180 protein-coding genes, 1 tRNA gene and 1 pseudogene (2 of these 182 only partly in view) are annotated in these 230,686 nt (G+C 62.5%); 90 read left to right on the top strand and 92 right to left on the bottom strand.

Annotation, left to right across the window (positions count from 1 at the left end; genetic code table 11):
- On the top strand, positions 1–785 hold the final stretch of the coding sequence (locus OPIT5_01905) for a hypothetical protein (GenBank protein ID AHF89194.1). The gene continues 3,274 nt to the left of window position 1, outside the view; only the last 785 of its 4,059 coding nucleotides appear in the window; the start codon falls outside the window, past its left edge; it ends in the stop codon at positions 783–785.
- A gap of 47 nt (positions 786–832) precedes the next feature.
- A complete protein-coding gene (locus OPIT5_01900; GenBank protein ID AHF89193.1) occupies positions 833–3,139 on the top strand; it encodes a hypothetical protein in 2,307 nt (768 codons plus the stop codon).
- 13 nt (positions 3,140–3,152) lie between these two features.
- Here OPIT5_01900 and OPIT5_01895 read toward each other — a convergent pair whose 3' ends face one another.
- The 5 genes from OPIT5_01895 to OPIT5_01875 form a co-directional block, all read right to left on the bottom strand.
- A complete protein-coding gene (locus OPIT5_01895; GenBank protein ID AHF89192.1) occupies positions 3,153–4,253 on the bottom strand; it encodes a molybdenum ABC transporter ATP-binding protein in 1,101 nt (366 codons plus the stop codon).
- 12 nt (positions 4,254–4,265) lie between these two features.
- Positions 4,266–4,418: a hypothetical protein gene (locus OPIT5_01890; protein AHF89191.1), complete on the bottom strand. Its 153-nt coding sequence runs from the start codon at positions 4,416–4,418 to the stop codon at positions 4,266–4,268.
- A 124-nt stretch (positions 4,419–4,542) separates the two neighbouring features.
- Positions 4,543–5,211, bottom strand: a complete 669-nt coding sequence (locus tag OPIT5_01885) for a molybdate ABC transporter permease (protein ID AHF89190.1) — start codon at positions 5,209–5,211, stop codon at positions 4,543–4,545.
- 115 nt (positions 5,212–5,326) lie between these two features.
- The gene (locus OPIT5_01880; protein ID AHF89189.1) at positions 5,327–6,103 is read right to left on the bottom strand and encodes a molybdate ABC transporter substrate-binding protein; all 777 of its coding nucleotides are present in this window, start codon (positions 6,101–6,103) and stop codon (positions 5,327–5,329) included.
- A gap of 67 nt (positions 6,104–6,170) precedes the next feature.
- Positions 6,171–7,670, bottom strand: coding sequence for a porin (locus OPIT5_01875; GenBank protein ID AHF89188.1), 1,500 nt, complete (start codon positions 7,668–7,670; stop codon positions 6,171–6,173).
- A 36-nt stretch (positions 7,671–7,706) separates the two neighbouring features.
- Between OPIT5_01875 and OPIT5_01870 the strand changes: the two genes are divergently transcribed.
- A complete protein-coding gene (locus OPIT5_01870) occupies positions 7,707–8,849 on the top strand; it encodes an XRE family transcriptional regulator (protein AHF89187.1) in 1,143 nt (380 codons plus the stop codon).
- A gap of 231 nt (positions 8,850–9,080) precedes the next feature.
- Positions 9,081–10,736, top strand: a complete 1,656-nt coding sequence (locus tag OPIT5_01865) for a Fis family transcriptional regulator (protein ID AHF89186.1) — start codon at positions 9,081–9,083, stop codon at positions 10,734–10,736.
- Between the two features lie 5 nt (positions 10,737–10,741).
- Here OPIT5_01865 and OPIT5_01860 read toward each other — a convergent pair whose 3' ends face one another.
- The 7 genes from OPIT5_01860 to nifH (OPIT5_01830) all read right to left on the bottom strand — a co-directional run bounded on the left by OPIT5_01860 (position 10,742) and on the right by nifH (OPIT5_01830) (position 17,262).
- Entirely contained in the window at positions 10,742–11,443 is a 702-nt protein-coding gene (locus tag OPIT5_01860; protein AHF89185.1) for a Fe-only nitrogenase accessory protein AnfO, read from the bottom strand.
- Positions 11,444–11,480: 37 nt separating this feature from the next.
- The gene (locus OPIT5_01855) at positions 11,481–11,975 is read right to left on the bottom strand and encodes a 5-nitroimidazole antibiotic resistance protein (protein ID AHF89184.1); all 495 of its coding nucleotides are present in this window, start codon (positions 11,973–11,975) and stop codon (positions 11,481–11,483) included.
- A 42-nt stretch (positions 11,976–12,017) separates the two neighbouring features.
- The gene (locus OPIT5_01850) at positions 12,018–12,644 is read right to left on the bottom strand and encodes a hypothetical protein (GenBank protein ID AHF89183.1); all 627 of its coding nucleotides are present in this window, start codon (positions 12,642–12,644) and stop codon (positions 12,018–12,020) included.
- Positions 12,645–12,815: 171 nt separating this feature from the next.
- Positions 12,816–14,201, bottom strand: coding sequence for a nitrogenase iron-iron protein beta chain (locus OPIT5_01845; GenBank protein AHF89182.1), 1,386 nt, complete (start codon positions 14,199–14,201; stop codon positions 12,816–12,818).
- Positions 14,202–14,217: 16 nt separating this feature from the next.
- Positions 14,218–14,568, bottom strand: a complete 351-nt coding sequence (locus OPIT5_01840) for a nitrogenase iron-iron protein delta chain (protein ID AHF89181.1) — start codon at positions 14,566–14,568, stop codon at positions 14,218–14,220.
- 14 nt (positions 14,569–14,582) lie between these two features.
- The gene (locus OPIT5_01835) at positions 14,583–16,163 is read right to left on the bottom strand and encodes a nitrogenase iron-iron protein alpha chain (protein AHF89180.1); all 1,581 of its coding nucleotides are present in this window, start codon (positions 16,161–16,163) and stop codon (positions 14,583–14,585) included.
- Positions 16,164–16,437: 274 nt separating this feature from the next.
- Positions 16,438–17,262 carry a nitrogenase reductase gene (gene nifH / locus OPIT5_01830; GenBank protein ID AHF89179.1) on the bottom strand — a complete coding sequence of 275 codons (825 nt, stop codon included), beginning with the start codon at positions 17,260–17,262 and terminating at the stop codon, positions 16,438–16,440.
- 464 nt (positions 17,263–17,726) lie between these two features.
- Here nifH (OPIT5_01830) and OPIT5_01825 point away from each other — a divergent pair, with 464 nt between their 5' ends.
- From OPIT5_01825 to OPIT5_01810, 4 genes are all read left to right on the top strand, one after another.
- Positions 17,727–18,536 (top strand): Dinitrogenase reductase ADP-ribosyltransferase (DRAT), encoded by an 810-nt coding sequence (locus tag OPIT5_01825; GenBank protein AHF89178.1) that lies wholly within the window; start codon positions 17,727–17,729, stop codon positions 18,534–18,536.
- Positions 18,537–18,908: 372 nt separating this feature from the next.
- Complete coding sequence (locus tag OPIT5_01820; GenBank protein ID AHF89177.1) at positions 18,909–20,240, top strand: nitrogenase cofactor biosynthesis protein NifB; 1,332 nt, start codon at positions 18,909–18,911, stop codon at positions 20,238–20,240.
- 147 nt (positions 20,241–20,387) lie between these two features.
- Positions 20,388–20,558: a 4Fe-4S ferredoxin gene (locus tag OPIT5_01815; protein AHF89176.1), complete on the top strand. Its 171-nt coding sequence runs from the start codon at positions 20,388–20,390 to the stop codon at positions 20,556–20,558.
- A 25-nt stretch (positions 20,559–20,583) separates the two neighbouring features.
- On the top strand, positions 20,584–21,717 hold the full coding sequence (locus OPIT5_01810) for a (R)-citramalate synthase (protein ID AHF89175.1): 1,134 nt from the start codon (positions 20,584–20,586) through the stop codon (positions 21,715–21,717).
- A gap of 121 nt (positions 21,718–21,838) precedes the next feature.
- Here OPIT5_01810 and OPIT5_01805 read toward each other — a convergent pair whose 3' ends face one another.
- From OPIT5_01805 to OPIT5_01765, 9 genes are all read right to left on the bottom strand, one after another.
- The gene (locus tag OPIT5_01805; GenBank protein ID AHF89174.1) at positions 21,839–22,048 is read right to left on the bottom strand and encodes a molybdenum-pterin-binding protein; all 210 of its coding nucleotides are present in this window, start codon (positions 22,046–22,048) and stop codon (positions 21,839–21,841) included.
- Positions 22,049–22,141: 93 nt separating this feature from the next.
- Positions 22,142–23,098 (bottom strand): pyrophosphorylase, encoded by a 957-nt coding sequence (locus OPIT5_01800; protein ID AHF89173.1) that lies wholly within the window; start codon positions 23,096–23,098, stop codon positions 22,142–22,144.
- An 11-nt stretch (positions 23,099–23,109) separates the two neighbouring features.
- Positions 23,110–23,940, bottom strand: a complete 831-nt coding sequence (locus OPIT5_01795) for an ABC transporter (GenBank protein ID AHF89172.1) — start codon at positions 23,938–23,940, stop codon at positions 23,110–23,112.
- Positions 23,937–24,659, bottom strand: a complete 723-nt coding sequence (locus OPIT5_01790; GenBank protein ID AHF89171.1) for a hypothetical protein — start codon at positions 24,657–24,659, stop codon at positions 23,937–23,939. The genes OPIT5_01795 and OPIT5_01790 overlap by 4 nt, the downstream gene beginning before the upstream one ends.
- Before the next feature lie 109 nt (positions 24,660–24,768).
- Positions 24,769–25,791, bottom strand: a complete 1,023-nt coding sequence (locus tag OPIT5_01785) for a hypothetical protein (protein ID AHF89170.1) — start codon at positions 25,789–25,791, stop codon at positions 24,769–24,771.
- Entirely contained in the window at positions 25,788–26,675 is an 888-nt protein-coding gene (locus OPIT5_01780; protein AHF89169.1) for an iron dicitrate transporter, read from the bottom strand. Before OPIT5_01780 ends, OPIT5_01785 begins: the two co-directional genes overlap by 4 nt.
- Entirely contained in the window at positions 26,666–27,832 is a 1,167-nt protein-coding gene (locus tag OPIT5_01775) for an ABC transporter permease (GenBank protein AHF89168.1), read from the bottom strand. The genes OPIT5_01780 and OPIT5_01775 overlap by 10 nt, the downstream gene beginning before the upstream one ends.
- A gap of 82 nt (positions 27,833–27,914) precedes the next feature.
- Entirely contained in the window at positions 27,915–28,955 is a 1,041-nt protein-coding gene (locus OPIT5_01770) for an ABC transporter substrate-binding protein (protein ID AHF89167.1), read from the bottom strand.
- Positions 28,956–29,252: 297 nt separating this feature from the next.
- Positions 29,253–30,053 carry a hypothetical protein gene (locus OPIT5_01765; GenBank protein AHF93979.1) on the bottom strand — a complete coding sequence of 267 codons (801 nt, stop codon included), beginning with the start codon at positions 30,051–30,053 and terminating at the stop codon, positions 29,253–29,255.
- A 169-nt stretch (positions 30,054–30,222) separates the two neighbouring features.
- Between OPIT5_01765 and OPIT5_01760 the strand changes: the two genes are divergently transcribed.
- The gene (locus OPIT5_01760; protein AHF93978.1) at positions 30,223–30,369 is read left to right on the top strand and encodes a hypothetical protein; all 147 of its coding nucleotides are present in this window, start codon (positions 30,223–30,225) and stop codon (positions 30,367–30,369) included.
- A 149-nt stretch (positions 30,370–30,518) separates the two neighbouring features.
- Here OPIT5_01760 and OPIT5_01755 read toward each other — a convergent pair whose 3' ends face one another.
- The 3 genes from OPIT5_01755 to OPIT5_01745 form a co-directional block, all read right to left on the bottom strand.
- Positions 30,519–34,436 (bottom strand): hypothetical protein, encoded by a 3,918-nt coding sequence (locus tag OPIT5_01755; GenBank protein ID AHF93977.1) that lies wholly within the window; start codon positions 34,434–34,436, stop codon positions 30,519–30,521.
- A gap of 59 nt (positions 34,437–34,495) precedes the next feature.
- Complete coding sequence (locus tag OPIT5_01750; GenBank protein AHF93976.1) at positions 34,496–37,165, bottom strand: hypothetical protein; 2,670 nt, start codon at positions 37,163–37,165, stop codon at positions 34,496–34,498.
- A 1,096-nt stretch (positions 37,166–38,261) separates the two neighbouring features.
- A complete protein-coding gene (locus OPIT5_01745) occupies positions 38,262–38,999 on the bottom strand; it encodes a hypothetical protein (GenBank protein ID AHF93975.1) in 738 nt (245 codons plus the stop codon).
- 285 nt (positions 39,000–39,284) lie between these two features.
- Here OPIT5_01745 and OPIT5_01740 point away from each other — a divergent pair, with 285 nt between their 5' ends.
- Positions 39,285–39,527, top strand: coding sequence for a hypothetical protein (locus OPIT5_01740; GenBank protein ID AHF93974.1), 243 nt, complete (start codon positions 39,285–39,287; stop codon positions 39,525–39,527).
- A 381-nt stretch (positions 39,528–39,908) separates the two neighbouring features.
- Positions 39,909–40,022, top strand: coding sequence for a hypothetical protein (locus OPIT5_01735; GenBank protein ID AHF93973.1), 114 nt, complete (start codon positions 39,909–39,911; stop codon positions 40,020–40,022).
- 305 nt (positions 40,023–40,327) lie between these two features.
- Here OPIT5_01735 and OPIT5_01730 read toward each other — a convergent pair whose 3' ends face one another.
- From OPIT5_01730 to OPIT5_01710, 5 genes are all read right to left on the bottom strand, one after another.
- Positions 40,328–41,392, bottom strand: a complete 1,065-nt coding sequence (locus OPIT5_01730) for a hypothetical protein (GenBank protein ID AHF89166.1) — start codon at positions 41,390–41,392, stop codon at positions 40,328–40,330.
- 478 nt (positions 41,393–41,870) lie between these two features.
- Positions 41,871–42,782 (bottom strand): hypothetical protein, encoded by a 912-nt coding sequence (locus OPIT5_01725; GenBank protein AHF89165.1) that lies wholly within the window; start codon positions 42,780–42,782, stop codon positions 41,871–41,873.
- Between the two features lie 13 nt (positions 42,783–42,795).
- On the bottom strand, positions 42,796–43,230 hold the full coding sequence (locus tag OPIT5_01720; protein ID AHF89164.1) for a preprotein translocase subunit SecG: 435 nt from the start codon (positions 43,228–43,230) through the stop codon (positions 42,796–42,798).
- 294 nt (positions 43,231–43,524) lie between these two features.
- On the bottom strand, positions 43,525–44,028 hold the full coding sequence (locus tag OPIT5_01715) for a protein tyrosine phosphatase (GenBank protein AHF89163.1): 504 nt from the start codon (positions 44,026–44,028) through the stop codon (positions 43,525–43,527).
- A gap of 14 nt (positions 44,029–44,042) precedes the next feature.
- Entirely contained in the window at positions 44,043–45,350 is a 1,308-nt protein-coding gene (locus OPIT5_01710; GenBank protein ID AHF89162.1) for a phosphoribosylamine--glycine ligase, read from the bottom strand.
- A gap of 310 nt (positions 45,351–45,660) precedes the next feature.
- Here OPIT5_01710 and OPIT5_01705 point away from each other — a divergent pair, with 310 nt between their 5' ends.
- The 7 genes from OPIT5_01705 to OPIT5_01675 all read left to right on the top strand — a co-directional run bounded on the left by OPIT5_01705 (position 45,661) and on the right by OPIT5_01675 (position 54,415).
- On the top strand, positions 45,661–46,272 hold the full coding sequence (locus OPIT5_01705; protein AHF89161.1) for a hypothetical protein: 612 nt from the start codon (positions 45,661–45,663) through the stop codon (positions 46,270–46,272).
- Between the two features lie 11 nt (positions 46,273–46,283).
- Positions 46,284–47,324 carry a NapD gene (locus tag OPIT5_01700; GenBank protein ID AHF89160.1) on the top strand — a complete coding sequence of 347 codons (1,041 nt, stop codon included), beginning with the start codon at positions 46,284–46,286 and terminating at the stop codon, positions 47,322–47,324.
- 81 nt (positions 47,325–47,405) lie between these two features.
- Positions 47,406–48,620, top strand: a complete 1,215-nt coding sequence (locus OPIT5_01695; protein ID AHF89159.1) for an acriflavin resistance protein — start codon at positions 47,406–47,408, stop codon at positions 48,618–48,620.
- A gap of 165 nt (positions 48,621–48,785) precedes the next feature.
- Positions 48,786–51,944: an acriflavin resistance protein gene (locus OPIT5_01690; GenBank protein ID AHF89158.1), complete on the top strand. Its 3,159-nt coding sequence runs from the start codon at positions 48,786–48,788 to the stop codon at positions 51,942–51,944.
- A 30-nt stretch (positions 51,945–51,974) separates the two neighbouring features.
- Positions 51,975–53,423, top strand: a complete 1,449-nt coding sequence (locus tag OPIT5_01685) for an RND transporter (protein AHF89157.1) — start codon at positions 51,975–51,977, stop codon at positions 53,421–53,423.
- Positions 53,424–53,452: 29 nt separating this feature from the next.
- Positions 53,453–53,689 (top strand): hypothetical protein, encoded by a 237-nt coding sequence (locus tag OPIT5_01680; GenBank protein AHF93972.1) that lies wholly within the window; start codon positions 53,453–53,455, stop codon positions 53,687–53,689.
- A gap of 81 nt (positions 53,690–53,770) precedes the next feature.
- Positions 53,771–54,415 carry a hypothetical protein gene (locus tag OPIT5_01675; GenBank protein AHF89156.1) on the top strand — a complete coding sequence of 215 codons (645 nt, stop codon included), beginning with the start codon at positions 53,771–53,773 and terminating at the stop codon, positions 54,413–54,415.
- 205 nt (positions 54,416–54,620) lie between these two features.
- On the opposite strand, the gene OPIT5_01670 is transcribed toward OPIT5_01675, so the two are convergent.
- Positions 54,621–54,836 (bottom strand): hypothetical protein, encoded by a 216-nt coding sequence (locus tag OPIT5_01670; protein AHF93971.1) that lies wholly within the window; start codon positions 54,834–54,836, stop codon positions 54,621–54,623.
- Positions 54,837–56,253: 1,417 nt separating this feature from the next.
- Between OPIT5_01670 and OPIT5_01665 the strand changes: the two genes are divergently transcribed.
- The 3 genes from OPIT5_01665 to OPIT5_01655 all read left to right on the top strand — a co-directional run bounded on the left by OPIT5_01665 (position 56,254) and on the right by OPIT5_01655 (position 70,219).
- Positions 56,254–57,744, top strand: a complete 1,491-nt coding sequence (locus OPIT5_01665; protein AHF89155.1) for a hemin-binding protein — start codon at positions 56,254–56,256, stop codon at positions 57,742–57,744.
- A gap of 39 nt (positions 57,745–57,783) precedes the next feature.
- Complete coding sequence (locus OPIT5_01660; protein ID AHF89154.1) at positions 57,784–68,319, top strand: hemagglutinin; 10,536 nt, start codon at positions 57,784–57,786, stop codon at positions 68,317–68,319.
- 142 nt (positions 68,320–68,461) lie between these two features.
- Positions 68,462–70,219 carry an arginyl-tRNA synthetase gene (locus OPIT5_01655; GenBank protein AHF89153.1) on the top strand — a complete coding sequence of 586 codons (1,758 nt, stop codon included), beginning with the start codon at positions 68,462–68,464 and terminating at the stop codon, positions 70,217–70,219.
- 204 nt (positions 70,220–70,423) lie between these two features.
- Here OPIT5_01655 and OPIT5_01650 read toward each other — a convergent pair whose 3' ends face one another.
- The 4 genes from OPIT5_01650 to OPIT5_01635 all read right to left on the bottom strand — a co-directional run bounded on the left by OPIT5_01650 (position 70,424) and on the right by OPIT5_01635 (position 75,087).
- Entirely contained in the window at positions 70,424–71,698 is a 1,275-nt protein-coding gene (locus tag OPIT5_01650; protein ID AHF89152.1) for a hypothetical protein, read from the bottom strand.
- 421 nt (positions 71,699–72,119) lie between these two features.
- Entirely contained in the window at positions 72,120–73,154 is a 1,035-nt protein-coding gene (locus tag OPIT5_01645) for a phosphotransacetylase (GenBank protein AHF89151.1), read from the bottom strand.
- A 1,172-nt stretch (positions 73,155–74,326) separates the two neighbouring features.
- Positions 74,327–74,626 carry a hypothetical protein gene (locus tag OPIT5_01640; GenBank protein ID AHF93970.1) on the bottom strand — a complete coding sequence of 100 codons (300 nt, stop codon included), beginning with the start codon at positions 74,624–74,626 and terminating at the stop codon, positions 74,327–74,329.
- A 260-nt stretch (positions 74,627–74,886) separates the two neighbouring features.
- Entirely contained in the window at positions 74,887–75,087 is a 201-nt protein-coding gene (locus tag OPIT5_01635) for a hypothetical protein (GenBank protein ID AHF93969.1), read from the bottom strand.
- 383 nt (positions 75,088–75,470) lie between these two features.
- Between OPIT5_01635 and OPIT5_01630 the strand changes: the two genes are divergently transcribed.
- Positions 75,471–76,595 carry a transposase IS116 gene (locus tag OPIT5_01630; protein AHF89150.1) on the top strand — a complete coding sequence of 375 codons (1,125 nt, stop codon included), beginning with the start codon at positions 75,471–75,473 and terminating at the stop codon, positions 76,593–76,595.
- Positions 76,596–77,570: 975 nt separating this feature from the next.
- On the opposite strand, the gene OPIT5_01625 is transcribed toward OPIT5_01630, so the two are convergent.
- The 3 genes from OPIT5_01625 to OPIT5_01615 all read right to left on the bottom strand — a co-directional run bounded on the left by OPIT5_01625 (position 77,571) and on the right by OPIT5_01615 (position 80,667).
- The gene (locus OPIT5_01625; GenBank protein ID AHF93968.1) at positions 77,571–77,831 is read right to left on the bottom strand and encodes a hypothetical protein; all 261 of its coding nucleotides are present in this window, start codon (positions 77,829–77,831) and stop codon (positions 77,571–77,573) included.
- A gap of 119 nt (positions 77,832–77,950) precedes the next feature.
- Positions 77,951–78,235, bottom strand: a complete 285-nt coding sequence (locus OPIT5_01620; GenBank protein AHF93967.1) for a hypothetical protein — start codon at positions 78,233–78,235, stop codon at positions 77,951–77,953.
- 1,082 nt (positions 78,236–79,317) lie between these two features.
- On the bottom strand, positions 79,318–80,667 hold the full coding sequence (locus OPIT5_01615; GenBank protein AHF89149.1) for a DNA recombination protein RmuC: 1,350 nt from the start codon (positions 80,665–80,667) through the stop codon (positions 79,318–79,320).
- A 400-nt stretch (positions 80,668–81,067) separates the two neighbouring features.
- Here OPIT5_01615 and OPIT5_01610 point away from each other — a divergent pair, with 400 nt between their 5' ends.
- The 7 genes from OPIT5_01610 to OPIT5_01580 all read left to right on the top strand — a co-directional run bounded on the left by OPIT5_01610 (position 81,068) and on the right by OPIT5_01580 (position 93,048).
- Positions 81,068–82,417 carry a hypothetical protein gene (locus OPIT5_01610; GenBank protein AHF89148.1) on the top strand — a complete coding sequence of 450 codons (1,350 nt, stop codon included), beginning with the start codon at positions 81,068–81,070 and terminating at the stop codon, positions 82,415–82,417.
- Positions 82,418–82,479: 62 nt separating this feature from the next.
- Positions 82,480–82,770, top strand: a complete 291-nt coding sequence (locus OPIT5_01605) for a hypothetical protein (GenBank protein ID AHF89147.1) — start codon at positions 82,480–82,482, stop codon at positions 82,768–82,770.
- Between the two features lie 2,098 nt (positions 82,771–84,868).
- Positions 84,869–91,057: a hypothetical protein gene (locus OPIT5_01600; protein ID AHF93966.1), complete on the top strand. Its 6,189-nt coding sequence runs from the start codon at positions 84,869–84,871 to the stop codon at positions 91,055–91,057.
- A complete protein-coding gene (locus OPIT5_01595; GenBank protein AHF89146.1) occupies positions 91,054–91,332 on the top strand; it encodes a hypothetical protein in 279 nt (92 codons plus the stop codon). Before OPIT5_01600 ends, OPIT5_01595 begins: the two co-directional genes overlap by 4 nt.
- Positions 91,333–91,337: 5 nt before the next feature.
- Positions 91,338–91,652, top strand: a complete 315-nt coding sequence (locus OPIT5_01590) for a hypothetical protein (protein AHF89145.1) — start codon at positions 91,338–91,340, stop codon at positions 91,650–91,652.
- 416 nt (positions 91,653–92,068) lie between these two features.
- The gene (locus OPIT5_01585; GenBank protein AHF93965.1) at positions 92,069–92,515 is read left to right on the top strand and encodes a hypothetical protein; all 447 of its coding nucleotides are present in this window, start codon (positions 92,069–92,071) and stop codon (positions 92,513–92,515) included.
- Complete coding sequence (locus OPIT5_01580) at positions 92,485–93,048, top strand: hypothetical protein (protein AHF93964.1); 564 nt, start codon at positions 92,485–92,487, stop codon at positions 93,046–93,048. The genes OPIT5_01585 and OPIT5_01580 overlap by 31 nt, the downstream gene beginning before the upstream one ends.
- Before the next feature lie 2,069 nt (positions 93,049–95,117).
- Here the strand turns inward: OPIT5_01580 and OPIT5_01575 are convergent.
- The 5 genes from OPIT5_01575 to OPIT5_01555 form a co-directional block, all read right to left on the bottom strand.
- Positions 95,118–96,233, bottom strand: coding sequence for a 12-oxophytodienoate reductase (locus OPIT5_01575; GenBank protein AHF89144.1), 1,116 nt, complete (start codon positions 96,231–96,233; stop codon positions 95,118–95,120).
- A gap of 123 nt (positions 96,234–96,356) precedes the next feature.
- Positions 96,357–97,478 (bottom strand): glucuronyl hydrolase, encoded by a 1,122-nt coding sequence (locus tag OPIT5_01570; GenBank protein ID AHF89143.1) that lies wholly within the window; start codon positions 97,476–97,478, stop codon positions 96,357–96,359.
- Entirely contained in the window at positions 97,475–99,118 is a 1,644-nt protein-coding gene (locus OPIT5_01565) for a peptidoglycan-binding protein (GenBank protein ID AHF89142.1), read from the bottom strand. Before OPIT5_01565 ends, OPIT5_01570 begins: the two co-directional genes overlap by 4 nt.
- Before the next feature lie 8 nt (positions 99,119–99,126).
- Positions 99,127–99,939, bottom strand: a complete 813-nt coding sequence (locus tag OPIT5_01560) for a hemolysin-type calcium-binding region (protein ID AHF89141.1) — start codon at positions 99,937–99,939, stop codon at positions 99,127–99,129.
- A gap of 59 nt (positions 99,940–99,998) precedes the next feature.
- Positions 99,999–100,778 (bottom strand): N-terminal cleavage protein, encoded by a 780-nt coding sequence (locus OPIT5_01555; protein ID AHF89140.1) that lies wholly within the window; start codon positions 100,776–100,778, stop codon positions 99,999–100,001.
- An 80-nt stretch (positions 100,779–100,858) separates the two neighbouring features.
- Here OPIT5_01555 and OPIT5_01550 point away from each other — a divergent pair, with 80 nt between their 5' ends.
- On the top strand, positions 100,859–102,730 hold the full coding sequence (locus tag OPIT5_01550; GenBank protein ID AHF89139.1) for an AraC family transcriptional regulator: 1,872 nt from the start codon (positions 100,859–100,861) through the stop codon (positions 102,728–102,730).
- A 26-nt stretch (positions 102,731–102,756) separates the two neighbouring features.
- Here OPIT5_01550 and OPIT5_01545 read toward each other — a convergent pair whose 3' ends face one another.
- From OPIT5_01545 to OPIT5_01530, 4 genes are read right to left on the bottom strand one after another with little or no spacing between them, the layout of a single operon-like run.
- Positions 102,757–104,148: a hypothetical protein gene (locus OPIT5_01545; GenBank protein AHF89138.1), complete on the bottom strand. Its 1,392-nt coding sequence runs from the start codon at positions 104,146–104,148 to the stop codon at positions 102,757–102,759.
- Positions 104,149–104,173: 25 nt separating this feature from the next.
- Positions 104,174–105,073, bottom strand: a complete 900-nt coding sequence (locus OPIT5_01540) for a hypothetical protein (GenBank protein ID AHF89137.1) — start codon at positions 105,071–105,073, stop codon at positions 104,174–104,176.
- 34 nt (positions 105,074–105,107) lie between these two features.
- Complete coding sequence (locus OPIT5_01535) at positions 105,108–108,155, bottom strand: glycoside hydrolase family 42 (protein ID AHF89136.1); 3,048 nt, start codon at positions 108,153–108,155, stop codon at positions 105,108–105,110.
- 30 nt (positions 108,156–108,185) lie between these two features.
- Positions 108,186–108,836, bottom strand: coding sequence for an N-terminal cleavage protein (locus OPIT5_01530; protein AHF89135.1), 651 nt, complete (start codon positions 108,834–108,836; stop codon positions 108,186–108,188).
- Between the two features lie 357 nt (positions 108,837–109,193).
- On the opposite strand from OPIT5_01530, the gene OPIT5_01525 reads away from it, so the two are divergent.
- Positions 109,194–110,048 carry a hypothetical protein gene (locus tag OPIT5_01525; protein AHF93963.1) on the top strand — a complete coding sequence of 285 codons (855 nt, stop codon included), beginning with the start codon at positions 109,194–109,196 and terminating at the stop codon, positions 110,046–110,048.
- A 96-nt stretch (positions 110,049–110,144) separates the two neighbouring features.
- Here OPIT5_01525 and OPIT5_01520 read toward each other — a convergent pair whose 3' ends face one another.
- The 4 genes from OPIT5_01520 to nifH (OPIT5_01505) form a co-directional block, all read right to left on the bottom strand.
- Positions 110,145–110,813, bottom strand: a complete 669-nt coding sequence (locus OPIT5_01520; protein ID AHF89134.1) for an N-acetyltransferase GCN5 — start codon at positions 110,811–110,813, stop codon at positions 110,145–110,147.
- Between the two features lie 98 nt (positions 110,814–110,911).
- Positions 110,912–112,288: a nitrogenase molybdenum-iron protein beta chain gene (locus OPIT5_01515; GenBank protein ID AHF89133.1), complete on the bottom strand. Its 1,377-nt coding sequence runs from the start codon at positions 112,286–112,288 to the stop codon at positions 110,912–110,914.
- Between the two features lie 212 nt (positions 112,289–112,500).
- A complete protein-coding gene (locus tag OPIT5_01510) occupies positions 112,501–114,279 on the bottom strand; it encodes a nitrogenase molybdenum-iron protein alpha chain (GenBank protein ID AHF89132.1) in 1,779 nt (592 codons plus the stop codon).
- 205 nt (positions 114,280–114,484) lie between these two features.
- A complete protein-coding gene (gene nifH / locus OPIT5_01505; GenBank protein ID AHF89131.1) occupies positions 114,485–115,309 on the bottom strand; it encodes a nitrogenase reductase in 825 nt (274 codons plus the stop codon).
- A gap of 304 nt (positions 115,310–115,613) precedes the next feature.
- Here nifH (OPIT5_01505) and OPIT5_01500 point away from each other — a divergent pair, with 304 nt between their 5' ends.
- The gene (locus OPIT5_01500) at positions 115,614–116,597 is read left to right on the top strand and encodes an ADP-ribosyl-(dinitrogen reductase) glycohydrolase (GenBank protein AHF89130.1); all 984 of its coding nucleotides are present in this window, start codon (positions 115,614–115,616) and stop codon (positions 116,595–116,597) included.
- A 66-nt stretch (positions 116,598–116,663) separates the two neighbouring features.
- Here OPIT5_01500 and OPIT5_01495 read toward each other — a convergent pair whose 3' ends face one another.
- The 4 genes and pseudogenes from OPIT5_01495 to OPIT5_01480 all read right to left on the bottom strand — a co-directional run bounded on the left by OPIT5_01495 (position 116,664) and on the right by OPIT5_01480 (position 120,696).
- Entirely contained in the window at positions 116,664–117,320 is a 657-nt protein-coding gene (locus OPIT5_01495) for a glycerol acyltransferase (GenBank protein ID AHF89129.1), read from the bottom strand.
- Between the two features lie 109 nt (positions 117,321–117,429).
- On the bottom strand, positions 117,430–118,149 hold the full coding sequence (locus OPIT5_01490; GenBank protein AHF89128.1) for a cytidylate kinase: 720 nt from the start codon (positions 118,147–118,149) through the stop codon (positions 117,430–117,432).
- 9 nt (positions 118,150–118,158) lie between these two features.
- Positions 118,159–119,557 (bottom strand): annotated as a pseudogene (locus OPIT5_01485) (3-phosphoshikimate 1-carboxyvinyltransferase).
- 134 nt (positions 119,558–119,691) lie between these two features.
- Entirely contained in the window at positions 119,692–120,696 is a 1,005-nt protein-coding gene (locus tag OPIT5_01480) for a transposase IS200 (protein ID AHF89127.1), read from the bottom strand.
- A 198-nt stretch (positions 120,697–120,894) separates the two neighbouring features.
- Here OPIT5_01480 and OPIT5_01475 point away from each other — a divergent pair, with 198 nt between their 5' ends.
- Complete coding sequence (locus OPIT5_01475; protein AHF89126.1) at positions 120,895–122,319, top strand: 2-alkenal reductase; 1,425 nt, start codon at positions 120,895–120,897, stop codon at positions 122,317–122,319.
- A 107-nt stretch (positions 122,320–122,426) separates the two neighbouring features.
- On the opposite strand, the gene OPIT5_01470 is transcribed toward OPIT5_01475, so the two are convergent.
- Positions 122,427–123,638 (bottom strand): UBA/THIF-type NAD/FAD binding protein, encoded by a 1,212-nt coding sequence (locus tag OPIT5_01470; GenBank protein ID AHF89125.1) that lies wholly within the window; start codon positions 123,636–123,638, stop codon positions 122,427–122,429.
- A 156-nt stretch (positions 123,639–123,794) separates the two neighbouring features.
- Between OPIT5_01470 and OPIT5_01465 the strand changes: the two genes are divergently transcribed.
- Positions 123,795–124,658 carry an FAD-binding protein gene (locus OPIT5_01465; protein AHF89124.1) on the top strand — a complete coding sequence of 288 codons (864 nt, stop codon included), beginning with the start codon at positions 123,795–123,797 and terminating at the stop codon, positions 124,656–124,658.
- Positions 124,659–124,703: 45 nt separating this feature from the next.
- Here the strand turns inward: OPIT5_01465 and OPIT5_01460 are convergent, their stop codons facing one another.
- A complete protein-coding gene (locus OPIT5_01460; protein AHF93962.1) occupies positions 124,704–126,098 on the bottom strand; it encodes a hypothetical protein in 1,395 nt (464 codons plus the stop codon).
- Between the two features lie 125 nt (positions 126,099–126,223).
- Positions 126,224–127,156: a hypothetical protein gene (locus OPIT5_01455; GenBank protein ID AHF93961.1), complete on the bottom strand. Its 933-nt coding sequence runs from the start codon at positions 127,154–127,156 to the stop codon at positions 126,224–126,226.
- Between OPIT5_01455 and OPIT5_01450 the strand changes: the two genes are divergently transcribed.
- Positions 127,155–127,325 (top strand): hypothetical protein, encoded by a 171-nt coding sequence (locus OPIT5_01450; GenBank protein ID AHF93960.1) that lies wholly within the window; start codon positions 127,155–127,157, stop codon positions 127,323–127,325. The two genes, OPIT5_01455 and OPIT5_01450, sit on opposite strands and share 2 nt — an antisense overlap.
- Here OPIT5_01450 and OPIT5_01445 read toward each other — a convergent pair.
- Together OPIT5_01445 and OPIT5_01440 are read right to left on the bottom strand one after the other, a co-directional pair.
- Positions 127,322–128,044, bottom strand: a complete 723-nt coding sequence (locus OPIT5_01445; protein AHF89123.1) for an N-terminal cleavage protein — start codon at positions 128,042–128,044, stop codon at positions 127,322–127,324. The two genes, OPIT5_01450 and OPIT5_01445, sit on opposite strands and share 4 nt — an antisense overlap.
- Before the next feature lie 260 nt (positions 128,045–128,304).
- Positions 128,305–131,691 carry a hypothetical protein gene (locus OPIT5_01440; protein ID AHF93959.1) on the bottom strand — a complete coding sequence of 1,129 codons (3,387 nt, stop codon included), beginning with the start codon at positions 131,689–131,691 and terminating at the stop codon, positions 128,305–128,307.
- A 228-nt stretch (positions 131,692–131,919) separates the two neighbouring features.
- Here OPIT5_01440 and OPIT5_01435 point away from each other — a divergent pair, with 228 nt between their 5' ends.
- From OPIT5_01435 to OPIT5_01400, 8 genes are all read left to right on the top strand, one after another.
- Entirely contained in the window at positions 131,920–133,053 is a 1,134-nt protein-coding gene (locus tag OPIT5_01435; protein AHF93958.1) for a hypothetical protein, read from the top strand.
- Positions 133,054–133,115: 62 nt separating this feature from the next.
- Positions 133,116–135,833, top strand: coding sequence for a heparinase (locus OPIT5_01430; protein AHF89122.1), 2,718 nt, complete (start codon positions 133,116–133,118; stop codon positions 135,831–135,833).
- A 320-nt stretch (positions 135,834–136,153) separates the two neighbouring features.
- A complete protein-coding gene (locus OPIT5_01425) occupies positions 136,154–137,254 on the top strand; it encodes an alanine racemase (protein ID AHF89121.1) in 1,101 nt (366 codons plus the stop codon).
- Between the two features lie 213 nt (positions 137,255–137,467).
- A complete protein-coding gene (locus tag OPIT5_01420; protein ID AHF89120.1) occupies positions 137,468–138,184 on the top strand; it encodes a hypothetical protein in 717 nt (238 codons plus the stop codon).
- A gap of 271 nt (positions 138,185–138,455) precedes the next feature.
- Entirely contained in the window at positions 138,456–139,004 is a 549-nt protein-coding gene (locus tag OPIT5_01415) for a hypothetical protein (GenBank protein ID AHF93957.1), read from the top strand.
- Positions 139,005–139,201: 197 nt separating this feature from the next.
- A complete protein-coding gene (locus OPIT5_01410) occupies positions 139,202–139,915 on the top strand; it encodes a hypothetical protein (GenBank protein AHF89119.1) in 714 nt (237 codons plus the stop codon).
- Positions 139,912–142,566 (top strand): glycoside hydrolase family 10, encoded by a 2,655-nt coding sequence (locus OPIT5_01405; protein AHF89118.1) that lies wholly within the window; start codon positions 139,912–139,914, stop codon positions 142,564–142,566. The genes OPIT5_01410 and OPIT5_01405 overlap by 4 nt, the downstream gene beginning before the upstream one ends.
- Before the next feature lie 159 nt (positions 142,567–142,725).
- Complete coding sequence (locus OPIT5_01400) at positions 142,726–142,989, top strand: hypothetical protein (protein AHF93956.1); 264 nt, start codon at positions 142,726–142,728, stop codon at positions 142,987–142,989.
- A gap of 56 nt (positions 142,990–143,045) precedes the next feature.
- Here the strand turns inward: OPIT5_01400 and thiH are convergent, their stop codons facing one another.
- The 9 genes from thiH to OPIT5_01355 form a co-directional block, all read right to left on the bottom strand.
- Positions 143,046–144,290, bottom strand: coding sequence for a thiamine biosynthesis protein ThiH (thiH, locus tag OPIT5_01395; GenBank protein AHF89117.1), 1,245 nt, complete (start codon positions 144,288–144,290; stop codon positions 143,046–143,048).
- A gap of 14 nt (positions 144,291–144,304) precedes the next feature.
- On the bottom strand, positions 144,305–145,090 hold the full coding sequence (locus OPIT5_01390) for a thiazole synthase (GenBank protein AHF89116.1): 786 nt from the start codon (positions 145,088–145,090) through the stop codon (positions 144,305–144,307).
- Positions 145,091–145,142: 52 nt separating this feature from the next.
- Complete coding sequence (locus OPIT5_01385) at positions 145,143–145,760, bottom strand: thiamine-phosphate pyrophosphorylase (GenBank protein AHF89115.1); 618 nt, start codon at positions 145,758–145,760, stop codon at positions 145,143–145,145.
- 951 nt (positions 145,761–146,711) lie between these two features.
- The gene (locus OPIT5_01380; GenBank protein ID AHF89114.1) at positions 146,712–146,915 is read right to left on the bottom strand and encodes a thiamine biosynthesis protein ThiS; all 204 of its coding nucleotides are present in this window, start codon (positions 146,913–146,915) and stop codon (positions 146,712–146,714) included.
- Between the two features lie 18 nt (positions 146,916–146,933).
- Complete coding sequence (locus tag OPIT5_01375) at positions 146,934–148,937, bottom strand: phosphomethylpyrimidine synthase ThiC (GenBank protein AHF89113.1); 2,004 nt, start codon at positions 148,935–148,937, stop codon at positions 146,934–146,936.
- A gap of 296 nt (positions 148,938–149,233) precedes the next feature.
- A complete protein-coding gene (locus OPIT5_01370; GenBank protein ID AHF89112.1) occupies positions 149,234–150,616 on the bottom strand; it encodes a magnesium transporter in 1,383 nt (460 codons plus the stop codon).
- 25 nt (positions 150,617–150,641) lie between these two features.
- Positions 150,642–150,740 carry a hypothetical protein gene (locus tag OPIT5_01365; GenBank protein ID AHF93955.1) on the bottom strand — a complete coding sequence of 33 codons (99 nt, stop codon included), beginning with the start codon at positions 150,738–150,740 and terminating at the stop codon, positions 150,642–150,644.
- On the bottom strand, positions 150,737–151,393 hold the full coding sequence (locus tag OPIT5_01360) for an endonuclease III (protein AHF89111.1): 657 nt from the start codon (positions 151,391–151,393) through the stop codon (positions 150,737–150,739). Before OPIT5_01360 ends, OPIT5_01365 begins: the two co-directional genes overlap by 4 nt.
- Positions 151,394–151,493: 100 nt before the next feature.
- Positions 151,494–151,568, bottom strand: a tRNA-Lys gene (locus OPIT5_01355).
- A gap of 224 nt (positions 151,569–151,792) precedes the next feature.
- Here OPIT5_01355 and OPIT5_01350 point away from each other — a divergent pair.
- Positions 151,793–152,833, top strand: coding sequence for an integrase (locus tag OPIT5_01350; GenBank protein AHF89110.1), 1,041 nt, complete (start codon positions 151,793–151,795; stop codon positions 152,831–152,833).
- 771 nt (positions 152,834–153,604) lie between these two features.
- Here the strand turns inward: OPIT5_01350 and OPIT5_01345 are convergent.
- Positions 153,605–153,694 carry a hypothetical protein gene (locus tag OPIT5_01345; protein ID AHF93954.1) on the bottom strand — a complete coding sequence of 30 codons (90 nt, stop codon included), beginning with the start codon at positions 153,692–153,694 and terminating at the stop codon, positions 153,605–153,607.
- 18 nt (positions 153,695–153,712) lie between these two features.
- Here OPIT5_01345 and OPIT5_01340 point away from each other — a divergent pair, with 18 nt between their 5' ends.
- From OPIT5_01340 to OPIT5_01270, 15 genes are all read left to right on the top strand, one after another.
- Positions 153,713–154,024 (top strand): hypothetical protein, encoded by a 312-nt coding sequence (locus OPIT5_01340; GenBank protein AHF93953.1) that lies wholly within the window; start codon positions 153,713–153,715, stop codon positions 154,022–154,024.
- A complete protein-coding gene (locus OPIT5_01335; GenBank protein AHF93952.1) occupies positions 154,021–155,637 on the top strand; it encodes a hypothetical protein in 1,617 nt (538 codons plus the stop codon). Before OPIT5_01340 ends, OPIT5_01335 begins: the two co-directional genes overlap by 4 nt.
- Positions 155,638–155,718: 81 nt before the next feature.
- A complete protein-coding gene (locus OPIT5_01330) occupies positions 155,719–156,189 on the top strand; it encodes a hypothetical protein (protein AHF93951.1) in 471 nt (156 codons plus the stop codon).
- A complete protein-coding gene (locus OPIT5_01325; protein ID AHF93950.1) occupies positions 156,182–156,541 on the top strand; it encodes a hypothetical protein in 360 nt (119 codons plus the stop codon). Before OPIT5_01330 ends, OPIT5_01325 begins: the two co-directional genes overlap by 8 nt.
- Complete coding sequence (locus OPIT5_01320; GenBank protein AHF93949.1) at positions 156,538–156,843, top strand: hypothetical protein; 306 nt, start codon at positions 156,538–156,540, stop codon at positions 156,841–156,843. Before OPIT5_01325 ends, OPIT5_01320 begins: the two co-directional genes overlap by 4 nt.
- Positions 156,827–157,243: a guanosine-3,5-bis(Diphosphate) 3-diphosphatase gene (locus tag OPIT5_01315; GenBank protein ID AHF89109.1), complete on the top strand. Its 417-nt coding sequence runs from the start codon at positions 156,827–156,829 to the stop codon at positions 157,241–157,243. Before OPIT5_01320 ends, OPIT5_01315 begins: the two co-directional genes overlap by 17 nt.
- The gene (locus OPIT5_01310; protein AHF93948.1) at positions 157,240–157,953 is read left to right on the top strand and encodes a hypothetical protein; all 714 of its coding nucleotides are present in this window, start codon (positions 157,240–157,242) and stop codon (positions 157,951–157,953) included. Before OPIT5_01315 ends, OPIT5_01310 begins: the two co-directional genes overlap by 4 nt.
- A 97-nt stretch (positions 157,954–158,050) precedes the next feature.
- Positions 158,051–158,644, top strand: coding sequence for a hypothetical protein (locus tag OPIT5_01305; protein AHF89108.1), 594 nt, complete (start codon positions 158,051–158,053; stop codon positions 158,642–158,644).
- Positions 158,641–159,531 carry a hypothetical protein gene (locus OPIT5_01300; protein AHF89107.1) on the top strand — a complete coding sequence of 297 codons (891 nt, stop codon included), beginning with the start codon at positions 158,641–158,643 and terminating at the stop codon, positions 159,529–159,531. Before OPIT5_01305 ends, OPIT5_01300 begins: the two co-directional genes overlap by 4 nt.
- On the top strand, positions 159,528–159,794 hold the full coding sequence (locus tag OPIT5_01295) for a hypothetical protein (GenBank protein ID AHF89106.1): 267 nt from the start codon (positions 159,528–159,530) through the stop codon (positions 159,792–159,794). Before OPIT5_01300 ends, OPIT5_01295 begins: the two co-directional genes overlap by 4 nt.
- Positions 159,795–159,796: 2 nt before the next feature.
- Positions 159,797–159,991, top strand: coding sequence for a hypothetical protein (locus tag OPIT5_01290; protein ID AHF89105.1), 195 nt, complete (start codon positions 159,797–159,799; stop codon positions 159,989–159,991).
- Positions 159,988–160,155 (top strand): hypothetical protein, encoded by a 168-nt coding sequence (locus OPIT5_01285; GenBank protein AHF89104.1) that lies wholly within the window; start codon positions 159,988–159,990, stop codon positions 160,153–160,155. The genes OPIT5_01290 and OPIT5_01285 overlap by 4 nt, the downstream gene beginning before the upstream one ends.
- Positions 160,156–160,352: 197 nt before the next feature.
- Entirely contained in the window at positions 160,353–161,930 is a 1,578-nt protein-coding gene (locus OPIT5_01280) for a DNA polymerase sliding clamp subunit (protein AHF89103.1), read from the top strand.
- A gap of 148 nt (positions 161,931–162,078) precedes the next feature.
- A complete protein-coding gene (locus tag OPIT5_01275; GenBank protein AHF89102.1) occupies positions 162,079–162,816 on the top strand; it encodes a hypothetical protein in 738 nt (245 codons plus the stop codon).
- Positions 162,817–163,487: 671 nt separating this feature from the next.
- Complete coding sequence (locus OPIT5_01270; protein AHF93947.1) at positions 163,488–164,270, top strand: hypothetical protein; 783 nt, start codon at positions 163,488–163,490, stop codon at positions 164,268–164,270.
- Positions 164,271–165,081: 811 nt separating this feature from the next.
- On the opposite strand, the gene OPIT5_01265 is transcribed toward OPIT5_01270, so the two are convergent.
- Complete coding sequence (locus OPIT5_01265; GenBank protein AHF89101.1) at positions 165,082–166,206, bottom strand: transposase; 1,125 nt, start codon at positions 166,204–166,206, stop codon at positions 165,082–165,084.
- Positions 166,207–166,354: 148 nt separating this feature from the next.
- Between OPIT5_01265 and OPIT5_01260 the strand changes: the two genes are divergently transcribed.
- Together OPIT5_01260 and OPIT5_01255 are read left to right on the top strand one after the other, a co-directional pair.
- Entirely contained in the window at positions 166,355–166,966 is a 612-nt protein-coding gene (locus OPIT5_01260; GenBank protein ID AHF93946.1) for a hypothetical protein, read from the top strand.
- A 692-nt stretch (positions 166,967–167,658) separates the two neighbouring features.
- Positions 167,659–168,096, top strand: a complete 438-nt coding sequence (locus tag OPIT5_01255; GenBank protein AHF89100.1) for a mucin — start codon at positions 167,659–167,661, stop codon at positions 168,094–168,096.
- A 210-nt stretch (positions 168,097–168,306) separates the two neighbouring features.
- Here the strand turns inward: OPIT5_01255 and OPIT5_01250 are convergent, their stop codons facing one another.
- From OPIT5_01250 to OPIT5_01225, 6 genes are all read right to left on the bottom strand, one after another.
- Positions 168,307–168,987 (bottom strand): hypothetical protein, encoded by a 681-nt coding sequence (locus tag OPIT5_01250; GenBank protein AHF89099.1) that lies wholly within the window; start codon positions 168,985–168,987, stop codon positions 168,307–168,309.
- 204 nt (positions 168,988–169,191) lie between these two features.
- Entirely contained in the window at positions 169,192–170,667 is a 1,476-nt protein-coding gene (locus tag OPIT5_01245) for a hypothetical protein (GenBank protein AHF93945.1), read from the bottom strand.
- Between the two features lie 198 nt (positions 170,668–170,865).
- Positions 170,866–171,288: a twitching motility protein PilT gene (locus OPIT5_01240; GenBank protein AHF89098.1), complete on the bottom strand. Its 423-nt coding sequence runs from the start codon at positions 171,286–171,288 to the stop codon at positions 170,866–170,868.
- Positions 171,285–171,515, bottom strand: a complete 231-nt coding sequence (locus tag OPIT5_01235; protein AHF89097.1) for a prevent-host-death protein — start codon at positions 171,513–171,515, stop codon at positions 171,285–171,287. The genes OPIT5_01240 and OPIT5_01235 overlap by 4 nt, the downstream gene beginning before the upstream one ends.
- A 608-nt stretch (positions 171,516–172,123) precedes the next feature.
- On the bottom strand, positions 172,124–172,903 hold the full coding sequence (locus tag OPIT5_01230; protein AHF93944.1) for a hypothetical protein: 780 nt from the start codon (positions 172,901–172,903) through the stop codon (positions 172,124–172,126).
- A 39-nt stretch (positions 172,904–172,942) separates the two neighbouring features.
- Positions 172,943–176,002 (bottom strand): hypothetical protein, encoded by a 3,060-nt coding sequence (locus OPIT5_01225; protein ID AHF93943.1) that lies wholly within the window; start codon positions 176,000–176,002, stop codon positions 172,943–172,945.
- 1,434 nt (positions 176,003–177,436) lie between these two features.
- Between OPIT5_01225 and OPIT5_01220 the strand changes: the two genes are divergently transcribed.
- From OPIT5_01220 to OPIT5_01210, 3 genes are all read left to right on the top strand, one after another.
- On the top strand, positions 177,437–177,685 hold the full coding sequence (locus OPIT5_01220) for a transcriptional regulator (GenBank protein AHF89096.1): 249 nt from the start codon (positions 177,437–177,439) through the stop codon (positions 177,683–177,685).
- A 267-nt stretch (positions 177,686–177,952) separates the two neighbouring features.
- The gene (locus OPIT5_01215) at positions 177,953–178,219 is read left to right on the top strand and encodes a DNA-binding protein (protein ID AHF89095.1); all 267 of its coding nucleotides are present in this window, start codon (positions 177,953–177,955) and stop codon (positions 178,217–178,219) included.
- A gap of 244 nt (positions 178,220–178,463) precedes the next feature.
- Entirely contained in the window at positions 178,464–178,823 is a 360-nt protein-coding gene (locus tag OPIT5_01210; protein ID AHF89094.1) for a transcriptional regulator, read from the top strand.
- Positions 178,824–179,091: 268 nt separating this feature from the next.
- Here OPIT5_01210 and OPIT5_01205 read toward each other — a convergent pair whose 3' ends face one another.
- On the bottom strand, positions 179,092–179,241 hold the full coding sequence (locus OPIT5_01205; protein ID AHF89093.1) for a hypothetical protein: 150 nt from the start codon (positions 179,239–179,241) through the stop codon (positions 179,092–179,094).
- Between the two features lie 259 nt (positions 179,242–179,500).
- Between OPIT5_01205 and OPIT5_01200 the strand changes: the two genes are divergently transcribed.
- The 6 genes from OPIT5_01200 (at position 179,501) to OPIT5_01175 (ending at position 185,361) form a co-directional block, all read left to right on the top strand.
- Positions 179,501–181,024 carry a serine/threonine protein kinase gene (locus OPIT5_01200; protein AHF89092.1) on the top strand — a complete coding sequence of 508 codons (1,524 nt, stop codon included), beginning with the start codon at positions 179,501–179,503 and terminating at the stop codon, positions 181,022–181,024.
- Positions 181,025–181,070: 46 nt separating this feature from the next.
- On the top strand, positions 181,071–181,733 hold the full coding sequence (locus OPIT5_01195) for an RNA polymerase sigma-70 factor (GenBank protein AHF89091.1): 663 nt from the start codon (positions 181,071–181,073) through the stop codon (positions 181,731–181,733).
- Positions 181,730–181,963 carry a hypothetical protein gene (locus OPIT5_01190; GenBank protein AHF89090.1) on the top strand — a complete coding sequence of 78 codons (234 nt, stop codon included), beginning with the start codon at positions 181,730–181,732 and terminating at the stop codon, positions 181,961–181,963. The genes OPIT5_01195 and OPIT5_01190 overlap by 4 nt, the downstream gene beginning before the upstream one ends.
- Positions 181,964–182,070: 107 nt before the next feature.
- A complete protein-coding gene (locus OPIT5_01185) occupies positions 182,071–182,343 on the top strand; it encodes a hypothetical protein (protein AHF89089.1) in 273 nt (90 codons plus the stop codon).
- A 501-nt stretch (positions 182,344–182,844) separates the two neighbouring features.
- A complete protein-coding gene (locus OPIT5_01180) occupies positions 182,845–183,066 on the top strand; it encodes a hypothetical protein (protein ID AHF89088.1) in 222 nt (73 codons plus the stop codon).
- Between the two features lie 1,383 nt (positions 183,067–184,449).
- Positions 184,450–185,361 carry a hypothetical protein gene (locus OPIT5_01175; GenBank protein ID AHF89087.1) on the top strand — a complete coding sequence of 304 codons (912 nt, stop codon included), beginning with the start codon at positions 184,450–184,452 and terminating at the stop codon, positions 185,359–185,361.
- A 194-nt stretch (positions 185,362–185,555) separates the two neighbouring features.
- Here OPIT5_01175 and OPIT5_01170 read toward each other — a convergent pair whose 3' ends face one another.
- The 4 genes from OPIT5_01170 to OPIT5_01155 form a co-directional block, all read right to left on the bottom strand.
- The gene (locus OPIT5_01170; protein AHF89086.1) at positions 185,556–187,598 is read right to left on the bottom strand and encodes a trypsin; all 2,043 of its coding nucleotides are present in this window, start codon (positions 187,596–187,598) and stop codon (positions 185,556–185,558) included.
- A gap of 156 nt (positions 187,599–187,754) precedes the next feature.
- Complete coding sequence (locus tag OPIT5_01165) at positions 187,755–188,621, bottom strand: transglutaminase (protein AHF89085.1); 867 nt, start codon at positions 188,619–188,621, stop codon at positions 187,755–187,757.
- Positions 188,622–188,711: 90 nt separating this feature from the next.
- Positions 188,712–189,764, bottom strand: coding sequence for a hypothetical protein (locus OPIT5_01160; GenBank protein AHF89084.1), 1,053 nt, complete (start codon positions 189,762–189,764; stop codon positions 188,712–188,714).
- Between the two features lie 159 nt (positions 189,765–189,923).
- Complete coding sequence (locus tag OPIT5_01155; protein AHF89083.1) at positions 189,924–191,435, bottom strand: hypothetical protein; 1,512 nt, start codon at positions 191,433–191,435, stop codon at positions 189,924–189,926.
- 232 nt (positions 191,436–191,667) lie between these two features.
- Here OPIT5_01155 and OPIT5_01150 point away from each other — a divergent pair, with 232 nt between their 5' ends.
- Positions 191,668–194,679 carry a preprotein translocase subunit SecA gene (locus tag OPIT5_01150; GenBank protein ID AHF89082.1) on the top strand — a complete coding sequence of 1,004 codons (3,012 nt, stop codon included), beginning with the start codon at positions 191,668–191,670 and terminating at the stop codon, positions 194,677–194,679.
- A 170-nt stretch (positions 194,680–194,849) separates the two neighbouring features.
- Here the strand turns inward: OPIT5_01150 and OPIT5_01145 are convergent, their stop codons facing one another.
- Positions 194,850–195,494, bottom strand: coding sequence for a GDSL family lipase (locus OPIT5_01145; protein AHF89081.1), 645 nt, complete (start codon positions 195,492–195,494; stop codon positions 194,850–194,852).
- A 129-nt stretch (positions 195,495–195,623) separates the two neighbouring features.
- Here OPIT5_01145 and OPIT5_01140 point away from each other — a divergent pair, with 129 nt between their 5' ends.
- The 5 genes from OPIT5_01140 (at position 195,624) to OPIT5_01120 (ending at position 202,039) form a co-directional block, all read left to right on the top strand.
- On the top strand, positions 195,624–196,679 hold the full coding sequence (locus tag OPIT5_01140) for a LacI family transcriptional regulator (protein ID AHF89080.1): 1,056 nt from the start codon (positions 195,624–195,626) through the stop codon (positions 196,677–196,679).
- 104 nt (positions 196,680–196,783) lie between these two features.
- Positions 196,784–197,563, top strand: coding sequence for a type II secretory pathway, pseudopilin PulG (locus tag OPIT5_01135; GenBank protein AHF89079.1), 780 nt, complete (start codon positions 196,784–196,786; stop codon positions 197,561–197,563).
- A 66-nt stretch (positions 197,564–197,629) separates the two neighbouring features.
- On the top strand, positions 197,630–198,532 hold the full coding sequence (locus tag OPIT5_01130; GenBank protein AHF89078.1) for an anchor protein: 903 nt from the start codon (positions 197,630–197,632) through the stop codon (positions 198,530–198,532).
- A 103-nt stretch (positions 198,533–198,635) separates the two neighbouring features.
- Positions 198,636–200,939, top strand: coding sequence for a heparinase (locus OPIT5_01125; GenBank protein ID AHF89077.1), 2,304 nt, complete (start codon positions 198,636–198,638; stop codon positions 200,937–200,939).
- Positions 200,936–202,039 carry a hydroxyacid dehydrogenase gene (locus tag OPIT5_01120; protein AHF89076.1) on the top strand — a complete coding sequence of 368 codons (1,104 nt, stop codon included), beginning with the start codon at positions 200,936–200,938 and terminating at the stop codon, positions 202,037–202,039. Before OPIT5_01125 ends, OPIT5_01120 begins: the two co-directional genes overlap by 4 nt.
- A 1,757-nt stretch (positions 202,040–203,796) precedes the next feature.
- Here the strand turns inward: OPIT5_01120 and OPIT5_01105 are convergent.
- Positions 203,797–205,140 (bottom strand): alpha,alpha-trehalase, encoded by a 1,344-nt coding sequence (locus tag OPIT5_01105; protein AHF89075.1) that lies wholly within the window; start codon positions 205,138–205,140, stop codon positions 203,797–203,799.
- A 366-nt stretch (positions 205,141–205,506) separates the two neighbouring features.
- On the opposite strand from OPIT5_01105, the gene OPIT5_01100 reads away from it, so the two are divergent.
- Together OPIT5_01100 and OPIT5_01095 are read left to right on the top strand one after the other, a co-directional pair.
- The gene (locus OPIT5_01100; GenBank protein ID AHF89074.1) at positions 205,507–205,770 is read left to right on the top strand and encodes a 30S ribosomal protein S15; all 264 of its coding nucleotides are present in this window, start codon (positions 205,507–205,509) and stop codon (positions 205,768–205,770) included.
- A gap of 439 nt (positions 205,771–206,209) precedes the next feature.
- Entirely contained in the window at positions 206,210–208,465 is a 2,256-nt protein-coding gene (locus OPIT5_01095) for a polynucleotide phosphorylase (GenBank protein AHF89073.1), read from the top strand.
- 441 nt (positions 208,466–208,906) lie between these two features.
- On the opposite strand, the gene OPIT5_01090 is transcribed toward OPIT5_01095, so the two are convergent.
- Positions 208,907–209,650 (bottom strand): N-terminal cleavage protein, encoded by a 744-nt coding sequence (locus tag OPIT5_01090; GenBank protein AHF89072.1) that lies wholly within the window; start codon positions 209,648–209,650, stop codon positions 208,907–208,909.
- A 135-nt stretch (positions 209,651–209,785) separates the two neighbouring features.
- On the opposite strand from OPIT5_01090, the gene OPIT5_01085 reads away from it, so the two are divergent.
- On the top strand, positions 209,786–210,067 hold the full coding sequence (locus tag OPIT5_01085) for a transcriptional regulator (protein AHF89071.1): 282 nt from the start codon (positions 209,786–209,788) through the stop codon (positions 210,065–210,067).
- A gap of 55 nt (positions 210,068–210,122) precedes the next feature.
- Here the strand turns inward: OPIT5_01085 and OPIT5_01080 are convergent, their stop codons facing one another.
- Positions 210,123–210,587: a membrane protein gene (locus tag OPIT5_01080; protein ID AHF89070.1), complete on the bottom strand. Its 465-nt coding sequence runs from the start codon at positions 210,585–210,587 to the stop codon at positions 210,123–210,125.
- A 143-nt stretch (positions 210,588–210,730) separates the two neighbouring features.
- Between OPIT5_01080 and OPIT5_01075 the strand changes: the two genes are divergently transcribed.
- Positions 210,731–211,495 carry a GntR family transcriptional regulator gene (locus tag OPIT5_01075; GenBank protein ID AHF89069.1) on the top strand — a complete coding sequence of 255 codons (765 nt, stop codon included), beginning with the start codon at positions 210,731–210,733 and terminating at the stop codon, positions 211,493–211,495.
- Positions 211,496–211,504: 9 nt separating this feature from the next.
- On the opposite strand, the gene OPIT5_01070 is transcribed toward OPIT5_01075, so the two are convergent.
- From OPIT5_01070 to OPIT5_01055, 4 genes are all read right to left on the bottom strand, one after another.
- Positions 211,505–212,485 carry a quinolinate synthetase gene (locus tag OPIT5_01070; protein ID AHF89068.1) on the bottom strand — a complete coding sequence of 327 codons (981 nt, stop codon included), beginning with the start codon at positions 212,483–212,485 and terminating at the stop codon, positions 211,505–211,507.
- A 128-nt stretch (positions 212,486–212,613) separates the two neighbouring features.
- Positions 212,614–212,988, bottom strand: a complete 375-nt coding sequence (locus OPIT5_01065; protein ID AHF89067.1) for a hypothetical protein — start codon at positions 212,986–212,988, stop codon at positions 212,614–212,616.
- Between the two features lie 127 nt (positions 212,989–213,115).
- Positions 213,116–213,589, bottom strand: a complete 474-nt coding sequence (locus tag OPIT5_01060) for a Fur family transcriptional regulator (GenBank protein AHF89066.1) — start codon at positions 213,587–213,589, stop codon at positions 213,116–213,118.
- Positions 213,590–213,689: 100 nt separating this feature from the next.
- Positions 213,690–214,244: a hypothetical protein gene (locus OPIT5_01055; protein AHF89065.1), complete on the bottom strand. Its 555-nt coding sequence runs from the start codon at positions 214,242–214,244 to the stop codon at positions 213,690–213,692.
- A 169-nt stretch (positions 214,245–214,413) separates the two neighbouring features.
- Between OPIT5_01055 and OPIT5_01050 the strand changes: the two genes are divergently transcribed.
- Positions 214,414–216,654 (top strand): primosomal protein N', encoded by a 2,241-nt coding sequence (locus OPIT5_01050; GenBank protein ID AHF89064.1) that lies wholly within the window; start codon positions 214,414–214,416, stop codon positions 216,652–216,654.
- A gap of 60 nt (positions 216,655–216,714) precedes the next feature.
- Positions 216,715–216,816, top strand: a complete 102-nt coding sequence (locus OPIT5_01045) for a hypothetical protein (protein ID AHF89063.1) — start codon at positions 216,715–216,717, stop codon at positions 216,814–216,816.
- A gap of 29 nt (positions 216,817–216,845) precedes the next feature.
- Here the strand turns inward: OPIT5_01045 and OPIT5_01040 are convergent, their stop codons facing one another.
- Positions 216,846–217,871, bottom strand: coding sequence for a LacI family transcriptional regulator (locus tag OPIT5_01040; GenBank protein AHF89062.1), 1,026 nt, complete (start codon positions 217,869–217,871; stop codon positions 216,846–216,848).
- Between the two features lie 88 nt (positions 217,872–217,959).
- Between OPIT5_01040 and OPIT5_01035 the strand changes: the two genes are divergently transcribed.
- The 4 genes from OPIT5_01035 to OPIT5_01020 all read left to right on the top strand — a co-directional run bounded on the left by OPIT5_01035 (position 217,960) and on the right by OPIT5_01020 (position 223,860).
- On the top strand, positions 217,960–218,724 hold the full coding sequence (locus OPIT5_01035; protein AHF89061.1) for a hypothetical protein: 765 nt from the start codon (positions 217,960–217,962) through the stop codon (positions 218,722–218,724).
- A gap of 137 nt (positions 218,725–218,861) precedes the next feature.
- Positions 218,862–219,584 (top strand): N-terminal cleavage protein, encoded by a 723-nt coding sequence (locus OPIT5_01030; protein ID AHF89060.1) that lies wholly within the window; start codon positions 218,862–218,864, stop codon positions 219,582–219,584.
- Positions 219,585–219,641: 57 nt separating this feature from the next.
- The gene (locus OPIT5_01025; protein ID AHF89059.1) at positions 219,642–222,473 is read left to right on the top strand and encodes a glycosyl hydrolase family 5; all 2,832 of its coding nucleotides are present in this window, start codon (positions 219,642–219,644) and stop codon (positions 222,471–222,473) included.
- Positions 222,474–222,522: 49 nt separating this feature from the next.
- Positions 222,523–223,860 carry a hypothetical protein gene (locus OPIT5_01020; protein AHF89058.1) on the top strand — a complete coding sequence of 446 codons (1,338 nt, stop codon included), beginning with the start codon at positions 222,523–222,525 and terminating at the stop codon, positions 223,858–223,860.
- A gap of 72 nt (positions 223,861–223,932) precedes the next feature.
- On the opposite strand, the gene OPIT5_01015 is transcribed toward OPIT5_01020, so the two are convergent.
- Positions 223,933–225,096 carry a rhomboid family protein gene (locus OPIT5_01015; GenBank protein ID AHF89057.1) on the bottom strand — a complete coding sequence of 388 codons (1,164 nt, stop codon included), beginning with the start codon at positions 225,094–225,096 and terminating at the stop codon, positions 223,933–223,935.
- Positions 225,097–225,137: 41 nt separating this feature from the next.
- Positions 225,138–226,169, bottom strand: coding sequence for a LacI family transcriptional regulator (locus OPIT5_01010; protein AHF89056.1), 1,032 nt, complete (start codon positions 226,167–226,169; stop codon positions 225,138–225,140).
- Positions 226,170–226,236: 67 nt separating this feature from the next.
- Here OPIT5_01010 and OPIT5_01005 point away from each other — a divergent pair, with 67 nt between their 5' ends.
- From OPIT5_01005 to OPIT5_00990, 4 genes are all read left to right on the top strand, one after another.
- The gene (locus OPIT5_01005) at positions 226,237–226,995 is read left to right on the top strand and encodes an N-terminal cleavage protein (GenBank protein AHF89055.1); all 759 of its coding nucleotides are present in this window, start codon (positions 226,237–226,239) and stop codon (positions 226,993–226,995) included.
- A 41-nt stretch (positions 226,996–227,036) separates the two neighbouring features.
- On the top strand, positions 227,037–229,199 hold the full coding sequence (locus OPIT5_01000; GenBank protein ID AHF89054.1) for a hypothetical protein: 2,163 nt from the start codon (positions 227,037–227,039) through the stop codon (positions 229,197–229,199).
- Between the two features lie 143 nt (positions 229,200–229,342).
- Positions 229,343–230,221, top strand: a complete 879-nt coding sequence (locus tag OPIT5_00995) for a hypothetical protein (protein AHF93942.1) — start codon at positions 229,343–229,345, stop codon at positions 230,219–230,221.
- 340 nt (positions 230,222–230,561) lie between these two features.
- Positions 230,562–230,686, top strand: partial view of a hypothetical protein gene (locus OPIT5_00990; protein ID AHF93941.1) — the start only. It continues 1,837 nt past the right edge of the window; 125 of the gene's 1,962 nt are visible here — the first part of the coding sequence; the start codon lies at positions 230,562–230,564; its stop codon lies off the right edge, out of view.

The raw sequence follows: 230,686 nt of genomic DNA, 5'->3' as shown, positions 1-230,686 counted from the left end.
GCGGGGCGTCGCGGCGTCCGCCGTATTTCTCCGTGGAGGAGCCGCCCTTTCGGGACTGGGAAATCGATGTGTCGCTGCGCGGCCAGCGTTTCCTGCGGGTGCGCACGCCGGTGTTTGCCGGGCTCGTCTCGGCGCGCTTCAACCTCGCCGGCACGCTCGGCAATCCGCGTGCCGTCGGCGAGGCGACGGTGGAGGACGGACGCGTGATTTTCCCGTTCACGACCTTTGTCGTGCAGGAAGGCGGCGGTATCCGTCTCACGGAGGCTTCACCTTACGAACCGCGCCTGCAACTCACGGGCACCGCGCAGCGCTACGACTACGATCTGCGGATGGAACTGGGTGGCACCGCGACCGATCCGACCGTGCAGTTCTTTTCCAGCCCGGCGCTGGACTCGGAGCAGGTGCTGATGCTCGTCATGGCGGGCATGGCGCCGACGGAGAGTTCGTTTTCCGCCAGTTCGTCGCGCCTGGCCCGCTTCGGCACCTACGTGGGCGCGGACGTGTTGCGGCAGCTTGGCGTGGACGACGGTACGAGCGAGCGGCTGACCATTCGCAGCGGGGAAAAGCTTTCGCGCCAGGGCAAGGAGACTTATGCCGTTGAATACGCGCTCGGCGGTCGCTGGGCGGTGGTCGGCGAATACGACGAATTCGACGGCTACAACGCGGGTGTGAAATGGCGTTTCACGCCGAAGCGGGCGGAGTTGCCCGAACCGCCGGCGAAGGCGGAGGCGGATAATGAAAAAACGGATACACCCGGGGGATCCGGGAAGGGAGGCGCGCCGTGAACGCCGGGCCGGTTCGCGTGGCACGGGCTTCCAGCCCGTGGGATTGCGTGGCATGGCCATCTTGGCCATGTGCTCCGGGAGCACGGGCGATTGGCGGAAAAAGCCCGTGCCACGCCGGACGGAGAGGCAACGTTCATGGGCTGGAAGCCCATGCCACGCAACGCCCGCGGGCTGGAAGCCCGTGCCACGGGGGCGCAACCGCGTTTGCCGGCGTCTTTCTGCTCTTTTTCCTCGCCGCGCTCCGGCTCCCTGCCGCCGACGCGCTCCCCGCCAGCGAAGCATCTCCGCCGCCGGCGACGACGCCGCATCACCGCGCCGAACTCACGGTGCGCGGCCTCGGCTGGTGGGACAACTACCAGGCGCGGCGCACGCTCGACCTCGTGCTCGGTGAGGGGCGCGGCGAAACCGTCGATGCCAACACCATCGAGGATGCCACGCTTATCCTGCTCTCCGGCATGATCGAACAGGGCTATCTCCAGGCCCGTATTGTCGCCTCCGGCGTCACCACCGACGGCGTCCCGTTTTCCCACGAACTCGACAGCGCGCTCACGACCACCCTGCCGCGTCCGCTGGCGACATACGCGGTCACGCTTCACGTGATCACGGGCCGGCGCTACACGTTGCGCGAGGTGACGTTCTCCGGACTGGAAAGCCTGGCCACCCGGCCTGACGGCGGCGCGGCGGTGATCACGGAAAAGGAGGCGAGGGAATTTTTCATGGCTAACCTGGGCCTGTTCACGCCGGCGGATGCCAAGGCGTTTTCTCCGGGGAAACTCGACCGCGGCCTCCTCTCCCTGCGCGAGACGCTCCGCGACCGCGGCTACATGGAGGCGCGCACCCGCGTGGCCGGCGAGCAGCGCGATCCGGAGACGGGCGATGTGCGCGTGCAGGTCGCGGTGGAGCCCGGTCCGCTCTGGCGGATCGGCGGGCTGCAACGCGAGGCCGAGGGAAAGGAGGAACCGTTGCAGAAGGTGGAGCTGCCCGGGACGGGCACGCCCTGGACGCGCCTGGTGGCGCAGGATATCGAGGTCGCGGTGCGCAATGCGTACTATGATGTCGGGTACGCCGATGCCCGCGTGACGGTCGGGGCGCAACCGGAGAAGGAGCTGGCGGAGGATGGCGCGCGGCGCGTGGCCGTCACAGTCCGGGCGATCTCCGGCGAGGAGGTGCATGTCGCGGGGGTGCGGTTTGAGGGAGCCGGACGGACGAATGAAAAACTGCTCCGGAGCAAGAGCCCGGTTCATCCCGGCGATCCGCTCGATCCACAGAAGGTGGAACGGGCGCGCCTGCGGCTGAGCCGCCTGGGCGTGTTCGATCTCGTGGATTCGAAGAACGAGCCGCCGACGGGGCCGGAGCGCGACGTGGTGTTTCTCCTGCGCGAGCAGCCACGATGGGATGCGTCACTACTTTTCGGATACGGAAGCTATGAGCAGCTTCGCGGAGGCATCGAGCTGCGGCAAAACAATCTCAGGGGGAAGGCGCACCGGTCGCGACTGGAGCTGGTGCAGTCGATGAAGAGTTCGCAGGGCGACTATACCTACTCGGTGCCCGAGCTGCTCGGCCCGAATATCGACGGCAGCGTCAAGGTGTTCGGCCTGCTGCGCGAGGAGGAGTCGTTCGACCGCGAGGAGTACGGCGGCAGCCTCCTCCTGCGGCGGGTGTTCCGCCGCTGGCGGGTGGAGGCGACGACGGGGTACACGTTCGAGTCGCTGGGCACGCGCGACAACACGCTCGGCACGAGCGCGACCGACCTCGACACCTCGCGGGTGGGCAGCCTCAACTTCACGCTTGTGCAGGACCGCCGCGACAATCCGCTGCTTCCGCGACGCGGGTGGCGCTGGTATGTGCAGGTGGAGGACGCCGCGAAATGGCTCGGGGGTGACGTGGATTACGAGCGGCTGGAGTTCGACGCGTCGTGGCATGTGCCGCTTGGCGGGGAGCGCTGGCTGCACCTCGGGCTGACGCACGGCGTGGTGTTCGGCAGCGACCGGATCCCGGTCAACAAGCTGTTTTTCCCCGGCGGCGAAAACTCGATCCGCGGTTATGCTTCGGGCAAGGCCGCGCCCCGCGACGCCAACGGCGACTACGTCGGCGCGCGCAGCGAGGTGGTCGTGAACATCGAGTTCGAGCAGCGCGTGACCGGCAACTGGTCGGCGGTGGTGTTCCTCGACGGGCTCGGCACAGCGGCGGACATCGGCGACTATCCGTTCGACGAGACGCTGTTTTCGGTTGGCGCGGGCGTGCGTTACCAGACGATCATCGGCCCGCTGCGCCTGGAGTACGGCTACAACCTCAACCGCCGCTCCGGCGATCCGGCCGGCACGGTGCTGTTTTCGCTCGGGTTTCCATTCTGAATGTGACCGGTGCTCACGCCAGCACGGCGACGGCCTTGATCTGGGCCCAGACTTGCTGACCGGGAGCGAGGCCGAGGCGGTCGCGGGAGTGGCGGGTGATGCGGGCCGAGAGGCGCGTGCCGTCGCCGAGATCGAGACCGAGGAGAACATGGCCCGGATCGGCGGCGGCGGCTTCGGTGAGGATCGTCGCCGGCAGGATGTTGGCGATGGTCGTGACGGCCGGCCGCTCGCGGGTGAGGCTCACATCGCCAGCCTTGATCCGGACACGGAGCCGGTGACCGGTGACTTCGGGAGCGGGACGCGTGATGTGGAGCTGCCCGCCGGGAAAGGCGAGCGTGGAAAGGTTGTAGGCGGCGTCGTGTGCGGTAACAACGCCTTCGATGACCACGCTGGCGTCGTCGAAGAATCCGGCGGGAAGATCGAGACGCGCCAGGGTGTCGGCGAGCGGACCGCTGGCGATGACGCGGCCGGCGGAGAGGAGGACGAGGTGGTCGGCGAGGCGCGTCACCTCGTCGGGCGAATGGCTCACATAGAGGACGGGGATGTCGAGCGCATCGCGCAGGCGTTCGAGCCAGGGAAGGATTTCGGCCTTGCGGGCGTGGTCGAGCGCGGCGAGAGGCTCGTCCATGAGGAGCAGGCGCGGCGAGGCGAGCAGGGCGCGGGCGATGGCGACGCGCTGGCGTTCGCCGCCGGAAAGGCTTTGCGGCCGGCGGTCGAGCAGATGACCGATGCCGAGGAGTTCGATCATGCCGCGAAAGTCGGGGGAGGGGAGGCCGGGAAGGGGGCGCCGGCGTTTGCGGCCGTAGCCGAGATTCTGCGACACGGTGAGATGGGGGAAGAGGCTGGCTTCCTGGAAAACGTAGCCGAGGGCGCGGCGATGCGTGGGGAGGAAGTGACGACGGTCGCTGTCCTGCCAGATTTCGCCATTGACGGAGAGGTATCCGGTGGCGGCGGGTTCGAGGCCGGCGAGGGCGCGCAGGCAGGTGGTCTTGCCGGAGCCGGAATGGCCGAAGAGCGCGGTGACACCGCGGCCGGGCAGGTCGAGATCGACGTCGAGCGTGAAGCCGGCGTAGGCAACCCGGAAACGGGCCTGGATGACGGGTGCGGAAGACATCGGGCGGAGTTTTCAGCCGGAGGGAATGGCCACAAAAAGGCACAAAAAATCCTTCTGCCCGTGGGGAGTCTCCCGTGCGCTTATAAGCGCGATGGAGGGTTCCATGCGCGGCGTGTTCTTTTGTGCCTTTTTGTGGCCATCCGGTTTGAAAAATGGGGTTTTCATAGCGGCGTCCCGAATGTTCTGGATATTACACAAAGATCGCCAAGGGCGCGAAGGAGGCCATCGGCAAGTCTTTGCGTTCTTTGCGCCCTTTGTGTAAAAATCCGGAACTCCTGGCGCGTTGATATCATGTGGCGATTGTCTTGCGGACGAGTTTTTCGCTGAGCCAGAGGGCGACGAAGGCGAGGGCGATGGAGATGACGAGCAGGACGGTGGCCTCGGCGTCGCGGCCGAGCTGCACGTGGTGGTAGATGCCGAGGGCGAGCGTGATGGTTTCGCCCGGGATCATGCCGGCGATCATGATGGTGGCGCCGAATTCCCCGAGCGCGCGGGCAAAGGCGAGCACGCTGCCGGCGAGCAGGCCGCGCGTGGCGAGCGGGAGCGTGACCGTAAAAAAGGCGTCCCACGGGCCGGCGCCGAGGGTGCGGGCCACCTGGTTGAAGCGCGGGTCGATCTCCTCGAAGGCGACGCGCGCGGTGCGCACGAAGAGGGGAAACGACATGACGGCGGTGGCAATGAGGACGGCTTTCCAGGTAAAGACGATTTCGAGGCCGAGCGTGTTTTCCAGAAAGCTGCCGAGCGGACTGCGGCGGCCGAAGAGTTTCAGGAGGATGAGTCCGGTGGCGACAGGCGGGATGACGAGGGGCAGGGCGACGAGGGTTTCCACGACGGCCTTGCCCGGCCAGGCGCGGCGGGAAAGGAGCCAGGCGAGCGCGACGCCGGGGGGCAGGATGAGCAGCGTGCTGGCGAGCGCGATGGCGAGGGTGAAGAGCGTGATGTGGAGGGTTTCGGACAAGGATTGAATGGGTTCCGACAGGAGCCAACAGAGGGAACGGAGACGGGGAAAGGCTTCCGGGCAGTATCTTTTTCTCCGTTCGCTCCGTTGTCTCCTGTTGAAACGTCGCGGTTGGTTATTGTGGCGGCAGGAAACCGTATTTGGCGAAGACGGCCTGGGCCTCGGGCGTGGAGAGCCAGGCGGCGAATTTCTTCGACGCTTCGGGCGATTTCGTGGCCTTGATGACGGCGGCCGGATAGGTGATCGACGGGCCTTCGGCGAGCGGCACCTCGACGGCGATTTTCACCTTTTTCGAAATCAGGGCGTCGGTCTTGTAAACGATGCCGGCGTCGGCATTGCCGGCCTCGACGGCGGCCAGCACGGCGCGGACGTTGTCCACGAAGACCGTTTTGGACTGAAGCCCGTCCCAGAGGCCGAGCTTGCCGAGGTATTCTTTCGAATACGTGCCGACCGGGACGGTCGCGGGATCGCCGAAAGCGACGCGACGGACTTCCGGTTTGGCGAGATCGGCCATCGTGGCGACCGGCGCGGGGCGGTCGGCGGCGACGACGAGGACGAGGGTATTGGCCAGAACAGTACGGCGGGTGCCGGCAAGGAGCAGGCCGCCGTTTTCGAGCTGGTCGACGCGGAGTTCGTCGGCCGAGATGATGACGTCGGCGGGAGCGCCTTCGCGAATCTGCCGGGTGAGGGCGCCGGACGAGGCGAGGTTGAAGCGGAGCTTGTCGCCGGTGGCCCGGGTGTAGCCGGGAGCAAGTTCCCGGAGCGCGTCGGAGAGGCTGGCGGCGGCGAAGACGGTGAGGTCGGCCGCGAGGGCGGTGACGCCGGCCGTGGCGGCGAGCGTCAGGGCGAGCGTGAGTGCGAGAGTGCGCGCGAGGGCGCGGATGTGTTTCATGGTTGAAGGAAGTCGTGTGTTGGCGAGGAAGGTGTGGAGGTGTGTAGCAGAAACGGGGCCGGGCGCGTCAGAACTGGAGCTGGAGGCGGGTGAAGAGGTAGAGTTCGTCGGCCTGCGCGCCCTTGAGCGTGCTGGCGGAACCGCCGCCGTCGTATTCGGTTTTCTCTACACTGAAGAGGAGACGGACGTTCTGGTTGAGATACCAGTTGAGGCCGGCTCCGTAGGCGAAGGCTCCGGTGACGTTGGTGGAGGAACTGAGGCTGCCGGCGCCGGTGAACAGGTCGTCGTCCATGTCGAAGCCGCTGACGCGAGCGACGACCTCGAACGCCCCCCAGGTGCCGTTTTCCCAATTGAAGGGTTTGGCGGGTGTGACGCCGGCCTTGGCGGCGGGTTCACCGGTGAGCACGTAGCCGGCGCTGACACGCCAGCCGGTATTGGTCACGGTTTTGGTGAACGTGCTGCCGTTGGTCAGATCCTGCCGCTCCCAGAGAAACTCGGCGACGAGGCTGAAGGGCGTGCCGGTATACCACTCCAGACCGGGACTGATGTGGGTGTGCTCGCCGTCGGCGAGGAGCGAACCCCAGTTGAGGATCGTCTGCTGGCCGTTGCTGACGATGGCGGTGAGGCCGTTGGCGGCGCTGGTGCCGCGCTTGTTGCCGAAATCGCCGCCGAGGCTGAGGGCGAGTTTCGAGAGCGGACCGTCACTTTTTTTGAAGGGCAGGACGGTGAGGCGGCCGGAGGTGGTGAAGTCGCCGTCGTCGAGCCCGGGAGAACCGCCGCCGAAGCTCTGGTTGTTGTTGGAGGCGCCGTTGAAGAGGCCAAGCCGGTAATCGACAAAACCCGAGGCCAGCGTACCGAAGGCCTCGATACCGATGTCGCGATTGGGCGCGAGGGTGTTGATGAAGGGCGCCTCGTTGAAGTGGCGGTTGCCTCCCGGTTCGAGGACCACGGGGAGCGTGAACTTGCCGGCTTTCAGGCCGAAGGCGGGCGTGAGGGTGGCGCTGAACCAGGCATCGACGAGGCTGGCGGAACTGCTGGTGTTGGAGCCGCCGGCGTACTCGGGCGTGATGTTGAAACTGAAAATTTTCGAGACGGTGCCGGTGAGCGGCGTGCGGATACGGCGCAGGAGGAAACCGTCGCGGTTGGAAGCGCCGTCGTCGAGGAAGACGCGGGCGTCGGTCTGGACGAGCGCGCCGAGCTTGAGCGAAAACGCCTTGTCGGGGGAGGCCACGACGATGCCGGCCGGGCCGGCGGTGACCTTGGGGGTGGTCCGCGCGGCGGCGGCTTCGTCGGCGTCGGTCATGGCCTGGCGTTTTTCGAGGGTGTCGATTTTTTTCGAGAGCAACTCGATCTGCTCGCGCAGGAGCCTGATCTCGTCGTCGGCGGAGCTGGCGGCCCGCGCGGGGGCGGGCGCGAGGACCATGCCGGCGGAAACGAGCAGGAGGGCGCATAACCCTCCCGCCGCGGATGTTCGCAGGGCGGGAAGAAAGGCGTATGGCTTCGCCGCACGCAATCCGGGACAGGCGAAAGCTTGCCGGTGAGGGATGACCGCTGAGTAATTTTTCATAGACACGGGGTAAGAAGCATGTGACATTCCCCGGTCATGAAAAATCCGGCGCAAGGCTTGGCTTTACCTGTGCATAAAATGGCCGAAAAACGGCGTGCGATCGGGATTTCCCAGGCGGAGCTGGCGCGCCGTTGCGGGGTGACCCGGCAGTTCATGAACCTGATGGAGAGCGGGCGCGTGCTGCCGAACGTGCAGGTGGCGCTGAAGCTGGCGGTGGAGCTGGGGTCGTCGGTGGAGGAGCTGTTCGGCGGCCGGGAGACGGAGGTGGTCGAGGAGGTGCCGGTGCGGTTGCCGGCGGAAAATATGCCGGCGGCGACGCGGATCAATCTGGCCTGGCTGGCGCGGCGCTGGGTGGGGCACCGGGCGGATACGGTGGCATCGCTGGGCGGCGGGTTTCACGAGGCGGATGCCCTGCTGGTGGAGACCGGCGCGGGATGGCGGGCGCGGGTGGGCCGGGGAAAGGCGCTGGCGGACATGGAGCACAACGTGGCTGTCGCCGGGTGCGATCCGGCGCTGGCATTGCTGGCGGCGGCGCGGATCGGCGCGGGATTGCCGGGACGGTGTTTCTGGGTCAACTGCGGGAGCGGGCGGGCGCTGGAGTTGCTGGCTGGCGGATGGGTGCATGTGGCGGGCTTGCATTCGGGTGATGGCCGCGAGGAGGAAAACCTGCGCGAGGTGGCCCGGCTCGATCCGGAGGGACGCTGGCAGGTAGTGAGGTTTACCCGCTGGGAACAGGGCTGGATGATGCGGCCCGGCGTGGGGAAAAATTTCGGCGGCGTGAGCCATCTCGGCTCGGGCAAGCTGCGGCTGGCAAACCGCGAACCGGGGTCGGGCAGCCGGAGCTGGATCGACGGACAACTGCGCGCGATGGGTCTGGCGGGGCCGGTGGTGCCGGGCTACGGACGGGAGTTCGAGAGCCACTGGGAATGCGCCCGCGCCCTGCTCCGCGGCGAGGCCGACGTGGCGACCGGGCCGCGTGCGGTGGCGGAGGTGGCGGGGCTGGAGTTTGTGCCGACGGGCGAAGTGGCGTTCGACCTCGTCGTGCCGCGGGCGCTGCTGGCTTTGCCCCGGGTGGCCGCGCTGCTCGACGGGATGCGCGCGCGGCGGCTGCGCGGCGAGATCGAAAGCCTGCCGGGGTACCGGGCGGGCCAGGCCGGATCGCTGGTGGACCGGGGGTAAGAGCAGGCCATATTATAAAGGCCATAAGTCCTGTTTTATCCGGCCTCCGCCGGGTGTTCCAAAAACATGCATTCCCGCTGTCTGGCATATTTGATGCTGGCTATCAAAATTGACAAAAGCGATTCACTGTCGCGTGACCGGCACAGGGGCGGACCGGAATCGTATTCCTTTTCCAAATGAAGTTTTGATTACCAAGGCCAATCCTTTCCGAAGATGCCGGCAATACCTGTCATGTGTGGCAACGAGCATGGGATCCCTGATGTGAACGAGTGCCATGAAGGCGTTTGCCGGCATAACGATCCCCGGGTGAAGGAGTGTCATGCCGGGGTTTGCCGGGGGAAGTTTGTGCCGTTGCTTTTCGAGATAGGGAGGGCCGTATCGAAGAAAAACGACCTCTCCCGGGCGCTCGACACGCTCCTCGATTACATGGGCAGGAACATGGGCATCAGGCGGGCCATGATCAATCTGCACCATCGGGAGAGCGGCCAGATTTTCATTCACAAGTCCATGGGGTTGACCGAGGCAGAGCAGGCCAGGGGCGTGTATTTCCCGGGCGAGGGCATCACCGGACAGGTTGTCGAGCTGGCCAAACCTCTCGTCGTGCCGCGCATCGGCTCCGAGCCGGCTTTCCTGAACCGGACCGGCATGTTGTCCGCGGAGGAAGAGCGTGACAGTGCCTTCATCTGCATACCGATCTTGCGGGGGAAAAAGGTGCTCGGGAGCATCAGCGCCATCCGGCGTTACGAGCACGAGGAATTGCTGCACAAGCATGTGGACGCCCTCGTGGTCGTTTCCGACATGCTGGCGCAGGCGGTCGAGCTTTATCTCATCGAAAATGTCGACAAGGTCCGCTGGGAACAGCGCCAGCGCGCACTCATCGGCGAGTTGAAGGAGCGTTACAAGCCGTCGAATATCATCGGCTCGTCGCGGGCCATGATGGAGGTGTTCGCCCTGTTGCACAAGGTGGCGCAGACCCGGACCACGGTGCTGCTGCTCGGGGAAAGCGGCGTGGGCAAGGAACTCATCGCAAATGCGATCCACTACGACGGCGCCAGTTCCGAAGGGCCGATGATCAGGTTCAACTGCGCCGCCCTCCCCGAGAGTATTCTCGAAAGCGAACTTTTCGGCCATGAGAAGGGGGCCTTCACCGGTGCGGAGCACACCCGCAAGGGACGTTTCGAGGAGGCGGACGGAGGGACGATTTTCCTCGACGAGGTCGGCGAATTGTCGCTCGCCGTCCAGGCGAAACTGTTGCGGGTATTGCAGGAAAGGTCCTTCGAGCGCGTGGGGGGCAACCGGACCGTGACGGTGAACATTCGCGTGGTGGCCGCCACCAACAAGGACCTGGCCGAGATGGTCGCGAGGGGAACTTTCCGGCAGGATCTTTATTTCCGGCTCAACGTATTCCCGTTGATGATACCGCCCCTGCGCGACCGCGGCAGCGACATCATCACCCTGGCGGAGCACTTCGTGGCACGGTTCGCCAGGGCGAACGGAAAAACAATCAACCGGATCACCACGCCGGTGATCAACATGCTCATGAATTATCACTGGCCGGGCAACGTCCGCGAACTGGAGAATGTCATCGAACGTGCGGTGATCCTGACCGAAGACGATGCCATCCACGGGTATCATCTGCCGCTCTCGTTGCAGGCGCCTGTCTTTTCCCGGGCTGATATTCCCAACGGCCTGGAGGCCAGGCTTGCGGCGATCGAATATGAAATGCTGACGGAGGCGCTGCGTCTGCATCACGGCAATACAAGCGAGGCGGCCCGGGAACTGGGCCTGACCCGCCGGACCATGGGCCTGCGCATGGCGAAATACAAACTCAGCTACCGGGCGTTTCGCCGGGGCGAAGCCGCGGCCCCGGCGCCGGTGGCGGGGTAGCCCGGTTACTCCATGCAGGAGCGTCTCCCGCCTCCGCAGCCGGAAAAACCGGAAGGCAACGCGTGGCGGTGCTCCGTGCTCCTCCCGGTCGCGGAGTCCGGATCCGGGGAAAGGGTGATTCTAACGCCGCTCGTCTCCCAATCCTCGCTGTCCGCCCGCAGGTGAAGACGTTCCAGTTCTTTCTCCATCCAGCGCGGGGTATGGTCGCACAAGACTTCCAGTTTCCGGAAGGCGCCCGCTTCCAGAAACGGGATCAGGACCTGCCGGGAGTTGAGGCTGGCATCGCTCCTCAGGACTTGCCTCAGGTTGAGGCGATAAAACCCGTCGCGGGGATCGCCCACCGGAACGGGCGCACGACTGGCACTCGTCGCGTTGTCTGCTTCCTCCTGCGTTTTCCCGGCGACCAGATCCAGTTGCTCCAGCACCGGCCCGGCGACCTGCCAGAGCCTGAAACCCATGCTGTCCAGAATGGCGCACGGCACGCCCCGGATTTCGTCCACGATGAAAATCCGGCAGTCCTCCAGTCGGGCGATCATGTGCGTGAACGCGGCCTGGAACTCCGCGAGGCCCGCGTCCCGACGTAGTTCGAGCGGGAATCCCGTCATGTTCACCCAGATCCCGGAGCGCCGCTTGTAAATACGGACCATGCCCCTGGCGTTGAAGCTGACCGCCTTTCCCTCCTCATCGACATACGCGGCGATTTTCATGGTGGACAATGATGCGGACGACGGGTGCCGGTCCCGGTCAAAAACCGTGCTTCTTGCCCTTGATGGACTCCAGATCGATGCGCACGACCGCGGTGAGGTCCAGGTTGGCCTTGGGGTACTCGAATTTCTTCGGCGAAAATTTGGCGACGATCATGTCGAGCGCCCTGATTTTTTCCGCTTCGTCGCTGACGAACGTCGCCTTCCCGAATCCGATCACGGTGCGATGGCGCGCTTCGAAGTCGCAGGCCATGTCGCTCGGTATGACGCCGTGGTCGATGGAGATTTCGATGCAGACGTTGTTGTTGCGCCTCAGAATCCCGACCTTCGTCCCTTTTTGTGACGAGTGAAAATAAAGCGAGGTGCCGTCATAGGCGAAAAACACCGGGACCAGAAACGGGATGTCGTTGTCGGAAAGGGCCAGATGCATCATCCTGGCCGAATTGATGATCTCGTCGATTTCGACGCGGTCGGTGATCTGGCGATCTTTCCGCCGCATGGCTCCATGGGGATGTCCTTCGGGCATGGTGTGCATAATTGTGTGTGTGTAAAAATGGATACAGAGGTTCGTTTGTTCTCAGGCCGCGGCCCCCGAAGCGCCGCCGCATTCGGCGCAGGATGTCACCGCATAAAAACTCCTGCCGGATTTTCCGCGCCGGGGGACGGGATACTCCGCCGGCTTCGACTCCGTTTGCCGCAGTTTTTCGATATACGAGGCGGGCAGTCCGTGTCCCACCGCTCCCTGAACGATAAAATCGAGGTATTCCCGGCTCGGTTTTTCCGGGGTTCCGAGGACGTCTTTCTTGTAAAGCAAAACCATGCGGGTCTCTCCGGCCGGATCCGTCACCTCGGCCGGATAATGGAAATAGGCGCCCGAGCCGTCCTGCCGTGCGTCCTGCCAGAGATCGAGCACCTCGCCATCCATGACCTCCAGTTTGTAGAGCACGCCCCAGGTGTCTTCCCCGGGCGCCGGAACGACGGTTTCCACGGCGCCGTCCCACACGCCCGAATACCCGTGAAACGCGACACGGTGGCCGGGCAGTCTCGCGATGGAAACCGCCACGGGTTTTATCCCTCGCAGGCGCAGTTGCTCTCCGTTCATGTTGGCGCCGTAGGCGAAATGGCAGAGATCGCCCAGTCTTCCGGAAAAGACGAAGCCGGTTGCGCCTCCGGGACGATCCGTCCGGACTGAAACTTCGATCATGTCATGCCTCCGTTCATTTCCAGAATCCTTGAGGAAGGTCTCCGGGGCTACGCACCCCGGAGACCGTACTTACCTTTTTACTACAGCAGGGACTCACTCCTTCTGTTCGCTGAAACGTCCCTGAAATCATGCCGGCGGCGGGGGGGGGGAGGGGGGGCCGCGCCGGAGTCGCTACCAGACGTTGAGGATCCACTCCTTGTTCTTCTTGTACTCCATGTCGGTGAACAGCGTGTTGGCCATGGCTTCGGCGAGCCATGTCGCCCCCGCGTAGCCGAAAACCGGATAGCGAAACAGGCCCGCACGATCGTAGGTGGGGAAGCCGACCCGCACCATCGGGATGTTGTATTCGATGGCGATAAACCGTCCCTTGGAGTGGCCGAGGATCAGGTCGAGCTCGAGGCCGTCCTTGATCCGGCTTTCCAGGTCCCACAAGTCGGCGTTCGTGATGATCTCCATCTCGTGATCGACATTGTCCCGGAGCGCCTGGAGCCGGGGATCGTCTCCGTAGAATGCGTTGTCGTCGCCGAGCAGCACCAGCACGGGCTTCATTTCCAGATCCAGGCAAAACTCGGTCAGGCCGATGACCAGGTCCGGATTCCCGTAGATGGCCACCCGTTTTTCGGCGAGGAACATGTGGGTGACGTCGGTCAGGGCGTCGATGGCGATGCCCCGTTCGCGGACGAGGGATTCGGGGATCGGCTTCCCGGTCATTTTCTTCAGGTTTTGCAGGAACGTATCCGTGTTGCGGATGCCGATCGGAGTCGGCCCGATGATCGCCGGGATCCCGAACTCGCTCTCCAGATAGCGGGCGGCTTTCCCGACCTCGTACCGGTTGAGCGCGATCGTGCCCGAGGCGTCGGCCAGGCTCCTCATGTCCTCGATCGTCGTGGTGCCGTGGGAAACATGGTTCCCGTCGGGCATCAGCGGAGAATCGAAGGTCTCGATCTCGAACAGCACGGTCGCGTCGATCTGCATCTCCGACAAGAGATGTTTGAGCGCGGTCACGTCGCCGGGATTCACCCAGCCGGTGAGCAGGTTGATCTTGCCGTTGGGCTGGTCTTTTTTGGCGAAGTAGGTGACGAAATCCCGCACCGCGACATCGTAGCCGCTCACCATGCTGCCGACAAAACTCGGCGTATGAATGGGGATGAGATGCACTTCGCGGCCAGCGTATTTTTCCTTCAGCAGCCCCCGGTTGAGCTTCGTGACGACACCGTCGATGTCATCGCCGATCACCTCCGTCGAACACGTCGAGATGATCGGGACGACCTTCACGTGCGGATACCGCATCAGGAGCACATCGACCGCCTCCTCCACGCGTTTGACGGCGCCGAAAACCGCGCCCTCCTCGTGGACCGAGGAAGACGCCAGTTCGAAGCTCTCCTTGAAATGCTGGGAGAACATGAGGCGGACAAACATCACGCATCCCTGCCCCCCGTGCACGATTCCGATGCAGTCTTTTATTCCGATGCTGGCATACTGCGCGCCGGCGGGCTGGCAGGTGAAGATCGGATTGATGACGCCGGCCCGTTCCTTCGGTTTTAATTCGCAAAGCATAAATGATGATGTCCTGTCAGTAGTGTTGGTCGGTGAGCTCCAGGTTGAGGGAGCCCGTGATGGTCAGGAAATCCAGGCGTTCGTGGACGGCCTTCATGAGGGTCCTGATCTCCTCCTTGCCCAGGGCGTTCATCCACGGATAGCGGCTCTTGTAAGCTTCCGCCAGGCAGACGGCGTCCACCCAGTAGCACCGGTCGGCCGGAGTATCGAGCGTGACGGGCTCCTCGCACAATAGCTGCGTGGTTTTGCTCAGGATGCCTTCGTTCTGGTCCTTCCGGTCCCAAGCCCGGGAATGGAACTGCCAGAGGCATTTTTTCATGATGTAGTCCACGAGCTGTTCGGTCCTGTCCTTGATAAGGTCGTCCATAAGGTGGTTTCCTTTCACGCGACGCCGGCGGCTTCCGGTTCGGGTTTCGCCTTGGGCAGGAACGCAGGGTAGGTTTTCCCCCGCAGCGGAGTGACGCAGTCGTATTTGCCCGTGTATTGCCGCAGGGTCGTCGAGGAACGGACCTCCTCGCTCAGGTTCGCGTCGGAGAGCATCCGCCGGGTGACGAAACCCTTGTCGGTCGGTATCTCGTCCTTGCTGATGTCGAGGAAGGCGAGTTTGTGAATCGGCGAATAGATGGCGTTGTAGATATCGCGGGCGAAGCGGACCCAGCCCTCGAAGCCTTTGTAGGGGCCGTTGTGATACGCGTGGGCGTTGAGGTACGGGACGCGGATTTTTTTGGCGACCTCGCCCGGGCGCTTGCCGGTAAAGATGACGTCGGGCTTCAGCATCTCCAGGGCCTCCTGGCCTTCGAGCTCGTTGGGATCGTCGATCGCGAGCGCGCCCTCCTCGCATCGGGCGATGCCTTTTTCCATATCCCCCTGATGGCCGAATTTCGTATAGACCGAGACGACCTCGACGCCCATCTCCTCGTGAATGACGTGCGCCCAGTGCCAGAGCTTGGAACCGCCCGGCCAGAGGCAGACCTTTTTCCCTTTCAGGCGCTCCCTGTACCAGTCGAGCTCGGGTTTCCACCGCGCGGTCTCCTCGTCGATGATGGCCTGCGCCCGCTCCTCGATGCCGAAGAACATGGCGACCTTCCGGAGCGAGGCGGAGAGCGGCTCGAAACCGAAACCGTCGATATCGAGGCGGGGGATGCCGTAGCGTTTGCGCAGCTCGTTGCAGATGTATTCGGCGGACCGCGCGCATTCCAGCACGTTCAGATGCGCACGGTGCATGGACCGGAGCTCATCATAGGAGCCGTTTCCGGTGAAGGTGGACAGGACCTGGATGCCCATCCGCTTGAAGTAATCGAGCATCACTTCCTGGTCGCCCTGGATATTGTATTCGCCCACGTAGTTGATGACATAGTCGCTGGTGATTTTCGGTTCGATGTTTCCAACCTTCTGGTTGATCCAGGCGATGTTGATCTTGTGGTGACCTCCCGACTGGCTCGGGCCGCCGAAGCCGGGGGAATTGCAGACAAAGATGTCCACGTCGGGCATTTCATCCATCACTTCCTGGGCGACTGCGGCCATGTCGTCGCCGATCAGGGCCGAGGCGCAGGTCTGGTAGAGAGTCATGCGCTTGACGTCCGGGAAGGCTTTGAACGCCTCGATGATGTTCTGCTTGAGCAGCTTCTCGGCGCCGAAGATGACGTGCTTCTCCTTCATGTCGGAGGCGAAGGTGTACTCGATCTGGAAGTTCTTGTTGTCGCTGATATAGCGTTTGGTTTGCCAGGTGTCGTAGGTGCATCCCACCGGTCCGTGACTGAGGTGGATGACGTCCTTCATGGGCGTGCCGATCACGTGCTTGGCGCCGCAGTAGGCGCAGCCGCGCTCCGAGATCGTGCCGGGGATCGTGCTCAGGTAGCCGAGCGGAAGCGCCATCGTCAGGTCCTCGCCCGGACCCTTGATGACGGCGTGCTTCTTGCGCTCGGGGATGCATTTGCTGCAATTGAATTCATGATATGGCATGGTTCTTTCTCCTTTTTTTGATTATATAAACGATGATCGCTGCGCCGGGCCTGCGCGGTTCGCATGCGCAGGGAGCCGCCGGCCGGGCGCACAGGCGGGTTATGTGGCTCCGGTCCGTCCGCCCTCTGCGGGTCTTTTGGGACGTTCTGACAATTCATTTTTTAACCACTAATTGACGCTAATTGACGCTAATCCGATCCGAAGTAATTCACTGTTTATCGGATTTATATATTTTCAATTAGTGGCCATTAGTGAGCATTAGTGGTTAACTTTCTCAGTCGCCGAGACCGTATTTGACCACCATTTTTTCGAGTTCGTCCATGGTGAGCGGCTTGGGGATAACAAAGTTCTTGTTTTCGATGATCTTGCGGGCCAGCTCGCTGTATTCGTTCGCCTGGTTGTCCGAGGGATCGTACTCGGTGACGGTCTTTTTGTTGAACTCGGCCCTTTGCACGACGTTGTCGCGAGGCACGAAGTGAATCATATGAGTGCCGATCGCGGCGGTGAACTCGTCGATGAATTCCCTTTCCCTGTCCACCTTGCGGCTGTTGCAGATGATGCCGCCCAGGCGCACGCCGCTCTGCTTCGCGAACTTGAGAAGTCCCTTGCAGATGTTGTTCGCGGCATAGACAGCCATCATCTCCCCGGATGCCACGATATAGACTTCCTGCGCCTTGCCGTCGCGGATGGGCATGGCGAAACCGCCGCATACGACGTCGCCGAGGACATCGTAGAAGACGAAGTCGAGGTCGGGAGTGTAGGCACCGTTGGTTTCCATCAGGTCGATCGCGGTAATGACTCCGCGTCCCGCGCACCCGACTCCCGGCTCGGGGCCGCCCGATTCCACGCAATGGATGTCCTTGAAACCGACCTTGATCACCTTCTCGTTGGTGACCTTTTCCGCCCCCTGCTCGCGCAACACATCCATGAGTGTCTCCTGGGGCTTGCCTCCGAGAATGAGACGGGTCGAATCCGCCTTGGGATCACACCCGTGAATAAAAATCTTCTTATTGTGGAAATGGGCCATGGCGGCCGCTGTATTCTGGGTGGTCGTCGATTTGCCGATACCGCCCTTTCCGTAGATTGCTATCTTTCGCATCGTGATAAGCCTGCTTTTGATTATTGGTCGTCGATTCCGTAATGAAATCGTCCTGTCGGGAATTTCATTTAGCAATGGGCGTGCCAACTGATAGTATAGCGGTCTTCATGCGGCGCCAGATTTTAATATTTCATCGCCGTCCGCCGTTTTTTACCTATTTGTACTTTCTGTTATATACAAATGCGTACACATCTTCCGAAATAGTTCCTTTTCGTATATTCCGCGTGCTGGCCCTGTCCGCGTCGCCCGGCGGCTTTGTTACGGAAACGCACATTTCCGCGCGCCGGTGTTCCGGATCGTATATTCTCCCGAACACCGGGGCGGGCCGGAGGAAAACAGGCCCCCGGTTTCCCTGAAGCAGCGGTCATGATTACGTCAAGGTACGTTTCTGTGTGAAAGGCCGGCATGTTTCGGCTTCAGTTCTGCCTTCGGCCGGGTTTGATCCGGGTATCCCTTTTTCCACCGTGCAGCCTGCCCCTCTTCCGACGCTTCCCTCTCTTTTCAATCACTGCAACTTCTCGCCGTGGGCGATTTCCTCGTGGGAGTTTCAAGACGATCCGCAGCCGCTCGAGCTCGGTCACCTGCGGCTTACCGACCGCCGTCTTTGGGAGCGGCTCGACGGCATCGACGATCCGGCCGAGCGCGGGCGTGTCTTTCACGATTACGTGTCGGTCAAGTTCCGGCTGCACGAGTGGCAGGAGTTCTCCGGCCCTGCGCAGCGTTGCCTCCGGTCCAGTTACCTCGCGTCGCTGCGCAACTGGGGCGTGGACAGCAACAGCCCGTCCGGCGCCGCGCTCAAGGCCTGGGTCGAAAGCCGCTTCGGCTTGCGCGCCACCTGGCACCACGGCCGTCTGGCGACAGATCCGGCGGCCCGCGAACGCTACGCGCTCGATCGCATGAAGGGAGCCGCGCAGACGCCCAGCCTTTTCATGCAACTCGACCTGCTCTACACGTTTTGCCAGGCCGAGCTCGCCCGCCGCCATCCCGGCGAGCGCTGGCTCACTCTCTACCGGGGCACCCACGATCCCGACGAATACACCATCAGCGCCGCGCCTCCCCGTGAAGGCCGCCTGCTCGTCGAGCTGAACAACCTCAGCTCCTTTTCCTCCGACCGCGAAGTCGCCTGGGAATTCGGCCACTTCGTATGGGAAACCGCGGTGCCCCTCTCCAAGATCGTTTTTTTCAGCGGCCTGCTCCCGCCCCCGATCCTGCAAGCCGAATCCGAATGCCTGGTCCTTGGCGGTGAATACCACGTGCGCCGCCTCCGCAGCTGATTCCGGCAATGGACAAAAAAGCGCATCCGCAGAGGCCCGCCTGGCTTTGCTGATCATTTTTGACCAGCGCGCCGAAAAAATCCATCCGCCGGGGCGACGGGAGGCTTCCGGTTCGCGATTTCGTATCCGGTTCCCGGTGACCGATCCAATATCGGCCCGCATTTGTCTTCCGCCGCATGATGGCACGGCGCCTGCTTGCCCTGCATCTGCCGGCCGCAAGCCGGCCACATGATCGCCTTGGCTGCAGGGGTATCTTCCGTGAAAGGAGGATGAGCGACCCTGTCCTGGTGAAAATCCGACGCACCGCCGGGGCGCCCGTCCGCCTCCGGGCCGGCGCATCCGCAGGCCGCAGCCATCTGTACTCTCAGGATCATGACAAACGAACCAGACATCACGCCCGCGGGCTCCCTCACCGGGCCCGCCGCGGTTGCCCTCGATTTCGGCAAACACCCCTGCTTCAACAAGTCCTCACACCACACTCACGGCCGCATCCATCTGCCCGTCGCCCCGCGCTGCAACCTCCAGTGCAACTTCTGCAACCGGAAGTTCGACTGCATGAACGAGAGCCGGCCCGGCGTCACCAGCGCCGTCCTCACCCCCGCGCAGGCCGCCGACTACCTCGACGCCACGCTCAGGCGCGTGCCCAACCTCGCCGTCACCGGCATCGCCGGCCCCGGCGACCCGTTCGCCAACGCCGTCGAGACCATGGCCACGCTCGCCGCCGTCCGCCGCCGCCATCCCGACATGATCCTCTGCCTGGCCACCAACGGCCTCGGCCTCGCCCCCCACATCGACAACCTCGCCGCCCTCCAGGTCAGCCACGTCACCCTCACCGTCAACGCCGTCGATCCCGCCATCGGCGCGAAAATCTACGCCTGGGTCAGGGGCAACCACCGCCCTCTGCGCGGAGTCGATGCCGCCCGGCTTCTCCTCGACTGCCAGCTCTCGGCCATCCAGCGGCTCAAGGAGGCCGGCATCGTCGTCAAGATCAACACCATCATCATCCCCGGCATCAACGACCGGCACATCGAGGAGGTCGCCCGCCAGATGGCCGCGCTGAAGGTGGACATCATGAACTGCATGGCCTTCCTTCCTGTCGGCGGCGCCGAGTTCGAGGCCATTCCGCCGCCGGATGCCGCCCTCGTCGCCGGCACCCGCCTGCGCGCCGGCCGCCACGTCCCGCAGATGACGCACTGCGCCCGCTGCCGCGCCGATGCCGTCGGCCGTATCGACGAGCCCATGACGCCCGAGGACCATGCCGTCCTTCTCGCATTTTCTCGCCCCGCCAGCGCCCGCGACCTCGCCCGTCGCCCCTGCGTCGCCGTGGCCTCGCAGGAAGGCATGCTCGTCAACCAGCACCTCGGCGAGGCCGCCCGCGTCCTCATCTTCCGGCAGGACGCCGGGACGCCCTCCGGCTTCAGATTTGTCGAAGTCCGCCGCACGCCTCCGCCCGGCGCCGGTCCCGCCCGGTGGGGCGACCTCGCCGCGCTCCTGCACGACTGCCGCGCCTTTCTCGTCTCCGCCGCCGGCCCGCAACCCAGGCGCGCCCTCGAGGGGCAGGGCATCCGCATCGTCGAGATGGAGGGCATGATCGAAGAGGGCCTCGCCTCCGTCTTCAACGACCAACCGCTCCCCGCCTCGCTCGCCCGCCGGTTCACCACCTGCGGCGCCGACTGCAAGGGCTCCGGCTCCGGTTGCGCCTGAGGGCCCGGCTGCGCCGGGAGTAGTTGGAATTTTGTAGTTGGAATTTAGTGATAATCCGACTCGCCCCTTCTTCCAGCCGCCGCCCGCCAGCCACCAACTTCAAACCACCAACTACAAACTACAAACTTCAAACTGCCAACATCCACCATGTCTTACGAAATCACGTCCGAAAAATGCGTCGCCTGCGGCGCCTGCAAGGGCGACTGCCCGGAGGGAGCCATCGTCTCCGGCGCGCCCTACCGCATCGATCCCGCCAAATGCATCGACTGCGGCGCCTGCGCCGATGCCTGTCCCGAAAACGCCGTGCATCCGGGCTGACCCGCCGGCCACGTCATCCGCTCACATGCACCTCATCGACACCACACTCCGCGACGGCGAACAGGCAGCCGGCGTCATTTTCAGCCGCGACGACAAGGTCGCGATTGCCCGCGCCCTCGTCGACGCGCGCCTGTCCGAACTCGAGGTGGGCATCCCTGCCGGCGGCTCCGGCGCGATCGACGACATCAATGCTGTCGCCGACGCCGTCGCCGGACGCGCCCGGGTCATCACCTGGTGCCGGGCCCTGCCCGCGGACATCGCGCTTGCCCGCGCCTGCCGCGTCTGCGGCGTGCATATCTCGTTTCCCGTATCCGAAATCCACATGCGCATCTGGGGAACGACTCCGGACGGGGTGCTTGCCACGCTCGGAGAGCTCGTCTCCGCCGCCCGCGAACAGTTTGACCAGGTAACAGTCGGTGCCCAGGACGCGTCCCGGGCCGATCCCGGTTTTCTGGCTGAATTTGCCGCCGCCGCGGCCCGGACCCCGGCCGTCCGCCTGCGTCTTGCCGATACCGTCGGTTTTCTCTCTCCCGTCCGCACGGCGGACCTTGTCTCGCATCTGCGCCGCGCCGCCCCTGCGCTGCCGCTGGAGATGCACGCGCACAACGACCTCGGCCTTGCCACTGCCAACACGCTGGCGGCCTTTGCCGCCGGCGCCTCCGCCGCCAGCCTCACGGTCAACGGTCTCGGCGAACGCGCCGGCAATGCCGCCCTCGAGGAAGTCGTCATGGCGCTCCTCGTCGCGGAAGGCATTGACTGCGGCATCGACACCGCCCGCTTCGCCGGGCTTTCCGCCCTTGTCGGCCGAGCCTCCGGTCGCCCCGTTCCCGCGCAGAAGCCGATCGTCGGCGACGCCGTTTTTCTCCACGAGTCCGGCATTCATTGCGCCGGCCTGCTGCGCGACCGGCGTAGCTACGAACCCTTTGATCCCGCCGCAGTGGGGCGGACGCCCTCCGGGTTTGTGCTGGGCGCGCACACCGGAGCAGCCGCCGTGGCCGCCGCTCTCGAAGCCTGCGGCGCCACGCTCACCCGGACGGAAGCCCGCGCTCTTGCCGGCCGGGTGCGGTCCCGCGCCCGCGACCGGGGGGCGCCGCTGACCTCCGGAGAGGTTCTCGCCCTCTTCGAAGCCACCGTAGCCGGTCCGCCCGCTGCCGCCTGAGTCTCCCGTTTCGCAGGAGGCGGAAGCGGTGGCGAGGGCGTTTGCCCGGCAGGGGAAATCGGGCGGCCTGAAGGTGTCGCTCCGTTATACGCCGGACACCATCCGGTTGCTCCCGCACGGATCAGTCCACGCCGAGAATGACGTTGGGGGCCTTGATGATGGCCCAGGCGGCGGAGCCTTTCTTGAGTTTCAGGTCGATGACGGCATCGGCGGTGACGGTGGAGGTGAGCCGGATGCCGGGGGCGATCTCGATGACGACGAGGCTGCTGATCGGCCCTTTTTTGATGGAGACGATCTTGCCGGGGATGACATTGCGGGCGCTGAGTTTCATGTGATGTGGTCTGGTGGTGGTTGATGTGCGACGGGCAACCGGCCCGTCGTTTCCGGAAACCGTCTCCGGAAAAGGTGAGGCCTGACCGGTGGCTCAAGCATGAGATGTGCCGGGCAAGGGCTGAATCGTGACGCGGATGTCGGCGGGCGGGGCGCTGAACATCGACGAGGTGACGAGGGCATCGACGCCGGTGGCGGCATGGGCGGCGGCGTTGGCGGCATTGATGCCGCCGGCGGCGAGGATGAGCAGGCCCGGATGCGCGGCGCGGAGGGCGGCCACGGCTTCGGCGAGCGCGGGAGGCGGGAGTTTGTCGAACTGCACGCCGTCGGCGCCGGCGTCGGCCCAGCGGCGGGCTTCTTCGGGAGTGTCGGCCTCGACGATGAACTTTTTCTCGCAGGCCCGCGCCTTCAGTTCGGGTATTTTCGAGGCGAATACGGTATCGGAGGGGAAAAAGGCGCGGTGCTGGGCAAAAACGAGCAGCGTTTCGGAGAGACCGAGACGGTGGGGCACGCCGCCGCCGGCGAGCACTGCCTTGATGGCGAGTTCACGCGTGCCGGGAAAACCCTTGCGGGTGGCGGCCACGCTGATGTGCCGGCCGGATGGAGCGGCAGCGCGGGCGGTTTCCACAAGCTGACGGGTGCGCGTGGCGATGCCGGAGGCGTGTTCGAGGATGTTGGCGCAGACTTTCCACGCGATGTGCAGCGCTCCGGCCGGGCCGGTAGCCGCGAGGAGCAGGTCGCCCGGCGCGGCGGCCGCGCCCGAGGGGAGAGCGAAATCCAGTTTGGCGTTCAGGGTTTGGAGTTCAGGGCTTGAGAGAGCAGCCTGGTACAACTCCAGACTCGAAACCCTGAACTCCAGACTACCGGCGCCGTCTGCGGCGGCGAGGATGCGCGCCGCTTCCTCGGTCCCGCAGACGACGACGGGCTGGCGGGTGTGGAAGGCGATGCGGGCGGCCTCCGGGCCGAGCCCGAGGGTGTGCGTGGTGAGGTCGAGATAAGGGGCGTCCTCGCGGAGCCAGCGGTCGAGGGTGTCGTCGGGAATGTGATACATGGCGGTTGTCTTCAGGATGTGGTGAAAAAAAGCGGGTCATCGATGCGCTGGCCGGTGCGGAGGCGTTCGCGGAGGGCGGCAAACTGGCGGTCGAGGGCGGTGAGGCGGCGGAGGTTTTCCTTTTCGGCGGGAGAGGATTCGATCACGTCGGCCACGGCGCCGTGGCGGATGACGAGGCGGCGCGCGCCGGAAAGCGCGAGCAGCGGGTCGTGGGTGGAGAGGAGCACGATCTTGCCCTGGTCGGCGAAGAGACCGAGGGCGCGGGTGCGGTCCACGCCGGCGTTTTCGATTTCGTCGATCAACACGACCGGCATGGGGCTGAGAAAGGCGGCGTCGGCGATCATGAGCGCGCGGGACTGGCCGCCGCTGAGCTGGGTGAGCGGGGTGTCGGGGCCGAAAGGTTCGCCGGCCATGCCGACGGCGGCAGCGAGCACACGGCGGACGGCGGCCTCGGTCGCGTCGGCGGGCAAGGCGCGGCTGCCGGCGTGCAGGCGCAGGAAGTCGGCGACGGCGAGGTCCATGACGAAATTCATGTTTTGCGTGATCTGCGCGACCATGCGGCCTTCGCCGGTAAAGCGGGATTCGGGGGCGGGCGCGGCGCCATCGATACGAACGACACGGCCGGTGGGCGTGTCGCCCTGGGCGAGGCATTCGATGTCGGCGAGGAGGCGGCTCTTGCCCGCCCCGGTGGGGCCGACGAGGCAGATGACGTCGCCGGGAACGAAACGGAGGTGAAAGCGCTCGGGCCTGCCGGACTTGTCGCGGCCGGGGAGGATTTCGAGGCAGCGCAGGGGAGCGGGCGGCGAGACGTCAGGGGCGGGACCGGCGGCGGTGTCGATCATCGGGAGGCAGGGGTGGCGGAGGCGGACTGGTCGTCGATCTCGATCTTGCGGACGATGCCATGCTGGAACTCCTCGCCGATGCGTGTCTCGCCGAGGCAGCACGAGCAGACGGCGGCGGGCACGGAAAAACGCAGGCGGCTGCCGGTGAGCGGGGCGTTGTCGGGCGCTTCGGTCTGCCAGAGGCGGCTCACCTCCCAGGCGCCCTGGCCGGTGATGCCGTTGACAAAAAGGAGGCGGGCGCGGGGCGCGGCCTGGCGTATCCGATATGAAAATACTTCGCGCTCGGCCTGGCTGACGATGTCGCCCTTGGTGACGAGGACGAGGTCGGCGGTGCGGAGCATGGGGCCGACCTTGCGCGGGGTGTCCACGCCGGCGAGGTTGTCGAGCACGCAGACGGCGTAGTGGCCGCGGATGTGGGGAGCGCAGCGGTTGCACAGGCCGGCGCTCTCGCTGACGAGAAGGTCGAGCGCCTGCCGGCGTCCCCAGGCGGCGCAGTCCTCGATGTTGGTCAGGAAAAAGTGGTCGGGGCAGAAGTTGGCGGAGAGGCCGGTGAGAACGGGGTAACCGGCGGAGCGGAAGAGGTCGCCGTCGTGGCCGGCGAGACAGTCGAACTTGACGACGCCGGGGTGAAGGCCGTCGTCGCGCAGCCAGCGCAGGGCCTTCAGGATGACGGAGGTTTTTCCCGAGGAGGGAGGGCCGGCGACAGTGATGAGGCGCATGGGAGATGGAAACCGGAAGTTTGAAGTTGGAATTTTGAAGTTGGAAGTTGGGGTTGGCGAGAGGAGGTCCGGTGACAAAATTCAAACTTCGAACTTCAAACTTCCGCCTTCATATCCTCCCTTTCATGAAGGCCTCATTGAGGGGCACGCGGAGGGTGGCGAGATCGTGATTGCGGACAAACTCCCAGCCGGGCCAGCGGAGTTTGCCGGGGAGGTCGGGCGCGCCGGGCGTGGCGGGGGGGAAGCCGACGCGGGCGAGGAGCGCGGGCCATTCGCCGCGCGTGAGGAAGTCGAGGACGTGCTGTGCGGGCGGGCGGCGGTCGGGCCGGGCGAAGAGGTAGAGGGGATTGGCGTACGCGCCCTCGACCGGCCAGACGAGTGCGGTGCGTTCACGGCGGGGGGCGCTTTTGGCGAAAAACCACGGGAGCACGTAGAGCGCCGCGCCGTCGGGATCGCCGGAGCCGGCGGCCTTGGCCATGCGCGAGGGATGGCAGAAATCGCGGACATTGGCGCCGAGGGCGGCGAGGCCGGCTTCGCCGTGGTCGCGGTAGAGGTTGAAGAGAAGGACTTCGTGAATGTCGCCGGCCTCGCCGTTGATGACGACGTCGCCACGGTAGCGGGGGTGGAGAAGATCGGCCCAGCCGGAGGGCAGGGGGCGGGAGCCGAGTTTTTCGAGATCGGCAAGGATGACGTAGGGGAAAACCGCATACACATGGTGAATGCCGGCGGGATCGGCAAAACCGGCGTCGCGAAACGCGTCGCGGACGGGCAGGGCGGGGGAGAGCGGGGTGTAGACGCCGGCGTCGAGGGCGCGGGAGACGAAGGCGGGCCGGAGCAGGTCTTCGAGACCGAGATCGGAGACGATGCCGGGAAACCGGGCCGGGTCGCCGTCCTGCCAGAGGTTGTCGTAGACGTTTTCCTCGTGGCAGCCGGAGGGGACGTACCAGACGGGGTCGAGGCCGGCGCGGCGGAAGGAGGCGTGGAGGCGCTTGCGCATTTCGGAGCGGACGGGGCAGGGGGCGTAGCCGAGGTAGTCGAGGGCGCGGCGAAGGCCGGTTTCCGTTTCGGGGAAAACGGGTTCGTCGTCGAGGAGGGCTCCGGCCTCGTCGGGGAGCGTGGCGGTGGCGTTCATTCGCGGTTGTTGTTTCGGTTGTTGGCTAACCGGGAATGAGCCTGATCCGGGCCAGGAACGGGGCCGGTTTTTGTGAAGTGTTGCGCATCTGTTGCTCCGGCGGGGCCGGGGGACATCCGGGAGTCGCGAAGGAAACCGGCGAGGCGGCCGGGCGGAATGTCATAGAGGGAGGCGAGCGCGGACGGGTTGAGGAGGTCGCGGGGCCGGCCTTGCGCGAGGATGCGGCCGTCGCGGAGCAGGATGACCTCGTCGGCGGAGGCGAGGGCGTGCTCGGGGGTGTGCGTGGTTTGCAGGATGGCCTTGCCGAATGTGCGGGCGAGGTCGGCGATGAGGTGGAGGAGGTGGATCTGGTTGCCGTAGTCGAGTCCGGTGACGGGTTCGTCCATGACGAGCACCGGCGATTCCTGGGCGAGGGCGCGGGCGATGAGCACGAGCTGGCGTTCGCCGCCGCTGAGCGTGGAAAACACGCGGTCGGCGAGGCCGGCGGCGCCGAGGCGGCAGAGGGCGGCGCGGGCGGCGTCATGGTCGGCGGCGGTGTTGCGCGCGAAGGGGTGGCGCTGGCGGAAAACGCGGGCCATGAGAACGACATCGAGCGCGGTCCAGGCGAAGCCGACCGAGGCGTGCTGGGGGACGGAGGCCACTTCTTCCGCAATGGCGGACCGGGTCATGCGGGCGGTGGACCGGCCGGAGAAAAAGACGTGCCCGCGGTGCGGACGATGCAGGCCGAGGAGAATGCGGAGAAGGGTGCTCTTGCCGCTGCCGTTGGGGCCGAGCAGCGCGACCACACGGCCGGGACGGAGGCGGAGCGAAACATCGTGGAGCACGGGGCGGCCGGGGTAGCCGAAATGGATGCCGGAGGCCTCGAGGAGCGGAGTCATGCCCAGCCTTTCCGCACGCGGCCGAGCACGAGCACGAAGGCGACGACGCCGAGGAGCGCGGTGACGATGCCCACCGGCACCTCGATGCGGAAGGCGGTGCGGGCAAACGTATCCACAATGATGAGAAAGGAGGCGCCGAGCAGCGCGCTGGCGGGGAGCAGCCGGCGGTTGTCGGGGCCGGCGAGAAGGCGGGCGACGTGCGGCACGATGAGGCCGATCCAGCCGATCTCGCCGCCGAGCACGACCGTCAGCGAACCGAGCAGGGTGGCGAGCAGGATGGCCAGCAGGCGCACGCGGCCGGCGTGGATGCCGAGGGCGCGGGCGGCGTCGTCGCCGAGGCTGAGGACGTTGAGGCGGCCGCCGAGCGAGAGCAGGAGGAGCATGGCGGCGAGCATCGGCCACGCCACGCGGCGGAGCGTGGTCCATTCGCTGGCGGCGAGCGACCCCATCAGCCAGTAGACGATGGAGGGGAGTTTGTCGTAGGGATCGGCCGTGTACTTGACGATGGCGAGCAGGGCGGAAAACAGGGCGGCGGCGACGATGCCGCCGAGGATGAGCAGCAGCATGGGATCGGAGGCGCGGCGGAAGGCGGTGGCGATGCCGAGCGCCACGCCGACGGCGGCGAAGCCGAAGACGAAGGTTGTCAGTTGCACGACGATCCAGCTCTCGCTGATGACCATGCCGAGGGCCGCGCCGAAGCAGGAACCGGCGAGCACGCCGCAAAGATTGGGCGAGGCGAGCGGATTGGCGAACATGGCCTGGTACGACGCGCCGGCCACGGCGAGCGAGGAACCCACGAGCGCGGCGGCGGCGATGCGCGGCAGGCGGAGTTGGAAAAAGATGTTGGCCCAGCGGTCGGCGTCGGCCGCCGGGGCGCGGCCGGCGAGCAGGGCGACGAGTTCGCCCCAGCCGATGCCGTAGCGCCCGGCGCCGAGCGCCAGAAACACAGTGCACACCAGCACCGGCACGAGGATCGCGAGCGGATGCCATGCGCGGGCCGGGGACTCCGGCCGAGGCGTCGCGCGCGCGGGCGTACCGGGAGGGACGGTTTCCCTGTTTTTGAACAGAAGATTACGAAGGGAACGAAGATGCTTCTGGCATGCTCCCCTCTTGCCTGTATCCGGACTTCTTCCGGTTCGGGAAACACTTCGTACGCGGGTCACCGGACGTCCTCCAGAGGTATCTGTATTTCCTTCATGATCTTCTGTTCAATCGTGTCTTCCGTCACGGAAAAATCGGGACACTTTATTGCGGGGCCAGCAGGTGGCGGGCCGTTTTTTCGTCGATGGTCTGGTGCAGGTAGTCGCGGTAGAAAGTGATCGTCTCCTGCACGATGTTGCCGGGATACGCCTCCGGGTAGAGGACGCTGGCGAGCCATTGCACGCCGAGGACGCGCATGAAACACGGCGGGCGGTCGAGCCAGTTGACGGGATCGCGCGGGATCACGAGGACGCGGTCGTCACGCACGGCGGCGATGCCGGACCAGCGGGAGTCGGTGCGCACGGCGCGGGCAAAGCGGGTGTCGGTGGCGACGATGACGGCGGGGTCGCTTTCGAGTATCTGCTCCAGGGATACACGCTCCATGCCCATCATGGTTTTTTGCTCGCCGGGAAAGAGCGACCGGCCGCCGGCGACGAGGAACGGATCGAAGTGGTACGAGCCGGAAAATTGCGTGAGCAGGCCGTCGGCGCCCTGCGCGTAGTAAATCGAAGGGCGTTTTTCGGGCGGGACGGCCCCGACGGTCTTGCGAACCTGCGCGAGCCGGGCCTCGGCGTCGCGGGCGAGTTTTTCTCCGGCCTCGGCGCGGCCGATGGCCTGGCCGACAAGACGGAGCGCGCCGGGGATGTCGGCGACGCGGTCCTGGTTGACGAATACGACGGGGATGTCGAATTTTTCAAAGGAGCGGAGCACGGGCTCCATGGCGAAGTCGTTGCGCCAGGCGACGACGACCTGCGGATCGAGGGCGAGGAGCGCCTCCATGTTGGCGCCGCGGGAGGAGCCGTGCCAGCCGCCGACCACGGGCAGGCGGGTGAACTCCGGCAGGAGCAGCCGGGTGCCGGGCGCGTAGAAGGAGGAGACGGCAGGGGTGTCGGAGGAGACGAGGAGATCGGGCGCGAGGGCGTAAACGAGAAGCGTGGGCGGCGGCGCGGTGCCGGCGACGCGCTGCACGCTGTCGGGCACGGTGACGCTGCGCCCGGCGGCATCGGTGAGAGATCGGGCTGAAAGCGGAAGACTGAAAACAAGCAGAAGCGAGACGAGTCGCGGGTAGTGGAGACGTGGATTCATGATGATCGGGAGGCGCGGGTGTTTACAGGAGGCAATCCTGATGTTTTTGATTTTATACCAGCGTCCCGAATGTTTTTGATTTTACACCAAGGCCGCAAAGGACGCGAAGAAGGTAACTGGCAATCCTTTGCGCTCTTTGTGGCCTTGGTGTAAAAATCCGGAGGCTTTGGGGCTTTGATATTACACAAAGATCTCAAAGAACGCGAAGCTTCGGAAGCCCGGTCCTTTGTAGGCCTTGCGATCTTTATGTGAAAATTCACGGGTTTTGACGCGTTGGTACAGTCCGGGGTCATGCCGTTACGGTTTCCGGGCCAGCAGGGGGCCTTGCGGCGGGGCGTATTCGTAATCGAGGTTGAGGACCGGCGGGGTACGTGGGTCGTCGGTCAATGGCCGGATGACGGCCAGCACCCGATAGCCGGGGCGGGCGGAGTGCACGGTGGTGAGCGCGAGTTTCCAGTCGCCGCCGGGAGAGCGCAGGCCGAGTTTCACCTGGATGGCGCCTTCCTCGCCGATAAAGGGGCCGATCCGCACGCCGCGGGCGGGGATTTCGAGGATGTTTTCGCCGAGCTTGAGCGCGACGTCTGACGGCGTGGCATTGAAAACGAGAACTGTGTCGGATTTATGAATACCTGGCGAGCCGTCGTAGACATGCGTATCCAGTTTGCCGCGGGGATCGTCGCCGGGGGCGGGAGTGAGAATAACGAGGGCGCGCTCGTATCCGGCGGGAATTCTGACCGTGGCGACAAAAACCTTGCGGGGCTTGCCGGCGGCGACGGCGACGCGGCAACAGGCAATGATGGCCTCCGGCGGCGTATCGGCCGGGGCCATTTCGTAGCGGTAGAGTTTCAGTTCGCCGCCGGGAGGAATGGGGCGGGCGCGCGGAAACTGACCGGCAGGGACGGGCACCGTGACGGGTTTCCCGGCATCGGAATCGAAGTAGAGCATGGCGCCCTGGCCCGTGCCGTCGGAGGTGAGGCTGGTGATCTTGCCGGCGAGGTTGAGCACGCGGAAGGTGCGGGGAGCGCCTTGGGAAAAAAGCTGAAGACTGAAAACTGAAATGCCGAAAAGGAGAAGGATGAGAAGCCGTAGTGATTTCATGGTGACGGATGAGTCGGAAACTCTGAAAAGCTGAAAGGCTGAAGGTCGCGGCGCGGTGTAGCTGCGAACGTAAGTTCGCAGGTCGGTGCAGGCCGGCGCAGGTTGCCGGAGTTCGCGGACAATCGGCTGGCTTCCGCTGCCTGCGAACTCACATTCGCAGAGCCACGCAATGTTTCATCCGCGTGAGGATCTTGCGCTCTTTTGCGGCAAAAAATCCGGTTCATTGGCGCTCGATTTCGGCCTTTTTCAAACCGGGATTGCCACAAAAAGCACAAAATTCCCTTCTGCCCGGCGGGAACCTCCCGCGCGCTTATAAGCGCGATGGAGGATTTCATCCGCGGTGTGTTTTTTCGTGTTTTTCGTGGCCATTCTTCTCCCTTCGGTTGCGGCTCAGCCGCCCTGGGCTCTTTTGCGGCTAAAAAAAATCCGGGGGAGGTGGGAGATTTCCTGCTCATGGATTCGTGCTCAAATGTCGGCGGGCGAGAGCCAGCGGAAGGAGACGACCTTGTAGCGGCGGCCGAACTTGCGGTTGATCTCCTGCGTGGCGTCCTTCGGGTGAACCTGGGGATCGTCGGTTGTATCCATATAGTCGGGCGTGCGCTGGACGACGGCCTCGCACCAGGCGCGGGCGCGGATGTCGGTCGGGTCGAGCGGATTGACGTCCTCGCCGTAGGCGCGGATGAGGAACGTGTCGGACCGGGCGGAGAGCGCGGGTCCGAGCACGGAGAGGAGATCGGCCTGGGTGAGGAATTTGGGGTTGTAAGCCGACCGGCTCATGAAGGCGCCGTCGGGCTCGCCGGCATCCTTGCCGAGGAAGTGGGCCTTGCTGTCGCCAGGGTTGGCGGGAAGGTAGTCGACCGGCAGGTCGCTGTATGACACCAGGATGTCTGGCGGCTTGTTGACGTAGTCCTTCCAGCTTTTCCAGCTGGGGAAGTCTTCGTTTTTCCCCATGGGGATGTCGTAGATGTTGTCGGAGACATTGATTTCGTAAGGGGCCTGCATGCGGTCGATGGCGCGCTGGAGAGCGCCCTTGACGCCGGTAGCCGGGGCGCTGCTGGTGGAGGAGACGATGCGGCGGTTGACGAAGTCGCCGAGCGAGAGAAAGGGACCGCGCAGACGCACTTCCTCGACGATGCGTTTGGCCAGCTCATCCACCACGCAGGGGAGGCGGTCGGCCGCTTCGGAGACGGTTTCGGAGCCTTCCCGCAGGGCGAGTTCCCGATTGCCGGAGTAGTCGGCTCGTTCGAGGCTGTCGGCCGTCCAGTTCATGGCTCCTGCGTTGCGGGCGAAGCGAGGCGTGACTGCGTTGAGCTTTCCGGAAGCGCTGCCGGAATACGCGGTGCCGTTGGGAAGCTGATTGGTCCCGGCCAGCAGGGCGCGCCAGGCCTGCTCCGAGGTGGAGTTGACGTTGAAGCCGCCCGCCACCAGCAGATGGGCGGCGGCGCGATCATAGGCTGCATTGGTTCCGGAACCGGAATAACGGAGTTCGTCGATAGCAGGTGCAGCCCCTTCGCGGCGGTAGACAGTCATGCGGGCATTGGGCAGCGGCTTCCCGGCGGCGACATCGGCCGCAGTCCACGAGGCCGGCACGGCGGAGACGAAATACCGGTCCCATATCGCGCGGTTGAGGTGCCAGGAGATATCGTAGTAGGGCTTGTTGAAGGTGCCCGAGCCGGAGCCGAGCGCGCCCGGAGGGCGGAGGACGCCTGTGGCGTAGTGGGCGTTGCGGGCAAGGCGCATGTCGGCCGCCGAGTTGCCGAAGGGGTAGGCGGGATAAAAGCCGAGCAGCGAGAGCGGGGCGTGCTGGAGCTGGCCCAGTGAGAGCAGCCCCCCGGCGGGCGGCAGGATGTCGAAGAGCGTGCTGTTGACGAGGACGTCCCTGGCGTCCTGCCCCGGCCCGGAGGAGGCCCGGGCATCGTTGCCCAGCGTCATGTAGAGGATGGCGTTGCGGGTGGCCTTGGTTTTGGAATACGAGGTGCGGAAGGTGGCGGCGTAGCCGGGACTGCCCGACCCCATGTAGTTCATGGTGCCGGCATCCAGCTTGGAGCGGGCGGCGACGGGGGCGCGGATATTGCTCTGCACCAGCCAGCGGGTGCGGCCCGTACCCATGCTGCCTTCCGTATAACCGCCGAGGGTGTTGCCGGCGGAGGCTTCCATCTGCGCCTGCACATTCAGGCCGAAGTAGGGCTCGGTTTCGGTGTTGGCGGAGGCTTCGAGCTCGCTGAGCAGAATGGCCGGGTCGGCCGGGCAGGGGGGGATGGGGGAGAGGATGATGACGTTGCTCACCTTGCAGCAGCTATCGAAACCCGCGCCGTAGGGCGCGCAGTCGAGAATGCCCTGATACCAGGCATCGGTGGGCGTCCCCGGCTGCACGCCCGACTGGGTGAGCCCGCCCGGCTCGGCCAGAACCACCTGCATGTGCGCGTCCTTGTAGCCGTCGGGCGAAGAAACGTCGAAATTCATGCCCCTTGATGTGGCGCAAAACGAGGCGTCGTTGGGCAGCGTCTCGTCGAGCGCGACCCGGAGAGTCACCCAACGGCTGAGCCCGCTGGTGCCGTGGGTCATGAGGTTGGCGGAGGTGTAGCTCTTCGCGCCCTCGGAACTGTCGAGCGTGAAGATGTGGCTTTCCCCCGGCGGGATGTCCCCGGTCTGGACCGTGAAGGAGATGAAGCCGGGGGCATCCTTGCCGTTGTCCACGTCGGGGCAGTCGTTGAGGGTGTAGGTGCCCCACGATTTGTAGTCACCCCAACTGCTGAATTCGTAAGTCTCGTCCTCTGGGTCGAAAACCCATGTGGTCGGCACGGGTTTCAGGTCGAAGGAGAAGCCGACTTTCCCGTTGCCGGGCCGGCGCAGGGCGAAGCCGATCTGATAGGTATGCGCCTTGATCGGCACCGTGTAGGGATTGTAGAGCACCAGGGTCGGGAACAGCCGCAGGTAAAACTTGCCGCCGCCGGTTTCGCTGTCGTGATCCCGGATTTCAAAGCCGAAGCCGAGCCCGGCCATGCTGATGACGGGGCCGATGCCGGCTTGGGTGGCGGTGGCGGGCTTGGGCTCGATGGCCTGCGGGTTTTCCAGGGCGGCGGTGGTCCGTGCCCAAGAGCGAAGCTGGCCCCAGGTGGGGATGCCGGGATCGGAGGCCGATTGGGGTTTGAAAAGGGTATCCGTATCCGCAGGACGATTGCCGGAGGCGGCGCTGGTGGTGTCGGCGATGTCGGCGGTGAGGTCTTTTTTGAGGCCACCGGCGAAGGTGTCGGCCTGCACGGAATAGCTGGCCGTCGTGAGATCATGGAAACGCTGGCGGGCGGCGGTGGCGAGGTTTTGCGTGGCGGTCGATGAGCCGCCGAGAAAGGGAAGCTGGTTGAGCGAGAGGATGTTTCTGAGCGAAGGAAGGGTGAAATCGTAATCGGCGCCGATGCGGTCTAAGGAGGTGTCGGAGGTGGAGAGGCCCATGGTGGAGGCCATGCCGGCGGGGGCACTTTTTTTCCAAGTCATCAGCTCCACGGCCGAGCGCTGGGCGGTGACGAAGCTGTAATACCGGTCGGCGGAGTCGGACGTTTGCAGATAACGGTCGCGCAGGTTGGCGCGGGCCTTCACGCCTTCGTCGCCCACCCACCAGGCATAGCGGCCGATGGTGGTTTGGGACGTCGGATCGCCGGAGGAAAGGCCGGGCACGCTGCCGGTAGGCACGGCGACGTCCACCAAGGGCGCGAGCACGTAGTTGGAGGCAGGCGTGATGTCGCCTGCCGTGGCGGGGCCGACGAGGAGCCGCGCGGGCTTGCCATCCAGTTTCAGGCTTTCGGTCAGCGCGGTGGCGTCGGCCAAGGCGGCGTTGTCGGCGGAGGTGACGGCAGCTTCGGGAGTGAAGGGCCATTCCGACGGATACGGCTTCTCGATCCGCCCGTGGGTGGTGGTGGTGCCGCTGTTGGCGGTAAAGCTCACACTCTCGTTGCCGCTGACCAGCCAGTTGAGCAATGCCGGAGTGAGTTGCTTGATGGCGGAGGGCGTGTCGGTATAGGAGGCGACGTTTGTGTTCCCGTAAACCCCCACCCAACGCGGGTTCGCGGCGGTGGGGAACTCAAGGCTGGCTTCGGCGGTCGTGCGCTGGTCGGGGCCGGTGAGTACCTGCACCTGGCCGAGGGCGATGTTGAGCGCCATCGTGGCGTTTTGCCGGGCGCGGGCCAGGTGCTGGCTGTTGGTCGAGACCTGCGTCTCCACCCGCGTGAAGGTGGCCAGCGCCATCACCACCAGAACGAGGAACGCTACAAGGATGATGGTGACGAGCAGGGCGAAACCGGATTGTTTTTTACAGGAGAAAACGGAGGCAACGGAGGCGGCCGGTTTTACTCGTCCTCCGTTCGCTCTGTTCACTCCTGTGATCTTCATCCTCATGCAAATCCCGCATCCAAACATCCACCTTTGGCTCCCCTTAAAAAAACAACCGCTCATTTCTGCCTCTTTGCGCCAAACCGCCGGTAGGCGGCAAAAGCGAGCAGGACCAAGCCGACGAGGGCGGCGCAGGTGGCGGGCTCGGGCACAGCAGAGGTCATGGCGAGGATCGTGTAGTTGAGCAGATTGACACCGCCGAGCGCATCGCCGAAGGCGGCGGTGACCGCCTCCTGGCTTTCGTAGTAAAGCACGCTGTAGGTGAAGGAGCTCCCGACTTCCGAATCGGCGGTGTAAAACGTGTTGGTCTCGCCACTGCAGCATCCAAACTTGATGCTGCCTGCCGCGATCATTGCGTTGAGCGCGGCGACGTTGTCACCCTCCCACGCAAAATAGCCGTAGGCCATCTGCAAGAAGTTGCCCGCCGTAATGCTGAAATCGCCTGTCACCGCCACCAGGCCGCCTTCACCGATGGTCAGCGTGTTGCCGGTGGCGTTGCCGAGGAAGACCTGCGCCACCATGTTGGTGTAAATCAGCCCGTTAACGTTGTAGGCGCTGGCGAAACTGCCGTTGTGGTCGAAGCCGATGGTCAGGTCGCCCGTGATCTCCCAGCGTGAGCCCGCGCCTGTCACCGTCACCGCGTTGTCGTCGGCTCCCGTCTGCTCGTAGGAGATCGTGGCGGAGTCAACGTTCCGCGCCTCCCACTTGATGTTGCCATACTGGCCGATGAGGCCGCTGCCGCTGGTCACCCGTCCGCCATCGGAAATGGTAAGGGTGTTGCGCTGTCCGCCCTGGCCCACGGTGAGCTTGCCATCCACCTCCCACGCGGAGGCGTTGCCCGCCGCATCCCGACCCGAGATGAGGACTGCATTATCGTCGGCCCCGTAGTTGGTGCCGTCCCTGATCGCAGAGGCCGGATTATACTCGGTGACGGTGGACATGACGCCGACCACGCTCGCGCCGCTGGTCACCCGTCCACCCGCCTCGACCGCGAGAGTGTTGTCGCTGCCGCCCCGGCCCACGGTGAGAGCGCCAGCCACCTCCCATGCGGAAGCGTTGCCCGCCGCATCCCGGCCCGAGATGCGGGCGGTGTTGCCGTCGGCCCCCCGGTAGATCGCGGGCGCCCCCATGACATCGCGTGCCTGCTCCGAGCCGATGACGCCGGTGCCGCTGGTGACCACGCCGCCATCCTCGATGTCGAGGCGGTTGTCCTGCCCTCCATAACCAACATTGAGTGCGCCCGTCATGTTCCACGCCGAGTCTTTGCCCGTGACGAGCGCCCGGTTGTCCGTGGACATGCCGGCCGCATAAGCTCCCCCACCATCCCAGTATTGCCAGTAGCCGATGGTGCCGCCTAGACTGTTCACCACGCCGCCATTCTTGATTTCCAAGAGATTGTCGTCGCCGTAAGCCCCGACCAGAAGGGTGGTGATCGCGTCGGTTCCAGTGCTCGCCATGGTGAGGGTCGAGCCGGGGCCGCTGACCAACACGCTGTTACCGCGGGATTCCGCCCCGGAGCCGATATGAATCGTCGCGTTGTTGGTGGTGACCCTCACCGCGCCACCGTCAAGGATTTCCAGCCGGTTGTCGGAGCCGCCGCCGGGAATCCTCAGACTGGGAGTCTCTCCGCCCCCGCCGATTTGGAGGTGGCTGGTTATCAACTCGGAGCCTTCGCCGGAGACCTTGATTGTGTTGTTTTCGGATCCTGCCCAGGCGCCAAGATAGAGGAAGGTAAAATTGTTGTTCACCATACCTCCGTTGGTGATTTCCAGGCTGTTGCCGGAGCCTTCGTAACCGACGGTCACATTGAGGGTATCCCACCGCGAGCCCTCCCCGTCGACGATGACCTTGTTGCCCGTGGCATCCTGCTCGAAGCCGATGATGTTGCGCTTGTCGGTGGTGTAGGTGCCGCCCCCGAGGCGGCTCTCCACCACGGCCCCATCGGAGATGGTGAGGATGTTGTCGGAGCCGCCGTAGCCGACATACAGGCCGCCCGGAGTGGAGCCGCTCGCAGTGGCGTTCCAGACGGTACCCGCGCCGGAGACGGTGACGGCGTTGCCGTCGGAGGCGTAGCCGATGTAGGTGGCGGTGTCGGCCGAGGTAACCTGGGCCGTGACGGTGGCTCCGTCCCTGATTTCGAGGGTGTTGCCACCACCGAAGTAGCCGACGGTGATCGCCCCCGCATACTCCCAGGAGGAGGCGGTCGTGCCGGCGGCATCCTTGCCGGAGATTTCGACCCGGTTGCCCTCCGACCATGCGCCGATGGTGATGTTGACGGCCGTGCCGGTGACGAGTTTGGCCCCGCCGGTGACGGAGAGGACGTTGCCGCCGCCGTAGTTGCCCACGATGAGCGCGGAGGTGTCGGAAGCCGTGACGGTCCAAGCGGCCAAACGGCCAAGGAAGACGCCGTTGGAGTCGGAGTTTTCACCGATCACGAGCCCGGCGGTGTTGATTCCGGTGGAGTCGCCGGTGACGGTGAGCAGGTTCCAGGGATTATAGTAACCGACATGGAGCGCGCTGGTCAGGGCCGATTCAAGGCTCCTGGTGAGGGCGTAGGTGGCGGGATCGTCCTCCGCCCCCTCGTCCAACCCATAGACGCCATAGTCGGCATCGAACGCGAAGAGCAAGGCGACGGTGGCGTCATGATCATGGTCGTTGTCCGCCGCTGCCGACAGAGCGGGCAACAGGAGACCGAGGGCAGCGGGCAGTAATCGAACCGGGAAACGCATGTCGGGAAGGAATATTTCTACAGGAGAGAACGGAGGAAACGGAGGGAAGGGCCGGAGCTATGAACTGAGAGAGATCAGCTATGATCTTTTTCTCCGTTCTCTCCGTTTCCTCCTGTAAAACGGTTTGTATGATTTCAGGGATGGCAGGCGGTTTCCCGGACGTGGCGATGGCGCAAGAGAGCGAAGGCCAGCAGCGCGCTGCCTGCGATGGCCGCATACGTCGCCGGCTCAGGCACGGGGGACGAAGAAGCGGTGATAAGGGTGTAGCCCGAGTAATCCCCAGTTCCCGAGGTGATGGTAAAATCCGCCAATGCTGTTGTGACGATTCCGCCGATACTTACTTGTCCCGAGCTAACCCAACTTGAGAACGCAGTGTAGGCAGCGCTGGATGTGGTTCCGGCCAAGGCGAAATAGCCGCCGTCAAAGTTTAGGATGGCATCTGAGTCGGCGTAAAACTCCCAATCCCAAGAAGTCGCTGTAAAAACAAGATAGCCACTATCTTCAAGTGAGGTGTAACCACCTGATATATAAAGAATATCTGTATTCACCACGGAGCCTGCTCCTGTGACCAGGTTTGTGCTGGCGTCACTGAGATTCAATTTGGCAGTCACTTGAGCGCCGTTGGAAACGGTGAAGCTGGAATTAGTAAAACCTGATACATTAATATAACCTGACGTGGTGAAGATGGCTCCGTCTGTTACCGTAAATGATGAATCAGATTGTATGCTTATTGCGGTGCCTGTGGCAGAACTATTAAAGGTTCCTTCTTGGAGGATGAGATGCCCGATCGGGTTGATGCCGCCGCCTACAGTGATCTGGGTAGATCCAAAATTTTCACTCGTCGATAGTATTACGGTGCCCTGAACGGGAGTTGTGATGGCTCCTAGTGAGGGAAATCCCCCCGCGAGACCGAGCAGGAGCGCACATGACGCTAATGTGTAATTTGTTTTCATAATATTAGTGTATTGTAATCGGCGGAACGAAAGACGGCGGGGGAATGAAAGGGGACAAAATATATGAGGGAGGAGTTGCGGACGAATGGCCCGCCAGGGAGATCTCCTGGCGGGCGAGGACCAAGAGTATAGTGGTTACGCGATCAATACTCGGTGTAGCTTACGGTGGCGATACCGGTGCCAGCATCGAAGGTGACGGAAACGCTGCCGACTGTCCCGGAAATGACCTGAGTTTCCGTCAACCAGCGGACGGAGGGCTCGTTCAGAAGGCCGGGAGGCCCATAAACTGTCTCTATGTAGTTATCCTTGAAGAGAATATAGCCGCGATCAACGAGACTCTGGAGAGCAGCCGCGCTAGTCTGCCCCGACCAGCTTAGCGAGGAGCCGCTGCCGATGCGGATGTTGTTTTCGCGTACGGTGCCGGTAATCGGGTCACTGCCGTGGGAGCTGATGTTGATCGGTCCGTTCACCGTGGCGGTGGCCCCATCGACAATGGTGAGGTTATTGCGGTAAACCGGGAGGTCGGTGATCGTGCCGACGGTTGGCCAAGCAATCAATAGACCGGCATTGCCGACTGTCAGCGTGGAGCCTGCCCCGGTGACGAGCACACGGTTGTCATCCGTGAGATCGGGACTGGTGGTTGCGCGGGCCTGCATGCCGCCGAGGTGAATCCTCGGTGTCACGAGGGTGGAGCCGCTGTGGACGATGACCTCGTTGCCGGAACCGGTGACGCCGCCCAGGCAGAGGTGCCCGCTGCCGGTGATTTCCAGAGAGGCGCTGTTGGCCAGCACCAGCGAGCAGAAGTCGGGAAACGGAGCCAAGGCTGCGGGAGTCGGAGGCGGCAACGCGCCGGCGAAGCTGCCGCGCCCGAGCCGGAACATGCCGCTGGCTTCAACATCAAGGCCCGAGACGAAGACGTGTGTCTTACCAACAGTATCGCCGATGGCAACATCAGTATACACGATAGGGCTCGATCCCGTGATAATATTAACGCAGCCATTGTTGAAGACGGTTTGTCCGAATCCTGCACTCGTGCCCGAGAGGACACAGAGGCTGAAGAGGATGGCTTTGAGGACGGAAGCAGGTTGGCGAACCTGCGGGCAAGCGCGCCCGGAGGCGTGTTGGATGAGAGATTTCATGATATTTTGAATCAATGAATTGAAGATTTGTTTATAGACAGAAACTGCGCCCGGCGGAGAAACCCGGACAGGCGGCAGAAAAACATCGGCCCGATGGGGTCGGTGGAGAGGCGGCTTCGGGGGCCGCCGCAGTGGCGTGCGGTGCGGGTTTACCGGTTATGCCCGGAAGGGCGCAGGGCCGGCGGCATCGCCACCACCGATGTTACAGGTGAAGTTTGGTTTAAGGGACTCGTGTCGGTTATGAAGGACAGGATTCAGGACGCGTGGTGATCACCATGAAGGCGCCGACAGTGAGCGTCCGGGGCCGCCGGGACGGAACGGAGTGCCTTGGGGAAAACTGAAACCTGAAAAGCTGAGATCAGGAAACCTTGGGCATTCCGTCGCGCCGGGAGAACCGGTCGCTGGCGGTCCGGCTGGCTGGATTGGCCGGATGCGGCGTATGGACGATTTTATTCGGTCCACCCAGACAGGGCCACTCTCCCGTCATCCGGGAGGTCCCTGCACCCAAGGTGTATGGTTTTGTCCGCTTCACCGGACGTCGTCCAGTGAAGCAGACGACATGCCAGGTTGTCGGGAAACATGGACGTGGTCAAAATTACCGGGCGGAATGTCCATTTTTGAGCAGCAGCGAGGTACGAAGAGCCCGGAGGTATGGCCGCGAAAGGGCGCAAAGGGGTCTTTTTTGCAGAGAAACTCTCCATGGCGCTTATAAGCGCCACGCAACGTTTCATCGGCGTGAGGATTTTTGCGCTCTTTTGCGGCTGAAAAAAATCCGGACAAAGAGAACGAAGCATAACCAGGTTCCGGGCTTCTGGCCAGCAACTGGAATCCCGGCTCAATTTATTAAAAACAAATGAATTACCCTCTCCCTTCGACCGGTTTCTTCCTGGCTCATATCTTCGTGTCCTTCGTTTTCTTCTGTTCAAAAAACTTTTTCCAGGATCACCGGGGAGACAACGGAGACAACGGAGGGAACAGAGGGAAAGCAGAGGGACTGAAATAATGGCCCTGTCAGTCTTCTCTCTGTTACCTTCTCCAAAATCCCGATCTTCGGGCCGCCGGTCGGCATATCATCTTTCCTTTCTCGACCGGCCGCGGCGGAAGGCGGCCTGGAGGGGGGCGCGCAGGGCTTCGAGATTGCGGGTGCGGACAAACTCCCAGCCGGGCCAGCGGAGCTTGCCAAGGAGCGGGGGCGCCGGATGCGCGGGTGCTACGGCGGGCGGGAAACCGGCGTGGGCGAGAAAATACGACCACTCGGGCGCGGCAAAAAAATCGAGGACATAGCGGACCGGCAACCGGCGGTCGCGCCGGGCAAAGAGGTACATGGGCATGCACCAGGCGCCTTCCGCCGGCCAGACGAGGACGGTGTTGTCGGGCCGGGCCCCGTCCCGGGCAAAGGCCAGAGGGAGCACGTAGAGGGCGGCGCCGGACGGATCGCCGGCACCCGCGGTGGCGACGATGCGGGCCGGGGACCAGAAATCGCGGACGTTGGCGGCGAGCGCGGCCAGGCCGGCCTCGCCGTGGTCGCGCCAGAGATTGAAGAGGACGATTTCGTGGACGGTGTCGTCGCTGCCGTGAAGAATGACGTCGCCCCGGTAACGCGGGTGAAGGAGATCGGCCCAGGTGGCGGGAAGCGGGCGGCCGCGCAGTTTTTCGGGATCGGCGAGAATCACGCAGGGGAAGGCGGCATACACCTGGAAAATGCCGCGGGGATCGACGAGACCGGCCTCGCGAAATTCGGGGCGGATAGTGGCGACATCCGCCTGCGCGCCGGCAGCAGACCTGGCAGGCGCTTCGTAAAAACCGGTGTCGAGCCAGCGGGAGGCGAAGGCGGGCCGGAGGAAATTGCCGAAGCCGACTTCCGTGATGAGGCCGGGCAACGTGTTGGCGTCGCCGTGGCGCCAGAGGTCGTCGTACGGGTCGGGGTCGCCGCTGCGGGGCGCGATATGCCACACGGGTTCCGGTGCGGCATAACGGAAGGCGCGGGCGAGGCGGCGGCGGAGCTCGGTGCGGATGGGGCAGGGGACGTAGCCGAGAAAATCGGGCGGACGGGTGGCGGGTTCGGGGGCGATGAAGGTCGAGGCGACGGGGTCGATCCCGGACAGGGCGGGACGGTTGGCAATGGCAGTGCTCATGGGCGGTGTGATGTGTGCGTGTGAATAGCCGCACCAAGACAGAGCCGCTCTCCCGTCATCCGGAAGGCCCCTGCACCCAAGGTGGATGATTTGCCAGCCGGGCTGGCGAAAGCGGAATCAAGCAGGAGGCGTGCCGGATTGACGGGGAAGTGCCCGGGGAAGGGGAGGGGGGATTCTCGATTTTTGCTTCCTGATTTTCGATCGGGCGCTGCCGCGCCGGAGAGGAGGAAGCGCAAGGGGGTTGTTTCTAACCCGGATAGTTCATCACAAGACGTGGTGATCTTTGTGTGTTTTGGGTGAGGGCAGAGAACGTTTAGAGCGGTTCAAATAAAGCTGTAACCAAAGCCCCAAAGCCTTCGGATTTTTACACCAAGGCCGCAAAGAGCGCAAAGGATTGCCAGTTACCTTCTTCGCGTCCTTTGCGGCCTTGGTGTAAAATCAAAAACATTCGGGACGCTGGTATTAATCGAAAATCCCCTTACGGCTCGATCCGCACGAGCTGGCCGGCGGGCGGCGGTTGCAGGGAGTCGCCGAGCGCACCGGGTTCGAACACCGGCGGCAGAAATTCCTGGGAGAGCGCCGCCGCGGTGACGAGGAAACGGGTTTTGTCGCGCGTGGCTTCGTCGCGCAGGTCGAAGGCCTTGGGGATGTACTGGTCGCCGATCTTTTTCAGTTCGACCAGCGACATGACTTTGGTGGTTTTGTTGTTTTCGCCGACGTGCTCGGCCTGGACGAGGGCGCCGAACTGGGTGTCGAGGTAAACGCGCACGCCTTTGAGCGCGGGCTGGCGGGCGGCGATTTCCGGCGGGGGCCGGAGGAGAAAAACGTGGGCGGGACGGCTTTTCAGGCGGGTGACGCCTTCGAAGGTAAAGTCGTTCCAGTAGAGAAACTGCATTTGCAGGTCGAACGCCGTCAGGTGCGTGCCGGCGACGGGTTCGAAGAGAGCGTCGGCGCCGACCGGCGTGCCGGCCGTTCCCTGGCCGGTGCGCCAGGTCCAGGCTTGCGGGAAGGGGCCGCCCTGGACGAGGAGGCGCTCTTCGGCGCCATCCGGGAGCGTCACACTGATGCGCGAGATCGGGCCGTGCGGGTTGCGGTCGCCGCGGAGGTGGCCGGAGAGGGTGCGCCCGGCGCCGCGGCGCGGCAGGACGCGGAGGACGAAATCAAAATAGTACGGCGAAGCGATGCTCTTGCCGCGAAACGCCTGGAGGATCTTGCGTCCCTCGGCCTGGTCAGGCGGGGTGATGCGGATGTACGGGGCTTCGGGGAGATTGTCACGCGGCTGCGCGCGGAGCGCGGAGCCCGGGAGGGCGGTCAGCAGGGCGGCGGCGCAAAACAAAAGGCAGGCAACGCGGGTTGCCTGCCTCGGGAGAGTGGGAGTACGGGATCGCACCGGGCGATGGACCTCAGGGAGCGGTCGCGGGTTCCGTGGCCGGAGCGGTGTTTCCGGTGACGGGAGCCGGGGCGGTGGCAGCTTCCGGGGCCGGAGTGGCGGCGGCAGGAGTCGCGGCAGGTTCGGCGGTGACGGAGGTCGCGGGGGCGGCCGGAGCTTCGGCGGGAATCTCGGCGGGCAGGATGCTGCGGGAGCTGCCGTGGCTGCGCTGCCAGATGTGGCCGAGGTAGAGGGCGAAACTGAGGACGAAAAAGACGATGGCAGAGTTGATCGTGGCCTTGGAGAGCACGTTGCCGGTATCCGCGCCAAAGGTGGCTTCGGTCATGCCGCCGCCGAGCGCCGCGCCCATACCGCCGTCGGATTTGGGTTTTTGGGCCAGCACCACGAGGACGAGAAACACGCAGACAAGGACGAGGACGAGAGTCAGGAGACTGATGACGATGGTCATGGAAAACGGCCAAAAGACCAGCCGGGCGAGGGGATGTCAACTCTGCGGAGAGGGAAGTCCGCCGGTGGAAATCCCGGAGAATACGGGTTTGCCCTCTGTGTCTTTGTGTCTCTGTGGTTAACCCGGATAGTTCATCGCAAGACCTGGTGATGCAGACGAGCTGTTCGGATGATGGCGGAGAACGTTTAACATTAAACACTTAACATTTAACATCAAACAGGATGCCGGCTGGCGGGGTTCCACGAACCGGACAGACTGTTTCCGGTACCTTCATTGAGTGTTAAATGTCAGACGTTAAATGTCAGGTGTTTGTCCGGTTTTCGGGATGGTTTTCTTTATATACTCCACCAGCGAGGGGATGGCCTCGACCATCTCGTCGCGGGCGAATTCGTAGAGCCGGAGCGGGCCGCCGAAGGGGTCGCCGATTTCCCGGTCCTGGTCGCCGGGGATGAACTCGCGGAACAGCCGGACGGCGGACGGCGGCGGGTTGAAGGCGTGGAGAATCATGGCCCGGTGGCTTTCCGTCATGCAGAGGATGAGCGCGGCTTTTTTCACCATCTCGCGGGTAAGCGGCTGTGCGGTGTGGTTGCCGATGTCGATGCCGACTTTTTTCAGGGCGACGCGCGAATTTTCCGAAACGGGTTCGCCTTTGACTGCGGCCACGCCGGCGGAGATCACCCGGAGGGATTTCCAGGGTTCGGGCTGCGCGGCGAGCGCGTGGCGGAGCAGGGCCTCGGCCATGGGGCTGCGGCAGATGTTGGCAGTGCAGACTGTGATGATGAGCGGCTGGTCGGACATGGCGGGGGGGGAGGCTAACGGCGGTTGAGCTGCTTCGCGCCGATGTCGCGGCGGTAATATTTGCTGGCGCAGCCGATCTGTTCGCAGGCGGCGTAGGCGCGGGCGGCGGCTTCGGGCAACGTGGCGGCCACGGCGGTGACGCCGAGCACGCGACCGCCGGCGGTGACAGTCCGGCCGACGGCGTCCTTTGCCGTGCCGGCATGGATGATGTGAACACCTGCCGGGAGCGCGGAGGCGGCGGGGATCGTGATGACGTCACCTTTCGGGTAGGCGTCGGGATAACCTTTCGCGGCGATGACGACGCAAAGGGCGTGGTCGGCTTTCACGCCGGTTTTCACGCTGCCGAGCGTGCCGCGGGCGGCGGCCCAGAGCAGCGCGAGGACGTCGCCCTCGACGCGCGGGAGCACGACCTGCGTCTCGGGGTCGCCGAAGCGGGTGTTGTACTCGAGCACCTGGGGGATGGCCGCGGCGGGGTCGGCAGGCGCGGCGGGATCGGGCGTGAGCATGATGCCGATGAAGAGCGTGCCGCGAAAATCGATGCCTTCGTCGGCGATGGCGTTGACCGAGGGTTTGACGATCTCGCGGTCGATGCGGTCGAGGAGGGCGGGGGTGACGACGTCGGCGGGCGAATACGTGCCCATGCCGCCGGTGTTGGGGCCGGTATCGCCTTCTCCGATACGCTTGTGATCCTGCGACGTGGGCAGCACGAAATAATCGCGGCCGGAAACGACGACGAGAATGGAGGTCTCTTCGCCGGTGAGGCAGTCCTCGACGAGGATCTGGCTGCCGGCGGCGCCGAACTTGCCGCCGGAGAGCATGTCGCGGGCGGCGGCTTCGGCTTCGGCGAGGGTCTGTGCGACGATCACGCCCTTGCCGGCGGCGAGGCCGTCGGCCTTGATCACGATGGGCGCGCCGCGGCGGCGGATGTAGTCGAGGGCGGCGTCGAGCTCGGCGCCATTGAAGATCCCGGCGGGCGCGGTCGGGATTTTGTATTTTTGCAGGATCTGCTTGGTGAAAATTTTCGAGGCTTCGAGGCGGGCGCCGTCGGCTTTGGGGCCGTAGGCGGGGATGCCGGCGGCGGCGAGCGCATCGACGAGGCCGAGCGAGAGCGGCACTTCGGGGCCGACGATGACGAACCCGGCCTGTTCGCGCTGCGCGAGGGCGACGAGGCCGGGGATGTCGTCGGCGGCGACGGGGAAGCAGGCGGCCTCGTCGGCGATGCCGGCGTTGCCCGGTGCGCAGAGGACGCGCGGGGCGGCAGGCGAAGCGAGGACGGCCTTGACGAGCGCGTGTTCGCGGCCGCCGGAGCCGACGATGAGCACGGTGCGAGGCAGCGGCGCGGTTGACGGGGAGGACGGAGAGGCGGGAGAGGAAGCCACGGTCGGGAAGCGGGTGGTTTGCGGTTGTCGGTGTTGTGTCGAGTTAACCGGCAAGGGAAGATCGTGCGGCGGGCATGGGAAGCCAAAAGCGCGCCGGACGGGGTACAAATGGCGGAAATACCGGAACCGGACGTGTCGCGGGAGCGGGCGGGCGACCAGGTTTTTGCACAAACCGGTGGACGCCGGCGAGGGAGCAGGCACACTGCAAGGCTTCTTTCCCATGAAAAAACCATCCCGCTTCCTGTCCCGCCCGCTGTTCGCCCTCGTGGCGGCGGCTGTTTCCGCGTCCGCGCTGCTGCTCTCCGGCTGTTCGTCGACCAAGGTCGAGAAGAGCTGGAAAGACCCCGAAGTGAGCCAGCTCCGGTTCAAAAAGATCCTCGTTGTCTGCACCATTGCCGATCCTTCCCGCCGCCGTCAGGCCGAGGATACCGTGCGCAACGCCGTCCGCAGCGTCGAGGTGGTGACGGGTTATTCCGTGCTGGCCGATGTCAACGACCTGAAAGACGTCGCCGATCTCGACGAGGTCGCACGCAAGGCCGGAGTGGACGGCATCGTCATCATGCGTCCGGTCGCCGACCGCACCGAACTCGGTTACACACCCGGCAGCGTCTATCCGGACGCCTACGCCTCGCTGCGCGATTACTGGGGGCCTGGCTATGCGCTCATGCCGCTCTATGCGGAGAACGGTCTCGAATACACCAACCGCACGATCATGATCGAGACCAACATCTACGCCGCCGCCACCGACAAGCTGCTCTGGTCCGGCACCACCGAGACGGTCAACCCGTCCAGCGTCAGCAATCTCGTCAAGGAGACGGTGGATGCGCTCGGCGCGGTGCTCCGCGAACAGAAGCTCATCCCGTGAAAACGCCGCGCATGAGCGGCCCGGCCGTTTTCGTGCCGGCGTCCCTGGCGTCCGTCATTGCCGCTGTGGCGATGATCGCCGCCGCGGTGACCACCGCCTGGGCCGACCCGTTGCCTTCGTGGCGCGAGACGCCGTCCAAGGCTGCGATCCTGGCGTTTGTCGCGGCGGTTTCGACCGCGGACTCGCCCTCGTTCGTGCCACCGGCGGACCGCATTGCGGTGTTCGATCACGACGGCACGCTGTTTCCCGAGCAGCCGGCGAGTGCGGAGCTGCTGTTCGTGACCTCGCTGCTCCGGGAGCGCGTCGCCGCCGAGCCGACGCTGGCCGAACAGCCCGTCGTGCGCGCACTCGCCACCAACGACACCGCATGGATGGCCGCCAACAGCACGACGGCCCTGCGGCAAATCGTCACGCTGGCGTACGGCAACCGCGACGAAGCCGAGGTCGCCGCGCATGCCGGTTCCTGGCTGGGGAGGTTTCAGTACCCCGACACCCGCCGCACCGCGGCGGGCATGGTCTATCAGCCGATGGTCGAGCTGATCGCGTTGCTGCAGGCTCGCGGATTCGCGGTCTGGCTCTGCTCGGGCAACACCGAGGTGTTTTTGCGGGTCATAGCGGAGCCGCTCTACGGCATCCCGCCCGGACGCGTCATCGGCAGCACATTCAGAAGCGAGCGCCGCCGCGTCGGGGACCGCGAAGTCGCCTGGCTGCTGCCCGGGATCGAAGCCTTCAACGAAGGCGAGACCCGCGTCGCCGCCATCCGCGAGCGCATTGGCCGCCCGCCGATTCTCGCCTGCGGCAACATCGGCACCGGCACCGATGTCGCCATGCTGCGCGCCTCGCAAAAAGATTCCGCGGCTGCCGGCCGCCCTTCGCTCCAGCTCCTCGTCAGCCACGACGACGGCTTCCGCGATCCCCGTTACGGGCAGGACGACACCGCTTCGCTCACAGCCGCTGCCGACAACAGATGGACGACCGTCAGCGTATCCGCCGACTGGGCTCGCATCTACCCCGACCTTTCTCCTTCCGGCGACCCGCCAGACCGGCATTGACCTCCGGGGTTTTTTCCGATTCGGCTTCGGGTGTCGGCTTTCGGGTTCTGCTTTTTCCGTAACGCACCTACCACTACTCCGATGAATATATCCTGCTTCATTCGTCCCGGGTCCGGCATTCCGTTTGCCTGTATCCTGGGGGCCGCGTTTTTCCCCGCCGCCTGCCGCAAGGCCGGGCCGCCTCCGCCGCCCCCGCCGGCCGAGGTGCAGGTCATCAAGGTGCAACCCGCCGACGTCCCCATCTACCGCGAATGGGTCGGCACGCTCGATGGCACCACCAACGCCGTCATCCGCCCCCAGGTGACCGGCTACCTGCAAAAAGTCGTCTACGACGAAGGCTCCTTCGTGAAAAAAGGCCAGCTCCTCTTCGAGATCGACGACCGTCCCTTCGTCGCCGCCGTGGACCAGGCCAAGGCCGCGCTGGTCGAAGCCGAGGCCCGCTTCAAGAAGACCGAAATCGACGTCAACCGCCTCCGTCCGCTTGCCGCCACGCAGGCCGTCAGCCAGCAGGAGCTCGACGATGCCATCCAGTCCAACGCCGCCGCCCGGGGCGGAGTCGACGGAGCCAAGGCAACCCTTGAAAAGGCCCGGCTCGATCTCGGCTTCACCCGGATCACCGCGCCCATCGATGGCATTGCCGGCATCGCCAAAGGCCAGATCGGCGACCTCGTCAGCCAGGCCAGCGGCGAACTCGCCACGCTCTCCGCCGTCGATCCCATCCGCGTGTATTTTTCCGCCAGCGAGCAGGAGTACCTCAACGCCATCGCCCTCGTCCAGACCCGTGCTTCCGCCGACGCCGCTGCCGGCTCCCTGTCCGGCGCCGATACCGACGACCTCGTCAGGAAACTCCACATCGAACTCGAACTCATCCTCGGCGACGGCGCCACCTATCCGCAGAAAGGCGTCTTCCGGTTTGCCGATCGCGAAGTCAGCGTCGGCACCGGCGCCATCCGCATCGCCGGCGAATTTCCGAACCCCGGCCACATCCTGCGCCCCGGCATGTTCTGCCGTGTTCGCGCCCGCACCCACGTGGAGAAGGGCGTTGTCGTCGTCCCGCAGCGCGCCATCCTCGAACTTCAGGGCAGCTACCAGGTGCTCGTCCTCGGGGACGACAACAAGGCGGTTGTCCGGCCGGTGAAGACCGGCGAACGCGTCGCCGGCGGATGGATCATCCGGGACGGCCTCAAGCCCGGCGAGACCGTCATCGTCGAAGGCGTCCAGCGAGCCCGCGCCGGCGGCCCGCTCCACGCCACGCCTTACGAGGAAAAGAAGGCCCCCGCCCCGCCCAAAGCCTGATCCGGTCCGCCCCGCCGCCCCGTCATGAACAGCCGAATACAGGAGCAAACGTCGCGGGAAAACGATCCTGCGGCCGGCGTTCTTCCCGAGCCTGCCGGGTCTCCCTGCAGCCGGTAAATCCTTCCGGAAAAAACATCCGTTCCACGCTTCCCACCTTTTCCAGTCATGGCCAGATTCTTCATCAACCGCCCCATCGTCGCGATGGTCATCGCCATCCTGATGGTCGTTATCGGAGCCGTTTCGATCACCTCGCTCCCCGTCGCGCAGTTCCCCGACATCGTTCCTCCCGAAATCCAGATCAAGGCCACCTATCCCGGCGCCGACGCCCTCACGCTCGAACAGGCCGTCGCCACCCCCATCGAGCAACAAATGTCCGGCGTCGACCACATGAACTACATGTACTCGGTGAACGCCAACAACGGGCAGATGACGCTCACCGTGAATTTCGCCCTCGGCACCGATCCCAACACCGATCAGGTGCTTGCCCAGATGCGCGCCAGCCAGGCCGATTCGCAGCTTCCCCAAAGCGTGCGCGACCAGGGAGTCACCGTCCAGAAATCCCTCGCCTCGCCCCTCCTCGTCTTTGCCCTCACCTCGCCCGGGGGCACCTATGACGGCACCTTCCTGGCCAACTACGCCTACATCAATCTCAACGACGCCCTGACCCGCGTCGGGGGCATCGCGAGCGTCACCGTTTTTGGCGCGGGCCAGTATGCCATACGCGTCTGGATACGCCCCGACCAGCTCGCCAAGCTCAATATCACCGTTCCCGAAATCGTCTCCGCCATCCAGTCACAAAACAACGTCAACCCCTCGGGCCAGATCGGCGGCGAGCCCGTGCCCCCGGGCCAGGAATTCACCTGGGCCGTCCGCGCGCAGGGCCGCCTCGAGACCGAAGACCAGTTCGCACAGATCGTCCTCCGCGCCGCCCCCGACGGCTCTTTTGTCCGCCTCGGCGATGTCGCCCGCATCGAACTCGGCTCCCAGACCTACGGCCTCAACGGCACCCTCGACGGCAAACCCTCCGCCATTCTCGCCCTTTACCAGCTCCCCGGCTCCAACGCCCTCGCCGCCGCCAACGGCGCCAAGGCTCTCATGGCGGAACTCTCCAAAAGCTTTCCCGAAGACATGACCTGTGTCCTCGCGATGGATACCACCCTCGCCGTCACCGAAGGCATGAAGGAGATCGTCCATACCCTCGTCGAAGCCCTCGTCCTCGTGATCATCGTTGTCTTCGTCTTCCTCCAGGGCTGGCGCGCCACCCTCATCCCCCTCCTCGCTGTTCCCGTCTCCCTCATTGGTACTTTCGCCCTTTTCCCCCTTCTCGGCTTTTCGCTCAATACCCTCTCGCTCTTCGGCCTCGTGCTCGCGATCGGTCTCGTCGTCGACGATGCCATCGTCGTGGTCGAAGCCGTCGAGCATCACATCGAAAAAGGCCTCAGCCCGAAGGACGCCACGCTCAAGGCCATGCAGGAGGTCTCCGGTCCCGTCATCGCCATCGCCATCATCCTGGCCGCCGTGTTCGTGCCCACGGCCTTCATCCCCGGCATCACCGGTCGCCTCTACCAGCAATTCGCCGTCACCATCGCGGTCTCCGTCCTCCTCTCGGCCTTCAACGCCCTGACCCTCTCGCCCGCGCTTTCGGCCCTGCTCCTCCGCCCGAAGAAAAAAGGCGGCCTCCTCCAGCCCTTCTACAACGGATTCAACCGCGTTTTCGGACGCGCCACCGACGGCTACGTCGGCATCTGCCGTTTCTTCATCCGGAAAAGCCTCGTCGCCATCATCCTGCTCGCCGGCGTCTGCGTTCTGACCGGTCTCCTCGGCAAACGCATCCCCTCCAGCTTCCTTCCGGAAGAAGACCAGGGATATTTCTTCGCCGGTATCCAGCTTCCGGATGCAGCCTCGCTCGGCCGCACCAACGAGCTCATGGCCAGGGCCACCGAAATCCTCCGGAAAACTCCCGGCGTCGCACACGTCACCGGCGTCAGCGGCTACAGCATGCTCAGCAGCGTGCAAAACACCTACAGCGGCTTCTTCTTCGTCTCTCTCAAAAAATGGGACGAGCGCAAAAGTCCCGAAGAGAAATACGAAGCCATCCTCCGGCGCGTGAACCGGGAGTTCTCCCGATTCTCCGAAGGCATCGGCTTCGCCTTTTCTCCCCCGGCCATTCCCGGCATCGGCAATGCCGGCGGCGTGACCTTCATCCTCCAGGACCGCTCCGGACGCGAACTCGAGTTTCTCGCCTCCAACGTCCAGACCTTCCTCGACGCGGTAAAGAAACGCCCCGAAATCGCCTCCGCCACCACGACCTTCCTGCCCACCGTCCCCCAGGTCTTCATCGACGTTGACCGCGACAAGGTCCTCAAACAGGGAGTCCAGATCGGCTCCGTTTACCAGACCCTCCAGGCCTTCATGGGCGGCGCCTTCGTCAACTACTTCAACCGCTTCGGCCGCCAGTGGCAGATCTACGTCCAGTCCGAAGGCGAGTACCGCACCGATACCACCCGCCTCGGCCAGTTCTACGTGCGCAACGCCGGTGGTGACATGGTGCCCCTCTCCACCCTCACGACCGTCAGGAATACCCAGGGTCCCGAATTCACCATGCGCTACAACCTCTTCCGCAGCGCCCAGTTCAACGTCTCCGCCGCCCCGGGTTACAGCAGCGCGCAGGCGATGAAAGCGCTCGAGGAAACGTTCGCCGCCACCATGCCCAGGGAAATGGGCTACGACTACCTCGGCATGAGCTTCCAGGAAAAACAGGCGCAGGAAGGCATCGGCGCCGCCGCCATCTTCGCGTTCTCGCTCTTCTGTGTGTTCCTCATCCTCGCCGCCCAGTACGAAAGCTGGACGCTGCCCTTCAGCGTTCTCCTCGGCACGCCCGTCGCCATCTTCGGCGCCTTCCTCGGCCTCATGGTCGGCCACTACGAAAACAACATCTACGCCCAGATCGGTCTCGTCATGCTGATCGGCCTGGCGGCGAAAAACGCCATTCTCATCGTCGAGTTCGCGAAGATGGGCGTCGAGCAGGGCAAGCCGCTCATCGAGGCCACGCTCGAAGGCGCGCGCCTGCGCCTGCGGCCCATCCTGATGACGAGCTTCGCCTTCATCCTCGGCTGCGTGCCTCTCGCCAAGGCCGCCGGCGCCGGCGCGCTCTCGCGCCAGGTGATGGGCTTTACCGTCATCGGCGGCATGCTCGCCGCCACCGTCATCGCGATCTTCCTGATCCCGGTCACCTTCTACCTGATGGAGCGCTTCACCGGCAAAAGGGAAACGCCTGTACCGGGCGCCGGCGACAGCCTGCCAGGCCCGAAGGCTGAAGGCTGAAGAAAAACAACAACCCGCTTACTGCACACCATGTCTGCGAAACCTTCAGCCTTCAGCCCTTCAGTCTTCGGCCTTTTGACGGTGGTTGCCGCCCTCCTTGCCGGTTGCGCCGTCGGTCCCGACTACAAACCCCGACCCGTCACCACCCCCTCCGGCTACCGCACCGGTGCGGTCGCCGATCCGGCCGGCTCACCCGCCGCCACCGCGGCCGACCTCCCCTGGTGGCAGATCTACACCGACCCCGCGCTCGCCGCCCTCCTCCGCGACGCCCTCGCCGCCAATTACGACATCGCCCTCGCCGCCACCCGCGTCGAGCAGGCCCGCCAGGCCGTCGCGCAGGCCCGCTCCGGCTATTACCCCACGCTCGATTACTCCGGAGCCGCCAGCCGCGGCCGCAATCAGTTCGCCGGCAACCCCAGCCCCTCCCCGCTGGGCGCCACGCGCGACGATGCCACCGCTGTCCTCGGCGCATCGTGGGAGCTCGACCTCTGGGGCCGCGTCCGCCGCCTCGACGAAGCCGCCCGCGCCCGCTACCTCGCCACGGAGGAAGCGCGTAATGCCGTCGTCACTACGCTGGTCGCCGACGTCGCCCAGGCCTGGTACGAGCTTCTCGAGCTCGACGCCGAGCTCGGCATCGCCCGAAAAACCCGCGAATCCTTCGAGCGCAGTTACAAGCTCTTCGACGAACGCCTCCGGGGCGGCGTCGCCTCCACCATCGAGACCGCCCGCGCCGCCGCCGCCGTCGCGCAAACCGCCGCCGCCATCCCCGTCCTCGAACGCGAAATCATCCTCAAGGAAAACCAGATCAATCTCCTCCTCGGCCGTCCTCCCGGCCCCGTCGAACGCCAGGCCAGGCTCGATGCCCTCGCCGCGCCGCCCGCTCTGCCTGCCGGCCTTCCCGCCGATCTCCTCGCGCGCCGCCCCGACCTGCGCGGCACCGAACAAAACCTTCGCGCCGCCAATGCCGACATCGGCGTGGCGATTGCCGAGTATTACCCCCGCCTCAACCTCACCGGCGCCCTCGGCCGCGTCAGCCCCGACCTCTCCGATTTTACCCACGGCAGCGGCAACCTCTGGTCGATCCTCGGCGGCCTCACCGGCCCCCTTTTCCAGGGCGGGCGGATCAAGGCCGGCGTCGCCGCCGCCCGCGCCCGCTGGGAAGAGGCCCGCCTCACGCACGAACAAGCCGTGCTCAACGCCCTCAACGAGGTCAGCGAGGCCCTCGTCTCGCGTGACAAGATCGCCCTCTCCCGCGCCGAGCAGGACCGCCGGGTAGCCGCTCTCGAAAAAGCCGTCGGCGTCGCCTTCGACCGCTACGATGCCGGCCGCGCCAGCTACTACGAAGTGCTCGAGGCGCAGCAGCAGTTGTATCCGGCCGAGAACGACGCCGTCCGCGCCCGCCGCGACCAGTACCTCGCCCTCGTCCGCCTCTATCGCTCTCTCGGCGGCGGCTGGCAACCCGAAGCCGCCGCGCCGTAACCCCTCCCCCTGGTCGCAGGCCGTCAACCATGCGCTGCACCGATTTCATCGGCTTTCCTGCCGGTCTCCTCGCGGTCACGCTTCCGGCGGCCAGTCCCGACCCCTCCGTCCTCTCGTCCGTCGCCTCCGGCCTCGCGCAAGGCTTCGCCCTTCGGCGGCGTCCGTTCCCGCCTTGCGAAGAAGAATCCTGTTCAACTTGCGAATCGACCGGGCTTATGGCAAGGATGGTCGTGCTTGTTATATCGCCGCAGGCGAAGCATTTTTAATTTTGCCTCCCGCTTTCCGGGAGGCAGAAGACTACACACAACCATACCAGACCAATGAAAACCACCCGTATCCTAGTCAGTATTACGACCCTCGCGGTCGGCGCCGCCGCGCTGACGTTCGCCGGTTGCTCCAGTTCGGGCTCCAGCACGTACAAAAAAAGTGAAAACGCCGCCGCCTCGCTCCAGTCCTCCGGCGACGCGCTCGTCAAGGCGCGCGCGCAGATCGACAGCACCCTCGCGTCGCTCAACAACCTCGTGAACACCCCCGCCGCCGACCTCACGAAGCAGTACCAGGCGTTCGTCAAACAGTTTTCCTCGATGGAGAGCGCGGCCAAGGCCGTGAACGACTCCGCCGCCAGCATGCGCGCCAAGGCCGACAACTACATCGCCACCTGGGGCACGCAGGTCGCCGCCATCCAGAATCCCGAACTCCGCGCCGCCAGCCTCGATCGCCGCGCCGAGGTGTCCGGGAAGCTGCAAAAACTCGTCGCCGAATACGCCGGCGTTTCCGAGACCTACAAGCCCTTCCAGCAGAGCCTGAGCGATATCAGGCAGGTGCTCGGCGCTGACCTCACCACCAAAGGGCTCGATACCGTCAAGCCTTACGTGAGCAAGGCGACTGCCGATTCCGTGCCGCTCAAGGCCTCGCTCGACAAGCTCGTGGCCGATTTCAAGACGCTCGGCAGTTCCCTGCTCCCGTCCGGCCCCGCCGCCGCCGCGCAGTAAGCCGTTGATGACCCCGGGTGGCCGGCGGATTGGCAGAAAAAGCCGCCGCCATGCCCCGGGGTTCTTTGCTGACTGACGTTACGCCAGACGCAGCAAAGTGGCACAGGCTTCCTCCCCGCCCCTGGGCGGTTGAAAACACCGCCATCCCGGCGATCATGGGCAGAATTGCCGATGAAGCCTCACGGGCTGGATCCGCTGGCCAGGTTCATATCGACCTGAACGAGGCGCGAACCGAGGAGGGCAACTCCATCTTTTCATCACAGTTGATCGCACCTCCAGGTTCGTCTTTGCCCGGCCCGTCAAGCGGACCAGCCGGGCCACCGCCGTCGATTTCCTGCGCGAACTGATCAAGATCCTTCCCTCCGGTATCCACGCAGTCTTTATCGGCAAGGGAACCCGCTCTGCCTTTCTCCGGGACCAAAACAGGTCACCCTTGGGGTACGAAAGCTCCGGGTCATTCTGCATTCGTCATTTTCCATTGGCCGGCAGGGCGCCCCCCCCCGGTGGCATGATGAATCCGGATTTTGCTACCCGAATGACCGATTCCTGCTTGTCATTGGGGAAATGTTGTAGCAAATCGCTTGCCATTGTTTCCCCTCCACATCTCGTCCGGAGGCCTGTTTTCAGGTCACCTGGATGGACTGCCAGGAGGGAAATCAACGTGTTCTTCTTCATACATTCCCTCTCCCTTGGACAGATAACTTCGCACCCTCGTGCGGTTCCCCCGGATTGAGATTCAGGGGGGACTACCATGAATCGCCGTTGGTGTGGTCGCAGTCGCCTGAGTTCCGTCTCCACCGAAGCTCTCAAGCTGCGCCATGCACCATGCAGGCAAATCAACCAGACGATTCACTCACAATTCCGGCACCTTTGGTCCCCGTCACACCCGGGCGCCAATGCCTCTGGCGTTCATATCGCCCTTGGCCTGCCGTGCCTGTGCCAGAACCTGCCGTTCCCTTTCCCTGCTTGCCTGACGCATCCCTCATCACGTTCGGGCTTCTGCCCCGCTGACCGCAATCGATGCGGACTCCGGAAATGCCGGTCCTTCACCTCCTCAACTCCAGTTCCTCTTCACAAGCAACATGACAAAAGAAAAGAATCCCTCCTCGCTCGGTCCCTCCCGCAGTGGTTCCGGTGGCCCCACCCATGTGTATGCGATCCGTTTCTCCTCCCTCCTGGCGGTGCTGGTGCTCGGCGGCTTGTTAATCACTCCATCGGCTCGCACGCAGGGAAAATCCACACAGTCGGATGACGGCAAGGTCTACTTCGCACCCTTCCCGCCTGTTTCCACCGGGGAAGCCAAACCTGTGATTGACGATACCCCTGCGTCTCCTCCTGCCGTTGCGGTTTCTGCAAGCTCCGGACCATCCACAACGAAGGCCCCGCAGAAAGAATCCGGTTCTGCCAGATCTGTCACGCCGACGTCCTCCGCCAAACCTGCCACCGCTCCAGCCAAGGCAGCCCCGGGCCAATCCGCCACCTCTGAAAAAGCCGCTCCTCGCGTCCGGTCCGCTTCCCGTACCCCTGTCGCTCCTCCCTCGCAATCCACCCGATTCGCTGTCCCGCCCTCCGCTACCACCGAAACGGCCACCTCCAACAAAACCGCTACTCCTGCCAAACCGGCAGGCCCGGCCGTTGAGGCCACAGCTTCTGCCGCCAGGCCCGCTTCCGCTGCCTCTGCAGCTGCCGTCTCCCCGGTCCCTGATTCCGTGCCTGCCGCTACCCCGGTCCAGATGTCCGGTGCCCGAGGCGCTTATTCGGAAGCTCTTGGTACTGCTCTTCCCCCCGTCCCCTCCAAGGATACCCCCCTGGTCACCACGCCGAAACCCGTGGCTCCCATGACCCCTGCCGACGCTGGCCCGCGCATTCACGTCAGCGAGATTCGTTTTGTCGGCAACACACTCTACGATCAGCAAACGCTTGCTGCTCTCGTTGCCTCCGACCTCAACCGCGAGCTCACTTTCCAGCAGCTTCTCGCCACCGCCACCCGTGTTGAAAATTATTACCATCAGAAAGGCTACCAGCTTGTACGCGTGGTCATCCCCAGGCAGGACGTCCGTGACGGCGGTCCCATCGAATTCCGTGTCCTTGAAGGCTGGCTCGGCCAGATCCATGTCACCGGCAACCGCCGTTACTCCACCCGACGCGTCCTCGATACCCTTGCCCACACCACCGCCATCGGCCAGCCCTTCACCATACCGGAGGTAGAGCGCCCCCTCGTTTTCCTCAACGAACGCTCCGGCCTCACGGCCAGCTCCACCCTCAAGCCTGGCGCAGAAACCGGCTCCACCGACATCGAAATCGAGATCAAGGAAGATCGCCGCATCTCCGGTTCCATCGAAGCCAACAACTTCGGCAGCGACGATTCCGGCGAATACCGCATCATCCCTGCCTTCTCTCTCCCCAACTTCACCGGCGCGGGCGATGTCTTCAGCGCCTTCGGTGTCTTCTCTCCCGACCAGACCGACGTCTGGTTCTATCAGGTCGATTACACCCGCCCCCTCGGCACCAACGGCACCTCCGGCCACCTTTACTTCGGCCAGGGCAACAACGAGGCCGGCAACGAATACGAAATCCTCGACATCAAAGGCGACAACATCTCCTGGGGCGCCGGTCTCTCCCATCACATCATCTGGTCCGCCCGCTCCTCTCTCAACCTCCAGGGCTGGTTTGAGTGGCAGGACATGGAGCAGCGCATGCTCGGCGGCATCACCAGCGACGACAGCATCCGCAAACTCCGCTTCGGCGCCGACTACGACCGCAAGGACAACTCCGGCCGCACCTTCCTCTCCCTTCACATCCATCAAGGCCTCGGCCACATCCTCGGCGGCATGAAAGACAACTATACCCTCTCCAGCCGCGCCTACGCCGGGGCCGACAACAGCTTCACCAAGTTTGTCCTCAGCCTCATGCGTGTCCAGAGCTTCCACCCCCGCCTTTACGCCCTCCTCAACTTCACCGGCCAGTACTCCCTCGACCCCCTCGTCTCCGGCGAACAGATCTACATCGGCGGCGCCAACACTGTCCGCGGCCAGCCCCAGTCGCACTACTCCGGTGACGACGGCTTTGTCATCAACGCTGAAGTCCGCTTCTCCATCCTCCCCGACAACGCCCGCTGGCAACTCGCCGGGTTCTTCGATCACGGCGAGACCCACCTCCAGCGGCCCATCATCGGCCAGCAAAAATGGCGCAGCCTCTCCGGTGCCGGCCTCGGCTTCCGCGCCGAGCTCTTCAAAAACCTCGACGCCCGTTTTGACGTCGGTTTCCCCGTCGGCGCCCAACGCGGTGACGACTGCTACTTCTACGGTCAGGTCCGATTCAGTTTCTGACCCCCCCGCCCCTCCACGGACACTGAACAGAACACTATCATGACAACGAAACGCACGACCATCAGCCTGTTTATGAAAACCGAAAAGCAGTCGTTCACACGCGGCCTTCTTGCCTCCGTCCTGAGCGGACTCATGGCCGTCCTGCCCTCCATGGCCTATGCCCGTCCCACCGGCGGCAAGGTTGTGGCCGGTGAAGCCAGCATCTCCAGCGGCGGCAACACCACGACCATCAACCAGCTCACCAACAAGGCCATCATCGACTGGCAACAATTCGGCATCAACGCCAACGAAGCCGTCCGTTTCCTCCAGCCCGGCGCAGCCTCTGTCATCCTCAACCGCGTCACCGGCGCCGACGCCTCGAAAATCCTTGGCGCCCTCAGTGCGAACGGCCGCGTCTTCCTCCTCAACCCCAATGGCATCCTCTTCGGCCCCGGCTCCCGGGTTGATGTCGCCGGCCTCATGGCCAGCACCCTCGGCATCCGCAACGAAGACTTCATGGCCGGCAACTACACCTTCACCCAGGACCCCGCCGCCCAGCTCGCTTATGTCGTCAACCACGGTCGCATCACCGTTGCCGACAACGGCTTTGCCTGGCTCGTCGCTCCCGGCGTCGAAAACGCCGGCATCATCGTCGCCAAGGGCGGCCACGTCGCCCTCGCCTCCGGCAAACAGGCTTATGTCGATTTCTCCGGCGATGGCCTCGTCAAGTTCCGGGTTTCGGGCAAGATCACCGAAAAAGTCATCGGCCCCGATGGCGAGCCCATGAGCAGCTCCGTCTCCAACACCGGCGCCCTCCAGGCGCACGGCGGCCAGGTTCTCCTCTCCGGCGACACCGCCCGCGACATCGTTTCCTCCGTCGTCAACAACACCGGCGTCATCGAGGCCAACTCCCTCGCCGACCTCACCGGCTCCGTCCAGCTCCTCGCACGCAACGAAGGCGACGTCCTCAACAGCGGCACGATCACCGTATCCTCTGCCGCCACCGGTTCCACTGCCGGCGCCATCACCCTCGCCGGTGAAAACGTCGGCCAGTTCGGCACCCTCGCCGCCGATGCCGCCGGCCAAGGCGATGCCGGCTCCATTGACCTCCGCGCCACCCATACCGTGGCCGTCGGTTCCGCCAGTACCACCACCGCCAACGCCGGCCAGCAAGGAGACGGCGGCACCATCCTCGTCGTCGGTGAACACTCCGCCCGCATCGGCACCGGAGCCGCCCTCCAGGCCCGCGGCGGTGCCCTGTTCGGCGATGGCGGTTTCATCGAGACCAGCGGTTACCGGAGCTTCGAAATCGGCGCCGCCCCCGACGTCTCCGCGCCCAACGGCCTCGCCGGCACCTGGCTCATCGACCCCGCCAATATCGAAATCGTGTCAGGCAACACGAATACAAACATCACCGGCACCGGCAACCCCTTCTCGTCCAGTGCCGATACGGCCGAGCTCGGGATCGATAACCTCCTCACCGCCCTCGGCACCGGCAATGTCACCATCACCACTGGCAATGTCGGCACCCAGGATGGCAGTATCACGCTCTCGACAGCCTTGGCCTACACCGGCACCAATGATCGCACCCTTACCCTTAATGCCCACAACAGCATCTTCATCAATCAGGCCATCTCTTCGGGCACCAACAAACTGAACCTCGCGCTCAACGCCGGCAGCAACGCCGGCGGTGGCACCGGTAATGCCAACGGCTCCGTCACCATCGCCGCCGATATCACTACCAACGGCGGCAGCCTGACCACCACCGGCAAGGATTTCACACAGAGCAGTGGTGTCCTCAGCACCGGTGCGGGAGCCATCACGTTCAACAACACGGGAGCCGTCGCCCTCAACGGCTCCCTTGCGACCACCGGTAACTTTACCGTCGCGAATGCAGGCGGCTTTAGCTTCGCAAACGCCATCGACACCGGCGCCGGTAACATCTCCATCACTACAGCCGGCGGCATCAACGTCGCACATGATCTCACCACCACCGGCACCGCCTCCCTGACTGCGACCACCGGCCACATCGCCGGCCCTGGTCTCCTCACCGCCGACACCCTCAATCTGGAGACCCGGGGAGCGCAAAACGCCTCGATCGGGAAAGTGACCTACGGCACGGATGGGGGCGGCAACGAGACCATCACCCTTGACCCCCTGAAAATCTCGGCCGGCACCCTGAATGCGTCCACAAAATCGGGAACCAACGGCGACACCACCTCGACCGGCAACATTATCATCACGAACACCGGGGCAGGTGATCTCACCCTCGGTGCGATCACGACAAACGGCGACAGAAGTGACACCGACATCGCCAGCGTCGTCATCACAACCCGAAACGGTGCACTGAAAGGCAGCGGAGGCGGTACTCATGTCGATGCCTGGTCCGCCACGCTTGACGCCAAAAACGATATCGGCTCTCTCAACACCCGCCTTACCTTCCTCACCGCATCCACGCAGACCAGCGGCAGCATCACCCTCAACAACACATCGGATACGCTTTACATCCGCGATGTCACTGTCCGCGAGTATGGCAATGCCGCCCTCCTGACCGAGGCGGGCGATATCAAGGCTTATGAGATCACGGGGGGAGGAAGTACTCCGGCCACGACCACCCACGATGGCACCAAAGACATCCGGATTACTTCATCGGGAAACATCGGGATCTATGGCAACATTTCTGCCACCCGGGAAGTCGATATCGAATCGACCGCTGGCTCTATTCTTAACGTGCCGACAGGCTCAGCCACCGGCATCACCTCAAACACGCTCAAGCTGAGCGCTGGTAAGGGCATCGGTCAGAACGGGAATGCCCTTACCACCATCACCGGCGGACGCATCAATGCCACGGCCTCGGATGGAGGGGTCTATCTGCAGGAAGCCAACCGTCTCACTATCGGCACCATCACCGCATCGGGCACAGATAACGACGTCGGTCTTGCCGCAATGGGCGGCAATGCCTGGTTCGGTTTCGACGACTCCGCGATCACCGCCGCCGGAGGCACTGTAACCATCGCCGTCGCCACCGGCAATATCTCCACCGTTGGCACCCATACCTCCAACGTCATCACCGCCGCCGAGGCCGTTCTCTCCGCAAAGCAGATCGGGACCGCCGGCAAGGCGCTCAAGACGGCGGTGGATTCCATCACAACGACCGTTGCCGAACAGAATGGAATCACCCACGTCGACAATTCCACTGCACTGACCTCCATTGCCGCCACCACTGCCGGCGGCCGGGTCACCATCAACTCCGCCACTGCCGACCTCGCCTTTGATTCAACAAACAAAAACCTCTCCGTAACCACCGGTACCGGCACTTCCCTTGCCTTTGCCAACACTGCGGGCGACCTTGTGCTCACCGGGATCAATCTTGGCTCCAATTCCCTGAATCTGAATGCCGCCGGTTCCATCACCCAGAGCGGTGGCCATCCCCTCGTCGCCGGCGATGCCACGCTCGTCGCCACCAAAAATATCGGGACAAGCACCACGGATCTTTCGACGCAGGTTTCCTCGCTTGATCTCAAAGCCGGCCAGGGCGGCATCTACATTTCCCAGCAAGGCGGCCTGACGCTGACCGCCGCCGCAAAAGGCGCAAATTCGGACGTCAGGATCACGCAAACCGGCGCCGGTGACCTCGACCTCAAGACGGTTTCCTCTGCGCAAGGCGGCGTTACCCTCCAGTCATCGGGCTCGATCCTCAACGCCGCTGGCCCCGGAGTCACCAACATCACCGGCAACTCCGCGACCCTCACGGCCGCCAGCAGCATCGGCTCGGATGCCGCCCCCCTCTCCACCAAAATCTCCGGAACCGGCGGCCAGTACGCTGATTTCACCGCCACGGCAAACGGTGCCATCGTCGTTGAAAACACGGGAGACATCAATCTTGCCGCCACCACCCACGATGCCGGCGACATCACCTTCACCAACTCCGGTGGCATCAAGCTCGGCGCCGTGACGGCCGGTGCCGGCCACGACATCAACCTGACTGCCACCGGGCAGATCACCGACGGCAACGGCGATGCTGCCAACCTTACGGCAAAAAATCTCGCCCTGAAAGCCGGCAGCGTCGGCACATCGTCGGATTCCCTCGAAATCGCTGTAGAAAAGCTGACCGTGGATACGACCAACGGCGGTCTCTACCTCAAGCAGATTGGCAGCAGCGACCTCTACCTCGCCTACGCCAGGTCCGCCAGTGACACCTCGATCGAGGCATCCCGGGATATCTACCTCGGTGTCGTCGAAGCCACCGGCAAAAATGTCATCATCAAGGCCGCCAACGGCGACATCATCGACGACCGCATGACCGGGGAAACACGGCCCAACGTCAGAGCCTACGCTCTCGATATCACGGCAAAACACCTCGGCACGCAGGCGGACCCTCTCGAGTTAGATATCAACGTCCTCAACGCCACCGCCACCGAAGGCGACACCTTTGTGGAAAACCTCGGATCGCTTCATGTCACCGCCGGTTCTCTCACCGGGAAGGGCGTAGGCCAGGCTGTTTCAATCAAGGCTTCCAGTATCACCGTCTTCGACAACAACGGTGGCACCACAACCCTCGACAATAATGGTTCGCTCGAACTCATCGCCAAAAACGGCAACATCGTCTTCCTCAACCCGACGGATACGGTCGCCGTTACAGGCACCGGCACCATTACCCTGGAGGCCCTCGGCACGGTGCTTCCCGGCGGGGAGACAGGACTCGTTGGCGTCATCATTGCCGGCAACCTGAAGACGGCCGGAGGTAATATCACCCTGAAAGCCTCCTCGCACATCAGCATCAACCTTCTCGATGCAGGGACCGGCAACGTCACCGTTCAGTCCGGCAACGGTCTCATCATCGACGGCAATGGCAGCGCCGTGAACATCATTGCCAGGAACGTCACCCTTAGCGGCAAATCGCTCTCCGACGCCCAGGCGTGGCAGGATTTGAGCAAGGCCATCGCCGATGCCGGAGACAAGAATCTCAACCTCAACTTGCAGACCCAGCAGAAAACCTACGAGGAGCAGCTTGTCGCCATGTATGCGTCTTTCGTTTCCCTTTACCAGACACTCTACAACAACTCCGTCAATGATGTGAGTGCCAAGGAATCTGCGGTTTCTTCTGCGCAGTCCTCATATGATGCTGCGTATTGGACGTTCTATGCCGCTGGTATCGCTTTTGATACGGCTAATCTTGTCGCATCCATCCTTGAGATACCCGCAGGGGCAGCCCAGGCGATTCCGCTTGTTGGCGATGGAGGCGCCGCACTTGCCCTGGGCATTGCAAAGGCCGTTTTGGCCGGTTTGCAGGTGGCGGCCGGTGCAGCCGAGCATGCGGTGGAAGCAATGGGAAACAACCTTTCCGATGCGGAACACGCGTTGATCACAGCGGAGGCTGCATTATTTTCAAACAAGCAACATCTGGATGACAATACAGGTCTGCTGAACACCCATACCTCGATCCTGAATGACCTGACCGACAAGCAGGCCAAGGCCGAATACGCCCTTGCTGCGAGCAAGCTGCTCAATCAACTCGCCCAAAAGGCCTATGACGACAACAACGTCATCGGCACTGCTACCCAGGCGCTCGGCATTCAGGCCGAGCGGGTCGATGCCACGGCTTTCGGCCAGAGCAACATCTACATCGAATCGCCGGGCAGCCTCGGCATCGGCAACCTCTCCGCTCAAGGGATCGATACCACCATCGAAACCACGGCCCAAGGCGACCTCAATATCCTCGGTCAATCCACCAGCACGAAGGATATCATCCTCTACTCCGAAAACGGAGCCATCAACGGCTCGACAAGTGGCAAGCTCGTCACCGGCGATCTTGTCGCCATCGCTGCCAACGGTGTTGGCAGGGGCACCCCGCTCAACACCCAGGTTGACCGAATTGCGGCCTCCGGAGGCACCGGAGGAGCCAGGTTTGTCAACGACAACGGCATCGAGCCCCTCACCATCGACGGAATCAGCGTCGCCACCAGCAATGTGACGCGGACCGTCACCGGTGTCAGCGGTGCTGACGACATCCTCATCGAGACCACCGGTGACCTCATTCTGAACAAGGAAGTCAAGGACACTTCCGGCACGCATACCGTCACGCTTGAGGCGACCGGTGGTTCGATCACGGGCGCGGACATTGTCCGTCACGTTACCGGAGGCACGCTCAATACGACGGCGGCGAGCGGCATCGGGACAGCCGGCACGCCGTTGCGCACGGACGTTGCCGAAATCATCGCCACCGTTACCGGTGACGGGCTGATCAACATCGACGAGAAAGATGCGATCAAGCTGACGAGCGTGACCACGGAGAACGGCCCGATCACGGTGAAAGCCGGAGGAGATATCGACGCGGTCAGCGTGGTATCGACGACTGACGCAGCGGGCAACACGATCGACCTCACCGCGACCAGCGGAGACATCACCGCTGGCACGATCACCGCCGGAGCCACTCACGGCGACATCACGCTGACAGCCACGGCCGGCCAGGTGAACAACGATCAGAATACCGGCACGAAGATCACCGGTCACGACCTCACGATCACGGCCGCGACCGGCATCGGCATGGCGGGAACCGATGCGAACCGCTCGCTGGACACCGACGTGGCCAGCCTGGTTGCCAACGTCACGGGCGCTGGAGATATCAACATTGCCGAGACGGATGATCTTGCTGTGAAGCAGGTCGCCACCCCCGACGGCGACATCACCATCGTCAGCGCCACCGGCAGCCTGGCCCTCACGCAAATCGCAGCGTCCGGCGCCGGCAACACGGTGACGCTGAAAGCCGCCGGTGCGATCACGGACGCGACGGATGCCGCCGACACGAGCAACAAGATAACGGCGACGAACCTTGCGGCGATTGCCGGGACCGGCATCGGAGCCGCGGACAACCACCTTGAAGTGCAGGTTGATAACCTTGAGGCCTACACCGCGACGGGAGGCATCTACATCAATGATCTCACGGGTGATCTGACGATCGGGGATGTAACACCCGGTCTGGGACTGCCTGCCCTTGAAGGAGTCAAGGCAGACGAAGGCGACGTGGTGCTGACGACGGCAGGCAATATGGTGATCAACGAGATCGTGGCCGCCCTCGACGGCGACGCGACGCTCGATGCGACCACCGGCTCCATTACAGGCGCGGACAGCCTCACGCGTCACGTCATTGCGGATACGCTGACGGCGACGGCGGCGACCGGGATCGGGGCAGCCGGCACGCCGCTGCGCACAGACGTTACCGAACTCATCGCAGAGGTGACTGGCGCCGGCCTCGTCAACATCGACGAGAAGGACGCGATCAAGCTGACGAGCGTGACCACGGAGAACGGCCCGATCACGATCAATGCCGGTGGTGACATCGATGCCGTCAAGGTCGTTTCCACCACCGACGCGGCAGGCAATGACATCGCGCTCACCGCCACCGCGGGCAACATTACCGCAGGAATCATCGGCGCCGGCCACACATACGGTGACATTGCCCTCACCGCTGTCGCCGGCCAGGTGAACAACGACCAGAACACTGGCACGAAAATCACCGGCCATGACCTCACGATCACCGCAGCCAATGGTATCGGCATGACTGGCGCCGATGCGAACCGCTCGCTGGACACCAACGTGGCCAGCCTGGTTGCCAACGTCACGGATGCGGGTGATATCAACATTGCCGAGGCCGACGATCTTGCCGTGAAGCAGGTCGCCACCCCCGACGGCGACATCACCATCGTCAGCGCCACCGGCAGCCTGGCCCTCACGCAAATCGCAGCGTCCGGCGCCGGCAACACGGTGACACTGAAAGCCGCGACGGCCATCACCGACGCCACCGCCGACACCAGCAGCAAAGTCAGTACGGACAATCTGGCGCTCATCGCCGGCACCGGCATCGGCACATCCGCCAACTCCCTCGAAGTCCGGATCAAAAACCTCGAGGCGGCCACCGGCGCCGGTGATATCCACATCACCAACCTCACCGGTGATCTCACCATCGGAGATGTCACGCCGGGCCTCGGCCTCGCCGCCCTCGACGGCGTCAGGGCCGACCAGGGCAACATTGTCCTCACCACCCCGGGCAGCATGATCATCAACGAGACCGTGGCCGCCCCCGATGGCGACGTCACGCTCGAGGCGACCGCCGGCTCCATTACGGGTACCGGTCCCATTCCTCCGCAGTACCACGTCGAGGCCAGAACCCTTGATGCGACCGCCGCCACCGGTATCGGTACCGCCGATACACCGTTGCGCACCAACATCGACAACCTCATCGCCGCCGTCACCGGCACCGGTCTCATCAACCTGGAGGAGAATGACGACATCAACCTTGAGCATGTCACCACCGCCGACGGTCCCGTTACCATCAAGGCCGGAGGCGACATCACGATCGATTTCGTGGACGCCAACGGCACCGTGACGCTCTCCTCCGACAATGGGTCCATCATCACCAATCCCGGAGGTGAACTCACCGGCGAGGGGCTTGTCATCGACTCGGGCTCCGGCATCGATGTGGATACCGACGTTGACTGGGTTGATTTCACCGTCACCGGCACGGGTGACATTATCATCCGCGAGCAAAGCGGCCTCGACCTCCGCAATGTCGTCACCGCAAACGGATACATTGACGTCAGGACCGGTCTCAATGGCCAGGGCGTCGGTGACATCACGGCGACCAATGTCATTTCCCAAACCGACATCGATCGCAACGACATCACCCTCCATGCCCTTGCCGGTGACATCACCATTCACAACGTCGTTGCCGGCCAGGGGCAGAACGCCGATGTTGTCCTCATCGCTGATACTGGCGCCGTGAGCACCGCCCGGCCCGGAGGCAATCCGGTCGTCGCCGACGAACTCGATGTCACCGCCGTTTCCGGTATCAATCTGGAAACTACGGTCAACGCCGCCCGCCTTGTCACTACGGGCGCCGGTTCCGTTGTTATCAACGAAACCGACGCCATCACCCTGGCCGACGTCACCGCCGCCAATGGTCCGATCGACATCACCGCCGGTGGCACCGTTACCGCGACCCACGTTGTTTCCGCCACCGATTCCGCTGCCAACCATGTCAACATTACCGCCACCTCGGGCGATATCATTGTCGATCTCGTTGCGGCCGGCACGGGCCAGGGCGGCGACGTTACGCTCCGGGCCGATGGCGTGATCCGCGAAAGCACACCCGAGGATGCCGAAGCCGACATCGTCGGCAACACCGTCAATCTCCATGCCGGAGGCGATATCGGTCTTGGCGATGCGGGGGCTCTCGAAATCAACAGCAACCGCCTGAACGCCTACTCGCGCGACGGCAACATCACCCTTGCCGATACCGGTGACGTCATCATCAACGAACTCCACGCCCTCAATGGTTTTGTCAAAATCACTGCCGGCGGTCACATCGCCGACGACAACGACGACACCACCTGGATCAAGGCGAAGGATCTTGTTCTCGAAGCTGGCACCGGTATCGGAGAGCAAGGCCCCGCCGCCACCCGCGCCCTCGACACCGAAGCCCGCACCCTCAGCGCCTCGGTCACGGGAACCGGAGGCATCAACATCGCCCAGTCGTCCGACGGGCTCCTGATCCACAATGCCTCCACGGCGGACGGTGACATCAACATCATTGCCACCAGAGGTGACATCGACGTGGACCTCGTCACGGCCGCCGGCCTTGGCAACACTGTCAATCTTCTGGCTCACGACGGTGCCATCCGTGACGTCCGCAACGACGATCTCGTCAACATTACCGCTGATAACCTCAGCCTCAACGGGTCGAACGGTGTTGGATCGAGGGACAATCTCCTTGATGTCGCCACCGCGCTTATCACGGCGCATGGCGGCACCGGTGGTGTTTATATCAATAACCTCCGCGAAGGTCTCGTTCTTGCGGGTCTGGATACCATCCTCGGTGATATCTTCCTCCGCACGCCCGGCCTCCTGGAAATCAACGATCCTCTCATCAATTCGGGCGGGGGAGACATCTCCCTCACCACCACAGACACCGGTGCAGATACCGACTACATCATCATCAACGCCCTCATCCAGGCGACCGGTGGCAACGGCAGCGTTTACCTCGATGCCGACGACACCCTGATCCAGAACGCCGCCATCCGCGTCGAGAACAAGGGGGCAGTCGAAGCCACCGCCGGGATCGACATCATCATGGGAGCCGGCACCACCACGACCGCCGACCTCGACCACATCACCTATACGGCGGGCAACCGGATCGAACTCGGCCGCCTGATCGCCTCGACGCAACCCGTCGGCGGCACCGTCACGGTGCAGGCCCCGGTGATCGTCAACAACAACCCTGCCGGCCTCGCCGCCATTGCCGGAGCCTTCCTCAAGGTCAACACCGCCCCTGGTGTTACCAAGGGCATGGTTGAGGATCTGATTGCCGGCCGCGATACTGCTTCCGCCATCTGGCTCAACCAGCGTCTGGTGGGCGGTCTTCTCAGCCGCGATCCCTCCGTCATCGGCCAGCCTCGTGTGGATTCCGTCACCTACGACATCGGATGGCGGCCCCTCTACGAGTCCGGTTATGAGAATCTGCCGGTTGATGAGAGTGCCTATGCGGGTGAAGGATTCGTTCGTCAGGGGAATTCCGACATCTGGAGCTTTATTCGTTGATCCGATGTTTTCCCCGGAGCGGCGATCCCCGGATCGCCGCTCCGTTATTCATGCTTTCTGGACCGATACTGTTGCGCAGGAGGATCCTCCTCGCCCAAATCCGCGCTTGCCCGCTGCGGCCTCCGGACGGTTGATTGACGGGATGTCCGTTCCATTCCACGTCGCCTCCGCCCTCGAAGTCGCCCTCACGTCCGCCGCCGCCCGCGCCGGGCTCGACGCGGCCAGCTTTGCGCCGGACGTACGCACCGCCGACCCCAAACACGGCGATTACCAGGCCAACGGCGTCCTCGGCTACGCCAAACGCGAAAAGCAGAACCCCCGCGCCCTCGCCGAAAAGCTCGTCGCCGCGCTCGACGAGGCCACCCGCGCCGGTTTCGAAATCACCATCGCCGGCCCGGGGTTCATCAATTTCACGCTCCGCCCCGCCGCCGCCCAGGCCTGGCTCGACGCCTGGACCACACCCGCCGGCCTCGCCGCCGGCGCCGCCGCCGACCGCGCCGGGCAGACGTGGGTTGTCGATTACAGTTCACCCAACACCGCCAAGCAGATGCACGTCGGCCACCTGCGCTCCGCCGTCATCGGCGAGGCCATCTGCCGCCTGCTCGCCTTCAGCGGCGCAAAGGTCATCCGCGACAACCACCTCGGCGACTGGGGCACCCAGTTCGGCAAACTCATCTACGGCTACAAACGCTGGGTGAACCCGGAAAAACTCGCCTCCGAACCGATCGAGGAACTCGAACGCCTCTACAAGCTCGGCAACAGCGCCACGCCCGACGGCTCGCCCGAACTCGAGGAGGCGCGCCAGGAACTCGTCAGGCTCCAGAACGGCGACCCCGGCAGCGTCGCCCTCTGGCAACAGTTCAGCGACATCAGCCTCGCCGCCTTCCAGCAGATCTACGACCGCCTCGGTATCCGTTTCGATCATACGCTCGGCGAGAGTTTTTACAACGACAAGGTCGGCCGTGTTTACGAGGAGCTGGCCGCCGCCGGCCTCTCGCAGGAAAGCGAGGGCGCGGTGGTCGTTTTCCATCCCGAACACCCGCGCTTCAAAACGCAGCCGTTCATCATCCGCAAGACCGACGGCGCCAGCAACTACGCGACCACCGACCTCGCCACCGCGCTCTATCGCGCCGAGCATTTCCACGCCGACGGCATCGCCATCGTCACCGATTTCCGGCAGAGCGACCACTTCGAGCAGCTTTTCCTCACCGTCAAAAAATGGTTCGAAAAAACCGGTCGCCGCGTGCCCCGGCTCGAGCACGTGAGCTTTGGCGCCGTGACCGGCGAGGACGGCAAGGCGCTCAAGACACGCGACGGCGAGACGATCAAGCTGAAGGCGCTGCTCGACGAGGCGGAAGAGCGCGCCTTCGCGCTCGTCACCGAAAAAAATCCCGAGCTTCCCGAGGCCGAGCGCCGCGAGATCGCGCGCGCCGTCGGCATCGGTTCCGTGCAATACGCGGACCTCTCGCAAAACCGCAGCAGCAACTACGTGTTTTCGTGGGACAAGATGCTCGCGCTCGACGGCAACACCGCGCCCTACCTGCTCTATGCGGTGGCGCGCATCCGTTCGATTTTCCGCAGGCTCGACCTCAAGCCCGGGGATGCCGCAACGGGGCAGGGCGCTTCGCCGCTCGAAACGCCGGCCGAGGTCGCGCTCGCCCGCAAGCTGGTGAAGCTGCCCGATGCGCTCGCGCTGGCGACGGGGCAGTTGCGGCCGCATTTCCTCTGCCTGTATCTTTACGAGCTGGCGGGCGAGTTCAGCGCGTTTTACGCCGCGGAGAAAGTGGCGGTGGAGGATGCGCCCGTCCGCGCCCGCCGCCTGCTGCTCTGTGCGCGCACGCTGCTCGTCCTGGAAACCGGATTACACCTCCTCGGCCTGCGCACGCTGGAGCGGATGTAGGCCGGCGTTCCTGCCGATTCCGGTTTTATTCCCGTATCCCGAATGTTTTTTGATTTTACACAAAGATCGCGAAGGCCGTGAAGTTCCTGGAAAGCGATTCTTTGCGCCCTTTGCGATCTTTGTGTAAAAGTTCGGAAAGCTCCGGGGTATCGGTACAGGCTGAAACAGCCTGCGCCATACCCTGTTCCTTTATGCGCTCCTTGCCTACACGCTCGCCAGGAGCCGTTGCAGATCCACGTGGTCGGTGATGAGGCTCTTGATGATCGGGATCTTGTCCGTGTCCTGCGGCTGCGTTTTCACGTGCATGTTGTTGATGCGCGCGGTCACGCGGTAGGCGTCGTCCTTGGCGGCAATGACCGGGATGTCGGTCTGCGCGAGAAGCTCGGCCATTTTGGGGTGAGGCTTGATGTCGTTGGTGACGACGAGGCCGGCGATCGTGCTGCCGCCGGCGAGGCTGGCGCAGGAAAGGGCGGCGAGGATGATGTCGTCACGGTCGCCGGGCGTGATGATGAGCGTGCCGGGTTGCAGGTGATCGACGATGCCCTTGGCCGCCATCGCGCCGATGACCACGCGCAGCACGCGCTGCCGCGCGCCGCCGCGCCGGCCGTTGAGCCAGCGTCCCTCGATCTCCTCGGAGATCTGCGAAAGATTGGGCGCGGAGAGCACCTTCTGGATCGGGATGATGCCGAGCAGCGGGATGCCGAGGCGTTCGAGGCCGCGGCCGGCATAGTCGCGGATGATGTCGATCTTGTCCGGCTCCACCTTGTTGATGATGGCGCCGACGACCTCGACACCGCTTTTGTCGAACAGCGCCTTGTTGAGCGCGGCTTCGTCCACCGGGCGGCCGATGCCGCCGGGGACGACCAGCACGACCTTGGCGCCGAGAAGCTGGGCCACGCGGGCGTTGGAAAGATCGAACACGCTGCCGACGCCGGCGTGGCCGGAGCCCTCGATGATCGTGAAATCCTTTTCCCAGGACACGCGGTCGAAGGCGCGGCAGATCTTGTCCTCGAGCGCGGGGAGCAGCGTTTCGGGCTCGGTGATGAAGCGGCGCGTGAAGGTGCCGTCGATGGCGACGGGACTCATGCTCTCGATGGGGACGTGGACCTGGTAAATGGTGTCGAGGAGCACGGAGTCCTCGTCGATTTTCTGGCCCTGCACGTCGACGAAGCGCTGACCGACCGGCTTGATGAAGCCGACCCGCGGGTAGATCGCCTGGAGCGCCGCGTAGAGGCCGAGGCAGACGGTGGTCTTGCCGTCGTTCATGCGGGTGGCCGCGATGAAGATGCGCTTGGTCGTGTCGTTGGTCGGTTTCGAGAGGAGCGGCAGCGCGGGCAGCTCGAAGGGGTTTTGCGTGATGCCGTTGGAAGGGAGCGAGGTGGGATCGGTGTCCGGCGCGGGAATGTCGTGAGCGTGGACGTCGGGCGAGATGGTCAGCGTGTCATCTGGGCTGGCGGGACTGGCGTCGGAGTCTGGCATGGGCGGTTGGCTGAGTGGCTGGAGAATGTGATGGTGAGCGGGCGAACATTAACACTCAACACCTGACACTGGACATTTAATAACGGCGGCCGGCTTCGGCGGCCTGTGAGGAAGGCGGACCGGCATCGGGTTCATGTGTTGAGGGTCAGGTGTTGAATGTTAAGGGAAGTTCTGAAAATTCATTTTTGAACAGAAGGAAACAATGGTAACGAAGGTAAAACAAAGAAGACTCTTAACAAGAACTCGTTGATTTTAATAAAATTAAAAAATAATGGGCGGTGAGCATCCTTGGTTGTTCTTCGTTCTCTTCGTTGCCTTCTGTTCAATTTTTAGATTCCCCCCCTTAAGTGCCGGTCCGGATCGATCCGGGCTGGCGGAGGGAGGACGCCGCAGTCGGCCAGCATTCACCGGCAGGCGGGGGTCACGCATTTCCTCCGTAGAGCAGCCGGCGGTCAATGGCCTGGCAGCCGACGATGGCGGCGGTGCCGAAGATATCGTGCGAGCTGGAACCGCGGCTGATCTCGGCGGCGGGTTTGGTGAGGCCGGTGAGGATCTGCCCGAAGGTGTTGGCGCCGGCAAGGAGCTGCACGAGCTTGAAGGCGATGTTGCCGGAGTTGAGGTCCGGGAACACGAGGACGTTGGCATGGCCGGCGACGGAGCTCTGGACGTTCTTGGCGGCGGCGACGGTGGCGTCGAGCGCGGCGTCGACCTGGAGTTCGCCGTCGATTTCGAGCGGCATCATGGAGTTGCGGGCCTTGAGGCGGGCGAGTTCCGTGGCCTGGCGCACCTTGATCAGCGAGGGTTGGCTGGAGCTGCTTTTCGAGGAGTAGCTGAGCATGGCCACGCGCGGGGTCTCGTTGGTGAGGTGGGCGGCGATGATGGCGGTGGAAACGGCGATGTCGGCAAGTTGCCCGGCGGTGGGATCGGGGATGACGCCGCAATCGGCGAGAAAGAGCGAACCGTCGCTGCCGACTTTTTTCTCGTCGAAGTCGAGCACCATGAGCGAGGAGGCGTGTTCGACATTGGGCAGGCGAGGGATGATCTGGAAGATGGGGCGCAGGGCGCTGGAGGCGGAGGCGGTGCCGCCGGAGACGAGGGCGTCTCCCTGGCCGGTGACGACCATCATGGTGCCGAAGTAACCGGTATTCTTGAGCGCCTGGCGGGCTTCGGTGAGTTTGACGCCCTTGATGCGGCGGAGTTGCTCGAGCTGGTTGGCAAATGTGTCAAAATCCTCGCTGCGCTCGGGTTCGATGATGCGCATGCCCTGGAGATTGATGTCGAGCTTGGCGGCGGCATCCTTGATGGCGGTGCGGTCGCCGAGGAGAATGGGCACGCCCATGCGGCGGGTGACCCACTGGCGCGCGGCCTGGAGGATGCGGGGATCGGCGCCTTCGGTAAAAACGATGCGTTTGGGGTGGCGCTGGAGCTTTTCGGTGAGTTTGGCGATGAGAGGCATTTGCGGAAGGAGGGGACGTGTGGCAGTAGGTATGAGCGACAATGGTGAACGGTTATGCCACCGCGGTGCAAGCCGGGGGTTGTCGAATCTTTCCAAGGCAAGCCGGGGGGGTCTCGCAGCGGGCACCGGATGCCGTTCCGGAGATCGTACGGCCTGGCTGCTGCCGGCCAGTTGGCCCGAACCATTTTGTCAGCCACGTTTCGTGGCCGGCAACGAATCCGGAGCTAGAGCATTTTTTTAAAAATTGTAAGCGTACAGGATCCTGAAAACAGAACCACGGATATCACGGATAAAAAATCGGATTACACAGATAATACATTGATATATGGCATCTTGATTATTTATTAATCATCCGTGAAATCCAAAATCATCCGTGAAATCCGTGGTTAAAAACGGCTACGGCTTTATTTGAACCGCTTTAATAGCTTCATCTCTGCCTGATGTCCAGGCTCACCCACGGGTAGCCGTGGGGTGCAGCGCCTTGTTCGGCTCTTTATGCTTTGTCTTTGATTCTTTTTTTCTCTTTCCTGAAACACTTCTTTCGCGGCAAATGTGGCATTCAGAGCTGCGGGAAAGCCTGCGTAAACCGCCATCTGAATAAAAATCTAAACCACTTCCTGGCGGGTGCATCCTGCATTAGCCGTTGCCTTCACTGCCTTGTTCGACCAATGGCCCCTCATTCTTGGCAATTTGATCTGCCGACACAAACCAGGGAGCATGCTCCGCCCAATAAATATTCGCCTGAGGCCTCATACCTGGATCCGAATCCAATAACCCGCTCGGCACAACCCAGAACTGCCGATTGCGGCTCAACTTAGGCAGAGGTGAACCGCAATTCCTGCAAAAGCAACGCGGGAATCCGGGGTTCTCTTTCGTATCCACAAAGAGTTCGATGAGGTCTTCGCCCTGTGTCCATCTGACAGAATCTCCGGGAAACGCCATGTTCGCGGCATGAACGGACCCACTCGATTTTTGACATGAACGGCAGTGGCAATAGAGAAACTTGAACGGAGTTCCGGTAACCTCGAAGGCTACCTTGCCGCATAAACAAGATCCCGTGATTGGCTTCATAGTATTTTGCCGAACGCCAAAGGTGAGCCGCGGCCGTAGCTGGCGCGCAGCCTGCGTAAGCAGGATGCGTGACAGATGCGGACGTTGTCTCCAGCGCCTTGTTAGGCCCGTTCTTCATTCTTGATTTCTATATCTAGCGAATACTTGCATGCCAGTTTCTTGATGGCTTGGACCACGTTTCCTTTGTCCTTCGGTGCTACGCCATGAATCGAAAACCGGTCTATCGACCTATCAATCTCCGCCAAATCCACTTCACATACACTTCGTATGGCACGGAAGAGGTCTTCTCCGAAGTTGTGGAATTCGTGAATCGATGAGATGGAGTGTGCAATAACGGTGATGCTTCGGGCCATAGGCTCTAGCGCTTTGTCAGGCTCATTTTGCCTCTTGAATATTTCCAAGTAACTTGATTCTCATCTTCTTCGTTCCGAGATTCTGGTTTTTCTCCAGGAAGTAAATGTCGCCAGTTTTCTGATCCAATATGTAAGCACCGGAATCAGTGCCTGATGTCGCAGATATCGTCCATCTCGAACTATCCGAATCTCCTGCATTGCTTGCACCAAGTGCAAACAAAATAGCTCCTGCACATATAGATGCAGCCAAGACCGCTTTGGTATTTATGGTTATGTTCATGATGTTATTTTTTGCCTGACGTCCAAGATCAGCCACCTACCGGAGTTGGCTGCATCGCCTTGTTAGGCTTCTTTTCTATGCTTTCGAGTAGTGCTTTGGGGATATCATTCCTTTCGGTCTTCAGGTCGAAGATTCGCTTGGATGTGATAAACTGACTTGGTTCAGGTGGGGCCGCTTCGATAGTGACGGCCAATACCGAATCCCCGCCGCGATATACCCACAGGGTCATTTCATTTTCGATAAGGAAGGCCCATGTGGAATGCTTGGCTAAATCCACTTCGAATGAGGTAGTTCTTCCATCTGCATGCTTGTAGGAAAACTCAGCCTTCGGTGATTGGCCGTCGGAAATGGAAAGTGAGGTTGTCTTACCCTCAGACATAAACAATCCGGGCAATCGTATAACGCCTTCACCGGCTAGCGCGCATGATGAAAGGACTAGTAGTGCGACGATGATTAGTGTTTTCATGATTTTTGCCTAGACATTATAGCTGAGGGCAAGAGCGATCTGTAAAAGGGAGCGCTTGTCCCCTAAGCGTGGGTTGCCCCGGGAAGCGGGGCCTATCCACAAGGCTGAGAGTATAACCCAAACAACCTGAAAACGAGGACAAGCGCATGAGAAAGACAGAGCACTATGTTGGACTGGATGTCCACAAAGATACAGTGATGGTGGCGGTGGCCGATGGCGGCCGCGAGGGCGAGGTTCGCCTTTACGGGCAGATCAGCAATGATTTGCACGCCATAGAGAAGGCGTTAAGGAAGATCGGATCGGACGGCGGGGCATTGCACGTGGCCTACGAGGCGGGGCCGACCGGCTACGTGATTTATCGCCGGTTGATGCAATTACAGATTGAGTGCGTGGTGGTGGCTGCATCGAAGACGCCGGTGGACAAGGCGGCACGGCGCAAGACGGACCGCCGGGATGCACAGATGCTGGCGCGGTTGCACCGGGCCGGGGAGTTGACCGCCGTGCACGTGCCGGACGCGGCGGACGAAGCCATGCGCGATTTGACCCGGGCCAGGGCGGACGCGGTGCACGACCTGACGCGGGCCCGGCAGCGCCTCAAGTCGTTTTTGTTGCGTCATGGTTATCGTTACTCGGGCAAGGCGAACTGGAGTGAGGCGCACCGTCGGTATCTGCGAGAGCTGGTGTTGCCGTTGCCGGGGCTCAAGGCGGTGCTCGAGGAATACCTTTTGGCCATCAGTCAGTGCGAGGACCGGGTGAACCGGCTGGAGCAATTGCTGGAATTGCAGGCGCCCTTGTGGCGCTTGTATCCGGCGGTCGAGGCTCTGATGACGCTGCGTGGCGTTCAATTGGTCGCCGCAGCCGTGCTGGTCGCAGAGTTGGGCGATATACGCAGGTTTACTCATCCGCGTGACCTGATGGCGTTTCTTGGGCTAGTGCCCAAGGAGGAAAGCTCGGGGCAAACCCGCAAACTCGGTTCGATCACCAAGGCCGGCAACGCCCATGCGCGCTGGATACTGGTCGAAATGGTCCAGCACGCCTGGTTACCGCCCAAGGTCTCCGCGCACTTGTCCAAACGGCAGGAAGGCCAGCCCGTGCACAGAAAAGAATTGGCTTGGAAGGTCCAGTTGCGGCTGCACAGCCGCGCATGGCACCTGAGCCGGCGCGGCGTGATGAAGCCCAAAATCACCGTGGCCCTCGCTCGCGAAATGGCCGGCTTTGTCTGGGCCATGCTCAAAACCGTCGACTGGGATCATATGACTCGCTGCGCATAAGCCAACCACGTCTGCGAAGAGGGGGAGGATGTTCTTTCAAAGGCCGAATGGCGGCACAAGTCAGGGACCGGGCGGCCGGCCCATGCATGTTGACGTTAGGGGCAGCGGTATCGGAGCCTATCCGTCCGCCACGCACGAGCCTAGGGCATGCGGGCAAGACGCACCAATGAACTGTCGGTAACCAACCCGCGTAGATCAGCACGATCACGGTTTACAGCCAGGATCACGCCAACCAACCCACGCACGCGTTTATCCTATAATCGACCGGTCCCTGTCCTGTGCCTCCATCGGCAAAATAGTTTATATAAACAGATACCTGATAAATCATTGGGCTGCCACTGCTTTTTCCCTCTTGCAGAATCGCAGCTAGATCAACGTTAGAGATGAGCCATGCGAGAGGGAGAGTAACAAAAATCAAAGATGTTTTACGACTACCTGCGTAGCAACAATCGCATTGGCTCCAGCGCTTGGTTAGGCTCTTTTTTCATTCTGATTCTCCATCTAGCTCACGAAGCCTTTTCCGCAATCGAGCTTTCTCCTCTTCAACTGACATTGGCGGCGATCCTTCAATTATACGATCATTAGTGAGATACACTCCACTAAACATCGAGGTTTTTACATGCGCACGATGCAAATTACCATGCTGATCTCTATAAATGATCGCATAAATACGTGAATCTTCTTCGCCAAACCAACCGGGACCAAATGGATCCCAACTTTTATCTACGAGTTCGCATCCCATCTCGCGGATATATTTTTCAACTCGATCTCCATCGAAGGAACCTGCGATTAAGCGCAGAATTATAACGATTACGATGACTACTAGGAGAACTGCGAGGGGTTCCATGATTTTTGCCTAACGCCCAAGATGAGCCATGCGAGATGGGACGTGACGAATACCAAAGATGCTTTTCGAATACTTGCGTAGCCCCAATCGCATTGGCTCTAGCGCCTTGTTAGGTCCTTTCTTCATTTCTATTCACGGTAGATATACATGCCGACTATGTTTAGTAATCCGACCGCTAGCATAATGAGTAGAAATATTTTCTCCCTCTTAAGGGACCTCGCTCTCGCTTCTTCACTTTCAGTGACTGCGAGATCGCAGAAGAAAGCTAGGCCGAGAATTGTGAATAAAGGTGTGATTCCACCGGCTACGGCCCAGTAAACGGCCTCGCGATGTTTTCTTTGGGCGAACCAATAGGTCAAAAGCGCGAATAGGATGTTTATGATGATCATGCTCTGTATTTTTGCCTAACGTCCAAGATCAGCCACGGAGGTAGATGGCGCGACTCGTGCGACAGCACGAGGCGTGACAGCTACCGGAGTTGGCTGCATCGCCTTGTTCGGCTCCTTCTTCATTTTTGATCCGAGTTGTGGCTATGATACCAGCTGTGTATCACGCAAGCGACACCAGAAATCAATAAGATCACCAAGACGGCTGTCGGCCAGCGAAACTCAAGCGTATGGGCTGATGCTGTAGTGATATGCACAACCGTATCATCATCATCTCGGACTTCGGTATGCGAGATGATCTGCGGGGGCTCTCTTTGGGCATAGAGTAGACCTTTCCTCTGTAGGATAGCGCCTAGAATGACGGTAAGGATGATGAGAGATATTCCTGTGGCTTTGATCATCGCCATGTCTTTTTTGCCGAACGTCGAAGATGAGCTATGCGAGATGGAGAGTAACAAACACCAAAGATACTTTGCGAATACTTGCGTAGCTCCAATCGCATTGGCTCTAGCGCCTTGTTAGGCGGTTTTCTTCTTTTTTTCTTATCGAGCGAATTAGTAAAATCGAAGCCGTGATTGACAGGATAATGAAATTTTCTGTCCAGAGCACGCCATGATTTATGCTGCATGTCTTCCAGCTTCGCGAACTTCTATCTGGGCTTACTTTTATATCATATCTGTCGAGATGGAAGAGAAGAAATCCTCGACCGCAATTGCTACCAGTTTCGAAGGCTATCCGTGGCGGGAAAAGAGAGTTTAGTGTAATAAGAATCAGTGCTACCAGAAGAGCCGGTTTAGTGTGTTTCATTTGTTTGATTTGCCTAACGTTGTTTAGCTGTAAAAAAGTTGGTTTTTGCGGGGCTTAGGCCGGCAAATCCGGAAAAAAGTGGATTTTTTGTTTTGATGGGTTTTGCTGAATTAATTATGAGATTTTTAGATTTTATTTCAAGGTACGAGGAGTCGGGGACGTGATTTCTGCTCGCGGTGAAGTGGGAGGCTTCCAACGTCGGAGTACTGAGGCCGGGTTTTTATAGGGAGAGCATTGCAGAATAGGTCCGACGGCATGTTCGGAGGGGAGCGGGTGGACCGGGGTTGTTGATGGTGAGCGACGGGAAGGGGTGAATGGATCACCGTGCGATGCTGCCGGTGTCGTTGCGAGAGTCGTTGATACGCACTTCGGAATGCAGTGGATGATCGGGCAGGCCACTCATCGCCGGAACGGGTGATGGCAGGAACGTGTGCGAGCTTCGCCCCGTCACGTCCCCGGAGCGGGGCGGTGGCGTCGGGAGGTAAATGGTGGTTGGAGGGGCAGGCTCACGGGGTCGAATCGGCATGATTGCCGGTGGCAGATTCCGGAGATGCGAGTGTGCGGCACACCTTGGCGGGAGAGAACCGGCGGGGCAAGCCTGTGTCGGGTGCCATGATGCAAAAAGGCCTGAGCGGGAGGGGATGCGGTCGGGGCATCATCTGTTGGCTGACGCGATGACGGATCATTCCTGTTTCCGGGCGATTTCGCGGGGGGCGGTGTCGACCGGGGCGAGTTCGCGCAACTCCTTCGCGCCCTTGGCGCCGAGTTCGGGGAAGCGACGGGCGCCGGGGAGGACGCTCGATTCCAGCGAGCCGACGGCGGAATTGTAGGCTTTGGTGGCGGATTCCAGACCCTTGCCGATCCGTTCGAGGTGGTCGGCGAAGGTGCAGAGCCGGTCGTGAAGCTGGCGGCCGAGGGCGCTGATCTCGTCGGCATTGCGCGACACGGCTTCCTGCCGCCAGCCGTAGGCCGCCGCCTTGAGCAGGGCGATGAGCGTGGCGGGGGTGGCGAGGAGGACTTTTTTGTTGATGGCCCGCTCGATGAGGCCGGGGTCGGCCTGGAGGGCGCCGGAGAGGAACTGGTCGCCGGGAAGGAAAAGCACGACAAATTCGGGCGAGGGCTGGAACTGTTCCCAGTAGGCCCTGGCCCCGAGCGCGTCGATGTGGCCGCGGACTCTGGCGGCGTGTTCGGCGAGTTTGGCAGCGCGGAGGGTCTCGTCGGTGGAAGAGGCGGCGTCGCGGTAAGCTTCGTTGGGGGCCTTGGCATCGACGACGATCTGCTGGCCGCCGGGAAGGCGCACCACCATGTCGGGACGCAGGCGCGCGGCGTCGCCGGTCGTAACGCTCTCCTGTGTAGTGAAATCGCAATACGAGGTCATGCCCGCGAGTTCGACGACGCGGCGCAGTTGCATCTCGCCCCAGGTGCCGGCGGCGGTGGTGGAGCGGAGCGCGGTGGAGAGGCGGGAGGTCTCGGACTGGAGTTGCTGCTGGGCAGTGCCGAGGGATTTCAGTTGTTCGGCGAGCGCGCCGTGGGAGGCGGCGCGGTTTTTTTCGATTTCGCCGATCTTGGCATCGACCTGCTTGAGCGATTCCTGGAGCGGCTTGACGAGGGCGTCGATGGCCTGCTGGCGTTTTTCGAGATCGCCGGAGGATTGCTGCTGGAGACGCCCGAAGGTCTCGCGGGCGAGTTCGAGGAAGGCGGTGTTGTTGCTTTTGAGGGCGTCGCCGGAGAGGGCCTTGAATTCGGCGGCGAGGCGCTCATGGGCCTCGGTGAGGCTTTTGAGACGCGCTTCGGAGGCGGCGCGCTCGCCGGCGAGATCGGAGGCGAGCGTGTGGCGTTCGGCGGCGATCTGGCGGAGTTCCTGGCTGCGGGTGTCGAGCTCGGCGGCGAGACGGGCGGCGTCGGCTTCGCGGGCGGCGAGACGCTCGTGAAGGGCGAGGTGGCGGCCGCGAAGAAACAGGTACATGGCGCCCGCGCCGGCGAAGGCTCCGAGCAGCAGGGTGATGATCGGCAGAAGAAAGGGAGGATTCATCGGGCGGAAGGCGAGGACGGGAGACGCATGCGGGCGGGTGGCAAAATGCGATGATTCCGGCCCCGGGGCCGGACGTTCAACCTTTAACGTTTCGATCTCCGGGTGATTTTGCCGGGTGAAATGCAGAAATGAAATGGCTGCGGCGGTCGGATGAATGGCCGCGAAAGAGCGCAAAAATCCTCACGCGCATGAAGTGTTGCGTGGCGCTTACAAGCGCCATGGAGGGTTCCATGGACAGAACGATTTTTGCGTTCTTTTGCGGCGACTTCTCCAGCCCTGATTCAGGGTTATATACGGATGTTACGTGGAGCGTCGTGGCGCGGGCGTCTCGCCCGCGCCCTCCCGAGGAGGGAGAAGAGGGAAGCGATCAGGTTGCCGGTTGACGCGGCAACCCGAATAAATGAGCAATCGCAAATCCGCCTTCACGGTCAAACCGTTCAGGAATCGTAATGGAGCCCTTTCATGGCGCGTCAGCGGCTGGCTGCACGGCTTGCGCATCCGCAAAAACTTCAGGGACAAGCAAGCTGCCTTCGTCGAGCGCGGCGCGCTCGACCTGAAACTGATGCAGACGCAGGCCAGCCTGCATCCGGTCATCACCGGCCTGACCGAGGAACAAGTCCGCCAAGCCGAAGTGCTCTTCCATCGTTTTGAGGACAAGCCCCACTCGCTGGCGTTTTATGCCGACTACGGGCTGACCCACTACAAGGAGCCTCGCGCACACATCCTGCTTTCCGATGCCGTCAAGATCTACCTTGAGGCCCGCCGCGCCGAGCAGAAAAAGAACCTCATCTGCCAGCGGCAACTCGACGCCATCGAAGGCGAAATGAAAACCCTGCTGGAACATTTCCCGGCAAAACAGCTTCAGGAACTGACCCGCCCGGAACTGGAAACCTACCTGAACCGTGGAAACGCGGCGCTCAAGACATTCAACAACCGCCGCGCCCTCGTGCATACCCTCTTCGAATACGCCTGCCACCGTGGGGAATGGATGAAAGCCGAAGACAACCCGATGGAAAAAATCCAGCCGCACCGCATCGAACATTGCCGTGGGTCAGCGCCAACGATCACCGCGCAGAAGGCGGCTGAACTGATGGCATATGTCGAGGGGATCGACGGCGGGGCGCTGGTGCCCTACTACGCGCTGTGCCTGTTCGCCGGCATCCGCCCGAGCGTGCCCGACGGCGAGATTGCCCGCCTGCCTGCTTCCGACGTGCGGCTTGATACCGGCACGATCATCATTGAACCCCACGTGTCCAAGGTGAACATGCGCCGCCCGGTCACCATCCAGCCCAATCTGGCCGCATGGCTGAAAGCCTACCCATTAGAAAAGTTTCCGGTCATCGCGGAGACCCTGAAAGGCCAGCGGGCGAAGATCGCGAAAAAATTCGGTATCGGGCACGACGTGATGAGGCACACGTTCATATCGATGCACGTCGGGAAATTCCGTTCGATAGGCGACGCGGCCCTGCAAGCGGGCAACTCGGAAAGGATCATCCGCCGCCATTATCTGGACGTGAAAAGCCCGCAGGAAGCCGAGGCGTTTTTCGGCATCCTGCCCAAACACTGCCCCGTCCCGCAGGAACAACCCGCGCAGGCCGACGCCGCCGGCAAAGGCAACGACAACCCCGCCACTCCTCCCGTCGTCACGCCTGCCTCTGTCGCCGCCATTGCCGCGCCCGCCCCGGCCAACATGAAGGCCATTCCACAGCCACCGCGACCCGATGACACCGCCTTGCCCGCCGCCGCCTGAACGGCGGACAGTCCGCCGCCGGGCAAGCGCGGCCAACAGGTTGACACGCGGAAGGTGATGACATGCCCATGAACACACCTCCCTGCATTACGGCGGCGGCACCTGCCGTTTCCTGCATCACGCAGCACCACGCCTCGACACCGGCGACGGCCAGCAGCGCCCTGACCGACATCCATGGGTTGCGCACCTGCGGCATCTTTCCCGCAGGGTGCGAGCCTTCCATCCGCACCTTGCGCGAATGGACAAAACTTCGCCGTATCCCTCATTACAAGGTCGGCCACTTCGTCTGGTTCGAGCCGCACGAAGTCATGACCCATATCCGCACCAGACTGAAGGTTCCCGCCCGCTCCTGAGACGCCACCCCGGCTCCCGTTTCCCTGTTTTTCACGCCGGGCGCACCTGCGTCTTCCCCACCGGCCATCCGGTTCACGCCACCCTCCGGCCACCGCGCCACCTGGCGATATTCGCCACACCGTGATGATATTGACGCGCCCGCCGAACCGGCCTGCCGGCAAATCAGCCGACCGCCGGACGTGCCGCCACCCGGCAAAGACGACACGTGGCGTGTCGTTTTTTATCACACCGTTCTTCAGTTTCTTTTTCACTACGGAAAAGGACAAACAACCGGAATGTGAATGCACCGGATGGAACCGGGATGAAAAACGGCCCTGTCCCGAAGATATCATTATGAGCTTGCCGCTCCGGATAGCGGTTCGCCGAAGCAATTTGCGACCCGTACTCCACCATAGCACGTGGCATCTGCCACAACAGCGCATTCCATGTAACACAGGAGAACCGGGATGAAATTTTATCGGGAAGCGGACTTCCGCCCAGGCTTTTCCTGCAAAATCCTTTGCGTATCCAGCGATGCACGATGAATGGACAGGAAACGGTTTCCAGCCAAGCGACGTCACCGTAGTCGCCATTTCGTGACAAGGCGCGCAGGCCAGCCAGCCAGTTGGACTGCGAAAGACCGCCTGCCAGGCCCATCTCAGTCACACTTCAACCAATTTTAACATAAACGTAACATAGTGGACTGGTAGATCAGGGCCACAAAATGGGTCTTATATTATAAGGACACAACTCATGCTCAATCCTTCCTCCCGGGTCACAGACACAGCAATCCCCTCAACGGGAACGTGGCATATACGCGTACCGCTTCCTGCCATTCAATGGAGATATCGTCTTCTTCTGGGTCTCGGTATAGCCGCTCTCGGGCTTGGCCCGGCCCGGGCGGCATCCGCCGGGAATGCGGACAGCTACGCGCTGAACGGATGGACCAATCTGAATGTAAGCTCGACTGACCCATATAGTGCCAGCCTGACCATCAATCCGGTGATCACTGCGGCACACCCTGCGGAGCAGACTGTCAACAAGGGTGGGTCAGCGACGTTTGGCGTTTCTGTCTCAGGCACGGAACCGCTTTTGTATCAATGGTTCTTGAATGATTCCGTTATCCCCGGAGCTGCCGGCGAAACACTGACACTGAATAATGTTACAGTCTCCCATGCGGGAATTTACAGGGTCGTGGTGACAGACGCCCTCGGCAACACAACGACGGAGAGCTTTATCCTTGCGGTCAACGCAGGCGTTCCTGCCCTGCCTCCGTGGGCTTTGGCCTTGGGCACTGTTTTGCTCTTCGGAACGTTGGCACTGGCGATTCGGAAACAGATTTTACGCGGTCAGGGCATCGGTGCCATTACCCATTCGGTCTTTGTCATCACTTCAATCATCGGAATCTCCAGCTTGGCAGCCCCCGAGGCTGGCGCCCAGCAGATGGACGACCCAGCTTATTACCGTTTATCTTTCAGGACATCGGGAGAAATCATTGGACTGCAAACGGGTTCCCTCATACCCCCTGCAACCCGGCCCTTCGGGTCAATTTCAGCCAGACTGGTCTCGCATTCCGGCTCGCAGGTCCCGGATGAAATGGGAGAGAATAAAAGTAGCAACGCCATGGGAAATTATGTGCAGGGCGGAGATAACAGACTCAATGGTGAATCGACCGATATTTATCTTTTGCCAAATAAAATCTACTATCTGCAATCAAGTGGCACAAACAATACTACTTATAAATTGGATTTCACCGGGATTCCCCCCGGGACTTCACTGTATGTTGATGGCAAGCCACAGGGTGGCGCGATAGTCGGCTATGCCAGAGTGGCCATATTATTAAAATCCGACACCAACAAGACATTGCGCGCTGGACAGGCATCTTCAATATCTATCGACAGGCCTATCTGGTCTATCGGCCTTGGAAATTTGAGAAACGGTCTTTCGGCAGGCGAAGTGGGATTTCGGGCCGCTGACTTCAGTCGTCCTGGATTTTTTTATGGAAAATCGCTGTACTATGATCCTGTAAATCCGCTAGAGATTTCGATTATAAAACGGCTTGAAAACGGTGTGTATGTGGATGCGAGTTCCCCGGAACCAGGCTTTCTGTATCAGGTTTTGTCCCCTGAAGTTCTGCTGGACATTAATAGTCTGTCTGCCACCCAGTACACGATTGATGTCTACCGGTCTGCGCAAGCCGGTCCCCGCGAGATCGTCGGATATGGGGGTATACCAAGACAGCCCCGTTACGGACGCTATACCGTCACCGGAAACTCCGTCGCCACCTACACGATTTCGCAGATCAATGACGGCAACGGCGTCAGCATTACCTGGCAACACGATGGCACCACTTGGGAAACGCGCCTTGTAAAAAACGGCAATGTATGGACCCATACCGACTGGCATGTTCAGGGTGCGACTCCCAACCGGTACACCACGACAACGTATAACGGAACAACCAGTGCAACGGTCGTGAAGACCGGACCGAATGCGATCGGAACCGGTCAGGAGTCGCCGCTTTCCTGGGCCAAAACGTTTGCAACCTTCCCCTGGGGCAACGAACTGGTCAGAAGACAGACAGGTTCCCTGTTCACGAGTTACGACTACTATACAGCAACCGACAGCAACGGCGGCTTTCAGGGGCAGCTCAAGTCACGAATCAACGAGGACGGTTCCTGGGCCTTGTACAAGTACAACGCCTCGGGTCTTGTCCAGACCGTGCTCAGGCCGTGGCTGGACGGCCCGGCCAACCCATCCGCCGCGACTGCTTCCAACAGTGTTTCCGAAAACTATACCTATAACGGGACCGACTCCACCTATCTGGAGTCCCACATCACCAGTGCGCCCGGCGGCGTTCAGCTGAGCAAGACCACATGGAGCTATAACTTTTCATCAGGCACCCTGACCGATTCGACCGGTACGGCACACACCCTGCTGACAACGACGCGCAAGGATTTTTACAGCGCCAGTTCGCTCACCACGGTCTCGAAATTCTTCAAAAAAGACGACCCCGATTCCTACCTGCGCAACCAGACTGTTTCGGTCGCCTACCCGAGTGGCCGCCAGGATTCGTTTGCCTATTATATCGGCATATGGAATCCGTCCAGCCGGACCTTTGCTGCATCGGCGGATCCGGCAACCGCCGGCGCTGACCGGCTGATCGTCACCTTTCACGGCCAGACCGCGGCCGGAAGCGGCAGCAGCACCGGCACCTCTGTTTCCTCATGGAGCTATGGCGGTGTCACCGCCAACATCATTTCCCTGTACCTGGTCCCCAACCTGTCGACCTTCACCGAAACGGTCGTCGACACCACCGGACGCGTCGTCTTTACCGCGGAAAATGTGTTTACCGCAGCCAATACCCTCAACCGGATCGCCGGTACCCTGAAACGGTTTGATGCCCTTGGCCGCGTCACCGAAGAGGTGGACATTGCCCGTACCAACGGAGCGAACGAATTCAGGACGAGCTACAGCTATCAGGCCGGGCTGCTTGCCACCGTGACCGGTCCGGAGGGTATCCCCGCGAGAATGACGTATGACCCGCTGCTGCGCCTGGTCTCGAAAACCGTCGGGGCAGACGGGGACAGTTCATACCCGGCCCGTGTTACGCAGTATCGCTATGATGGTGCAGACCGGCTGGCCAGAGAGGGGACAGGAACCTCGCCCGCAGCCTGGACGGTCCGGAGCTACGATTCATCCGGACGCATCAGCAGGATCGAGGAACCCGGTCCGGGAGTTACCCTTGTCACCAGCTACGCTTACCCCGATCTGCGGACGACCACGGTCACCCTGCCGGGCCTGGCTACGAGGACGACCGCCACCTACCTCGACGGCCGGCCGAAATCGGTTACCGGCACCGCGCAGGCACCGGTGTATTACGAATATGCGGCCAACGGAACCGGATTGCTGACACGTACCGGGCATCGTCCGCCGACCGGGAGCATTTCCGGCCAGACACTGGGATGGACCGAGGAGCAGAAAGACTATCTGGGGCGCACCGTTCTGCAAAGCAGGCCCGCATGGAACTGGACCGGCAGCAATGCAAACATTGTCGACGTCAGCTCCACCTACGACGCCGCGGGCAATCTGGCAAAAACACGCACAATCTACCGGGCCGACGGCACGCCATTGCTGCCCGACCACCTCTACACCCACGACGTCGCCGGACGCCTCGTCCAGGACGGCCTCGACGTGAACAACAGCGGAACCCTTGAGGCCGTTTCCACCGACCGTCTCAACGCCTACCGCCAGACGTTTGTCAAGGATGGCAGCGGATGGACTCGGGAAGAGGTCACCACCACGGCTCCCGAGGCCTCTGCCGGGCTGACCGTGACGGCTACAAAAACCGTCACCCGCCTGACCGGATTCACTTACAACGCCGGTGTGTGGGGAACCGCCGACGTCACCAGCTATGATGCCAGCGGACGCAGCACGCGCACACAGGAATCCGTGCAGCCGGCCGCCCGGACTCGCACTGGCACACTACAGACGGGCGGGGTCGCGACCGTGGGCCGGACGGTCTGGCTGAACGGACTTTTGTCCAGCACGGTTTCAAATTCCGGTGTGAGAGAGGAGTATCGTTACGATTCCCTGGGCCGCCTGAGCACCCACCGGTGGCGGTTCGACGGAACCGCCTACAGGGTCGGCAAGACCTTTGCGTATTTCGGCAGCACGCAGTATCAGCAGTCCGTCAACGATCAGGGAAGCACCACCACCTTCGCCTATGCCTGGGGAACCGATGGCAGTCGCACGATCACGACAACCGACGCACTTTCCCGCACCACCCGCTCCATGCTCAATGCCATGGGCCTGCCCTGGCGCACGTGGGGCAGCGCCACCTTCCCCTCCGAAATCACCTACGACGCCCTCGGCCGCCGCCAGTCCCTGACCACCTGGCGCGGCGGTGACTTCACCGGCTCCACCTGGTCGGCAGCACCCGGCTCCGGCGACACCACCACCTGGACGCTCGATCCGGCAACGGGCCTCGTCAATACGAAGACTTTCGCTAATGCGAACCGCGTTGATTTCACTTATGCTCCGCTTGGCCAGACTGCCACCCGCCAGGGGGCTCGTACCTTGCCAGGCAGCTCCACCCGCATCCAGACCACTTATTCCTATTATGACGGCTCGGCCGCCGCAGGCGGCCCCGGTTTCCGGACGCAGGAGTTGCGCCGGACCGACTACAACGACGGCACACCGGCGGTTGCCTATACCTACAAACGCTCCGGAGCACTCGCCAGCGTGCAGGATTTTACCGGAACCCGGACGTTCGGGTACCGCAGCGCTGACGCCAGACCCGACTACGAGCAACTCGACCCGTTTTACAACGCACGCAGGATCACCGCAGGATACGAAACCGGAGCGAGCGTCGGCCGGCCCAATCTGCTGCAGGTCGGCACCGCCGGCAGTCCGGCTGCCGATTACCGCACCGCGTTCGGTTATACGGATACACGGATTACCTCGATCAGCGGCACCTCCGCCGGCAATCCCGTCCGGAACTTTTCGATCGGCTATGTTCCCTACAGCGACCGCGTACAGCAGGTTTCGGAAAGCACCGCCGCCTACAGCTACCGGAGGACCTGGGAGCCGACGCGTGATCTGGTGCAGACAATCACCAGCCAGGCGGGCGGCCCGATACTGGCGCAGTTCGACTACCAGTACAACGCCGCGCTCCAGGCCACTTCGGTCGCGAATACCGGAACGATTTTCAGTCTGTATGGCAGCGGCACGGGTGTTGTCACCCGTTTCGGATACGACAGCCGGTCGCAGCTGACTTCGGAACAGAGCTACCTCGGCACCAACCCGGCCGATACCGGCAATCCCCTCGCGGGTCGTGCCCTGAACCCGGTCGCCTACGACAACCAGGGAAATCGCACGAGTCTTGCCCTGAACGGCCACACCGCCGGTTATATGCCGAACAACCTCAACCAGTATTCGGCCCGTACAAATCCCGGTGTCGTTACCGTCTCCGGTGCAGCCGATGCCGGAGACCCCGTCGAGGTCAACGGAGAGCCCGTCGAGGCTTCCGGCCGGCAGGGCGGATATTTCCGCAAGGATGTCATGATCGACAACAGTGCCGGTCCCAACCTGACTCCGGTCCGCGTTACATCCGGAGATAACCCCGACCAGGCGCGCGCGTCGCTCCGGCCCAATTACCTTTCTGCCGCCAACGAGTCCTTCGTGTACGATGCGGACGGCAACCTGGTCTCCGACGACCGCTGGAACTACAGCTACGATGCGGAAAACCGGCTCGCAGAAATGACCACGCGGCCGGCAGCCTTGGCCGCCGGAGCCAGAAACCAGAGACTGACGTTCCGCTACGACTACCTTGATCGCCGGGTAAAAAAGACGGTCGAACACAACGAGGCAAACGGCTTCCTCGGGCAGTATTTTGCCGGCCCCGGTTTCCGGTCCGTCCATCACCTCCGGACCGATCCGCAACTGTGGTTCACCGGGCCGGACGCCGGCTTTCCGGGGGCAGGCCAGGCTCCGGATGATTTTTCGGTCTGCTGGAGCGGATACATCGTGCCTCCGGCCACCGGCAACTACCAGTTTCGCTTCACAGTCAATGACCGCTTCCGGCTCTGGATCAATGGCCAGCTGGTGCAACAGTCATGGCATGACCAGGACACCGCCAGCTATGTGACCGTGCCGCTCCCCCTGACCGCAGGCGACCACGTCTTTGTGCAGGCCGAGTATTACCAGCACGACGGTGCCGCCGCGGCCGGTCTGGAATGGAATGTGCCCGGCCAGGGCTGGCAGGTCATCCCGCAGGCTCGGGTATTTTCGCCTCCCCTGGCCGCCTCCGGCGTCTGGCGAACGGTATCCGAAACGGCATTCCTCTACAGCGGGAACAATCTGGTCGCGGAAATTCAGGGAGGGACGGTCATCCGCAGCTACACTTGGGGGTTGGACCTGTCCGGCACGATGCAGGGAGCCGGCGGCACCGGCGGACTGCTCATGATCAGCGAGGGCGGGGAAAGTTATTTTCCGGTCTGTGACCGGATGGGGAACATCCATGGCCTGGCTCGCGGCAGCGACGGCAATCTGGCTGCCATCTACGAATACAATGCCTTCGGCGAAATCCTCCGGCAATACGGAGACTACGCCGCAGCCAATCCCCTGGGATGGAATACCAAATACACCGACCGGGAAACCGGCATGGTTTATTTCGGCCGGCGGTTTTACCGGCCCGATCTGGGCCGGTTCATCAACCGTGATCCGATCCAGGAAGCCGGCGGGCTGAACCTCCATGCGATGGCCGGCAACGATCCGGTCAACCGCTTCGATGTCCTCGGGCTGGATGCTCCGCCGATTGTCCTGCCGCCCATTAACATAACTGTTCCTCCGCTCCCTCCGATTCCTATCCCTGTCCTTCCTGTACCTCCTCCGCCACCCCCGCCCTATCAACCCTCGCTACCACCTCCACTGATACCGCAAGTCCCGCCGACTGGCCGCCCCCCCTCTTCCGGAGGAGGGACACAGTCACCGGGCGGAACCGGTTCCGGCACATCGGGAGGCTCGGGGTATTTCTGGGAAACCGTCATCCCCTCCGAAGGCGACTTTTACAGCGCCTGGGATCTCGAATTCAGGCTCGCCTTGGCCAACACCAGTCTTTCCGGCTCCATCTTGGCCGGGGAGATCATGGTCTACTCATACGACAACATGGACCCGGCAGGCTTCGGGAATGGGTCGGCTGTGCAGGCCTCATCGTCAGGTTGGGGGTCGGCGGTGTGGAATTATGTCAAACAGGATTTTCGCAACAGCATGCAATGGGCGACGCTGGCACTCGGAACATTCTTCGAGGGAATAAACCAGTGGCGTGACCTAACCGTAGAGGTTGCCCACACAACAGGGTTCATGGATCCGCAGATGGCCGGCGCCATGTTTGACGGCGGACTCCTGTTGGCCCCAAGCCTGCTGGCAACCAAACCAGCTTCTGTGGTTGCAGCCGCAGAGACGGCAGCGCCCAAGGCTTACTCGGTAGCATATCGAACTCGCCTCGCCCCCGAATCGTATCCTGGTGCGTCGCGTGCTGCACACTTCCAAGAGGCCAACGGCAATTTGCTAAGAGCGATGGAGGGAGACGCGAGCTTCGCGAAATCGATAAGGGATCTCGGGATTAATCTTGAGCGCACGCCGACCGGTCTGGTGCCGCGTCAATCTCCGGCAAACTGGACGTGGCACCATGCCGAAAGCTTGGGCGAGTTGCAGCTTGTCCCGCGTGTCCAGCATACTCCAGGAAGTGCGTTCTGGGACATCTTGCATCCAGGTGGTCAGGGCGGTTACTCGATTTGGGGAAAATGACGCTTTTCGAAATCATCAATAAGCTGGGCGAGTTTGACCGTGAACATACGATCTACGCGGTTGAGCCATGGTCGCCATCATCGGCGGCCGTGGTTGAACCCGAACCGCAAAGCGGTGGTGTGCCGGCGGACGCTGAGAAGCGCGGCATGTCCTACTTCTTGGAGGTTTTTATCGCGCAGGACTTCTTAGAGGACTGGCAGGGTAATTTGCCGAAGAAGCCTTCAGCAACTGAACGCTGCCAGCGCGTGATTGATTACGCGATCAACGACGCTTAACCGCCATGGTCACGAGCAACCGCTATGACGGAAAGCCGATGCTGCGTTTGCTCGAATGCTATGTGCTTTGGGCCATCGGTAAACTGGAGTCCAAGGAGGAATACACCTTGGCGCAAATGGAGCCGAAGCTTCGGCAGGTGCTGAATCAGGAAGGCGATTGGCGTGAGATCATCGCACGCGCGATGAGCTTGCCGTCCAACATGCCGGAGCTGATCCGGGCGAATTGGGCTGAGAATCTCGAAATCGCCAAGCAGCACTCGGCAACACTCACACCGCAGCAGTTTGCCGAGATGTTTGTTGATGATAATCTCGCGCGGTAAGTTGGCCTGAGGCCGATCCAGAGGAGGCCGATCCAGAGGGTCAGGCCGTTGTTTGTTGATTCTAGAGTAGTTTGATTTGTCAGGTGAAAATATCAATTATCTTATCATCAATCTATTACGTTTCCTGCGAGGATGTGACGAGGCGAAGTTCACGTGGCATTTCCGGACCGATTCTCCTTCTGAAAATCAACAAAACAACGGCCCGCCATTAACGTTTGTAACAACATCAAGGGCATCGAGATAACCGAAACCTCATGAATCATCGCCGGACCAAAGACCATCCGCGAGCTTCCGTCGCAGGGCCTTCCCCTGACCGATCCGGATCGGTCCACAAGGAAGTAACCGGCTTTGCTCTTCGTTTTCTGGTCCTGTCGGTTGTTTTTTACGGAATCGTCACCACTTCCCTCTTTCAGGGAATGCTCTCTTCCTACCTGGAGGCAAATGCCAAGTGGGCGGCTTCGGTCCTGCGAATCCTGGGGCAGGAAAGCGATGTCATCGACAACAGGGTCATCGCACCCGGTTTTACCCTGACCATCCTTGCCGAATGCACGGCGAGCGGGCTTTTCAGTTTTCTTGTCGCCGGGATACTCGCATTCCCCACCCCGGCGGTCCGTAAGATGGCGGGGATTGCCCTGTGCATGGTGACCATCGCCTTCCTCAACCTTGTACGCATCCTTACCCTGTTTTTGGCGGGTGTATGGCAGCCGCGTCTTTTCGACCTCCTGCACGAGGATATCTGGCCGGTTGTCTTCATCATCACGACATTCGCACTGGCACTGACATGGGTCCGGTGGATTTCTGCCGACCGGCTGCCCTCCAGCGAAAAAAGACCATGTGGAAAAACTTCCTCCGCTTTGTTCTGATTTTCGCGCTCCTCGCCTTGCCTTGGCCGGGGGTGAAGGCGTTTTCATCCGCGTACTTCTGCATCCTCGGACGCATCGTTTTCGGCCAAACCGGCGGACCACGAGAGGTCCAGTTCGCGGACCGGAACCCGGGAAACCCCGGAGAAGTCCGGGCAACCATCATCAACTGGCGTCTGATGGGAGCCGGCGGTTCCGGTCCGGTGCGCAATGTCGATCTGCCGCCGTTTGGCCTGCTCTGGAGGCCGATGGCCTTGCTGGCGGCCCTCGTGCTCGCCACACCGGCCACGTGGCGACGGCGGACCCTGGCGCTCCTGCTCGGGACCACGGTCATTCATGTCTGGTGCTTCCTGACGCTGGGTTTCATCCTGTGGAGCGAGTCCCGGCATGTCGCACTGGCAAGCCTGGACGCTTCGGGCGCGGAGATCGCCGATTGGGCTCAGCGCGTGATGGTATTCCAGCTCAGCCTCGCCGTTCCGGCTGTAGCATGGCTCATGATTTTTCGGCCATTCAAGGGCCAGCCCTCCGTAACCTGAAGCATTTCGAATCCGAAGGAAGCCGTCTTGAAAACCGGACTGGCGGCTTCCTGTGCTTCCTTCCTCCCACGAACGGCCAACTTGGCAGCGCTATTACTCTGTATCCCGTCTACGGATGCAACCGTCGTCCACCCCTGCGACCCAATCCACTGCCACCTGGCTACCCGAAACCCGCACCTGCCCACTATCCACACACACCAAGACACGCCCCCATGACTCATCATGCCGCCAGCACCCGCACCTGCGAACACTCACCTACCACAAAACCCTTCACCATTCCATGATTCACCTGTGACCTCACATCCCCAATATCACCCACCGACAGCGCAACCTTGCGCACCCAAAAACGGAACGTATCCACGTTCCATGAACAGCAGGACGCCCTTCCCCTTACGCCACGGCGTAATGATTTTCCCGGTCTTCCGGCCTCATCATCCCGGCATCTGCTGGACCGTAATGAGGGAAAAACTACACCAAGTTTGCCCTCATTGTTTCTGACCGTAAAATTTGAAAGCGCAGCCGCGCCAAAAAAATCCCGATACACGGAAAATAAGACACCGGTCACACCGGACCGCCCTCAATTCCGGCGCGTCCCGGGACCGTAATGGGGGAATCACGACACCCCGGATTGACCGGTTTTTCGACAGGCAAATCCCCCCCCCACACACCACCGCCAAACGCCTGACAAAACAGAGACGACAACAATCCGACACGCACGAAGACACGCCGCGCTTCGCTGCATTCGGCGTGCCATCGTGTTCGGGCGGATTTTTGAGAGACGCGAACACAGACCCGGCACGCTCCTCACTGCGCTCCGCCTCCGGCCTGCGCGAGCCTCCCTCCTTCGTCGGGCGACTCCACTCCGGCCTCCGTCTCCGCTCCGTTGCGGAGGATTCCGGGACTGTGTCCGGCCCTGCCCTCGACAAGCGCATCCGCCGGGTTTTTTGCGTCATCATAACGCCCAATCGGATTATTTCCGTAGTATTGTTTCGGCTACAATTACGTTCATCGAAAAAACGCCGCATTCATCGCCATGCGGCAGTGTCACACGCACTTTTGCGCTTGTGCATTTCCGGCCAAAAATTGGCCACCGGGGAGAAACAACTCCGTTCCCTTTCACGCAGCCGCTTTCACAAAGATTCCATGCCACGCGCCACCCGGACCAGCCGCACCGAACCGCCAAAAAACGAAGATGGCGGATTCCCTGTTCCCGGTTTCTTGAATCAGCGGCGGCCCCTGCGCTTCGCTGGGGGTAGGGGCCGCAACCTGAAAAAGATTTCGCGCCCTTGAGAGGGCACGACCAAGGGCGCTCATTTGCGCCCCTTGGAACCCCGCCTAGGGGTTCCTAATCCAAGAAAGCAAACACCCGGCATCGCCCCGCCGCCGGTCTCCCGCGCTTCTCCACCATCCGGCAGCCCGCTTGCCCCCGCGCCTTCTCTCCCCCGGCATCGTTACGGGTAAAGCACCCGCGCCAGCCCGCACCGCAGGCCCAAATCCGCCCCCCGCCGCCACCGGCAACCGCTCCCGGTCGCAGCCACGATCCCGCATCCCGCGAACGGCAACGCCTTGGCCCCCGCTCGCCCCGATGCACAACGACCCCGCCGCCGTTCGCCCCGATGACTTGCGAACTCCGCTGCCTGACATCGCATCCCGATGAATACTCTTGAAAACATCTCACCCATAAAAAACAGGGCTTGCCACACAGACCGATTTCCCCCAATTCAGGGAGATAATACCAAGTATTCAGTTGATGGATACAGAGAGAAGCGACTGGCAAACCTTGGTCCCCCTCAGCAAGGTTGCCGAAAAGTTGCCTCAAATGATGTTTTCAGCTTCACTTCCCGGCATTTTCCTGCTTCTCTCTGCATGTCTAACTTATTAACCATCAATCAAGTCCGCTAAAACCAACAACTTGATTGCTTACCCGACGCGGGCGTCTCGCCCGCATCTGCTGGAGGCGCCTCTCCGCCTTGTCTCGGGGCGGCGCTCCGCGCCGTCTGCGGGCGAGACGCCCGCGCCACTTTCCCTCCGTCGCGTAACATCAGTTATATATTTAGATCGTGACTACGTCAGCTCAGGGTGAGCAGGTCGTCCTTGCTGAAGGCGCGGAGTTCGGCGGTGCGGCCTTGGTGGATTTTGCGGACCCACTCGGGATCGGCGAGGAGCGGGCGGCCGACGGCCACGAGGTCGAAATCGCCGCGTTCGAAGCGCCGCAGGAGTTCGCCGAGCGAACCCGGGTTGGCGCTGGCGCCTTCTCCCTGCCGCAGCGAAGCAATGAACTCGCCGGAAAGTCCGACCGAGCCGACGGTGATGGTGGGCGCGCCGGTGAGCTTTTTGGCCCAGCCGGCGAAATTGAGATCGGAGCCGGAATCGGGGAATTCGGGTTCGTGGAAACGGCGTTGCGAACAGTGCAGGATATCCACGCCGGCGGCGACGAGCGGAGTGAGCCAGGTTTCCATCTCCTGCGGGGTGGCGGCGAGTTTTGCCGAATAGTCCTGCTGCTTCCATTGCGAAAGGCGCAGGATGATCGCGAAGTCGGGTCCGACCGCGGCGCGGATGGCGCGGACGATTTCGGTGGCGAACCGGCTGCGTTCGCGCAGGGTGGCGCCGCCGTAGCGGTCAGTGCGCCGGTTGGTGACGGACCAGAAAAACTGGTCGATGAGGTAGCCGTGCGCGCCGTGGATCTCGATGGCCTGGAAACCGAGGCGTTTCGCGTCGGCGGCGGCTTGCGCGAACGCCGCTACGGTGTCGGCGATGTCGGCCTCGCTCATGATGGCGCCGGCGCGGTGATCCGGCGGGACGAGGCCGGAGGGGCTTTCCTGGGGCGGGAGTGTTTTGCCGCCGGGCTCGGGAGCGCGAACGGCGCCCATGTGCCAGAGTTGCGGCGCCATGGTGCCGCCGGCGGCGTGGACGCTGTCGATGACGGTTTTCCAGGCGGCGAGGGCTTTCTCGCCGTGGAAATGGGGGACGTTGTCGCTGAGCGAGGCGGCGGTGCGGTTGACGACGGTGCCTTCCGAAAGGATCAGGCCGACATCGGCGGCGGCGCGGCGGGTGTAGTAGCCGGCGACCTCCGGCGAGAGCACGCCGCCGGGGGCGAACGAACGCGTCATGGGTGCCATGACGATGCGGTTCCTGAGCCGGAGGGATTTTGTGCGGAAGGGTTGAAAAAGCGGTTGGACGTTCATGGCCTGCGAAAGGCCGCAACGGTAGACGAAGGATGCGTGAACACAAACCGGAAGGGAGGGGGGGACCGGTTTTCGCCGGTATGTATCCGGGTCGCACCCGGAGGACCGGTTTCCGAACCGGCTTCAGGGCAGCTCTACCCCGAGCCGGGCGGCCTGGCCAAAGGCGAGGATGACGGGGCCGAAGGCGTGCCAGTCGTTGAGCTGGTGCCAGCGTTCCATGTAGGCCTGTTTCGAACCATCCCCAGCGCAGAGGCAGCCGCGGCAGGTGTTGTGCACCGAGCCGTCGAGGGCGATGTAAGCCAGGTATGCATGCAGTCCTTTTTCGAATACAGCGCGATGGAACGCGCCGAGCAGGCCGCGCTCCAGTCCCACGCCGATGGCAAAGAGGATGAGGCCGCTGCCGGATGTCTCCACATAGGAAGTCGTGTCGGTGAGATCCTGATGCCACATGCCGTCGCTGTCCTGCGCGCGGGCGCAGGCGTCGGCCAGCGCCACAAACATCGCTTCCGCATCGGGACGGGAGGCGTGGCCTTCGGGCAGATGTTCGACGAGTTCGGCCAGCGCCAGCAGACCCCAGCCGTTACCGCGGCTCCAGTGATCCTGCGTGCAGTGACCGGGACCGCGAAAGTTGATCGCCTGGTGGAGCAGGCCGTTGGCGGGGTTGCGCAGGCGTTCCACGTAGCCACGGGTCTGTCGCCACGCTTCGCGGATGAGGTCGTCGCGATCGAGGGCGCGTCCGCAGAAGAGGAGGAACGGGGTGATGGCAAAGGCGATGTCGATAAAAATGCGGCCCAGGTGCGGGTCGATGGGATGGCAGAGCAGGCCGTGCGGATCGCGCGGGGCCGTTTGCATGATTTGCTCCACGTGGGACTCGAAGAGGGAGGCCTCGGCCTGAGGCAGGCATCCCTGCCACCAGAGGAAGGCGGAGGCGTTGCCGCCGCAGAGGTAGTTGGGGAAATTGCAATCGAAGACATGGGCGCCTTCGAGGAACGGCGTCAGGTGCGTGGTGGCAAGAGCGAGCAGGCGGGCGCGTTCGGCGGGTTCCGATACGGCGAAGGCGAGCCGGGCCAGGCCGTGCAGGGAGAGGATGCCGGTGTAGTGGGCAAGTGAATGCAACTCGACGTGGCGGTGGAACGCCCGCTCCGCGATGTCGGCGGGGTCGAAAACAACCGCAGGTGTGTCAACGGAGGCATCAGCGACGGAGGCCGGGCGGCCAGATGAAGCGGTGAACATGGTCGTGGTCATGGTTGAGATGGTGGCTGCGTTTCCGTTTTCAGGCGTTGGGCGAGTTGGGCGCGATAGAGGGAGCGGGGGACGAGGCCGGGACGGCCGGTGCCTTCGATGTGGCCGGGCGGATGTTGGAAAAAAACTTTGCCCTGCATTTTGCCGGAGCAACCGATGGCGTAATTCTGGGCGGTGGGCGGCTTCTGGATGATGATGCGGGCGTCGGCGGTGTCGCAGCGCCAGGCGACGGAATGCGCGGCGGCCCAGCCATGGGCGTCGCCCCAGTCGCCGCGGCAATAGAGTCCGAGGATTCCGGTCTGGGCGGATTGGGGACGGGGGTTGGTAGTCGTGAGGTTGTCGAAGAGGAGGCCTTGCGACCAGCGGCGGTGGGCTTCGGAGGGGCCGTAGGAGCGGTCGTTGGTGCAATCGAGAACGACGATGCCGGAGTCGAGCGTGGAACCGTTGCTGATGAAGGCGTGCCGGGCGTCGGTGGCATGGCAGCGTTCGAAAAGGACGAGTTGCGCGCCTCGGTGGGTGGCGAAATTGTAGCGGCGTTTGCCTTTGATCAGGCCGTGCGGTTCGAGGGCGTTGCAATCGAGGGCGGTGCCGCGCACGAAGCCTTCGCCGAATTTAATGCCGGCGGCGACAAAGTGGAGCACGGTGACGTCGCGCACCCAGCAGTCGGCGGCCTGGCGAAAGACGATGCCGTCCCAGGCGTGTGTCTCGGCTTCGGGGCCTGCGGTCTGGATGTCGATACGGAGGCTGGAAACGCCGATGTCGGTGAGGAGCGGGGCGGGGTCGTAGCGATAGAGCGTGCATTGGGAGAGCGAGCGGTCGAGGTGGTTGAAGACGGGGGCGTCGATGGTGATGCGATTGTCGTCGATGCGCACGATCCGGCGCAGGTAGCGGATGGACATGCCGGCGGGGTTGTCTTTGTCGTCCACCCGCCAGGCGGGGTCGGAGGCGGTGCCGCCGCCATCGAGGGCCTGTATCCATTTTTCAGTTTCAGGGTGTTCGACGACAACGGTGTCGCCGGGGGAGAAGGGGGTGGCGTCGGCGACTTCGAAGGTGCGCGAGCCAACGGTGACGCGCGGCGTGGTGATGGCGGTGCGGGTGCCCGGAACAGCGGTGGCGAAACGGTCGTTGGGGCCGCGTCCTCCGGCCTGGATGACCGGCGTGGTGCGGGTGCCGGTGCGGGTGCCGGTGCGGCGGAGAATAGTATCGCGCGCCGGGTCGTCGCCCCGACCGGAGCCGAGAAGGGCAACGCCGCTGTGGCGGATAAAAAGGGTGTCGCTGATCTCGTAAATGCCGGGGGAGAGGTGGAGCGCGCCGCGCAACCGGGTACGGGGATCGAGAGGAAGCGCGCCGATGGCGTCGAGCGCGGCCTGAAGGCGTGCAGTGTTGTCACCTGAAACGGGTGCGAGGGTGCGGACGACGGGCACCTCGGGGAGGGGCACGCCGCCGCCGCGATAACCGGCATGGCTGAAATCGGGGATGCGGTTGCCCTCGGTGTCCGCCGGGTATGCGAGCGCGCCGTCAGGGGCGACACGGACGAGTTCGGACTGCCAGGGTTCGGCGCTGGCGAACAGGGCGGCAGGCGTGGCGGCAAGGGCGATGGCGAAAGGAATCGCGCATGAGCGGAGGGCGGGAGGAAGGCGCATGGAGCCGGTTATTTTTTGCGGCGGGAAACGATAACCGGAACCAGAGCGGTGGCTCCGAGTAAAAGTGCGACCAAACCCGGTTCCGGAATTTGCGTGGCCGTCAGCCTGACGTTGTCGAGGCCGAGTCCGGCGGCGTCGTTGACCTGGTTGCTGCCCCAGCGTAGCCAGAGGTATTCGCCGGCCTGCCAGTTGATGTTGGTGAGGGTGATGCTGACGGAGGTGTAGTTTCCGATGCCATTGCCACCGCCATTGGGGAGACCGCCACTGGAGGAGAAACCTTCGTCTCCAGAGACATGAAGTGACACCGCGTTGCCGCGTTCGTCGGCTGTGTAGCCGGAGGCGGTCAACTGGTCGCCGCTGCTGGATGCCACAAGCCAGGAAAAATCCCACGTGGTGGCATACGTGTGGTAGCGCCATTGTTCGACGTCGAAGGAGAGCGTCACGGAATTGATGGTGTCTCCGGTGTTATTGATGAGCTGGAGGCCGAGGTATGCGGTATGGCCGGAGGCATATCCGTTGCCGGCGAAGAGGCCGAGGGCGCGGTCGGCGCTGTTGTTGGCGCCGAAGCTGTAGAGTGTGCCGCCACTGCGTGAACCGGAACTGGCGCGGGCGCTGTCGGCGGCGCCTTCGGTGGAATACCAGCCGGGGAGGGTGCTGTTGTTGGCCAAGGTCCAGGTGAGGGTGCCGCTGGCCTGCGCGGGAAGGGTGTCGAAGTTTTGCTCGTAGAGCGTTCCCGTGAACGAGACCTGCGCGGCGAGCGGGACGGCGGAACCGAGAGCGAGCAGGGCGGTGGCGAGAAGGAGGCTGTTTTTGGTTTTCATGGTTGTTTTTGACTGGCAGCGGGAGTGGAGAACGAACCGGGGCGAGGAGGCGGAGCGCGTTATTGGTCGAACCGCCAGAAGGCGGTGAGGTCGTCGTTGTGGCTGGCCTGCATGTCGGCCTTGGTGATGCGCTGCACGTGGCCGTCGATGAAGACGACGTTGATGGAGTCCCGGTGGACATACTGGAGGGGAGGCGTTGCGCTGTCCGGAACCTGGCTGGCGTTGAGGTTGGTCAGGTAGGTGCCTCCGCCGGAGTCAACGGCTCCGTCGAGAAAAAAGACCATCCGGGAGGGATGCGGAATAGCGGAGAACCGGACCGCGTAGCCTTGGGCGGGATTGCGGATTTTGATGTCGGTCCCGTCCATGTTGGTGGCGGTGGCCCAGGCGTTGATGCCGTAGGTGCGGCCGAAATGAACGGAGGAGGAGGGCGGGTTTTTTACGTATCCTGTTTCACATTTCATCGGTGAAGGAGCGCTGGTCCAGTCGATATTTTTCTGCACCCTGAAATTGAGGTAAGGGCTGATCTGATACGGATACGCGGGGTCGGTGGAAACCTCGTTGCGGCACCATGCCTTGGCGTTGGGCATCTGGTCGCGGTTGTCGTTGATCCAGAGGAGGGCGGCGGCCTGCAACTGGCGGAGGTTGGAGGTGCATTGCGCGGAGCGCGCCGTCTCGCGCACGCGGCCGACGGTCGGGATGAGGATGCCGGCGAGGATGCCGATGATGGCGATCACGGTGAGAAGCTCGATCAGGGTGAAACCGCGCCTCACGGTGAGGCGGGAGCGGGAGTCAGCCGGGGGCGGGGGCTGTGGTGAAGAGGCCGGGGCGGATAACATCATGGGGCCAGAATAGCGCACCGGGGGCTTTGCGCCAATTTACGTTTGCGTGAAAAATTCGTATTTTGTGATATGCAAGACGCATGAACCCAAAGCGGAAAACATTGCGGAAAGGAGGCCGGAAACGTGTCGCATCGCGGACGGGGATTGATCCGGCCGCACTGGAATCGGCGGCGGGGCGCGTGCTGTTTTCGCTTGCCGGATGGCGTCGGCACGAGATTGCCGCGGGGGGGAAGGAGGGCGGGCGGCTGCAGTTGGGCGACGCGACGACCCGGCATGTAATCTGCCTGCGGGGCAACGCCGAGGTGGAGACGACGGCCGGAGTGATGCGGCTGGAAACCGGTACGGTGTGGGCTCCGGCGGGAGGGGGAACGGCGGACGGGATCGCTCCGGTGGTGCGCTGGAGGGCGGGGATGAAGGACGGAGGCGATTCGCCGGTGGTGCTGGAGTTCGCTTTCGCGCCGCCGCTGGCGGCGGAGTATGCCGGGTTCCTGGCGCGAAACTTCGGTCGGGTGGTGCGGCTGCCAACGGACGGAACGGCGCTGCGCGCTGCGCGGGCCTTGGAGCGGGCGTCGGAGGTCGGGGAAACGCGCGAGATGATGTCGAAGCAGGTGTTCGCATGGTTGACAGCGTTGCACGAGGCGCTGGAGGAGCGGCAGGTGCATCTGCGGGATTTGCTGCGCGGGCGGATCGACCATTTGTTGCCGGAATGCGCGGCGCATGGTTATTCGGTCAAGGCGCTGGCGACGCATCTGGGGTGTTCGCCCGCCTACTTGGCCGGGCGATTGCGGCATGCGTGGCGCCGGCCGGCCGGCGAGGTGTTGCACGAGCTGCGTTACAGGCACGCTTGGACGTTGCTGAACACGACTTCGTCGGCCGTGGCGGAGGCGGGCTGGCGGTGCGGATTCGGCTCGGCCTCGTCGTTTGTGACCGCGTTCAGGCGAGCGTGCGGGATCACGCCGGCGCAGGCGCGCGGAAAGCCGGTGCCGCGGTTTCTGGTGGCGTCAGGTTCGCCGATGGATTTGCCGGGGGGCGAGGCCGGGCGGGGGAAAAGGAACGCGGAACCGATTGCCACGTCCGGCGGCGGCGAGACGACGGTGGCGGCGGCGGTGTGGAGCGGACCGTATTTTCAGTTCGATGGCGGGGTGTCGGATGTCACCTACCCGCATCCCTACGATCTGGCGATCAACACGATTTCGAATGCGGTGCACTGGGTGCTGACGCTGGAGGGCGAGGCGGTGTTCGAGTGCGGCGGGCATTCGCTGACGTTGCATCCGGGGATCGTACTGGTGTATCCGCAACCGCTCAACGGGCGTCTGGTGACACGGGAGGGTGGCTCGTGGCGGCGCCTCTGGATCAAGGTGCGAGGGGAATGGGGCGTGGAGGCGTTGATGGCGCTCGGGGCGGCGCATGGCTGGGTGGCGAGGGTTCCGTTGTCGTCACGCGTGGTGCGTCTGGCCCGGGAGTGGGTGGATTATTGGAGTGCGCATCGCGGAGAGCCATCGGTGGAGGGATCGCGGGCGGCGTTCGAGTGGCTGGCGGAGTGGTGGCGCTTTTTGTGTATCCAAAAACCGGTTATAGATGGGAACGGAGGCGCGCGGATGGATGAAGGGGAAGGGGGGGCAGGTATTGCGGAGGCGTTGCCGGATTTGCGGAGGCTGCTGTCACGGTCGTTTTTCCGGCGCATCAAGACGATCAGCGGCTATGCGGCGCAGATCGGTTACTCGCGCGAGCATACGAGTCGGAAGTTACGAGGGCAGTGGAGCAATGGGACTCCGGCCCAGATCGTGCGGAGGAATCGGCTGGCGCAGGCCGCGCTTGATTTGCAGCATACGCGGATGTCGGTGGCGGAGGTCGCGCAACGCGCGCAGTTCGCCTCGGCGGGGACGTTCATCGTGGCCTTCAAAAAGAGATTCGGCCAGACTCCGCTGGCCTGGCGGCTGGGGAGGATGTAAGGGTTTTTTGAATATTGGCAGCCGGGTCAGGCGAGCGGTTGCAGGGGGATTTCGTTTTTCTCGGCGAGCGCGAGCGGGGTTTCCGCCCAGGGGAGAGTGAGCCAGGCGGTCTCGTCGCCGGTGGCGATGCCGGGCGGCGGTGCGAAAACGAGGCCGCTCATGAAGTCGATCAGCACGGGATCGTCCCAGGTTTGCGGGTCCATGCCGGTATGGCCGAGGTCGGGAGTGGTGAGGGAGGGCGGCTCGTCGGCGCGCCACCAGCAAATGAGGGAGCGGCGGGTGGCATCGCGGCGTCGCCAGGCGTAGGCGGAGGTGCGGCGGAGGAAGCGACCGGCGAGGGATTCGCAGCGCGCCAGCGGGAAGGTGTCGTCGAAAACGGTGAAGACGTGCTGGCCGGCGAAGTAAGATTGTTTGGGATACGCCACCGTCTTGTCGGGGAACAGGCAGAGGAGACCCTTGGGGTTGCGCCCGTGGAAGCGCGCGCCGTTGTCCTTGACGTAGTGCATGTCCGCCAGGTGGAAAAGATTCATGGGGATGCCGCGCGCGTGATGGGCGAGGAGGCGGCGGAGGTTCCAGGCGGCCTGCTTGCGTTCGGACCAGGCGTGTTCGCCGAGGGCGAGGAAGCGCGAGCACTCGGAGGGCGCGCCGGTCTCGCCCTGACGGAGCGTGACGTGCGGGGCATGGCGGGCGCAGAGGCGGGCGAGGTCGTCCACGCAGTCGAACTGTTCGTCGGGATTGTGCGGATAGAAATGATAGGTGAGCTCGTCGAGCAGGTGAGTCCGGTTTTCCTTTGCGAGGGCGGCGAGGAACTTTCCGGCGAAGTCGTATTCGTCGTGGTCGGCGAGGCCGGGACCGAGGATGCGGCTGGCTGGCCGGACTTTCCGAAGGAGGGTGGCGGTGCGGATGAAAAAACGGGTGTAGTCCTCCACGGATACGATGGGAAGCATGGGTTCGTTCCAGATTTCCCATGTATCCACTTTCCCATTGTAGCGCGCGGCCATGGCGCGCACCCAACGGTCCCAGGCCTCGAGGGCTTCGGGCGAGACGGGAAGGCCGTCGCCGAGTCCGACGCCACCGCCGCCGGGATATGCAAGGTTGCCGTAGGAGGTTTGGAGCCAGGGTTTGATGCCGTGGGCGAGGCAGCCTTCGACGATCTCGTCGAGCCAGTCCCACTGATATGCGCCGCCTTTGACCGGTTCGCAGCGCGCCCAGCCGGCCTGCACCCGAGCCTGGGTTGCGCCGAGCGCGGCAAGATGCGGCACGAGCGGGGCGAAGTCAACGTAGGCGCGGTCGATGGTTTCGAGGCCGATGCTCCAAGGGGAGGAGCCGATTTCGCGGGCCGTGCGGGGTCGCAGGCGCACGAACGGCTTCCAGCCGAGGTGGACGAGGGACGGGAGAAGGTCGGTGTTGGGACGCATTCGGAGGGATGGCGATGGCGCGCTGTCAGCGTTTGGCGTCGGAGCGAAGGCGGGTGATGGCAGTGGCGATGATGAACGCGCCAAGTCCGCCGAGAAAGGCGGCGGTTCGAGGCTCGGGGATCTGGGTCTGCGAGATCGTTATGCCGCTGAGGGAGTATTTCCAAAGGTCGCCAGTGGCGTCCTGCAGCGTGTTGAAATGGAGGGTGCGTCCGGCTGTGCCGAGGTCGGTAGCGCTTGCGCGGAAGCCGAGAGCCGAATCGGACGACCAAGTGGCACCGCTCGAACTGATGATGGATGCCGTCCACTCCCTGTTGGCGGGATTGAGGTTGATCGTGAAGGAGTAGGTTTTGCCGGTTTCGATGGTGATGCCGGAGGAGATATAGGTCGAGGAACCATTTTTGTTACCGTTGGCAAGTCTGATCTCCTTGTTGTCTCCCGTGATTTGTATGTTCCAGGACTCGTTGGCGTTGGCGACGGAGTTGGTGATCGTGACGGAACTGTCGAAGATGCCGATGTAGTCGGTGGCGGCAGTGAAGCCAGTGAGGTCGTCGAAACGGATGCTGAAGGAAATGGAATAGGCTTTGGTGGTATCGATGATGCCGGTGCTTCCGCTCTCATACTTTCGATAGAGGGAAGTGCGCCGGGTCGCGGCACCACCGGCAGTGGCGGTGATGTCCAGCCAGTCTCCGGCGCCGATGGCGGCGCCAACGGTGGTGCCGGTTCCAAAGATTGCAGTGCCCCATGCGCCGCTCCAGCCGTCACCGGCCTTGCCTGCGAATTGGTGCGAGGCGCTATCGGTGCCGGTGCCGCCCGTGAAATCGGCGACGACCGTCTGGGCAATGACAGGCGCGGTGACAGCGAGCAGGGCGGCGGCAGCGATGAGGCTGACCGCCGGACGATGTGAATGTATGTCGTGTGTTTTCATATGTTATCGGGTAATGTTAGTAGTCAAAAACTGGTTACATTGTTGATGCCTCTACCTGCAGAAGACGGACTTGTTCGACTTCGAGAGGAATGTTGTCCAACGAGAGGCGCTCGCCGGTCAGCAGGTCGATGGCGTGCGTCGCGTTGCGGCCCGGTGCGGCGGTGATGCGGACGGCGACGGAGAGGTCTTGGCGGGCGTAGTTGCAGAGATTGACCAGACGACTGCCGTTGTGGATCGCGGTGCGAAGATGGACGAGGCGGGTGGGCGTGGAAATCGGCCCGGTTTCCACGACTTGAACATCGGGCAGGAGGCCGGCGGCGGCGAGGGTCTGGCGGGTTTCGGCAAAGGGATCGGCGGCGAAGGCGGCGGCATCGAGCACGCGGTCGGGCTCGAGCAGGCTGGCGGCGGGCTGGGGGCGATCATAGGGGTCGCGGGTGAGGTTGTCCTTGCCGACGGTCCAGATCGGGATGCCGGAGGCGCGGGCGGCCTTGAGGGTCTCAAGGGCTTTGGCGTCGATGTGGGTGAAGTAGCCGACAAGGATGGCCTTGGTCTTGGCGGGGTCGGGCCGTTGCCCGGCGGCGAGGTCGCGCTCGAAGAGGTAGGCGGGGCGGTGGCCGTTGAGGGTGAGGCCTTCCCAGAGGGTTTGCCATTGGCGGTAGATCGGGAGCCGCCATTCTCCGTGGGTGTGGGCGAGCACGGGGGAGCGTCCCCAGAGGATGGCGATCGGGCGGGGGGTGGTGTGCAGGGCGTGGACTTCGGGAGCGAGGCGGTTGAGGTCCATAGCGGCGCGACTGGCGGCGTCGAGCGCGCCGGGACGCTCGGAGATGTTGTTGCGGGGCCAGTGGGTCCAGAGATTGGACATGGCCTGGCCGTGGACGGCCTGTTGCCAGATGCCGGCGTGGAAGTGGTTGGGCGGGATGGGGCGGTCCCAGTGGCCGGGCGCAGGGTCGGGGTTTTCGGCGGACATGCCGGTGAAGGAATCGTTGAAGAGGTGGAACTCGGCGTTGACGGCGGGGGCGTCGGGACGGGCGCTGCTGAGCACGTCGTAGAGCATGAGGCCGGGGGTCCAGTTGACGGAGTAGATGCTGGTCTTCTCGCTGTGGACGCCGGACATGAGGTCGGCGCTGCCGACGCGGTTCTGGTCGAGGCCGTTGAAGACCCACCACGAGTCGGTGCCGATGAGGTCGGTCATGCGGACGTTGGCGATGGTGTCGATGCCCATGCGGGGGTGCCCGGCGGTGCCGGCGGTCATCTTGGTGTAGGTGAAGGTGCGCGGGAGGGCGTTTTTCACGATCCGGTTGACGCGGGTGAACCAGTCCTGGACGCGCTCCATGTTGAAGAGGCTCCAGTCCGCGTATTGGCGGAGTTCGAGCCCGGAGGAGGAGGGGAGTTTTTGCGCCCAGGGCTGGACGTGCTTGCGGTTGACGAAGTCGGGCACGGGGATGGCGTCCCATGCGGCGTAGTTGGAATCCCATGCGCGGTTGAGTTCGGCGAGGGTGCCGTGGCGGCGGCGGAGCCAGGCGCGCCACCGGTCGGGAGAATCGACGGTGGCGCCGTTGAATGCGGGTTCGTTGGCGAGGTCGAAGCCGAAAAGGTTGGGAACGTCCTTCAGGTCGGCGAGGACACTTTCGAGGGTGTTTTTATGGATTTCCCAAGCTGGCTTGGCCATCATGTCGTGGCGCATGAAACCGAGGCCGACTTTGAGCTCGGGGTGTTGTTCGAGCACCCAGCCCGGAAAGATGTGTCCGGAGTAAAGGATGTCCCAGAACTGGCCGTATGAGGCGGCTTCCTCGGCGCGTTTGCGCTGGCCGAGGCCGGTGTGGCGCGCGGGTTTGTCAGCGGCGGGGAACTCCCAACTGGGGCCGACCGTGTGTCCGGTGAAGCTGAAGCCGAGGTCGCGGGTGAGTTCGTAGCGTGGCGTCTGCAAACCGACGAGATAGATGGGGCGGCCGTTTTGCCAGAATGCGCCATCGCGGACAGAAACGAGCGAGGTGTCGGGAATGATCCGGGGGACGGCGAGCGGAGCGGCCTGACCGGATTCCAGCCGGGCGACGCGGGCGTCCCATTCTCCGGCTGTATCCAGAATCCAGCGCGTCTCGCCGTGGACAAACGCATTGAGATCGACGCCTTGCGGGGCGGGATCGACCGTTTCCTGGAGCAGGCGGAGGAAGTAGAGGGGCGCGAGTTTGTTGAGAATGTTCAGGCGGGCCTGCTCGTAGGGGGCGGCCTGGCCGGGGAACCGGCGGAGGAGCGCAGCCAGCCGGGCTTCGCGGACGGGAGCGGAGCGGATGAAGTCGAGGAGCTCAAAGGCGAGGGGATGGAGGGCGGCTCCCCCCGGCTGGATATCGAGGACCGGCGGAGTGGCGGCGGCAGAGGAAACTTCGGTATCGTCGGCGTCAATACGGACATGACCGATGACCGACATGGAGGGGTTGAAGCGGAGCGTGAGCGGCCAGCTTACGGATTGTTTCCCTTCCTGATTGTGGGCGATGAGTTGTCCGTTGATCCAGAGGCGTTGCCCGGCTTGCCCGATGCCATAGGCGATGTGGGTCCAGCGGCCGGTGACGAGCTGGCCGCCATCGGAGCGCACACCGGAAAGCCATTGGTTTTTGTTGTGCCAGCTCAGGTGGTTGGCCTCGACTTGGCCGGAGGGGCTGGTGGAAATGCGCAGGCTGCGGGCGTTTTTCCTGAAGTCGCCCGCTTCGACGAGGTTTACGGTTTCGGGGAATTGCAGGCGGACGCCGGGGGCCTTGTTGCCCGCCCGCGCGCTGCGGGCAAGGGTGTGCTGCGGGACGGCGGTCACGGGGGTGCCAAGGGGAAGTATCCAGAACGATATGACAACCTCGGGGATGCTCCTGAGGCCGAGATCGACCGTGACGGCGCCCGAAGCGAACCATTGGCGGCCGGAGGCGAGCGTGATGACCCGGTCCGACAATTCCGGGGCCGGCGCGGTCATGTCCTGATGGAGCGGACGGGCGATCTCGATGGCGTCGAATGCCGGGGGCTGCCCAGCCATGCCTGATTGGGAAATGGCCAGGGGCAGGATGCCGAGGGAGAGAGTGAGGTGGTGGAGTGATCGCATGAGAGTGAGGGAGGGCGGGGGGGAGGGGTGTTATTTTTGGACGGCAAATTTGAAATCGGGGTCGGAGATGATGTCTTGTTTGCCGAGGAGTTTTACGTGGCCGTCGAGGAAGAGGACGTTGTCCTTGTTTTTGTGACGGAGGGTGCGTTGTTCCTCATCCCAGCGGGCGCCGGCTTGCAGGCCGGTGGTGCGGAAATGAAAATAGCCCCAGCCGGTGCCATCAAGGAGGAGGACGGTGCGGGAGGGCGGGGTCGGGATGGCGGAGCGTTTGACGGCCTCGCGTTCCTTGGAGCCGAAGTGTTGGAAGCGGTAGGAGGTGAGGGAGGTTTTGGCGGGGATGTCGAAGACGGTGTTGGCGGGGCAATGGAAGAGGCCGTCGTAGTTGCGACGGTAGTCGTTGTCGGTGCCGGTGGTGGAGACGATGCGGAGGTAGGGTTCGATTTGGTAGGCCCAGCGCCTGGGCCAGTCGTTCCAGTCGGGGAGCGTGTCGCCGTGTTCGCTCGCGAAGAGTTCGAAGGCGACGCCGATCTGGCGGAGGTTGCCGGCACAGGTCGTGGTCCGGGCGGATTGCCGGACGTTGCCGGCCACCGGAATGATGATCGCGGCAAGGATGCCAATGATGGCGATGACCGTGAGCAATTCGACCAGGGTGAAGGCGCGAGACGGGAGGGGGGCGGGCACCGTAACGATCCGTATGTCTGGTAAGCGTTTCATGGGGTATTGATGGTTGTGGTTTCGGCGTCGTTGTGAGGTGGATGGGAAACATTATCGGGGCAGGTGTGAGAGGTGCGGACTCCCTGCCTCGGATGATGGATACTTTGCTAAATTGTAGTCTCATGTTCGAGCCTGCATAAGAGCGAAGAAGTAAGAACCGTATGATTTGTAACGTGAGGTAAATGAATTGATGATAAGGGGAAAACGCGTGTTTGACGTTGCCTGCCGGGAGGAGGCGCGGCGTTTTGGTGGCATATGCCATTTGCCCAGCCACCTGCCCCGGGGCGTGTTTCCCGCAATTATTTTCTGGATATCCTGCATGAGATGCAGCGGAGGGAGTGGCCGACGCGCACCCTGCTGGCGGAGCGATTTCCGGGAGAGGCGCGCCCCGGCGACTCGCCGGCCCAGTTGCATCCCTGCAACCGGCTGATGGTGAACCTGGAGGGGCGGGTGGCTCGCGAAATCATGAGCGACGGACAGCGCAGGACGCTGGTGATGGAGCCGGGGGACTGCCTGTTTCTGCCGCGGATGGCGTGGAGTATTCCGCATTGGGATACGCCGCATCTGGCCATCGCGCTGGTGTTCCCGCACGGGTTTCTGCGTTTTGCGATGAGCAACTGCTCGTGGCAGGCGGGGCCGCGGTTGCTCGTCCAGCCGTCGCCGTGGGCCTGGAATACCACAATGGCGATGGGATCGCCGGGCGCGGACCTGCTCAAGGCGCTGGAAGCGGTGGCGCTGGCTCCGCCCGGGGAGGCGGTGCTGGTGCGTCACATCGTGCTGGCGTTGCTGGCCTGCTCGATCCGGCACCTGGAGGCGGATAGCGACGATCCGCGCGCGCAGCGGCCCGCGCAGGTATGGTGGGAAGCTGTCTCGTATTTACAAAATAATTACGGAGATCCGGCTCTGACACGCGAAAAGGTGGCGGCGGCGGTTGGCGTGCATCCGAATTATCTGTCGGCGCTGGCGGCGCGGGAGAGCGACGGATTTCACCGCACGCTGGAGGCCATCCGGATGGAGCGGGCCAGGCACCTGTTGAGCGAGGGAAAGTGGAGCATCAAGGAAATCGCCGCGCAGTGTGGCTACGCGAATGCGGTGCATTTCAGCCACGCCTTCCGCCGGGTGGCGGGGATTCCGCCGCGAAAGGCGCTGAAGCGGGAACGGGAGGGGTGGGGCGGGTAAGGAGAACTCCCGTCGGGGATTTTACTTACGAAAATTAGCAAAAGTGCCTGTTTTCAGGAACAGGATTTCAACCTGGGCGGCGGCGGATCGGGTCGGTCAGGCCAGTTCGCGGCGGAGAGTGGTCCATTCGGAGAGCGGGGTGGCGCCGATGGACTTGTAGAAGTCGAGTGCAGGGGTGTTCCACTTGAGGGCGCGCCATTCGAGGCGGGTGCAACCGTCCTCGGAGGCGGCGTTGGCGGCGGCGGTGAGAAGCGCGCGGCCGATGCCCTGCCGGCGCAGGGCGGGACGGACGTAGAGGTCTTCAAGAAAAGCGCCGGGACGGCCGGCGAAGGTCGAGTAGGTGGGATACCAGACGGCGAAACCGGCGGGGATGCCGTGAAAGTGGGCGAGGAGGGCGTTGGCTCGTCGCTGCACGCCGAAGAGGTGCTCGGCGAAGAGGGAGGGAGTGGACTCGACTTCGTGCGAGAGGCTTTCGTAGGAGGCCAGTTCGCTGACGAGCCGGTGCAGGAGCGCGACGTCGGCCGGGGCGGCGGGGCGGATTTGAAGCGGGGGGCGCGTGGGGTCGGAGTTGGCGGAGAGGCGGGCGGCGAGGGAGGCGGCAGAGCAATTGCAACCGCCGGCGGAGGAAAGCGAACAAGCGGTGGGGGCGCCGGGCGCCGGCGTGTGGCCGCAGGCGCAGGCGGGGGCTTCGGGAGAAGAGGCGGGAAGAGGGGATGGAGCGACGGTGGCGGCGGTAACGGCGTGGTTGGATGATTCGTTGTCCATCGGTTTTCTCGTTCGGTGCGGGTGCTGTTTTTTGCAGCGCAGGCGGTCGGCCTGCGCTGCCTGCGATCGCGGTGCGGGCGCGACGTCTGTCATTAATTTTACATGACAAGCTCGAACCACTCTTCCTCGCAGATGCGGTCCTTCTTGTCGAAGAGGGCGCTCGTGATCTGGTCGATGAGGCGGATGGCGCCGGCGTAGCCCATCGTCGTGAAGAAACGGTGACCGACGCGGTCGAGGATCGGGAAGCCGAAGCGGACGAGCGGGATGTCCTCCACCCGGGCGATGTACTTGCCGTAGGTGTTGGAGAGGATCAGGTCCACGGGGGCGTTCTTGATCCACTGGTGCAGCTCGAAGAAGTCGGCCTGCTGCTTGATCTTCGCGTCGGGCACGACCGGATCGAGAAGCTGGTGGAGGCGTTTTTCGAAGTGGTTGCCGATGCTGCCGGTGATCACGTAGACGGGGAGCATGCCGAGCTCGAGGGCGAACTTGGTCATGGCGATGACGTGGTCGGGGTCGCCGGCGATGGCCACGCGCTTCTGGTGAAAATACTGCTGCATGTCGCTCATCATGTCGATGAGGCGGCCGCGCTCGGTGGCGATGTCGTCGTGGACCGCGCCGTCGGGCGAGAAGGCGCGGAGGGCCTGGATGAAGGCATCCGTGCCGCCCACGCCGATCGGGAGTTCGAGCAGCTGGCTGGGGACGTTGTGCTTGTTTTCGAGCGTGATGGCGGCCGGGTTGCTCGTGAAGTGACCGAGGGCGAGGGTGGCGATGCTGTCGCCCATGCTGCGAATCTCGGGCAGGGTGGTGCCGCCCTTGGGGAACATCCGGTATTCGCCGTCGAGTCCGCCGTCGAGGACGCCGGAGGTGTCGGGGAGGATGACGGTGGGCACGCCCATGAGCGTGGTGAGGCGGCGGAACTCGCGCATGTCGGCGGGTTCGACAAAACCGGGGATGAGGTTGATCTGGTTTTTCGTCTCACCGGTGCGCTCGGCCAGGTATTTGATAATCGATGACACCATGTTGGCGAAGCCGGTGACATGGGAGCCGATGAAGCTGGGGGTGTTGGTGTGGATGACGATCTTGCCCTCGGGGACGGCGCCTTCCTCGCGGGCGCGTTTCACGATCGTGGGGATGTCGTCGCCGATGACCTCGGAGAGGCACGTGGTGTGGACGGCGACGATGTCGGGATTGTAGATCGTGAAGATGTTCTTGAGCGCCTGGGTGAGGTTGGCGAGCCCGCCGAAGACGGAGGCGCCTTCGGTGAAGGAACTGGTCGTGGCGACGACGGGTTCCTTGAAGTGGCGGGTGAGGTGCGAGCGGTGATAGGAGCAGCAGCCCTGCGAGCCGTGGCTGTGCGGCATGCAGCCGTGGATGCCGAGCGAGGCATACATGGCCCCGATGGGCTGGCAGGTCTTGGCGGCGTTGATGCGAAGGGCTTTGCGGTCGAGGATCTCGGTGGTGGTTCCGTTGAGCATGGCAGTGGTGAGTTTTCGATTTTGATTTTGGATTTTCGATTGGGAAGGAGGAGGGGCGGCGCTGACGTCGTCCGGCGGAGGCGTGCCGGCGGGGCGCGGAAAATTTCGAGCGGATAGCGATGAACCTGTGCGGCCCGAGGTTTGCGCGCCGGGCGCGGAAAACGCACACCGGACGACGTCAGCGCGGCCCCTCCCGTGAGGAGCTCTGGCGCTTAGCCTTCGTCCCCGGCACCGGCGGCGGCGGGGGCTTTCCATGTCTTGGGTTCGTCTTCGATGGCGGCGGATTTGTCTTTCGGTTTATACACGGGGCGCGCGGGGACGGCCGGGTTGGTCTTCCAGGGCGCGGTGACGAGCTTCCAGACCTTGGTGTTCACCATGCGGTCGATTTCCTTGTAGAAATTGGCCGCGCCGGTGAAGGCGGCATAGGGTCCTCCGTAATCGTAGCTGTGGAGCTGTTTGCAGGGGACGCCGAGTTTCTCGATGATGAACTTTTCCTTGATGCCCGAGCCGATGACGTCGGGTTTGTAGATTTCGATGAGTTTTTCGATTTCGTGGTGCGAGATGTCGTCGATGACCAGGGTGTGTTTGGACATCTCCTTCATCATGCCTTCGTAGTCGCGGTAGGTGAAGCCGCTTGCCTCGAGGGCGGCGGCTTGTTCCGGCGTCTTGCGCGGGCGGTAGCGTTTGGCGTCGGCCTCGACGCTGATCTCCTCGATGTTGCGGGAGTCGGCATCGATCTTGATCGTGGGGAGGACGGCGCGGCCTTCGTAGTCGTCGCGGTGGGCGAATTCGTAGCCGGCGGCGATGACCTTCATGCCCATGTCGCGGAAGAGATCCTGGTAGTGGTGGGCGCGGGAGCCGCCGACAAAGAGGGCGGCGGTCTTGCCCTGGCAGCGCGAGCGGACGTCGTCGCGGATCGGACGGAGGACGGCCATTTCCTGGGCGATGACTTCCTCGACGCGGTCGGTGAGCTTTTTCGAGTCGAAATACTTGGCGATCTTGCGCAGCGACTTGGCGGTGGATTCGGCGCCGATGAAGTTGACCTTGAACCAGGGGATGCCGAACTTGGTCTCCATCATCTCGGCCATGTAGTTGATGGAGCGGTGGCACTGGACGACGTTGAGATCGACGGTGTGGCAGCGGGTGACCTGCTCGTAGGAGATGTCGCCGGAGAGCGTAGCGGTGATGTGGATACCGCACTTGCGCAGGAGGGTGTCGATCTCCCAGGCGTCGCCGCCGATGTTGTATTCGCCGAGCATGTTGATGCGGAACTCGGCGTCGTCGGGCGTGTCGTCGAGTCCGACCATGTGCTTGAACACGCCGTTGTTGGCGATGTGGTGGCCGGCGGACTGGGAGACGCCCTTGTAGCCTTCGCAGGAGAAGCCGAAGATGTTGATGCCGAGTTCCTCCTTGGCGAGGCGGCAGACGGTGTGGATGTCGTCGCCGATGAGACCGACGGGGCAGGTGGCGTAGACGGCGATGGCCTTGGGCTTGAAGATGGCGTAGGCTTCGCGGATGGCGGCGGCGAGTTTCTTTTCCCCGCCGAAGATGATCTCGTCCTCCATCATGTCGGTGGTCATCGAATACTGGAGGTAGTTGATCTGGCCGGGGGTCGGGCGGGCGAGGTTGCGGCGGGTCTGCCACGAGTAGAAGCTGCAACCGATGGGACCGTGCGTGATGTGGAGGACGTCGTGCATCGGACCGATGACGACGCCGCGGCAGCCGGCGTAGGTGCAGCCGCGCTGGGTGATGATGCCGGGGATGGTGCGGGTGTTGGCCGCGATCTGCGGCGGGTTCTCCGGGTCGTTGAGGAGAAATTGTTTCGCGCGCTTCTTCTTGGTCTTGTCGGGGTAGATTTTCAGCATTTCGTCGCGGGCGACGACGGGATCGATGGTGTCGGCGAACGCGGCGGAGGAGCCGGGCGGGGAGGGGGGCTCGGGAGGGGAGGCGGAAGCGGCGCCGTCGGAGAGTGGATCGGAGATGGTGCTCATCGTTGGTGGTGGTGAGTGGTCAGACGTGAATGGTGGGATGGCGGGTGGTCGGTCGATGGTAGGTGTGCGGGAGCGGGCGGTCTGGAGGAGCGGCAGGGCGTCCTCGCCGCCGGCCGGGATGGGTGTCCCGCAACTATGCGCTGATGGCGTGCTGGCGCGCGTCCGGCGGCGGGGACGCCGCCGCTCCGTTGCGATGGGCGGCGGCTCAGTTCAGGAGGCCGTATTGCATGAGGAGGTCTTCGAGTTCCTGGATGCTCAGGGGATTGGGAACAACGAAGTTGGTGTTGTTCGCGATGGCGTTGGCCAGGGTGCGGTACTCGGTGGCCTGCTCGCAGTCCTTGTTCCACTCGATCACGGTCTTGCGGTTGATCTCGGCGCGCTGCACGTCGTTGTGGCGGGGGACGAAGTGGATCATCTTGGTGCCGAGTTTCTCGGCGAACTTCTCGATCATCTCGCGTTCGTTGTCGACCTTGCGGCTGTTGCAGATGAGGCCGCCGAGGCGGACGGTGCCGGTCTTGGCGAACTTGAGGATGCCCTTGGAGATGTTGTTGGCGGCGTACATGGCCATCATCTCGCCGGAGCACACGATGTAGATTTCCTCGGCCTTGCCTTCGCGGATCGGCATGGCGAATCCGCCGCAGACGACGTCACCGAGGACGTCGTAAAAAACGTAGTCGAGCTGCTCGCTCTCGTCGTAGGCGCCGAGTTGTTCGAGCATGTTGATCGAGGTGATGATGCCGCGGCCGGCGCAGCCGACTCCGGGCTCGGGTCCGCCGGACTCGACGCAGAGGCTGTTGCAGAAGCCGGGAGAGCGGATGTCGGAGAGTTCAACGTCCTCGCCTTCTTCGCGGAGGGTGTCGAGGACGGAGCGCTGGGCGAGGCCGCCGAGGAGGAGGCGGGTGGAATCGGCCTTGGGGTCGCAGCCGACGACCATGACCTTCTTGCCCATCTCGACGAGACCGGCGACGGTGTTCTGGGTGGTGGTGGACTTGCCGATGCCACCTTTGCCGTAAATGGCTACTTTTCTCATATGCGGAAGGAGTGAGTTGTTATGGTTGGTTATGTCGTATCAGGAACGGATGACGTATAGCGGGAGCGGTGCCACGGGGTTGCGGCGGGTGGTGCGCACGATCGTTAGTCGTTGGAGACTGCCGGGATAAAAATGTGGAATTTTTGCGGAGCCGGTTGGCACGGGAGGAGACAGGGGCGGGAAAGCTACCGACGGGTCGGGGCTGGCAGGGGGTTCCTACGGAAATGTAGGGCGGCGGGTTCGGCGGAGGGGCGGCCGGAACCGCCGCTCCGGTTGGCACGGAAAAAGCAGTGCGCGGGGCGGGATGAATGTGCTTTCGCTTTCTGCAACGACCTCGTCGGAACCTTCGCTGGAAGAGCGCGCGCTGGGTGCGTACCTGGGGTTTGCTGTCGGGGATGCGATGGGGGCGAGCGTCGAGTTCATGACGCCGCGCGAGATCCGGGTGGTGCATGGCGGCGTGCTCGATACGATCAAGGGAGGCGGCTGGCTGCGGCTGAAACCCGGGCAGGTGACCGACGACACGCAGATGTGCCTCGCGCTGGGCGGGGCGATGCTGGCGAGCGGAGGCTGGAATCTGCGGGCGGTGGCGGATGCATTCGTGGCGTGGTTGCAGAGTCGTCCGGTGGATGTGGGCAACACATGCCGGCGCGGCATCCGGCGGTATTTGCAAACGGGAACGCTGCGGGGCGTGCCGGCGGAGGAAGACGGGGGCAACGGCGCGCTGATGCGCAATCTGCCGGTGGCTCTGGGAACGCCGCCGCCGGCGCGGGCAGCGGGAGGCATGACGGCGGAGGAAAGGCGGGCGGCGCTGGTGGAGGGAGACGATGCGGTGTTCGTGCAAAGGAGCGTGGAACAGGCGCGGATTACACACGGGCATGTGCTTTCGGACGAGGCGACGGTGGCGCTGGGGCGGATGACGCGCGTGTTGCTGGCGGGCGGGACGCAAGCGGATTGCCGGCGCATGGCGGATACGCTGGTGGCGCGGAATCCGGTGTTTGCCTTCGAACCGTGGCCGGGAAGGACGAGCGGCTATGTGGCGGATACGGTGCAGACGGTGCTGGACGGTTTTTTGCGAGCGGGGAGTTTTGAGGAGTGTGTGGTGGATGTGGTCAACCGTGGCGGCGATGCGGATACGAACGGCGCGCTGGCGGGCCAGCTCGCGGGAGCATTGTGGGGCGTGCAGGCGATCCCGGCGCGCTGGCTGGCGAAGCTGGACGAGGGCGTGAAAAAGAAAATCGGCGAGCAGGTCGAGGGATTGCTCGGGCTGGGCGGATGGAAGAAAGAATGACGGAGGGCAGATGAAGCGAACCACATGCGCCCCTGCAACGCCGGGCGGACTCGTATCCGGAATGGGCTACACGATCACGGCCGGAGGCGGTTGCAGCGCGGCGATGGCGGCCATGATGCGCTCGCTGGCACGCTGGTAACGCTCCTTGCCGTCGGCGGGATGGTCATAGTCGGCGGGCAGGAGCGGACGGCCGTAGATGATGTCGACCGGCGTGCCGGGACGGAATTTGCCACTGCGCCCGAAGGCGATGTGCGAGTTGAAAATCCGCACCGGCAACACGGGGACGCGCGTCTTGCAGGCGATCATGCCGACGCCCGCCTTGGGCGGCCGGAGTTGCCCGTCGGCCGAGCGGGTGCCTTCGGGGAAAAGCGTGAGGGCCTTGCCGGACTGGATGACGCGGAGGACGTTCTTGATGGCGCTCACGTCCTGGCCGCCGTCGCGGTCCACGGGGATCGCGCCAACGCTGTCGAGCCACCACGAGGCGATGCCGCCTTTCCAGAGCGTGCGCCGGGCGAAAAACGCCATCTGGCGCGGGATGTGGCAGCCGATCATCGGTGGATCGAGATGGCTGGCGTGGTTGGCGGCGACGAGAAACGCCCCGTCTTTCGGCACATGGTGCAACCCGGCGAGTTCGCCCCGGAAACAGATGTCGTAGATGACCGCGAGCGCGTAGTGGCAAATGCCGTACAGCGGCTGCATTTCGATCTGGGAAAAGGCGGGCATGGGAGGGAGAGACGGAAAAACTGAAAAACTGAAAAGCTGAAAGGCGGATTCGGGTGGTATGACAGGTCGGGCTTGCGGCTGGTTGCGTGTGCGCGCGGGCGGTTTTGTATCAGTTTTTCAGTGTTTCGGCTTTTTTGGTGATCGCATCAGCGATCATGTCCACGACCTGCTCCAGGGTGAGGTGGGTGGAGTCGATGTCGGCGGCGCCGGCGGGGCAGGCGAGGGGTGCGGTCTTGCGCGTGGTGTCGAGGCGGTCGCGTTCGGCGACGGCGTCCTGCACGCCTTCGCGGGCCCGGCGGCGGGCGCGTTCCTCGGGATCGGCGTGGAGGAAAAACCGGAGGTCGGCATCGGGAAAAATCACCGATCCGATGTCGCGGCCCTCCATGACAAGTCCGTTGAAGCCGCGGGCGCGGGCGACGTCGGCCTGGCCGCGCTGGTAGGCGAGGAGGGCGGAGCGGAGTTCGGGAATGGCGGCGAAATGGGAGACGGCGACGTTGACGGCGGGGCCGCGGATTTCGCCCTCGGGGAGGACTTCGCCGGCGATTTCGATGCGGGCGGAGCGTCCGTCGATGCGCGTGCCGAAGGTGAGCGAGGACAGGGCGTCGCGCACGGCGGCGGGATCGTCGGGCTTCACGCCTTGCCGGAGGAGGGCGGCGGAGACGGCGCGGTAGAACGAGCCGGTGTCGACGTGCATGAAATGGAAACGTTCGGCGAGCGCGCGCGAGGTGGAGGATTTGCCGGAGGCGGCGCCGCCGTCGATGGCGACAATGAGGAAGCGGTTGCGGGTGCTGGAGGCGGCGGTTGCGCTCGTGGTGTCGGGAATGGCCATCGGATTCGGTTAGAGTTGGGTGAAGGTTTTTTGACGCAGCGTCTCCAGCAATTCAAAAAAGTGCGGGAACGTTTTGGCGCAGCAGGCGGGGTTTTTGATCGAGAGCCAGGGGCGTCCGTCGCCGTGCAGATCGTGACAGCCAAGAATGCCGAAGCTCATGGCGAAACGATGGTCGCCGTAAGTTTCGATTTCGATGCCGGAACCGGAGGCGGTGAGCTGGCGAAGGCGGGCAAGGTCGGGACGGATTTCGAGGGCATCTTCCGTTTCGGTGACATGCTGGCCGAGCCGGGCGAGTTCGCGGGCCATGCCGGCGACGCGGTCGGTTTCCTGCTTGCGCGTGTGGGCGATGCCGCTGATGCGCGTGGGGCTGTCGAGGAGCGGGGCGATGGCGGCGAGCGTGAGAAAGGTGTCGGAGAACTCGCGGAAGTTTTCGGTGATGCCGCGGCGTTGCGCCGAGCCGGGGGGGGGGGAGGGGGGAAAAACTCGCGTCGAGTCCGCGCGGGGTTTCCGCGATGCGGAGGCCGCAGCGTGCCATGATTTCGGCAAACCGGGTGTCGCCTTGCAGGCCGCCGCCGGGGCCGCGCAGGGCGTTGAGCGTGAGCGCACCGCCGACGACGAGCGGGAGCGCCATGAAGTAGCTGGCGGCGGTGGCGTCGGGTTCGATGGCCCAGGTGGAACCGGAGGCGGGATCGAGCCGGTAACGGTGACCACTGGCGGGCGTGAGGCGGTTTTCGGTTGCTCCGGAGCGTTGCAGGGAGGGTTGCCCGAAGTGCTCCATGAGGCGGGCGGTCATTTGCACGAAGGGCCAGCGGACTCCGCCGGCCAGGGTGATCTCGACCGGCGCGGCGGCGAGCGGCGCGACCATGAGGAGGGCGGAGAGCATCTGGCTGCTTTCGGAGGCGTCGATCGTGACGGCGCCGCCTCCCAGGCCGCGGGCGCGGATTTCCAGCGGGAAAAACCCTTCTTCTCCGGTGCAGCGGATGTCGGCGCCGAGGGCGCGGAGGGCGTCGACGAGGCCGCGCATCGGGCGCTTGCGCATCTGCGGGATGCCGTCGATCCGGTAAATGCCGCGCGGCGCGGCGGCGCACAGGGCGGTGAGGAAGCGGGCGGCGGTGCCGGCGAGGCCGACATGGAGGTCGATCGGCGCGGCGGCGCGGAAGGCGTTGGCTTGCCCGCTGATCCGGGCAGTGCCGGCCGCCTCGTCGGTGGCGACGGTGAAGCCGAGGCGGCGCAGGGCTTCGGTCATGAGTTGCGTGTCCTCGCTGAAGAGCGCGCCGGTGAGCGTGACGGGCTCGTCGCAAAGCGCGGCGAGGAGGAGGGCGCGGTTGGTGAGGCTTTTGGAGCCGGGCAGCGTGACCTCGCCCCGCGCGGGGCGGGTGAACGGCGTGACGGGAAGGATGTCGGGCAGCACCATGAAAAAGAACGGAGAACTTCCGCCAATCCGGAGCGCGGGGCGAGCGGAAAGGTGTGGGTAGAAACGGGAGTGGAGAGGGGAGAGGGTATCGTGCCGGAAAATCGGGTCGGCCGCCGTAGCGGCGCGGATCAGCCGAAGGCATTGCGGCGGAGGGAATGCAGCGAGGAGAGGTCGGTGTGCCAGTCGGTGACGGGTGGCAGGGTATGCGGGGATTTGCGGCGAGGGAGTCCGGCGCGGCGCTTGTGCGCGGCGATGTAGCCGGCGACGAAGATGCGCGAGCCGAGGACGGCACCGTCGGTGAAATAGCGGATGCGGTGACGGAGGAGGGAAGGGAGGGGGAGCTGCCCCTTTTCGTGCATGACGCGCCGGAAGTCTGCATCGGGGATTTCGCCCTGTCCTTCCCGGGGGGTGGCGCCTTTGCCGAAGAGCATTTGCCGGTAGCCGGCCTGGGTGTCTTTCCAGTCACGGCCTTCGATGACGGAGCGGAGGCCGGCGCGGGCGAGCGGGTTGCCGGCGACGGCTTCCGCGTATCCGCAAAAACGATACTCGGCGGGATCGGTCGCGAGGCCGGCCCGGACGGGGTTGAGGTCGATGTAGGCGGCCATGATTTCGGCGACGCGACCACCGGAGTCGACGAGGACGCTTTTGAAACGGTCGGACCAGAGATGGCCGAAGCGGTTGCGGGTTTTGTTGAACCAGATGGTGAAGCGTTGCTTGAGGAGCTTCATGAACGGGGAAACGTCGCCCATGAGGGCGAGTTGCCGGACGCGCCATGCATTGGCTTCCCTGATGATTGCGGGATCGGAGGTGTTGGCGAGGTGGCTGGCGATGACCTCGATGAAGGCGGCCTTGTAGCGGGTGGGTTTGGGGTAGAGAACCTTGTATCGGCGGAGGAGTTCGGCGTCGGTGACGGGTTGTTTTTGGGGAATGCGGATGAGAATATGGAAGTGGTTGGAGAGGATGGCGTAGGTGATGATTTCCACACCGCAGTAATCGGCGATTTGCCACATCTGTTTGCGGAAAACTTCCTTGGCAGCGGCGTCGAGCAGGTGCTCGCCGTTGATGGTGCGGCTGATGCAGTGATAGATGGCGGTGTGGGAGTCAGAGGCGAGTTTGATCCGGCGCATTCGCATGATCCGCAGATGAAACAGGTCCTGTCCTCTTTCTGCAAGGTCATTTTTAACCCGTCCCTAAAATTCCTATGGCCGATTCGGAGCGGGGATTGGTAATTGACTGGAAAAAGGCGTTGCCGGGCGGAGGGGCGGGCGGCTTCACTGGTGGTTCCCTTTGCGGCTTTACCGACACACCATCATCACAACCACCGACAGGACATGGCTAAACATCCCGTTATCGAGGCTTTCGAACGTACAGGTCAGGGTCACGTTTTTGCGTTCTACGACCGTCTTTCCCCGGACGAACAAAAGCGGCTGATCGCCGACGCGGAGGAGGTCGACCTCGCCGAAATCGACCGCCTTAACCGCACGCTCGTCGCGGCCGGCGCGGGCGCGGCGGGCGTCAATCTCGACGGTATCGCACCGGCTCCCTACGAGCCGTTGCCCGAAAACGGCGGTGACGCCGCCGCCTGGGCGAAGGCCAAAACCGTCGGCGAGGAGGCCCTGCGTGCGGGCCGGGTAGCCGCCTTCACCGTGGCGGGCGGCCAAGGCACGCGGCTCGGCTACGACGGGCCGAAGGGCACGTACCCGGTGACGCCGGTCCGCAAGAAATCCCTCTTCCAGGTGTTTGCCGAAAAACTCCGCGCGGCGGGCAACCGCTACGGGTGTCCGCTGCACTGGTTCATCATGACGAGCCACAGCAACCACGCGGCCACGGAGGGGTTTTTCCGGGAAAACCGTTTCTTCGGGCTCGACGAATCCCGCGTGCATTTTTTCCGCCAGGGCCGGATGCCGGCGGTGGATTTTGACGGAAAAATCCTGCTCGAAACCACCAGCACCATTGCCATGTCGCCGGACGGCCATGGCGGTTCCCTGCGTGCGCTGGAGCGCAGCGGTGCGGTCGATCTCATGGAACGCGAGGGGATCGATGCCCTCAGTTATTTCCAGGTGGACAACCCGCTGGTGCGTTTCATCGATCCGGCCTTCATCGGCTGGCACCTGCTGCGCGGCTCGGAGATGAGCAGCAAGATGATCCCGAAAGCCTACGCGGGCGAAAAGGTCGGCCACTTCTGCACGCAGGGCGGCAAGCTCGTGGTCATCGAATACTCCGATTTGCCGAAGGCTTATCAGGAGGAAACGGATCCGGCGACCGGCCAGCTTCGCTACATCGCAGGCAGCATCGCCATCCACGTGATCGACCGCGGCTTCATCCGCCGGATGGCGCGCGGAGACGACGCGCTGCCCTTCCACCGGGCCGACAAAAAAATCCCGACGGTCGATGCCGCCGGCGCCCCTGTGAAACCGGAGAAAGCCAACGGTGTGAAGTTCGAGATGTTTGTCTTCGACGCGCTGCCGTTCGCGAAAAACCCGGTGGTGATCGAGGCACGCCGGGCGGACGACTTTTCGCCGGTGAAAAATGCCGAAGGACTCGATTCGCCAAAAACGTGCGCCGAGGATCAGCGCCGCCAGTTTGTCCGCTGGCTCAAGGCCAACGGCGCGGCGGTCGAGGCCGATGCGACGGGGCTGCCGCCGTTCGACATCGAGGTGTCGCCGCTCTTCGGATACGACGAGGATTCGTTCGCCGATTCGTGGAAAAAGCTTTCCGCGAAGCCGGCGGTGACGGCAGGACTTTATCTGGAATAGATTTCCGGGAGGGATGGCCACGAAAGGACACGAAAATCAGAATCCTGACTTTTCTGTTTTTTTTCGTGTCCTTTCGTGTGTTTCGTGGGCGACTTCTGTTTTGAAGGTTAGCCGTGGCCCCACACCTTGATGCCGCCGCGCAGGCTCCGGATGTCGGTGAAGCCGTGGTGGCCGCGGAGAACCGGCAAGGCCTTCAGGCTGCGGACGCCGCCGGCACAATAGACCACCGTCGGTTGTTCGGGATCGAGCGCGGCCAGCGCGGCGTCAGCCTCGGGCGTGCCGAGCCGGCCGAGCGGGATGTGCACGGAGGTCTCCGGTTCGATGGCCGCGAGCGCGCGTTCCCAGTCTTCGCGTACGTCGATGAGCTGGACGTCGGCAACGGCCGGGCGAAGGGCGTCGACGGTGATTTCGTCGGGATCGTCGTTGAGAGCGGTAGAGTCGGGCATGACGGCGCACGTTTGTCCGAAATCTTCCGGCGGCAACTCGCGGATCAACTGATTTTGCGGATTGCCGGTGAGGGTGAGCGTTTGGGTGGTCATCGTGAGCGCATCGATGAGGAGCAGGCGGCCGGCGAGCGGCCGGCCGATGCCGGTGATGAGTTTTATGGCTTCGGTGGCCTGGAGCGTGCCGACGAGGCCGGGCAGGACGCCGAGCACGCCGGCTTCAGCGCAGGACGGCGCTTCGCCAGGTGCGGGTGGTTCGGGAAAGAGGCAGCGGTAGGTGACGGGGGAAGCCTCGCTTTCTTGTGACCTGAAATTGAATACGCTGACCTGACCGGAAAATCCCTGAATCGCGCCATAGACGAAGGGTTTTTGCGCGATGACACAGGCGTCGTTGACGAGATAGCGGGTGGCGAAGTTGTCGGAGCCATCGATGACGAGGTCGTGGGCGGCAACGAGGGCGAGGGCGTTGTCGCGCGTGAGGCGTTCAGGGCGCGGGTCGATGGAGACGAGCGGATTGAGCGCGCGGAGCCGACGGGCGGCGACGGTCGCTTTCGACTGACCGGTATCTTCCGTGGTGAAGAGCACCTGGCGCTGGAGGTTGGAGGTATCGACGCGGTCGGGATCGAGAAGCGTGATATGGCCGACGCCGGCGGCGGCGAGGTAGAGCAGGGAGGGGCAGCCGAGCCCGCCCGCGCCGATGACGAGGACACGGGCGCGCTTGAGTGCGGCCTGGGCATCGGGTCCGAATCCGGCGAGCGAAAGCTGGCGGGCGTAACGGGCGAGTTCGCCGCGAGTGAGCACGGGAGCGATGGTGTGGACAGGCGCGTGGGCAGGCGAGGCGGCGGGAGCGGAGGAGGCGGCGGAGACAGTCGGCATGGCGAAATTCTTACGCAATCATCCGGCAACGGAGCGGCGGGCGCAACGATGTCGTGACTTTTCGGCGGGTAGAGGTGGCTTGCGTATGGTTTTTCCCCGAAGGGCGCGCGGCGGGCGTTGCACTGCGGGGAAAATATGTCTGGCGTTGTCTCTCCCATGAATTCCGACGAATCGATTGTCCGGCTGGTGAGGCATCCTCTGAAAATCCGGCGCCTTGGGGTGAAGCGCGTGGCGGCGCCGACACCGCGGGTGCGACGGATCACGCTGGCGGGGCCGGAGCTCGAGGGTCTGGTGACGCTGGCTCCGGAAGACCATGTGAAGGTATTTTTTCCGGCTCCGGGAGCGCGCTTGCCGGTGTTGCCGGTGGTGACGCCGGAGGGCCGGATCGCCCCGCCGGCGGAAGGAGGCCGGCCGGTGGCGCGTGATTACACGCTGCGGCGTCACGATGCAGCGGCGGGCGAGCTGGACATCGATTTTTTTCTGCACGGCGGCGCCGGTGATGCGGGCGGCGGGGAAAGTGGCATCGCGGCCGCATGGGCGGCGCGGGCCCAACCGGGCGATGTGGTCGGAATCGGGGGACCGCGCGGCTCGCACGTGATGGCGGAGGTGTTCGACTGGTATCTGCTTGTCGGCGACGAGACGGCCTTGCCCGCCATCGCTCGACGGCTGGAGGAATTTGCGCCGCCAACGCGCGCCCTTGCGGTAGTCGTGGTGGCGGACGAGGCCGAGCGGCAGGCGTTGCGCGCACCGGCGGCAAGCGGAGTGACGTGGGTCGTTTGCCCGCCGGATGCAGCCGGCACGGCGGGCCGGGCGGCGGCGCTGACGGAGGCGGTACGGGGATTGCCGTTTCCGGATGGGCGCGGTTTCGCGTGGGTGGCCGGCGAGGTGACGGAGGCGCGTGCGGTCGCACGGCATCTGCTCGGGGAACGGGGTTTCGAGCGGTCGCGGATGGAGGTTTCCGGTCACTGGAAACGCGGCGTGAGTAACCACGATCACCACACGCCCGTCGGGGAGGTGTGAGCGGAGCGAACGGGAAGCGAGCCACCGGAGAGGGGAGGAAGGCGGCTATTTGCCGTCGACTTTTTCCAGCCGGAGAAAGGCGACGGAGTAGTTGGACAGTTGCAGATTCACGCGGACCGGTGTGGCCGGGGTGAGCGTGAGAACGCGGTCCTCCACCGGTTGGCGTTCCCCGTAGGTATCCGCGGTGGCGGCGTCTTCCAGGTGCAGGGTGAGGCGGTAGCGTCCGGTGAGGCCGTGGCCGGGGATGGCGAGGGTGTTGTCCACGACCACGTTTCCCCGATCCGGATCGAAGCGGGCGAGCAGGATGGCGATCCGGTCGTTGCCGGAGCGGGCAGCCAGTCCGGTGACGCCGGGTGCGACGGTGACAAGGTTGATCCGTTCTTCGGGCAATCCGGAAAACATTCTGAAGATGCGTCCGACCATGCCCGTTTCGCCTTTGGCGTTGTAGAGCGAGCCGAGTGTGTCGCGGTAGGGTTGCACGCGGAAGAGGAAGGCAGCGTCGATCGGCGACTCCTGCATCCAGTAAAAGGCGGCACCCACGTAGGCACCGACCTTCACACGGGGTTCGGCGGGGCGTTCGCCAACGCAGTTCCATTCGGTGAGAAAGAGCGGCACATCGCGACCGAGCCGGTGGCGGGAAAGTTCCTTCAGGGAGCGGGCGAACCGGAAATACAGGTCCGGCGAGGTGTCGCCTTTGCGCGCCCAACTCGCGTACCAGTGAAAGCTGACAAAATCGACCGGCGTGCCGGAGCGTTTGGCGGCGTTGAAAAAATCGCCGTAAAGCTCCGGGTAATTCGGGTTGTCGGCAATGCCGCCAACCAGCGCGGCGGGGTCGGCCCGCTTCACCGCCCGGGCCGACGATTCGTAATATTTCCAGAAATCGCGCATCGGGGCGCGGAAGAAGTGCGCGCCGGAAGCCTCGTTGCCGATCTCCCAGTACCGGATGCCATACTTTTTTTCGATGTTCACGTGGCGGACAATGGCTTCCACCCAGGTCTCCCAGGCGGCGTAATCTTTCGGGTAAGAATAGAAATACCGGTCGTCGTCGTGAAACGCGAGGAAGCGGGGCGTGTAAAAGATGTTGGCCACGATGTCGGCGCCGCCGGCCCGGATGGCTTCGATCTCGGCATCCAGTTGAGACCAGTTCCAGGTGCGCGTGGCCGGATCGTAGAGTTTCCGGTGATCGGCGGTGACGGTTTCGAGGCGGACGTAACGGACGCCCGCTTCGGCGAGCGGGCGAGTGTAGACGGGATTGAGGTAAGTGGTCGCTCCGCCTCCGAGCGAGACGCCGGCGAGGTTGTGATTGATGCGGCCGATCGTCTGGTTGGCGTGGGCGGAGATGAGTGTCTTGTCGACAGGCTGGTCCGGTGTGCCGGCCGCGAACGCGGAGGTGGCGAACAGCAGGCAGGCTGTAATTAAAAAATGAATACTACTGGGCATGGCAGGCGCGGGCGGGATCGGTAGCGAGGGAGGGTGACAAACATCCGCCCTCCTGCAAGGCATCCTCACAAGGAGGGCGGACGAGGGGAAACCGGACAGAGCCCGGGAGGTGTGTGCGAATCAGGTCAGGCGCGGTTTTTCCGACGGCGGATGCGCAGCAGCATCGCACCGGGCAGGGCCAGCAGGCCGATGATCAGGGCAACTGTGCCCGGTTCGGGGACGGCTGTGACGCCATGCTCGACGGTGAGAGTGTTGACGGTGGGGACGACTCCTCCAGAGGTGCTGCCCTGAATATAGAGACCGGCACCATTCATGATGAGCATGGTAGCGGGATCTCCATTCGCGTTCTTGGTATAGAGTCCGTAGCTAGCCATGATACTCTGGCCGTTGAAATAAACGTCCACAGCGTATGTTTCGAGATTGTAGGAGACTGCGATCTCCACAGGGGTTTGGGTTGTAAAGCCGGAGTCGACAATGTCACTGACTTTGACAGAGGGCAATGGGTCGCCTGCCTGGCGGCCCTCCCAGGATAGCCAGGTGCCATCGACGGTCAGCCAACCGTCGGCATCGATGCGAATCCAGAGAGGATTGGAGTTGTTGGAAAAACCCGGATCACTTGGGAACCACGCGGCATCAGGATTACCCCGGAAGGAAATACCGATCCAGCCTTGGCTGGCCAAGTCCCCGATTGTCACTGATGCGGTGAGTTTGAGTTGACCCGTGGTGAATTGTCCAAAATGAGGACCGACACCGGGAGATGTCGGATAACCGATAGACAGGTGGGGAGCACCTGCACCGTAATTGGCACCGTCATAACCGACAATGCCGCCGTTAGGGCCAAATGCTGTGGAACCGTTACGGCGCCAAAAAACCATGCCAGCACCTTCTTCGACAGCGAGTCCTTGCGGGTCTCCTCCGGCGACGCGGGTCGTGCCGTTGAGGCTGAAACTGTCGTGGAGCACCGTAGTCCAGGTGGTGGTTTGGGCTGTGAGACCGAGGGTGAACGCGAGCATGCCGCTCGCGGCGAGTATGATGGGTACGTTTGGTCGGGATTTCATGATGTTAGTGCGGATGGTGTCAGGTGCTTGGGGAAAGAAGGGGCGTGGATCGCGAGACGATTCTCTGTCAGCGGGAACTCCGTATGCGGAGCTCCTGCGAATGCCGTTTGTGCGTCGTTTCGCTGGCGCAGGCCCGGAGAAGATCAGGGTCTTGTTTGAAGCGCTCTAGTTTCCGTAGATGGACCAGAAGATATTAGTCGGAGAGGTGGGGATGTCCTCGTATTTGATTTTGCCGACGTGGGCGTCAACGTAGGCGAGGTTGAGCTGACTGCCGTGGCGTGGAGTTACGGCCGGCTCTTCTCCGTTGCCACTACCGGGAACCTTGACGTTCAGCTTGTTGGCTTCGATGACCAGCATGGCTTGGGACGGGGTTGAGATTTTGGCCCGGGATGCATAGTTGCTGCTGCCGATTTTTTTGCCGGGAGTCTGCTCCGTGAGGAGTTCATTCAGTCCATAGCTGTAGGGTACCGGATCACGTGATTCGAAGGCAGGGCAACAAAGAGGTGTCCCTTTGAAGCGCACACTTGCCGTCCAATAGTAGTTCCAGAACTGGGTAGAGGTGGTTCCGGGTCTCAGGTAATCGAAAATTCCGGGTGGATTGGCGACCGATGAAGGTTTGACCCAGTCGGAGTTTCCAGTGGTGGGGAACAGATCCTTGTTATCATCCGCATACAGATTCAATGCCATGGCGATCTGCCGGATATTGCTCAGGCACTGCGCGGCCCGCGCGGTTTCCCTGACCTTGCCGACGGTCGGGATGATGATCGCGGCGAGGATACCGATGATCGCGATGACCGTCAGCAACTCGATCAGCGTGAAAGCTCGACCGGCGTGACCGGTTTTGGCGGGCCGGGGGCTCGGATAACAGGATGAAGGGAGGTAGTTCATGGGTTATGCGGGATTGAGATTGGCTGCCGTCTCCCTGGCAGAGGAGGGGGATGGCAGAATGGGGAATGGCTCAGGCGAATCAGGGGATGTTGAATAAAGGTAATTTGATTTACCAAAATTTCTATAAATCAAAGTTTCTGGATAAAAATCGATTCGTCAAGGGCACTTTTGCTAAAAATCTAAATATTTTTTATATTTTGGTAAACCAAAATTGGGATTTTGGCTTTTCGATCGGAGGTTTTGACCGGGGGCGTCTGAAATCATTCCAGCTTCAGCGAGATGATCTCGAACGGGCGGTAGGGAAAGGAGACGCCGGCGGCATGCGGATCGGCGCCGTCCGGCGAGGCGAACGGGGGTTCGGTTTCGTCTTCGAGCAGGTTGACCCGCGTGCAGCGCGAAAAGGGAAGGGAACTCGCCAGTGTGGTCTCTCCGGCGGTGCCGTGCGCTTCGTAAAGCCGCACGATGAGGGCCTCGCTGTCCTCGGCTTTCTTGATCGTGTCGATGACGAGATGGGGCGAATCCACCGCGAACCAGGCGGCGGCGGCAGGTGCAGGGCCGGCGAGAGTTTCGTCGAAATTGCCGGCGGCGGGAGCAGCGGAAAGGACGGTGGGCGGGCAGTTGAACTCCCAGGCGCGCCGGACGACCTCGCCGGCCACGAGGTCACCGGTATGCGGATACAGCGCGAAGGCGAACCGGTGTTCGCCCTGGTCGGCTTCCGGGTCGGGATAGGTGGGGGCGCGCAGGAGGGAGAGGCGCAGGGTCGAGCCGTGGACGGCGCAGCCATATTTGGACTCGCTCAGGACGGCGACGCCGTAATCGGGCTGGCTGAGATCGAACCACTTGTGGGCGCAACTCTCGAAGCGGGCGATGTCGTGCAACGTATTGAAGTGGGTGGGCCGCTTCACATGGCCGAACTGGATTTCGAAGGCCGCTTCGGGCGCCCGCACACGGACGGGGAACTCGACCTTGAGAAAACGGTGACGCTCGCGCCAGTCGACGACACAATCGCAGCGGAGGAGACGGTCGTGGGCCTGGAGCGTGACGCGTTCGCGCAGGGTCGATTTTCCGAACTCGAAGACAAATTCGATGCCGGCGCGCAGGCCGCTTTCGTCGGCGAACGGCGTCGCGCGGATTGCATCGGGGAGAGGCTCGCGGGTTTCGAGATGCGAGGCGTCCACTTCCCACGCGTCGTAGTCGTGCGGATGGTCTTCGTAGATGACGAAGCGGTTGGCCGGGGAGTCGGGAGTGATGACCTGGCGATCGCGATTGACCTTGTCGCGGAGGCTGACGAGTTGGCCGCCGCGCGTGAAACCGGCGCGAAGCTGGCCGTTTTCGAGGATGAAGTCGGCGCGATCCTCACTGTCGCCGGCATCCGGCGCGGCGCTGATGGTGACCGGCACGCCTTCCCACCGTTGCGGTTTGCAGGGGAAAATACCTAGCCCCGGCAGGCGGACGAGGGCGGGGGAGCGAAGCGAAGGGTGATCGACAAGCGCGGTGCGTTCCCAGGCGCAGGGGTTGAAGAGGCGGAGTGGCGCGGGCGTCCCGCCCGCTTCGTTCAGGGGGGGAGATGATTCCTCTTTGCGATCACGGGCAAGAATGCCCGCATCATCAAATTCACGGGCTGGAAGCTCGTGCCATGCGGCGGGAGGAGGCAGGACGTCCGCGGAACACGGGGTGGAAGCTCGTGCCACTTCATGGTCATGATGCCCGTGCAAAACGGAAGCGGGCGAGACGCCCGCGCCACTTGTGTCCGCGCTACTTGCGATCCGGGAGAGCGCTTCCGTTTTCAGGCGTTCTGCCATAGCGAAGAATTCCGCGAACTGCTCCGCTGCTTCCTCGTAAACCTCGTGGATGGACGAGCCGGGAATGATGTCGTGAAACTGGTTCAGCAGAAGCACGCGCCAGAGGCGGTCGAGCTCCGTTTGCGGATACCGCCAGGCCGGAGCCGCATCCGCCGCACGGTCGGCATTCACTGCAGGCACCGCGTCCGCTGCGCTTGCCGTGCGGTGTGCGACGGCGGCGAGCATCTCGATCTCGCGCAGCAGGAACTCCGCCTTGCGGTTGTTGCACTTCATCGCCGCCTGCGTCGTGTAGGTGCCGCGGTGATACTCGAAATACAGTTCGCCGGTGACCGAGGGCGCGTCACGCAGGTCTTTTTCCAGCCTCCGGAAAAAGGTTTCCGGTGTCCGTTGCTCCACGCGCGGCACGCCCTGGAGATCGCGCACGCGCCGGAGCACTTCCAGCATCTCGCGGGTCGGGCCGCCGCCGCCGTCGCCGTAGCCGTAAACCAGCAGGCTCTCGCGGGTGCGGTCGTGGTCCTTGAAGTTGTCCGCGCTGTGCAGCACGTCGAGCAGGGGAAAGCCCTTGCCGTTCCACATGGCGTTGTAGCTGTCGCCTGGCGGGAAGTGCGTGAGCACGCGGCTGCCGTCGATGCCCTCCCAGTAAAAATTGTGGTGGAGCGGCTTGTTGAACTGGTTCCACGACAATTTCTGCGTGAGGAAATAGTCGATGCCCGCCCCGCGCATGATCTGCGGCAGCGCTCCGCTGTAGCCGAACACGTCCGGATTCCAGAATACCCGGCACCGCTGCCCGAACTCTTTCTGGAAAAATCGTTGTCCGTGCAAAAACTGCCGCACCAGCGATTCGCCCGACGGCAGGTTGCAGTCCGGCTCCACCCAGGTGCCGCCGGTCACCACCCAGGTGCCCGCGCGCGCCGCGGCCCTGATCCGCTCGTATACACCGGGATGCTGCTCCTTCATCCAGGCGTAATGCTGCGCCTGCGAGCAGACGAACCGGTATTCCGGATAATCCTCGGCGTAGGCCAGCGCGCTGGTGAAGGTGCGCACGCACTTGCGCCGCGCCTCGGCCAGCGTCCACAACCACGCGGTGTCGATATGCCCGTGCCCGACCGCCGAGATCTCGTGCTGGAAGGTGCCGTTGCGATGCGCGAGCAGCGCCTTGAGTCGCGCGCGCGGACCGGACCACGTCGTGCGATCATCGATACGCAGCTCGTTGACCACCGCGTTGAGTTCCGCGAGCAGATAGCCGCCCCAGGCGGTCGCCGCCTTCGGGTCGATGCGTTTTACGAGATCGGCAAGGACGAGGTAGTCGAAGTAAAACTCCCACGCCTCCGCATCGAAAACGGCCAGCTCGGCCTGCTCGACGACGAAGGGGGAGCGGTCCTTGTAGCCGGGAGTCTGCCGCCAGTTGTAGCCGTTGAGCTGGTTGCAGGCGACCTCGACCTCGAGCGTGAGGGGAGCGCCGGCCGGCGCATGATCCCAGAGCTTCGCATCCGGGCGCAGGCAGGTGGTGCTCACCGGTTCGAAATTCAGGCCCTGCACCGGGCGGCCGTCCCGCCAGAGGGTGGCTTCCGAATGGCTCGCCCAAAGCAGGTCCACCCGCCGCCCCTCCCAGCGGGCGGGGACGTCGCCGGCGAGGCGAAACCAGAAAGTGCTTCCGTAAGGCTCCAGCACCATGCCGATCCGGGCTGGCCGGTAAACCAGCCCGGCGGCTTCTTCGCGGGTGATCCGCCCGACCGGTCCGGCGACCTCCAGACGGAGAGGCACCCGCTCAGGATAAACGAGCGCCTTCAGGCGGGGCGCCAGTTGCCCGATACGGGTCAGGGTGAGTGCGGTGTGGCGAAGCATGTGAGGGCGGGGATTCGGTTATTTGACTTACCAAAATTAAATAAATCGTGGTATTTTCGGCTTTTTCAAACGAAAATGCCTCAAAATTGAAAAATCCGGCTGTCCAATATGAAGCTATTCTTCTTGAGAAAAAGCACCGCAACCCCTTCCGTTCCTTGACGTGGGCAGAATGGTTTGCCCAATTGGCTTACCGGAAATGCCTCTTCTCCCTCGATCTTTCCCCCTCTCATGACCGATCTCGCTCCTTTCAAATACCAGCAGGTGACCAGCAAGGCGCTGGCCTATATCGAATCGCATGGGCTCCGGCCCGGTGACCGTCTCCCCTCGGAGCGCGATTTCGCCGAGGCGATCGGCGTCAGTCGCCCTACCGTCAACAAGGCCCTCGCCTGCCTGATCGCCGAAGGCCGGCTGCGTCGCGAGGGTTACAAGCTCTATGTGGCCATCCCGGTGCCGGACGAGACGGCGTCGCTTTCCATCGCGGTGCTCTGCCCCCACCCGCTGCGCCAGAAAAAGGTCGTCTCGCACAACCTCATCGAGGCCGCGCACGACACCTGCGAACCGGCGAAGGCGGGGTTCATCCCCTTCCTTTCCACCGACGGTACCCAGCAACGCGAACAGCTTCTGGAGCTGCTGAGGAGCGAGGGGCGTCACCAGGGCATTGTCATCTGGCCCCATGCCGACAGCCACTGTGCCGACATCCTCGGGCAATTCGTGACGCGGGGCGTGCCGGTGGTGGTCAACGATCTCGATCTCGGCCCGTTCGATTTCGTGGGCATCGACAACCAGCAGGGCATGGGGCTGCTCGTGCAGCATCTCTTCGACCTTGGCCACCGGGACATCGCTTATTTCACCCGTCATCTTGCACACGACAGCCTCGTGCAGCGGCGCGAGGGTTTCGACTACGCGGCCTTTCGTCTGTTCGGCCAGAAGTCACGGCACCACGTTTACGAATTGCCGGCCGGTGACAGCGATGAGGCGCTCGCCGCGCTGTTCGCGCGGTTTCGGGAGGAGTCGCCCCGTGCGACGGCAATCTGTTGCAGTCACGATTTTGTCGCCCTCGAACTGCTCCGGCTCTGTCAGGCACAAGGCATCTCCGTGCCCGGTGAACTTTCGATTGCCGGATTCGACGGTATCGATGCCAGCGCTACGAGCGCGCCGCCGCTGACCACGGCGGCGCAGGATTTTTACCAGATGGGTGTGCTCGCCGTGGAGCAGGCCATCCGCCGCATCCGGATGCCGCAGGTGGAGCATGCACGCGCCGAGCAAAAAATCCGCGTCAGCCCCCGGCTGCTCGTCCGCGGCTCCACCGCCGTTCCGGGCAAGTCCGCTCCGCGCCGCCGGCGCAAGTCCCCGGCGACCTGACGCCAGGCCCCGCTCGTTTCCTTCGCCTTTCCTCTTCGTGTTGTCCTCGTGTTTATCGAAAAATGAAATCTCCCCTGCCTCCCGTCCGCGCCTTCCGGTTTTTGCTCACACTCCTCATCCTGTCTCTCTGTCCGGTTACCGTTCTTCTTGCGCAGCCCGTCGGGACCGCCGCGTCCCCGTTGCTGGCCAATCCGGGTTTCGAGGACGGGCTGACGGGCTGGCAGGCGAACGCTTCGGACAAGGGCAGAAGCCAGGCATCGCCGGCCGCCGCCCGCACCGGTCGGTTCGGCCTGCTCGTGGAAGATCGCTCGACGACGGATGGCAGCGACCTGTTTTCGGAAAAAATCCCGGCGCGGCCGGGCGCCGGTTACGAATTGAGTTTTTGGGGCAACACCCGGGAAGGCGAGGGACTTGGAGTGTATCTGGTTTTTTATGACGACGGCGGGAAACGCCTGTTGCCGCCGGAGCGATTTTACCGGCTGATCCCGGCGCAGGGCGAAGGCTGGGCGCGGCGCGTCCTGCCGGCCATCGCTCCGGAAAAAACAGCATCGATGGCGATCCGCATCCACTCATTCAACCAGGCGCAAATCGTCGCCTGGCTCGACGATTTCGATCTGCGGGAGGTGTCCGCCGCCGACATCGCGCCGGCGGTGAACCGGGCGAGGCCGACCTGGCTGGCCAATGCCGAAGATCTGCCGGCCTTTCCGAAGCCGTCGCCCGAAAAGGCGTTTGCCGGATTCAAGCTATTGCAGCCCGACGGCTCGCCCTATCGCGTGCCACGCGAGGACTGGGAGGGAGCCCGACGCCGTGTGACCGAAGACGCGGCCTGGCGGACGTGGCTGGCGGACGAAAAGGCGAAAGCCGATGCGTGGATCGCGCGCCATCGCGACCGCGCGGAGTGGCGCGCCGGCTGGTGGCACGCGTTTGTCGATCCGGAAGACGGTTCGTTCCTCGAGTGGACCGACGCGATTCCCGGAGAGCAGACGCCGACGATCAAAAGCCGCACCGGCCACGACGTGAGCGTGACGCCCGGCATCATGGGTGGCTGGGTTTACGGCTTTCGCGGCCGTCATATCGGCATGGCCAACACCGCGGCCCGGCTCTGGCGGCTCACCGGCGAGGAGCGTTATGCGGACTGGGCGGCGGCGCAGCTCGATTTCTACGCGGCCAACTATCTCGGCTGGTCGCTGAAAAACGGCGCCCGCATGGGTGGGCAGAGCCTGGAAGAAGCGATCTGGCTGATTCGCCTCGTGGACACCGCGCGCCTGCTTGCCGGACGGATCGACGAGGCGCGCCGGCAATCCTGGCTGGACAACCTCTTCCGCCCGCAGGTCGAGTTGCTCGACGGGTCGTTTCAGGTGATTCACAACATCGCCACCTGGCACCGCTCGGCGGCGGCGCATGTGGCGTTGCTCTTCAGCGACGAGGAAATGTGGCGCCGCGAGATCGACGGCGAGTTCGGCCTGCGTGCGCAGTTGCAGCGCGGCGTCACCAGCGACTGGTTCTGGTACGAGCAGTCGATGGGTTACAACGACTACATCGTGCATGCCGTGCATCCGCTGCTCGTCTTTGCCGGCCTGCTCGGCCACCGCGACGCGTTGCGCGACGAGGCGGCGATCGTGCAAAACCTGTTGCTCGCTCCGCTCGCGATCCGTTTTTCCGACAATACGCTGCCCAATCCGGCCGACTCCACCGGACGACCCCGCGTACCTTCGATCTGGATACGCGACGGTTACCGGGTGCTGCCGACCGCGGCCGGGCTGGCGCAGGCATCGGATGTACGCTCATGGGATACACTGGTCGATCCGCCGGCGGCGGTTGCCAGTGTGGCGCGGGCGTCCCGCCCGCTTTCCGAGGATCGGGCGGAGAGTTCTGCCGATGGCAGGGCAGAGGCGGGCGTCTGGCAGAAAAAGCCCGCGCCACGCGGAGACGGAGAGGCAGCGCTCACGGGCAAGGATGCCCGTGCCACGTCGGAAGCGGGCGAGACGCCTGCGCCACAACCGCAGGATGATTTTCCTCCGGTCGTCTCGCAGCGCATGGACGGCTCCCGTTTCGCTCTCCTGAAAAAGGGTCCATGGCAGGTGTTTTTCCACTATGGGCAACTGGCGCGTTCGCATGCGCAGGCGGAGGCGCTGAACTGGTCGGCGTCGTTCGACGGTGTGGATGTCACTCACGATCCGGGCACGGTGGGTTATGCGTCTCCGCTGCACCGCGAGTATTTCACCAAGGGGCTCAACCACAACGTGCCTCTCATCAACGGAAACGGCCAGGAGCCGTGGAGACCGGGCGAACTGACAGTGTTCGATGTCGATCGCGGCATAATGACAGCGGAGCAGCCCGATTACCGTTCCGACGCGCGCGCCCGCCGCACCTTGCGGATTGAGGGAGAGCGACTGATCGACGAGGTCACGGTCGCGTTGAAAGACACGGATGCGAACGGCGCTGCGCTGGGACTTGTGCTGCATCTGCAGGGCAAGGTGCTGCTGCCGGAAAGCTTTGCGCCGGTCTCGTCTGCTGCGTTTGCGAAAGAGCGCCCGGCGGCATTTGCCCACTGGAGCAACGTCCGCGCGGCCCGTTTTGACGGGAGCGCCGAGTTTGTCATGGAATTTGCGGACGGCCTGCGAATGCAGGTGCGGTTCGCGACAGCCGGCCGGTTCACCGTTTACCAGAGCGATTCGCCGGACACGCCGCGTCCTGCCAGCCGCGCAGGTTTCTACATTGAAAAGGAAGAGCGAGTCCGCGAAGCGACGTTCACGACCAGCCTGTCACCGGTGCGCTGAAGGAAACCGGAGGCAGGCCAGGTTCGCGTTATGTTTTGGCATGGAATCGGTGATACGCGTGCTTGTTTACGCTTCGGTAGTTTCCCGCAGCGGTTCCGATTCTGAGGGGTAACCATGTTGCGCCATGGCGGGAAATCCGCCGATCCGGATTCGAATAGCGATTGGCTAAACAGGCCATCGGGAGGAGGGGATCGTGGCGATGCTCCCTGCCATCATCAGAGGCCCTGCGGCATCCGAAGGCCACATTGTGGACAAATTTGCTCAAACGGGGGTTGACAAACCGTCCGTTGAACGATTTTGAAATATTCAATAAAAATTCAATGAGTCGTTCAACAGCCACAGCCACTGTCACAGATATCGCCCGTCACGCCGGAGTCTCCGTCGGCACGGTGAGCCGCGTGTTGAACGGCGCGACCAACATCAGCCCCGACAACCTGGACTCGGTGCAGCGCGCGATCTCGAAGCTCGGTTACAAAAAACACCTCCCCGCCCCCAAGCCCCTCATGGCGCGCAAGCTCGGCGCCGGGGACCGCACGGGCAACATCGGCATGGTATTCGCAGGAGCAGGGCAGGCATGGACGAACCATCCGCTGTTCGCCGCCTACACCGTCGGGGTGGAGCAGGCCTGCCAGCAGAACGGACTGCACGCGCTGATCGAACTTTCCGCCGACGACAACGAATTGCCGCGTTGCGTGGCGGAGCAAAAAATCGACGGACTGCTCGTCAAATCCACGCAGTCCGTCCCGGCTTTTGTCAAAAAACTCCCGGCCGACCTTCCTGTCGTGTTCATTGGCATGAACGCTCCCGGCGTGGCTTTCCCCCAAGTGGCCCCTGACAGCCATGGTTCGGGCTGGCTTGTGGCCGATTATTTGTGGCAGCGCGGACATCGCCGCATCGGATTTGTCTGCACCAACGCCACGCATCCCCAGTTCATCACGCGGGAGCAGGGAGTGGAGGGCTATTTGCGCCAAAAGGAAGCCTACGATCCGTCCCTCGTCATCATGCGCCGGGCGGAGAATGGAGATTCTAAAAATGGGCTGGCGGCTCCAGAGGCAACCCCGCCCAATCTTGAGAATGAGGTGGCACAATTGTTCAGCCGTCCGGCCAGGCAGCGTCCCACCGCCATCGTGACCGCCAACGATTGGATGGCGCATGGCCTGTATCGTGCTCTCGCCCGGCACGGGTTGCGCGTTCCGCAGGACGTGAGCGTGGTGGGTTTTGATAATATGGAGCCGCTTTGCACCGTGCTCGATCCGATGCTCACCAGCTATGACGTGAGTTTCGCCGCCCAATCGAAGGCCGCCGCCTTCGACCTGTTTCACCTCATCGAGAATCCCGCCCACCGTCAGGATACCTCTGTTCGCCTCGTTCGCGGCAACATCGTGGAGAGGCAGTCGGTCGGCGCGGTCAATATTCAATGACTTGAGAGTCAAATGTCGCATGCCGTCCTTCTTACCCTAACCCGTTAATCATCAAAGTCCATGCAATCATACCCTGAATCCCCTGATCGTAATTACCGTGTCGATTTCGAGAAGAAGCTCCCTGTTCGATTATTTGATGTTATATATGGGAGAGCAGTCAAGTCGCGGTCGTCCGGCTCTCCTCTGCTGAATTCTGGCGTTTCCAATATCCTGTTGGGCAGGCGTACGTATAATGCCGGTGCGTTTACTCTTGTCGAACTGCTTACCGTTATCGTAATTATTGGAATCCTCGGGGCCATATTGATACCCACTATGGCGACAGTGCGGAAGGTGGCCCGCGGAGCCACATGCGTCAGCAACCTTCGGCAGATAGCTATCGCCATGCAAAACCATGTGGCTGAACATAAGACACTGCCGATCCCGGATGAGGATTTAGCTCCATGGTATAATAATTACTGGATGTCCAAGCTTCAGCCTTACCTGGAAAAACGCACGGCAACAAGCACTGACACGCTTTCACAAAAAGCCATCAATTACGACGGCGTCTTTCGCTGTCCGGGAAAACCTGAGTGGGACATTAGTCAGACCAACGGTCCCATCATGGTTTCCTATGGAATGAATATCTTCAACGCATCCGATAGTAGTGCCAAGAAGATCGCCCGGAGAATGGAACAATTTCAAATGCCTGGTCTCACGATGCTGGTCATGGATCGTGCGACTCGTGATCCCGCAACGGGCGAGTGGGGGAAATCCGGCGCAGGGACATACATCATAAATTCCGATTATATTTACAAAAACCGTCTCGGCCAATGGCATCAGGGAGAAAAGGACAATGTTTTGTTTCTGGACGGCCACGTCGAGTCTCTGCCCCTCAACGGCCTCAATTACTACCTCATGAAAACCAAAGACCAACACCTCAAACCTCTATGATTTATTTTATCATTAACTGTAATCCAAATATAATCAGATAGATACAATGAACACACAAACACAGCATCTTGCTTCGCATCGCGTCCCTTCGTTCTTGAGAAATCTTGTCGGGATTACCCTTTTCGGTTCTCTCCTAAGCGTTCTCCATGCGAGTGAAGATCCATTCATCAGCGTGGATTTCAGTGGCGACAATCGGTTCGGACAGTCGGGATGGACGAATTGGCTGTCCACATCAGGATTTTCCAAAGAGTTTCCAATATCTGATCCGTTTGTGACAGAGAATGGGAAAGTGACTGTCTCCTTAACGTCGGATAGCGGTACCATCGTTGTGCGAGACCGGAATACGACAGGATTTTCATCCGATTTTCACTACATCAATCTTTATCGCGATGTTTTCATCGCCAGCAAGGCAGCGGGCGCATCAAGCTCCACCCTGACGATTACCTTCTCCGGGTTGAACGCCAACACCGCCTACGAAGTGTTCTTCTATGCATTGGACACCGCCAAGACCAGTAGCGTCGAAATCACTACTGTGACAGGCACTGTATCCACTTCTTGGTCTACAATCGATTATACGGTGGGTTCCGCTGCAGCATACACAGAAAACACCGGTCTGGGTGTGGCAGGAACAAGCAACATTGTTAAAACAAACCCGGACGGTATCTTTTCCTTCGAGATTACCAACTCAGCAGGAGACAAAGAGGGTTTCCTGAACGGGTTTCAAATCGCCACTGCCGTGGTTCCCGAGCCCTCCATCACGGCCTTCCTCGTCGGGATTGGATCCCTTCTGATCATCCCCGTCGTTCGCCGTTTCAGATAATCCAAGGTTTGAAACCAACAAGACCATATCTGTTGCTTTTGATACTCCAATGACGCGGTGCAGTTCCCCTCAAGGCGGCAGACCACTCGGATCTCATTCACATGAGATTGGTGCCCTGGTTGAAAGTTGAAGCCCTTCACTCAAGGCATTCTTACCCAGGAAACATGCATTCAGTTCCCATCTCACACCATCAAGCAATGACAAGCAAAACGCTCCTCGCGCTCGCAGCCCTTCTGCTTCCTTTCGCGGTTTCCGCCAGCGAAATCCTTATCAAGGAAAACTTCGAAAGCATTCCCACCGGACGCATCGCTCCCGGACGTTATACGCATATCGTTCCCTGGCAAGGGCCGTCGCGTCAGTTCGGCTGGATCGGAGTCACCGACCAATATCCCGAATCGGCGGCCTCCGGGAAGGATCACCTCAATGCTGTCGCTTTTTACGATAGCGCTTCCGATAAAAACAAGGCGCCCAGCCTTCAATTCCGCTGGGAAGACAAGGCTCCTCAGTCGGGAATCCTCACTCTTGCATGGGATTTTCTTGTCCCGGTGGAAAAACCTTTCCTCGCGATCCACTTTCTCGGCAGTAATTGGAAAAACTCGACAGCGGCCCTTCTGCTCGCTGACGGAGCGATCATTCTTCATGCAGACAAGGGGGACGCTTCCCGGATTCGCATCGGTACTTACACCGTTGGCGTTTGGCATTCCATTAAGGTGACCCTCGATCCCGGTGCTCGTACCCTCGACGTCTGGATTGACGGAAAAAAGGCCGTCAATGCGATTTCCTGGCTCGAGACATCACCCAAGACCATCGACCGCTTCTCCACGGTTGCAGACTATGCTCCGGTGGACCGCATGGGCGCCGCCGTGCTCTACCTTGATAACATCGAAGTCTCCGCCACTTCTGCTCCGTGAACCACGTCCGCCTTCTTCATCGCTGCGCCCTGCTGGCCGCTCTCGCCTCGATTTTCCTGAGTATCGAAATCCCGGATGCACGTGGAGCCGACTCTCCCGCCTTCATCCGGAGAATTCGCACCGGTCAGCAGGCCGAGGTTTATCCTCCGGGGGAGCTGCTCAAGTGGCATCTGACTGTGGTCAATCCATCCACGACTCTTCCCCTCGCTGACGCCCGCCTGGCCTGGGCCGTTTCGACATGGGAGAAAACACACGGTGCTCCCTCTCCCGGGGCATCTGGAGAACAGTCTGTTGCGGTCCCACCTGGCGACAATGTCGTAGTCGCCATCGAATACATGCCTGCCGCTCTTGGCTGGCATGAGATGACCTTCGAATTACGCGATTCAGGGGGGGCTCTTCTTGAACGCCAAGTCCGCACCTTCTCGGTGGGAACCGTGACTCGTGGCGCCGCTCGCTATTTTCGCTACGGAATCTGCCAGAATCTCCGCCGCCATCTCAATACCCCTCTCTTCGACAAGATGACCGCCCTCGCCGGCCATCTGGGCGTCGACATCCTCCGCACGGAGCTCGCCTTATGGGAAAGCACCCAGCCTGAGGAGGGTCAATGGCGCTGGCAGGCCGCAGATCGCGTCATTGATGCGCTTGCGCCGCTTGGCATCGAGATCCAGCCCATCCTTGCCTATTCTCCCCGGTGGGCATCCACAGGGAATACCGAATCCAGGGATTGGAAAGACTGGAACAAGGTGGCGCCACGCCTTGCGCCTTGGCACACCTATGTCCGTGCGGTGGTGGAGCGCTACGGAGATCGCGCCCGCCACTGGGAAATCTGGAATGAGCCCGACATCAGCTTCTGGCGTTCCCCGACTGCCCAATACACCGGGCTTTTCGATACGACTTCCGCCCTCATCCGGGAAATTTCCCCCGATGCCCGCGTCCTCAACGGCGGCTTCGCTATGGGCAGCCGCCAACCCAACCCCGACTTTCTCCAGGAATTCATCTCTACCGCCGACAAGGCCCACTGGGACGTCCTTGCCTATCACGATTATCACACCTTTTCCCAATTCCTCGCTCGCCGGGCGAGAGTTGATCCCCTCCTCGCCGCCCTTCGTCCAGGCGTTCCCCTCTGGATCAACGAAGGTGGCTATCACACCCTTCTGGCCGGCGGCGAACGCGAGCAAGCCCTCACCCTCGTCAAGAAAATCGCCACTGCTCCCGCCCGCGGTATCACCGCCTATTTCTGGTACAATCTCCATGACGATGGCACCGATCCCAGGAACTCGGAACACCATTTCGGATTAACCCGCCACGGCGGCGATCCCAAGCCCGCCTGGTCCGCTTACCAGAACCTTGTTCGGGAACTTGGCGACGCTCGCTATCTGCGTTCGATGTCCGGGGGAAGCCTGCCTCCCGGGACCTGGGCTCACCTCTATGAATTTCCCGAGAGAAAGGCATCCGTTCAGCATACCCTTGTCCTTTGGCAGGAGGGCGCCGCCCGGCAGGCTCCCGTATGGATCGGAGTCGGGTCGGAAACATCCGTTCGCGGTATTGTTGATATCATGGGGAATCCTGTGCCGGCATCCCTTGCCCGCAACGGCGCCGTCTTTTCCCTTTCCGGGGAACCGGTTTATATCCGCCTTCAGTCTTCCTCAGGCCACGAGCCTCAGCTTGCCCTGAAGCCGCTTCTCGAAACACCTCCTCTCGTAGTGCTCGTGCCAGGCGAAGACACGCCGCTCATCCTCGCCGTCAACAATCCTCTCGACCGACCGGCGACCGCCGCGCTCGCCCTTTCCACCAATGACTCCCGGATTACCCTCCAACCTCAATCGGAGCAATTCCTTCTCCCGCCTTCCGGTCGCGTCCAGCTCACTGTGCTCCTCCGCTCGCTGCCCGATACGTCTGAATCAACCCTCCCGGAAGCGGCGGTGCGCATCGACCTTCGCCTTTCGATAGCCGAAGCGGGGCTCGACTTGCCGGCCCGCATTCCGGTCACTCTTGCCAGGCTCGTTCCGCAGCTTCCCCGATCTGATACTCCCTGGAAGACCCTCGCCGGTCTCCCGTCCGTCGCCACGCTGGATCATCGCGACAACATCCATAATCTCTACTCTGCCGAGCCCCTTCCCGCCATGCATTGGCACGGTCCCGACGACCTGAGCGCGGTCGTTCGCATCGCCACCGACGACGATTCTCTCTTCATCGAGGTCGTCGCCCGCGACGACGTCCACCACCAGACCGACCTCCGCGGCCGGCTTTGGGATGCGGACAGCCTTCAGGTTGGCATCCAGTTGAAAGATACGGATGCGGATTATATCGAGGTCGGCCTCGCCCGCGACAACGGCGGGGAGGTCGGGGGCTGGGTCTTCGCGCGGACGGCCGACTGCCTGCTTCCCCTCGGCCGTCTTGATTCCTCCATCCCGCGGGAAGTCGTTCGCAACGAAGCCGACGCCACCACCACCTACCGGCTCCAGCTCCCCTGGCGCGCATTGGGAAGCCCCAACGGTCCTTTCTCCGGAGGCATCCGGCTCGGCCTTGTCGTCAATGACAACGACGGGCAAGGTCGCAAGCAATGGGTCAAGCTCTCTGACGGTCTCGGAGAGCAGAAAGCTCCCGCCCTCTGGCAGGTGTTCTCCTGCCAGCAGCGCAGGACAGAGTGATCCGCATCCGGGCCGTGATCATGATCTTCAAGGCAATATGTATTGGAGAATACACTCCTTCCGGTTGCGGTGATGCATGCGCCAGGCCGGCGCATTGCTTGAGATGTGTAAGGTTGTCTCCACTCCGTTGGATATGACGCTGCCATCTGCCGCCACCGGATGGGGGAATCCGGGCTGCGTGCCATCGTTCTCGATCACGAAAGCGGCATCCCGCTCCACCTTCAGCTTCGCGATGCGCTCCGGCAGGCGATTCGCTCCGCCCCGCCATCGGTCGAAAAACTGCCCCCGGAGACGCTTCTGATGCAGGCGCCGGGAATCTCCCAGGCCACCGTGCGGACCGCGCCCGGCCTGACGACTACGCAGGCGGGTTCACATGCTGCGCCGGGGCACACAATGCCGGCATGGAAGACAAGTCATGAATGAGATGCCGGAGGCGCTGGCCGGCTTGGGTGTCCGGTTTTGTCGTGCCGATTACGACATCAGTGAACCGGTTCGCGTTCGGACGTTTTTGCGGGGCGAGCGCCGTCGTAGGTGGAGTCCCAGTCTTTCCAGACGGGTTCGTAATTCCGGGCGCGGAGGGCGGCTTCGATTTCGGCGGGGCTGCGGTCGTCGTTGATTGCGAACTGTTCGAGGGATTCGGGCTCGGCGGAGTAGCCGCCGGGGTTGGTTTTGGCTCCGGCGCTCATGCTGGTGATGCCGAGGTGGATGGCGTGGTCGCGGAAACGGGGGCTTTCGCGGGTGGAAAGGACAAGCTCGACTTCGTGGCTCCAGAGACGGAAGGCGCAAATGGTCTGGACAAGGTCACGTTCGTCGAAGGGGGTGACCTCGATTTCCTGGCCGGCGTGGGGACGGAGGCGGGGAAAGGAGATGCTGTATTTTGTGCGCCAGTACGTGCGTTCGAGGTGGCGGAGGTGTTGTCCGAGAAACCAGGCTTCGGCCCGCCAGTCGGAAAGGCCGTAGAGGGCGCCGAGGCCGATTTTTTTGAGTCCGGCCTGGCCGAGGCGGTCGGGCGTTTCGAGACGGTTGACCATGTCGGCCTTGGGACCGCGCAGGTGGTGGCGGGCATAGGTGGACGGGTCGTAGGTTTCCTGAAAAACGATCACGGCGCTGAGGCCGTCGGAGGCGAGGGACGCGTAGTCGTCGGTCGTCATGGGCTGCACTTCCATCGAGATGCTGGAGAAGTGCGGACGGAGCAGGCGGATCGCGTTGCTGAAATACGCGCGGCCGACGCGCGTGGTTTCGCCGGTGACGAAGAGGACGTGATCGATACCGAGGCGTTTGAGGACGGCGGTGTCGGCGAGGATTTCGGCGTCGTTGAGAATTTTTCTCGGGATTTTGTTCTGGGCGCTGAAACCGCAGTAGGTGCAGATGTTGACGCAGGCATTGGTGAGGTAAAAGGGCGCAAAGATCTGCATGGTGCGTCCGAACCGGGCGAGGGTGGCGCGGTTGGCGAGGCGGGCCATGTGTTCGAGAAAGGGGGCGGCGGCGGGTGAAAGCAGGGCGGCGAGATCGTCGGGCGTGAGCGCGGTGGCGCTGGAGGGCGTGGAGCGGGCGGCGCGGGCGAGAGCCCGCTCGACGTCGGCGGTGGTGGCGGAACGGATACGGGCTGCGGTGTCGGCGAAGTCGTGCTGGCGCCAGAGGGCGGTGAAGGGGGGCGTGGTGGTGGCTGGCATGGGAGGGAGGGGGGAGTGGCGTGGTGTTTTTATGTGCCCCATGGGGCACATGAGGCTTATGGGGCTTATGGAGTGGAGAGGAAGGAGGTGAGGGGAGAGGTGGCGGCGGCTTCAGGGGCGGTGGCGGTGGAGGCGAGGCCGGTATGGCGGGCGAGGGCGCCGGCTTCGACGGCGAGGCGGAAGGCGCGGCCCATGGCGACGGGATCGGGAGCGGCAGCGATGGCCGTGTTGACGAGGACGGCGTCGGCGCCGAGTTCGAGGGCGGCGGCGGCGTGCGAGGGGGCGCCGAGGCCGGCGTCGATGACGACGGGGATGCGCGACTGGGCGATGATGATTTCGAGAAAGATTTTCGCCTCGAGGCCGCGGTTGCTGCCGATGGGCGCGGCCAGGGGCATGACGGCGGCGGCTCCGGCTTCCTCGAGTTGTTTGCAGACGACGGGATCGGCGTGGATGTAGGGGAGGACAATGAAGCCGCGTTTCACGAGTTCGCGGGTGGCGGTGAGCGTCTCGACCGGATCGGGCATGAGGTATTTGGGATCGGGGTGGATTTCGAGCTTGAGCCAGTTGGTTTCGAGGGCCTCGCGGGCGAGTTCGGCGGCGAGGATGGCTTCCTTGGCGTCGCGGACTCCGGAGGTGTTGGGGAGGAGGCGGTGACGGGTGCGATCGAGGTGGGAGAGGATGTCGTCGGAGGAAACGGAGTCGGTGCGGACGCGGCGCAGGGCGACGGTGACGAGTTCGGCATCGGCGGCGGCCAGGCTGGCGGCCATGACGGCGGGCGAGCTGTATTTGCCCGTGCCGAGGAAGAGGCGGGAGCGGAGGGTGGTGCCGGCGATGGTGAGTGGAGGGATCATGATGGGAGGACGGAAGGGATGGGAGATATGGGAGGAACGGGAGGGATGGGACTTATGGGCGGGAGGACCAGGCGGTGAGGAATTCGTGGTGGCGGGCGGGGAGGTCGGGGGCGTTGAGCAGGGCGCCGGAGACGGCGGCGCCGGCGGCATCGAGGGCGCGGATGGCGGGGAGGTCGGCGGGGAGGACGCCGCCGATAACGAAAGACGGGAGTGCGGGCGGGAGGAGGGCGAAGAGATCGCGGATGCCCTCGAGGCCGAGGACGGGGGCGAGTTTCTGTTTGGTGGTGGTGTGGCGGAGGGGGCCGATGCCGATGTAGTCGAGGTCGCCGGCGGCGTGGGCGGTGGCGGCGGCACGGGCGTGATCGGCGTTGTTGACGGTGCCGCCGATGAGGGTGCGGGGGCCGAGGAGGCGGCGGGCGTCGGACCAGGGGGCGTCCTGCGTGCCGAGGTGGACGCCGTCGGCTCCGGAGTCGCGGGCGATTTCGGGGTTGTCGTTGATGATGCAGAGGGCGTCGTGCGCGTGGCAGATGGCGGTGACTTCGCGGGCGAGCGCGAGCCAGCGGTCGGGAGGGGCGTCTTTTGTCCGGAGCTGGATGTGTCTGGCTCCGGCGGCGCAGAGGGCGCGGGCTTGGGCGGGGTGGTCGCCGAACGGATGGTGGTCGTGAGTGATAGCGATGAGAAAAGGGGGGGGAAGGGGCGGGGATGGAGAGAAGGGAGGAGGAATAATCCGGGATTGCAGATTTGAAATTTCAGATCGGAAGGCGTGCCACGTGGCGAGGGGATCGGGGGATTGCCAGAGGGCGCCGAGGATGGCGGCGCCATCGAAACCGAGGGCGGCGACCGTGGCGAGGCGGTCGGGGGTGATGCCACCGAGGGCGAGGACTTCGGGGTGGCGCGGACGGGGGCGGGATTGGAGGAGGGCAGAGAGGCCGGCGTACGGGAGGGTGGTCGGTGAGGGGGTGTGGCCGGGTTTGGAGAGGGAGGGGAAAATAGGGGAGAGAAAGAGCGTGTCGTAAGCGGGTGGATACGGGGTGAGGGTGGCGCGGAGTTCGGCGAGGGTATGGAGAGGGCGGGAACGGAGAAGGCGGGCGGGGGGGGAAGGGGAGCGACGCGGAGCGTCGTCACACGGGCTGGAAGCCCGTGGTACGTCATGGGCTGGAAGCCCATGCCACCCGGAGGCGGGCGGGACGCCCGCAGAACAGAGGCCAGAGACCAGAGGATAGAAGACAGGTTTCGCCTGCCGGTTGTCTGGCCTCTGGCTTCTGCCTTCTAGCCTCCGGATTGCGGGCGGGACGCCCGCGCCACTTTGGCGGTCGTGGAGGCCGCCGATGGCGTAGTCGGCGGCGAGGTCGTGGTGAGTATGGAGGACGAGGTGGGGGTGGTACTCGGCGGGGATGGCGTCGAGGTGGGCGGCAAGGCGGGCGCGGGTCCAGCCGGGTTTGCGGAGGTGGTAGCGGGTGAGGCCGGCGGCGAAGAGCGCGGGGAGCGTGGCGAGTTCGTGCGGATGGTCGTCTTCGGGAGAAAGGGCGACGAGGCGGAAGGGCGTGGCAGATGGGTGGGTCATTGCATGCAGGAGGGCGCGGCGGAGCCGCGTCCGGCGGCGGGGACGCCGGCCGCTCCGTCAGCCGCCTTGCGTGGCCTGGATGATGAGGACGCGGTCGTTGTCGCGGAGGGTGTGTGCCGGCCAGGCGGCGCGCGGGATGACGGTGTCGTTGACCGCCACCGCGATGCCTTTGCGGTCGGCCTGGCCGCGCTCGGCGAGGAGGGCGGCCAGCGTGGCGGCGTCGGCGGCGGCATGCGGCTGGTCGTTGAGAAGGATGGTCATGGCAGAAGGGTTTGGCGTTCAGGGTTTGGCGTTCAGGGTTTCCGCGGGCGCGGCGGTGTAGATTTCGGCGCCGGTCTGGACAAACTCGGCGGATTTTTCGCGGAGGCCGGCTTCGATGGCCTCCGTGGTGGCGAGGCCTTTTTCCTCGGCGTAGCGGCGGATGTCGTCGGTGATTTTCATCGAACAAAAGTGCGGGCCGCACATGGAACAGAAATGGGCGGTCTTGGCACTTTCCTGCGGGAGGGTGGCGTCGTGATATTCGCGGGCGCGTTCGGGATCGAGGGAGAGGTTGAACTGGTCTTCCCAGCGGAATTCGAAGCGGGCCTTGCTGAGGGCGTTGTCGCGGTATTGGGCGGCGGGATGGCCCTTGGCGAGGTCGGCGGCGTGGGCGGCGATCTTGTAGGCGATGACGCCGGCGCGGACATCGTCGCGGTCCGGGAGGCCGAGGTGTTCCTTGGGCGTCACGTAGCAGAGCATGGCGGTGCCGTACCAGCCGATGTTGGCGGCGCCGATGGCGCTGGTGATGTGGTCGTAGCCGGGAGCGATGTCGGTGGTGAGCGGGCCGAGCGTGTAGAAGGGAGCTTCGTCGCACCACTCGAGCTGTTTCTCCATGTTTTCCTGGATCATGTGCAGGGGAACGTGGCCGGGACCTTCGTTCATGACCTGCACGCCGCGAGCCCAGGCGCGGCGGTTGAGTTCGCCCTGGGTCCTGAGTTCGCCGAACTGGGCTTCGTCGTTGGCGTCGGCGATGGAGCCGGGGCGGAGTCCGTCGCCGATGGAGAAGGAGACGTCATAGGCGGCGCAGATGTCGCAGATGTCATCCCAACGGGTGTAGAGGAAGTTTTCCTTGTGATGGGCGAGGCACCACTTGGCCATGATGGAGCCGCCGCGCGAGACGATGCCGGTCATGCGGCGGGCGGTGAGCGGGATGTAGCGGAGGAGGACGCCGGCGTGGATGGTGAAATAGTCGACGCCTTGCTCGGCCTGCTCGATGAGGGTGTCGCGGTAGATTTCCCAGGTGAGTTCTTCGGGGCGTCCGTTGACTTTCTCGAGGGCCTGGTAGATCGGCACGGTGCCGACAGGGACGGGGCAGTTGCGCAGGATCCACTCGCGGGTCTGGTGGATGTTTTTTCCGGTGGAAAGGTCCATCAGGGTATCGCCGCCCCATTTGACGGACCAGCGCATTTTCTCCACCTCCTCGTCGATGGACGAGGCGACGGCGGAGTTGCCGATGTTGGTGTTGATCTTGACGAGGAAGTTGCGGCCGATGGCCATCGGCTCGAGTTCGGGGTGGTTGATGTTGGCGGGGATGATGGCGCGGCCGCGGGCGACTTCGCTGCGAACAAATTCGGGGGTGATCTCGCGCGGGATGGCGGCGCCGAGCGGGGCGCCGGGGTGCTGGCGGTGGAGGGCGTTGCGCGGGCCGGTGGCGTTCATGGCGAGGGCCTCGCGGGTGGTTTGCAGGCGGGTGTTTTCGCGGATGGCAACGAACTCCATCTCGGGCGTGATGATGCCGGCGCGGGCGTAGGCGAGCTGGGTGGGACGGCAGCCGGGGCGGGCGCGAAGGACGGGACGCGTGGCGGTGAAGGTCTTGAGGGCGGTGCGGGCGCCGGTTTTTTCGGCGAGGGCGCGATGTTTGTCGGAAAGGTAACCGTCGTCGATCGGTTGCACGGTGCGGCCGTCGATCTGTTCGGTGTCGCCCCGTTCGGCGATCCAGGCGGCGCGGATCGGAGGGAGGCCGCGGGTGGGGTCGGCGTGGAAGGACGGGTCGCCCCAGGCGCCGGAGGTGTCGTAGACGCGGACAGGGTCGTTGGGCGTTTCGACGCCGTCGGGGCCGCGGGTGGGGCTGAGGGTGATTTCGCGGAGGGGGACGCGGATGTCGGGCCGCGATCCGGGGAGGTAGATGCGGGCGGAGGCCGGGAAGAGGGTATGGGGGAGGGAAGCGTCGGAAGAGGGAGAGAGCGCGGTGGTGGTGTGCGCGTCGGAAGAGGCGGAGGCCGTCGAGTCGGTGGCAGTGTGCATGGTGGCGGAGGTGGGTCGGTATGACGTTGGCTCGCGATCAACACTGCCTCCGGTAATGCGATTCCCGATACGTTTCCCTGCGGTCGGTGATCGGGTCCGTTTTCCCTTCGGCGGTGCTAACCGCATCAGGTTCGAAGGCTATGGGGACGGATCGTGTCCCTGTCTCAGCCCGGCGCCCCGGGTTCGCCTAAACAAATTGGTGAAGACGCACGGAAGGCCGGCAGGGCGGCGATGTCAAGCCGGCCGGCGGGGTGTGCGCCGAATGCATGGACGGGCGGGCGCGGCTGCCTGCGGGATCAGAGCAGCGTGCCGTCGAGAAACAGCCAGGCGACGCTGAAGTAGATGATCAGCCCGGTGACGTCGACGAGCGTGGCGACGAACGGGGCGCTCGAGGTCGCCGGATCGAAGCCGAGGCGCTTCAGCAGGAGCGGAAGCATCGAACCGACGAGCGAACCCCACAGGACGATGCCGACGAGGGAGGCTCCGACCGCGCCGCCGATGAGGAGCCAGTGCGGACCGTAGATGCTGGAAAATTGCGCCCACACGGCGATGCGCAGGAAGCCGACCGTGCCGAGGATGGCGCCGAGCGCGAGACCCGCGAAGAGTTCGCGGTGCATGACGCGCCACCAGTCGCGCAGGCGAAATTCGCCGAGCGCGAGCGCGCGGATGACGAGGGTGGCAGCCTGCGAACCGGCGTTGCCGCCGGAGGAAATGACGAGGGGCACGAAGAGCGCGAGGACCACGGCCTTGGCGATTTCCTCCTCGAAAAATCCCATGGCGGTGGCGGTGAGCATTTCGCCGAGGAAGAGGACGACGAGCCAGCCGGCGCGCTTGCGGATCATCTTGCCGAGGGCGATCGAGATATACGGTTCGTCGAGTGCCTCGCTGCCGCCGAGTTTGTGGATGTCTTCGGTGGCTTCGGCTTCGGCGACGTCGAGGATGTCGTCCACGGTGACGATGCCGATGAGCCGGCCGGCGTCGTCGGTCACAGGCAGGGCGACGCGGTCGAGCTTGCGGACGAGATCGAGAGCGTGTTCGCGGGTATCGGCGGCAGAGAGACGGACAACGTTGCCATCCATCAGGTCGCGGACGTGCTGGCCGGGTTGCGCGAGGAGGAAACGGCGGACGCGGATATCGTCGATGAGGTGACCGGCGGCGTCGACGACGTAGATGATATTGAGGGTCTCCCGGTCGCAGCCGAGGGCGCGGATGTGATCGAGGGATTCGGCTACGGTCCACTCGGGGCGCACGGCGATGTAGTCGAGCGTCATCATGCGGCCGACGCTGCCCTCGGGGTAGGCCATGAGCGCCTCGGCTTCGGCGCGGTTTTCCGGCGTCAGCATGGCGAGGAGCTGCAGGGCGACATCGAGCGGCTGCTCCTGGAGGAAGGCGGTGCGGTCGTCGGGCGGGAGGGCGTTGAGGAGAGAGGCGGCCTGCTCCTGGGTGATCAGGCGGAGGAGGCGTTTTTGCGCGGCCGGTTCGAGGTAACTGAAGACGGCGGCGGAGAGGTCGCGCGGGCCGATACGGACGAGGACGGCGAGCTGGGGCTCGGGAAGGACGGAGAGATGCGGGGCGAGGTCGGCGGGGAGCCAGCGGGCGGCAAGCTGGCGGAGGGCCGTGGCGTCCTTGCGGGCGAGAAGAGCGGTGATGTCGGTGCGGACCTGATTGATGTCGGACATGGCGCGGGCGGCTGCTGCGCCGGGTCTAGCGGAGGGCGGAGGTGGGATGCGTCCGTTGGCGGCCGGCGTCGACGCGGAGTCCGGCGATGTTGAGGTGAAGGAGGGAAGCGGAGGGTGATTTCATGCGCGGACTGCGCGAACAGGGTGTTTGCGGCCGGAGTTGACGTGACGGCAGATCTCGCAGGTGGTGCCGTCGCAACCGCGGGCGGTGCAGTGTTCGCGTCCGTAATAGATGATGCGAAGATGCAGGGAATTCCAGTCCGATTCCGGGAAAAGGGCCTTCAGGTCGCGTTCGGTGCGTTCGACGTTGGCGCCGGCGGGAGTGAGGCGCCAGCGCTGGGCGAGACGGTGGATGTGGGTATCGACCGGAAACGCCGGAAAACCGAAAGCCTGCGACATGACGACGGAGGCGGTCTTGTGGCCGACGCCGGGGAGCGCCTCGAGTTCGGCAAAGGTGCGCGGCACTTCGCCGCCATGTTTGTCGAGCAGGATGCCGGAAAGGGCGTGAATGGCCTGCGCCTTGCGCGGAGCGAGACCGCAGGGACGGACGATGGCATTGATGCGGTCAACGGAGAGCCGGGCCATGTCGCGCGGATTGTCGGCGAGGGCGAAGAGGGCGGGGGTGGTGAGGTTGACGCGCTTGTCGGTGCACTGGGCGGAGAGGAGCACGGCGATGAGCAACGTGTAGGGATCGCGATGATCGAGCGGAATGGCCGGGTGCGGGTAAAGCTCGGCGAGACGACGGGAAATCCAGGCGGCGGTGTCGGCACGATTCATGGCGATGCGGGTCGGGAAGGGTGGCAGCGGAAGGGTCGGCCGGCGGCCGGCGGACAAAAAAGAACCCCGGCGAAGAGATATTCGGCGAGGCTCGGAAAGGTGGTGGGTTGACTGGGATTCGAACCCAGAACCAACGACTTAAAAGGACGCTGCTCTACCATTGAGCTATCAACCCGTTCTACTTGATGCCTAACAACTTAGGACTTCGGTCTTGCTGACTTTTCATAGTCGTTTTCACAGTTTCCGGAGACAAATCAGGAAATCATGGGAAACGAGACGAAAGAAAAGACATGGCAAAGAACAAAGCTACCCGGCCTGTTACGGCATAAGGGAGGGCGGTATTACGGGCGCTTCACAATCGCGGGCAAGACGAAATTTGTGCCTTTGGAAACGAATTTGATGGAAATTGCCCGCGTGCGCTTCGCCGAGCACAGGTCACGTATCGAGCGTACCCGCAAGGCCGCCCGTGCGGCGGGGCAGGGCGTCGGGCGGATGCGCGACCTGCTCACGCTTTACCGCCAGCGTGTCGAGGAGCGGGCGGACATCGCAGACAACACCCGGGATGCCTATCGCGAACATATCGCCTACATCGAAAAGACATGGCCCGGATTCGGTGACTTGCGTCCGGACGAGATAACCCGCACCGCAGTCGAGAAATGGCGTGACCGGGCTCTGAAAGAGGGAACCGGCAATCGTCCGCCTGGCAGCAAGGCGGAGACGAATGCCGTTTCGGGAAAATCACCCGGACGGTTTAACAAGGCCGTCGATGCACTTCGCAAGATGCTCGATATCGCCATCGAGACCGGCGCGCTGCACGCAAACCCGCTGAAGGTGCGCGGCATCAAGGCAAAGGATGCTCCTCGCAAGCCCAAGCTCCCGGAAACGGACAAACTGAGGGAAGTCTTTGAGGCGATGGAGCGGCCAGGCGGACGAAGCATTGAGGCCGCCTTGCTTTGCCGTTTCCTTGCCTTCACGGGCTGTCGCCTGAAGGAAGCCGCCGGCGTCCGCTGGCAGGACATGGATTTTGAGCGCGGAATCATTCACGTCAACGGGACGAAGACAGATGCCGCCCGACGTGAGGTTCCGATGATACCGGCAGCGCGAACCCTGCTGGAAGTCATCCGGAAACGCCGGGAAAAAGCCGCTACCGTGGTTACGGACGGCAAGCCGCACATCGATCCGGCTTCGCCCGTTCTGGCCGTCAGGGAAGCACAGAAGAGCCTGACGAGGGCTTGCGCGGCGGTCGGAGTGGACCGGTTGACACATCATGATCTGCGCGATGCCTTCGCAACCACGTGCATCGAGGCGGGTGTCGATATCCCGACCGTTGCCGCATGGCTCGGCCATGCTGATGGCGGCGCGCTCCTGATGCGGATCTACGCCCATCACCGCCGGGCGCATAGTGTGGAGCAGGCGGCAAAGGTGAAATTCTGGAAGTAAAATTATTTTGTTGCTGGAGCCGCACTTCTGCGGAATCGCGGCAGAAGCCGACTCCATCTATCAAGCGGCCACAGCAATCATTATATTGCTGAAAAGTACCGTACTTGACCTTGGTAAAAATGCATACTGCCAGTGAACAGTTTTCCGGCAACTGCCCGAAGTTGAGTATCGCGGTCTCGACGGATGCCTTTTGACCGAGCGGATCAAACACCCGGGGAAAGGAGGGAAGGAGAGGCGACCATGCAACCATGTCTTCCAAGCCCGGATCCCTATCATTATTTTATAGTTGAGGGTATGCCTGCGCATGCAGCAGCAGTTCGCTTTCCTTGGCTCGGGCAGGCGTTGGCATGTTCGATTTTTTCCTTGGTAAATCATTGGAAGATTGAGGGATACGTTTCGTACGAAAAACGATCTGTTCACTCGCACTTTTCTTGATTGTTCGGTAAAAAATTAGTGTAACCTGATTATAGCATTACATGCTGATAAATAGGATTTTACCATATAAATTCGGGATTTCGGCAGACTCATGTCAATATTTCCATTCAATGCATTTTCGCTGATTTTTTTGCGTGCCGAACTGATTCCATTGAAGGAAGGGCGGGGAACGCTCAGAAATGTAATCACGATGCCAAGCACATTTGAGAATAATACAGAGATGACCGTTTACCACAAAGCAGACCTTCAAAAGCTACTGGGACTCTCCACAACCAGCCTTTGGCGGCTGGAGCGCCGGGGGCTATTGACGCCCGTTCCCGGTATCCGTCGCAAACTCTATAGCCGGGCCGCGGTAGAAAGGTTTTTGGCCGGAAAAAAATAAACTCGGAGCATTTTTTCAACCAGCAGGTTGTCGCCATTGCTCATGCGGAGCAGCCTTGATATATGAATAGTATAAATTACAACACAGGCGCCGTAAACAGGACAGTGGCGGTTCTGGAGGCGATCAAAGGTCGCAAGAATCCGCCCGGAAAATCAAAGAAACAGCAAATCGATCTGGAGATTTTAACCGGCGACTTGGATTTACCTGCTGTCGCAGGACAACCTTGTATCACGAACGATGGCACGATTCGCATGATGAACGCAAATGAATCTATAATGTTCATGAATCGCCGCAAACTCGATCCGGATGCGGCTCTCGCGATAAAGGATACTGTTTCTGGCTTCGTAGTGTACATGACAACTTTCTTCGAATGAAAAGCATATCTCCCGACGCCATCATCCACAACAAGCAGGCCATCGACCTTGACGCACCGATCGGCACAATCCACGGCGACATCAACCGCCTTCCGGGAATCAGCTCCACCGAGAAACTGATCCTGAGTGCGATCTACCAGCTCAGCGATGGCGGAGAGGGATGGTGCTGGGCTTGCGACAGCATGATCGCGTACATGGCCGGGTTGCCGTCAAAATCCCGGGCGGTCGGGTGTGCGGTATGCAGACTTCGCAAGAAGGGTTACCTCACGGAAGTTCCGAAAGGAAGAAGCAGGAAAGCTGTCACCCCGAAGCGGGTGGTGTTCCCGAAGGACGCAAAGCACACACGCCTGGTCGGAGCACGCTATCGTCCGAAGAACGCAGACAAGGACAGCTTCCTGTCCCGGGAAGACGCTTACGGAGTTTATGCGATCCACGAAACCACCGGGAAGAACGTTTTGAGACTGACGTACTGCAAGAATGCGCGTTCCGCTGCCCGTTTCGAATCTCAGGGTGAGACCTTAGGAATGATTGGGTATAATGATAATAAGACCCCTAAATCCCCGTTTCCTCCGTCCGGAACCTCGCTGCGCTCGGAACCGGACTCCGGGCCGGGGACTTCAAAATCTAACGTTGCGCCTTCGGCGATCACAAACCTTGCAACCTTCCCGGCTTCCGTTCCAGCCAGCCCGGCAAACCCCTCGCTACGCTCGGCGTCTGCCGCCGGGAGCGCAGGGCGCAAGTCGAAGCCGTTCAGCGAAAAGAAGTCTTCCTCCCGGCTGAAGCGTGAGGGCAAGCCGTGCCGGAAGGCGCAGAAGGACTACGTCGCAGGACTCGAAGCGGCTTTCCCGGAGGTCGCAGCGGCGGCAAGGTCAGCGTTCCCGGCGGATGGGCTGGGGCAGCAGGAAGCACGCAAGCTCCTCAGGACCCTGAGACGCAATACTGTGCCAGCGTCAGACTACCTGTTCATGTTCAAGTACATGAGGATCATCCCGGAAAAGTTCAACCCCGGATGTCTCATGGATCTGCTGAAGTGCGCTGGCTCGGCGGTCAGAAACTTGCGTAAACTTCTTTCAGACAAATATATGTGGTTGTCTGAAAGCATCTCTGAAAAGCTCCACGTCAGAGGCAACCGGAAGCCGAAAAAGGACCTTGAGACCGATGTGGAGACGGTGCTGGCCATGACCTCCGAGGATCTTCGGAACATCCTGGAGACAAGCATGGAACGTTACTCCTGGCTGGCCGCGGCCGAGTTGATCCGGAGAGGAGCGAAGACACTGCCTGACAGCTTGCCCATTCCCCGGATGGCGGTCAGCATGTCGCATCGCCACGACGCGTTCGCGATTGCCAGAAAGGCGACTGGAGTTGACCTCGAAAGTGTTGTAAAGCTTGATAGTTCAGGGCTTTCCCGCATGAGGGCTTCGCTCATCGAATGGTTGGAGGGTCTGCATGCTGGCTTGCATCCGATGACGCCTGTGAAAGAGATGGCCGAGGTGCTGGATGAAGTCATCGGGCTCACGCCGGAATCTGCTGCCCGGCATGCCTGGGAAGAGGCGGTCAACGCTCCCTGCAATGCGCTGACCGAGGAATTGAACTGTGAACAGGCTGCGGCCTGATGAAAGGAATAAACCATGAGTCTTACTGTTGAAAACAGGGCGGAGTTCCTTGCTGAACTCTTTTTTGCAAGATGGTCCGGGATGTTCGATTGCTGTCCGAAAGCAGCCAGCTCTTTTCTGAAGCTGGCCAAAAGGCTGCGGGCACGACACATCCCCGGCGAGTCATACGAAGGAACGACCGATCCGATGGTCAACAAGATCAGGAATCGCCTCGGTGTTCCTGCGAAAAATTTTTTACTGGATCTGGAGTGTCTGGTGTCGGACATGCGCATGAGCGCTCCTTTCAATGCTCATGATTACGACTGGGAGGGTCGGGCAAGGCTGTCGGACCTGAGCGACAAACAAGATTCTGACTTCGAGGCCATGCTGCGGGCATTCGTGCCGAAACTGGAAGCCATGATCGAGGAGTCGCTTCGGGAATCGAAAGCATCGCAGGTGCGCGGGGAAGCAGAGTGGGCAGCAGGTACTCGGGGAGGCGAGGACTACAGCCTGTCGCCTGAGCAGGAAGCAAACTACAACAAGGTGGTTGGAAACGACACATTAGATGATTAAAAAGATCAATATGAAGGATTTGAAAAAGGCTACAGGCATTGCGGGCAAGGCTGTGACATCCGGGTTCATTACCCCGCAGAAACCGTCCAGGCGCGAGGGTCTGGCGAAGGTCCGGCAGTCGCTTCAGGACGGGTCGTTCTTTGAAGCCGAGCGTGCAGCGTGCGCCAAGGCTGCCGCGGACCACGCTGGTTGCCCGGCTCCCGAAGACAGGAAGTACAAGGATCTGCAAAACGCGGCCGGCTCCCTGACCCTGAACATGCTGTCGCGCGTGGAGCGGATCCAGCTGGATCTTGATGCCGCCAAGCGCGACCTGGTTCAACTGATGCGGGCAGCAGACCTGATTGCGAAATGAGCACGCTCGAACCGACAGACCGGAAGGCTTGCGCAGGCAAGTTTACGAAACAGGAACTGGCAGCGAAGTTGATGGCTGCAGAGGCGCTGCTGACGGCTTCAGACGCACGTCTGATAAAGGTCGAAGAGGAGCTGCGGGATGCCAAGGTGAGGGCGGACCAGCTGGACGCTATACTGGGGGAACTGATCATGCACTTCCGAAACCGGGGCAGGAACATAGAAAGGGTGATCAAGCTCCAGGAACTGTACCTGGACAGAGCACTTGAGGCGAGGGAGGACCTCCGGCATGCAGACGCTCGTTGAACTGGCCGAGCAGATAGCCCGGAAGGCTCACGCCGGGCAGACGCGCCGCGACGGCATTACCCCTTACCTGTTTCACGTGGAAGGGGTTGTTCACCGGGTAAGGAATGCGGGGGAGAAGACGATTGCCGCCGCATGGTTGCACGACGTGCTGGAGGACACCAGTGAAACCTGGAAAAGTCTGCAGGATCAGGGCGTTCCGATCGACGTGGTCCGGTCAGTCCTCCGGCTGACAAAGGATGATTGTGTTCCGCACCGCGTTTACATGGATGGAATAAAAAGGGATCTCGTTGCGCGCACCGTGAAGCTTGCGGACATGCTGACCAATCTCGCGGACGAGCCGACGGTGGGGCAGATCCGGCGTTACGCGACTGATCTTCTGTTTCTGACCGAAGGCGTATGAGCTGGGAAAATCCTGTTGTCAGCTCGTCGGGCAACGTCGGCGCCAGCGTGCCGCATGAAGTCATGCTGCTGGCCGGGAAACTGAAGCGTGTTCACGGGGACGTCCGGATCACCAAGGAAAAGAACGGTTTTCATATTTATTTCGCCAGCCCGAAGGCGCTGGAACTGTACGGCAGGATCGAGCTGGAAAAGATGCATTGTTGCGTGAATGCCGACAAGGCGCTGGGACTTGGAACCTGGCGCCAGAGAGCAGGCACCTACGACATGGACCTGGTCGGGCGCTGCATGAAGACTTCGACCAGCTACCGCCTGTCAGGGCTCCTGCGCATGCCGAATCTGGCTGCCAGGGGCATCCAGGCGACCGGCAGCATGTCCGGCCAGATCCGGGTCAACGACACGTCGAGATCGCTTGTCCGGGACGAACGGGGCAACCTTGTCCCGGAGCGCCCGGGCGACACCACGATGCTGACGATGCTGCCTCCGGAGCATCCGGCGATCCAGTACCTGATGCGTCGCGGCTATGACATTCCTTCCCTGGTCGACCAGACGGGCGCCTCGTGGTGCTGGCGGGAAACGCCGGAGGACAAGGCGCGAGGGATCGGGTACCGAAATCGTGGATATTTTTGGATGTCGCGGAGGATGTTTTTGAGTGATCTCGTTCCCTTTTCGACGCCCTGCAACAACGCTTCTCTTTGTGCTATATATAATTGATAAGGACACATTGCCCTTATCCATCGCCCCGGAGAGCCGACCGCCTCCGGGGCGTTTTGTTTTCATGTAGCGGTCAAACACGAAAGGAGGCGAGAAGATGCCAGTCATCATCGAAGCCAACTACGCGAAGAAAGTCGGGTTGCCGGCCTATTCCTCGCACCAGTTCTCGGTCACGCTGAGAACGGAACTCACGGACCTGTCGCAGCTGGAGCAGGTCAACGCGGAACTCTACAGCCGCCTTCAGACGGCCGTGGATTCGCAGATTGTGCAGGCCGGGTTCATCCCCGGCGAAACACCCGCGCCACCCCCGGGGAATGCCATCCCCCGGCGCGCCGGATATGCCAGCGCCAGCAATGCCTCGCCCGCGCCTGCGCCGGCACCCGCCAGCGGGAACGGAGACGGGCCGGCGTGGCGGTGCTCGGACAAGCAGCGCGACCTGATCCTCCGGATCGTGGACGAGCACCGGCTGGACAAGGACGAGGTGGAAAACCTCTCGCAGACGCGGTTCGGGAGCGGCGTGCGGCAACTGAACAAGCTTCAGGCGTCGTCGCTGATCGATGAACTGCTCGAAACGTATGCCGACCGCAACCCGCCGGCCTCGCGCCGGGGAGGAGGCGGCACTGGCGGCACCGGCGGAAACGGAAACCGCGGCGGTTACCGCCGTGCGGCCTGGGGGAGGACTGCGCGATGATCGCCATTCCTGAACCCGGCCGTAACGGAACATCCGATACGCACGAACCGTCATCGCCGCCGCCGGAATCCGCTCCGTCCGCCTCGCCCGGATCGACCGTCACGGGCGGCGATCCGCTGGAATACGTCTCGGTCTCGCGCCTCAAATCCTTCCTCGGATGCCGCCTGCGGTTCTACTTCGAGAAGGTGCTCATGCTGGCAAAGCCGTCCAGCCCGGCGTTGCACCTGGGCCGGGCGGTCCATGCGGCGTTGCAGCACTACAACAAGGCGCGCTGGCGCGGCGGCGACGCGTCCTTCCTCGCGGTCATGGCGGCATATTACGCGGCCTTCGACAACCCGGAGGACAACAAAAATGTCGCCTGGGAAGCGACACAGCAGGAGCAGGAGGTTCGCGCCAAGGGCGAGCCGCTGCTATGGGCGTATCTGGAATGCGGCGTACACCCGGCCACCGAAAAACCCGCCGGGGTCGAGGTGAAGGTGCATGCCGACCTCCCGCAACTGGCGGTGCCGCTGCTCGGCGTGATCGACCTGGTGAAGGCCGACCACACCCCGGTGGACTACAAGACCATCGCGGCGACACCGGACCTGGACAACGAAGCCTGGCAGCACGAGCTTCAGCTGACCGCCTACACGCTGTTGATCGAGGACGCGACCGGGGAAACCTGCCCCGGCGGCGAACTCGTTTTCCTCGTGAAGACGAAGACGCCGAAGGTCATCGCCCATGCGTTGCCGCCGCCCGGCCCGATCCAGCGCGACCGGTTTGCCCGGCTGGTGGAGACCTATGCGAACGGCGTGGCCAACGACTGCTACTACCCGTCGCCGGGCATGCAGTGCTCGTGGTGCCCGTTTCACGCGGAGTGCCGCCAGTGGAAAGGAGGCCTGCCATGAGACAACCTTCCCGACCCGGACAGCGCAGCCACAGCCGCGCCGTCATCTGCGGTTTTCCGATCCTGCTCCTTGTCGCCATGCTGGGCCTGTCCGGCGTGCTGGCGGGATGCGGTCTCGGACAACCGCCGCCGGTCCCGTCCCGGCAGATCATCGACGCGCCCCGCCTTGCCGAATCCCTGAAATGGGTCGGCAGTTGCGCGGTGCTGTGCTCGCTGCTCGGCGGGGTCGCGCTGGTCATCGCCAGCGGCAGGAGGAGGAAATAGCCATGCCCGCCCTTCTCCTCCGCCTGATCCTGCTTGCGGCCCTGTCGTTTGTCGCCGGGGCGACCGTCACGCCGCTCCTCTGGCAACCGGCCCTGGTCGAACAATCCAAAACAATCCTCAGCCCCTTCGCCATGCTCTCCGGCGCGATCCTGGTCGCATCGGTGGCGTATGCCCTGGGGCAAATGCGACGCCGATGAAACCGCCCGTCCCTGTCCTCATTTTGCTGCTCTGCTTCCTCACGGGAGTGCTGGTCGGAGCCCGGCAGTGGGTTCCCCTGCTCGTCGTCATCCTTGCTCCGCTGGTCTGGCGGGCACGGGAAAAATGCCGGCGCAACCACCCCCGCGACAACCAGCCGCCATAAGCGGGGAAGCATTCAGCAACGCAACAAAAACCCGCACCGCCACGGCCCGTTCTTCCTCCGCCTTCCCGCACAAGGGACGGGAGAGGGAGGCGGGCCGTGGTGTTTAACCTGTCCGCCGATCTGGCGGGCAATACGTAACCAATAAACAACTACATCAACGTTAATCATCAACCCTCCATCATCAACCACACACCATCATGATAACATTCAGCCTGAAAACATTGCGCGAGGCCCTTGCCGGCCTGCGCGTCCTCAAGCCTGCCCGACAGACGCTCCCGGCGCTTCGCTGCGTGCGTGTCGTCGGCAACAGCGATTCCGTCCGGCTCGACGTCGCCACTCCCGACGAGCACCTGCTTTTCGAGGGTGCCGGACATTCCGACGATATCGCCACCGGCAAGGTGCTCGTTCCCTGGGAAACCCTGGACGGCGTCGCCAGGTCGGCGGATGCCGGGAGCGACATCGCCATCGAGCCCTTCCCGCAACCGACGATCCGTTGCCTCAGCGGCGGCGCGCCGGTCATCCTGCCGTTCAGGGGGGAGCCGCCGGGGGATTTTCCCGCCGTGCCGACTCCCGCCGGGCGTCCTCCCGTCGGCCTGCCGTCCGCTGTCCTCGCCTCGATGGTCGAGGCGGCGGACTGTGCGAGCACCGAAAGCAACCGTTACCTGATCAACGGTGTTTTTGTCGAAAAGCACGCCGTTGTCGCCACGGACGGACGCCAGCTCTACGCCCGCAACAGCCTCGATCTGCCATTGCCCGACGAGGGCCTGGTGTTCCCGCTCTCCGGAGTCCCCGCCGTCATCGGCAAGACCGCCGGTGGCACGCTGCTCTTCACGACGTGGAAACACGACACGTCCCCGGTCGCCCGGCTTGCCTCCGGCCCGTGGATGTGGACCACCCGGCTGATCCCCGGAAAATACCTGAACTGGCGGCAGGTGATCCCGAAGCCCGACGGCTACAAGGCTCACCTGCGCATCTCGGACGAGGACGCCGCCCGGCTCAGGACCGTGCTGCCCCGGCTTCCCGGATTTCGGGACAAGCACAGCCCCGTCTGCCTGACGATCCGTGAGGAAGGCGCGTTCCTGAACCCGCCGCCGCACCTGCCGCAGGTCCGCGTCGAACTCGGCAGGAGCCGGGTTATCCGCGTGCCGGAAGGCGAAGACATCGGCGACGTGCAGTTCGATGCGAACTACCTGCTCGGAGCACTCCGGCGGGGATTCCGCGACCTGCACGTTTGCGACGATGTGACCCCGGTCGTCATGCGCGACGGCCACCGCGTGAACATCTGGACTCCCAACCGTCCCCGTGTCGGTCCGCCTCCGGCCAAAACGTCAGCCACTCCGTCCGCCGCCCCGGCTCCGGAGCCGAAGGCGGCGGATCTCCCGGATGCGGAGCCTGCCTCACCGCAGGCCGCATCCACCAACGAAAACAAAAACGCGACCGGGGCCAACCCGGCCGCATCCACAACCCGCAACGAAAGCACAACCATGGTAGCCATCGCACAACCACGCATCGGCAACAGCACCGGCACTCCCGGCATTGTCGCCGCCGCGCCGCAAAAAACGCACGTCACCGCCGCGCCGGAGGCCCAGGCTTCCGGCGTCGATGCCGCGCAGCAGTCGATCCAGCGCGCCCGCGATCTCCTCCGGGAGTTGAACGGCACGCTGGGCAACCTTCAGGTTTTTATCCGCGAATCGGTCCGCCAGCAAAAGGCGCTCGAACGCGACCATGAAACCCTGAAGAAAAACATCCGCGCCCTTCGCACGGTCGAAGTGTAGCGCGTGTTTGCCGGATAACTACAGGACAGAGCACGGAGAACAGACGAAGGCCACGTATTCCAAAAGGAGCGTGGCCTTCGTCGTTTTCCGAAAAAACCAACCCGTCATCACCGCATCACACCAAAACAACCAAAACCCGATCCACATCATGAAATGCAACCTTCTCCTCCACTGCGGAGCCGCTGCCGTCGAACGCAGCACGCTCCGTGAAATCCGCACTCCGCTGGCCACGCCCACCTGGACGCCGATCCCGCATCTGCGGCTCGTCGAACAGATCGAGCGTGCGCTGGCTTCCGCCCGCCTCTCCATCGTCAGCCAGGCTCATGCCCTGTCGCATGGCGGCGACCGTTATTTCGGCCTCATCCAGGTGCAGAACGGTTCGCAGCACTCCGGCTATGCCTGGGTCCTGGGACTGAGAAATTCGCACGACAAGCGGTTTCCTGCCGGTCTCGTCGCCGGCTCCCAGGTCTTCGTCTGCGACAACCTCGCGTTTCACGGGGAAGTGTGTATTGCCAGAAAACATACACGCTTCATCACCCGCGACCTGCCCATGCTCACCGAAAAAGCCATCGGCCAGCTGGTTGACCGGTGGCATTCGCAGGACAAGCGCATCGCCTGCTACCAGGACGCCCGCATCGGGGACACCGAAGCGCACGACCTGATGATCCGGGCCGTGGACAGCGGTGTCTGTCCGGTCACGACGCTGCCCCGGGTTCTCAAGGAATGGCGCGAGCCGGGCTATGAGGAATTCCGGCCCCGTAACACCTGGAGCCTGTTCAACGCCTTCACCGAGGCGCTGAAAGGCAACCTCCCGATGCTCCCTGCCCGCACCCAGGCCCTGCATGGCCTGATGGACGGGTATGTCGGGCTGGCCGGGAGAAACTGACCGGCTGGCAAAGGCTCTCTTGTGAGGGCCTTTTTTTAGCTATCAGGTGATAATGTCGGGACGCGGCAGGGGCCGACCCTATGGCTGGTTCACGGCTCCCGCAGAGCCCGGGGATATCCCGGTTCCCGCCCATGAAGTTTCGAAGTGTTCACCTGCCCGGCAGCAGTCGAGTACGGTGATTCCGCTCGCCCGGATTTGTACGGGGCCGACCGCAAAGCCGGCCCACAACTGACCGAAGATCGTTTTCGGTCGGTATCTCTTCCCGCTCTGCTTGCTTTCAGAGTCCGGATGAACAGGTAAAACCTTGTATTATATTTCGGCCAGCGACAGAGGCTTGCCATCCCTCCATGAATGCGCCAACTTCCGCCCGATTCAGCGTCGCGCCTCCGGTTGTCAGCCTTATGGCTTTCGCCTTCCTGCTCACCCGATTCTTTCAATGGTTACCTCCCTCTCCCTTTGGGGACGTGACGGGGCGAAGCTCGCGTAAGTTCTCCTCTGCCGATCGGATCCTGCCTGAAACGTCACTTGGCGAGGCTTCATCAGGTGATGCAAATTCATTGCTCCTTTCGTCGCAGCGAAATCTCAGATCCCAAACCGTTATCCACCCGGCCCTATCCGTCCAGCGGACTCCGCATCCCCGGCCCATCCTGCGAAAAAAATCGGCTCCTCTCATGCCTTCGGTTCCGCTTTTTGGCTTCCGCTTTGCGAAGTTACCATACTCCCAAAAAGCCGAACTGGATCCAGGGACCAAGTTTCATTTGACTTACAACATTCCATTCATGAACATCTTACAGATGACAAAATCCAGCATCGCTGTTCCCCTGCTTCCCCCCAAAAAACCGAACCCCGAGTTCCACTCAATAACACTGTTCGGCAAAATGAAAACCAAAAAACACACAATCCTCAGCCTGATTATCGCCATTACCACGATTGCCCTCTTCGGATGCGCAGCCGGCATGGTAAATACGACTAGAAATATCCCGACCGCATTAGTCGCTAGACAATATAACGACGTCTACTCGCAGTATTCTACCCGTCCGACCTTTGCCAGCATTGAAACCATGAAAGATGGCAGCAGAGTTCTTAACATAACCATAAATGCATATGGACGCCAAGACCACTCTGCCAGATTCTACGCACAGAATGCATCACAGTATATCGCCGCCATCGATAAGTTTATAGCATGGGAGAGGCAGGCATCTGATCGCGGTGATATGATAGAGAAAGAAATCGCCATCATATCTAGCCCCAATGGATTCAAGCTCTCCTTTGACTTCTGCTCAGGAACACCGAAAGATCATTTTCTTTATATAAACGGTGCAAGCACTGGCATGCTAGGGACGATGAAAGCCACAATTATGATTTTCGATAAAGCGAACGCTGTGATTTTAAGAAAAATGATAGCAGATCTCCCCTATGCAAGCTCAAGCAATCCGGCAAATGACTATAGATGAAAGAGCCGAACAAGGCGATGCAGCCAATTCCGGTAGCTGTCACGCCTCATGCTGTCGCATGAGTCGCGCCATCTACCTCCATGGCTGATCTTGGACGTTAGGCAAAATATAATGAATAAAAAGATCATGAAACATGCAGTCCAAATTGCAAAAGCCAAGAAAGGTTTTGGCGTGACACAACTCGATTGGAGCCAAGCTAAAAACAAATATATACGTCCATCACAGCGGAGCACGTCATTTTTTACCATACGAACACTTGGAGATGCCGCAAAGTTTCTGGAGGCAATTCAAGCCGGAATCGATGGAACGCTTCGTCGGGATCAATAAATCAAGGAGCCTAACAAATCGCTGGAGCCAATGCGATTGCTGCTTCGCTGGTTTTCGTAAGGGTTTTTGATTCTCGTTACTCCCCCTCTCGCATGGCTCATCTTGGACGTTGATCTAGCTGCGATTCTGCAAGAGGGAAAAAGCAGTGGCAGCCCAATGATTTATCAGGTATCTGTTTATATAAACTATTTTGCCGATGGAGGCACAGGACAGGGACCGGTCGATTATAGGATAAACGCGTGCGTGGGTTGGTTGGCGTGATCCTGGCTGTAAACCGTGATCGTGCTGATCTACGCGGGTTGGTTACCGACAGTTCATTGGTGCGTCTTGCCCGCATGCCCTAGGCTCGTGCGTGGCGGACGGATAGGCTCCGATACCGCTGCCCCTAACGTCAACATGCATGGGCCGGCCGCCCGGTCCCTGACTTGTGCCGCCATTCGGCCTTTGAAAGAACATCCTCCCCCTCTTCGCAGACGTGGTTGGCTTATGCGCAGCGAGTCATATGATCCCAGTCGACGGTTTTGAGCATGGCCCAGACAAAGCCGGCCATTTCGCGAGCGAGGGCCACGGTGATTTTGGGCTTCATCACGCCGCGCCGGCTCAGGTGCCATGCGCGGCTGTGCAGCCGCAACTGGACCTTCCAAGCCAATTCTTTTCTGTGCACGGGCTGGCCTTCCTGCCGTTTGGACAAGTGCGCGGAGACCTTGGGCGGTAACCAGGCGTGCTGGACCATTTCGACCAGTATCCAGCGCGCATGGGCGTTGCCGGCCTTGGTGATCGAACCGAGTTTGCGGGTTTGCCCCGAGCTTTCCTCCTTGGGCACTAGCCCAAGAAACGCCATCAGGTCACGCGGATGAGTAAACCTGCGTATATCGCCCAACTCTGCGACCAGCACGGCTGCGGCGACCAATTGAACGCCACGCAGCGTCATCAGAGCCTCGACCGCCGGATACAAGCGCCACAAGGGCGCCTGCAATTCCAGCAATTGCTCCAGCCGGTTCACCCGGTCCTCGCACTGACTGATGGCCAAAAGGTATTCCTCGAGCACCGCCTTGAGCCCCGGCAACGGCAACACCAGCTCTCGCAGATACCGACGGTGCGCCTCACTCCAGTTCGCCTTGCCCGAGTAACGATAACCATGACGCAACAAAAACGACTTGAGGCGCTGCCGGGCCCGCGTCAGGTCGTGCACCGCGTCCGCCCTGGCCCGGGTCAAATCGCGCATGGCTTCGTCCGCCGCGTCCGGCACGTGCACGGCGGTCAACTCCCCGGCCCGGTGCAACCGCGCCAGCATCTGTGCATCCCGGCGGTCCGTCTTGCGCCGTGCCGCCTTGTCCACCGGCGTCTTCGATGCAGCCACCACCACGCACTCAATCTGTAATTGCATCAACCGGCGATAAATCACGTAGCCGGTCGGCCCCGCCTCGTAGGCCACGTGCAATGCCCCGCCGTCCGATCCGATCTTCCTTAACGCCTTCTCTATGGCGTGCAAATCATTGCTGATCTGCCCGTAAAGGCGAACCTCGCCCTCGCGGCCGCCATCGGCCACCGCCACCATCACTGTATCTTTGTGGACATCCAGTCCAACATAGTGCTCTGTCTTTCTCATGCGCTTGTCCTCGTTTTCAGGTTGTTTGGGTTATACTCTCAGCCTTGTGGATAGGCCCCGCTTCCCGGGGCAACCCACGCTTAGGGGACAAGCGCTCCCTTTTACAGATCGCTCTTGCCCTCAGCTATAATGTCTAGGCAGAAAAATTATGCCCGATCCCTACGAAGAAGAAATTAACCAAATGCGTAAGGACACCTACACGCATCTCGGATTTATAGCACTTTTCGTGCTCGGCGTTCTCCACGTCCTTAAACTTGTTGCCTTCGATTGGATTGGGCTGGCGGTGTTTGTCGTGGCTCTTCTTCCGCAGCTCGCGAAGTTCTTTGAGTATATTGCGGTTACAGCGAAGGGGCTCGAAGTGAAGACGAAAGTTCAGGCAGGAGTAACGATCACTCCGCCACCGCCTGAGCCTCCGGAACCACCTAGAGCTACTACGCCAGCCCCGCCATCGCCGAGCGTCACTCCGGCCGTATTTGGCTTACTCACGATAGAGGAGAAGAATATTTTGAAGACGCTTTGGCATCATCAAAAGCGAATGGGAGGCAAAACGCCCAGCAGATGGGGATTCAAGGTCGGCAACGCAGCGCCTGATCATTTCTCGTTCGCCATCGGCGTCGCGTTACTTAGGTCGAAGCGGCTCGTCTGGATTGGCGAGAAGGATCTCGTTTATTTGACCGATGAAGGTATCGACTTCTGCATCATCCACAGGCGAGAGATCTATGGATACCCTCTCCCATTCACAAAATTTGAACCAGCCTAACAAGGCGCTGCGGTCAATTCCGGTAGCCGTCACGCCTCATGCTGAGGCATGAGCCGCGCCATCTACCTCCATGGTTGATCTTGGACGTTATGTGAAAAATATTTACCGTGAAGCCACAGACTGAAGCATTTTATTACTCCATAAGTGGTTTTATCGTCGGAGTCATTGTTACTATCGCAGGTTGCGGTCTATACTTCATGGCCAAAGCATTAGTACAGACGCCATCACCCATTGTGCTTTCATCAGTTGAGATTGAAAACCGCATAAAAAATCAAGGTGTCCCATTGCCGAAAAGCGCAACTCTCCTGAATTATCATTATCAGGCAGGCCGTGACTTTCACTGTTGGATTGGTTATTCTGCCCCCAAGCATGATATCGAGAAGGCAATCGCAACTTTCCTGGCTAGCCGGAGAAGTAAAGAAAAGATGTCGTATGGATTTCCTGAAAGGCCCATAATCCGGAAACGCGGTACAGAAGTAGGGGAGCCACAAACATGGTGGCCGCTCCCCAAGGATTCATCTCTGACGCAATATGAGGGAGCATTTTTCTGGATTGGTTTTGATGAAGCCGCAGAACGGGTCTTCTTTTTTATTTATTCGATTTAGCAGTGCCTGATGCCATATTGCCCGATCATCCCGGAATATGTTTGCTTGTGACGACCTAAATAACATTTGTAGAAGGATCTTTTGCTTATGCTCGTCCAAAAAATCCAGGAACTCACCGAACTCCGTCTTCGCATTGCCAAACTAGCAGCCAGTATCGAACAGGAACGCACCGCCGAGCTTGCTGCCATTCCAGGCCAGTATGGCTATGCCGATGTCAACGACTTCATCAAAGCCCTGAAACAGGTTGTCGGCGTTCGTGGCAAGCGAGGGAAGAAAACCGCCAAGGCTCCCTCGGGCAAACCGGCAGGGAAGAGGACTCGCGCCAGGATCACACCGGAACTGAAGGAGCAGGTGAAGGCCGTAGTCCTCGAAGGCAAGAGCGGCCCCGAAATCGCGATCCGGTTCAGCATCTCTGCCCAAAGCGTGCAGAATATCAAAAAGGAATTCGGGCTGGTGACTGCTCGTGGCGAGGTGGCTCCTTCTTCGGCTCCCGCTGGTGAAGAGTCCGCGCCCATTGCTTCCTGATCTGAAATCCAATCAGTCTCATTCGTTGCGAAGCCCTGATGTGTCCTTCAGGGCTTTTTTGTGTCCTCACGCTTTGATCCGCAGCAGGAATCTGAGACCGGAGGAGGCCCCACGCGCTGCTCGCCACCAGGCAGGTCACTTCGCGTCAACGATGACGGGCTCTGTCACCGTCCGTAATCCGGCAAGTGGTGTCGGGGCAATTACAGTCCCTCACAGGAAGGTTTTTCCGTTGGCACTGATGAAACCCGTGGGATGGCGTCCTTTCCGGTCGCGGTGGGTCCAGTGGATGGTGCCGCCTTTGTCTGTCCACACATACTCGCCGTGAAACTCGATACTGTCGCCGACGGCCAGTGGTTCGACGCGCTTGGCAACGTCGATGTTGTGTGCGATCAGCAGGGTTTGGCCGTTTGCCAGCTCGATGATGAAACGCTGATGGCGGTCGCCATTGAGATCGTCGGCAAGCAGGCTCTTGACCACGCCTCTTCCGGAAACAGAAACGTCGCTTTTTTTCTGGTCGAACAGACGCTTCAACTCGAAATCGCTGTTGGCAAGCGCATCGACGGGAGGTGAAACCCCGGGTGCAGGCGCGGTGTGGCTGGCAGGGGCGGTGCGGGAGGCTGGTTGTGGTTTTGGTCTGCCATTGATACAGCCGGGATAATTGCGCACCGGCACATGCGGACGGAAGCCCGCGTTTATCGCCTCGTCGTAACTGCCAAAACTCTCCGTGCAGTTGCGGCAGTTGAAGTCGGGGCAGTCCGGCGCGTGAAAGACCCGGCTGTTGCGATTGCCGTGATATTCCTCGGCACGGACGGGGGCGGTTCCCTGCCAGAGGAAAACCAGAAACAACCCCCAGGCGAGCGCCCGGGGGGTCCATGTGGCGCGTGTGGTCATGAGCGTTATGCGAACGGTTCCGTCTCCTCGCGATCAAGCGTTTTCTCAGGATTCTCAGGATCCGCGCAAAAGGCGCGCCGTTTTGACAGAACCCCCCCTTGCGCGTCTCCGCGTGAGTTTTTTGGGCATATGACCCCGGAAGGGCCTTCTGCCTCCCCTCCGACTTCGGGCAGACGGGGGCGCACGAAGGAGGGGGCGGCGTCTTTATTCGTTCAGGGTTTTGAGACGTTCGATGATCAGGTCCTCCAGTTTTGACGGGGCTCCCTGCCGGAGGGCGTCCTGATACGCAGCGGCAGCGGCTTTGGGCTGGCGCGCTTTTTCCAGGAGTTGCCCCTGTAGAAAGGCTTCGATCGCGGCTGCGGGGTTTTTGCCGACGGTGGCTGCCTGCCTCTGCCCACAGGTGCAGTCGCCGCCCGGACGCAGGTCGCGCTCCAGTTGCGCGAGCACCGCTGCGTCAGGCCAGTGTCCGGCGTCAACGGCCTCGTCGTAAAGCCGCGCGACATAAGTTTGGGCGTGTTCGTTGTCGCGAGGCGGAGTGAGGCGGTCGGCAAGGCCGGTGAGCTTCGGGACGGCCTTGAAATACCATGCGTCCCACAGGCGTTCCAGGCCGGGGGTGCATGCGATGAGGAGGCGGGTGGCGGAGGGGAGGGCGGCGGGGCGCAGCAATTCATGCGCGGCGGGGGCGCGGTCTTCCTTGAAATACCGGGTGGCGGCGGCCAGCCGGTCGAGCGGTTCGTAAAGGCGGGTCAGGGCGTTCTTCTCGCCGGAACGGGCGGTTTTGGCTTCGGGCGAGGTTTCGAGGGCGCGGAGGTCGTCGGCGGTCTGTTCGAGGGTGTCGAGGGTGGCGGCGGCGAAGAGTTCATCGGCTTTGGCAAGGAGAGCGCCGCGCCGGACGGCGGCGGGCTGGGAGGCATTGCGCAGCGCTGTCATGTGTTTTACGATACGGACGCGCAGGGCGGGCGGCAGTTCGCCGGGCACATTGTTGGCGAGGCTTTCGAGCGATTGCCGCGCGCTGGCGTCATCCGGGATGTTTTTCTGGACGAGGTAATTTTGCCAGCGGACCGCGTAGCCGTGCATGTTGGCGGCGGCGTTGCGGGCTCTCCCGACGACCGTGTTGTAACGGACGTTTTCGTAATCAATGCCGACGCCGGCGAGTTGTTCGAGGGTGGGGTTGATGTCCTCGGGTTTTCGGGCGGCGGCAAGGGCGTCGAAGCTCGCGTCGAGGAGCGCGTTGATGCGTTTGAGGGCGTCGGCCTCGCGCGTTTTGAGGTCGGCATCAATGGCGGCGACGTAGTTTTCGAGCAGGGTGGTCATCTCCGGCGTCGGCGCGGTTCGCGCGAGGCGACGGAGTTGGCGGAGGGCTTCATCCGGGGAGTTGTTCGCCATCATCTGTCCGATGTTATCGAGGGCCTGGGTGAAGCCGTCGAGAGAGCGCCACTCATAGCTCGACCCTGATCCCGCGAGGTTGCCGCCGGCGGCAACAAAAGCCTTGGCGTAACCTTCACGGAGGTTTTTCAGGGCGTCGGCCAGCGCAGGTGTTTTTGTGGCTTCAGCGGAGGCGGTCGGGGTCGGCTCGATCGTGACGGGGCCGGCTGGCAGTCTGGCGGCGGGGAAGATGAGGGCGAGCAACGCGGCGACGACGATGTTTTTCGCGGGACGCGGGAGGCGATATGTTTTCATGGCGGGGAGAATGGTGGGAGGGACGTTGGACGTGGTTCGAGCATTACTCGCCGGGGCGGACGCCGGGCAACCGCAAACCTGTGCCAATCCGGATTCCTCCAGGATGTTATGCGGTCCGGGCGGCTGCCCGGTAGCCGTGGCGAGTGGGGCGCGGAATCACTGTCGGTGTACGGGGCACCGGTCCACGCATACCACGGATCAGGGCAGGCAAAGTGTTACGCCGGTGGCCTTGGCGGCGCGGATGAGAGCGGTATCCAGAGAGGCGAGCGGGAGGTCGCGGCGCAGGGCCAGTTCGAGGTAGGCGGCGTCGTAGGTCGAGAGCTGGTGCAGCAGGGCGAGATCGAGCGTCTTGTTCCAGGCGCGGGGTATCGTTTCGGTATCGACCGAAATCTCGTAGGCTCCCAGCCGGGAGAAAAAGCCCTCGATGCCCGCCTGGTCGATGCGGCCCCGGCGTTGGGCGCCGATCAGGACGTTACCCAGTTCCAGATGCCACAGCGCCGGAACCCACGCCTCGGCTCCCGCCGTGAGATCGTCCAGCAACCGGTCGGTGGCGTCGGTCGCCTCGTCCTGAAAAATCCAGGGAAGGGTGGCGGAGCAGTCGAGCACGAAGGCGGGAGTCATGCGCGCCCCTCCTCACGGAGTGAACGGACATCGAGTCCGCCCAGGCGGTAGCGTGAGCGCAAGGCGCGCAGGGCGGTGGTGGCCTCGGCTCGCTGCGCTGCGCGGTCGGCGTCAAAGCCGACCAACCGGGCAACAGGCCGGTCATGCTTGGTGATCGTAAACGTTGCCCCTTGGGAGACGCGCTCCAGGAGTTCGCCCAGTTTGGTCTTCGCCTCAAAGGCACCCACGACATCGGAGAGAGGTTTCATGGTCTGGAAACTGGTTGAATAAACCAGTCTGTCAAGAATAAGGCAATATCCAAGCATTTCGAGCCAGCCTTTTTTCGGAAGCAATGGGAACGTCGGCCTGCTAATTATTCATCCAGATTTCCTTCTGAATCGTGAGATTTTTTTGATTACAAATTATAGTTCTGGCTGCTTTCGGAGCCTGAAATGGAGGCGTATCTAGAGCCACTCCGGGATAGACCAATAGCTGGTCTCGTAATCCAGATGACTGATATAAAGTCGATCTCCTTTATTCACCTCAAACTTTAGTTCGGCCCATCCCAATGAGCGCTCCTTGCCGGCTTTTATGTCAAGAGTCGCTATCTTTTTGACGGTTGGATGCCACGTGGGGCCAAATTCTATGCGGATCTGAAAGGTGAGATCGCGGTCGCTTGTGTTTGTTACTATCCAGACATAACCCTTCCCGACCAAAGAAGGGCGGCGAGCCACTACAACCGGAACAGGAGGGCGGGGCGGTGGATCGGAACACCCTGTCAGGAGCAGCAAGCATGCGAAGATCAATACAATTGTGCGGTATGTTTTCATGTCGTAATTTCAATATTTTTCCGATGTCAGGGATGTGAGCCATGGACGGTTGCTAAACCAGCAGGCACAAGTGAAGCAGCTATGTCAAAAAGCTCAAAATCGGCCAACGTGTCTTCTATTTCTACAATATTCCATTTGTTTTTCGCATACATCTTGAGGTGTTCTCTTACCCGTATCCGCAATTCCTTGTCATCCGATATAAAAGTGCATTGGTTCCCCTTGCGCGCCTCGCTGGTTATTATCTTTACGATCACAGGATCGGCATAAGCGCCAATCTTGGCATCCATGGAAATCGGTGTAATATTAAGTAGGCTCAGCTTTTGGAAATATTCGATTCTGTTGATTGCCAGCCTGGAGCGCCTGTTCCGGTCTTCTCTATATACAGTGCCTTTTTTGATGTTTGAGATTTCATCAAATTGTTCTCCGAAAAGAACTATACTGTGTTTGCAGTTTTCACACCATTCTTTCAGGAAAACAAAGAAAGAGTCGTAGTCTTCATTCATCCAGATGTTGGAATCAATGATGAAGCAGGATGAAGACCAGTACTTGGACCAGCGCTTGAACATCATGTTGATATGTTTTCGCATCTCGTTCCATTCCTGCTCTCTGTCGCGTTTTTCTTGCCGCCGGGAAATACACACAAATAGGATGCTGATGACAATCAAGCCAGATACGAGGGGAAGCCAGTGAATAGTAATGAATGAGGTCAGGGCATCAAGGAATGAACTTACGATACTGATAAAGATTTTTACAATCTTGAAAACAAACCAGACTACGAGAATTGCTATGATGATGAGTAGTGGCATGATGGATCTTTAGCTTTATCTGACGAAAGCTTGGCCTAATTACTTGCGCCTCCGCCAAATGGTTACTCCCAGGCAACAGAGGGAAATGATTACACCCCATGTGGCAGGCTCGGGGACGGAACTTACATTCACGCTGAGATTGTAACCGTCGAAGGAGAAGTGGTAACCATCGAATATTCCCGTCCACAATCCATTGTCTGTTTGTGTGAGTGTGCCGCTGATAATCCCGGTCAGTATCACACTGTCGAATGCTCCGGTCTGCTCGCCAGAGTTGAAAACCGTCGAGGTCCATAGCGGAGTAGTCAACGTGTCGGTTGTGGTTGCCCCTGTGAGTACGGATGCTGACTTGAGGGTTTTAACGACGATTCTGGGATCAAGGGAGCCTTCTTGAAAATTGAAGAGCAGATCGCCGCCCAAAATCAGTTCGTTACTTCCTGTATCAAGGAGTCCGGTGCCCGTCATGCCAACATCGAAGGCCATCCCTGATCCAGACAAATCGTAAGCAGTGCCGAGAGCCGAGAGATCAAGGGTTGCGCCAGTTCCAATGAAATAGGTTTTGCTGGCGCTCAACGCGTTTATGTTACCCACAACCAGTGTCCCCTGGCGAATAATCGTGGCTCCCGTATAGTAGCTTTGCCCGCTGATGGTGAAGGTGCCGGAGCCGGTTTTGGTGAGGTTGCCGGTGCCGGTGAAGCGTGCGGAAGAACCGACCTCGAAGGAGCGCGTGTCAATGGTCATGCCGCCGGCAGCGATCTCCACGACGTTGTAGCTGCCACTACCCGAGATGAAGGAGTTCATGCTGTCATTTTGGGTGGCGCGAAGGGTGCCGTTGTCAAAACGGAGAGTGGCGGGATTTTCATAGCCGTAGTTGCCGCTCATGTAAACACGACTGGTAGAGAGGATGCCGCCGTCGGCCACTTCGAGGGTGCCGCGTTCGATGTTCGTGTATCCGGTGGCATCGCTTTTGCCGGTGAGGCGGAGTATGCCGGTGCCTTGTTTGCGAAGGTCACCCGTGCCGGTGAAGCGGGCGTTGGCGGTCACATTATAAACGCCGGTGTCGACGGTCAGGGTGCTGACAAGCGTGGCAACGGCAGTGCCCGGCGTGGTGCCGGAGAGGAACGAGGCGCTGTCACTTTTGGCGCGCAGCGTGGTGTCGCCGGAGAAGCGGACGTTCGCCCCGTCGCTGATCGTGATGCCGGTGGTGCCCAGGTTGGCGGAACTGAACGCAAGGGTGCCTTCGTTGACAAAAATGCCGCCGACCTGATTGTCGGAGCCATCGCTGATGGTGAAGGTGCCGGAGCCGGTTTTGGTGAGGTTGCCGGAGCCGGTGAAACGGGCGGAAGAGCCGACGCTGAAGGCGCGGGTGTCGATGGTCATGCCCCCGGCGGCGATCTCCACGACGTTGTAGCTGCCACCACCCGAGATGAAGGAGTTCATGCTGTCATTTTGGGTGGCGCGAAGGGTGCCGTTGTCGAAGCGCAGGGTGGCGGGGTTCTCGCTGCTGTAGCTGCTCATGTAAACCTGCCGGGCGGAGAGCACGCCGCCGTCGGCCACTTCGAGGGTGCCGCGCTCGATGTTCGTGTATCCGGTGGCATCGCTTTTGCCGGTGAGGCGGAGTATGCCGGTGCCTTGTTTGCGAAGGTCACCCGTGCCGGTAAAGCGGGCGTTGGCGGTCACATTATAAACGCCGGTGTCGACGGTCAGGGTGCTGACAAGCGTGGCAACGGCGGTTCCCGGCGTGGTGCCGGAGAGGAACGAGGCGCTGTCACTTTTGGCGCGCAGCGTGGTGTCGCCGGAGAAGCGGACGTTCGCCCCGTCGCTGATCGTGATGCCGGTGGTGCCCAGGTTGGCGGAACTGAACGCAAGGGTGCCTTCGTTGACAAAAATGCTGCCGACCTGATTGTCGGAGCCATCGCTGATGGTGAAGGTGCCGGAGCCGGTTTTGGTGAGGTTGCCGGAGCCGGTGAAGCGGGCGGAAGAGCCGACCTCGAAGGAGCGCGTGTCGATGGTCATGCCCCCGGCAGCGATCTCCACGACGTTGTAGCTGCCACTACCCGAGATGAAGGAGTTCATGCTGTCACTTTGGGTGGCGCGAAGGGTGCCGTTGTCGAAGCGCAGGGTGGCGGGGTTCTCGCTGCTGTAGCTGCTCATGTAAACACGACTGGTAGAGAGGATGCCGCCGTCGGCCACTTCGAGGGTGCCACGCTCGATGTTCGTGTATCCGGTGGCATCGCTTTTGCCGGTGAGGCGGAGTATGCCGGTGCCTTGTTTGCGAAGGTCACCCGTGCCGGTGAAGCGGGCGTTGGCGGTCACATTATAAACGCCGGTGTCGACGGTCAGGGTGCTGTCGAGTGTGGTAACGGCAGTGCCCGGCGTGGTGCCGGAAAGGAACGAGGCGCTGTCACTTTTGGCGCGCAGCGTGGTGTCGCCGGAGAAGCGGATGCTGGCCCCGTCGCTGATCGTGATGCCGGTGGTGCCCAGGCTGGCGGAACTGAACGCAAGGGTGCCTTCGTTGATAAAAATGCCGCCGACCTGATTGTCGGAGCCATCGCTGCTGATAGTGAAGGTGCCCGTGCCTGTTTTTGTGAGGTTGCCGGAGCCGGTGAAGCGGACGCCGGAGGAGGTGCCGACATCGAAGGAGCGGGTGTCGATGGTCATGCCCCCGGCAGCAATCTCCACGGCGCTGCCGCTGCCACCGCCAGAGATGAAGTCATTGTAGGTGCCGTTTTGGGTAGCGCGCAGGGTACCGTTGTCGAAGCGCAGGGTGGCGGGCGAACCTGATATATTGATCTTACCAGTAGAGAGCACCCCACCGTTCGCAATCTCAAGCGTGCCTTGTTCAATATACGTATTGGCAAAATTGTTTACTCCGGTAAGTCGAAGCGTGCCTGCGCCGTGTTTGGTCAAATCGTCGCTTTCAGAGAAGAGGATGCTGGCATTGGCCACCTCAAGCGTGCCTTCCGCAATGTCTGCATTTCTGAAAGAGCTGTCTTGCCCGGTCAGACGAAGCGTGCCCGAACCTTTTTTGATCAGTTCGCCAGAGCCGGTGAAGTTGACGTTGGTTGTGATATCGTAAATATCCGAATCAATGGTCAGCATGTTGTCACTGGCTCCGGGAGCGGAAGCTCTGACCACCACAGAATTGGCGCTACTAATGAAGGCATCATTATCGTGCGTTGCACGCAAGGTAGTCGCTCCCGTAGTGGTGAGAAATCCATTTACAGCCAGCGTTCCTTTTCCAATTAAACTTTTCCCTGTAATATTGAGCTTCCCGTTCACGATCATTGTTCCCTCCTTAAGCTCAAGAGATCCCATGTAACCAGAGTTATCAGCGTTGAGAACGAGAGTACCACCGCCTTGCTTGATGAGGGTTGGAGTTCCATAACTGCCCTTTTGGGTCGAAATAGAATCTTCGGCAGCGTTATAATTTGCATCAGTGGTTGCCCGTCCGATCGTGAGGGTCGCCACGGGGGAAATATTGAAGGTTGTCTGGCCAGAGGAATACATCTGAAGAAAACCGCCCGCAGCGGCAACCGCAACAGCATTGCCACTATAGGTCGTACCATCATAAGCGACGTTACCCGTGTAGCTTGCGTCTTTGGTGATATTCAGCGTAATTTCTCCTCCTGCATTATAGATGGCTCCACCATCGTTTTTGGCTGAATTGTTTGAAAAAATGGCATCGGTCAGTGTTATTTTTCCTCCCGACCAACTATTAAGCGCCCCACCTTTTCCCGCCGAGTTTCCGATGAAGGTGGCATTGGTTGCCAATACTGAACCATAATTATTAATCGCTCCTCCATGGCCGCCACGATTATTTTGGAAAAGCGCATTGTTCAGCACCAATGTGCCCGATGCATCATTGTTGATGGCACCGCCGTATGCCGTCCCGTCGCTGGCGGAGTTGCCGGAGAAGATGACATTGGCTAGCGTAGTTGTACCGGAATTATAGATAGCGCCACCGTGACTGGCGGAGTTGTCGGAAAAAGCGGCATTGGAGAGTGTGATTGTTCCAGAGTTATAGATCGCGCCACCTCTGCCGGAGTTATAGTCACCGTAACTGTTGACGACAGAGTTACCGAAGAAGATGACCTTGCCGGTGCCGCCGGTCTCTGCGGGCGCAACGGTGAGGCTGCTGCCGCTGCCGATGTTCATCGCTCCGCCGTCGCCTTCGTAGCTGACATTCCGGATGGTGAGGATGGCATCATCGGCGATCGTGATTCCATGTGAGGAACCGGACGGGATTGTGGTGCGTTCCTCGACGACAAGGGAATCGGTGACCACGGAACCGTTATCCGGGAAGGATCCGGCCGTGAGTGGCAGGAAAAGGCAGGAAGCCGAAAGGGAGATGGCGGCGAGGAGATGCGTTTTGTTCACGGGATTTCGAAGAGAGAGTGAATGTGGACCGGAGGAATTTTTGTCTGGTTTCAGGGAGGAATACCGAGGGTGGTGTTTATCGGATTACCTCAACTGCGCTACCTTCAGTATGTCGATCTAAAAGTAGCTTGAGAATAGGATGGGCGAATCTTGCCAGTGACGCGCCCACGACGACAAAATACCGATGACGAGGAGATGCTCTTGAAATTCGGGCGTGGTGTGCGCCGGTTACGCGAAGAGTTGGGACTCTCGCAGGAAGATTTTGCCGAATTGGTCGATGTGCATCGCACCTACGTCGGCATGATCGAACGGGGAGAGAAATCACCGACGCTGGGGACGGTCGCAGCCTGGGCACGCGGGTTCCGCATGAGATCTTCGCAATTGCTGGCAAAAGTGGGGTTGTGACGGAAGTCGACGTCCGGGATCTGTTGCCAAAGCGGAGCGAACCGGAACTGCTGTCGCAGGACCGGGAAGATTCCGCATCGCACCCGGGCGGTGTATTCCTGACAATGCTACCATTTCGGAGGGTTGATGTCGCGGGAGCTTCGGGGTGGTGGAAGTACTTCGGAACCATTGGAAAAATCAGTGAAGGAGGTCTGATGTCGTGAAAGCAGGTTAACATGCCACTTTCGTGGCATGTTTCCATGAAAGACAAGGCGCTATTTTCGTGGCGTGAATTCGCTCGAAATCCTGTGTGCCAATCTCCGCAATTTGCGGCTGAGCCGTGGGCTCACACAGGAGGTGCTGGCGGAAAAGGCAGGCGTGACGTGCCGGCATTACCAGGACATTGAAGCCGGACGTCGTCCCGGGTTGCAGGTGGCCACCGTCGATCGGCTCGCTGCCGCGCTGGGAGAAACGGCCTCGCATTTGCTGGAGGCGGGCCGGTACGCCGAGCCGGAGGCGAAACGCGGTAGAAATCCGCACCGGATTGTCCGGTAAGGCCGGCGGCGCAGACATAGTCCTGCCTGCGAAACTTGCTTCCGAGCGGGCCGGGATTGATCGGAATTTTTTCGTCACCGGAAAGGCAGCTGGCGAGGGAGAGGAAAACATGGATGAAGCCGGGAAGAGGATGAGTCTGCCGGAGGGATGGCGCAGGGTCCGTTCGCCGCCGGTCGTATGGCGCTCTGGTTTGTGACCATAGTCACAACTACTGTCAACCGCCATTCCTCCTACAAGGGCGGCCATGAAGCCGGACGCGGAACGGGAAGCGATCATCAGCCACCTGGTAGCCTTGCTGAAGAAACAGCGGGAAGACCGGGGTCTGTCGATGAACGAGACCGCGTGGCGGGCGGGACTGGATCACAGCATGATCCTGCGGGTGGAGAAGCGGCAGCGGCTGCCCACCATCGAAACCCTGCTCCGGATGTCCGACGCACTGGAGGCGGACTTGCCGGCATTGCTGGCGGCAGCCGTGGAAAGCGTCCGGGGAACCCGGCCCGGCACGAATGCGAAGCTGCTCCGGCCACGCCCTTCCGGCGGGAAGGCCGCCGGGAAGCGGCAGCCGCGAACCGCGAAAGCAGCCACGAAAAAATCCGCTTCCTGATTGCAGGCAGCGGGTGTCCCGGAAGACAGGGAAAAGTGACAGATCATCACGGTTCTTTCGCAGGCTCCGGAAAAATCTCTCGGGATTTTTCGTGTTGCCGGATTTTTTCTCAAAAATCCCGGAACGCACCGGGGACTGGCGAGGAATCGCTTCCGTGTTGCCGGTAGTCCGTCCAGGCACGGTCATGAGGCAAGCCATGCTGCCGGCATGGCTTGCCCCGGGCGGGGTGACGGAAGAAGCAGACAGTTTTACACGGAGGGCGGGATTCTCAGCGGAATCCCTTGCCGTTGCAAAATTCGCAGGTGAAGGGCGAGTTGGGCTTGAAGCCGGTGCCGTTGCAGAAGCTGCACTTGATGGCGGCATAGGCCACCGAGGAGAGGCCGATCAGGCCGACGAGGATCAGGACGTTACGTTTCATTCTTATGCAGGGTTGGTGGTTTTTCTGTTTCGCAGCCGGGAATCCGGTTTGCGGAAAGGAATATGGGATGGGAGGCGACTGGCAACGAAACCGCCGGGCGGGGAGGGAGAGTCATGGCAAAGGGTTGCATCTCTTCTCTTTTCGCAGGGCATCCGAAAATCTCTCGGGGGCCGGGAGAAAACCGCCCCGGCAGCCATTTTTCCGGTCGGGGAAAATTGGTGTTGCCTGACGGCACAGGCCGGAGGCACTTGCATGGAGGATGAGCAGCCCTGATTCCCTCAGCAGCTTTATTCCCGGTCCCGGCCAGGTCATGGACGGTTACCGCCTTGTGCGCATGATCGGCAGCGGAGGATTCGGCCATGTGTGGCTGTGCACCTCGATGGCACTCGGGCAGGCGTTCGCGCTCAAGATTGTCAAGGTTCCCGAAGGCAAGCACGCGCAGCGTGAACTTGCCGCCGTGCAGCGTTTCAAGCAGCTGCTTTCCGGGTCGCGTGCTTCCGGGCTGATGCCGATCGAGCACGTCGGCATGGTGGACGGGTTCCTGTTTTACGTCATGCCGCTTGCCGACGGGACGGACGACAGCGATCCGGAGTCGCCTGGCTGGAAACCGCTCACGCTCGGCACCCTTGTTTGCCAGCAACGGCTGACCGGGTCGTGGTATTCGTCAGCGCAGGTGAAAGCGTGGATGCAGCCGGTGCTGGAAGCCGCCCGGACGATCAGCGAGGCGGGGCTTGTTCATCGGGACATAAAGCCTGACAATATCCTGTTTGTCGGCGGCAGGACCGTACTGTCGGATATTTCGTTGCTCGGACATGATGGCGAGGCGCTCACCGAAATCGGCACGCCCGGGTATCGTGCCCCGAGCTGGTATATGGAAACGGGAGGGCACCCCGACCAGTACGGACTGGCGGCGACGCTGTTTACCCTTCTGACCGGGCACGCCCCGGACAAGATGGGACGGGTTGCATTTCGCTGGCCGCCGCAGGGGGAGGCATCCCTGTCCAGGGAAGAGCATGCGGAGTGGCTGCGATTGCACGATGTCATTTTCCGGGCCACGCACGAGCGGGCAGGCGAGCGGTATCGGACGCTTGCCGCGCTGGCGGATGCGGTGATTGGTGCGAACAGCGAGCGGACAAAGGTGGGGGAGGGGACGCTCAACCGTGGAGTCGTTACGGAGCCGGACGTATCCAGAGTCCGAATGCGGTTCCGTGCTCGCCCGCGAACAGTGTTGGCGTTTTTGTGCGTCATCCTCGCCATCGCGGGAGGCGCCCTTTATCTCAACAGCGTGAAGCCTGACAGGGGGAGCGGGTGGGGCTCCTTGTGGAGGAAGCTGGACGGGAATTCTGCCTGGAAGGAGTTCGACCGGAAACTTGACGAGGCCAAAGTTGCCCTCGAAGAGCGGAAGAAACAATGGAGTGAACTGAAGGATACGTTTGCCAAAGAAATGGACGAGCTTCGCGGCAAACCAACCTTTCAGGACATCTCCGGTACGATGCCGCGCATCAGCGCTCTGATCAAAAAGGCGACCGAATTCATCAGGGATGAAGCTGTCCGGTCCAGGGATCAATACAGGCAGCTTCGCGATGCACTGACGCAGGCTGCCGATGCGTCCGAAGCTGTCGACGGCGCCGACGAACGTGAAAAGGCTTACGCCTTGTTTCAAGCTCAAACAGTTGATTTCGAGAGTGATATGAAGTCAGTAACCGCAAACTGGAGGAAGTGGGTCGAGGAAATCGTTGCCAAAGCAGGCAAACAGGAGATTCCAGACCATTCGGCCTGGTGACTGTCCCCGAGAGATTTTTGCGTGAGGGGCGAAAGAGACCTGAGCCATGCCGTTTCCCGACACACCTGAAACCGTCATCGACCGCCTGAAGCGGCACGACATGCCGCAATCATGGGAAGCGGCATGGGAAGAGTTTTTCGATCTGTACCACTATGCGGTGCGCATCTGCGTGCAGTCGGCCTTTCGCCGTCATGGCTGGCACGCGCTGCCGGAGCACGACCTGGGCGACGTGGTCATGACGGTGTTTGTGTCCATTGTCCGGGGAAGTGAAACATTCGCACTCGATCCCGGCAGGGGACGCTTCCGGCAATTCCTGACCACCGTGTGCCAGCGCCGTGTGGCCGATCACATTCGCCGGCACCGGCATCAGGGAAAGCACGATTCCCTGGAAAGGCTCGCGGAAGAAGGCATCGCCCTGCCGCCCGCGACCGACGCCACCGGCATGGCCGGGCCCGGGCTCGACCGGGATGAACAGGACGCCTTCCGTATCGCCCTTCTGGGTACCTTGCTGGCGGAGCTGCGCAACGGGATTTCGCCGCGCATGTTCATGATTTTCGAGCTGGTCAAACTCGCCGGCAACCCACCCGCCGACGTGGCCATCCGGCTGGGCGTGAAGCGCGGGGTGGTGGACAACTCGGTTTACAAGGCGATGCAAAAACTCCGGGAGATCGCCGCCCGGAAAACCCTCACGGAGGAGTATCCACAATGAATGCGAAACCATCACGCTCGTCCGGTTCTCCTGTTCAGTCTGCCCCGTCTGCCGGTTCCCCCGCCGGTCCGGCTCCGGAGACGCTGGAAATGCTCCTTGCCGACGAGAGCCTGCGAGGGCTGCGGCAGGCCTGGCATGTGCTGGAGGCGTTTCAGCTTTCCACGGGACATCGTGTCCTGAAGGAGCGACTGCGAACCCGGCTCGCCGCAGCCATTTTTGAAGAACGGTAAAAATCCGGGGGCGGCGGGCACTGATGGCTGGCCGGGGCGGGTCGGTCGCTGGCTGAAACAACCCGATGCAGCCTTTGACAGTCCGACGCCCTTGCAGGTGGTGGAGAGTGGCTAGCTGGATCGCATCTGGCGCATGCTTTACGACCTCGAATCGGGGCAGCCGGGATAAAACCGGTCTGTGGTGGCTGGTGAAGACGCGGGCGGGCCTGATCCGCATCGGCTGGCGCGCCCGTTTTGTGGTCGGCATCGACTGGCTCGGCGACGGATCGAGTTTCGCCTGGAGTTCCAAGGCCGCCATGGATCTCCTGGCCGAGATGAAAAAGCGCATCGAGGACGCGAAAGTCAGCGCAGGCCAGTCTGAGACGTCGTCTCGTCAGTAATACTGTTTCTCAACTTGTTACCAGATGTTACATTGAAGTAGCGTAAGTCACCAAATATGAACGAAAATACAGACAAAGTCGGATCAGTTTCTACGATAGATCAGATCAACGCGCTCGGCCGTGCCGGCGGGAAAGAGAACTTGCGGAAAGCGAACAGCATGTTCCGGGGGCTGAAGAAGCGCTGGCCTGACGTCCGGTTTACCGGAGCAATGCCAACATCATGATGTATAGCCGGATGTCCAGGCATCAGAAAGGCAGGACAGCCCTCGGTGGAGTGGAGATACGGACAGGTGGGGTTTTCTGGAAAAGGCATATGTGGGGTGTTGGCCCTCCTGCCGATTCGGGTTACGGTCTGGCCTGGCTGGCGGAGATTTTTTCCTTTTCCGGGGTTTGGTGGCTTGGCCGGAAATAGAAATAATGGGCTAAAGATTAACGGAATCAGATAGTTAAGGAAAAAATCTCTGCGGGAGCCTTTCGCCCCTGTAATCTCATAAAGATAACATGCAAGAAGAAGTTACAAAAGACGGCAACATCGACGAAATCCCGTGGTATGCGTGGGAAACCGTGTACAGGGACGGTGTGATGGATATGAAGCAACATACTGTCAACAAGGATGTTGTGCCTATATCTCCGATCCCGGCGACGACAGAAGCGGAGGAGCGGGTGGCCGAGGCGCTGCTGATCAGGGCGCGGCGTGTGTCCGTCAGCCTCCGCAGCCGTTGATCGAAGTGAAAACCGATGAGCCTGCCTGAAGGTGGCAGGGGGAGGGCTGAATCGGCAGCGCTCAAAGCAGAGGTGATGGCTCTTTTCCTCCATTAACTCTCGGCTTTTCCGGTGACAGCATTACGAGTACGGCAACGGCAAACTGAAACTTGGTCGCGCCTGATTGTCGCCCAACCGGCAATACGGGCTATCCGGGAGCTGCGAATCATGGGGCAATATGGTGTCTGCCGCGTGTTCACTTGCGTTGAAGCGGCAGATAACAATCTGGTAAGATTATTTCTGTCACAGTGGCATGGACTGTCAGCGAATGTGGCTGAAATGCCGATTGGCCGGACGAACCACGAATGAAAAACCGCAACCGTTTCCCGGAGGAGTGACCAAGGAGTATCGACAGATCCTCAACGCCGCTTACGGCAGAACCCGGGGACCTGCCGGCAAAAAGCCTCATCCGGGGGCAAGGCTTTATGGTGACTGGCTGTATACCGAATATCCCGAGCGGCTCCGTGAGGAATTGACGGAGTGGCTTTAGCGCAGGCCGGTAATCCCGGGATGTCTTCCTCAAGTGCTTCCTCCTGTCCCGAAAGGCTATGACATGTGGCTGGCCCGGGGATGGGGAGGTATCAGGGAATGCGTCCGGTATCCGTGGCTTTGGGCAACCCGGAACAGCACGCACGGGACAGAGTACAAAGCGAGAACCTGGGCAGGGTGTGGAGACAAGGCGGGTTATTTTTTCAGGGCTGTCAAATGGAAGGGGGGGGCGAAGCGATCCGTAAACAAAAGGTCAGGATTTGAGCCGGATGAGGATCTTTTGGAACCCTCGAAAGAGCAGCGGCCTTGACGGACTTTCGATACCCGGAAATCGTGTAACCTGTTGATAACCGGTTCGGCTTTTCGGGACAAAACCGACCTGGTTGCAGGGTTCATGCTGGTCTGTAATGGAAACAGAAATACGTCGTTTTTTCACAGCCCATTTCACAGTTTTGGGCCGGAATGCATGGAAAAACGGGCAATTCTGTGAAAAATCGGGGAAAGATCAAATTCCGCAAGTGGGGTAACTGAAACGTGTTGAATTGACCTGAAATGTAGTGAAAAGGTCACTACTTCTCTTAAAAGGACGCTGCTCTACCATTGAGCTATCAACCCGTTGCTTCCGCCGGTGGCAGGCCACCGATGGAAGAGGGGCGTTACTACGCGGTCGGTTTTCGGTCTGGCAAGAGGGAAATGGTTTTTTCCCGTTTTTCGTGCCGGTTGCCGACTGCGACGAAGCAGCCATGACTCCGTCATCCTGCGCGGATGAAAGGGGGGAGACGAACGGACAGGGCAGGGTCCGCTGTAACCTTGCGCAACGGCTTCGCGTCTCCTTGCAATCTGTCCGTTCCAACTATGAGCCCCTCACGCAAAAACTATCTGGTCGGTTTCTTTCTCCTCACGACGCTCGCCGGTGCCGGCGTGGCGGTCAGCCAGTACTTTCAGATCCAGGACCTCCGTTCGCAGGCCCAGGTCAATGTCACCCAGGTGGCTGCGATCGACAAGACTGCGGCCAAGGCCTACCTCGACCATGCCGCCACTGCGGCTCCGGCTGCCGATGTGGTCCAGGAAGAGGATCAGCCGGTCTCCCCGGATGCCGTTGGCGAAGGCACGGAGGAGCGCGGTTTCCGGCGTGGTCCCGGCAATTTTGGTGCCCGCATGACCGAGTTGATGAAAGACCCGGAATTCGCCGAGGCCATGCGCCTGCGCCAGCGGGCGGATCTGGATCGCCGGTACGCCGGCCTTTTCAAGGAACTCAATCTTCCGGCAGACAAGCTCAACGCGCTCAAGGACCTGATGATCGAGCGGCAGAACGCGGCCATGGATGTGTTCGCCACAGCCCAGTCCCAGGGACTCAATCCTCGTGAAAACCGGGAGGAACTCCGGCAACTCGTCCAGTCCACGCAGTCCGAAGTCGATGCCTCGATCAAGGCGGCGATCGGCGATGCCGCGTACTCCCAGTACGAGAATTACAACGCGACCCAGCCCCAGCGCGGCACGGTCAACCGGATCAGCGAGAGTCTCTCCTATTCAAACGCGCCGCTGACCAGCAGCCAGGCGCAGCAACTGGTCACCATCATGGCGCAGAACAACACGCGCGAGATCACCGACCAGGTGATCACCCAGGCGCAGGGCGTGCTCACGTCCGGCCAGGTGGCGGCGCTGAAGCAGTATCAGGTGGAGCAGCAGGCGCGCGAGGTCGTCAACCAGAAGATGCGCGAGGCCCGGCAGCAGCAGCAGCGTCAGTCGCGGCAGGCGCGGAACTGATGGAAGGACCCCAAGGCTTCCGGATTTTTACACGAAGGCCGCAAAGGACGCGAAGGAGATAACTGGCAATTCCTTGCGATCTTTGCGGCCTTTGTGTAAAATCAAACACATCCGGTACACGGGTACGAGGAGAGTCCGGGCGTGGCGGGGCTGCGGGCGTGGATCGGGCCAGCCGGCCGGCGGTTGCGGTTGCCTTACCGGCCGCCGCTGCTGAGTCGGGAGACGATGACGCTGGCGTTGGCCTCGTACTGTTTCAGGGCTTCGACGAGACGGCTGCGGAACTCCTTTTGGGCGGTGATGCTGTTTTCCCAGTACTGGCAGGTGCGGTAGTAGTCGTAGAACGTTTCCGGCTTGAGTTCGCGTGAGGAGGCTTCGGCGAGGCTGCGCACGGTGCGCAGGAAGCTCTGGGTTTCGCTCATGAGGCCGCGCCGGTTGCCGGCCATCCGGCGGCACTGGTCTTCGTAATTGTAGAAGAGCGCGGAGAGGCGCGGATGGAGGCGGGCGGAGCCGAACCGGAACTGGACGAGTTCGAGCAGGGATTCGGAGAATTCACGAAATTCGGCGATGCGCGCGGCCTGGCGGTTGAATTCGTCGAGGTCGAGCGACTCCCATTTTTTTACGGAATCGATCCGGTAACCGAACCAGCGTTTTTCAATTTCGGTGTCGGAGCTGGCGGACTTGCGGGCGGCGGTGCCGTAGGTGGCTTCGATGTTGATCTTGCGCGTCTCGGCGTAGGAGGCGACGCCGATCACTTCGCCGGTGGTGAGGTTGAAGATGGGGCTGCCGCTGTTGCCGGGCTGGAAGGTGGCGTTGACCTCGACGAGGGTGGGGCCGACGCCCTGGATGAGTCCGCTCACCTGCGTCGCCACGCCGCTGCCGAGCCGGTTGCCCACCACGACGACCTTGTCGCCGATCTTGGCGGTTTTCATCACGTCGGGCGAGGCGGAGAGGGAGCCTTCGGCTTTCTCGATGCGGAGGAGCGCGATGTCGCTGCCGACCGCGCCGAAGGCCGGGCCCACGGCGATGGTCTCTCCGCGAAGATTGCGGAAGGTGAGACCTTCGCTGCCGCTGAGAACGTGGAGATTGGTGACGATAAAATCGACGCCGCGCAGCTTCGTCATGAACCCGGTGGCGGCGCCGTCGTTGGACTGGATGAGCACGATGCCGGCCATCTGTTCGGGGGAGAGGAGTTGGCTGGCGGGGGTTTCGTTGCGGGTACGCGACGCGGCCTTGCCGCCTTTTTTCCCGGGAGTGCCGGAGGCGTCGTCGCCGTCGTTACCGGCGACCGCATCGCTGGCGGAGTCGGGTGCGGGGGGCTGGTCGATCCCGAGGGCGGCGGTGATCAGGTTGCGGTTGTCGGTGAGGCGGCCGATATCGGCCTTGTCGAGGACGGGGATTTCCCTGGCGGCGGTGCTGGCGGTGAACGACGCCTTGTCGAGGGCGGGGTTAAATTCCTGCCGGAAAAAGACAGTCTCGACGATTTCGAAATCGGTGCTTTTGGCGGGAGGAGAGCGATCGCTGTCGGTGGCGGCGAACAGATCGTCGTCGGGCTTGCTGTTTCCGGTGTCGGACCCGGGGCGAGGGAGGATCTCGCGCCGGGCGATGCTGCGTTCTATCTGGTGGTTGTCCTTGTTGATCGTGAGCAGGTACCAGTAACGGGTGGTTTCGTCGTAGCCGGAAATCTGCCAGGCCGTGTAACCGTCGCGGGAGATGTCCCGGCGTTTTTCGACGGACTGGAGGGCGACCGGTTTTTCATCGCTTTCGGACCGCCACCAGGAAGAGGGGAGGAGGGCATGCCTGACCCGGTCGAGTCGCGACGTGAACGAGGCGTTGGTGAGGGTCCGGGTGCGGTTGGCCGTGCCGGAGAGGGTGCCGCTGACGGGTGGGAAGGAGGGGCTGCGCGAGAGGATGCCGACGGTGTTGCTTTCGGGCTGGCCGTCGTCCTTGACGGTCTGCTCCAGCATCAGCCATCGCGAGGGGTATTCGGTGCGGAGGAGGCGGTTGTTGCGGACGGGGCGGGACGGTTTTTCGTCCGTTGCCTCCTGGTCGCGGTTGCGGGTGGTGAAATGGGCCGAGACGACATGCAGCGAAAGGCTGTCGGAGTTGATGTAGAGTGTCTGGCTCGTCGTGAGGATTTCTTCGGCGGTCTGGCCATGCAGCCGGGCAGCGAGGAGCAGCAGGGCAAGGGAACAGAGGGTTCTGACCCGGAGAAAATGGGAATGCGGGGCGGATCGCATGAGAGGGAAGCGGAACGGCTCGGTGAATAACGTCTGCACGCGCGAGGTAAATCTTCAAATGCGGACAAACCGGAAGCGGGCGAGACGCCCGCGCCACGCGGAGAGGCAACGTTCACGGGCAGGGATGCCCGTGCCACTTTTCCCTGGTCACGGGATTCAGCCGGCGACGGGCACGGGGTCGAGATCGGTGACGAGGACCTCGACAGTGAGCTTGCGTTCGCCGGTGCCGCGGTAGGTGCCCTTGAGCGGGGAGACGTCGGAGTAATCCCGGCCGACGGCGATTTTTATGTAACGCTCGTCGGGCTGGGACCCGTTGGTGGGATCGAGGGCGCGCCAGCCATGGCCGGGCAGGTAAACCTCCACCCAGGCATGGCTGGCCTGGGCGCCGCGAAGCTGGTCTTCGGGGCCGTTGTAAAGGTAACCGCTGACGTAGCGGGCCGGGATTTTCAGCGAGCGGCAGACGCCGAGCATGACGTGCGCGAAATCCTGGCAGACGCCGCGACGGTCGCGCAGCACGTCGCGCATGTGCGTGTGGACGTGCGTGGCGGCGGGCGTGTAGGTGAAACCGCGGTGGATGGCACGCAGCACGGCCTGCGCAGCCTGCCAGGCGTCGGTGATGCCGACAGTGGCATCGAGACCGAAACGCCAGGCTTCGGCCGAGATGTCCACAAAGTGGCTCGACTGCATGAAATCGTAGCAGCGTTCGAGGCGCGAACAGGCTTCCATCTCCGCGAGCGGCGTGGTGACGAGATCTTCGGCGAGCCGGTGGCCGTTGCCGGTGGTGACGACCGAGGTGGCCTCGACTTCGAGCCGGGTGTGCGGCTCGGTGATCTCGAAGAGGTGGACGTAGTTGAGATGAAAATCGAGGTAATGGGTGAGCCGCGTGGACGGCAGGATTTTCAGCAGGAAATGGTGACACACCTGACCATCGGCGGTGACGGGCTGGAGGCGGGCTTCATTGAAGCTCTCGCGGACCGGCTCGCCATAGACATAGGAGGTGCGGTGGAGAACGCGGAGTCTCATGGAATGCGGAGTGCGGAATGCGGATTGCAGAACGGCGCAAGCGGCGGGCGAGGGCAGGGGAGGCAAAGGGAATGAAGACGGGTGTGGTTTTTATTCCGCATTCCGCACTCCGCATTCCGTATCCGGTTGCTGCTGCTGTTGCTCTTCCTGCTGGCGCAGGCGGTCGCTCTCGCCTTCCTGGAAGGCGTGCAGGATGTAGGTTTTGAAGAGGGCGGCGCCGATGGCGTTAAGGCGAGTTTGCAAGAGGTCGATCCAGGTGTGCAGGCCGGTTTCGAAAATGTCGGAAGCGGTGCTGAACTGGAGCTCGGCGAGCAGGCGGCCGGCAAGCTTTTCCGCATCGTTGGAGAAACGTCCGGCGGCGACGCCGGAGATGTCGCGCAGGTCGGTGTTGAGCCGTTCGACGCAGTAGCGCACGGAGCGCGGGAAATCCTCGGAAAGGATGAGGAGCTCGGCGACCTCGGCGGGCTGGACTTCAGCGCCGTAGAGCGACTGGTAGGCGTCCCAGGCGCTGCACGAGCGGAGGATGGCGGACCATGCCGGCGTGTCGGCCGGCGAGATCGGCCCGGGAGCGCCGCGGTCGGGGAAGGTGGCGTGGCGCACGTCGAGGATGCGCGAGGTCTTGTCGGCGCGTTCGAGGTATTTGCCGACTTGCAGGAAGTTCCACCCTTCGTTGCGCATGACGATGGCGTCGGTGATGCCCTGCATGAGGAGCGAGGCGGCCTTCACTTCCTGGAAAAACTCGGCCGGGCTGGAGCGGATGAGCTGCCGGGCGCGGGGCGAATGCAGGAAGAGGTAGAGGCGGTTGAGCTCTTCCCAGAGCTCGACGGTGATCTGGTCGCGCACCATGCGGGCGTTTTCCCGGGCCTGGGTGACGGCGCTGAGCACGGAGTTGGTATTCTCGGTCTGGAAGACGAGGAACTGGGTGACGGCTTCGCCGGTCGCGCGCGGGTGGAGCGAGGTGAAAAGGGTCTCGTCGCCGGAACTCTGGACGATGGGCATCCAGTGAACGGTGAGGGCGTGATCGTCGAAGTTCTGGAAGTCGAGGAGGAGCTGCAGATTGACGTCAACGAGGCGCGCCGTGTTTTCGGCGCGCTCGAGATAGCGACTCATCCAGTAAAGGCTGTTGGCAACGCGGCTTAGCATGGGAGGAAATTACGAATTACAAATTACGAATGACAAATGATGAGTGACGGAAAACCAGGGGAGGGGGGAAAATTACGGATGACGAATGGACGGGCTCCGGCTGTGCCGGAGGGGTCGGGAAATTCGTAATTCGTCATTCGTAATTCGTCATTTTTTTGTTCACTCGTTCCCGTACAGTACCCACGTGTCCTTGCTGCCGCCGCCCTGGGAGGAGTTGACGACAATGGAGCCGCGACGGAGGGCCACGCGGGTGAGGCCGCCGGGAATGACGGTGGTCTTCTTCCCGTAGAGGATGAAGGGGCGCAGGTCGATGTGGCGTCCTTCGAACAGGCCGGTCTCCTCGATGTAGGTCGGGTGGCGCGAGAGCGAGATCATGGGCTGCGCGATGTAGTTGCGCGGGTCCGCCTTGATGAGCTGGCGGAATTTTTCGCGTTCTTCCGCGGTGGATTTCGGTCCGATCAGCATGCCGTAGCCGCCGGCCTCGTTGGCGGCCTTCACGACGAGTTCGTCGAGATGATCGAGGATGTAGCTGCGGTCCTTCTCTTCGCTGGCGAGCCAGGTGGGGACGTTGGGCAAGAGGGGTTCCTGGTCGAGGTAGTACTTGATGATCCGGGGGACGAAATAGTACATGACCTTGTCGTCCGCGAGGCCGGTGCCGATAGTGTTGGCGAGCGAGACGTGGCCGGAACGATAGGCGTGGATGAGGCCGGGAACGCCGAGCTCGGAGTCGGCGCGGAAAACGGTCGGATCGAGAAAATCGTCGTCGATGCGCCGATAGATGACGTGGACGGGTTGCAGGCCTTTGGTCGTGCGCATGCACACGCGCTGGTCGCGCACCACGAGGTCGCGGCCCTCGACGATCTCGATGCCCATCTGGCGGGCGAGCGAGGTGTGTTCGAAGTAGGCGCTGTTGTAGGGGCCGGGCGTGAGGAGGACGACGGTGGGATCGGCCACGCCGGCGGGGGCGATGTGCTGGAGCACCTCGAGAAGCTCGGCCGGGTAATTGCTCACCGGACGCACGCCGACCGACTCGTAGATATCGGGGAACGTGCGTTTCATGGCGCGGCGGTTTTCCAGCACGTAGCTGACGCCGGAGGGGGAGCGGGCGTTGTCCTCGAGCACCATGTAGTCGCCGTCGGCCCCGCGGATCAGGTCGGTGCCGCAAATATGGATGTAGATGTCGCCGGGCACCTGGAAGTTGACGAACTCGCGCCGGAAGTGTTTTGCGGACAGGACATAGAACGGCGGGATGACGCCGTCCTTGATGATCTTCTGGTCGTGGTAGATATCGTGCAGGAAGAGGTTGAGCGCGGTGATGCGCTGCACGAGGCCGGCCTCGAGGCTTTCCCATTCGGCGGCGGGGATGATGCGCGGCATGAGGTCGAACGGGAAAACACGTTCGGTGCCCTGCGAGTCGCCGTAGACATTGAAGGTGATGCCTTGCCGCAGGAACATGAAGTCCACTGCATGCCGTTTGGCATCGAATTCCTCGCGGGGGATGTTGCCGAACCGGCTGGCGAATTTCCGGTAATGCGGGCGGAGTGTGCCGTCGGCGGTGAACATCTCGTCGAAGAAAGCTTCCGGTGCGTAACCTTCGAGCGTGGTCGGGCTGGCTCCCGGCGCGGAAGGGGAGGCGCCGGGCGGGTGCGGTGACAAAGAGGTGGATGGCATGAACCGGATAATAGCAGGTTGCGTGCGCAGTTTGCGAACCGGCGGGGAAATTTTTGCAGTTTCATTACAAGATAATGGGAACCAGGAGGTTTCGCCGCGCGCAGGGTCTGCCTGATCGCGCCTGGCGATCGCGGATCGTTTTCGTGCGACCGGCGCCCGCGATTCGCCGCCCTGCTCTCCTGATTTTACCGTTTGCCACCTGCCCCTGCGCTCCTACGCTTCTCCGTTTTACATGTTTTCCTTCCTGTTCAAACGATTCGCCGGCCGCCACTACAAGAAGTTCCTCGAAAAGGCGCGTCCCATCGTGGCCAAAATCAACGAGATCGAGCAGTCGTACCAGTCTCTCTCCGACGAACAGCTTCGCGCCAAGACCGACGAGTTCCGCGCCCGCCTCGCCGCCGCCGCCGACAAGAAGGCCGCTCTGGATCAGGTTCTCCCCGAGGCCTTTGCCGCGGTGAAAAACGCCGCCCGCCGCCTCTGCGGCCGGAAACTGGTGGTCTGTGAACACGAGCTCGAATGGAACATGATCCACTTCGACGTGCAGCTCATCGGCGGCATCGCCATCCACCAGGGCCGTATCGCCGAAATGGCTACGGGCGAAGGCAAGACCCTCGTCTCCACGCTCCCCCTCTACCTCAACGCCCTCGTCGGCCGCAACACCCAGCTCGTCACCGTCAACGACTACCTCGCCCGCCGCGACTCCGAGTGGATGGGCTACCTCTACCAGTTCCTCGGCCTCACCGTCGGCTGTATCCAGCAGCAGATGCCCAACGACCTGCGTCGCGAGATGTACGGACGCGACATCACCTACGGCACCGCCTCCGAGTTCGGCTTCGACTACCTGCGCGACAACGGCATGGCCACCCGCAAGGAAGACCAGGTGCAGCGCGACCACTGGTTCTGCATCGTGGACGAGATCGACTCCATCCTTGTCGACGAAGCCCGCACCCCGCTCATCATCTCCGGCCCCGCCCCCGTCGAGCGCGAGATGCCCTTCCAGCGCCTCAAGCCCAACGTCGACCGCCTCGTCGCCGACCAGACCCGCCTCTGCAACCGCTTCATCGCCGAGGCCCGGACTCTCCTCGAAAAACCCGACCTCACGCCCGACGACCGCGCCCTCGCCGCCCAGCGCCTCCTCCAGGTCAAGATGGGCACGCCGAAAAACAAGCTCCTCCTCCGCATCCAGGAAACCCCCGAATGGAGAAAGCTCCTCGACAAGACCGAAACCGAGTTCAACTCCGATTTCCGCAAGACCGAGCTTTTCCACATGAAGGAGGAGCTCTACTACGTCATCGACGAACGCCAGCACCAGGCCGACCTCACCGAAATCGGCCGCCAGCATCTTCGCCCCGACAACCCCGACGCCTTCGTCCTCCCCGACCTCGCCACCGAGTTCAGCCAGCTCGACGTCGACACCACCCTCACCCCCGAGGAAAAGGAAAAACTCAAGCTCGCCGCCCAGGAACGCCTCGCCGGCGTCTCCGAGGAAATCCACGCCATCTCGCAACTCCTCCGCGCCTATTCGCTCTACGAAAAGGATGACGAATACGTCGTGCAGGACGGCAAGGTCATGATCGTCGACGAGAACACCGGCCGCGTCATGCCCGGTCGCCGCTGGTCCGACGGGCTCCACCAGGCCGTCGAGGCCAAGGAGGGCGTCGCCATCGAACGCGAGACGCGCACCTACGCGACGATCACCATCCAGAACTACTTCCGCATGTACGAAAAACTCGCCGGCATGACCGGCACGGCCGAGACCGAGGCCACCGAGTTTTTCGAGATCTACAAACTCGCCGTGCAGGTCATCCCGACCAACAAGCCCTGCATCCGCATCGACAAGAACGACAGCATCTACAAGACCCGCCGCGACAAGTTCAACGCCGTCGTCAAGGAGATCGAGGAGGCCAACAAACGCGGCCAGCCCGTCCTCGTGGGCACCGTTTCCGTCGAGTCCTCCGAAGTCCTCTCCCGCATGCTCAGGCGCGCCGGCGTGATCCACACCGTGCTCAACGCCAAGTTCCACGCGCAGGAGGCCGACATCGTGGCCCGCGCCGGCCAGCGCGGCGCCGTGACGATCGCCACCAACATGGCCGGCCGCGGCACCGACATCAAACTCGGCGAAGGCGTCAAGGAGCTCGGCGGCCTCTACGTCATCGGCACCGAGCGCCACCAGTCACGCCGCATCGACCGCCAGCTCCGCGGCCGTTGCTCCCGCCAGGGCGACCCCGGCGTCACCAAGTTTTTCCTCTCGCTCGAGGACGAACTCATGCGCCTCTTCCTCCAGGGCAACCTCGCCTCGCGCATCATGGAAGGCGCGATGAAGGAAGGCGAGGAGCTCGAGCATCCCTGGCTCAACCGCTCCATCGAGAGCGCGCAGAAAAAGGTGGAGCAGCAAAACTTCTCCATCCGCAAGCGCCTCCTCCAGTACGACGACGTGCTCAACCAGCAGCGCGAGGTCATCTACGGCATCCGCAACGCCGCCATCCATGCCGAGCGCGGCAAGGACATCATTTTCGAGCAGGTCAACGAGGAGATCCTCAACCGCCTCGAAACGGCCGGCTATGGTGGCAAGGAGCCGCCCGCCACCACCGCCATCGAAGGCCTCGTCGGCTGGTGCAACACCCATTTCCCCATCGGCCTCAAGGTCGACGACCTCACCGGCAAGACCGATCTCGACGCGCTGGCCGCCGATCTCGTCGGCCGCATCCGCAAGGCGTACGAAGTGAAGGAATCCGTCGAGATTCCCGAAGCGCTCGGCGCGCTCGAACGCTATGTCATCATCGGCGCCATCGACGAACACTGGCAGGCGCACCTCACCGAGATGGAAGAGCTCCGCCAGTCGATCGGCCTGCGCAGCTACGGCCAGAAAGACCCGCTCGTCGAATACAAGGGCGAGGCGTACAAGTACTTCGAGGAGCTGATGCAGAACGTGCGCCTGCGCATCTGCACCGGCCTTTTCCGCAACGCGTCGAACATCCAGGTGTTCGAACAGATGCTGAGCATCCTCTCGCGCAACGCCCGCGCGCAAGGCCCGGCCGATGCCGCCGGCGCTCCCGCGCCCCGCGTGAGCGTGAACACCACAGTGACCTCCGGCGGCAGCGCGGGAGCGTTGCCGGGAGGCCAGCCCGAGAAGGAGATCCAGCTCCCGAAAGTCACCGTGCGTCGTGACGTGCCGAAAGTCGGCCGCAACGACCCGTGCCCCTGCGGCAGCGGCAAGAAGTACAAAAACTGCCACGGCGCGTAACCCGCGGCGCGGCGGGGGGATGTTACGCACTCCGACGTGGCACGGGCATCCTTGCCCGTGGACGGCGCTCCGCGCCGCAAACGTCCCCCTCCCCGACAATCATGGGCAGGATGCCCATGCCACATCAAACCACGGGCTGGAAGCCCGTGCCACGTCAGCGTCCCGGCTTTTCATCCGCAGACTGCCCCGGCATTGCGCAGCCACGCTTCCGCCACCAGCGCGTGGCCGGCTGCCGAAGGGTGCACGCCGTCCGGCAACCAGTACGCCGCCGGCGCGCGCGTCGCCGCCGCGGCAAAAAGTCCGTCGAGCGGGATCAGGTCGCTGCCGAACTCCACCGCCAGATCACGCACCGTCGTGATCTTCGGGTCCAGGTCCTCGCGCCACGTGCGCCGATCCTCCGGCACCGGCAGCAGGAACGGCTCCATCAGCACCAGACGGGGCGCCGGGGAGAGCTCCGTTGTAATGCGCCCCAGGATACGCCGGAAGGCGGCGCGAAACTCCGCCGTCGGCGACATCAGGTTGCGGTCGAACCGCCGCCACGTGTCGTTGATGCCGATCAGGAATGTGACGACCGTCGGCCGGTGCGCCAGCAGGTCGGCTTCCAGCCGCGCCTCCAGATCGTAGATCCGGTTGCCGCTGATGCCGGTGTTGATGACCTTGCGCGCCGGCGAAGGCAGGCGGTTGCCGAGCTGCGCGTTGATGTAGTTCACATAACCTCCGCCGAGGGACGCGAGACTGGCGCGGTCGCGGCCGCAGTCAGTGATACTGTCGCCATAAAAAAGCAGGGTGTCGTCGGACTTGAGCTGGAGAGACATAAGACCACCAGCCAACGCCTCTTCTGCCGCCATCCGCAACACCTCGTTTTGGGAAAACCGGAGGAAAGTCGCGAGGTTGACGTCGGAAAATCTCCCCTTAAGCAGGAACGCACGCGACCCTGTCCACCAATGCCCAGCCGCATCACTCTTCGCGACATCGCCGCCCAGGCCAAGGTCCACATCTCCACCGTGAGCTTGGCCCTGCGCAACAGCCCCAAGCTGCGTCCCGGGATGCGCGACCGCATCCGCAAGATCGCCGACGCGCTCGGCTACACACCCGACCCCGGCATGGCCGCGCTCGTCGCCCACCGCAAGGGCGTCCGCGCCGCCCCCTACCAGTCCACCCTCGCCTGGCTCGACAACTGGCCCCGTCACAAGGACGCCATCAAGCTCCGCGACATCACCACCTTCAACGACTACTACCTCGGTGCGGCCGAACGCGCCGCGCAGTTCGGCTACAAACTCGAAGAGTTTTTCCTGCGTGCCCCCGGCATCACGCCCGCCCGCATGGCCTCGATCCTCCGCGCCCGCAACATCCAGGGCATCATCTCTCCACCGCAGGAACACGACAGCAACCGCCTCGATTTTGATTTCGCCGATTTCACCGCCGTCGCCCTCGGCTACAGCCTCCGTCCTGCCCGCCTGCACGTTGTCACCAACCACCAGTTTCTTTCGGCAAAACTCCTTGTCACCCGACTCCACGAACTCGGTTACCGTCGCATCGGCCTCTGCCTCTGCGAAGACTGGGACAACAAGGTCAACAACGGCTACACCGCCGGCTTTGACAGCGCCCACAGACACCTTCCCGACTGCGCCCGCATCCCGCCATTTCTCACCGACGTTGTCCGGCCGGAAGAACTACGTGTATGGATGCATAAATACACACCCGACGTCATCATCACCCAGGGGATCTCCCAGGAGATGATCGACTGGTTCGGGAAAGATTTCGGCCTGCGTGTCCCCCGCGATATCGGCGTCACCAACCTCAGCGCCCACACCAACGAACCCCACATCACCGGCATTCTCCAGAACGACCGGCTCGTCGGGGCCACCGCCGTGGATGTTCTTGTCGGCATGCTCCAGCGCAACGAACGCGGCCTCCCCGGGATCATCGCCTACACCCTTGTTGACGGCACCTGGTATCCCGGCGCCACCGTCCGCCGCCTTTCGCTAAAAGGGCGGTGATCCTTCGTACTCCGTTAGCCCAGTCTCCCCTGTCTGATATGCTTTCAATAATTTGAAAGCTGCCATGCTTTCAACTCCCGTATTTCCGGCACAAGTTTTCGTCCATGTTTACTCTACTCCCCCCCTCGCGCCCCCAAACCATATTCTTTGCCCGCGGTCAGCAACGCGCCTTTACTCTTATCGAACTGCTCACTGTCATCGCCATTATCGGCATTCTGGCCGGTATCATCATCCCTACGGTCAGCAAAGTGCGCACCACGGCCCAATCGGCCGTTTGCAAAAGCAACCTCCGCCAGATCGGCACCGCCTTCATGCTCTACGCCGAGGACAACCGCGGGCTTTATCCGGCCCCTCGCCAGCCCGACGCTCCGGAAGACCCTAACCAGAATCCGGGCGGTGGCCCCTGGCAGCTCGAACTCGCTCCCTACACCTCGCCCAAACTGGCGGTCGGCCGGGTCAACATGTATCGTCTCAAGGAACACGACCCCAAAGGCAACCCGGCCTATTGTCCCTCCTATTTCAGCTTCTTTGGCAATGTTGCCGCCGTTCAGGCCACGAATCTGAACGCTCTCGGCTATGGCATGAACTTCAGCCTCAACGTCAACGGCCGTGACATCAACTTCAGTGGTCGCAACAAGATGCGTTTTCCTGCCACCGGCATCGTCAATCCTTCGCGCAACATCCTCGTTGGCGACAGCAGCGACTATCACCTCGACGCCAAAACCACCGGATGGGTCGCCACCGCTGCCGCCAGCAAACCCGACGGCTACGACTCCGGCGCCCCCGAACGTCACTCCGGCTCCGCCAACTACCTCTTTGCCGACGGTCACATCGAAACCCTCAAACCCGACATCGCTCTCGAACGCGCCGTTTTCCAGGAGTGAGCATTTCCCCTGCTCATCGTCCCCTCCTTGTCCGCAACCCGCAATCAACATCAACACGACATCGTCATGAAAACCCGCAAAAACGGCATCCTCCGACCCGCTGCCTTCCTCGGTGCGATCCTCGCCACCCTGCTTCAGGCGGCCAATGCACAATCCGATCCGCTCTTCCGTTGGGATTTCAACAACAATACCGACGTCTCTACTGCCAACCACGGCACCGCGAGCGGCGGCGCGATCACCATGGTTGCCCACGGCGGAACCAATACCGCTTATTTCAGTGCCGACGGCGCCGGCCGCTCCGGCCAGAGCGGCGACCATGCCTTCGACCTGACCAGCTCGACCGGCATGGGGGCCACCGCTCCCAATTCCACCGGTCCCGCGGGCGTGATCTGGTCCAGCGACTCAAGCCTGCAATCCCTGTCCGGCCTCACCTCCTTCACCCTGACCGGATGGATCAACCCCGCAACAACCCTCAACAACGCAGCACGTATCATCAGTTCAAGTACATTGACCCTGATGGCGGGCAGCGCGAACCAGCTCGCCCTCCAGGTTAACGGAACAAGCGTCTACAGCAGCACGGCCTACACCTCGGTGAACTCCTGGATGTTTTTTGCCGTGACCTATGATTCCACCACCGACATTGACAATGTGGTCTTTTACGTGGGCACGGATCCAGCCGGCACCCTCTCGAAGGCCGGCACCGCCACCCTCGATGCCGGCGCGCTCAACACCTTCACCGGGCAACTTCTCCTCGGCAACAACAGCACCTCCGGCGACACCACCCGCCCCTTCCAGGGCATGATGGACGATATCGCCATTTATGGAGCCACCGGTGGCGCCGCCGGGGCGCTTTCGGAGCAACAGCTCAACCTCATCTTCAATCCCTCCGGCATCCCCGAACCTTCCACCTGGGCCCTCCTCCTTGGCGGAGCCACCCTCGTCCTCGCTATCATTCGCCGCCGCAAGTAAACCGACACGCATTCGCCACTCCTGCCCATCACAAGGACGAGGCATCTCCTGCCTCGTCCTTTTTCAACCTGTTTTCCCCTGTACGAACGCATATCCGCCAGCCATGACACGCACCACCCCGTTGTTCACCGTCCTCGTCGTTTTCGTCTTTCCCGTTCTGGCATCATTGCGTGTCACGGCCGCCGGCCCCCTTCCTCTCATCACTCCCGACGACGTCGCCCGGACACTTGCCGTCAACTCGGCCGCCTGGTCGGAAAAGATCGGAAACACCACGCCCCGTCTCTTTTTTAGCGACGCCCAATGGCCCCGAGTTCGCTCCGAAATCGTCGCTCTCTCCGGCAATCCCGGCGAGTCCCGGGCCGGGCTCCCCGCCCGCTTCGTCCAGGAGATGGACGCGCTCCTTCAAAAACCCGTCCCCGCCTATCTGCCCCCGGAAAAAATCGTCGGCACCCGCGGCGACGCCCGCACCCTCTACAGCGCGAAAGAAGAACTCTGGCAGCGCGAAGTCGGCGACCGGATCTTCGCGCTCGCCCTCGCCGCCAGGCTGTACCCCGAAAAACCCTACCGGGACAAGATGCACGACCTCGTCCTCGCGACCCTCGACTACGAAACCTGGGGCCGCGAACTCCACCGCGGCATGGGAGACAATGCCGACCTCGCCGCCGGCCATATCGCCCGCGGCATCGCCACCGCCTGGGACTGGCATCGCGAAGCCTTCACGCCTGCCGAGCAAACCCGCATCATCGACACCGTCGCCGCCCGCCTTCCCGCCCTTCTCCGGGGCCTTTACGGAGCCGCCTTCTGGGCCCGCGGCTACGCCGACAACCACAACCACGTCAGCGTCGCCGCCCTCGGCTTCTGCGGCATTGCCTTTTACACCGACATCCCCGACGCACCCGCCTGGCTCGCCGCCGCCCGCCTCAACTTCCGGAAAGTCGCCGACGCCTTCCCCGCTGACGGCAGCTCCGAGGAAGGCGTCTCCTACTGGGCCTACGGCATGTCCTATATCCTTCAATACATCGAGGCCACCCGCCTCATCACCGATTCCGCCGATCTCTATCAAAAATCTTTTCTGAAGAACGCCGCCAACTACCGCCTCCACGCCTCCACTTCCGACCTCGCCGGAAACCTCATCTGGGGCGACGCCGTTCCCCGCGACTGGTCCACGCCCCACTTCATCATCTACCGCCTCGCCTCCGAATACCGCGACGCCGACGCCTCGTGGTTCGCCGACCGCCTCCCCCCTCCCCGCGGCGAGGCCGATACTCATGCCCTCAACCTTCTCTGGTCCCGCACCGCCCCGCCCCCCGCTCCCGAAGGCCCCCGCGCCCTTGATGCCCACCTCTTTGCCAGCGATATCGTCACCACCCGCTCCGGCTGGATGCCTGACGACTATCTCCTGTCAATAAAATCCGGATACACCAACCGGAACCACTCCCACCTCGACGCCGGAGCCCTGTCCCTCGCCTTCGGCTCCGAATGGCTCCTGACCGCTCCCGGCTACGGGCGCGGCGGCGGCGACCGCGATTTCTGGCAGTCCGGCGGCCCTCGCTGGAACTATTTTTCCAACGGCACCGAATCCCACGCCACGCTCCTCATCAATGGCAAAAACCAGCGTTATACCCGTGACGCCCGCGGCACCATCACCCGCTTTTTCACCGCCCCCGACTGGAATGCCACCACCATCGATCTCACCGGCGCCTACGACGACGTCACCGCCGTCTCTCGCCAGGTTCTGCACAGCCGCGGCCACTACATCCTCGTATTCGACACAGTCGATACTCCTGCGCCTGCCACCGTCGAATGGCTCGGCCAGTTTCGCAAAAAACCGGTTCAGGAATCGGACAATACGCTGCGTTGTGAAAGCCAGAGCGGCACCCTCCGCGTGCAACTTCTTGCCAGCACCCCCGCCTCCGTCCCGTTCACCCTCCGTCAACCCACCCTCCCCAACGTCGACGTCAACCGCAATGCCCACATCACCTGGGCTGCCCGTCAGGCCGACGCCCGTCACGCCAGCTTTATCACCCTTCTCCAGCCGGTGACCGCCGCCAATGTCGACAGCACGCGCCCGTTCGAAACCCGCGTTACGGAAAACGGAAACCGCATCGAAATCACAACCGATGCCTGGACTGACCACATCGTCCGGTCACCTGCCGAAAATCCCTCTTCTTCCGCTCCGCTGCATTTCCCCGATCTCGAACCCGGGGGCCGCTTCGCCGCCCGCCTTGCGCTGCTCCGCACCGGAGCCGATGTCCCCCGGACCCTGCTTCTTCTTGACGCCACCCGGATCAAGCTTCCCGGTTTTTCCTGGCGCTCCGACGATGGAAAACCGCGCGACCTGACTCTCGAAAAAACACCTCAAGGCAACTGGAATGCAACCAGTCCGGCTTCATCGACCAGCCCATGAGCATCTCCCCGCACCCGATCCAGGCGCCTTCCTCTCGCTCCCGCCCTCCGGGCGCCGGGCAGCGGTTCCGCGTTCGTCAGGAACGTATCCTGCTTGCCGTTACGGAACACGAGAAACGTATGTTTCTCTCCGAAGTGGATATCTCCGCCACCTGCCTGAAGGCAGGCGCCGCCGTCCACGAGACCAACCCCGAGAAAATCACCCGCGAATATTGGGAAGAACTTCTGCGCGATATTCGCCCTACGGTTCTCGTCTCTGCGTGGAATACGCCGCCTCTGCCCGTTGCCTGGTTGACCGAACCGGACCCGTCCCTTCGCTATGTGTGCCATCTTGCCGGCACCGTCCGCAACCTTGTGCCCCGCGCCTTTCTGGAACGTGGCGGACTTGTCACCAACTGGGGAGGCCTCATTGGCGAGGCGGTCGCCGAGCAAGCTCTCCTTCTCGCTCTCGCCACGCTTCGCAAGCTCCCCCGCTGGCGTCCCTGGATCACAGCCACCGACAAGCGGCCCGGCCTCTCCGCCTGCATGGCGTTGGGTACACGCTCGCTTCGCCGGCGCAGCGTCGGCATTCACGGTTTCGGCCACGTCGCTCGCGCGCTCGTCGATCTCCTCAAGCCTTTCCAGGCCGATGTCGCCGCGTTTTCCCCGGGCGTGCCGCCCGAACTCATGCGTGCCAGAAACGTGGTTCCGGCCCGTTCTCCCGGCCAGCTCGCCGCCCGCAGCGAGGTATTTTTCGAATGCGAGGCCCTTACTCCCGACACCGCCGGAAGCATCGACGCCGACGTGCTGGACGCGTTACCCGACAACGCCGTCTTCGTGAACGTGGGACGCGGGGCTGTCGTTGACGAGGCCGCGCTTCTGGCCGCCGCTCGCGCCGGCCGCATTCAGGTGGCCGCCGATGTGCTCCGGCAAGACCCGATACCGGCCGACTCGCCTTTTCTTGAACTGGAAGAGGCGATCATTTCCCCGCACATTGCCGGACCCACCAGCGAGCAATTTGCCGATTGCGGCCGCCTCGCCCTGGCCAATCTTCAAAAATACCTGCTCGGCGAAATCCCCGAATCATCGCTCTCCCTCAACGTTTACGACCGGGCGACCTGATCCCCGCTCCTCGCTATCCGGAAACACCGCCAAAACCCATGAACATCACAAAACCCGTCGCCGCAGCGATCGCGCTCCTTGCCATTTGCCTCACGGCGCACACCGCCCCCGCCCGGACAAGCAACCTCGTCATCCCCAAGCCCGCGTCCGGACAGAATCCGCCCGTGGTCCTGAAGGTCGACGACCTCGTATCCACCCGCGACGGCCGCGTGCCCGAACGCTGGCAACGCATCACCGATTTCGCGAAGGAGCGGAAGATCAAGCTCTCTATCGGCATCATCGCCAACTCGCTCGAAGGCGACAAACCTGCCTACTTCGACTACATCAAGACCCTCCGCTCCGCCCCCGGAGGCCAGTTCGAGTTCTGGTTTCACGGCTACGACCATCGCGAATGGGCCGAAGACGGGAAAAAACTCCAGGAATTCCGCGGGACGTCCTACGAACACCAGAAAGACCATTTCGAAAAATCCCAAAAACTCGCGCGCGAAAAACTGGGCTTTGCGTTCGAGACCTTCGGCGCCCCCTTCAATGCCACCGACCGCAACACCGACCGCGTCCTCGCGGAAGATCCCGACATGAAAATCTTCCTGTACGGCGGGCCTTCCAATCGCGGTTCCGGCAAGCTCCTCCTCGACCGGATCGGCGAGGCCAATATCGAAAACCCGATCTTCGTTCCCAACCCCGATGCCCTGGCCGCTGCCTACCATAAATATTCTTCCCGCCGCGCTTTTTTTGTTCTCCAGGGCCACCCCAACCAATGGGACGACACCCGCTGGGCGGCTTTTGTGAAGCTCGTCGATTTCCTGCAACAGAACGACATCCCCATTGTCACCGCCGCCGACCTCACCGCGATCGCCGTGCCGGGTCCCGCCTCCGCCGACGCACCTGCCGCCGCCTGGCAAGCATCGGATAACGCCAATGCCGCCAACGCCCCCCTCATGTCGTGGGATTTCAACAAAGGCGCCGGCGTGAATGTCGAAAGCAATGGCTCTGCCGATGAAGCCACGCTCACCCTGGTCGATCACGGCGGCAAGGCCGCCAGCCACTTCAGCGATAACAAGCAGGGCGTCAGCGGACGCGAAGGCGATTACGCCCTCGACCTGACGAGCGCCACGGGCATGGGCGCGACCCAACCCAATTCAACCGGCCCCGTCGGCGTGGTCTGGTCCAGTGCCGCGGGGCTCCGCTCCCTCGGCAACCTCTCTTCGTTCACGCTCACCGGCTGGCTGAAGCCCTCCGTCGCGCTCGACCGCTCCGCGCGTATCATCGTATCAGATACAATAGCCCTCATGGCCGGCAGCGCCAACCAACTCGCCCTGCAAGTCGTCGGCAACGGCGACCGTCAGACCGCCCGCAGCCAGACGACCTATACGGAGGTCGGCAACTGGATGTTTTTCGCCGTCACCTACGACGCCACGCAGAGCGCGGACAACGTGAAGTTCTACATCGGCACGCCCGCCTCCGGCGCTCTTGCCGAAGCCGGGACGGAAACCATCACCGCCGGCCCCACAAAACCCTTCGGCGGCCAGCTCCTTCTCGGCAACAACTCCACCGCAGGTGACACCACGCGTCCCTTCCAGGGCCTGATGGACGACATCGCCATCTACGGCACCACGAGCGGCGCCTCCGGCGCGCTCTCGCCAGAGCAACTCACCAGGATTTTTCGGGCCAGCCTCCCCTGAAAAAAGAAGCGGCGACGTCCTCCGTCGCCGCCCGGTCAAAACTCCGTCTGCAAATCGATCCGGCCGGAAGCACCATCAGACGGATTCCCCGGCCAGATAATTCACTGCGTCAATGAACACGCCTGCTGTCCAGCCCATCATGGCGGGCGGTTCCCGGGTGGCCGCCGTGCCCGGGCTTCCGTTGCCGTCCTCTTTCTCCGCGGCGAGGTTGACCGGATTGATGAGGTAACCCGCCTCCTCGACCGTGTGCTGCGTGCCGTCGAGAACGTTGTATTTTTCCCAAAGATCGCCGCTTTCCGCAAAACTCCGGCAGACGCTGGCCACGTATTTTTCGGCCACGCGCCGGGCCTCCTTCCGGAAACCGTAACGCTCCAGGCCGCGATAGACGAGAAGCTGGATACACGGCCAGCCGTTCGGGAAGTCCCATTGAAAGACGCCCGGACTCTTCGCCGGCTCGACCGAGGCCACGCCAAATGCCGACTCGAGCACCGGCAGCGCCTTCTCCACCACCGACGCCGCCTGCCGCGCGTCGGCCAGCCCAGTCCACAGCGGCTGAAATGTCGCCGCGGTCAGCACTTCGCTGCGCCGTCGGTTGACGTGGTCATGGTCCACAAACACGCCGCGATCCTGATCCCAGCATAGCGTATTCAATAACTCGCGACGCCGGTCCGCCCGTTCCAGCCACGCCGCGCGTCCGCCGGCATCGCCCGCATCTCCCGCCCACCTTGCGAGCAGCGTTTCGTAGAGCCACAGGTTGCTGTTGAGATCGACCGGACAAAAATCCGGGCATCGCCGGTCGAACCGCGAATTGAGATCCCAGCCTGTTTCGCACTCCGCCATCGTGCGTGACGCCAGGTCGAGGTGGTCCTCGGCGCGTGCATCGGGCATGCCCAGCCGGTTTCGCACCGTCGGGAAAAACTCGATCAGCTCCTCGCGTGTCGCGTGGTTGCCGTGATGCGAGAGCCCCGCCGGCGACTGGCGGCGGGTGGTCCAGAATGCGTATTCGCGTTCCAGCAGCGGCACCGCCTCGCGCACCAGTTCCCGGTTGCCCGTCGCCGACGCCACCAGATCGACCAGCGGCGCGAGGTAGGGCGGCTGCGATCGGCTCAGGTAATAAGTGCGGTTGCCGTTGGGCACAAAACCGAAACGGCGCACCTGGGCGAGCAGGTTGCGGGTGTTGTCCACTGCCAGCCCGGCACGACCGGTGCCGAGCAGGCCGACGGCCGTGAACCAGGTGTCCCAGTAATAGAGCTCCTGGAAGGCGTCGCGCCGACACGGGATGGTGTAGGGAAAGGGCAAGCCGATCAGCGTATCCCGGTCTTCGGGCGAGGTGCGGACGGTTTCATCCCAGCGGGCGGTGATGAACGCCTTGATCGCAGCGATGGTTTCGGGATGCAGGAACGAGGCCGGGTCGATCATGGGAAATGCCCCCAGCCATGGGGAAGGGGAGGCGCCCTGCCAAGGGAAGCACCGTTCAATTTATTGAACGGGCACCATCCCCCCGCTCCGCGAGCGGCGCGGGGCAGAGGGCAGGTATCGTCCGTGCCAGCCTTCGCGGCCGGCGGCAAAAAAACTGCTTGCCCCGCCCGCGCCGATCCGGGAACTTCTCCCCTTGCGTTAGTGAAGATCCGTGCGGTTACGGGTCTCCACCATGTCTGGTCCGGCCTCCGCCGGATTGGAACGGTGCCGTCGGCAAAACGGTGCGGAAACTCCGCCCCGCCCGCGGATGGCACGGAACCTGCAAAGGTTCCCTCAGATCATGTTAACCACGTATAAACCAACACTATGTCAACAATCGCCAAGCCCGAAATCATCACCCGGTTCAAGACGCACGACAAGGACACCGGTTCCTCCGAAGTCCAGATCGCGCTGCTGACCGCCCGCATCAACCACCTCACCGAGCACCTGCGCACGCATCGGAAAGACTTCCACAGCCGCCGCGGCCTGCTCCAGATGGCCTCCCGCCGTCGCAAGCTGCTTGATTACGTCAAGCGCCACGATCTCAACAAGTACACCGAGCTCCTCCAGAAGCTCAACCTTCGCAAGTAAGCCTTTCTCGAAGACGGGCGACCCGATCCGCGGGTCGCCCGTTGTCTTTGCCCCCCGCGCCATCCGCCGCCGCAAAGACGCTCGCGCCGAGTCTTCCGGGACATTTCCGATTGCCGCCCTCCGCCCGCCAGCCGCGCAGGACGCCAACCGGAAATCTCTCGAAGCTCCCGGGAATTTGAGACGGGTCACCCGTTCCTGATTTCACACCCATTGTTCCACTTTCCTGACGGCTCCCTGCCGCAGGACCATCGCCGCACCCCGGCGGCCTCATGTCGCCCGGGTCCGGTCCAACAAAACCCGTAACGCGCGCCTCATTCACTTCGCGCGCCGCACACGACAGATAACACATCCGAAGACAGACCGCGCGGTTCCCCAAAAACAGACACACCGGAGCCGCACCCCGTCCGAACGAAAATAAACAGAAAGTAACGTAAAGATAATGAACAACAAGCAAACCGTAGAAGTCCCGGGACTCGGGATCAAATTCACCACCGGCGACATGGCCAAGTTCGCCAACGGCGCCGTCACCGTCACCGTCGGAGAGACCAACGTCTTCGTCTCCGCCACCGCCGCCCAGACCATGCGCCCCGGCCAGGACTTCTTTCCCCTGACGGTCGACTACCGCGAAAAATACTCCGCCGCCGGCCGTTTCCCGGGCGGCTACTTCAAGCGCGAAGGCAAGCCCTCCGAGAAGGAGATCCTCACCTCCCGCCTCTGCGACCGCCCCTGCCGCCCGCTCTTCCCCGAAGGTTTCCTCAACGAAGTCCAGATCATCGGCCTCCTCCTGTCCGCCGACCAGATCCACGAGGCCGACATCGCCATGGTCAACGGCGCTTCCGCCGCTCTCGCCATCTCCGACATCCCCTGGAACGGCCCCATCGGCGCCGTCCGCGTCGCCCTCATCGACGGCCAGTTCGTCGCCAACCCGACCATCGAGCAGATGTTCTCCTCCACGCTCGACCTCATCTACGTCGGCAACGAGAAGGACATGCTCATGATCGAAGGCTCCGCGGACCAGCTCCCGGAAGAGCGCTTCATCGAGGCCCTCGAGTTTGCCCACCAGGCCATCCAGCCCATCATCGCCACCATCCGCGACCTCGCGGCCCGGGCCGGCAAGCCCAAGGCCGTTTTCCCGCTCGTCGTCGCCAAGCCCGAGGCCCGCGCCATCATCGAGCGCGTCGTCCCGCAGCAGCGTGTCTCCGAAGCCATTTTCGGTTTCGAAAAACAGGTCCGCGGCGCCAACATCAACGCCCTCAAGGAAGAAGCCCGGGCCGCCCTCCTCGCCGAACTCGGCGAAGGCAATTTTGCCGATCACGACATCTCGATCGTGTTCGAGGATCTCCAGTACAAGGCCTACCGCGCCACCGTGCTCGAGCGCGGCGTCCGCGCCGACAAGCGTGATGCGAAGAGCCTCCGTCCCATCGCCTCCGAAGTCGGCGTTCTCCCGCGCGTCCACGGTTCCGCCCTCTTCCAGCGCGGCGACACCCAGGGCCTCGTCACCGCGACCCTCGGCCCCACCAAGGAAGCGCAGGACATGGACGGCCTCACCGGCGGCGCCACGTCGAAGTCGTTCATTCTCCACTACAACTTCCCGCCCTATTCCGTCGGCGAGACCGGCCGCTTCACCGGCCCCGGCCGTCGCGAGATCGGCCACGGCGCGCTCGCCGAGCGTTCCCTCGTCCCCGTGCTCCCGCCCGAGGACGTGTTCCCGTACACCATCCGCCTCGTCTCCGACATCATGGCGTCCAACGGCTCCACCTCGATGGCTTCCATCTGCGGCGGCTGCCTTGCGCTCATGGATGCGGGCGTGCCCATCATCGCTCCCGTCGCCGGCATTTCCTGCGGCCTCATGACGAGCAACAAGCCCGACGGCTCGATCGACAACTGGGTCACGATCACCGACATCCTCGGTGAGGAAGACCACTTCGGCGACATGGACTTCAAGCTCGCCGGCACCACCAAGGGCATCACCGGCTTCCAGCTCGACCTCAAGATCAACGGCCTCCCGATCGAGATCGCCCGGACCGCGATCTTCCAGGCCCGCGACGCGCGCATCGAGATCCTGAAGCTCATGCTCTCGGCCATCCCGGCCCCGCGCAAGACGCTCAGCGCCTACGCCCCCCGCATCCAGACGATCCAGATCAATCCGGAAAAGATCGGCCTCCTCATCGGCCCCGGCGGCAAGACCATCCGCCGCATCGTCGAGACCACCGGCGCACAGATCGACATCTCGGACGACGACTCCGGAAAGGTGTTCATCTACTCGAACAACGCCGATTCGATGAACCGGGCGATCAGCGAAATCGACGCCCTGTGCGGCGGCGGTTCGCAGATCGAGGTCGGCAAGATCTACACCGGTCGCGTCAGCGGGGTGAAGGAATTCGGCGCGTTCGTCGAGTGCCTCCCCGGCAAGGAAGGCCTCTGCCATATCAGCGAACTGGCCGACTTCCGCGTGCGCCGCACCGAGGATGTCGTCAAGGTGGGTGATTCGATCACCGTCAAGTGCATCGGCATCGACGAGCGCACCAACAAGGTCCGCCTCTCCCGCCGCGCCGCGATGAAGGAACTGGAAGAGCAGCAGCAGCCCGCCGTACCCGCTTCCGCCGAAGGCGAAGCTCCGGCCACCGAAACGCCCGCCGCCGAGGCCGCTCCCGAAGCCGTCGCCGCCGCGTCGAGCGAAGAGAAGCAGGGCTGACCGCCTGCGGACAACCGCCTGTCTCGATCATTCAGGCCGGAAGCGCACAACGCTTCCGGCCTTTTTCATGGGAGGGTTTGTCGGAGCGGCGGCATTCCTGCCGCTGCGCCGGTCGGGATCATAACGGATGTTACGCAGACGGCCTTGAAGTGGCGCGGGCGTCTCGCCCGCATCCGGAGTGGCACGGCCATCCTGGCCGTGGACGGCGCGGAGCGCCGCCGGTGTGTTTTCAGCCGCTGCGGAGAGGTAACGGATGCGGGCGAGACGCCCGCGCCACAGCGATCAGAATCGGAAAATAAAATGGACCACCGGCGCACGCTGCCAATCCCCCCCTATGACGTTGGAAAGGACCGGCCCCCATTGAGGCAAATGCGGTATTTGACGTTTACACGACACCGTCGTGCGCCAGTGGAAAATGAGATGCTCCTCCCGCCGCCAGGCTCAGGGAGTCGTCGCTGCTGCTGCCGGCTTGTAAATGTCGCAGTTGGTTGAGCTCGGGAGCGTGAGTGTGATGTCGTCGGTGAGATCTCCTGCCGTGCCCGCTCCGCCTTGGATCAGGGTCTTGCCCGCCTTGATGGTGGCGGTGGAATACCAGCCGACGTTGCCGCCGAGGAAACCGATGTGCCCGCCATCCTTTTTCCAAGGGCCATCGTCCCAGCCGGTCTTGGTCAGGCTGCGGGTGAACGCGACGGGAGTCGTGGAAGGATCGGTCGCCATGAGGCCGACCACGTACTCGTAGCTGGTCTCCGTGTAGTCGAAATTGCTTTCCAGAGCGGCCTTGTCCTTGTCCATGACGGTAGAGACGTCCTTGTTGTTGGTTCCGTTGTCATCCGCGCCGGCGAACCAGATCGAGCCGTCGTTGAGGCCGCCGGCATAGGCGAGCTGGAAGCAGACGCCTGCCAGCGTCTTGTCGCCCTCGGCGCCAGCGGCGGGAGTTGACGTAGTATGGTTTTCCTTTCCCGGCAGCCTGTCGTTGCTGTCGCTGGCGTAGATGAGCGAGGCCTGGACGATCTGCCGCAGGTTATTGAGCGCGACGATCTTTTTCGCCGACTCGCGGACCTTTCCGACCGTCGGGATGATGATCGCGGCCAGAATGCCGATAATGGCGATGACCGTGAGTAATTCGATGAGCGTGAATGCAGACGCGGATAAGCGTCGCGAATCGGGGATGTTATTTTTCTTCATGTGATTTGGGTTCAAAATACATGAAATCGAAGACCATTAGAAATAAATCTATCTGATTCCCTGTGTTTTGCTGAGATAAACTCCAAATTATAGTTTGGAGCCAGTCAAGCAAAAACCATCACTTTAGTTCGCCCCGTGAACGCCAAGGAGGCCAATCTGCGACGGGAACGGATTTACCAGGAGGTAATACGGATACTGCGTGAGGAAAGGGAAGCGGCCCGGATGTCGATGGGAGAGGTGGCGTGGCGCGCGGGCCTGTCCCAGCCCATGATCAGCTATGTGGAGCGCGGCACGCGCATGCCCACGCTCGATACGCTTCTGCGCATGACCGACGCCCTCAGCCTCAATCTCCCCAAACTGCTCCGCAGGGCCGAAACCGCCGCAAGGCAGCCCAAGGATGAAGGGCCGAAAGGCTGACCTGCCTCATTCCCCCCTGCCGGAAGGAAGGGAATGCCTCAAAAGGCCACCGGTCTCACACGTCGATCACGTCGGCATCCTTGTCCTTTTGCCCGCCGCGCCGGAACGACCCGCGGAACGTCACGCTGCCGCCTCCGCCGGAAGATCCGCCGCTGCCGTTGCCGGGCGGACGGCGCATGAGGGTGCTCATGGCGAGGTTGGTCACGCCGACGATCAGCGCCGCGCCGATCGCCCAGCCGAAGTGCTCGACGGTGAATCCCCGGACGAGGCGCCCCACGAGCATGAACAGCAGGGCGTTGATCAGGATGAGCCCGAGGCCCATCGTCATGACGATAAACGGCAGGGTGAACAGAACGAGCAGCGGACGCAGCACCGCATTAAAAAAGCTGAGCAACAGCACCACGACCACGAGCGTGGTCAGGTTGTCGCAACGGATGCCGGGGAGCACTTTGGTCGAAATCGTGACCCCCAGGGCGAGCACGACCCAGCGCACCAGCAACTGGAGAAACGGATGATTCATGAGGAAGAATTGAAGTTTGAAATTCGAAATTGGAAGTTTGTTCCGGGAATAGCAGAGTGGCGGCGTGGGCGCTGCCTGCCGGCAAGTCATTTTTGTGCGGCCGGCGGTGTCCAGCTCCGGATTTCCAGCCTCATCCTCTTCCCGTGACCAACAAACAGCGCATCGATCTCATCGAGCGGTTCATCCGCGAACACAAGTATGCCGACCTGCACACGCTGGCGGAGCGTTTTTCGATCTCGCTGTCCACGGTGCGGCGCGCGCTCGACCAACTCGCCGGGCGCGGCGTGCTGCGCCGGCACCACGGGGGCGCGTCGCTGATCGAGACCGACGAACTGGCCCGCGAGTACGATTTCATCGCCCGCGACGAACGTCAGGCCGACGAGAAACACGTGATCGCCCGCACCATCGCGGAGCAGGTGCAGCCGGGCATGACGGTGATCCTCGACAGCGGCACGTCCACCTATGCGGTGGCGCGGCTGCTCGTGAGCAAGCGCCTGCAGGTCATCACCAATTCGCTGCCGATCGCCGGGCTGTTCAGCGAAATCGGTTCGCTCGAAACGATCGTCACCGGCGGCGGCATCCACAACCGGCTCGGCGCGCTGGTGGGCCCGCTTTGCGAGAAATCACTGGAGGAGATCCACGCCGACCTCGCGATCCTCGGCGGCGCCGGCATCACCGAGGCGGGGGTGTGGAATCACAATGCTCTGATCGTGGCCGTGCAGCGCAAGATGCTGGTGGCGGCGGAGCGCACGATCTTCGCCCTCGACAGTTCGAAATTCGGCCGGAAGGCGCTCAGCCTCACCGCGCCCTTCGAGCCGCGTTTCACCATCGTGACGGACAAGTCTCCGGCCACACCGATCTCGCGCGCCATCCAGTCGGCCGGTGCGAAGTTCCTGGTGGCCGAGTGACCGCGGCCGTCACCGGCTCCAGTCGAGCATGCGCTGGATCGGCGCGAGGGCGCGGGTGCGGATCGGTTCGGGAACGTCGATTTCGGGCGCCATGTTTTTGAGCGCGTCGCGTACCTTTTCGATGGTGTTCATCTTCATGAACCGGCAGTCGTTGCAGGCGCAGGTGTCGGTGGGGCCGGCGATGAAGGTCTTGTGTGGCACTTCCTTGCGCAGGCGGTGCAGCATGCCGCTCTCGGTTACCACAATGATTTCGTCCGACGGCGTCTCCCGGGCAAACTTGACCATCAGTTCGGTCGAGCACACTTCGTCGGCGAGGTCGCGGACGGCCTGCACGCATTCGGGGTGCGCGACAACGGGTGCGCCGGGGAAGCGGTCGCGGATCCTTTCGATGGCCTGGGTGGTGAACTGCACGTGGGCGTAACAGCTTCCGGGCCACAGACGCATTTTCCTCCCGGTTTTTTGTTGCACCCACTGGCCGAGGTTCTGGTCGGGCACGAAGAGGATTTCGCGGTCGGCCGGCACCTTGCTGACGATTTTCATGGCGTTGCCGCTGGTGCAGATGACGTCGCAAAGGGCTTTTACCGCGGCCGAGCAGTTGATGTAGGCGACGACGTAAACCTCGGGGTGCGCGGCCTTGTACGCGGCAAGGCGTTCGGCCGGGCACGAATCCGAGAGCGAGCAGCCGGCCTCGAGTTCGGGCAGGAGCACGGTGCGGGCGGGGTTCACGATCTTGGCCGTCTCGGCCATGAAGTGGACGCCGCAGAAAAGGATCACGTCGGCCTGCGCCGCCTGCGCCTGCCAGGAGAGGCCGAGCGAGTCGCCCACATAATCGGCGACCTGCTGGATGGCTTCGATCTGGTAATTGTGCGCGAGGATGACGGCGTTGCGCTCGCGTTTGAGGGCGAGGATTTCCTCCTGGATCGGCGTGAGAACCGGAGTGGTGCGGCGGGGCGCGACGATCAGCGGTTCGTAGTTGAGAGTGGCGGGCATCGGTTGGCGGTCGGTGGTCGGTAGTCGGTCGGGAAAACGGGAAGTCGGGAAAAAACAGGCCGGGTTTGGCGGCAGGCAGGCCGCCCGGCCGGCCGGCGCCGGCACCGGCGCTGGCGGCAAAAGGTGTTTCAGGCGGATTGGCGTTTTTTCACTTCGGCCAGCAGGCGGGCGAACTCGGGGAGTCCGTGCAGCGAGGTGAGATCGGTGTCCTTTGCCATCCAGGCAGGGTCATCGTAGCCGCGCTCCACGGCATCCGCAAGCGACCGGAGCGCGTCGGAGGGCCGTTCCATGAGCGCGAGGCTGCACGCGAGGTTATAGTGGGCGGTGGCGTTGTCGGGCTGCAGGCGCACGAGCTTGCGGTCCATTTTCAGGCCGTCGGCGATGCGGCCGGCCTTGGTGTAAAGGCCGCCGAGGAGCTCGATCACCTCGGTGTAGGACGAATCGCGGCGAAGCACGGATTCGTAGAAGCTGATGTCGAACGAGATGTCTTCCTTGCGGGCCATGGGCGGAAAAAACTGGAATGCTGAAAACTGAAAAGCTGAAAGCGGAAACCGGGAGGGGGAGGGGAGGGGGACCGCACCGGCAGATGCTGGCGGGTGCGGCGGCCTTCCGGGCTTCGGGCGGTCCGGTTCAGCCTTTCGTTCCGGTGCGATGTTCGCAGGCGCCCGTTTGCTTGAGCTTGTTGCAGTGGGCGTTGACCTGCAGGCGCTGGGAGACGGGGGTGAGCCCGAGTTTGGAGGACACGGTGCTGCCGTACCACTCCATGAAGGGGGCGCTGATCTCGAAAATCTTGTCGCAATCCACGCAGATCACCTGGGCGACCTGGGCATTGTTGTCCTTGTTGGGGTGGTAGTACTTGAGGTTCTTGCCGATATCGACCTCGCGGAGGAGGGCGCTCTCGATCATGATCGGCAGGGTGCGGTAGACCGTGGCCCGGGAGACGGAGTCGTCGATGGCCCGCGCATGGTCGAGCAGCTCTTCGGCGGTGAAGTGTTCCTCCTGCGTGAAGGCAGCCTCGAAGATGGCGAGACGCTGGTTGGTCACGCGCAGGCCTTTGGTGCCGAGGTAGGATTTGAATTTTTCGCGGGCAGCGTCGTTGCTCACAGGGAGGGATTTCGGGGAGGGGAGGGCCGGCTGTCAATGTCGCGGATGAACCGGCGAAGACGGCGGCTGGCGGCCGGAGCGCCGGGGGAAACCCCGCCGGTCAGGTGATAAAAACGTCGGCGAGGGCGATGGTCAGGCCGGGGAAAAACGTGCTGGAGAAGGTTTGCGACTCGCTGAACGTGGCGATCGGGGTGGCGGCATCCTCGCCGAGCCGGTAGAGGGCGAGCGTGCGCCGGGCGGGATCGACGATCCACAGTTCCTGGACGCCGGTGCGGGCGTAAATGGCCCGCTTGGGGCCGAGGTCGTATTTGGCGGTCGCGGGAGAAAGGATTTCGATCACCAGATCGGGCGCGCCTTCGATGCCGTGGTCCTTGACGATGCCGAGGTTTTCCTTGCGGATGAAAAGCAGGTCGGGCTGGTAGGCGTTGAGGTCGGACAGGTAGACGTCAAAGGGGGCGCAAAACAGTTCTCCGACCGGATTGCGTTTAAGGTAATCTTCCAGAACATAGAAGAGTTCACGGTTCGTCGCCTGGTGAAAACGGTTGGGTGAGGGAGCCATATAAAGATCGCCTTCGATGAGCTGGAAATACGGCGGACCTTCGGGAAGGAGCGCGTAATCGTGGCGCGTAACCGGAGGTGCTTGAGTGGCAGGCATGCGCAAAACCATGTCCGTTCCCCGGAAAACGTCAATCCTCCCGCTGTCCGTGCGCCTTGTCTTGCGCCGCCGGTTCCTTCCGCCCCGCCGCGCGTCCCGCGCTTGCACGCGCCGCCCGCTTGTGCCTCAAACGCCCTCCGCACTCGCGCTCCGCGCGCGCTCCCGCATCATGACCGTTGGCGTCCATCCTCTGGCCGGTTTCGACAAGCTCCTGCACTACAAGGTGCCGGAGTCGCTTGGCGCGCAGGTGCAGGTCGGGATGCTCGTGCGCGTGCCGATCCTCAACCGCCTGCGGCTCGCCATCGTCGGCGAGATCGACACGCCGATCGATTTCCCGGTCGCGAAACTCAAGACGCTGGCCGACATCGTCTATCCGTTCCCCGCCCTGCCGCCGGACCTGCTGCAACTCGCGCGCTGGATGGCCGGCTACTACGCCGCGCCGCTCGACGGCATTATCGAAACCATGCTGCCCGCCGCCGTCCGCAACGCCGCCGGGCTCAAGTACGAAAAACTCCTCTCCATCGCCACGCCGCTCGATCCGGAGGAGTTCGCCCGGCTCGAACACCGCGCCCCCGCCCAGGCGAAACTCTACCGTTTCCTGCGCGACCAGTTTCGGCCGCAGAAAAAATCGCTCATTCTTGCCCGCCTCGGCATCACCGCCGCCGCCAGCAACGCGCTCGTGAAACGCGGCGTGGTCCGCGAGGAAGAACGCCGTGTCGAGCGCGTGGCCTACGCCGACGAATGGGCTGACGGCGAATCCGTGGCCGCGCTCCCGCACAACCTCAACGACGAACAGCAGGCCGCCGCCACCGCGCTCGTCGCCGCGCTCGCCGCACGCGCCTTCGGCGTCACGCTGCTGCACGGCGTCACCGGCTCGGGCAAGACGGAGGTTTACCTGCGCGCCATCCACGATGCGCTGGCGGATGGCGGCGGCGTGGTGTTTCTCGTGCCCGAAGTGGCCCTGACCCCGCAAACCGTCGCCCGGCTGCGCGGTCGCCTCGAAGCCATCGCGCCGGGCAACAAGGTTGTGGTCTGGCACAGCCATCTCAACGACGGCGAACGCATGGACGGCTGGCTCGCGCTCGCGACCGGCGAGGCCCGCATCGTTGTCGGCGCGCGCTCGGCTATCTTCGCCCCCGTGCGCACTCTCCGCCTCATCGTCGTGGACGAGGAGCACGAACCCGCCTACAAGCAGGACGAAACCCCGCGTTACCACGGGCGCGACGTCGCCGTGATGCGCGCCAAGCTCGCCGGCGCGTTCTGCCTGCTCGGCTCGGCCACGCCCTCGCTCGAAACCCATGCCAACGCGAAGGCCGGCAAGTACGGGCTCCTCCGGCTCACGAAGCGCATCGACACGCGCCAGCTTCCGCACATCGAGATTGTCGATCTGCGGATCGAGGCCATGCAGAACCGCGGCTTCACGACGCTCTCCGGAAAACTCGCCGAGGCCATGCGCGACCGCTTCGCGAAACGCGAGCAGACGATCCTCTTCCTCAATCGCCGCGGTTACTCCAGCGCCATGCAGTGCCGCAAATGCGGCCACGTCGAGGAGTGCCCGCATTGCAGCGTGTCGCTCACCTACCACCGCGCCGACGAGACGCTGCGCTGCCACCTCTGCGGCTTTCAGAAAACCGCCCCCGCCCGCTGCCCCTCGTGCGCTGCGCCCGACATCCGCTGGCGCGGCATGGGCACGCAACGCGTGGAGGAAGCCGTCCGCCGCGTGCTGCCCGATGCGCGTATCGAAAGAATGGATGCGGACACGATGCAGAAAAAGAACCGCTTCCGGCAACTCCTCTCCGAGTTTCGCGCCGGCAAGATCGACCTGCTCGTGGGCACGCAGATGATCGGCAAGGGGCTCGATTTTCCCAACGTCACGCTCGTCGGGCTCGTCGATGCCGACATCTCGATGCACGTCCCGGATTTCCGCGCCAACGAACGCACCTTCCAGCTTCTCGTGCAGGTGGCCGGCCGCGCCGGGCGCGGCGACAGGGCAGGGGAGGTGATCGTGCAGACCTTCACGCCGCAGGCCGGCGCGATCCAGTTTTCGCGACATGCCGATTACGACGGCTTCGCGGAGACCGAATTAAAGATCCGGAACGATTTCGGTTACCCGCCCGCGCGTCATCTGATCCATCATCTCTTCCGCGGACCGAATCCGGAAAAGCTGCAATTCTTCGCCGAGCAGTGGGCGAAGCTCGTCGAGAAGGAACTCGGTTCGCGGGTCGAGCTGCGCGGCCCCGCGCCATGCCCGATCGAGAAGATAAAGGACGAGTACCGTTTCCAGCTCTGGTATTTCATCAACGGCAACGTCAGCGCCATCGTCGCCGACCTCTCGCGCCTGCGGGCGACGTTTACCTGGCCCGAGCAATTTGTGCAGGTGCTCGACGTGGACCCGGTCAATCTGAGCTGAGCGGGGCCGGGAACGCCAGTCTCCCGAACGTTTCCGGGAAAAATGATACCGGTATCCCTGATGTTTCTGATTTCACACAAAGATCGCGAAGAACGCGAAGATCCGGAACGAGTCTTTTTGTTGCCTGTACCCACCTTTGCGCTCTTTGCGACCTTCGTGTAAAAAATCCGGAGATTTGGAGGCCACGGGTATTACTCCCGCTTCCGCAGCGTCCACCCGTGCCGCCACGCGCCCGGCACCAGCGTCTCGTACGCCAGATCGGGCAACCCGGTGCGATTGTTGTGAATCATCGATACGACCTGCTCGACCACCTGTGCGCCGATGCGGCGCTTGTGCTGCCAGATGCCCGCCCAGTCGGCGCAATCCTCGTCGAGCGAAAGATGCGCCACGCCGATATCCTCCGGCACGCGCAGTCCGGCCTCCGACAGCCATTCGACCATGCGCGAATGGTGCCCGATGATCACATCGGGTCGCTGGGTTTTCAGCCAGCGGCTGAACTCCCCGAAATCGAACGGACGGAAAATCAGCGGGGCGGTCCGCTCCGTGCGCGGGATGCTCGCGTGAAAGACGCGCAGCGCCCCCTGGTAACTGTGATGCGACCGCCGCGCCTCCAGCTGCTGCACGCACAGGCCGACGCGGCGGTAGCCGAGCCGGCGCAGCATCTTGAGCGTGAGCATGATGTTGTAATAATAATCCGGCACCACGCGATGCAGGCGCGGCAGCAGGATGGCGTTTTCGAGCGACACGCTGGCAAACTGTCGCCAGTCGAGCCGCAGATGAGTGATGCTCGGCAGCGTCGGCGTGACGATGACGCCGCGGATGCCGCGATTCGAAAGGATCGACGACAACCGCCGCTCCGTCATGCCCGGCTCGCGCAGCCAGAACTCGTCCAGCCTGTATCCGAGTTCATGACACATTTCCTGTGCACCGTCAATGTAGGGGGACAGCCATTTGTATTCGGAGAAGGCGTTGCGGTGGGAGTTGGCATTGATCCAGGCCAGCGGCTGCAGTTCCTTTTTCTTCGCATCCCGCACCCGCGCCATCGCCGCCGCCATGCGGGGATCGGGCGAATAACCGAGCTCGCGGGCGATCTTCCGGATGCGTTCTGTCGTTTCCGGAAGGATACGCGGTGAATTGCGCAACGCCAGCGACACGGTCATGCGCGAGACGCCCGCCCTGGAGGCGATATCGGAGAGGCCGGGACCGGTTTTGCTCATGGGATTCGTTTTATGTAAAACGCTCCCGGGCTTTCGCGCAAGCCTGCATCGCGGCATCCACAAGCAGATTCAAGTCACCCGAAGCATCATGAAAACCTCATTCAAGACACTTGCCGCAACGCTGGCCTGCCTCGGCCTTGCCAGCCTCGCTCACGCGCAGAGCACATCGTCCACGACCTGGGAAGACGACTTCACCGGAAGCAGCACTACCGCTCTCGGCGGCCTGAGCACCGGCCTGGCGTCCGATGGCAGCGCCGCTCTCACCTGGACGGCCAACGCCAATTTCAAGGCCGACGGTTCCACTGCCGGTGCGGGTTCCGCATGGCTCGCTTACGATTTCAAGGACGGCTTCAAGTATGAGTTGTCCGTGACCGTGGATGTATCCCAAACCGGGACTTCGGCCAATGGATACTTCGGCGGAATCTCGTTCACGATCGATGATTCGCCGACATTCGCAACAGGAGGGCTTTCAGGGTCCAGCCTGCATCGCGGGGCATTTGTCCTGCGCAACGAGGGAAAAGGCACCACGCTTTACACGTCCGGCTATTCCGCCCAAAATACTTCAACCGTCAAAACAAGCGGTGTATTGAAACTCGAACTGGATACGACGGGCGATTCATGGGTTTATACCGCGTATCTCGATGGCACGAAAATGGGTAACTCGGTAACCTACACCGGCGCCGCCTTCACGGGCGTCGGTCTCTATGCCAACAGCGCCAACGTCCAGTTTGACAGCTTTTCCTTCACCGCCACCCAGGCCATCCCCGAGCCCTCCACCTGCGCCCTGATTCTCGGCGGGATTTTTATTCCGCTGGCTCTCTGGCGCACGAGGGCGCGCATTCGCTGCCGCTAAACCTCCTGCCACAGATGGCACGGCCTGTCCGGCCCTTTTCCTGTCGACTGTTTTTATCCGCGCCAGACCGTGTCCTCTGTGGTCCCGTTTACTTTTCGGGAAAGAAATCGTTTTCCATTCCATCCATGACTACTCCATTGCTCCCCGATCATTCCGCCTCGTCCACCGGTGTCGCTCCTGACGTACGGCCTGCCGGCTTCACCCTGATCGAATTGTTGACCGTCATCGCCATCATTGGCATCCTGGCCGCGATCCTGATCCCCACGGTTGGCAAGGTTCGTTCAGCCGCGAGGAAAGCGCAGTGCTCTTCCAATCTTCGCCAGATGTTCATCGTCTATATGGAGAAGGTGAACGATGACCGGGACCGGTTGCCACTGGCCTGGAATGACGGGACCGGTCGCGGGTTTTTTCAGGACCTGGTCAAGGAAATCAACGACAGCAATGACGCATCCAGGAAAGCTCTGATCAAGGTCTTCAACTGTCCTGAGCAACGTCTCCTGCATGACAAAACCAGTGACCTGAGTCGTACCTATAGCATTAACGGAATGCCTACGCGCAATAATGCCAGCAATCCGTGGCGGAGCATCAATGCACAACCGCGTCCGCGCTATGCCGAACTGTCCGCGCCTTCCCGCACTCTTGTCATGGCCGATGGTTTCTGGGATTCCACCAACAAGCTTTTCGGAGACATGATGGCTGCCAACAAGCCGCCCGAAATTGCGCACGGCAATCAGGTCAACTGCTTGTTCCTCGACGGCCATGTCGCCTCACTCGGTCAACAGCAGATCCCGGGTTACGGCAAGGGGGATGCCGATATCGCATCGGATTCCGGTTCAAGTCTTTTCTGGTATGGACGCTGATTTGGTCCGCTACGCGATTCTGTCACGTACAGATAGAAGTGTATTCACAATCTGGTTATGTATCCTCGATGTCGTTCCCTGCTCGTTGCGCTGATAGTTTGTGCAGCCGTTTCCGGCCAGCTCCGGCTGACGGTTACTCTTTCTGCACAGACATCAGACTCCTCTAAATTCACCGTTTCCGAGGTGCGCGACTTCCGCATGAACGCCAGCGGCGTCTTCCGGGTCGACGGACTCGGCTTTGAAGTCATCCACTTCGACGACAACTGGAAAAAAACGCTCCAGAAGGATCTCGCCCGCGCCGAAGGCTACCCGCGTCTTGACGCCTCCGCCAATACCTGGGAAACGCGAGGCACGCTTGCTCCCGGTTCCACCGCGACGCTCCACCTTGCCCAGAAATTCACGCCGCTGTCACCGGCCTCCTTCCGGGCGGTCTGGGAGGCGAGCGTGGATGCGCCCGGCGGCATCCCCACCCGCGAAGTCAGCCTCCAGTGTGACATCCCGATCTCCCGCTACCTCGACCGCATCTTCACGCTGGACGGGAGCGATTACCGCCTTCCCGCGACGCTCGACAAACAGAATATCTTCGCCGCCTCCACGGGCGGGCACACCTTGACCCTGCCCACCGCCGGCGGCTCGATTGTCATCACGGGCAACTATTCCGTTGTCCTCCAGGACAACCGCAAGTGGAGCACCGCGGCACGCACCTGCACCCTGCGTATCCGCTTTTCCCCGCAACGTTCCCCGCTCAAAAAAGCCACGCTCGATGTTACCTTCCGTTATGAACCCGCGCCGGCCGGTTCCGCTTATGCGCCGTCCACGATTGCGCCCGGTCCCGACTGGGCTCCCTATGTCCATTCTCTCGATATCGAGCCCGGCAGCATTTTCGATTTTTCATCCCGACTCGATGCCCCCGCCGGCAAATACGGCTCCCTCCGGGCCACGCCGGAGGGCCGTTTCGAGTTCGCCGGGCGCCCCGGCCACCCCGTCCGCTTCCAGGGTGTCAATCTCACTTTTGGCGCCAACTTTCCCGCCATCTCCGCCGACGCCGATCTTATCGCCGAACGCCTTGCCCGTTCCGGCTACAACACCGTCCGTTTTCATCACATCGAGCGTCACCTGGTCAGGAAAGGCGGTCCTTCATATGAGCTGGACCCGGATGCGCTCGACCAGCTCGAAACCCTTTTTGCCGCGCTCAAAAGGCGCGGCATTTATATCAATATCGATCTCTACTCTGCCCGCTCTTTTACCAGGGAGGAACTCGCCTCCTTCGGTCTCAACCCGCAGAAGAACGACGAATTCACCAAATACCTGTTCAAGGGAATCGTCCCCGTCTCCGACGCCGCGTTCGACAACTGGTCGCGCTATGCAAAAAACCTGCTGACCCACCGCAATCCGCACACCGGGCTCACTTGGGCCGAGGATCCCGCGCTGATCGGCATCTGTCCCGTCAACGAGGATTCCGCCTATTTGCGCGCCGACCACCCCTCACTCGCTCCGCTCTACCGCGCCGCCTGGGAGCGCGACAAGGATGCGTCGTGGCGGGAGCAGCCGCACTCTGCCGATCCGGAGGAGGATTACAACCGGTTTGTCGTGGAGGTGCAGATACGGTCCGACCGGCGCAATGCCGGCTTTCTCCGGAACCTCGGCTGCCAGGCTCTCGTCACCGGAGCCAACCACCGCAACGCGCTCGCGCTCGTTCCCGTCCGCCAGCAGTTCGACTATGTGGACAATCACCAGTACCTCGATCACCCCCGTTTTCCCGGCGCGCGCTGGGGACTTCCTTTCGCCTTTGCTCAGGAAAGTGCCACCCGCCAGCACGCGCGCTTGCCTCGTCTTGTCATGCCCACGCGCATCCTTGGAAAACCCTTTGCCGTGACGGAGTTCAACTACGTGCGCCCCAACCGCCATCGCGCCGAAGGGTCCGCCCTTCTCATGCCCGCGTATGCCAGCCTTCAGGACTGGAGCGCGCTCTACAATTTCCAGTACGCCATGGATCGCCAGACGGCGCTCGCCCCCGGAGTCGATAACTATTTCTCGCTCACCTGCGATCCGCTCGGCCTCATCGCCGATCGCGTCGGATCGCTTCTCTTTCAACGCCATGACATCGCCGCGGCCCCCGGCGCCATCGTTTTTGCCGTGCGCCCCGAAGATGTCGCCGCCGGGCGTACACAGTCCTTCCCTGAGGAATTCAGCCGCCTCGGTCTGGTCATGCGCATCGGCTCCCGTTACGCGGCCACCCCTGCAGATATTGACGCTCTCGCGGCCGGAGACGCTTCCGTCAGGAGCGTCATCACGTACCCGCAGGCACAGGACTCCGCCAGCCTTGCCGCCACCCTGCAACGCGACGGCGTGCTGCCAGCCGGTTCCGTGGACCCGTCCGGCAACCGTTACCGGAGCGAGACCGGCGAGATCGAACTGGATGTTTCCGACGGCACCGTCCGCGTCGTCACGCCGCGTAGCGAACTCTTCCTGCTGAAGCCCGGGAAAACCCTCGTCGGCGGGCGCGTCACCGTTGCCGGAGACACGCCCTCCATGGTCGGCGTCATCGCAATGGATTCGCCCGTCGCCGAGCCGCTTGCCGGGGCAAGTCGCATCCTCGTTATCCATCTTACCGACACGCTGCCCGAGGGGATGACGTTCGCCAATGCCAGCCGGCAGCTCCTCGAAAGCTGGGGCCGGCTTCCGCATCTCGTGCAGCGCGGCGCCGCCACCCTTACTCTCCGCCTCTCTCCTGGCGCCTGGCAAGCGTGGGCGGTGGACTCCACCGGCAAGCGCGTCAGGGAGATTCCGCTCAGGCAAACCGCTCCCGGCGCATGGACATTCACCGCCGCCACGATCACACCGGAAGGTACGCAACTCGCATGGGAGCTCGCGCGGCCGTCCGCATGAGCACTCGCCGCATCTCTTCGGAAAATTCCGGACCCTCCACCTCCGCCACATGATTCTGGATACGCACGAAACTCTCGCCTCCGGCGCTTCTTCCCGAACGGCCCTTTCCGTGGCCGCCGCCGATTTTCTCGGATCGCCGCTGCTCACGCCGTGGACCGATCCCGAAAGCGGCGTTACCAGCCGCCTTCTCACGCCTGTCGGCACGCCGGCGGAGCAGGCCCGGGTGGCCCCTATCCAGCAATCCTTCTACTACGTCAACCCCAGCCTTCATATCACACCCGACGGAAATGCCCGGTACTGGTTCTACTGTGCGTTTCCTCCCGCCAATTCCGCGCACAGTGGTCGTACCCTGGCCGTTGTCGAGTTTGCGGCCGGTATCATTCGCCATTACCCCGAGACCGCATTTACCGAAGCCTCGCCCATGCTCGATCATGAGACCGGCGAGATTTACTGGGCCAACGAACAGGGCATCTGGCGGCGCACCGCCAGTCCGGACGACAGTCCGCAGCGAGTCGCCGCCTTCACGCCCGCCATCACCCGCAACCGGCCGGTTCGCCGTTATGCCACGCACCTGACCCTTTCGCCTGACCGTCGTGCGCTCAACATCGATGCCGGTATCGGCCCCGACAACCCGGTCGGCCAGGCGTGGCTCGACGACGGCCGGATCGAGATCTGGCAGACCCTGCAACACACTTATAACCACGGCCAGTTCAACCCCTCCACACATCATCCCGGCCTTCTCCTGCTCGCACAGGAAAACTGCGTTGACCAGAAAACCGGAGAAATCCGCTACAAGGACAACCGCCTCTGGCTGGTCCGACGGGGTGACACTCGCGGTCTTTATCCCGTTTACCCCGATTCGCTTTCTTCTCTCGTTGGCCCGTCCTACCGGCCTGTCGCCAGCAATTCCCACCTCGAAACCCCGCATGCGGAAGTCCGCACCGATCCCCGCCAGATGCACGGGCACGAATGGTGGTCATCCGATGGCGACTACATTTACTACATCCACTACCAGACCGGCATCGAGCGCACGCCGCTCGCCACCGCCGGCACGTCCGATGCCCGCCCCGAGCTTGTCTGGCCTCACCGCACGGTTTCGCACGCTCACGCGTCACCCTGTGGAAACTACATCGTGCTCGATGCGCTGCCTCCCGATGCGCCCGACACCCATCATGTCCGTTTCGTCAATCTTCGCTCCCGGCGGACCATTGACATCGTATCCCGGATGCCTTCTCCCCCGGCCGCGTTTCGCCCGTATCATTTGCACCCGCACCCGCAGTTCTGCGGCCCTCGCGGGGACTACATCTGCTACACCCTGATCCGGCCCGAAGGAGGAGCCGATGTGGCCTTCGTCCGTGTCAGCGAACTCGTGGCGGCCACGGCGTGAATCTCGTTGCGCTGGCGGGTGCGCTCCATCGTTCCCATAGCCCCCGTCGCTCCTCCCTGAGGCCGTCCGGCATCACGCGATGAAGTGGGCCAGACGCGGTTCGTCTCGCGAGGCAGCCAGTTCGTCGTCAATAAAACCGCACGCGCGCATTTCCGGAAATTCGCTCTCCACCATGCCGAGAAATTGCGCGAGCGCGGCATTTTCGTGCGGCCAGAAATCTCCGCGCGACACCGCCTCGTAATAGTGGCGCAACGAACGGTGAAACGAAAATCCGAGCGCAAAGAACGCCCGCGCATAAATCACCTCGAAACGCTTCGCCCAACCCGCTTCTCCGCCAGCGGCAATCGTGGCGTGGTCTTCCTCCGGGACCGGCGTTTGCCGGACGGTCTGCGTCCAGCGCTGCAAGTTGAAAAGCGTCATCGGCATCACGGTGGGGTCGCTCAAGCCGGCGCCGGATACGGTCCGGAAATTCTCGCTGGCCTGCGGGTCCGGATGTTCGGCGAGAAAGGCCTCGCGTTCGGCGCGGAGTTCGGCGGCGCGTTGCGCCTTGATTTGTGCCTGGCGTTCCTCGGCGCGTTTGCCCTGAAAGACTTCCAGCAGCGATTCGTTGTCGTATTCCGTCAAGGTCACCCATCCGAGGCGCAGGGCGATCATCCCTGTTGCCAGCCCCGCGAAAAATCCGCCGATGTGCGCCCAGTAAGCGACGTTGCTGACATTACCCAGCATGAACGCACCGAACAGATCGAACGCCAGCCACACGAGCGCCAGCACCCACAACGAAATCCGGAACGTCCCCGCGCGCAGGTAGAAGAAATACCACATCGTGACTTCGTTTTTCGGATACATGGCGAGCGCCATGCCGACCAGTCCGTTGATCGCACCGCTCGCGCCGACCGCCGCACCGCCGCTGAAAACAATGTGCGCCACGCCCGCCGCCACGCCGAACGCCAGATACAAAAACGGATAGACCAGGTTGCTGGTGTTGCCGCAGACGATGTTGCCAAACACCCACAAGAAAATCATGTTGCCGGCGAGGTGAATCAACCCGCCGTGCAGAAAAAGGTGCGTGAGCAAACCGGGCATCCGGAAGCCATCGAGGACAAGATTTCCGAGCGTGTCGTCGCCGACATAGCTGACGGAAACGAAGAATGCGGCGACGGTCGCGCCCAGCAAAACCCAGTTGGCGACCGGAAGTTGCCTGAAGAGGGAATCGACGCGGAGGGGGAACAGCAGCATGGAGCCGCAATATTGGCCCTCGTGCGCCGCAAGCGCCACGATTATTTGCGTTTTCGCAATGTCCACCCGAAGCGCCACTCGCCGGGAATGAGCGTCTCGTAGGCAACATCCGGCACTCCTGTCCGGTTGTTATGGATCATCGATACCACCTGCTCCACCGCCTGCGCGCCGATCCTCCGTTTGTGCTGCCAGATGCCCGCCCAGTCCGCGCAATCGTCGTCCAGCGCCAGGTGGGCGACGCCGATATCCTCCGGCACACGCAGACCGGCGCTGCCCAGCCATTCGATGATTCTGGAGTGATGGGCGATGACCGCATCCGGTTTCTCGCGGTTGACCCACGCCTTCAGTTCCTCCGCCGCCAACGGATTGCACACCAGCGGACGCACCCGTTCGGCGTCCGGGATGGCTGACTGAAAATAGTGCAGACTGCCCAGGTAGGTGTGATGCGAACGCCGGGCTTCCAGTAACTGGACACACAATCCGATCCGCCTGTATCCGGAACGTCGCAGCATTTTCAGGGCCAGCGTGATGTTATGGTAATAGTCGGGCACCGCCCGATGCAGGCCGGGTGAAAGCATCGCCGTCTCGAAGGAAACGCTTGCGAACTTCCGCCAGTCCAGCCGCAACCGCCGCAGTTCCGGGATCGAAGGGCTCACGATCACGCCGCGAATGCCGCGGTTGACGATGATCGAGGACATGCGCCCCTCCGTCATGCCCGGCGCCCCCAGCCACAACTCGTCCAGCTTGTAGCCCAGTTCATCGCACCGTTCCTTCGCTCCCTCCATGTAGGGGGAAAGCCATTTATAGTCATGGTAAGCCCGGCCGTTTTCGCTGGCGTGCAGCCAGGCAAGTGGCAGCAACTCCTTCTTTTTCGCGTCGCGCACCCGGCTCATCGTCATCGCCATGCGCGGGTCGGGCGAATAGCCGAGGCTGCGGGCGATTTCCCCGATTCGCACCGCTGTTTCCGGTTTGACGCGACCGACGTTGCGGAGCGCGCACGATACCGTCATCCGTGAAACCCCGGCCTGCCGGGCGATTTCTCCAAGGCTGATTTTCCTGGAAGCGGTATCCATATGGAGGGAGATGGCGGCTTGTCTTATGTAAGGCAAGTCCGGCCTTCCCGGCGCGAATATCCGGTTTATGGTGGATTCCAGCATGACCAATCCGATGACCCCTGAATGCCTCTTTGCCCCGGAATCCTCATCTTCCTTGCGCGCACCCGCCCGGTCCTGTTCCGGCCGGCATGCCACCCCCGCTGCTTTCACCCTCGTCGAACTGCTGACGGTCATTGCCATCATCGGCATCCTTGCCGCCATCATCATCCCCGTCGTTGGCAAAGTCCGCTCCAGCGCCCGCGCCGCGCAGTGCAAGAGCCACCTCCGCCAGATCGGAGCCGCCATGGCCCTGTTTGCCTCGGAAAACCGGGACACGCTCCCCCGCGCCTATTACCACAAAACCACCGATTCCTGGTACAACAAGAAATGGTATGAAGCGGGCGGCCCCCTCGAGACGGTCCTCACCAGAGCCTCTGCCCAACAAATCTCCGTCTGCCCCGAGAGCCGGACCTCCGTCTCGCTCAGGCCTCAGGACGAATACGGCAATTACGTGCAGAACGAGTATGGCTACCCCTACATCGCCAACGAGAATGTGCTGTGCAATAACGGCGATTACGTAAAATACCCCTCTACCCGGCTGGCCTCCCTCCAGACTCCCTCGCAGGTCGTCATGATGACCGATTCGGCCAAAGGCCAGGCCTGGGGCAGTTCCTTCAGAGACCCCGTGGCCACCACCCGCATCGGCGCCCCCCACGGCGGCAAACTCAACGTCCTCTGGTGCGACGGCCACGTCTCGCTCGTCGAAAAGAAAGAAGACCTCAAGGACTACGTGGAAGTTCAGTGACATCCTCGCGCGTATCCGCCTTCCCGTAGCCCTGTTTTTCCATGAAACCATCCCCTCGTTCGCTCCTGCTCCCTCTCCTCCACCCCGCGATTTTCGGCGCCCTTGCCGCTTCCGCCGCCGCCGCGCCCTGGCAACCCGAGCCCGGCCCCGACTGGGCGCCTTACGCGCATTCGGTGGAAATCGCTCCGGGAGGTGTATTCGATTTCTCCGTACACGTGGCCGCCGGAGCTCCGGCCGGTAAATATGGACATCTTGTCGTGACGCCCGACGGCCATTTCGCCTTCGGACAAAAACCCGGCGACGCCGTCCGTTTCTGGGGCGTGAATCTCTGTTTCGGGGCCAACTTTCTGGAGCGCTCCGAAGCCGATCGCCTGGCGGAGCGCCTGGCGCGCTCCGGCTACAACACCGTCCGGTTTCATCACTTTGACGGCAACCTCATCCGCCAGGGCGGTTCCTCCTGGGACATCGACCCGCACAAACTCGACCAGCTCGAATACCTCTTCGCTGCGATGAAAAAACGCGGGATCTACATCAGCATCGACCTCTTTACCTCCCGGGGGTTCAGCGAAGACGAACTGGCCGCTTTCGGATTTCCTCCCGGTTCCGATCGTGGAAAAACCCAGCAGGCCTTCAAGGGGCTGATCCCCATCCACGAGGCGGCTTTCGAAGCCTGGTCGCGTTTCGCCCGGAATCTGCTCACTCACAAAAATCCCCATACCGGACTCACCTGGGCGGAAGATCCGGCCCTGATCGGCATTTGCCCGGTAAACGAAGACTCTCTCGTCAACCGCGTCAGCCATGCATGGGTTTTGCCTTACTACAAAAAAGCCTTTGTCGATTCCGGAGCCGGTTCCGCCGACGAGGCCGGTGACCGAAGCTCGCCGGCCTGGAACCGCTTCGTTTACGAGACGCATGCCCGCTCCGACGCCCGCCTCTTCGATTACCTCCGCAACACCCTCAAAACCCGCGCCCTCCTTACCGGCTCCAACTTCGGCACCACGCAGGGCCTCGCCATCGTCCGCCAGCATTACGATTACGTGGACAATCATCGCTATTGGGACCATCCCGGCTTCCCCAAAACCGCCTGGCGCGCCCCGTTCTCGTTCAAACAGCAAAACGCCACCCGCGAAAAAGCTGCCGTCCCCCGCGAGATCATGGCCACGCGTATTTTCGGAAAGCCCTTTACCGTCACGGAATTCAACTTCTGCCGGCCCAATCAATACCGTGCCGAGGGAGCCGTGCTCATGCCCGCCTACGCCAGCCTTCAGGACTGGGATGCCCTCTACAATTTCCAGTATGCGCAAAGCCGTGACATGGCGCTCGATGGAAGCCACGCCAACTACTTCGCCATCGCGGCCGATCCCGTGGGCCTGATCGCCGACCGCACTTCCGCGCTGCTCTTCATCCGCCGCGACATCGCTCCCGCCGTTCATTCCGTCGCGTGGGCGCTCCGTCCGGAGGAGGCTTACCTGGATATCTGGAAACGTGTATCGGAAAAATACACACACCTGGGACTGGTGTCACGGATCGGCTCCATCGTCGGCGACCCCGCGCAGATTCGTGAATCCGGCAACCCCGCCATCCCCCTCGTCACAGGCACCAAGCCCCCGCTCGAGAACCCCCTCCCGCCCCGGACCTGGCTGGCCGATGTCAACATCGCCGCCCGCCTTCAGGACGGCGGCGTTTTGTCCCCCGGCAGCATCGACGCCGCGGAAACCCGCTATACGAGCGACACCGGGCAAATCGAGCTCCGCTCCGACACCGGCGCGGTCAGGGTGGTCACTCCCCGCAGCGAACTTTTCCTGCTGCCGCCGGGAATCGACATCGAGGGCAAGTGTGTCTCTGTCGCCGGCAACACCGCCCAGGCCGCCATATCCGTCATCGCGCTGGACGATGAACCTCTCGCAACCACCCGCCGCATCCTTGTCACGCATCTGACCGACGCACTTACCGCCGGCGCGCGCTTCGATTCGCCCGATCGCAAGCTCCTGGAAGACTGGGGGAACCCTCCCCACCTCGTCCGCCACGGCGAGGCCACGCTCACGCTACGCCTGCCTCCGGGAGGCTGGAAAGCCTGGACGGTCGATGCTACCGGAGCGCGTGTCAGGGTAATCCCGGTACACCGGAAAAATTCCGGTTTTGTCATGACCCTTGCGACTGTCACACCTGAAGGCACGCAACTCGCCTGCGAACTCGTCCGGTAAAACCACGAGAGGGGAGCGGGAGCCATATGTAAGGCAGGGTCCCTCTTTTCTTTCACACTTCATCACACACCGTGTCCTCCTGCTTGCAGACGGCAGGCGACTGTCCGCCTGCGAAAACCCGCAACACACACCCGTTATTTGCCATGAAAACCAACCACACCAAATCATCATTCGCCGCCATTCTTGCTACCTGCACAATGGCCGGCCTGTTCCTCGCACCGGGCGCTGCCGTCAATGCCGCCACGACCATCTGGAGCGAGAATTTTTCCGGCGGCAGCACCGCGCTCAATCCCCTCAATAAATCGAGCGGGGGAGCGACGGTGATAGGCTGGCAGGGCTGGGGGGCCAACAGCAGCGCCACCACCACCACTCCTGCGAACTTCACAACGAACTCGCAACCCGGCGGCGGCAACACCCCACGCATGGGTCAGCACAACGGTGTGACCGGCTACGACGGCACGACCAACGGCGTCTTCTTCATCGACAGCACCGGTGCCGGCTCCTTCAACACCTTCACCGCCCTTACCGCCGACACGACCGCCAATACCCGATTCGTTTCCACCAACCTCGGCGCTTACGACAGCATCAGCGTTTCCTGGGCGCAGTCCTTCACCTCGACCAGTGACAGCCTTCACCTTCTCGTGAAATCCGGCAACTCATGGTATGTCTCCGTCCAGACCTTCGGCGTGACTGCGGAAAGTGCTGGCGGGAGCATGACCAACGGCGAAATCAAGACTGTGAACCTTACGGAGACCTTCGGGACAGCCGCATGGTATAAAATTGGCAATCTCGGCAATCGGACGGGGGAAACCATCTCAATCAACACAAGCGAGGTGGTCAGCATCGCCTCGACGGACATTGCGGGCATCGGATTCTACTTCAATCTCACGCCCGGCAAACGCGCCTTTGTGGATGACGTGCAACTTGTCGGAACCAGCAACATTCCCGAACCTTCCACGCTGGCGGCGCTGGCCGGTCTTGCCGGCCTGGCCGCCGCAATCCTCATCCGCCGTCGTCGCTGAAGCGCCAGAGCGGTATAAAAAGCGGCAGTTCCGGCTTGTCGGAGCGGCGGCGGATTGGCGGAAAAAGCCGCCGCTCCCATGCCCCGAGGTTCCTTGCTCCGCATCCGGGACCTCCCGCCACCCACCCGATCCTATGCCTGTTTCCGAAACACCCGCTGTCCTGTCGACACCGGCGTCGCCACCCTGTACCGCGTCATGGAATGCGGATACCGGTGAGCTCCGTCTCGCAAACGAATGCTTTGCCGAGACCTGGCACTGCGTTTCCGGCAGAGGAGAATTGCGCCTCGCCTCATTTCATCGCGCTGGTGGCGTCGAGTGGATATCTTCCGCCATTCCGCCAGTGCTGGATCCAGAAACACCTCCGCTGCTTGCCGCATCGGAAAAGGCGGAGCGGTTTGATCAGGAGCCAGTATATCACGTGAGCCGGGATGAAGCGCCGTTCCTCGTCGTCCGGCTCCGTTTTGG

This window comes from Opitutaceae bacterium TAV5 (assembly GCA_000242935.3).
Lineage (GTDB): Bacteria > Verrucomicrobiota > Verrucomicrobiia > Opitutales > Opitutaceae > Geminisphaera.
Note: the sequence above shows the minus strand (reverse complement) of the source record. Positions and strands in the feature narration are given on the sequence as shown.

Coding starts and splice junctions, on each gene's coding strand:
- OPIT5_01520 (AHF89134.1), bottom strand. CDS start 110,813: ATGGACAACGAATCATCCAACCACGCCGTTACCGCCGCCACCGTCGCT.
- OPIT5_01315 (AHF89109.1), top strand. CDS start 156,827: ATGCAGACGCTCGTTGAACTGGCCGAGCAGATAGCCCGGAAGGCTCAC.
- OPIT5_01770 (AHF89167.1), bottom strand. CDS start 28,955: ATGAATCCACGTCTCCACTACCCGCGACTCGTCTCGCTTCTGCTTGTT.
- OPIT5_01240 (AHF89098.1), bottom strand. CDS start 171,288: ATGACTCCCGCCTTCGTGCTCGACTGCTCCGCCACCCTTCCCTGGATT.
- OPIT5_01450 (AHF93960.1), top strand. CDS start 127,155: ATGATGTTAGTGCGGATGGTGTCAGGTGCTTGGGGAAAGAAGGGGCGT.
- OPIT5_01500 (AHF89130.1), top strand. CDS start 115,614: ATGAATGTGCTTTCGCTTTCTGCAACGACCTCGTCGGAACCTTCGCTG.
- OPIT5_01095 (AHF89073.1), top strand. CDS start 206,210: ATGAACAACAAGCAAACCGTAGAAGTCCCGGGACTCGGGATCAAATTC.
- OPIT5_01140 (AHF89080.1), top strand. CDS start 195,624: ATGCCCAGCCGCATCACTCTTCGCGACATCGCCGCCCAGGCCAAGGTC.
- OPIT5_01050 (AHF89064.1), top strand. CDS start 214,414: ATGACCGTTGGCGTCCATCCTCTGGCCGGTTTCGACAAGCTCCTGCAC.
- OPIT5_01005 (AHF89055.1), top strand. CDS start 226,237: ATGGTGGATTCCAGCATGACCAATCCGATGACCCCTGAATGCCTCTTT.
- OPIT5_01820 (AHF89177.1), top strand. CDS start 18,909: ATGACAAACGAACCAGACATCACGCCCGCGGGCTCCCTCACCGGGCCC.
- OPIT5_01550 (AHF89139.1), top strand. CDS start 100,859: ATGAACCCAAAGCGGAAAACATTGCGGAAAGGAGGCCGGAAACGTGTC.
- OPIT5_01275 (AHF89102.1), top strand. CDS start 162,079: ATGAAATGCAACCTTCTCCTCCACTGCGGAGCCGCTGCCGTCGAACGC.
- OPIT5_01260 (AHF93946.1), top strand. CDS start 166,355: ATGCCCGATCCCTACGAAGAAGAAATTAACCAAATGCGTAAGGACACC.
- OPIT5_01460 (AHF93962.1), bottom strand. CDS start 126,098: ATGCCCAGTAGTATTCATTTTTTAATTACAGCCTGCCTGCTGTTCGCC.
- OPIT5_01625 (AHF93968.1), bottom strand. CDS start 77,831: ATGATCATCATAAACATCCTATTCGCGCTTTTGACCTATTGGTTCGCC.
- OPIT5_01380 (AHF89114.1), bottom strand. CDS start 146,915: ATGACCATCCTTCTCAACGACCAGCCGCATGCCGCCGCCGACGCCGCC.
- OPIT5_01755 (AHF93977.1), bottom strand. CDS start 34,436: ATGAAGATCACAGGAGTGAACAGAGCGAACGGAGGACGAGTAAAACCG.
- OPIT5_01615 (AHF89149.1), bottom strand. CDS start 80,667: ATGAATCCTCCCTTTCTTCTGCCGATCATCACCCTGCTGCTCGGAGCC.
- OPIT5_01435 (AHF93958.1), top strand. CDS start 131,920: ATGACCGATCTCGCTCCTTTCAAATACCAGCAGGTGACCAGCAAGGCG.
- OPIT5_01815 (AHF89176.1), top strand. CDS start 20,388: ATGTCTTACGAAATCACGTCCGAAAAATGCGTCGCCTGCGGCGCCTGC.
- OPIT5_01245 (AHF93945.1), bottom strand. CDS start 170,667: ATGAAAACATATCGCCTCCCGCGTCCCGCGAAAAACATCGTCGTCGCC.
- OPIT5_01465 (AHF89124.1), top strand. CDS start 123,795: ATGAATTCCGACGAATCGATTGTCCGGCTGGTGAGGCATCCTCTGAAA.
- OPIT5_01510 (AHF89132.1), bottom strand. CDS start 114,279: ATGAGCACCATCTCCGATCCACTCTCCGACGGCGCCGCTTCCGCCTCC.
- OPIT5_01300 (AHF89107.1), top strand. CDS start 158,641: ATGATCGCCATTCCTGAACCCGGCCGTAACGGAACATCCGATACGCAC.
- OPIT5_01295 (AHF89106.1), top strand. CDS start 159,528: ATGAGACAACCTTCCCGACCCGGACAGCGCAGCCACAGCCGCGCCGTC.
- OPIT5_01655 (AHF89153.1), top strand. CDS start 68,462: ATGTCCGTTCCATTCCACGTCGCCTCCGCCCTCGAAGTCGCCCTCACG.
- OPIT5_01475 (AHF89126.1), top strand. CDS start 120,895: ATGGCTAAACATCCCGTTATCGAGGCTTTCGAACGTACAGGTCAGGGT.
- OPIT5_01665 (AHF89155.1), top strand. CDS start 56,254: ATGACCCCTGCCGACGCTGGCCCGCGCATTCACGTCAGCGAGATTCGT.
- OPIT5_01555 (AHF89140.1), bottom strand. CDS start 100,778: ATGATGTTATCCGCCCCGGCCTCTTCACCACAGCCCCCGCCCCCGGCT.
- OPIT5_01880 (AHF89189.1), bottom strand. CDS start 6,103: ATGAAACACATCCGCGCCCTCGCGCGCACTCTCGCACTCACGCTCGCC.
- OPIT5_01685 (AHF89157.1), top strand. CDS start 51,975: ATGTCTGCGAAACCTTCAGCCTTCAGCCCTTCAGTCTTCGGCCTTTTG.
- OPIT5_01360 (AHF89111.1), bottom strand. CDS start 151,393: ATGAATCGTGCCGACACCGCCGCCTGGATTTCCCGTCGTCTCGCCGAG.
- OPIT5_01015 (AHF89057.1), bottom strand. CDS start 225,096: ATGCTGCTGTTCCCCCTCCGCGTCGATTCCCTCTTCAGGCAACTTCCG.
- OPIT5_01210 (AHF89094.1), top strand. CDS start 178,464: ATGAAGCCGGACGCGGAACGGGAAGCGATCATCAGCCACCTGGTAGCC.
- OPIT5_01225 (AHF93943.1), bottom strand. CDS start 176,002: ATGCTGACCATTGATTCGGATATTTACGATATCACAACCAACGTCAAC.
- OPIT5_01895 (AHF89192.1), bottom strand. CDS start 4,253: ATGTCTTCCGCACCCGTCATCCAGGCCCGTTTCCGGGTTGCCTACGCC.
- OPIT5_01750 (AHF93976.1), bottom strand. CDS start 37,165: ATGCGTTTCCCGGTTCGATTACTGCCCGCTGCCCTCGGTCTCCTGTTG.
- OPIT5_01840 (AHF89181.1), bottom strand. CDS start 14,568: ATGGACGACCTTATCAAGGACAGGACCGAACAGCTCGTGGACTACATC.
- OPIT5_01785 (AHF89170.1), bottom strand. CDS start 25,791: ATGAACGCCACCGCCACGCTCCCCGACGAGGCCGGAGCCCTCCTCGAC.
- OPIT5_01350 (AHF89110.1), top strand. CDS start 151,793: ATGGAAATTGCCCGCGTGCGCTTCGCCGAGCACAGGTCACGTATCGAG.
- OPIT5_01365 (AHF93955.1), bottom strand. CDS start 150,740: ATGAAATCACCCTCCGCTTCCCTCCTTCACCTCAACATCGCCGGACTC.
- OPIT5_01720 (AHF89164.1), bottom strand. CDS start 43,230: ATGACCATCGTCATCAGTCTCCTGACTCTCGTCCTCGTCCTTGTCTGC.
- OPIT5_01205 (AHF89093.1), bottom strand. CDS start 179,241: ATGAAACGTAACGTCCTGATCCTCGTCGGCCTGATCGGCCTCTCCTCG.
- OPIT5_01035 (AHF89061.1), top strand. CDS start 217,960: ATGAAAACCTCATTCAAGACACTTGCCGCAACGCTGGCCTGCCTCGGC.
- OPIT5_01455 (AHF93961.1), bottom strand. CDS start 127,156: ATGAAATCCCGACCAAACGTACCCATCATACTCGCCGCGAGCGGCATG.
- OPIT5_01590 (AHF89145.1), top strand. CDS start 91,338: ATGGTCACGAGCAACCGCTATGACGGAAAGCCGATGCTGCGTTTGCTC.
- OPIT5_01845 (AHF89182.1), bottom strand. CDS start 14,201: ATGCTTTGCGAATTAAAACCGAAGGAACGGGCCGGCGTCATCAATCCG.
- OPIT5_01000 (AHF89054.1), top strand. CDS start 227,037: ATGAAACCATCCCCTCGTTCGCTCCTGCTCCCTCTCCTCCACCCCGCG.
- OPIT5_01105 (AHF89075.1), bottom strand. CDS start 205,140: ATGATCGACCCGGCCTCGTTCCTGCATCCCGAAACCATCGCTGCGATC.
- OPIT5_01635 (AHF93969.1), bottom strand. CDS start 75,087: ATGACCCTGTGGGTATATCGCGGCGGGGATTCGGTATTGGCCGTCACT.
- OPIT5_01875 (AHF89188.1), bottom strand. CDS start 7,670: ATGAAAAATTACTCAGCGGTCATCCCTCACCGGCAAGCTTTCGCCTGT.
- OPIT5_01860 (AHF89185.1), bottom strand. CDS start 11,443: ATGAAAATCGCCGCGTATGTCGATGAGGAGGGAAAGGCGGTCAGCTTC.
- OPIT5_01810 (AHF89175.1), top strand. CDS start 20,584: ATGCACCTCATCGACACCACACTCCGCGACGGCGAACAGGCAGCCGGC.
- OPIT5_01055 (AHF89065.1), bottom strand. CDS start 214,244: ATGCCTGCCACTCAAGCACCTCCGGTTACGCGCCACGATTACGCGCTC.
- OPIT5_01745 (AHF93975.1), bottom strand. CDS start 38,999: ATGTTCCGGCTCGGGCGCGGCAGCTTCGCCGGCGCGTTGCCGCCTCCG.
- OPIT5_01430 (AHF89122.1), top strand. CDS start 133,116: ATGAAATCTCCCCTGCCTCCCGTCCGCGCCTTCCGGTTTTTGCTCACA.
- OPIT5_01290 (AHF89105.1), top strand. CDS start 159,797: ATGCCCGCCCTTCTCCTCCGCCTGATCCTGCTTGCGGCCCTGTCGTTT.
- OPIT5_01335 (AHF93952.1), top strand. CDS start 154,021: ATGAAAAGCATATCTCCCGACGCCATCATCCACAACAAGCAGGCCATC.
- OPIT5_01255 (AHF89100.1), top strand. CDS start 167,659: ATGCTCGTCCAAAAAATCCAGGAACTCACCGAACTCCGTCTTCGCATT.
- OPIT5_01690 (AHF89158.1), top strand. CDS start 48,786: ATGGCCAGATTCTTCATCAACCGCCCCATCGTCGCGATGGTCATCGCC.
- OPIT5_00995 (AHF93942.1), top strand. CDS start 229,343: ATGAAAACCAACCACACCAAATCATCATTCGCCGCCATTCTTGCTACC.
- OPIT5_01680 (AHF93972.1), top strand. CDS start 53,453: ATGCGCTGCACCGATTTCATCGGCTTTCCTGCCGGTCTCCTCGCGGTC.
- nifH (AHF89179.1), bottom strand. CDS start 17,262: ATGCGAAAGATAGCAATCTACGGAAAGGGCGGTATCGGCAAATCGACG.
- OPIT5_01320 (AHF93949.1), top strand. CDS start 156,538: ATGAGCACGCTCGAACCGACAGACCGGAAGGCTTGCGCAGGCAAGTTT.
- OPIT5_01310 (AHF93948.1), top strand. CDS start 157,240: ATGAGCTGGGAAAATCCTGTTGTCAGCTCGTCGGGCAACGTCGGCGCC.
- OPIT5_01610 (AHF89148.1), top strand. CDS start 81,068: ATGAGCAATCGCAAATCCGCCTTCACGGTCAAACCGTTCAGGAATCGT.
- OPIT5_01250 (AHF89099.1), bottom strand. CDS start 168,987: ATGACCACACGCGCCACATGGACCCCCCGGGCGCTCGCCTGGGGGTTG.
- OPIT5_01330 (AHF93951.1), top strand. CDS start 155,719: ATGTTCGATTGCTGTCCGAAAGCAGCCAGCTCTTTTCTGAAGCTGGCC.
- OPIT5_01125 (AHF89077.1), top strand. CDS start 198,636: ATGACACGCACCACCCCGTTGTTCACCGTCCTCGTCGTTTTCGTCTTT.
- OPIT5_01760 (AHF93978.1), top strand. CDS start 30,223: ATGTTTCATCCGCGTGAGGATCTTGCGCTCTTTTGCGGCAAAAAATCC.
- OPIT5_01490 (AHF89128.1), bottom strand. CDS start 118,149: ATGGCCATTCCCGACACCACGAGCGCAACCGCCGCCTCCAGCACCCGC.
- OPIT5_01660 (AHF89154.1), top strand. CDS start 57,784: ATGACAACGAAACGCACGACCATCAGCCTGTTTATGAAAACCGAAAAG.
- OPIT5_01790 (AHF89171.1), bottom strand. CDS start 24,659: ATGCGCCTCATCACTGTCGCCGGCCCTCCCTCCTCGGGAAAAACCTCC.
- OPIT5_01570 (AHF89143.1), bottom strand. CDS start 97,478: ATGACCACGACCATGTTCACCGCTTCATCTGGCCGCCCGGCCTCCGTC.
- OPIT5_01850 (AHF89183.1), bottom strand. CDS start 12,644: ATGATCGAAGTTTCAGTCCGGACGGATCGTCCCGGAGGCGCAACCGGC.
- OPIT5_01090 (AHF89072.1), bottom strand. CDS start 209,650: ATGAAGAAAAATAACATCCCCGATTCGCGACGCTTATCCGCGTCTGCA.
- OPIT5_01525 (AHF93963.1), top strand. CDS start 109,194: ATGCAGCGGAGGGAGTGGCCGACGCGCACCCTGCTGGCGGAGCGATTT.
- OPIT5_01630 (AHF89150.1), top strand. CDS start 75,471: ATGAGAAAGACAGAGCACTATGTTGGACTGGATGTCCACAAAGATACA.
- OPIT5_01855 (AHF89184.1), bottom strand. CDS start 11,975: ATGCACACCATGCCCGAAGGACATCCCCATGGAGCCATGCGGCGGAAA.
- OPIT5_01150 (AHF89082.1), top strand. CDS start 191,668: ATGTTTTCCTTCCTGTTCAAACGATTCGCCGGCCGCCACTACAAGAAG.
- OPIT5_01560 (AHF89141.1), bottom strand. CDS start 99,939: ATGAAAACCAAAAACAGCCTCCTTCTCGCCACCGCCCTGCTCGCTCTC.
- OPIT5_01695 (AHF89159.1), top strand. CDS start 47,406: ATGAATATATCCTGCTTCATTCGTCCCGGGTCCGGCATTCCGTTTGCC.
- OPIT5_01835 (AHF89180.1), bottom strand. CDS start 16,163: ATGCCATATCATGAATTCAATTGCAGCAAATGCATCCCCGAGCGCAAG.
- OPIT5_01400 (AHF93956.1), top strand. CDS start 142,726: ATGGGGGAATCCGGGCTGCGTGCCATCGTTCTCGATCACGAAAGCGGC.
- OPIT5_01170 (AHF89086.1), bottom strand. CDS start 187,598: ATGCGATCCGCCCCGCATTCCCATTTTCTCCGGGTCAGAACCCTCTGT.
- OPIT5_01305 (AHF89108.1), top strand. CDS start 158,051: ATGCCAGTCATCATCGAAGCCAACTACGCGAAGAAAGTCGGGTTGCCG.
- OPIT5_01025 (AHF89059.1), top strand. CDS start 219,642: ATGTATCCTCGATGTCGTTCCCTGCTCGTTGCGCTGATAGTTTGTGCA.
- OPIT5_01890 (AHF89191.1), bottom strand. CDS start 4,418: ATGAAAACCCCATTTTTCAAACCGGATGGCCACAAAAAGGCACAAAAG.
- OPIT5_01190 (AHF89090.1), top strand. CDS start 181,730: ATGAATGCGAAACCATCACGCTCGTCCGGTTCTCCTGTTCAGTCTGCC.
- nifH (AHF89131.1), bottom strand. CDS start 115,309: ATGAGAAAAGTAGCCATTTACGGCAAAGGTGGCATCGGCAAGTCCACC.
- OPIT5_01230 (AHF93944.1), bottom strand. CDS start 172,903: ATGCCACTACTCATCATCATAGCAATTCTCGTAGTCTGGTTTGTTTTC.
- OPIT5_01470 (AHF89125.1), bottom strand. CDS start 123,638: ATGCCGACTGTCTCCGCCGCCTCCTCCGCTCCCGCCGCCTCGCCTGCC.
- OPIT5_01165 (AHF89085.1), bottom strand. CDS start 188,621: ATGAGACTCCGCGTTCTCCACCGCACCTCCTATGTCTATGGCGAGCCG.
- OPIT5_01200 (AHF89092.1), top strand. CDS start 179,501: ATGAGCAGCCCTGATTCCCTCAGCAGCTTTATTCCCGGTCCCGGCCAG.
- OPIT5_01765 (AHF93979.1), bottom strand. CDS start 30,053: ATGAAATCACTACGGCTTCTCATCCTTCTCCTTTTCGGCATTTCAGTT.
- OPIT5_01155 (AHF89083.1), bottom strand. CDS start 191,435: ATGCCATCCACCTCTTTGTCACCGCACCCGCCCGGCGCCTCCCCTTCC.
- OPIT5_01865 (AHF89186.1), top strand. CDS start 9,081: ATGTGTGGCAACGAGCATGGGATCCCTGATGTGAACGAGTGCCATGAA.
- OPIT5_01045 (AHF89063.1), top strand. CDS start 216,715: ATGTTTCTGATTTCACACAAAGATCGCGAAGAACGCGAAGATCCGGAA.
- OPIT5_01605 (AHF89147.1), top strand. CDS start 82,480: ATGCCCATGAACACACCTCCCTGCATTACGGCGGCGGCACCTGCCGTT.
- OPIT5_01585 (AHF93965.1), top strand. CDS start 92,069: ATGCTCTCTTCCTACCTGGAGGCAAATGCCAAGTGGGCGGCTTCGGTC.
- OPIT5_01265 (AHF89101.1), bottom strand. CDS start 166,206: ATGAGAAAGACAGAGCACTATGTTGGACTGGATGTCCACAAAGATACA.
- OPIT5_01120 (AHF89076.1), top strand. CDS start 200,936: ATGAGCATCTCCCCGCACCCGATCCAGGCGCCTTCCTCTCGCTCCCGC.
- OPIT5_01480 (AHF89127.1), bottom strand. CDS start 120,696: ATGCGAATGCGCCGGATCAAACTCGCCTCTGACTCCCACACCGCCATC.
- OPIT5_01580 (AHF93964.1), top strand. CDS start 92,485: ATGTGGAAAAACTTCCTCCGCTTTGTTCTGATTTTCGCGCTCCTCGCC.
- OPIT5_01565 (AHF89142.1), bottom strand. CDS start 99,118: ATGCGCCTTCCTCCCGCCCTCCGCTCATGCGCGATTCCTTTCGCCATC.
- OPIT5_01425 (AHF89121.1), top strand. CDS start 136,154: ATGAGTCGTTCAACAGCCACAGCCACTGTCACAGATATCGCCCGTCAC.
- thiH (AHF89117.1), bottom strand. CDS start 144,290: ATGTGCCCCATGGGGCACATAAAAACACCACGCCACTCCCCCCTCCCT.
- OPIT5_01160 (AHF89084.1), bottom strand. CDS start 189,764: ATGCTAAGCCGCGTTGCCAACAGCCTTTACTGGATGAGTCGCTATCTC.
- OPIT5_01515 (AHF89133.1), bottom strand. CDS start 112,288: ATGCTCAACGGAACCACCACCGAGATCCTCGACCGCAAAGCCCTTCGC.
- OPIT5_01130 (AHF89078.1), top strand. CDS start 197,630: ATGAAAACCCGCAAAAACGGCATCCTCCGACCCGCTGCCTTCCTCGGT.
- OPIT5_01595 (AHF89146.1), top strand. CDS start 91,054: ATGACGCTTTTCGAAATCATCAATAAGCTGGGCGAGTTTGACCGTGAA.
- OPIT5_01145 (AHF89081.1), bottom strand. CDS start 195,494: ATGTCTCTCCAGCTCAAGTCCGACGACACCCTGCTTTTTTATGGCGAC.
- OPIT5_01175 (AHF89087.1), top strand. CDS start 184,450: ATGAGCCCCTCACGCAAAAACTATCTGGTCGGTTTCTTTCTCCTCACG.
- OPIT5_01345 (AHF93954.1), bottom strand. CDS start 153,694: ATGAGCAATGGCGACAACCTGCTGGTTGAAAAAATGCTCCGAGTTTAT.
- OPIT5_01195 (AHF89091.1), top strand. CDS start 181,071: ATGCCGTTTCCCGACACACCTGAAACCGTCATCGACCGCCTGAAGCGG.
- OPIT5_01540 (AHF89137.1), bottom strand. CDS start 105,073: ATGAAAACACACGACATACATTCACATCGTCCGGCGGTCAGCCTCATC.
- OPIT5_01390 (AHF89116.1), bottom strand. CDS start 145,090: ATGATCCCTCCACTCACCATCGCCGGCACCACCCTCCGCTCCCGCCTC.
- OPIT5_01700 (AHF89160.1), top strand. CDS start 46,284: ATGAGCGGCCCGGCCGTTTTCGTGCCGGCGTCCCTGGCGTCCGTCATT.
- OPIT5_01440 (AHF93959.1), bottom strand. CDS start 131,691: ATGCTTCGCCACACCGCACTCACCCTGACCCGTATCGGGCAACTGGCG.
- OPIT5_01445 (AHF89123.1), bottom strand. CDS start 128,044: ATGAACTACCTCCCTTCATCCTGTTATCCGAGCCCCCGGCCCGCCAAA.
- OPIT5_01800 (AHF89173.1), bottom strand. CDS start 23,098: ATGTATCACATTCCCGACGACACCCTCGACCGCTGGCTCCGCGAGGAC.
- OPIT5_01730 (AHF89166.1), bottom strand. CDS start 41,392: ATGAGCACTGCCATTGCCAACCGTCCCGCCCTGTCCGGGATCGACCCC.
- OPIT5_01285 (AHF89104.1), top strand. CDS start 159,988: ATGAAACCGCCCGTCCCTGTCCTCATTTTGCTGCTCTGCTTCCTCACG.
- OPIT5_01010 (AHF89056.1), bottom strand. CDS start 226,169: ATGGATACCGCTTCCAGGAAAATCAGCCTTGGAGAAATCGCCCGGCAG.
- OPIT5_01280 (AHF89103.1), top strand. CDS start 160,353: ATGATAACATTCAGCCTGAAAACATTGCGCGAGGCCCTTGCCGGCCTG.
- OPIT5_01535 (AHF89136.1), bottom strand. CDS start 108,155: ATGCGATCACTCCACCACCTCACTCTCTCCCTCGGCATCCTGCCCCTG.
- OPIT5_01325 (AHF93950.1), top strand. CDS start 156,182: ATGATTAAAAAGATCAATATGAAGGATTTGAAAAAGGCTACAGGCATT.
- OPIT5_01100 (AHF89074.1), top strand. CDS start 205,507: ATGTCAACAATCGCCAAGCCCGAAATCATCACCCGGTTCAAGACGCAC.
- OPIT5_01650 (AHF89152.1), bottom strand. CDS start 71,698: ATGCCAGACTCCGACGCCAGTCCCGCCAGCCCAGATGACACGCTGACC.
- OPIT5_01715 (AHF89163.1), bottom strand. CDS start 44,028: ATGTCCGACCAGCCGCTCATCATCACAGTCTGCACTGCCAACATCTGC.
- OPIT5_01270 (AHF93947.1), top strand. CDS start 163,488: ATGCCTTCGGTTCCGCTTTTTGGCTTCCGCTTTGCGAAGTTACCATAC.
- OPIT5_01180 (AHF89088.1), top strand. CDS start 182,845: ATGCAAGAAGAAGTTACAAAAGACGGCAACATCGACGAAATCCCGTGG.
- OPIT5_01495 (AHF89129.1), bottom strand. CDS start 117,320: ATGCCCGCCTTTTCCCAGATCGAAATGCAGCCGCTGTACGGCATTTGC.
- OPIT5_01545 (AHF89138.1), bottom strand. CDS start 104,148: ATGCGTCCCAACACCGACCTTCTCCCGTCCCTCGTCCACCTCGGCTGG.
- OPIT5_01340 (AHF93953.1), top strand. CDS start 153,713: ATGAATAGTATAAATTACAACACAGGCGCCGTAAACAGGACAGTGGCG.
- OPIT5_01370 (AHF89112.1), bottom strand. CDS start 150,616: ATGTCCGACATCAATCAGGTCCGCACCGACATCACCGCTCTTCTCGCC.
- OPIT5_01805 (AHF89174.1), bottom strand. CDS start 22,048: ATGAAACTCAGCGCCCGCAATGTCATCCCCGGCAAGATCGTCTCCATC.
- OPIT5_01135 (AHF89079.1), top strand. CDS start 196,784: ATGTTTACTCTACTCCCCCCCTCGCGCCCCCAAACCATATTCTTTGCC.
- OPIT5_01410 (AHF89119.1), top strand. CDS start 139,202: ATGACAAGCAAAACGCTCCTCGCGCTCGCAGCCCTTCTGCTTCCTTTC.
- OPIT5_01575 (AHF89144.1), bottom strand. CDS start 96,233: ATGAACGTCCAACCGCTTTTTCAACCCTTCCGCACAAAATCCCTCCGG.
- OPIT5_01870 (AHF89187.1), top strand. CDS start 7,707: ATGAAAAATCCGGCGCAAGGCTTGGCTTTACCTGTGCATAAAATGGCC.
- OPIT5_01070 (AHF89068.1), bottom strand. CDS start 212,485: ATGCCCGCCACTCTCAACTACGAACCGCTGATCGTCGCGCCCCGCCGC.
- OPIT5_01065 (AHF89067.1), bottom strand. CDS start 212,988: ATGGCCCGCAAGGAAGACATCTCGTTCGACATCAGCTTCTACGAATCC.
- OPIT5_01020 (AHF89058.1), top strand. CDS start 222,523: ATGATTCTGGATACGCACGAAACTCTCGCCTCCGGCGCTTCTTCCCGA.
- OPIT5_01040 (AHF89062.1), bottom strand. CDS start 217,871: ATGAGCAAAACCGGTCCCGGCCTCTCCGATATCGCCTCCAGGGCGGGC.
- OPIT5_01795 (AHF89172.1), bottom strand. CDS start 23,940: ATGATCGACACCGCCGCCGGTCCCGCCCCTGACGTCTCGCCGCCCGCT.
- OPIT5_01735 (AHF93973.1), top strand. CDS start 39,909: ATGGCCGCGAAAGGGCGCAAAGGGGTCTTTTTTGCAGAGAAACTCTCC.
- OPIT5_01080 (AHF89070.1), bottom strand. CDS start 210,587: ATGAATCATCCGTTTCTCCAGTTGCTGGTGCGCTGGGTCGTGCTCGCC.
- OPIT5_01375 (AHF89113.1), bottom strand. CDS start 148,937: ATGCACACTGCCACCGACTCGACGGCCTCCGCCTCTTCCGACGCGCAC.
- OPIT5_01620 (AHF93967.1), bottom strand. CDS start 78,235: ATGGCGATGATCAAAGCCACAGGAATATCTCTCATCATCCTTACCGTC.
- OPIT5_01645 (AHF89151.1), bottom strand. CDS start 73,154: ATGCCTCTCATCGCCAAACTCACCGAAAAGCTCCAGCGCCACCCCAAA.